Origin of the sequence: Aeromicrobium tamlense, from assembly GCF_013408555.1 — a bacterium.
Taxonomy (GTDB): Bacteria; Actinomycetota; Actinomycetes; order Propionibacteriales; family Nocardioidaceae; genus Aeromicrobium; species Aeromicrobium tamlense.
Genome location: NZ_JACBZN010000001.1, coordinates 724,893 through 950,684 on the forward strand (window position 1 = coordinate 724,893; position 225,792 = coordinate 950,684).

Genomic DNA, 225,792 nt, shown 5'->3' on the forward strand with positions numbered 1-225,792 from the left:
CGACCTCGTGGCGCGGGTGCGGCCGAAGGTCTCGGGGGAGGCCTGGGCGGAGTCGGCGGCCGGCTTCCGTCGCCAGGTCATCGGGCGGGTGCCGCGGGCGCTGCCGCGCTCGCTGCTCGCGCTGACGGCCATGGTGCTGGTGGACGCGACGCTGCTCGTCGCGTCGCTCCGGTTCGTCGGGGTGGACGCGCAGCAGGTGCCCGCGATCGAGGTCGTCGTGGCGTTCCTCGTCGCCTACCCGCTCACGCTGTTCCCGTTCTCGGGCATCGGCATCCTCGACGCCGTGGTCATCGCGACCCTCCTCAGCGTCGGCACCGACGTGTACGAGGAGGGCGTCATCGCAGGATTCTTCGTGTGGCGCATCGTGACGATCGGCGGCCCGATCCTGCTGGGCCTGCTGTCGGTGGCGCTGTGGAAGTGGGAACTGCTGCGGCGCCCGACTACGCCGGCTGCGTGACGAAGTCGATGAGCTCCTCGACCCGCCCCAGGAAGGCCGGCTCGAGGTCGGTCCAGGAGTCGACCCGGCCGAGGATCGCCTTCCACGCCCGCGCGATGTCGGCCTGCTCGGCGTGCGGCCAGCCGAGGTGGGCGCAGATGCCCTTCTTCCACTCGATGGTGCGGGGGATCGTGGGCCACGCGTCCATGCCGAGGCGCTGCGGCTTCACGGCCTGCCACACGTCGACGTAGGGGTGACCCACCACCAGCAGGTGCGGCACGTGGGCGACGGCGTCGGCGAGGCGCTGCTCCTTCGAGCCGGGCACGAGGTGGTCGACGAGGACGCCGAGGCGGCGCTTCGGGCCGGGGGAGAAGTCGCGCACGATGCCCGCGAGGTCGTCGATGCCGCCGAGGTGCTCCACGGCCACGCCCTCGGCGCGCAGGTCGTCGCCCCAGACCTTCTCGACGAGCTCGGCGTCGTGACGACCCTCGACGAAGATGCGGCTGGGCAGCGCGACCTTCGCGCGGGTGTCTGCCGCGACGCGCGAGCCCGAGGCGGTGCGGGTGGGCGCGGCGGCGACCTTCGGCGTGGGCGCGACGAGCACGACGGGCTTGCCCTCCATGAGGAAGCCGGGGCCGAGCGGGAAGACCTTGCGTCGCATCCGGCGGTCCTCCAGCTCCACGGTGCCGAGGTCGCGCTCGACACGCATGATCTCGCCGACGAAGCCGGAGGAGGCCTCCTCGACGACCAGGCCGGGATCGGCGGCCAGCTCGGTGGAGCGGCCTCGGGCGGGCCGGCGCCAGTCGCCGGAGAGCACGTCGGACCCGTAGCGGTCAGCCATGGCCGAACCACGCCCCCAGGAGTCGCTGGTGGAAGTCCTCGACGTCGTCCTTCGTGCCGCTGTCGAGCGTGTCGCCGGCGATGAGGCCGATCGCGAGGTCGACCGCGGCGGGCCAGGTCTTGGGGACCTCGGCCGGTATCTCGTCGGTGACGAGAGCGCCGAGCGCGACCTCGGGCGCGTGACCGGGGCGGGTGACCACCATGACGAGCTCGCCGCCCTCGGGCCCATGGCCCAGGTGCGAGACCTCGACGAACGCCTCGCCGACGGCGCCGGCCCAGACCGACGCCATCGAGCCGCCGCGCGACTCGTGCGCGACGGTGGTGCCGTCGGGGGCGGTCACGGCGTAGGGGGTGTAGACGAGGACCTGGTCCCCGTCGACGACCTCGATCGCGCCGTCGGGGCGCACGGAGACCTCACTCACCCCGACAGGTTGCCATGTCCGCGGACGCCGTTCGTGCAGGCACACCGCCCTCGACGGCCTCGCTAGACTGGCACTGGTCAGGGTCGAGTGCCAGCAGCGTGGGAGGTGACAGCGTGATCGAGGACCGCCGGCTCAACGTCCTGCGAGCCATCGTCGAGGACTACGTCGCCACCCAGGAGCCCGTCGGCTCGAAGGCGCTGGTCGAGCGCCACCGCCTCGGCGTCTCGCCCGCCACGATCCGCAACGACATGGCCGCCCTGGAGGACGAGGGGTACCTCACCGCGCCGCACACCAGCGCCGGCCGGATCCCCACCGACAAGGGCTACCGGATGTTCGTCGACCGGCTCGCCGAGGTCAAGGCGCTGTCGGGCGCCGAGCGCCGCGCGATCGAGACCTTCCTGTCCGGCGCGATCGACGTCGACGACATCGTCATGCGCAGCGTGAAGATCCTCGCCCAGCTGACCAACCAGGTCGCGATCGTGCAGTACCCGTCGCTGACCCGGTCGACGGTGCGCCACGTCGAGCTCGTCGCGCTCGAGGGCTCGCGCGTGCTGATCGTGGTCATCACCAGCAGCGGCCGCGTCGAGCAGCGCATCGTCGAGCTCGCCCAGACCCCCGGCGAGGGCCTGTTGGGCGACCTCAAGTCGCGCCTCGTGCGGGCCACCCTCGGCGAGCGCCTGCCCGAGGCCTCGCTGCGCCTGGCCGAGCTGATCGACACGTTCGAGGTCGACGACCGCCCCGTCGTCTCCGCGATCGTCACCACGCTGGCCAACACGTTCTCCAACGAGCGGTCCGACGAGCGCGTCGCGGTCGGTGGCACCGCCAACCTGGCCCGCTTCGGCGCCGACTTCGACACCGCCATCCGGCCCGTGCTGGAGGCGATGGAGGAGCAGGTCGTGCTGCTGCACCTGTTGGGGGAGGCCACGGTCGGCCCACACGTGCGGATCGGCCGCGAGACCGGACGCGACGACCTGTCGGGCACGGCCGTCGTCTCCAGCACCTACGGACCCGACGGGGAGTCCTTCGCCCAGCTGGGCACGATGGGGCCGACCCGCATGGACTACCCCGCCACGATGGCCGCCGTCGGCGCCGTCGCCCGCTACGTCGGGCGAATCCTCGCCGACGGCTGAGCGCTCCACCTCGGACTGCGAAAGAGAAGAGATCTTGGACTACTACGAACTGCTGGGCGTGTCGCGCGAGGCGACCCCGGAGGAGCTGAAGAAGGCCTACCGCAAGGCGGCCCGCAAGTGGCACCCCGACGTGAGCGACGCCCCCGACGCCGCCGAGCGCTTCAAGGAGGTCACGACCGCCTACGAGGTGCTGTCCGACCCCCAGAAGCGGTCGATCTACGACCGCGGCGGCGACCCGCTGTCGGCCGGCGGCGGCATGGGCGGCGGCTTCGGCCAGGGCTTCAGCTTCGACGACATCATGGACGCGTTCTTCGGCCAGACGTCGTCGCGCGGCCCGCGCCCGCGCACCCAGCGTGGCCAGGACGCGCTGCTGCGCCTCTCGGTCAGCCTCGCCGAGGCGGCGTTCGGCGTCCAGCGCGAGATCAAGGTCGACACCGCGGTCACGTGCGAGGTCTGCGACGGCTCCGGCGCGAACGCCGGCTCCGAGCCGGTCACGTGCGGCACCTGCCACGGTCACGGCAGCGTCCACCACGTCCAGCGCTCGCTGCTCGGCGACATCCGCACCTCGCGCCCCTGCCCCACCTGCCACGGCTACGGCACCGTCATCCCCGACCCCTGCCGCGAGTGCAACGGCGAGGGCCGGGTCCGCTCGCGCCGCAGCCTGCAGGTCAACGTGCCGGCCGGTGTCGACGACGGCAACCGGATCCAGCTCGCGGGCGAGGGCGAGGTCGGCGCCGGGGGAGGCCCCGCCGGTGACCTCTACATCGAGATCAAGGTGGCGCGTCACCCCGTCTTCACGCGTCAGGGCGACGCGCTGGCCTGCCAGATCACGGTGCCGATGACGGCCGCCGCGCTCGGCACCCGCATCGACCTGCCCACGATCGACGCCGACCGCGAGGACGTCGAGGCCGACCAGCGGACCGTCGCGATCGAGGTGCCCGCCGGCACGCAGTCGGGCGAGACCGTCGTGGCGCGCGGCCACGGCGTCCCGCGCCTGCGTGGCTCGGGACGCGGCGACCTCACGGTGCAGGTCGTGGTGGAGACGCCGCGCGACCTCGACGCCGAGCAGCGCGAGCTGCTGGAGAAGCTGGCCGCGTCCCGCGGCGAGGAGCACGTCGACCCGGTCGTGGGTCACCACTCCCGCTCCGGCGTCTTCGGCCGCATCCGCGACGCCTTCAAGTAGGCCGCGGCGGGTCGCTAGAGTCGCCCCATGGCTGCTGACTGCATCTTCTGCAAGATCGTCGCCGGGGAGATCCCGGCCGAGATCGTCGCCGAGTCCGAGCACACGATCGCGTTCCGCGACATCAACCCGAAGGCGCCCGTCCACGTGCTCGTGGTGCCGAAGGTCCACGAGCCCGACGCGGCCTCGCTCGCCTCGGCCGAGCCGGCCGTCGCGGCCGAGCTCCTCGCGCAGACGCGTGTGGTGGCCACGCAGGAGGGGTACGAGGACTACAACCTGGTGTTCAACACCGGGGCGAACGCGGGACAGACCGTCTTCCACGCGCACGTGCACCTGCTCGCAGGCGTCGACGTCTCGAAGCTGTTCCTGGCCTGACGCTACGCTGGAGGGGTATGACTGACGACACTGCACCGCCGCGGCACACGGTGACGATTCCCGCATCCGTGCCCCTGGTCTCCCTGTTCGGGCCCGCCGACGAGTTCCTGCGTCTCATGGAGGCGGCGTTCGACGCCCGGATCCATGCCCGCGGCAACGAGGTCACGATCACGGGCGAGCCCGCCGAGGCCGCCCTCGTGGAGCGACTCCTCGACGAGCTCGTCACGATCCTGCGCACCGGGCAGGCGCTCACGTCCGAGACGGTCGAGCGCAGCATCGGCATGCTGCGCACCGAGACGCAGGAGCGCCCGGCCGACGTGCTGAGCCTCAACATCCTGTCGAACCGTGGCCGCACGATCCGCCCCAAGACGCTCAACCAGAAGAAGTACGTCGACGCGATCGACGAGCACACGATCGTCTTCGGCATCGGTCCCGCCGGCACCGGCAAGACCTACCTCGCGATGGCCAAGGCCGTGCAGGCGCTGCAGGCCAAGGAGGTCACCCGCATCATCCTGACCCGGCCCGCGGTCGAGGCCGGCGAGCGGCTGGGCTACCTGCCGGGCACCCTCAGCGAGAAGATCGACCCGTACCTGCGTCCGCTGTACGACGCGCTGCACGACATGCTCGATCCCGAGTCGATCCCCAAGCTGCTGACGTCGGGCGTCATCGAGGTCGCGCCGCTGGCCTACATGCGCGGCCGCACGCTCAACGACGCGTTCATCATCCTCGACGAGGCGCAGAACACCACCGCCGAGCAGATGAAGATGTTCCTCACCCGCCTGGGCTTCGGCTCGAAGATGGTCGTCACGGGCGACGTCACGCAGGTCGACCTGCCCGGTGGCGCCACCAGCGGCCTGCGCGTGGTGCAGCAGATCCTCGACGACGTGCGCGACGTGCACTTCAGCCGGCTCACCAGCCACGACGTCGTCCGCCACAAGCTGGTCGGCCGCATCGTCGCCGCCTACGACCAGTACGAGGCGAACGGTCGCGGACGCGCCGACGCCGCCGGGGGAGCGCATGACCGTCGACGTCCTCAATGAGTCCGGGGTCGACGACGTCGACGTCGCGGCCCTCACCTCGCTGTGCCGGTTCGTCATGCGCCGCATGCGCCTGCACCCGCAGACCGAGATGACGCTGCGCCTCGTCGACGTCGACACGATCGCCGTGCTCAACGCGCAGTGGATGGGCAAGAAGGGCCCCACCGACGTGCTCTCGTTCCCCATGGACGAGCTGACGCCGGGCCGCGACGACGAGGAGCGCGACGCGGGCTACCTCGGCGACATCGCGCTGTGTCCTCAGGTCGCCGAGCAGCAGGCCCCGGCCGCCGGTCACGACCGCGACGACGAGATGGCGCTGCTCACCGTCCACGGCATCCTGCACCTGCTGGGCTACGACCACGCCGAGCCCGAGGAGCACGCCGAGATGTTCGGCATCCAGGGCCGCCTGCTGCTCGAGTGGGCCGACCCGGCCCTCCGGGAGAGCTGAGATGAGTGGTCCAGCCATAGCCCTGGCCGTCTTCCTCGTGGTGCTGGCCGGCGTGCTGGTGGCGGTGGAGGCGGCCCTCTCCACGTTCTCGCGCGCCCGCGCCGACGAGCTCACCGAGGCGGGCGTCGGCGGCGCCAAGCGCCTCGCGCGGATCCTCGAGGACCCGGCGCCCTACCTGAACTCCGTGCTGCTCCTGCGCATGCTGGCCGAGACCACGGGCATCGTGCTCGTCGCGGCGATCGTCGCCGACGAGGTCGAGGGCTACTGGCAGAACGTCCTCATCGCCGCCGGTCTCATGTCGGTGGTGTCGTTCGTCGTCATCGGCGTCGCGCCGCGCACGCTGGGCCGGCAGCACTCCGAGAGCATCGCCGTGGCATCCGCCGCGCCGGTGATCTGGCTGACCGTGCTGCTGGGTCCCGTCCCGCGGCTGCTGATCCTGCTGGGCAACGCGCTCACCCCGGGCCGCGGCTTCGCCGAGGGCCCGTTCGCGTCGGAGGTCGAGGTCCGCGAGCTCGTCGACCTCGCCGCCGCCAGCTCGGTGATCGAGTCCGACGAGTCCAAGATGATCCAGTCCGTGTTCGAGCTGGGCGACACGATCGTCCGCGAGGTCATGGTGCCGCGCCCCGACCTGGTCTACATCGAGAAGCACAAGACGCTGCGCCAGGCGATGTCGCTGGGCCTGCGCAGCGGCTACTCGCGCATCCCCGTGATCGGCGAGAACCTCGACGACGTCATCGGCATGGCGTACCTCAAGGACGTCACGAAGCGCGTCTTCGACAACCACGCGGCCGAGACCACCGAGAAGGTCGACTCGATCTGCCGCCCGTGCGTCTACGTGCCCGACACCAAGCACGCCGACGACCTGCTGCGCGAGATGCAGGCGCAGCGCACCCACGTGGCGATCGTGATCGACGAGTTCGGCGGCACCGCCGGCATGGTGACGATCGAGGACATCCTCGAGGAGATCGTCGGCGAGATCACCGACGAGTACGACGACGAGCCCGATGAGCGCGAGCAGCTGTCCGACGGCGCCTGGCGCGTCAGCGCCCGCTTCGACGTCGACGACCTCGAGGAGCTCTTCGGCATCCCCGTCGAGGACGAGGACGTCGACTCCGTGGGCGGCCTCATGGCCAAGCACCTCGGCACCGTCCCGATCCCGGGCTCGGTCGTCGAGGTCGACGGCCTGCGCCTCGAGGCCCAGGCGCCCCAGGGCCGCCGCAACCGCATCGGCCGCGTCGTCGTCTCGCGCGTCGAGCCGCTGGACGTCACCGCCGAGGCCTGAGCCCGGCCGGTACATTCGTCGCATGGACCTGACCTCCGAGGACGCGAAGCTCGTGACGCTCGCCCGGACCTCTCGTGCCCGTCTCGGAGTGGCCCAGGGGGCCGCCGTGCGTGACCTCGACGGCCGCACCTACGCCGCTGCCACCGTCCACCTCGACACGCTGCGGGTGTCCGCGCTCGACCTCGCCGTCGCGATGGCCGTCTCGTCGGGCGCGAAGGGCCTGGAGGCCGCCGCGCTGGTCACCGAGGGCGACGTCCCGGTCGGGCTGGACTCGGTGATCGAGTTCGGCGGCGCCGGCGTCACCGTCGTGGTCGCCGATCCGGCGGGCGCCGTCGACACGGTGCTGTCGACATGAGCCAGTTCCGCTCCGGCTTCGCCTGCTTCGTCGGCCGGCCCAACGCCGGCAAGTCCACGCTGACCAACGCCCTCGTGGGCGGCAAGGTCGCGATCACGTCCTCGCGCCCCCAGACCACGCGCCACGTCATCCGTGGCCTCGTCCACCGCGAGGACGCCCAGCTCGTCCTCGTCGACACCCCCGGCCTGCACAAGCCCCGCACCCTGCTGGGACAGCGCCTCAACGACCTGGTCCGCACCACGTGGGCCGAGGTCGACACCGTGGGCATGTGCCTGCCGGCCAACGAGAAGATCGGCCCGGGCGACCGCTTCCTCATCAAGGAGATCGCGGCGCTGCGCCGCAAGCCGGTCATCGCGATCGCCACGAAGACCGACCTCGTGACTCCCGCCCGCCTCGCCGAGCACCTGACCGAGATCGCCGCCGCCGGCGCTGAAGCGGGCCTGTCCTGGCACGAGGTCGTGCCGGTGTCCGCCGTCTCCGGCGAGCAGGTCGAGCTGCTGGGCTCGCTCCTCATCGACACGCTCCCCGAGGGGCCGCCGCTGTATCCCGAGGGTCAGCTCACGGACGAGCCCGAGGAGACGCTGATCGCCGAGATCATCCGCGAGTCCGCGCTCGAGGGAGTCCACGACGAGCTGCCGCACTCGCTGGCGGTCGTGGTCGAGGAGGTCGTGCCTCGCGAGGACCGTCCCGCCGAGAAGCCGCTGCTCGACGTGCGCGCCAACGTGTACGTGGAGCGCGACAGCCAGAAGGGCATCATCATCGGCAAGAAGGGCGCCCGCCTCAAGCAGATCGGCATCGACTCGCGCTCGCAGATCGAGCGGCTGCTGGGCACGCCCGTGCACCTCGACCTGCACGTCAAGGTGGCCAAGGACTGGCAGCGCGACCCGCGCCAGCTGCGCAAGCTCGGCTTCTAGGCCACGCGGTACCGCTCGACGTGGGCCATCGGCCCGTCGAGGTGACGGTCGTCGAGGTGTCCGTGGGACTTCATGTTGTGGTGCCGTCGGCACAGGCAGCGCAGGTTGTCGGCCGAGGTGGTGCCGCCCCGGTCGTAGGCGAGCTCGTGGTCGAGGTCGGTCGAGCCGGCAGGAGCCCGGCAGCCGACGACCCGGCAGGCGCCGTCCCTGAAGCGCAGGGCCTGCCGCAGTGACTCCGGGGGCCGGTAGGCCAGAACCGTCGAGTCGAGCACGGTGCCGGCCGCGTCGAGCACCAGCCGCCGCAGCACGGTGTGCTCGGACTGCGCCAGCTCGCGCACCCACGCGGCACCGACCGGTTCGCCGTCGAGAGTGAGGCCCGGGCCGTCCGTGAGCCCGATGAGGTCGGTGGCCGCGATGCTGATCGCGACCTCGGCGCGGACATCGGTCGCGGTGCCCTCACACGACGTGAGCCAGTGGGCTACGAGGTCGGCCTGCTTCTGGTCACGGGTGCGGCGGTCGCGCTCGCCCGTCTCGGGGTCGACGGCGGGCAGCGCCTTCGCCGCACGACGGAGGCGCTCGGCCACCACCACGGCCACGCCGGTGGGCAACAGCGCGTTCAGCCAGCTGGTGCCGTCGTCGAGGTGAGTGACGCTGACGCGACGCTCCTCCACGGCGCGTGCCGTCTCGTCCGCCACCTCGTCGGGCTCGAGCCGGGCGCGCAGGCGCCGCAGCCACGAGCGGAGCTCGCCGACCGTGTGCGTCTCGGCGTAGTCGACGGCGGAGGCGTCCACGGCAGCGACGGCCTCGGAGGTGCGCAGCCTCTCCACCGTGGCGGCGATCGCGCCCGCCTTCGCCGCGTCGATGTGACCGACCCGGAACGTGGCCCAGACGCGAGGCGTGTGGTCGCGCAGGGTGCGGGCGTCGTGCAGGATGCCCCACGCCCGCTGCTCGGAGATCGCCAGCTGCTGGGCCATGTCGAGCACCACGGCGCTGCGGCCGTGCTGCTTGCAGATCGACGGCTGGTCGGCTGCGTCGATGAGCTTCGTCGCGCGTTCGAAGTGGTTCAGAATGAGATTCCACGTGGCGTACTCGGCGCGGGCCTGCTCGCGGCGGACGTCGGCGAATGCCTCGTCGTCGGTGCGGGCCCTGAGCATGCCTCATCATAGAACAGGTGTTCGAACATGAAGTTAATTCACGCCGTCCTTCCCGCGATGCGAGACGGGTTCATCGACCGGGTGAGTGGGTGGACACGGCGTCGCTGAGTCGGTCGAGCAACTCGGAGTCGAGTCGCCAGCGCTGCCAGTACAGGGCTACGCGTGTCACCGATCGGCCGAGCCGGGTGAGCGTGCCGCCCTCGATGCCGGTGCGGGCCTGCGCCTCGGGGAGCAGCCCCCAGCCGAGCCCGGCCTCGATCGCGGCCCGGAAGTCGTCGGATGACGGGACCTCGTGGACGACGGGAGGCGCGACCTCGGTGTGGCGCCGAAGCTCCTCGTGCTGGAGCCGGTCCTTGGCGTTGAACACGACCATCGGCATGCCCGACCAGTCGGCTCGCCCCGAGCGAAGGAGCGACGGGTGGGCGACCGGCAGGTACCTCATCGCGCCGAGCGGGGTCACCGAGCAGCCCTGGACGGGGGAGGGGTCGCTGGTCACCGCGGCGACCACCTCGCCGCGCCGCAGCAGGTCGTGGCTGTGCCCCTCGTCCTCCACGCGCAGCCGCAGCGCGACACCCTCCCACGTGGCGATCTCGGCCAGCACGGGCCGGAACCACGTGGCCAGGGAGTCGGCGTTGATCGCCAGCGCGAGGTCGGTCGGGCCCTCGGTCAGCCCGTCCGTGAGTGCCTCTGCGAAGACGAGCTCGAGCTGGCGGCCGAGCCGCACGAGTGGGGCTCCCGCCTCGGTCGGCACGCAGGGCGTCCCGCGGCCCACGAGCACCCGGCCGACGGCGCTCTCGAGCGCACGGATGCGCTGGCTGACGGCGCTCGGGGTGACGTGAAGCCGCTCGGCCGCGGCCTCGAAGGAGCCGGTGTCGGCGATCGCCACGAGCGCCGACAGCTGGGCGGGGGAGAGGTCCATGGATCGAGTTAAGCACTCCTTCACCATGCGAAGAAAGATTCGTTGGACTTCACGACGTCACGGATCCTACGGTCGAATGGTGCTGAACGCCTTCGTGACCGGAATGATCACCGGCCTGTCCCTCATCGTCGTCATCGGCGCCCAGAACGCCTTCGTCCTGCGCCAGGGCATCCGGCGTGCCCACGTCGGCGCCGTCGTCGCCATCTGCGCGGTGTCGGACCTCGCGCTGATCCTCGCCGGCGTCGCGGGCATCGGGGCGATCATCGACCGCGCGGGCTGGCTCATCGACGTCGTCACGTGGCTCGGCGTGGCGTTCCTGGTCTGGTACGGCATCAGCTCGATCCGGCGCGCGTTCCGCCCCGAGCACCTGGACGCCGCCGGGCGCACCGCCGCCACCCTGCGTGCCGTGATCCTGCAGGTGCTGGCGCTCACTTGGCTCAACCCGCACGTCTACCTCGACACGGTGGTGCTGCTCGGCTCGATCGCCCAGACCCACGGCGACGACCGCTGGTGGTTCGGAGCGGGCGCCTCCGTCGGCAGCATCGTGTGGTTCTCGTCGCTGGGATTCGGGGCCACGCGCCTCGCGCCCCTGCTCGCGCGCCCCCGGGCGTGGCAGGTGCTCGACCTGGTCATCGGCCTCGTGATGTTCGTGATCGCGGCGTCACTGGTCTGGTGACTCACGAGGACATCCCGCACGATGGAGGGGTGGACCCCGTCGAGGCGCTGCGCGAGACCGCGTTCTGGCTCGAGCGCGAGCGTGCGTCGACCTACCGGGTCGAGGCCTTCCGCAAGGCCGCCGCGGCACTCGCCGACCTGACCCCCGACGAGGTCGTCGAGCGTGCCGGGAACGGTTCGCTGGGTCGGATGAAGGGCCTCGGCCCCCGCACGACCACGGTCGTCGAGCAGGCGCTGTCGGGCGACGTGCCGGAGTACCTCTCCGACCTCCGCGCGCGCAACACCGGACCTCTCGCCGAGGCCGGGGCCGAGCTCCGGGCCCTGCTGCGGGGCGACCTGCACAGCCACTCCGACTGGTCCGACGGTGGGAGCCCGATCGAGGAGATGGCGCGCGCGGCGGTCTGGCGCGGCCGCGAGTACCAGGCCATCACCGACCACTCGCCCCGGCTCACGGTCGCCAACGGGCTGAGCCGCGAGCGTCTCGAGGTGCAGCTCGAGGTCGTCGCCGACGTGAACGACCAGTTCCCCGACGTCACGCTGCTGACGGGCATCGAGGTCGACATCCTCGACGACGGCGCGCTCGACCAGGACGACGACCTCCTCGGTCGCCTCGACGTGGTGGTGGCGAGCGTCCACTCGAAGCTGCGCATGGACGCCCCGGCGATGACGCGGCGCATGGTCGCCGCGGTCTCGAACCCGCACACCGACGTGCTGGGGCACTGCACCGGCCGCCTCGTCGAGGGCTCGCGTGGCACCCGGAAGCAGTCCCAGTTCGACCCCGATCAGGTCTTCCGCGCGTGCGCCGAGCACGGCGTCGCCGTCGAGATCAACTCCCGCCCGGAGCGCCAGGACCCGCCGGACGAGCTGATCGACCTCGCGTACGACCTGGGCTGCCTGTTCGCGATCGACACGGACGCCCACGCGCCGGGCCAGCTGGACTTCCTCGACCACGGCGCCGCCCGCGCGGCCGATCGTGGCATCGACCCCGACCGGATCGTCACGACCTGGCCGCTCGACCGCCTGCGGGAGTGGCTACGACGCTAGCGAGCCGCAGGAGCCCGGATCAGGCCATGAGCAGCGCGGCGAGCGTGCCGCCGAGCTCGGTGGCCGCGTCGAGGTGCGGGTCGACATCGCCGGTGAAGACCAGCGGGGGAGCGGCCAGGGTCCACTGCAGTCCGGTCGTGATCGACTCCATCGCGCGCTCGGCGCCGATCGTGTCGTAGCCACCGCGGATCCAGTACGAGACGGGCCGCTTGGCGGTGGGCTCGCGCACGTCGTTGTAGACCGTGTCGAAGAAGTGCTTGAGGGCGCCCGAGATGTAGCCGAGGTTCGCCGACGTGCCCAGCACGTAGCCGTCGGCCGCCAGGACGTCCTCGACGGTGGCCTCGAGCGCGGAACGCACGACGACCTCGACGCCCTCGATCGCGTCGTCGCGCGCACCGGCCAGGACGGCGTCACCGAGGGTGGTCAGACGCGGGGTGGGACAGTGCTGAACGACGAGGAGGCGGGCCATGGCGTCACCGTAGCCGCCGGTCCGTTCGTTCGCGTGTCCGATATTGCTCGGTGTGCCTAGGATCAGGCCATGGACTTCGCCGCAGCAGCACAGGCCGTCCTCGACAACGTGGCCAAGGTCATCGACGGCAAGCAGCAGGCGATCGAGACTGCCCTCGTGGTGATGCTGGCCGAGGGCCACCTGCTCATCGAGGACGTCCCCGGAGTCGGCAAGACTGCGCTCGCCCGCGCCCTGGCCCGCTCGGTCGACGGCTCGGTGCGACGCATCCAGTTCACGCCCGACCTGCTCCCGTCCGACGTCACCGGCGTCTCGGTGTTCAACCAGGCCAGCGCGGAGTTCGAGTTCAAGCCCGGCGCCGTCTTCGCGAACCTCGTGGTCGGCGACGAGATCAACCGCGCCTCGCCCAAGACCCAGTCGGCGCTGCTGGAGTCGATGGAGGAGCGCCAGGTCTCGGTCGACGGCACCACCTACCCGCTGCCCCGCCCGTTCATGGTGGTGGCCACGCAGAACCCGTTCGAGATGGAGGGGACGTACGTCCTGCCGGAGGCGCAGCGCGACCGGTTCATGGCGCGCATCTCGCTCGGCTACCCCGACACCGACGCCGAGCTGGCGATGCTGCGCGACCGCGACACCCGCGACCCGGCGGCGCTGCTCGAGTCGGTGATCCTCGTCGACGACCTGCAGCAGATGATCGCGCACGCCCGCGGCATCCACGTGGCCGAGTCGGTCGAGCGCTACGTCGTCGCCCTGGCCCGCGCCACGCGCGAGTCGGGCGACCTCCGCCTGGGCGCCAGCCCGCGCGCCACGCTCCAGCTGGTGCGCGCCGCCAAGGCCCTCGCCGCCGTCCGCGACCGTGAGTTCGTCCTGCCGGACGACGTGGTCGAGCTCGCGCCCCTCGTGCTGACCCACCGCCTGGTCCCGCTGCGTGGTGGCGGGAGCTCCGACGAGATCGTGTCGGACATCCTGCGCAGGGTCCCGGTCTGACCATGTGGCTCACCGGACGGTCCATCGCGTTGATCGCGGCCGCTGCGGTGAGCCTCGCCCTGGCCGCCCTCGTCGGCATCCCCGCGCTCCTCTACGTCACGGGACTGTGCGCCGGGCTCGTCGCCGTCGCGGTGGTCCTCGCCGTGCTGGCCCGGCCGAGGCTCGTGCTCACCCGCACCGTGACGCCCGCGATCGTCGAGCCCGACGAGCCGGTCGAGGTCGTGCTGGACGTCGGCGTCGTCTCGGGCGTGCCGGTCGTCGCGGGTCACTGGCGCGACCGCCTGCCCAGCACCGTGCTCGGCACGGCCACCGGCACGGTCCCCGTCACCGGCGAGCCACGCGCCCGGGTGGAGTACGTCGTCACCGGGCGCCGTCGCGGGAGTCACGAGCTCGGCCCGTTCTCGGTCTCGGTGGGCGACGCCTTCGGGCTGGTGCAGCGCTCCCTCGTCGCGGGCGGCCGCGACCGCTTCATCGTGCTGCCGCGTCGTCACTCGCTCGACGTGCGGGTGGGCCCGGCCGGCGCCACCGACGGGGCCACGCGGCTGCACCCGACCTCGGGCCTGGGGCAGGACGACGTCATCGCGCGCCCCTACCTGCCGGGCGACGCCCTGAAGCGCTGGCACTGGAAGGCCACCGCCCACCACGGCGAGCCGATGGTGCGGCAGGAGGAGTCCGAGCTGCGGCCCACCGTCCTGGTCGTCCTCGACGCCGACCCGCGCGTCCACGACCACGCCGGCTTCGAGTGGAGCGTCTCGGCCGCCGCCTCGGTCGTCGCCCACTACGGGGGACGCGGCTTCGACGTCGACCTCGCCACCGGCGCCCAGCAGGTGTCGCTCGAGTCCGGCCACGGTCTGCAGGACGCCCTCGTGGTGCTGGCGCTCGCCGAGCCCGACTCCTCGCCCCTGATCATCCCGGCGCGCGAGCGCACCACCTTCGTCATGACCGGCTCGCTCGACTCCACCTCGGCTGCTCGCCTGCTCCAGGCCGTGCCGTCGCGCGACACGATCGCGTTCGTCGCCCGCGGCACCTCCGAGGACGCCCACGGCGCCCTCGCCGCGGCCGGCTGGCACGTCGTCGTCCGCGACTCGAACGAGGACCTGGAGGCCGCATGGGCCGCGGCGACGGGGGTGCCGGCGTGAGGCGCGACCGCGGCGACGAGCTCAACGACACGCTGGTGGTGCTGGGCGCGACGGCCGTGCTGCTCGGTGGCTTCGCGCCCTTGTTCGACGGCCTGCGCTGGATGGTCGTGGTGCTGTCGCTCATGGTCTCCGTCGCGGCGGTGACCGCCGTGGTCCGCCTCTTCGCGCCCACGTGGGCCACGCCCGCCGGCGCCCTGGCCGCGGTGCTCGGGCTGGTGTGGATGTTCGTTCCCGGCACCACCGTCCTCGGCATCCCCACGCCGTCCTCGTTCGTCGAGCTGGCGTCCATGCTCGGCGATGCCCGGACCACGATCGTGGAGGAGGTCGCGCCGATCCTGCCGCCCGACTCGGTGGTGCTGCTCGTCGCGATCGCGTACCTCGTGATCTTCGTGCTGTCCGACGCCGTGGCCCGCCAGGCGTGGCGTGTGCCGCTTCTCGGGCTGCTGTGGGCGACGATGCTCGTCGTCCCCAGCGTCATCGCGATGGAGATGCCCCCGTGGTGGCTGTTCGCCGGCACGGCCGTGGCGTGGCTGTGGCTGTGGTGGTCGGAGTCCCCGCACGTCGGCGTCATCCCGAGCGGTGCCGCGGCCGTCACGGGCGTCGGCGCGGTGGCCGTCGCGCTGGTGGTGCCGGTCGTCGGGCCCGAGATCGACCCCACCTCGAGCGACTTCGGCGTCGCCGAGAGCCAGGTCTTCGGCACCGGCATCAACCCGATGATCGAGCTGGGCCGCAACCTGCGCCAGACCCAGCCCCGCCGCGTCCTGACGTACTCCACCGAGGGCACCACGGGCCAGTACCTCAAGGTCGCGACGCTGCGTCAGTTCAGCGGGCGTTCCTGGATCCCCAGTCCGGTCATGGGCGACCTCGACATCGAGGGCCTCGACGACCTCGACGAGACCATCACGTCCGAGGAGCGCACCACCAGCATCCGGATCGAGAGCCTGCGCTCGAGCCTGCTGCCGGTGCCGTACCCGGCCACCAGCATCAAGGGCCTCGAGGGTGACTGGCAGTGGCTGCGCGACGGCAGCACCGTGCGGGCCCAGGGTCGCACCACGACCGAGGACCAGAGCTACACCGTGACGAGCCTGGACCGGCTGCCCACGGCCGACCAGGTCCGCGACGCCGGCGACGCGGGACGGTCGCTCGACTCGTACCGCTCGCTGCCGGACGACGTGCCCGAGCTGGTCACGCGGCTGGCCCGCGAGCGCGCCGGCGACGCGGACAACGACTACGACCGCATGCTGGCGCTCCAGGACTGGCTGCGCACCGACTTCTCGTACTCGGTCGAGGCGCCGGTGGACGAGGGCTACGACGGCAACGGGCTCGACGTCATGGAGGAGTTCCTGGAGAAGCAGACCGGGTACTGCGTGCACTTCGCGTCCACCCTGGCCGTGATGGGTCGCGTGCTCGACGTGCCCACGCGCGTCGCGGTCGGCTACGCGCCGGGCGACAGCCTCTTGGGCCGTTCGGTCGACGAGTCGACGTTCGGCGTCGACTCCGACGACCTGCACGCCTGGACCGAGGTGTACTTCCGCGACATCGGCTGGATCCCCTTCGACGCGACGCCGGGCATCGGCGAGGCCACCGAGTTCGCCGAGGAGGTCGAGTCGAGCGGCGGTTCGGACGCCGACTCCGAGGTTCCCGAGGCGAGCGGCCAGAACGGGCGGACCCTCGACCCGCAGGACGAGCAGTCCGCGCAGCAGTCCGCCGGCGAGACGGGCCCCACGTGGCGGCCCGCCCTGCTGGCGCTGCTCACGGTGTCCGTGCTCGGCGCGGTTCCCGCGCTGGTCCGCCAGGTGCGTCGCCGTCGCCGGTGGAGCGCGGGCAAGCGATCCAGCGAGCCGCTGTGGAGCGAGGTCTCCGACACCGCGCGCGACCTCGGCATCGGCCTCGACCCCACCGAGACACCGCGGGTGTTCGCGGGCCGGCTCGAGTCCCACGGCGTCGCGGGGTCCGACCTCGACGGGCTCGTCGCCCAGGTCGAGCGCGACCGCTACGCCGGGACCGGACCGGGCACGGCTCGGGTCGAGGAGGCGCAGCGCGTCGTGGAGTCGCTGCAGGCCGCCAGCAGCCGCAAGGCGCGCTGGTGGGCGCGGCTCGCGCCGCGGTCGCTGCTCAGGTGACGGGCTCGAGCCACACCGAGGTGTCGGGCCCCTTCGGCACGATCTGCGTCGGGTTGATGTCGGTCTGCACCACGTAGTAGTGCTGCTTGATCTGCTCGAAGTCGGTGTTGCCGCCGAACGCGGGGTGTGCGTAGAGGTCGCGGGCGTAGCGCCACAGGTGCGGCATCTCGGTGAGCTGGTTGCGGTTGCACTTGAAGTGACCGTGGTAGACGGCGTCGAAGCGCGCGAGCGTGGTGAACAGGCGCACGTCGGCCTCGGTGATCGCGTCGCCCATGAGATAGCGACGGTCGGAAAGGCGGTGCTCGAGCCAGTCCATCGTGCTCCAGAGCCGGTCGTAGGCCGCGTCGTACGCCTCCTGCGACCCGGCGAAGCCGCACCGGTAGACGCCGTTGTTCACCTCGGTGAACACGCGCTCCATGACGTCCTCCATCTCGTCGCGCACGGCGGCGGGCCAGAGGTCGGGGGCGTCGGGGGAGTGGTGCTCGCGCCACTCGAAGAACAGGTCGTGGGTGATCCACGGGAAGTCGTTCGTGACGACCTGACCCGAGGCGACCTCGACCATCGCCGGCACGGTGATGCCGCGCGGGTAGTCGGGGTAGCGCGCGAAGTAGGCCTGCTGGAGCCGCTCGATGCCCAGGACGGGGTCGACGCCGCCGGGGTCGAGGTCGAAGGTCCAGCTGCGGGCGTCGTGGGTGGGGCCGGGGAGGCCCACGCTGATGACGTCCTGCAGTCCGAGCAGGTCGCGGACGATCAGGGCGCGGGTGGCCCAGGGGCACGCCTTCGCGGCGACGAGCCGGTAGCGGCCGGGCTCGACGGGCCACGTGGGCGCGTCGGCCACGGGCGGCTTGCCGGTGCCCGCGCGGTCATCCGCAGGGGCGCCGCCGTCGCGCGTGATGCGGTCGGGGATGTAGTTCATGTCGCGGTCGAAGGCCGAGCCGGCCTTCACGTACGAACCGGTCGTGGCGTGTGCGTCGTCGGCCATGCTCCCGACCCTAGCCACCCGGGACGATCCGCGCCGGGAACGGCCGGTGCTACGCTGGCCCCATCATGCGGATCGCGAACCTCCTCCTTCGCCGCCGCGTCGAGGTCCTCTGAAGGTCGGACCCCTCGGCGCGGAGTCAGTCATGGCCGGCCGCTGAATCGCTCGACGATCCCCGAGGAAGACCTCCCATGAAGAACAACCCTGTTTCCCCCCAGCAGCCCTCCGGCATGCCGTTCGGCCGCTACCAGCCCTTCACCCCGATCGACCTGCCCGACCGCACGTGGCCGGCCCAGCAGATCACGCAGGCCCCGCGCTGGCTCTCCACCGACCTGCGCGACGGCAACCAGGCCCTGATCGATCCCATGACCCCGGCCCGCAAGCGCCGCATGTTCGACCTGCTCGTGCGCATGGGCTACAAGGAGATCGAGGTCGGCTTCCCGTCGGCCAGCCAGACCGACTTCGACTTCGTCCGCTCGTTGATCGAGGGCGGCGCCGTCCCCGAGGACGTCACGATCTCGGTGCTGACGCAGGCCCGCGAGGACCTGATCGAGCGCACCGTCGAGTCGCTGGTGGGCGCCCCGCGCGCCAACGTGCACCTGTACAACGCGGTCGCTCCGCTGTTCCGCCGCGTCGTGTTCAACGTCGACCGCGACGAGTGCCGCGCCATCGCCACCCGGGGCACCGAGATGGTGATGAAGTACGCCGAGCAGCTGCTGGGCGACACCGCGTTCGGCTACCAGTACAGCCCCGAGATCTTCACGGGCGCCGAGCTGGAGTTCAGCCTCGAGGTCTGCGAGGCCGTCATGGACGTCTGGCAGCCCGAGGGCGACCGCGAGATCATCCTGAACCTGCCGGCCACCGTCGAGATGGCCACGCCGAACACGTACGCCGACCAGATCGAGTGGTTCAGCCGCAGCATCAGCCGTCGTGACGCCGTCGCGATCTCGCTGCACCCGCACAACGACCGCGGCACCGCCGTGGCCGCCACCGAGCTGGCGATGATGGCCGGCGCCGACCGCGTCGAGGGCTGCCTGTTCGGCCACGGCGAGCGCACCGGCAACGTCGACCTGGTGACGCTGGGCATGAACCTGTTCAGCCAGGGCATCGACCCGCAGATCGACTTCTCCGACATCGACGAGGTCCGTCGCACGGTCGAGTACTGCACGAACCTGCCGGTCCACCCGCGCCACCCGTACGCGGGCGACCTGGTCTACACCGCGTTCAGCGGCTCGCACCAGGACGCGATCAAGAAGGGCCTGGAGGATCTCGACCGCCAGGCCGCCGCGCAGGGCGTCCCGGTCGCCGAGCTGCCGTGGGAGGCGCCCTACCTGCCGATCGACCCGCACGACGTCGGCCGCACGTACGAGGCCGTCATCCGCGTCAACAGCCAGTCCGGCAAGGGCGGCGTCGCGTACATCATGAAGACCGAGCACCAGCTCGACCTGCCGCGTCGCCTGCAGATCGAGTTCAGCCGCGCGATCCAGTCGATGAGCGAGGGCGAGGCCGGCGAGATCCAGCCCGACGAGATCTGGGGCGCGTTCACGCGCGAGTACCTGGAGCGCGACGAGCCGTACTCGCTGACGCGCTTCACCTCGGTCACCACCGAGGACGGTCGCGACGAGCAGGTCGTCGACCTCGTCGTCCGTGGCCAGGAGCGCTCGTTCAAGGGCGAGGGCAACGGTCCGGTCGCGGCCTTCGTCGACGGCATGCGTCAGGCCGGGGCCGACATCCGTGTCCTGGACTACAGCGAGCACGCGCTCAGCTCGGGCGGCGACGCGAAGGCCGCGGCCTACGTCGAGTGCGAGATCGCCGGCGAGGTCGTGTGGGGCGTCGGCATCCACGAGAACATCGTCACCGCGTCGCTGCGTGCCGTGGTGTGCGCCGCCAACCGCGCGGAGGCCACCACCATCCCGGTGGGCTGAGCGAGCAAGGTCCGACGTCGGGGTCGTTGGTATACCGTTTTGGTATGCCAACGACCTCGACCTCGTTCCGCCCCTTGCGCGACGACGTCCGCGACCTGATCCGCGAGCGGATCATCGCGGGCACGCACGCGCCGGGCACCCGCCTCGTGGAGCGGACGATCGCGTCCGACCTCGGCGTCTCGCGGATCCCCGTGCGCGAGGCGCTGCAGGCACTCGTGCTGGAGGGCTTCGCGGTCGACCGTGACACCCGCGGCATCGCGGTCCGGGCCTACGAGCCCGGCCAGATCGCCGAGCTGGCCGAGGTCGGCGCCGCCCTCGAGCGCGTGCTGGTGGGCCAGGTCGTCGCGACCGTCACGGACGAGGGGCTCGTCGGCCTGCGCGCGGTGCTGGACGAGGCGCAGGACGCCATCGACCGGGGCGACCTCGACGCGGCCGTCGCGGCCAACGGCCGGTTCCACGACGCGCTCGCCGCCCTCGGCGAGGGCACGATGGCGCACGAGGTGCTGGGCACGGTGTCGCAGCGTCGCCGCTGGCTGCTCGCGCAGCACACCGATCCGGCGCCGATCCACGCCGAGCACGTCGCGCTGTTCGACGCGATCGCCAGCGGCGACGCCGACCGGGCCCGGCGGATCACGGAGGACCACGCGCGGACCACGGTCGAGAACGCGCTGCGCACTCGGGGACCGGTCTCGTGAGCCTGCGCACCGCGTCGCTCGCGGCGATCGTGGCCTCGGCCGGGCTCCTGCTGGCGGCCTGCCAGGCGTCGGGGGAGGACCGGGCCGAGCGGCTTGCCGCGAGCACGACGGCCACCCCGACGACGCCGCCCACCACGGCGTCCCCGTCCCCCTCGCGGAAGGACCCGCTGATGGACCTCGACCAGGACCAGCTCGACGCCCGGCTGATCGCCGCCGCCTGGGACGACGACGTGACGGCCGCGCGTCGGCTGATCGCCGCCGGCGCCGACGTCAACGCCACCGACGACACCGTCCAGAGTGCCCACCTCATCGCCGCGAGCGAGGGGCGTCGCGCCCTGCTCGACCTCACGCTGCGGCACGGCGCGGACCTCGACGTGCACGACTCGTTCGACGGCACCGGCGTGATCCGCGCGGCCGAGCGCGGGCACGCCTGGGTCGTCGGGCGCCTGCTGCAGGCCGGCGCCGACCCGGATCACGTCAACACCCTCGGCTGGGTGGGCCTGCACGAGGCCCTCGTCTTCGCCAAGCCCGAGCGCCGGCGCCAGTACGTCGACACCGTGCGCGTGCTCGTCGCCGGGGGAGCCGACGTGCGGATCGCGTCCCGGCGCGACGGACTCACGCCGGTGCAGCTGGCCGAGCGGCACGGGCTCGAGCCGCAGGCGCGCCTGCTGCAGAGGGCCCGGGGCGCCGAGAAGGTGGGCCCCGAGGTCGCCGGCCGCCGGCTGCTCGCGGCGGCGCGCGAGGGAGACGCGGACGCCGCTGCCCTCGCCCTGCGTGCGGGCGCCGACCTCGAGGTCCGCAACGAGCTGCGCCAGACGCCGCTGCTGCTGGCCTCGACCCACGACAGCGTCGCGGTGGCCCGCCTGCTGGTGGCGATGGGTGCCGACCCGGACGCGCTCGACCACCAGCACGACACGCCCTGGCTCGTGACGGGGGTGACGGGCAGCGTCGCGATGCTGGAGGCGCTGCTGCCCGCCCGTCCCGACCTCACCATCGAGAACCGGTACGGCGGCCTCTCGCCGATCCCGGCGGGGGAGCGCGGCCACGTGGACTACATCCGCCGCGTCATCCGCACCGACGTCGACCTCGATCACGTGAACGACCTGGGCTGGACCGCGCTGCTGGAGGCGGTCATCCTCGGCGACGGCTCGCGCCGCTACGAGCAGATCGTCCGGCTTCTCGTCGACGCCGGCGTGGACACGGGCATCGCCGACAAGAACGGCGTGACGGCGCTGGAGCACGCGCGAGCCGCCGGGTACGACGGGATCGTCCGGCTGCTCGAGCGGGCCTGAGGGCTCAGCGCGCCCGCAGCGCCTCGACGATGGCGCGCAGCAGCGGGCGGTCGCGCTCGCCGGAGCGCACGGCCGCGCGGATCTCGCGCCCGAGCCGGGCGCCGGCCGGGACCGCGGTGTGCAGTCCGCGCCGGTCGACGTCGATCGCCAGCTGGGGCAGCAGGGTGACCCCCTGCCCGGCCGCGACCGCGCGGGACAGCAGCTGGAGGTCGTCGGTCTCCCAGCGCACCTGCGGCTCGAAGCCCGCCTGCCGGCAGGCGTAGCGGACCGACTGGCCGCACGCCGCCTCGGCGGGTGGCATGACCCACGGCGCGTCCGCGAGGTCGGCCAGCGTGGTGCCCTCGGGGAACGGCTCGCGCCCGATGAGCACGAGCGGCTCGCGGTGCACGCTCGTGGCGGTCACCCGCGGCGGGATGGGCATGGGGGCGTGCTCGTAGACGTCGACGAGCGCGAGGTCGATCCGGCCCTCGTGCAGCGCGGCCAGGCTCGACTGCGGCTCGGCCACCGTGACGGTGGCGTCGATGCCGGGATGGTGCTCGCGCAGGTCGGTCAGCGTGGGCAGCACGAACTCCTGCGCGGCCGAGGCGATCGTGCCGATGCGGACCCGGCCGACGAGGTGGTCGTCGAAGCCGTCGATGTCGCCGCGAGTGGCCTCGAGCAGGCGGACGAGGCTGCGACCGCGCTCGGCCAGCACCTCGCCGGCGGCCGTGAGGGCCACGCCGCGGGGGAGTCGCTCCAGCAGCGGCACGCCGGACTCGCGCTCGAGCGTGGTGATCTGCTGGGAGACGGCCGACGGGGTGATGCTGTTGGCACGGGCGGCGCCGGCGATGGAGCCGTGGTGGGCGACGTCCACGAGGAGCCGCAGTCGGTTCGGGTCGGGCAGGTCGCGCACGGTGGTCCTCCGAATGCGTTAGAAGAACTTACGCTGGACAGTCTGCCGCATCAGGCAGACGATGGGGTAGTGAGGATTGAGAACGTCGCCGTGTTCGGACTCGGCAAGGTCGGAGAGCTCGTCGCGCACCTGCTGTCGCGCGCGGAGTTCAAGGTGGTCGGCTTCGACTCGCGCGAGCGGGAGGTGCCGAACCTGCAGACGCGGGTGCTGGACGTCGCCGACGCCGACGCGCTGCGCGCGGCGCTGAGCGAGGTCGACGGCGTCGTCTCGTGCCTGCCGTACCACCTGAACATCGCCGTCGCGGAGGCCGCGCACGACACCGGCGTGCACTACTTCGACCTCACCGAGGACGTCCCCACGACGAACCGCGTGATCGAGCTGTCGAAGGACCGCCCCGACAGCGTGTTCGTCCCCCAGTGCGGTCTGGCGCCCGGCCTCATCGGCATCGTCGGCGCCAGCCTGGCCTCGACGTTCGACTCGATCCGCAGCATGGAGCTGAAGGTCGGCGCGCTGCCGCAGAACCCCACGGGTCTGCTGGGCTACGCGTTCAACTGGTCGGCCGAGGGCGTCGTCAACGAGTACCTCAACGACTGCGAGGTCGTTCGGTCCGGCGAGCGCCGCATGGTGCCCCCGATGACCGAGAAGGAGCGCGTCGTCATCGGCGGCATCGAGCTCGAGGCCGCGCTGACCTCGGGCGGCCTCGGCACGATGTGCCAGACCTACGAGGGCCGCCTGCAGCGCCTGGACTACAAGACGATGCGGTACCCGGGCCACTTCGAGCAGATGCACTTCCTGTTCGAGGAGCTCAACCTGCGCGACGAGCGCGAGCTCGTCGGCCGGATCCTGGTGGACGCCAAGCCGCCGGTGAACGACGACGTCGTCTACCTGCACGCCGCGGTGGAGGGCATCCACTCCGGCCAGCCGTTCCGACGCAACCACGTCCGCGCCTACCGGCCGATCGAGATCGACGGCCAGACCTGGCGCGCCATCAGCTGGACCACCGCGGCGAGCGCCGTGGCCGTCGTCGAGCTGGTCGCCGCCGGGAAGCTCCCCGCCACCGGCTTCGTCCGGCAGGAGGACATCTCCCTGACCGACCTGCTCGCGACGTACTCCGGCCAGCTCTTCGACACCCACGGAAAGATCGACGCATGAACGAGCGCCAGCGAGTGAACGAGGGGCCCCGAATGCCGGCTTCTTCGTACCCTGCACTTTCTTCGACGAAGGAGTCGGCATGAGCATTTCTGACCAGGTCACCGAGATCTTCGGGCGCATCGGCGCGTCCACGCAGTTCGCCGCCGACGGCGAGATCGTCTGCCGCACCCCGATCGACGGCTCCGAGCTGGGCCGCCTCCAGGCCGACACGGCGCAGTCCGTGGGCGAGGCCGTGGGCCGGGCCCACGCCGCCTTCCAGGAGTGGCGCACGGTGCCGGCTCCCGCCCGCGGCGCGTTCGTCCGCGAGCTGGGCAACCTGCTGCGCGAGCACAAGGACGACCTCGGCGCCCTCGTGACGATCGAGGCCGGCAAGATCCTGTCCGAGGGCCTCGGCGAGGTCCAGGAGATGATCGACATCTGCGACCTGGCCGTGGGCCTGTCGCGCCAGCTGCACGGCCTGACGATCGCCAGCGAGCGACCGGGCCACCGCATGATGGAGCAGTGGCACCCGCTGGGCGTCGTCGGCGTCATCAGCGCCTTCAACTTCCCGGTCGCGGTGTGGTCGTGGAACGCCGCGCTGGCGTTCGTCTGCGGCGACAGCATCGTGTGGAAGCCGTCGGAGAAGACCGTGCTCACGGCGCTCGCGTGCCGCGCGCTCGCCGAGGAGGCCGCCCGACGCTCGGGTGCCCCCGAGGGCCTGCTGCAGGTCGTGGTCGGCGCCCGCGAGGTGGGCGAGGCGCTCGTCGACGACCCGCGCGTGCCGCTGGTCTCGGCCACCGGATCCACGCGGATGGGCAAGGAGGTCGCGCCCCGCGTGGCCGCCCGCCTCGGCCGCAGCCTGCTGGAGCTCGGCGGCAACAACGCCGCGATCATCGCGCCCAGCGCCGACCTCGAGCTGGCGGTGCGCGGCATCGTGTTCTCGGCGGTCGGCACCGCCGGCCAGCGCTGCACGTCGCTGCGTCGCGTGATCGTGCACGAGTCGGTGAAGGACGAGCTGCTCCAGCGCCTCGTCGCCGCCTACGAGACCCTGCCGATCGGCTCGCCGCTGGACTCCGGGACGCTCGTCGGCCCGCTGGTGGACGAGTCCGCCGCGGCCGGCTTCGCCAAGGCCCTCGACCAGGCGCGCTCCGACGGCGGCGCCGTGCTGACCGGCGGCACCACCGCCGAGGGCGTGGAGGGTGGCCACTACGTGCACCCCGCGATCGTCGACATGCCCGACCAGACCGAGATCGTGCGCGCCGAGACCTTCGCGCCGCTGCTCTACGTGCTGACGTACCGCGACCTCGACGAGGCCGTCGCGCTGCACAACGCCGTCGACCAGGGCCTGTCCAGCGCCATCTTCACGATGGACGTGCGCGAGGCCGAGCTGTTCGTCTCGGCGACCGGCTCGGACTGCGGCATCGCCAACGTCAACATCGGCACCTCGGGCGCCGAGATCGGCGGCGCGTTCGGCGGTGAGAAGGACACCGGCGGAGGCCGCGAGTCCGGCTCGGACGCGTGGAAGAGCTACATGCGCCGGTCGACGAACACGATCAACTACTCCACTGAGCTGCCGCTCGCGCAGGGCGTCGACTTCGGCTGAGTCAGCCCAGCGCGGAGCGGTACGCGAACAGCGAGGGGCCGCCGCCGGTGTGCAGGAACACCGTGCGGCGGCGCAGCTCGGGGTCGCCGGGCAGCGCCGCGTACGCCTTCGCCGTGTAGACGGGATCGAGCGCGATGCCGCGCGTGGTGGCGAGGCGGTGGATCTCGGCCAGGCCGGCCGGCGACGGGATGCCGTAGCCGTCGCCGAGCTGAGAGTCGTCGAGCACCCAGCGGTCGTCGTCGGGGACGGGCACGCCCAGCTCGTCGGACGCCTGCGCCAGCAGGTCGCGCAGCTGGGCCTCGGTCTGCTCGAGCGAGTGGTAGACGCAGACTCCGCGCACGACCGTGTCGACCTCGGCGGCGGCGAGCCCGATCACCAGGCCCGCCATGGTGCCGCACGTGGACGCGGCGACGACGATCTCGTGCGGGTCGAACTCGAGCTGGCTGTACAGCTCGAGCGCGGTGTCCACGTGACCGAGGACGCCGATGCGGTCCGAGCCGCCGGGCAGGATCACGGCGAGGTCGTCGCCGTGCTCGGCCATGAGCTCCAGCGCGAGTGCGCCCGCGGCGTCGTCGTCGGCCACGACGTGGCGGGTCGCGCCGAACAGCTCGGTCAGGAACGCGTTGCCCGAGCCCGTGTAGTCCGCGTCGGTCCGCGGCACGGCCTGCACGGCGATGGCGTCCAGGTGCAGCCCGAGGCGGGCGCAGGCGGCTGCGGTGGCGCGCACGTGGTTGGACTGCAGCGCGCCGAAGGTGACCACGCGGCGCTGGCCGCGGGCGACCGCCGCGCCCAGCAGGAACTCGAGCTTGCGGACCTTGTTGCCGCCGAAGCCGAAGCCGCTGAGGTCCTCGCGCTTCATCCAGAGTCCGTCCACGTCCTGCAGGGGCGTGGGCCACACGCCGAGGTGGGCGCGGGGGCGATCGCTCAGGTCCATGGACCCGAGCGTGCCACACCGGCGGACGACCGCGACTGGGGCAGAATGGAGCGGTGGGCACCTATCGCGACTCCGGTGTCGTCCTGCGCACCCAGAAGCTGGGGGAGGCCGACCGCATCGTCACGATGCTCACGCGCGGACGCGGCGTCGTGCGGGCCGTGGGCCGCGGGGTCCGCAAGACCTCCAGCCGCTTCGGCGGGCGCCTGGAGCCCTTCATGCACGTCGACGTGCAGTTCGCCGAGGGCCGCTCGCTCGACGTCATCGCCCAGGTCGTGACGATCGACCCCTTCGCCTCGCACCTCGGCGCCGACTACGGCGCCTACACGGCGGGCACGGCGATGCTGGAGACCGCCGAGCGTCTCGTCGCCGACACCGCCGAGCCCTCGGTCCCGCAGTACCACCTGCTGGTGGGGGCGCTGCGCGCGCTCACCGAGCACCGCCAGCCGCCCGGCGTGCTGCTCGACTCGTTCCAGCTGCGGTCGCTCGCGATCGCCGGCTACGCCCCGTCGTTCGACGGCTGCGCCCGCTGCGGCCTCGAGGGCCCGCACCGCCACTTCCATGCCGGATCCGGCGGCATGCTGTGTGACGGCTGCCGCGTGCCGGGCTCCTCGGTCCCGTCGGCCACCACGGTGGCCCTGCTCGCCGCGCTGCTCGTGGGCGACTGGAGCGCGGTCGGGCTGGCCGACGAGCGGTCCCGCCGCGAGGCCGGGGGCATCGTGGCCAACTACCTGTCCTGGCACCTCGAGCGCGGCCTGCGCTCCCTGGCCCACGTGGATCGCTGATGCCCCGAAACCCCACCCCGCACCCGTCGGGGGCCACCCCGCCGCGCCTCGCCCCCGAGCAGGTGCCCCAGCACGTCGCGATCGTCATGGACGGCAACGGCCGCTGGGCGAAGGAGCGCGGACTGCCGCGCACCGAGGGCCACAAGGCCGGCGAGGCGGCGCTGTTCGACGTCGTCGAGGGCGCGATCGAGATCGGCGTCAAGGCCGTCAGCGCCTATGCCTTCAGCACCGAGAACTGGAAGCGGTCGCCCGACGAGGTGAAGTTCCTGATGGGCTTCAACCGCGACGTCATCCGCCGCCGCCGCGACGAGATGCACGAGCTCGGCGTCCGCGTCCGCTGGGCGGGCCGGCGCCCCCGGCTGTGGCGCAGCGTCATCCGCGAGCTGGAGGAGGCCGAGCAGCTCACCAAGGACAACACGGTCTGCACCCTGACGATGTGCGTGAACTACGGCGGCCGGGCCGAGATCGCCGACGCCGCCGCGGCACTCGCGCGCGACGTCAAGGCCGGCCGGCTGAACCCCGAGAAGATCACCGAGGCCACCTTCGCGCGCTACCTCGACGAGCCGTGGATGCCTGACGTCGACCTCTTCTGGCGCACCTCCGGCGAGCAGCGCACCAGCAACTTCCTGCCGTGGCAGTCGGCCTACGCCGAGCTGGTGTTCAGCGACATCGCGTGGCCCGACGTCGACCGCCGCGCCCTGTGGGCCGCGGTGGAGGAGTACGCCACGCGCCAGCGCCGCTACGGCTCCGCCTGACCGACCCCGCCTCCGGCGGGCGAGATGTGTAGCGCTCTCCACTCTTCTGAGGCCACATGGCCGGATTCCCGGTGGACACCGCTACACATTTCGCGTCGCTAAGCGGTGGCGGGACCGTCGAGCGACCAGCGCGTCGTGCCGGCGAGGACGTCGGTGACGAAGCCGCGGAACCGCGGGCACTGGGTGATGTCGTGCGAGCGGCAGCGCAGGGCGTGCTCGGTCATCTCGCGCGAGCGCTCCATCTCCTGCATGCGCCGGTCGAGGTCGGCCAGGTGGGACTCCAGCACCTCGTGGCGCGACGGCGCCTCCTCGTCGAGCAGCACGGCGATCTGCTCGAGCGACATCCCGGCGGCCTTGCTGCGCAGGATGACGGCGACCCGCACCAGGTCGTCGTCGCCGTAGCGGCGCCGGTCGGCACCGTCGCGGGCCGGCCGCAGCAGTCCCACGTCCTCCCAGTGCCGCAGCACGTGGGTCTCGAGCCCGAACCGCGCGGCGACGTCCCCGATCGACTGACTTGACTTCATGTCGACCTGAAGTCGCAGGCTCGTCTCGTTATTCCATTCGAGAGGGGAACACCATGTACGACGCGCTCGTCATCGGCGGCGGACCGGCCGGGCTGCAGGCCGCGCTCACGCTCGGCCGCATGCACCGGACCGCCGTCCTCATCGACTCCGGCCGCTACCGCAACGGCACGGTCGAGCACGCCCACAACTTCGTGACCCACGACGGTCGAGCGCCGGCCGAGATCCGCCGGCTGGCCCGCGAGGACCTTGCCGCGTACGACACCGTCGAGCTCCGCGACACCACGGTGCACGCCGTCCGCGAGGAGGGCGACGGCTTCGTGGCCGAGACCGACGGCGGCCCGATCCACGCCCGCACGCTGATCCTGGCGACGGGCCTGAAGGACGACCTGGGCTCGATCCCGGGCCTGGAGGAGGCGTGGGGTCGCGAGGTCGCGGCGTGCCCGTTCTGCCACGGCCACGAGCTCTCGGGTCGCGTGATCGGCCTCGCCGGCACCGGACCTCACGTGCCGATGATGACCGCGATGCTGGCACCGATCGCGTCGCGCCTCGTGCACTTCGAGGATGGTGAGGTCACGAAGATCGAGCGGACCGGCGACGGCGTCCGGGTGCACCGCGCGACCGGTGAGCCGGTCGAGGTGGCGGGCCTGTTCGTCCACCCGGCGTTCGCCCAGGCGGCCCCGTTCGCGGAGCAGCTCGGTCTCGAGCTGCTGCCGTCGGGCTGCATCCGGATCGACGTCCTCGGCCAGACCAGCCACCCGCGCGTCTTCGCCGCGGGCGACCTCGCGCACGTGGAGCAGCTGCCGATGCCGATGGCCTCGGTGCTGGGTGCCGCGGCGGCGGGCCTGACCGCCGGGGCGAGCGTCGTGAGGACCCTCGCCCTCGCCGAGTCCGCGCAGGGCTGAGCGGCGCGGTCCGGGTCGGGCGGACCGCGCGGACCTCGGTAGTCTGGAGCGCATGCGCGTGGCCAGATTCGCCGGTGACGACGACCCCCGTTTCGGGGTCGTCGGCACCGAGGGCGACACCCCGATCATCGCCCCTCTCAAGGGGGACCCCCTCTACGCTCCGCTGGAGCTCACCGGCGAGAAGCTGGCGCTGGAGGACGTGCGCCTGCTGGCGCCGGTCATCCCGCGCAGCAAGGTGGTGTGCGTCGGCAAGAACTACGTCGCGCACGCCGCCGAGATGGGCGGCGACGTCCCCGAGGAGCCGCTGATCTTCCTCAAGCCGAACACCTCGGTGATCGGTCCGGGCGAGCCGATCTTCTACCCGAAGCAGTCGCAGAACGTGCACTTCGAGGGCGAGCTCGCGATCGTGATCGGCCGCATCTGCCGCAACCTCACGGCCGAGGACGCGCCCAAGGTGATCTACGGCTACACCGTGGCCAACGACGTCACGGCGCGCGACCTGCAGAAGAAGGACGGCCAGTGGGCCCGTGCGAAGGGCTTCGACACGTTCTGCCCGCTCGGCCCGTGGATCGAGACCGACTTCGACCCCTCCGACGTCCGCGTGCGCACCACGCTCAACGGCGAGACGAAGCAGGACGGCCGCACGTCGGACATGGTCTTCGACGTGACCACGATCCTGCAGTACGTGACCAGCTTCATGACCCTCCTGCCCGGTGACGTCGTCCTGACCGGCACGCCCGACGGCGTCGGCCCCATGGTGGCCGGCGACGACGTGGCCGTGACGATCGACGGCCTGGGCACCCTGACGAACCCGGTGGTGGCAGATGAGTGAGACCCGTTGGACGACCGCGACCGGCAGCGACGTGGTCGCCCGGTTCTGCCCGTCGCCGACCGGCAACCCGCACGTCGGCATGGCGCGCACGGCACTGTTCAGCTGGGCCTTCGCGCGTCACCACGGTGGGCGCTTCGTCTTCCGCATCGAGGACACCGACGCCAGCCGTGACTCCCAGGAGTCCTACGACCTGCTGATCGACGTCATGCGATGGCTCGGCCTGGACTGGGACGAGGGCGTCGAGGTCGGCGGCCCGAACGGCCCCTACCGCCAGAGCCAGCGCATGGACGTCTACGCCGACGTCGCGCAGCGCCTCCTCGACGCGGGCTTCGCGTACAAGGCCTACGACACCGCCGAGGAGCTGGAGGAGCGCCGCAACGCCGCGCGCGCCGCCGGCCGCCCGAGCGGCTACGACGGACTGCACCGCGACCTCACGCCCGAACAGCAGGCGGCGTACGAGGCCGAGGGCCGCCAGCCGGTCATCCGCTTCAAGATGCCCGAGCGCGACTGGACCTTCGACGACCTCGTCCGCGGCGAGATCACGTTCGGCGCCGAGAACGTGCAGGACTTCGTGATCGTCCGCGCCAACGGCCAGCCGCTCTACACGCTGACCAACCCGGTCGACGACGCGCTCATGGGGATCACGCACGTGCTGCGCGGCGAGGACATCCTGTCGTCCACCCCGCGCCAGATGGCGCTGTACGAGGCGTTCGGCGAGATCGGCGTCGGCTCGGGCTTCACGCCGCGGTTCGGCCACCTGCCCTACGTCATGGGCGCGGGCAACAAGAAGCTCTCGAAGCGCGACCCCGAGTCGAACCTGCTCGGCTACCGCGACCAGGGCTTCCTGCCCGAGGGCCTGCTGAACTACCTCGCCCTGCTCGGCTGGTCGATCGCCGAGGACCGCGACATCTTCTCGCTCGAGGAGATGGTGGCCGCATTCGAGGTGGAGCGCGTCAACCCCAACCCGGCCCGCTTCGACCTGAAGAAGTGCGAGGCGATCAACGGCGACCACGTGCGCCTGCTCGCCCCGGACGAGTTCGTCCGCCGGCTGCTGCCGTACCTGCCCGAGGGCGTCGACGAGGCGCTCGTGACGCAGGCCGCGCCGCTCGTGCAGGAGCGCAGCAACCTGCTCACCGAGGCCGCCGAGATGCTCGGCTTCCTGTTCGCGGGCGAGGACTTCGCCGTCGATCCCGACGACGCCGCCAAGCAGCTCAACGAGGACGGCCTCGAGGTCGCGAAGGCGGCCCGCGAGGCGCTGTCCGGCCTCGACGCGTGGACCACCGAGTCGATCGAGGCGGCCCTGCGCCAGGCCCTCGTCGAGGAGCGCGGCCTCAAGCCGCGTCTCGCCTTCGGCCCGGTCCGCGTCGCGGTCACCGGCCGTCGCATCTCCCCGCCGCTGTTCGAGTCGATGGAGCTGCTGGGCCGCGAGACCTCGCTCGCACGCCTCGACGCCGTCCTCTGACGCACGAGAACGCGGTCCACCCCGGCTGGGGTGGACCGCGTTCGTCGTCTCCGGGCGATCAGACCTTGTCGGCCTCGGTGCCCATCTGCAGCGAGCGGATGCTGTCCTTCGCGTAGTAGCCCTTCAGGCCCACCAGCACCGCGACCAGGCCGACCGCGGCGAACAGCACCACGTAGTAGGCCGGGGAGATCGGGTCACCCGTGCGGGCGATCAGCCACGTGGCCACGAGCGGCGCCGTGCCGCCGAGCAGGGCGAAGGCCATGTTGTAGGCCAGCGCGCTCGCCGTGTAGCGGATCTCGGGGCGGAACAGCTCGACCATGATCACCGGGGTGATCAGCGCGATCGCGCCGGCGAAGATGCCGTAGAGGCCCTGGCCGAGCATGGTGGCACCGAGGCCGCCCATGCCCATGATGTGGAACGACGGGATCACGGCCACGGCCAGGCCGATGGCGGCGGCGATGGCGACCGGACGCCGACCCCAGCGGTCGGCGGCCAGGCCGGTCAGCGGGCAGGAGATCGCGAAGACCAGCAGCGCGACGATGTACGAGGTCAGCGCGTCGACCCGGCCGAGACCGAGCTCCTCGGTGTTGTACGCCACCATGTAGCCGCCGAGCAGGTAGAAGCTCACCGCGGTGACCATCGACCAGGCGAAGACGACCATCATCGGGCGCAGGCCCTCCTGGAAGGCGCGGACGATCGGCGGGTGGACCGCCTCGGCGGCGGCCTCGCGAACGGCCTCGAACTCGGGCGTCTCCTGGATCTTCAGGCGCAGGTAGAGGCCGACCAGGCCGACCGGACCGGCGAGGATGAACGGGATGCGCCAGCCCCAGCTCTCGAGGGACGCCTCGTTCATCGACTGGGTCACGACCAGGCCCACGGTCGCGCCGGCGGCGGTGCCCAGGGCGACGGACATCGGGTTCACGGCGCCGAACAGCGCGCGGCGGTGCGACGGCGCGTACTCGATGATGAAGCTGCCCGAGCCGGCGTACTCGCCGCCGGCCGACAGGCCCTGGAGGATGCGCCAGGCGACGAGCAGGACGGGGGCGAGCAGGCCCACGGACTCGTAGCTGGGGGTGAGGCCGATCGCGACGGTCGCGCCCGACATCAGCAGGACGGCGCCGGACAGGGCCGTACGGCGGCCGACGCGGTCGCCGATGTTGCCGAAGATGATGCCGCCGATCGGGCGGGCGAGGAAGCCGACCGCGAAGGCGGCGAAGCCCGACAGCAGCGACGCGGTGGGGTTGTCGCTGGGGAAGAACTTCATGCTGATGATGGTGATGAACTGGGCGTAGATGCCGAAGTCGAACCATTCGACGAAGTTGCCGATGCCGGCGGCGGACACGGCTTTCTTGCGTGCGCCGGCGATCTCGGCGGTCTTGAGGTCGGTCATGACCCGGGCCTTTCTGGAGTGGGTGAGTCGAGTGGAGGGGGAGGCGTCAGCGCAGCTCGCGACGCAGGATCTTTCCGGTGACGGACTGGGGGAGGCGGTCGAGGACCTCGACCTCTCGCGGGTACTTGTAGGCGGCCATCCGCTCCCGGCAGAACGCGATGAGCTCGTCGGGGGTGGCCTCGGCGCCGGAGTGCAGGGCGACGTAGGCCTTCACGGTCTCGCCGCGGTACTCGTGCGCGACGCCGACGACCGCGGCCTCCTTCACGGCCGGGTGGGCGTAGAGGACGTCCTCCACCTCGCGCGGCCACACCTTATAGCCGGAGGCGATGATCATGTCCTTCTTGCGGTCGACGATGAAGAACCAGCCGTCAGCGTCCATGAAGCCCATGTCGCCCGTGCGCAGCTCGCGGTCGATGATCGCCTCCGCCGTGGCCTCCGGGTTGTTCCAGTAGCCGGGGATGACCTGCGGGCCGGAGGTGGCGAACTCGCCGATCTGGCCCACGGGGACCTCGGCGCCGTCCTCGTCCACGACGCGCACGTGCGTGTTGAAGACGGGGAAGCCGACCGCCAGCGCGCCCGAGACCGGGTCCACGGGCGCCCGCAGGCCGCGGGGGACGCCGTGGGTGGGGGAGGTGGTCTCGGTCATGCCGTAGAAGTTGTGGGCGTAGAACCCGAACTCCTCCTCGATCCGGTCGGCGACGGACGGCGGGATCGGGGCGCCACCGGAGTAGACGACCTCGAGGGACGTGAAGTCGTCACGCGTGGCTCCCTCGGCGCTGGTGAGGGCGACGAGTGCGGTGATCGCGCCGATCGTGAAGAAGGGCCGGTGCTCACGGATGGCGTCGAGCATCGAGAGCGGCTCGAAGCGGTGCGTGAGGACCAGTGGCCCGCCGAGCAGCATCGCCAGCGTGGCGTGCCCGACGAGGCCGGTGATGTGGAACAGCGGCGCGATGGCCAGGACGCCGGCGCCCTCGGGCAGGTCCATCCAGTCGCGGTAGGTCTGCGTGTTGAACGTCATCGCGCCGTGCGTGTTCATGGCGCCCTTGGGCAGGCCGGTCGTGCCCGACGTGTAGGTCAGGACGGCGATGCTGTCGGGGCCCAGGTCGGGAGCGGGGACGCGACGGCCGGCGTGCGTCCGGGCGACGTCGGTGAGCCGCAGGGTGCCCTCGGTGACCACGGCATCGGTGCCCAGCACGCGCGGGTCGTTCCGCGTCTGGAAGTCGGTCGCCGAGGTGGTGATGACGGTCGTGACCGAGGTCTGTCCCGAGTCGACGACGTCGCGGGCCACTGTCGCGTACAGGTCGTCGAGGGTGAGCAGGGCGACGGCGCCGGAGTCGCGAAGCAGGTTCCCGACCTCGCGCTGCTTGTTCATCGGGTTGACGAGCACGGCGATGCCGCCGGCCTTCCACGCCGCGACGAGGCCGAGGGGGAACGCCGGGTCGTTCTGCAGGTACAGCGCGAGGCGGTCACCGGGCACGAAGCCGCGCTCGACGAGGACCGCGGCTATCGCGTCGGTGAGGGCGTCGACCTCGGCGTAGGTCAGGGTGCCGTCGAAGTACCGCACGGCGGGAGCGTCGGCGCCGCGCTCGACCGCGGCGGAGAACATCTCCAGGCACGTGGCGTACTCGGCGACGATGGTCTCGGGCTTGCCCTCGGGGTAGCCGGACAGCCACGGCGGGCGGGTCTGGGTGACGGAGTCGGACATCGAGTTCCTCGTGAGGCGAGCCGTTCAGGTTCAGCGGACTGAACTCGCTGAACTCACTGAACGACCGTTCGGGTGTGACGCAGGGAACAGTAATCACCGCTGTCCTGACGGCAAAACCGCCGATTCCGTGTTCAGGTGTTCAGTTCAGGCGACCTGAACACGCGACGGCGGTCAGCGTCGCAGGACGGCCTCGGCCAGGGTGACGGGAAGCGTGCTTCCGCCTCGGATCTCGGGCGGAATCAGCCACGAGACCCCCGCGAGCCGCAGGACGGCCGCGCTGAACTCGTCGGCCGACAGGGGAGCGCCGCCGGTGGCGTTCAGGGCCTCGTCGGCGTGCACGCGCAGGGTGTCGTAGACGCCGCGGCACCGCGCCGCGATCCGCCCGCTCTCGGGCTCGTCGAGGCTGCGCAGCTCGGAGTCCGCCACGCGAGCCAGCTCGGGGTGCTGCTCGCGGAAGGTGCTCATGGCCTCGACGACGTTGACGACGCGGTCGTGCGGGGTCGCGCCGTCCTCGGCCGCCGCGGCCACGCGCGCCTGCAACTCGTCGAGCAGGAGGTCGTAGACCGAGACCAGGATGCTGTGCTTGCTGCGGTGGTGGTGGTAGACGCCGGCGACGCTCAGCTGGGCCGTCGCGGCGATCGCCCGCATGGTGGCGCCGTGGTAGCCCGCTTCGTGGAACACCGTGACGGCGGCGGCGGTAACGTTGTCGAGTCGGATCGTCGACGAGGCGCGCCACGGACGCGGCCGGTCGAGCGACGGGGGCGTCCCGGCGGAAGACACCGAGGGAGGCTGCATGACCAGGTGGGCGGTCTCGGTGCCCAGTGCCGAGGCGATCTGCGAGAGGCGGGCGATGCTGACCCCGACCTTGTCGTTCTCGATCGCGCTCATGGTGCCCGCGCTGACGCCCACGGTGGAGGCCAGGTCCCGCAGGGTGACGCCCGCTGCCTGGCGCGCGAGGCGGATCGCGGCGCCGACCGTGGGAGCCCCGGACGTCTCGGTCACGCAGCGGACTCTACCGGCCCGACCTGCCCTTCTCGTCCGGCCACGGGCGGCGGCATGAGCGCGGGCGAGGGGCGCCCTTGGACCGCCTGGTACCCCGACGGCGACGTCGACCTCGCGGCCAGCGGGCTGACCCTCATGGACCACTTCGGCGCCACGGTCGCGCGCCAGCCGGGCCGCGTCGCGGTGCGCTACTTCGACGGCGCGATCACGTACGCCGAGCTCGACGCGATGGCGGACTCGCTCGCCGCGCACCTGCGCGACGCCGGGCTCGGTCCCGCCTCCACCGTCGCCCTGATGCTGCAGAACAACCCCGCGTTCCTCGTCGCCGTCGTCGCGGCATGGAAGCTGGGTGCCGTGGCCGCGCCGCTGTCGCCGCTGGCGACCTCGCCCGAGCTCAGTCACCTGCTGGACGAGTGCGACGCCGACGCCGTCGTGATCCTCGACGAGCTGCTCCAGGTGCACGGCTCGCGCGTGTCCCGCCTGCGCGACCGACCGGTCGTCGTCACGACCCGGACCGACTTCGACGGCTCCCCGGCCCAGGTCGGTGGCGACGCCACCTCGCTGGCGCGGATCGTGGCGACCCGCGTCGACCCGGTCGCGACCGAGCTCGACCCGGCGTGGCCGGCGGTGTTCGTGCCGACCTCGGGAACCACCGGGATGTCGAAGTTCACGGTGAACACGCACGCCAACGTGGAGTTCGACGCCTCGGTCTACCGGCAGTGGGCCCGGCTGCGCGACGGCGCGGTCGTGCTGGGGCTGAGCCCGATCTTCCACGTGACGGGCCTCATCGGGCACGTCGCGGTGACGCTGCGCATCGGTGCCACGCTCGTGCTGACGCACCGGGTGCGCCCCGACGTGGTGCTCGACGCGATCCGCCGTCACCGTCCCGAGTTCACGATCGCCGTCATCACCGCCTACATCGGGCTGGCGGAGCTGCCCGACGTGACGCCCGACGACTTCGCGAGCTTCCGTGAGCTCTGGTCCGGCGGCGCGCCGGTGGAGCCCGACGTGGCCGCGCGCCTGGGGGAGCGCTTCGGCCGGCCGATCCACAATGTCTACGGCCTCACCGAGGCGACCTCGGCGGTGGCAGCGGTCCCGCGAGGTCTGCGCACGCCCGTGGACGAGGACACCCGGACTTTGTCGATCGGCGTCCCGGTCTTCGGGACCACGGTCCGCATCGTCGGCGAGGACGGTGCCGACCTGGCGCCCGGCGAGGTCGGCGAGATCGTCGTCTCCGGGCCGCAGGTGGCGGCGGGCTACCTGAACAAGCCGATGTCGACCGCCGAGGTCTTCGGCGGGGGTCGGCTGCGCACCGGCGACGTCGGCTTCATGGATGCCGACGGCTGGTTCTACGTGATCGACCGCAGCAAGGACATGATCAGCGCGAGCGGCTTCAAGGTCTGGCCGCGCGAGATCGAGGCCGCGCTCATGACGCACCCGCACGTCCGCGAGGCGGCCGTGGTCGCCATCCCCGACCAGTACCGCGGCCAGTCGCCGAAGGCGTACGTCGTCCTCGAGCCCGACGCGTCGGTGTCGGAGTACGAGCTGATCGAGTTCAGCCGCTCGATCCTCGCGCCCACGAAGTACCCCCGCGAGGTGGAGTTCGTGGCCGAGCTCCCGCGCACCGCCACGGGCAAGATCCGGCGCTCCGCGCTGGGGTGAAGCGCGCATCACACGACACGCGAGCATCCCCGGTTTGGGCGCACGCGAGGGTGTCCGGTAAAGTCATCTCTTGGTTCGGAGCGCTGCCGCGAGGCAGGGATCCGATACCCCCATGGGGTATGGTGTAATTGGCAACACAGCGGTTTCTGGTACCGCCATTCTAGGTTCGAGTCCTAGTACCCCAGCGAGGACCTACTGGAGAGCATCTGGTAGCGTTTCTCACTGCTGGCCCCGTTGTGTAGCGGCCTAGCACGTCGCCCTCTCAAGGCGGTAGCGCGGGTTCGAATCCCGTCGGGGCTACCAGCAGAAAGGCCCCCGATCCTCGGATCGGGGGCCTTCTCCATTTCTGGGTGGAATGCGCCGCAGGTGGGACGGATCCTCCGACCTTCGGGTCGTCCCAGGGGCGCCTTGGTACCAAGATGCGTGTGCCGGAGGCTCAGCAGGCCGGGCCCTCGGTGCAGGTCTCGGCGCCCTCGCCCGCGACGGCCGCGATCGCGCGGGCGGCGTCGCCCAGGGCCGCGAGCTGCTCGTCGGTCAGCACGTCGATGACGAGCCGGCGCACCTCGCGCACGTGACCGGGTGCGATCGCCTCGATCTTGGCCAGGCCGGTCTCGGTGAGCCGCGCCTGCATCCGGCGGCCGCCGGGCTCGGCGGCGGGGCACCGCTCGACCCAGCCGGCCTTCTCCAGGCGCGTGAGGGCGTGGGAGAGCCGCGACAGCGAGCCGCGCGCCTCCTCGGCCAGGACGGAGAGTCCGATGGTGTGACCGGGGGACTGCGACAGCGCCGCGAGCACCTGGTACTCGTACGCGTTCACGCCCGCGTCGCGCTTGAGCTGGGCGTCGATGGCACTCGGCAGCGTCGACAGGAGGCCGAAGAGGGCGCGCCACTGCTCCTGCTGCTCGGTCGTCAGCCAGCGCACGGATTCCGTCGTGTCGGAGGGGGCAGTGTCGGAGGTCACGCAGAACAGGATACCCCCTGGGCTTGAACGTTCAAGCGGGTTGGACGTAGGGTCGACTTGAACATTCAAGTCAAGGAGACCCGCATGACCCTGCTTCGTGTCGACGCCAGCATCCAGGGCCCGATGTCCGCCAGCAGCGCGCTGGCCGATCTCGTCCTCGACGAGTTCACCGCCGCCCGGCCCGAGGTCCCGGTCGTGCGCCGTCACCTCGGCCAGCATCCTCTCGGAGCCGAGGTGTGGAGCGGTGCCATCGCCGGCAGCTACACGCCCGAGGAGGACCGCAACGCCGCCCAGCGCGAGGCGATCGCCCTCGCCGAGCAGGTCGCCGACGAGCTGCAGCAGGCCTCGCTCGCCGTCCTCGCGATGCCGCTCTACAACTTCGGCATCTCCCAGCACGCCAAGACGTGGATCGACGTCGCCCTGGCCGGCGCCCCGCAGGGCACGCGCCTGCTCGAGGGCACCCCGACCGTCCTGGTGACCACCCGCGGTGGCGCCTACGGCCCCGGCACCCCGCGCGAGGGCTGGGACCACAACACCGACTTCCTGCGCCGGATCCTGGTGGACATCTGGGGCGCCGACCTGACCGTCGTGGAGCGAGAGTTCACCCTCGTCGGCGTGAACCCGGCCCTCGACGAGTTCACCGAGATGGCCTCGATCATGCGCAAGACGGCCGAGGAGGCCGCCACGTCCGCGGGCGCCGACCTCGCGGCCCGCGCCGCCTGAGTCCCCCAGACGCGAAGGGGCCCCGACCGTCACCGGTCGGGGCCCTCGCTCGTGTGGGACGGTCAGCCCTTCACCTTGATCTTCGTGCTGGCGGTCTTGCCGGCGTAGGCCGTGTTGCCCAGGTACGACACCTTGGCGCTCCACGTGCCCTTCGTCAGCTTCGGGAGCCTGACCGTGGCCTTGCCCGAGCGGACGGTGCCGACGACGGCCTTCGTGCTCGAGCCGCGCTTGAGCACGATCCGGACCTTGCCCGACGCCTTGGCCAGGCCGCTCGGCGTCGTGACGGTCACCGTGGCGACGGTGGCCTTCTTGGCGCGAACGGTCTTGCGGGGCTTCAGCGAGACGCCTCGCACGGCCGCCTTGGCCACCGTCACGCGCGCCGTGGTGCTGGCCGCCCGGACGTTGGCGTTGCCGCCGTAGACGATCGTCAGCGCGTAGGCCTTCGGCGTCAGGGTGCGCGGCAGCGAGACGTTGGCGCGGCCCGCGGCGTCGAGGCGACCGACGTACGACGTCCCGCCGGCGGTCACCGTGACGGTGCCGCTGGGCGTGACGCCCGCGGGACCGGTGACGGTGGTCCGGACGACCGGAGCCGTGCCGTAACGGGTCGCGGCGACCGTGGCCTTCAGCGTGGCGTTCGCCTTCGCGACGACGAGCTCCGCCGCCTCGGACTCCGACGCGCCGTACTTGTCGTCACCGGTGTAGCGGGCGACGAGCGAGTGGCGACCCGCCGGCGTGGTGGCCGGCACCGTGAAGGTGGCCGTGCCGTCCTCGATCACGGCCGTGAGCGGCTCGCCGGGCAGGCCGGTGAGTCGCACCGAGCCGGTGGCGCCCTCGGTGACCGTGGCGGTCACCGAGCCGCCGGCGCCGTGGGTCACCGACGCCGGAACGCTGAGCGTCGTGGTGGACGGATCGCCCGCGACCGCGAACGAGACGGACGCCTGCGAGGGCTCGATCACGTCGCCTCGACCGAGGTAGCGGACCGTCAGGTCGGTCTCGCCGGCCGGCTGGGCCGGGAGCACGATCGAGGCGGTGCCGTTGCGCTTCAGACGCGCCTGGCCGACCTTCTGGCCACCGTCGAAGACAGCGACGAAGCCGGACGGCTTGCCGGTGTCGGAGACGAGCGGCGTGTTGGCGTTGGCCGAGTTCAGCGAGATGAACGGCGCGTAGCCGGCCGCGGCGACCGAGACGTCGAGCGTGGGCGTGCCGCCGACGGAGACCGGGCCGACCTCGGCCACGGTGGTGGTGCTGGCGTGCGCCTGCTTCGCGAACCCGCGGAAGACCGTGTGGATCTCGTCGATGGCCTCCTTGGCGAACGCGCGCTGGCTCTGCAGGGAGTTCGCGCCCGTCTCGCTGGTGGGGTTCAGCGCGCCCCGGAGGGTCGGGTCGCCCTTCTCCAGATCACGGCCGGCGACGTACCACCACTCGGTCATGTGCTCGGTGTGTCCGCCGTCGTCGTTGCGACGGATCGCCTGGTCGACGACCGGAGCCGGGTTGCCGAGCGCGTCGACGTGGTCCTTGTTGTACGTCAGCACGTGACCGACCTGGATCTTGCGCGCCTGGCGCAGCTCCTTGGTCGTGTCGCCGCCGGGGTAGTACGAGACGGCGTTGACGCTGCCGCCGCCGAGGTCGGCGACGTCCTGCGCCGTGCGGTACTGCGTGGAGGCGTTCGGCAGGTACGTGTTCACGAGGTCGCCGTACAGGTGCGACGGACGCGACGCCTTCAGGGTGCCGTCCTCGGTCGTCGCGGCCGCGTTGTCGCGGATGTGGCCGAGGTCGGAGCCGCCGTTGCCGGTGGAGAACAGCGAGAAGTCGAAGTTGTAGACCGTCTTCACGCCGTACTGCTGGGCGTCCGCGTTCACGTCCTTGATGATCGCGCGGGTGTTGTGGCACCACGTGCCGCCGAACAGCAGCGGGATGTCGCCGGGCTTGCCGAGCAGGTGGATGAGCTCGGGGTAGGTGAGCGTCTGGATCCGGAAGCCGTCCGTGCCGTCGGCGTCGGTCAGGATCTGGCCGCCGTGCGTCTCCGCTGTGGGGTACGACGCGCTGTGGCGGCGGTTGACCTCGTCCTTCTGGAACTGGAAGTTCGTGTTGGTGGCGTAGCTGGAGACGCTGCCGAGCACGTCCTCGACCTGGTCCTCGTACGCCGCGACCTCGGTCGGGGTGTCGAGGTCGGCTGCGGTCTTGGCGCCGCCCAGCGCGGCGACGATGCGGTCCTCGACACCGCCGTCGACGCGGTCCTTGTTGTAGACGAACAGGTACGGGTCGCTGGCCGCGTTCTTCGTGAACGAGGTCTGCGCGTCCTTGTTCAGGTAGTCGGTGATCAGCCGGTTGCCCACGTTGCCGTAGAACGTGCGGCCGGCCTCGTTGAGGCCGGAGCGGCTGAGGTCCCAGACGTTCAGGGTGTCGCCATCGAGCTTGGGCGTGAAGTTGTAGACCTTCGAGATGCCCTGGGCCTTCGCCACGCGGTTGACGTGCGCGATCGTGGCCTGGCTCGACGGGTCGGACGGGTCGCCGATGAAGAAGGCGATATTGCCGGTCTGGTTCTTCAGCAGGTACTCGAAGCGCTCGATCGTCACGGTCTCGAAGACGCTGTTCGCGCCGAGGTCGTCGTACACGTCGTCGAAGTAGTCCACGGTGACGCCGAGGGAGGGGACGGGCGCCGCGGCGTGCGCGGTGGTCGTCGCCAGGCCCAGCAGCGAGGCCGTCAGGGCCCCGACCGCGGCGGCCGCGAGTCCGCGCCGCACAGGGCGCCGGAGGGAGGTGGTCATGGTGGTGTCGCTTTCTCCTGCCACACTGGGCAGGCCGGTTCAGGGGAGTGTTCTCGTGGGTCGGTGGGCTGGATCGCCGGGCGTGTGCATGTCGGGCGATCCAGCCGTCCTGCACATCGCCGTGGTCAGGCGATCACCTCCGCCAGTCGCGTGCGCGCCGCACGACGGCGGCCGGTCAGCACGTGCCACGTGAGCGACGCGACGCCGGCCAGCGCGAGGACGACCAGGATGGCCAGGCCCGTGTGCGGCGGGACGGTCTCGGCGACCTCGGTCACCGCGGCGGCCGCGGCCACCTCGGCACCGCCGACCTCGACCGGCGTGCTGGAGATCTCGGTGCCGTCGAAGAGGACGACCAGCGAGTGCTCGCCGGTCTCGACCGTCTCGGGGATCGTGACCGCGGTCGTGAACCCGCCGTTGGCGTCGGTGGCGACCGTGCCCAGGACCACCGGGGTGGAGTGCAGCTCGAGGGTGAGCTCGGGGACGTCGGCGGCGAAGCCAGTGCCGGTCACGGTGACCGCGGCGCCGGGCTCGAGGTCACCGGTGACGGCGACCGTGCCGACGACCTCGGTGACCGGCTTGCCGACCGTGGCGATCTCCGACGGCGGAGAGGACGGCGACTCGCCGGCCTCGTTCACGGCGCGCACCGCGGCGCGGTAGGTGCCGTCGGGCAGGTCGGAGAACGTGTGGGTCGTGGTCGCGGCGTCGAGCTGCACCGGGTCGGCGCCGCTGAAGCGCAGGACGTAGCCCGTGACGCTCTCGAGCTCGGCGTCGGGGCCGGCCTGCCACGTGACCGTGACGTCCTTGCCGTCGACCGTCAGGACCGGCGCGGCGGGCGCGGACGGCGCGCCCTCGGCGACGACCTCGTTCTCGTCGACACCCAGGCTGTCGGTGGTCGTGGTCGGCGCACCCGTGTCGACCGACTTCTTCGTCGTCGGCTTGGTCGTCGGCTTCGCGGTGGGCTTGGCGACGGGCTTGGCGGTCGGCTTCGTCGTGGGCTTGGCGGTCGGCTTCGGAGTCGGCTCGGCCTTGATCTCGTCGGCGTACTTCACGTCGTTCGGGTTGCCCTGCCAGATGCCCGTCTTCCGGCTGGGCAGGACGTACTTGCCGTCGTCGTCCTGGTAGCAGCCGCTGATCGGCGTGCACCACTGGTCGGCGGGCAGGGCATCGAGGGCGCGACCCATGTCGTCGTTGAGGCACGGCTGGTCGTCACCGCCGTCGACCCAGGTGATGGTCGCGGCCTTCGCGGGCACGAGCAGGCCCTGTCCGGATAGCAGGATGGTCGTCGCGAGCGCGAACGCCAGGAGCAGGTGCAGCGGCCGGGGCAGGCGCAGGGACTTCGAGGTCACGAGGACTCCTTCGGTGGGGGGGGGTGCGGGGTCAGCGGGTGGAGCCGAGCGGACGGCGCTCGGTGGGACGGTCGTCGATCGAGCAGGCGCCGACGGGGACGCCGCGGGCCACGGGGATCTCGCCGACCGCGGCCTCGAGGCGCTCCTTGGCCGAGGCCTCGTGCGGGACGACGGCCTCCTTGCGGCCGGCGAACACGTCGTCGTCGAGACGTCCGACGCGGCGAGCCACCACGGTGGCCGCGACCGCGGCGGCGGTGACGTTGGTCATCGTGCGCGCCATGTCGACGATCGCGCTGATCGGCAGCGTGAGGATGACGACCTCGAGCGGCAGGCCGGCCGCGGTGAGCACGGTGGTGGCCACGATCGTGGCGGTGCCGGGGACGCCGGCGGTGCCGATCGACACCAGGAGGCACAGCACGACGAGCAGCGCGTAGTCCGCCAGCCCGTAGGACAGTCCGAGGCCGTTGATGGCGTAGACCGCGAGCATGATCGGCCAGATGCCGGCGCAGCCCGGCATGCCGATCGTGGTGCCGAGCGGCGCGGTGAAGCCGGCGACGTCGGACGGGACGCCCACGCGCTGGGTCAGCACCGTGGTGGTGACGGGCAGGGTGCCGGCGCTGCTCTGCGTCGTGAACGCGGTGCTCTGTGCCGGGAAGATCTTGCGGAAGAACGCGAGCGGGCTCACGTGGGCGGCGCTGCGCAGGATCACCGCGTTCACGACGAACGTGTGCACGAAGCAGGCGACGTAGCCGACCACCAGCAGGCCCAGCAGCGAGAGCAGCTGGTCGCGGCGGCCGACCGCGGAGGAGGCGGCGCCCGCCGTCAGCACCAGGACCGCGTAGGGGGTCAGGGCGATGACGTAGCCGACGGCCTTGTAGATGATGACGCGGCCGGCCTCGACGAGGTTCAGGAACGGCGCGACCGTCTTCGGCGACCGCTCCGCGACGACCGCGGTGGCCACCGCGACGAGCAGCGTGAAGACGATGATCGGGATGATGTTGTTCTCCGAGACGTCCTTGACGATGTTCGTCGGGAAGAACCCGATGAAGACCTCGGCGAACGGCTTCTGGATCTCGTCGAGGGAGCGGGTGTCGACGCCGGCGGTCTCGAGGTCGGCGTTCTTGCCGATCCCCAGCTCGAGGGTGAGCCCGAGCGTCAGCAGGATGGCGATGAGGTTCATGCCGAGCAGCCACGCCGTGGACGAGAGGCCGATCGTGCGGAGCTTCGCGGTGGAGCCGAGCGACGTGACGCTGGACAGGATGGACACGATCACCAGCGGCGCGACGATCGCCAGCAGCAGGTTGATGTAGATCCGCCCGAGCGGTGCGAGGTAGTCGACGTGGTCGCGGAAGACGACGCCGACGGCGGCGCCGACGACCAGCGCCCCGATCGTCAGCACGGCGAAGTTCACGCCGATGCGGCCCAGGACCCACACGCCCGCGAACAGGCCGAAGGTCACGGCCAGGGCCACCAGGTTCCACGTGTCCACGCGGCTCCTCCTCGAGATCGGCGCGGGTCGGATCCCGGGCGCTGATGGTGATCCTGTCGGTCGGTGAGCGCGTCGAATGGCGATCTCAATTATTGGGACGACGTCCGCATGATGAGATTTGTCGTGGTAGTCCGAGCCGACTGGCAGGCTCTCGCCCACGGTCACGAGTGCCAGCCGCGTCCTCGACGCACAGCCCCGGCTTGCTGGTCGGCAACCCTCCGTCGCGGCGGGGTGCTCCGGGTGAGGACCGGGCCTCGGCCGACCGGCCGGGGCAAGCGCGAGTCACCCCGGAGGTCCTCCATGTCGTCTGTCCTGTCCCACGCCGACTGCCCGCTGCTGCCCCTCGTGGGCGCCGACGTCACCGTCCCCCTCGTCGACGGACGGTCGGTGCGTCACGTCAATCTCGACGGCGCGGCCAGCGCGCCCGCGCTGGCCTCCGTCGCCGAGCGCGTGAACGCCGTGCTGCCCTGGTACGCCAGCGTCCACCGCGGCGCCGGCTACGCCTCGCAGGTGTCGACCGCGCTGTACGAGCAGGCGCGCGAGGCCGTCGGCTCGTTCGTCGGCGCGCGTTCCGCCGACGTCACGATCTTCACGCGCAACACCACCGATGCCACCAACCTGCTGGCGGGCGCGGTGCCCGGGCGGGTGCTGGTGCTCGACGTGGAGCACCACGCGAACCTGCTGCCGTGGCGGCGCAGCCTCGGCGGCTGCGAGGTGCTCGGGGTCCAGGCCACCGTCGGTGCCACCTTGAAGGCGCTCGCCTCGGTGCTGTCGCGGCGCCAGATCAGCCTGCTGTCGGTCACGGGCGCCTCGAACGTCACGGGGGAGTCGCTGCCGATCGACGCGGTCGTCGACCTCGCCCACCGGTACGGCGCGCGGGTCTTCGTCGACGGCGCGCAGCTGCTGGCCCACCGGTCGCTCTCGCTGGCCGAGTCGGGTGTCGACTACGTCGCCTTCTCCGGCCACAAGGTGCATGCCCCGTTCGGCGCGGGTGCGCTCGTGGGCCGTCCTGACTGGCTCGAGGGGATCGAGCCGTACCTGGCCGGTGGCGGGGCGGTGCGGCGGATCACCGACGAGGACGTCGAGTGGACCGACGGGCCCGCCCGGCACGAGGCGGGCACGCCGAACCTCGTCGGTGCCGTCGCCCTGGCGGCCGCAGCGGAGGCGCTGTCGTCGCTCGAGCCCGACGCGGTGGCCGCGCACGAGTCCTCGCTGCGCTCGCGACTGGTGGAGGGCCTGCGCGAGCTCCCCGGCGTCGACGTCGCGCGGATCTGGTCGGACTCGGCCGAGCCGATCGGCGTGGTGACGTTCCGCCTCGAGGGAGTCGATCCGGGTCTGCTGGCGGCGTTCCTGGCGGCCGAGCACGGTGTGTCCGTGCGTGACGGCCGGTTCTGCGCTCACCCGCTGCTCGACCGACTCGGCTGGGGCGACGGCGCGGTCCGGGCGAGCATCGGCGTGGGCAGCCGCGCCGAGGACGTCGAGCGCCTCCTGTCCGGCGTGCGCGCCTGGGTGGCGGGGGAGCGCGCGGCCGAGTACCGCCGCGAAGCCGGGGTGTGGGTCGTCGTGGACGACCCCCGCCCGACTCCGGCGTCCCTCGACATCGACCGCCTCGTCGCCACCGCGGCGGCCTGCGCGCCGGTCACCGTCTGACCGCCGCGCCGGCGGAGGGCGTCAGGCGGGCGACGGCGTGGGGCAGGTGTCCAGCATCGAGGCCAGGGCGCGGGCCTCGCTCGTGTCGACGGCGAGGTCCCAGCGCTGCTTCACGTCGATCCAGCGGGTGGCGTAGGCGCACTGGAAGGCGGCCTTCGGTCGCCAACCGGCGGGGTCCTGCGAGCCCTTCGAGGCGTTCGTCGGGCCGTCCGCCGCCACGAGCGACGGCAGGTCGTTCGCGAACCGTGAGCGTCGCTCGGCACTCCACGCGTGCGCGCCCGAGACCCAGGCCTCGGCGAGCGGGACGACGTGGTCGATCTGGATCGCCTGGGCCTGACGCTGGTCCTTGAGGTCGTCGAACTCCAGGCGCGTACCGTGGTACGGGTCCGTCCACGTCCCCGCGATCACGTCGTGCGGGCACGAGCGCTGCACCTGGACGACGACGGTGCCCGGCACCGCGTCGCGCAGCAGCACGTCGTCGCGCTGGTTGCAGCCGTTACGGTCGACGTCCCGCCACGCCGGACCGAAGGCCTCGCGGTCGTAGGCAGGCACGCGCGGGCGGCGGTCGACGGTGCGCAGGGCGTCGAGCGCCGAGCGCGCCTCGGCCGGCTCGAGCGTGGGCGCCGGCGCGACCGCGGCGTCGTCGCCCGCTGACTCGACGAGGTCGAGCAGCTCGCACCCCGCGAGCGGGACGAGGAGCAGCGAGAGCAGCACGGACCGGAGACGCACGGGGCCACTGTGGCACGTGGGTCCGACAGTGAAGCCGTCCGGCGCGCGCGTCCGGTGGGGACTGATCTTTCGATGTTGCGGTCGCCCCGACGACGTCTTGGTACCGAGATCCGTCCCCGTCAGGGCGCGTCGGACTCCAAGGGCCGCTTGAACCCCTCGTGGCTCGCCGTGTAGCCGAGGGACTCGTAGAAGCGGTGGGCGTCGGTGCGGCGCTTGTCCGAGGTCAGCTGCGCGAGGGTGGCCCCGCGAGCCGCGCCCCACGCGTGGGCCCAGCCGATCAGGGCGCGCCCGAGCCCGGAGCCGCGGGTCGACGACGCCACGCGGACCGCCTCGATCAGCAGCCGCTTCGTCCCGCCGCGCGACAGCCCGGGCAGCAGCGTCAGCTGCATCGTCGCGACGAGCATGCCGTCGTCGTCGCGGACCACCACCAGGAGGTGGGCGTCGTCCCGGTCGACGTCGCGGAACGCCTCGACGTAGGGCGCGAGATCCACCGACTCGCGACCCGCGCCGATCTCGTCGTCGGTCAGCAGCGCGACGATGCCGGGCACGTCCGGCTCGGCGGCGCGCTCGAGCGCGAAGGTGCGGCCGTCCAGCGTGAGGGTGTCCATGCCGCCAGTCTCACAGCCCGCGGACGACGGGAGCGCTCGGCGTCAGGCCGGCTCGCTGACGTACCGCGTCGCGTGGTGCACGAGGAGGTCGTGGAGGTCCTGCGCCGCCTTCGTCGGCCGGGCGCCGCGGCGGCGCAGCAGGGCCATCCGGATCACGGTGCCCTCGTCCTCGATGGGGCGGAACGCGAGCCGCGTGCTCGCCTCGCGCAGGTCGAAGGACGTGAAGTCGGGCATGAGCGAGACGCCGATGCCCGAGGAGACCATCTGCTGGCACACATCGGCGCTGTCGGCGGTGTGCCACTTCAACGGCGGCGAGTCACCGAAGACGCGGTGCGCCACCCGGTGCATCAGGTAGCCGGGGCGGGCGCCGACGAAGACCTCCTGGCGCAGGTCGTCGACGGTGACGGTGGCGCGCTCCGCGAGCGGGTGGTCGGCGGGCAGCACCGCCACCGGCCGGCCGTGGAACAGCTCGGTCGCGACGAGGTCGGGGTGCACGTCGTCGCCGGGCAGCAGCGTCACGAGGCCGAGATCGAGCGAGCCGTCGCGCAGGCCGTCGCGGACCTCGCCGTGACGCAGCTGGCGCAGGTCGACCGAGGTGTGCTCGTGGTCGAGCTCGTGCCCTCGCAGCGCCGGCAGGACGAGCGCGGTGACGCCGAAGTAGACACTGCCGACGCGCGTGGGCCGGTGGAACTGCGACTCGCCGCGAGCGGCCGCGCGCAGCCGGTCGACGGCGTCGAGGACCTCGAGGATCCGCGGCAGCAGCTCCCGTCCCGTGCCGTTGATGCGGGTGCCCGAGCGGTGCCGGTCGACGAGCGTCACGCCGAGCTCGCGCTCGAGCTTGGTGACCGCCTCGCTGAGCGCCGGCAGCGACACGTGCAGGTGCTCCCCGGCGCGACGCAGCGAGCCCTGCTCGCTCACCGCCCTGACGTATTCGAGCTGCTCCAGTCGCATGCTCACCTCCCCGTTGACGGGCGACGCTACGTGATCGGCGACGCCTGTCGGGTGATCTCCCGCGTCGTGAGATGGGGCCGGACCCGGTGCCGGCGTTCGTAGCGTCGTCGACACGCAACAGCGCCCCTCACGAGAAGAAGGCACTCATGACTCACGTCCGTTCCCACCGGTTCCTCCGCACCCTGGTCGTCGCCGCGGCCGCCGCGCTCGCCGCGACGAGCCTGACCGCCTGTGGCAGCGCCGGCGCGGACTCGGGGAAGGAGGAGACCACGATCCGCTACCAGAGCTACGCGGGTGCGGTCGACGCGTTCCTGCTCGCCGACGCGCTCGGCGAGTTCGAGGGCCTGACGCTCAAGCGGGTCGGCGACGTCACGGGCGGCCCGCAGGCCCTCCAGGCGCTCGTCTCGAACCAGACCGACATCGGCGGCTCCGCCTTCTACGGCGCGATCGCCCAGCTCGTGGCCACGGGCGCGCCGATCAAGGCGGTCATCCCGTTCTACGGCTCGAACGAGACCACGAACTCGCAGCTCGTCGTCCTCGACGAGTCGCCGATCCAGGACGCGAAGGACCTCGTCGGCAAGAAGATCGCCGTCAACACGCTCGGCGCGAACGCCGAGGCCGTGCTGGACACGTGGTTCGACCAGGAGGGCCTCAACCAGGCCGAGCAGGACAAGGTCACGCTCGTCCCGCTGCCGCCGCTCAACATCCCCGAGGCCCTCGGCAGCGGCAAGATCGACGCCGCCGTCGTCAGCTTCCTGGGCAAGCGCCAGACCGAGGCGCAGTACGAGATCCGCACGCTGCACCGCGACATCGACGTCGTCGGTGCCCCGTACGCCGGCGGCGGGCTGACGCTGCGCAACGAGTTCATCGAGAAGAACCCGAACACCTCACGCCAGCTCGTCGAGGGCGTCGCCGCGGCGATCGAGTTCATCGAGACCCACGACAAGCAGGAGGTCTTCGACGTCTACTTCCCGTACCTGGAGAAGGAGGGCTACGGCGACTACATCGAGCCGATCAAGACCAACTTCCCCGGCACGCTCGGCATCGACGCCAAGCCCGTCATCCACGACGAGGACATCTCCCGCTGGGTCGACTGGCTCGACAGCCGCGGCGACATCGACGCCAAGAAGCTGAAGATCTCCGACGTCTACACCAACGAGCTCAACCCGAACGCCTGAGGAGGCAGCCATGAGTTCACGCATCGAGCTGAGGAACGTCGGCCAGACCTTCTGGGTCCGCGGCGACGAGGACAGGAAACTGCGCGAGTTCGTCGCGCTCGACGGGCTCGACCTGGACATCCGGGCAGGGGAGTTCCTGACCCTCGTCGGCCCGTCCGGCTGCGGCAAGTCCACCGTGCTCGACCTGATCTCGGGCCTGGCGACGCCGACGTCCGGCACGGTCACGGTCGACGGCACGCCGATCACGGGCCCCGGCCTCGATCGCAGCGTCGTGTTCCAGCAGTACACGCTGCTGCCGTGGCGCTCGGCCGCGGCGAACATCGAGTTCGCCCTCGAGGCCAAGGGCGGACTGTCGAGGGCCGAGCGGGCCGCGACCGCCCGCGAGTACCTCGACCTGGTCGGCCTGGGCGAGTTCGCGAACCGCTACCCGCACGAGCTCTCGGGCGGCATGAAGCAGCGCGTGGCCATCGCGCGCAGCCTCTCGTACCAGCCGCAGGTCCTGCTGATGGACGAGCCGTTCGGCGCGCTCGACGCCCAGACCCGCGAGCGCCTCCAGGAGGAGCTCGTCCGGATCTGGGAGCACACCGGCACGACGGTCGTGTTCATCACGCACGACATCGAGGAGGCCGTGTTCCTGGGCCAGCGCGTCGCCGTCATGAGCGGTCGCCCCGGGCGGATCAAGGAGATCGTCACGATCGACCTCGACCGGTCGGGCGCCCACGACGAGGACGTCCGCGCGACGCCCGCGTTCACCGAGCACCGGCACCACATCTGGTCGCTGTTGCGCGAGAAGACCGCCGCGAAGGAGCTGGCCCATGTCTGACCTGCTGACCGAGCGGACTGCCGCGCGGCCCAACCCCCGCCAGGAGGAGGCCGCCAAGGCCCGTGCCGCCTCGCCCGGCCGCGACCGTGCGGTGGCCGTCGCTCGGGGCGCCGCCGGCCTCGTCGCCCTCGCCCTGGTGTGGGAGCTCGCTCCGCGCATCGGGCTGGTGGACGCGTACTCGATCCCGCCGCTGCACGTCGTGCTGCAGGAGTGGTGGTCGATGGTGCTCGACGGCGAGCTGTGGCGCCACGTCTCGGCGAGCCTGCAGCGCTCGGTGATCGGCTTCGCCCTGGCGATCGTCATCGCGATCCCGCTGGGGGCCGCGATCGCCTGGTACCGGCCCGTGCGCGAGTTCTTCACCCCGTCGCTCGAGCTGTTCCGCAACACCGCGGCGCTGGCGATCCTGCCCGTGTTCATCCTGCTGCTCGGGCTGGGGGAGACCTCGAAGATCGCGATCGTCCTCTACGCCTGCTTCTTCCCGATCCTGCTGTCGACGATCGCGGGCGTGTCCAGCGTGGACCCGCAGCTGCTCCGGTCGGCGCGGGTGCTCGGGCTCTCGCCCGTCGCCACGTTCCGCAAGGTGGCCTTCCCGGCGGCCGTGCCCACGATCTTCACCGGCATCCGCATCTCGGGCGCCGCCGCGATCCTGGTGCTCATCGCCGCCGAGATGATCGGCGCGGACGCCGGCCTGGGCTTCCTCATCAACTACGCGCAGTTCAACTTCCTCATCCCGAAGATGTACGCCGCGATCCTCACCACCTCCCTCATCGGCGTGGCCGTGAACTACGGACTCGTCGCCCTCGAGCGCCGCTTCTCGCGGTGGCGCGCCCTCTGACCCCTCCTCCCGGAAGAGAGATCCCCATGACTCGTCAGCTCAGCCTCAACGCCTTCCTGCACGACACCGGCCACCACGAGGCCTCGTGGCGGCACCCCGACTCGGCCGTCGACCGCATCCACGACATCGACTTCGACACCACCAACGCGCAGATCGCGGAGGAGGCGAAGTTCGACGCGATCTTCTTCGCCGACGCCCCGGGCCTGTGGGCGGCCACCCCGTTCCGGCCCGCCGGACACCTCGAGCCGATCACGCGGCTCGCGGCGATCGCGGCGCGGACCGAGCGGATCGGCCTGATCGCCACCGCGTCGACCACGTTCTACGACCCGTACAACCTCGCGCGGCTGTTCTCCTCGCTCGACACGATCTCGCGCGGCCGCGCCGGCTGGAACATCGTGACCACCCAGTCCGAGGCGGTCGCGCGGAACTTCAGCCTGTCCGAGCTGCCCAGCGCGTCCGAGCGCTACATCCGGGCGCAGGAGTTCATCGACGTCGTCACGAAGCTCTGGGACAGCTGGGAGGACGACGCCGTCCTGGCCGACCGCGAGTCGGGACGCTTCTTCGACCCCGAGAAGGTCCACTCGATCCACCACGTCGGCAACCACTTCCAGGTGGAGGGGCCCCTGTCCCAGCCGCGCTCGCCGCAGGGTCGTCCGGTCTACGTGCAGGCCGGATCGTCGAACGACGGTCGCGCCTTCGCCGGCCGCAACGCCGAGGCGATCTTCACCGCCCACCAGACGCTCGGCGACGCGCAGGCGTTCTACGCCGACATCAAGTCGCGCGCGGCGGCGTTCGGCCGCTCGCCCGACGACGTGAAGATCCTGCCCGGCCTCAGCCCCTTCGTGGCCGACACGCAGGCCGAGGCCGAGGAGCTCCAGCGGTACGTGAACTCGCTGACCGTGCCCGCCTACGGCATCGCGCAGCTGGAGGGACTGGCCGGCGTCTCGCTGGCACACCTCGAGCTCGACGAGCCCGTGCCGCTCGACGTCTTCGGCCAGGCCGGCGACGTCCTCGACAACAACCGCAGCCGCCTGCAGGTGATCGCCAACATCGTCGAGCGCGACCGCCTGACGCTGCGCGAGCTGCTGCACCGGCTGGCCGGCGCGCGCGGCCACCACGTCGTCGCCGGCACGCCCACCCAGGTGGCGGACATCATCACCGAGTGGTTCCAGAACGGCGCCGCCGACGGCTTCAACGTCATGCCGCCGCTGTACCCGCAGCTGCTGCAGGAGTTCACGCAGAAGGTCGTCCCGATCCTCCAGGATCGCGGCCTCTTCCGCACCGAGTACACCGGATCCACGCTGCGCGACCACTTCGGGCTGTCCCGTCCGGACTCGCTGTACGGCGCGGAGGCGCAGCAGGAGGCTCACGTTGTTTGAGAACGACAGAGTGTCTGAGAACGACAGAGTGTCTGAGGACAGCAGAGTGTCTGAGGACAGCAGAGCGTCTGAGAACAGCAGAGTGTCTGAGTACGGAGACGCCGTCCGCACGGCCGTGGTCGTGGGCAACCCGAAGGCTGCCTCGCGCACGCTCTCGGCCGCCACGCACGTGGCGCGCGAGCTCACGGGCGGCGAGCCCGACCTCGTGGTCGACCTCGCCACCCTCGGCCCGGCCGTCCTCGACGGGGGCTCCGCCGAGGTGACCGAGCTCGTCGCGCAGGTCGGTGGGGCCGACCTCGTGGTCGTGGCCTCGCCGACCTACAAGGGGACCTACACGGGACTGCTCAAGGTGTTCCTCGACCGGTTCGCCGGCGGCACGGGACTGCGCGGGCTGGCGGTGCCGCTGCTGCTCGGCGCCGGCCCGGGCCACGCGCTCGCGCCCGAGCTCACGCTGCGGCCGGTCCTCACCGAGCTCGGCGCCACGGTCCCGGGCCGGGGCCTGTTCGTCCTGGACTCCCAGTACGGCGACCCCGGCGCGTACGAGCCGTGGCTCGAGGCCACCCGGCCCATCGTGCGGGGCCTCCTGCAGGCGGTCGCATGACCGCGTTCTTCCCCACGAACCAGGACCTCGACGCGGGGCGCCTGCGGTCGGCGTTCGGGAACTTCCCCACGGGCGTGGTGGCGGTGGCCGCCGAGGTCGACGGTGAGCCCGTCGGCCTCGCGGCCAGCAGCTTCACCAGCGTGAGCCTCGACCCGCCACTCGTCTCCATCAACCTGGCCGCCACGTCGAAGACCTGGCCCGACCTGCGCCGGGCCGAGCGGCTCGGCGTCACGGTGCTGGCCAGCCATCACGGACCCCTGTGCCGGCAGCTCGCGGGCCCGGTGGAGCAGCGCTTCGAGGGGATCGAGTACAGCGTCAGCCCTGAGGGGGCGATCTTCGTCGACGACGGCATGGCCACGTTCGACACGACGATCCACCGGGAGGTGGAGGCCGGTGACCACGTCCTCGTGCTGCTCGAGCTGCACGCCGTCGACCACCGCGTCGACGGGGGACCGCTGCTGTTCCACCGCAGCGCCTTCGGCCGGCTGGCCGTCGCGGAGTAGGTCAGGCCGCGACCGGCTGGTCCTCCTCGGGGCGCAGCGCGACCACGGCGCACAGGATGAGCACCGCCCCGACGAGGCCGGCCGGTCCGAGCCGCTCTCCCAGCACCACCGCGGCGAGCGCGGCGGCCGAGATCGGCTCGACGAGGGTGGCCACCGTGGCGGCCGAGCCCGACGTGGTGCGCAGGCCCGCGTAGAGCAGGCCGTAGGACAGCGCCATCGTGGCGATGCCGAGGTAGGCCAGCAGCGCCAGCGACCCGGGGGACGTGCCGGCCACCGGCTCGCCCGAGGCGACGGCCAGCACGAGGAACGGTGCCAGCAGCACCGCACCCGCACCGGTGGCGCACGTGGTGAGGGCGACGGGCTCGAGACGCGGCGCCAGCACGTGGCCCAGCACCGTGGTGGCGGCGTAGGTGGCGCCCGCGGCGACGGCGAGCACGAGCCCCAGCACGGGACGGTCGGCGGGGGCGGCGGTCCCGTGCCCGGCGGTCGCGCTGATCAGCACGAGACCGGTCAGCGCGGCCGCGAGGACCGCGACGTCGGGCACGCCGGGTCGGGTCCTCGCGCGCAGGTGCTCCCACGTCGCGGCGAGGACGGGAGCCAGTCCGAGGGAGACCACGGTCGCCACGCTGACGCCGACCATGAGCACCGAGACGAAGTAGAGGCCCTGGTAGATCGCGGTGCCGCAGCCGATGACGATCGCGGTCACGGGGTGCTCACGCAGGACGGTGCGCACCGACCCGAGGCGCCTCGTCAGCACCACGAACGCGACCAGCGCGACCGCCGCGATGAGCATGCGCCACGCGCTGACGGTCATCGCACCGACGCCGTCGCGCTCGTGCAGGACGGTGACGACGAGGCCGCCCGTGCCCCACAGCACGCCCGCCGCGCAGACCTGCAGCAGTCCGAGGCGCGCGTTCACGCGCCCAGACTAGGGTCCGCCCCCTCCGGGTCACGCTGGTGGGCGGTGAGAGGTCAACCCTTCCGCGCACCCTCCGGTCAGCCGTCAACCGAAAGAGGGCCTCGTTCGGTTGACGGCTGACCGCGGTCGGGCGGGAAGGGTTGAGGGCTCACCGCCCTCTCGAGACCTACGTCCGGTCGCGCTCCGCGCCGATGGTGGTGTCCTGGCCGTGGCCGGTGTGCACGACGGTCTCGGGCGGCAGCGTGAACAGCCGCTCGGTGATCGAGGCGCGGATGACGTCGACGTCGCTATACGAGCGACCCGTCGCGCCCGGCCCACCGTGGAACAGGGTGTCGCCGGTGAAGACGCAGCCCAGCTCCTCCGCCAGCAGGCACGTCGCGCCCGGCGCGTGGCCCGGCGTGTGGATCGCGCGCAGCGTGGTGCCGGCGACCGTGATCTCCGTGCCGTCGACGAGATCCTCGTCCCAGGTGGCGTCGGGGTGCGTGAGCTCCCACAGCGGGCGGTCCTCCGGGTTCAACCAGATCGGCGCACCGGTGCGCTCGCGCAGCTCGGGCGCGATGCGGCAGTGGTCGTCGTGCGCGTGCGTCAGCACGATCGCCGTGAGGGTGCGGCGGCCGATCAGGTGCAGGATCGCGTCGACGTCGTGCGGCGCGTCGATCAGGACGCACTCGCTGTCGTCGCCCACGATCCACACGTTGTTGTCGACGTCGAACGTCTCGCCGTCCAGGCTGAAGGTGCCCGAGACGACGCCGTAGTCGAGGCGCGCGCCCATCAGAGCACCACCACCGAGCGCAGGACGTCGCCGTGGTGCATCTTCTCGAACGCGGCCTCCACGTCCTCGATGCCGATCTCCTCGGTGACGAACGCGTCGAGGTCGAGGCGACCCTGGCGGTACAGGTCGATGAGCATCGGGAAGTCGCGGCTGGGCAGGCAGTCGCCGTACCAGCTGGACTTGAGTGCGCCGCCGCGTCCGAAGACGTCGATCAGGGGCAGGTCGGGAACGGTCATGTCGGGCGTCGGGACGCCGACGAGGACCACGGTGCCGGCGAGGTCACGGGCGTAGAAGGCCTGCTTCCAGGTCTCGGGGCGACCGACGGCCTCGATCACGACGTCCGCGCCCTCGGCGCCTTCGTAGGTCTCGGCGCAGATGCGCTTGATCTCCTCGACCGGGTCCACCCTCGACGAGTCGACGGTGTGGGTGGCGCCCATCTTGGTGGCCGCCTCGAGCTTCGCCGGGTCGATGTCCACGGCGATGATCGGGCTGGCTCCGGCCAGGGCCGCACCCGCGACCGCGGCGACGCCGACGCCGCCACAGCCGATGACGGCGGCGGAGCGTCCGCGGGTGAGGGCGCCGGTGTTGATGGCGGCCCCGATGCCGGCCATGACGCCGCAGCCCAGCAGGCCGGCCGCGGCGGGCCGGGCCTCGGGGTCGACCTTGGTGCACTGACCGGCGGCGACGAGGGTCTTCTCGATGAACGCGCCGATGCCCAGGGCGGGGGAGAGCTCGGTGCCGTCCTCGAGCGTCATCCTCTGCTTGGCGTTGTGCGTGGCGAAGCAGTACTGGAGGTCGCCGCGCTTGCACGCGCGACACTGGCCGCAGACCGCGCGCCAGTTGAGGACCACGAAGTCTCCGGGCGCGACCTCGGTGACGCCCTCGCCGACCGACTCCACGACGCCGGCTGCTTCGTGGCCCAGCAGGAACGGGAACTCGTCGTTGATGCCGCCCTGACGGTAGTGCAGGTCGGTGTGGCAGACGCCGCACGCCTGGATCGTCACCACGGCCTCGCCCGGGCCCGGATCGGGGACGTTGATGGTGACCAGTTCGACCGGCGCGTCCTTCGCGCGGGCGATGACGCCCTTGACCTGCTGCACGGCTGTCTCCTTGCTTCGGGGGTTCACCAGCGAGCCTGCCAGAGTGGCTCGTGAGGCGCGAACGGCCGGTGTGCGCTCAGCGCAGGCGGGCGATGTCCGCGTATTGAGACGGCAGGAGAAAGAACGCACGAATCGAACATATGAGCGATAGGATCGACGCATGCAGTCGGGGGACGCGGAGCTGGTCGAGGTCATGCGCCGCTGCGCGTCCGCGCTCCAGTCGGTGACGTGCTCCGTGTCCGACGAGGCTCGCGCGCTGGCGGCCCTGCGTGACGCCGCCGAGGCGGCCCTCGCCGAGCGGCTCGAGGAGATCGACCGGACGAAGGCCTTCGTCGCCGAGGACGCCTCCAGCACCACCACCTGGGCGCGCCGCGAGCTGCGCCAGGACGCCCGCCGCACGCGCCAGCTGATCCGCGCCGGCGTCACGATGCGCGAGCTGCCGGCGGTGGGCGAGGCCGCCCGCGCCGGGCGGGTCTCGTCCGAGCACGTCGCGCGGTTCTCCTTCGCGCTGGCCCACGTCGACGAGGCCGAGGTCCGCCGTGTCGAGGCGCACCTCGTCGCCGTGGCCGAGCTCCACCCGCCGTCGCGAGTGAAGTCGCTCGTCGACCGACTGCGCTCGGTCGTGCACCCCGAGGAGCTGGACGAGGCCTGGATCGCCGGCGCCGACAAGGCGCACCTCAGCCTGAACCCGCTGCCCGACGGCTGGCACGTCACGGGGTTCCTGCCCATCGAGGTCGGCGCGAAGCTGCAGGCCGTGCTCGACGCCGTCGCGGTGCCGCGCGAGGCCGGCGACCGGCGCACGGCGTCGCAGCGGCGCATCGACGGACTCGATCTGGTGCTCACCCGGGTGCTGGCCGAGGGTCTGCCCACCGACGGCACCGTCCGTCCGCAGGTGCACGTCGTGGTCGACGCCGGCACGCTCCAGCGTGCCCTCGCGCCGGACACCGCCAGCGCGTTCGAGCCGGTCGAGCCCGCGGTCCTGCAGGGCTTCGGCCATGTGGGCCCGAACCTGCTGGCCCACCTCACGTGCGGGGCGGATCTGGTGCCGGTCCTCGTCGACCGGATCGAGGCCAACCGCACGGTCCTCGACGTCGGTCGCCGTCATCGCGACGCCATGCCGAAGCAGCGCCACGCGGTCTGGTTCCAGCAGGCCGGTCGCTGCGCCACCGAGCACTGCCGGAACACCGTCGACCACGTCCACCACCGACGGCGATGGTCCGACGGTGGCCCGACCGACCTCGCGAACCTCGTCGGACTCTGCAGTGCCTGCCACCGTCATGAGCACCGGCACGACGTCGCTCTCGCCCGCGCGGGCTGAGGGCCGACGGTCGTGTCCGATTCCCGCGAGAAGTGTCATGCCGGGTGGGTCAGGATGGAGCCATGGAACCGAGCGACTGCTACCGCGCCGTGAGCGCGCGCGACGCCCGGTTCGACGGCGTCTTCTTCACGGCCGTGCGCACCACGGGCATCTACTGCCGACCCTCGTGCCCGGCCGTCACGCCCCGGCAGGCGAACGTCACGTTCTACCCGTCGGCGGCGGCCGCCGAGCGCTCGGGCTACCGCGCCTGCCGTCGCTGCCGGCCCGACAGCACGCCCGGCTCGCCCGAGTGGAACGTCCGGGCCGACGTCGTGGCGCGGGCCGTCCGGATGATCGGCGACGGCGTCGTCGAGCGCGAGGGGGTCAGCGGCCTGGCCGACCGGCTCGGCTACAGCGAGCGCCAGGTCAACCGGCTCGTCACCACCGAGCTCGGCGCCGGACCTCAGGCGATCGCCCGCAGCAACCGGGCACGCACGGCGCGGATCCTGCTCGAGACCACGACGATGCGCGCCGCCGACGTGGCGTTCGCGGCGGGCTACGGCTCGGTGCGGCAGTTCAACGACTCCATCCGCGAGTCGTTCGACCTCACCCCGCGCGAGCTGCGCGCGCGGTCGCGCCGCTCCAGCCATCCCGGCGCGGGCCGGATCCAGCTGGAGCTGGCGTTGCGGCCGCCGTTCCAGGGAGCCGCGCTCCTCGACTGGTTCGCGCCCCGCGCCATCGAGGGCGTCGAGCGGGTCGACGGTCGTACGTACGCCCGCGTCCTGAACCTCCCGCACGGCGTCGGCGCGGTCGAGCTCACCCTGCACGACGAACGCGTCTCGGCCGAGCTCGAGCTGACCGACCTGCGCGACCTCGCCCCGGCGGTGCAGCGGTGCCGTCGGCTGCTCGACCTCGACGCCGATCCCGCCGCGATCGACGAGGCCCTGTCAGCCGACCCGCTGCTCGCGCGTCTCGTGCAGGAGGCGCCCGGCATGAGACTGCCCGGCCAGGTCGACGGCTTCGAGATGGTGATGCGCGCGATCGTCGGCCAGCAGGTCTCGGTGGCGGGCGCGCGCACGATCCTGGGTCGGGTCGCGCGCTCGCGCGGGACCGAGGTCGACCTCGAGCTCGCCCACCGCCACGGCCTCACCCACGCGTTCGCCACGGCCGAGTCCGTCGCCGAGGCGGCGCCCGAGGAGTTCGCGATGCCGCGTGGCCGTGCCGCCGCGATCCTCGCCGTCGCCCACGCGGTGGCCTCGGGCGACCTCGACCTGCACCCCGGAGCCGACCGCGCGGCCGCGCGCGAGCGGCTGCTCGCGGTCCGGGGGATCGGCCCGTGGACCGCCGACTACGTCAGGATGAGGGCGCTCGGGGACCCCGACGTCCTGCTCGACACCGACCTCGTGCTGCGCCGCGTCCTCGCGCGCGAGGGACTGGACCGGACGCGCACCGAACGGTGGCGACCCTGGCGGTCGTACGCCTCACTGCACCTGTGGAGGGTCGCATGAAGACACGCTGGATGGACTCGCCCATCGGGGGCCTGCGGCTGCACGTCGACGCCGGGCTGCTCACCGCGATCGACTTCGGGGCCGAGCCGCGCGGCGAGCGCGTCGACGACGCACTGCTCGACGCCGCCGAGCACCAGCTGGAGGAGTACTTCGCCGGCGGCCGCCGCGAGTTCGACCTCCCGGTGGCTGCGGACGGCACCGAGTTCCAGAAGAAGGTCTGGGCCTACCTGCGCACGATCCCGTACGGCGAGACCGTCACGTACGGACAGGTCGCGACCGACCTGGGCTACCAGCCCGGCATCTCCCGCGCGGTGGGCGCGGCGAACGGGGCCAACCCGATCCCGATCGTCGTGCCGTGCCACCGCGTCATCGGGTCGAACGGCAAGCTCACCGGCTACGCCGGCGGGCTCGACCGCAAGACCACGCTGCTCGAGCTGGAGCGACCTGGCCTCTTCTGAAGGAGTGGAGCGGCGCCGAGACGTCAGCGGCGCAGGTTCTGCGACAGCCGCTCGGCGGCCGCCACCACGGCGGGCGCGTGCATGCGGCCGGGCTGGCGGGTGAGCCGCTCCAGCGGACCGGAGACCGACACGGCCGCGACGACCTTGCCGCTGGGGGACCGGACCGGCGCCGAGACCGAGCCCACGCCGGGCTCGCGCTCGCCCACGCTCTGCGCCCAGCCGCGCTTGCGCACGGCCGACAGCTCGGCGGCGGAGAACGTGGCCTTCATGAGGCCCTTGTTCATGCGCTCGGGGTCCTCCCACGCGAGCAGCACCTGGGCGGCCGAGCCGCCGGACATCGTCAGCTGGCTGCCGACGGGGATCGAGTCGCGCAGGCCGGTGGGCCGGTCGGCCGCGGAGACGCACACGCGGTGGTCGCCCTGGCGGCGGAACAGCTGGGCCGACTCGCCCGTGATGTCGCGCAGGCGGGCCAGCACGGGGCCGGCGGCGGCGAGCAGGCGGTCCTCGCCGGCAGCGGCGGCCAGCTCGGACAGGCGCGGGCCTAGGATGAACCGACCCTGCATGTCGCGCGCGACGAGCCGGTGGTGCTCCAGGGCGACCGCGAGGCGGTGAGCCGTGGGCCGCGCCAGTCCGGTGGCCGTGACCAGCCCGGCCAGCGTCGCGGGCCCCGGCTCCAGGGCGGCCAGCACGAGGGCGGCTTTGTCGAGAACGCCGACTCCGCTAGAGTTGTCCATGTCTTGATACTGCCGTATCGCATTGTGAGACGCAACCCCCGAAGTGAGAGTGAATCATGGGCAAGACGCTCGCCGAGAAGATCTGGGACGACCACGTCGTCCGTTCCGCGCCGGGTGAACCGGACCTGCTGTTCATCGACCTGCACCTCCTCCACGAGGTCACGAGCCCGCAGGCGTTCGACGGACTCCGCCTCTCCGGACGCGCCGTGCGTCGCCCCGACCTCACCCTCGCCACCGAGGACCACAACATTCCGACGACCGACCTCGACAAGCCGATCGCCGACCCCGTGTCGCGCACGCAGGTCGAGACGCTGCGCCGCAACGCGCAGGAGTTCGGCGTGCGCCTGCACCCGATGGGCGACATCGAGCAGGGCATCGTCCACGTCGTCGGCCCGCAGCTCGGCCTGACGCAGCCCGGCATGACGATCGTGTGCGGCGACTCGCACACCTCCACGCACGGCGCGTTCGGCTCGATCGCCTTCGGCATCGGCACCAGCGAGGTCGAGCACGTGCTCGCCACCCAGTCGCTGTCGCAGGCCAAACCCAAGATGATGGCCGTCGAGGTCGTCGGCGATCTGCCCGCCGGCTCCACCGCCAAGGACCTGATCCTCGCGCTCATCACGCAGGAGACCACCGGCGGCGGCCAGGGATACATCGTCGAGTACCGCGGCGAGGCGATCCGTGCGCTCTCGATGGAGGAGCGCATGACGATCTGCAACATGAGCATCGAGTGGGGCGCGAAGGCCGGCCTCATCGCGCCCGACCAGACCACCTTCGACTACATCGAGGGCCGCCCGCACGCGCCGCAGGGCGCCGACTGGGACGCCGCCGTCGACTACTGGAAGAGCCTGGTCACCGACGAGGACGCCACGTTCGACAAGGTCGTCACGATCGACGCCTCGAAGGTCACCCCGTGGGTCACGTGGGGCACCAACCCGGGCCAGGGCGTGGCGCTGTCCGGCGTCGTCCCGACCCCCGCCGACTTCGCCGACGCCGACGAGCGCGAGGCCGCTCAGAACGCCCTGCGCTACATGGGCCTCGAAGCCGGCACGCCGATGCGCGACATCGCGGTCGACACCGTCTTCGTCGGCTCCTGCACGAACGGCCGCATCAGCGACCTGCGTCGCGCCGCCGACCTCATCAAGGGCAGGAAGGTCGCCGAGGGCACCCGCATGCTCGTCGTCCCCGGCTCGGTGCGCGTGCGCCTGCAGGCCGAGGAGGAGGGCCTCGATGTCGTCTTCAAGGAGGCCGGCGCCGAGTGGCGCGGCGCGGGCTGCTCGATGTGCCTGGGCATGAACCCCGACCAGCTCACGCCGGGCGAGCGCAGCGCCTCGACCTCCAACCGCAACTTCGAAGGCCGTCAGGGCAAGGGTGGCCGCACGCACCTGGTCTCGCCCGACGTCGCCGTCGCCACCGCCGTCACCGGCCACCTGGCCTCGCCGGCCGACCTCTGAGGACGATCACCATGGACAAGTTCATCTCCCACACCGGCGTCGGCGCCCCGCTGCGCCGCAGCAACGTCGACACCGACCAGATCATCCCGGCGGTCTACCTCAAGCGCGTCACCCGCACGGGCTTCGAGGACGGCCTCTTCGCCGCTTGGCGCAACGACCCGGAGTTCGTCCTGAACCAGCCGGCGTACACGAACGCCACGGTGCTCGTGGCGGGCCCCGACTTCGGCACCGGCTCGTCGCGCGAGCACGCCGTCTGGGCGCTGCAGAACTACGGCTTCAAGGTCATCATCAGCCCCCGCTTCGGCGACATCTTCCGCGGCAACTCCGGCAAAGCCGGCCTCCTCGCGGCGCAGGTCGACGACAAGGTCGTCACGGCGCTGTGGGAGTACCTCGAGGCCAACCCGGGCGCGCAGATCAGCGTCGACCTCGAGTCGCGCACGGTCTCGGCCGGCGAGGGCGTCGACCGCATCGAGGACTCGTTCACGATCGACGACTACACCCGCTGGCGCCTGCTGGAGGGCCTCGACGACATCGGCATCACGCTCGGCCACGCCGACGACATCGCCGCGTACGAGTCCCGTCGTCCGAGCTTCAAGCCCGCGACGCTCTGACGGTTCACTGGCACGGCCTCCGGGTCGTACTAGGGTCATCCCATGTCCCGCACCCGTCCGCTGCCCACCGTGCTGCGGATCGTGGTCGTGGTGCTGCGGCCGATCTTCATGGTGGTCACCAAGCGTGACTGGAAGGGCGCGGAGCACCTGCCGCGCTCCGGCGGTTTCGTCGTCGCCGTGAACCATCTGTCGTACACCGATCCGTTCCTGTTCGGGCACTGGCTCGTCGACCACGACATCCCGCCGCGGTTCCTCGTGAAGGACCCGCTGTTCGCGGTGCCGGTGATCGGGTGGCTGTTGCGCAAGGCGGGGCAGATCCCGGTCTACCGCGGCACGGGCGCGGCCGCGGAGTCGCTGCGCGCGGCCATCCAGACGGTCGAGTCCGGATCCGTCGTGGCGATCTACCCCGAGGGCACGATGACCCGCGACCCCGGCGGCTGGCCGATGTCCGGCCGCGACGGCGCCGTCCGCACGGCGCACGCGGGCGGCGTCCCGCTCGTCCCGGTGGCCCAGTGGGGACCGCAGGAGATCATGTGGCCCTACCGCCGCGAGCTCCGCCTCTTCCCGCGCAAGACCGTCCACGTGCGGGTCGGCGCGCCGATCGACCTCTCGGGGCTCGGCGAGCACCCCACGCAGGAGCAGATCCACGCCGCCACCGAGCGGCTCATGGACGAGATCACCGCGCTGCAGGCGCAGATCAGGGGCGAGTCGCCCACGTCCCCGCGGATCGACGTCCGCACGCTGAAGAAGCCCAAGACCCGATACGAGGAGAGCTGATGGTCACTGCAGCAGTCATGGGAGCCGGGTCCTGGGGCACCGCCTTCTCGATCGTGCTCGCCGACGCGGGCCACGACGTCCACCTGTGGGGGCGGCGCGAGGAGACGTGCGAGAACATCAACGAGCGGCACGAGAACACCGAGTACCTGCCGGGCCAGGAGCTGCCGGGCACGATCCGCGCCACCACCGACCCCGCCGAGGCGCTCGCCGATGCCGCGATCGTCGTGCTGGCCGTGCCGTCCCAGACGCTGCGCCCCAACCTCGAGTCGTGGGGACACCTCATCGAGCCGTCCGCCGTGATGGTGAGCCTCATGAAGGGCGTCGAGCTCGGCTCCCACATGCGCATGAGCGAGGTCATCGCCGAGGTCACGGGCGCCGGTCCCGAGCGGATCGCCGTCATCACGGGACCCAACCTCGCGAAGGAGATCGCCCGGCGCGAGCCCGCCGCCGCGGTGGTGGCGTGCGCCGACGAGTCGGTGGCCCTCCAGCTGCAGAAGTACCTGCACACCACGGCCTTCCGGCCCTACACGAACACCGACGTCGTCGGCTGCGAGCTCGGCGGCACGGTGAAGAACATCATCGGCCTCGCCGTCGGCGTGTGCGACGGCCTCGGCTTCGGCGACAACACCAAGGCGTCGGTCATCACCCGCGGCCTGGCCGAGACGGCCCGCCTCGGCATGGCGATGGGCGCCGACCCGATGACGTTCATGGGCTTGGCCGGCCTCGGCGACCTCGTGGCCACGTGCTCCTCGCCGCTCTCGCGCAACCGCACGTTCGGCGAGAAGCTGGGCCGCGGCATGACGGTCGACGAGATCACCTCGCAGACCCGCCAGGTCGCCGAGGGCGTGAAGTCCTGCGTGTCCGTCGCCGAGCTGTCGGAGATGCACGGCGTCGAGATGCCGATCGTCGAGCACGTCCGCGCGCTCGTCGACGGTCACATGACGCCCACCGAGCTCGTCAACGCGCTGATCAGCCGCTCGGCCAAGCCCGAGACCCGCTGACGGGCGTCAGCCCAGGGCGGCCTCGATGTCGGCCCACAGGTCCTCGACGGCCTCGATGCCGACGCTGAGCCGGATCAGTCCCGCGGGGATCGTCTCGGGCTCGGCGGGGAAGCGGCGACGGCGCTCCCACGTGGACTCCACGCCGCCGAGGCTGGTCGCGTGCGTGATGACGCGGCTGGACTCCGTCGCCCGCTGCGCGTGGTCGGCGTCGTCGACGACGAAGCAGACCATCGAGCCGAACCCGGGGTAGCGGACCTCGGCCACGGCCGGGTGCGCCTTCAGCCGGTCCGCGAGCACGGCGGCGCTGGCCTCGGCGCGGTCGAGTCGCACGGCCAGCGTGCGCACGCCGCGCACGGCCAGGAAGCACTCGAGCGCACCCGGGATCGCGCCGTGCAGCGACCGGTGGTCGTGAAGGCGTTCGTACAGCGTGTCGTCGCCGGTCGCAAGGACGCCGAGGACGAGGTCGCTGTGGCCGCCGAGCAGCTTCGAGGCGGAGTGGGTCACGATGTCGGCGCCGTAGGACAGTGGACGGTCGCGCAGCGGCGTGCGGAAGGTGTTGTCCACCGCGACGAGCGCGCCCGCCTCCTTCGCAGCCGCCACCAGGGCGGGCAGGTCGCCGACCTCCATCGCGGGATTGGTGGGCGACTCCAGCCAGACCAGGTCCGCTCCGGTGAACGCGTCGATGCTGCCGGCGGTGTCGGACGGGTCGATGAGGCGCACCTCGTACGGCCCGCTCTGCACGAGGCTCGTCGTGCCGTTGTAGCCGTGGCGGGGGAGCACCACGACCGCGCCGGGCTCCAGCAGGCCGAGCGTGGCCGCCGCGGTCGCGATGCCGGAGGCGAAGGCCAGCGCGCGGCCACCCTCGAGCTCGCCGACGACGCTCTCGAACGACTCGTACGCCGGGTTGGCGTGCCGCCCGTACTCGAACGCGCCGCCCGCGTGGAACGAGCTCGCGAGGGTGATGGGGGCGTTGAGCGGCGCGCCGGGCTCGTGAGCCGGGCGACCTGCGATGACGGTCACGGTGTCGGGCTGCATGGTTCCAGTGTCACAGGCGGGTAGAGTCGAGCCGATGCGCACCACGATCGCCGTCGTCTTCGGAGGCCAGTCCAGTGAGCACGGCGTCTCGTGCCTGACCGCGCGCGAGGTCCTCGCCGTGATCGATCGCGACCGCTACGACGTCGTCCCCGTCGGCATCACGCCCGACGGCCGGTGGGTCGAGGAGACCGCCGTGTGGGACGACCTCGAGCCCGGGGCGCTGCCGTCGGTCCGCGACGGTTTCCCGCCGTTCTCGTGGGACCGCATCCGCGACCTCGACGTCGTCTTCCCGCTGCTGCACGGCCCGTGGGGCGAGGACGGCACCGTCCAGGGCCTGTTCGAGCTCGCCGGCGTCCGCTACGTCGGCGCGGGCGTCTTGGCCAGCTCGGTCGGCATGGACAAGCCGTTCACCAAGACCGTCTTCTCGGCCGCCGGACTGCCGCAGCTGCCCTACGTGACGATCCAGCCGTGGGAGTGGGACGCCAAGCGCGACCGCGCCGAGGCGCGCATCCACGCGCTCGGGCTGCCGGTCTTCGTCAAGCCCGCGCGCGCCGGCTCCAGCTCGGGCGTCACGCCCGTCCACGACTGGGACCAGCTCGAGGACGCCGTGCTCACCGCGCGGAAGTTCGACCCCAAGGTCATCGTCGAGTCCGCCGCGCACGGCAAGCGCGAGGTCGAGTGCGCGGTCATCCAGGACGAGCGCGGCATGCCGATCGCCAGCGAGGTCGGCGAGATCGTCGTGGCCGAGGACACCGACCACGAGTACTACGACTTCGAGGCCAAGTACCTCGACGGCACGAGCACCAACGTGGTGCCGGCCGACCTGTCCGAGACGATGCGCCAGCGCATCCGCGAGTACGCCCTCCAGGCGTTCGACGCGATCGGCTGCGAAGGCCTCGCCCGCGTGGACTTCTTCCTCACCGACAGCGTCGGCGGGGGACTCGTCATCAACGAGATCAACACGATGCCGGGGTTCACCCCGTTCTCGATGTTCCCCAAGCTCTGGGCCGCCTCCGGCGTGGACTACCCCGAGCTGGTCGAGCGCCTCATCCAGCTGGCGCTCCAGCGCCCCACCGGCCTCCGTTGATCCCGAGATCTGCTCCATTTTCCACTTCTGAACCCGGCTGAGACGTAGAAGATCAAGCACATCTCGCCCGTTGGAGGGCGTCGACGACTCGACGGAAGACCATCGTCGGGTTCGCGAGGTCGGCGACGGTGACCACGACGACCCGCCAGCCCTCGGCTTCCAGCAGCTCACGCCGACGCAGGTCGTGCTGACGCTGCCGCGCGTCGCGCTCGTGCTGCCAGCCGTCGTACTCGACGACGACCCGCTCCCGGCGGTAGACGAGATCGCCATAGGCGAGGAATCCGCCGTGGGCGTCGGCGATGAGGCCGTTGAGCTCCGGCTCCGGGAGACCTCCGAGGACCAGGAGGAGCCTCACGCGCGTCTCCTGTGGTGAGGCCGAACCTTCGCGGACCCACTCCATCGCCCGTCGCGCCCGCTGCACGCCGTCGAAGTGCACGGCATGGACGAAGCCGAGGAGGTCGAGGCGCTCGACGATCCCCTTCGCGATCATCCAGTCGCCGACGACGACCAGCTCCTGCCAGGACAGCACCGTCCCACAGTCGACGAAGGTGCGAGCAGCGCCGACCAGGCGGAGTCCGTCGACCTCCTCGAGGAACAGCGAGCCCTGGAAGCGGTGGACACGGTAGCCGTCGGCGGTCCGATCGATCCGGCGCCGGGTGGCCAAGTGCACGGGGGAGGCGGACCGTAGGTCGAGGCCGCGCCACGCGAGGTTGCTCGTGTGACTCAGACCCGCACCGTCACCGAGCCAGGCCAAGCCCGCCAGCGCCTCCAGCTCGAAGGAGGACTCCATGGTGGCGTAGCGGTACCAGCCGGGGGCAACGCTGACGCAGCGTGGGCCGGCGAGGACGCGGTCGGTCAGTCCGGCAGCGAGCGCCTCGCGTCGACTGAAGACGGTCTGGTGGAACTGCTCGGGAAGAGGGGAGAGCCGTGGCATGCCCGACAGGCTGCCGGGAGCGGCGGGCCTCGGCGCAGCTCATCCACAGCACCCCGCACGCGCACAAGATTTGCTCCTTTTTCGACGTTTCAGACCCTCTGAAACGTCGAAAAAGGAGCAAATCTCGGGAGGGGCGGAGGTCAGATCCGGACGACGGGGCAGGTCAGCGTGCGGGTGATGCCGGGGACGCGCTGGATCTGCGAGACGACGAGGGATCCGAGCTCGTCGACCGAGGGACCCTCGGCGCGGACGATGACGTCGTAGGGACCCGTGACGTCCTCGGACAGCTCGACCCCCTGGATCTGGGCGATCGCGGCGGCGACGTCGGCAGCCTTGCCGACCTCGGTCTGGACGAGGATGTAGGCGTGAACGGCCATCGGGGACGTCCTTTCTTCCGGGCCATGACACGCTACCGCAGTCCCCGGGGTCGGGCGCATGCGGCTGAGACAATGACGTCGTGAGCGAGCAGACGATTGCGGAACTGGGCGAGTTCGCCCTGATCGACCTCGTCCGGGGCCGCCTGGGCACGAGCGACTACGTGCTGGTCGGGCCAGGCGACGACGCGGCCCACATCGCCACCGCCGACGGCACCTACGTGACCGCGACCGACATCCTCGTCGAGGGACGTCACTTCCGCCGCGACTGGTCCACCGCGGCCGACATCGGTCGCAAGGCGGTCGCCGCGAACCTCTCCGACATCAACGCCATGGGCGGGGTGGCCACGGCGCTCGTCGTCGCGTTCGCCGCGCCCGGCGACACCCCGGTCAAGTGGGTCGCCGACCTCATCGGCGGCATGGTCGAGGAGTGCGACAAGGTCGGCGCCAAGATCGTCGGCGGCGACATGTCCGCGGCCGACCAGATCGTCATCTCGATCACCGCGCTGGGCGACGCCGAGCGTCCGGTCACCCGCTCGGGCGCGCAGGTGGGCGACCAGGTCGCGTACGCGGGCACCCTGGGCCTCGCGTCGGCGGGCTACGGCGCCCTGAGCCGCGGGTTCCGCTCGCCCAAGGCCGCCGTCGACGAGCACCGTGCCCCGCACCCGCCGTACGCCGCCGGACCGGCCGCCGCGGCGGGTGGAGCCACGTCGATGATCGACATCAGCGACGGCCTGCTGGCCGACCTCGGCCACGTCGCCCGCGCGAGCAAGGTCGCCATCGATCTCGACCCCGCGTCGTTCCCCATCCTCGACGCCGTGCAGACGGTCGCCGGCGCGCTCGGCGGCGTCGACCCGCTGCGGTTCGTGCTGGCCGGCGGCGACGACTACGCGCTGGCCGCCACGTTCCCCACGAGCGCGAGCCTGCCCGAGGGCTGGACCCGCATCGGCGTCGTCAAGGCGGGGGAGGGCGTCACCGTGGCCGGCGCGCCCTACGAGGGCGGCACCGGCCACAAGCACTGGAACTGACGGCTTCGCCGTCGGGGCACTGGAACTGACGGCGTCGCCGTCGGGGCCCTGGAACGGACGGCGTTGTCGTCGGGGCACTGGAGCCGATCAGTCCTGGATCCGCGCGAAGGGCGCGGCGGCCTCGAGCTCGAAGGCCAGCTCCAGCAGCGTGCGCTCGTCGCCGTGGTCGGCCGAGAAGTGCAGGCCGAGCGGCAGATCGGTCGAGGTGCGTCCCAGCGGCAGGCTGATCGCCGGACCGCCCGAGGCGTTGTTGAGCGGCGTGTAGGCCACGTACGTGCGCAGCCGCTCGAACGCCACGTCGAACTCGACGCCCGGATCCAGCCAGCCCAGCTCGGGCGTCGTGTGCCCCAGGACGGGACTCAGCACGACATCCCGGTCGGCGAAGATCTCCCCGTACGCGCGCGCCGACCGCTTGAGGGCGACGATCGCGCCGGGAGTGCGCCAGAAGGTGCGCAGGAACGCCCGGGCCAGGCCGTGGGTGAACGGGTCGACCCGGCTGCGGTCGAAGTCGCGGGACAGGACGAAGCGGCCGGCGTAGTCGAGCGAGAACGCCAGGGTGCGCCAGTACTGCACGAAGTGGCGCTCGAACGCGGCGTCGACCGGGATCGGCATCTCGACGACCTCGTGGCCCAGTGACGCGACGAGGTCGGCCACGCGCCGCAGCTCCCGCAGGCTGTCCGCGTCCAGCGGCGCCCCGCCGAGCGTCTCGGTGACGAGCCCGACGCGAAGGCGGCGCGCCGCGGGTCCCTCCACGAGACCCACCTTGGGCAGCCGGGGGACCGGGCGGTGGCGCTCGGCGGCGGCGAGGAACACGGCGGTGTCGCGCACGCTGCGGGTCAGCACGCCGTTGGCGACGATGTCGAGCGGCGCGTCGGCCATCTCCTTGGCCGGGGCGAGCCGGTGGCGCGTGGTCTTCAGTCCGACCAGGCCGCAGGCCGCCGCGGGAATCCGGATCGAGCCGCCTCCGTCGTTGCCGTGCGCGATCGGCACGACGCCGGCGGCGACCAGCGCGGCCGAGCCGCCCGAGGAGGCCCCGGAGGAGTAGGCGGGGTTCCACGGGTTGCGCGTGGGCTCGCGGTCGACGAACTCCGTGGAGGCGGTGAGGCCGAAGGCCGGCAGGGTGGTCGCCCCGAGGACGTTGACGCCGGTGGAGAGGAACTGCTCGGTGAAGGGCTCGTGCCGCTCGGCGGGCTCGGGCGGGACGGCCGCGGAGCCCTGCTGCGTGGGCAGGCCCTTGAAGTCGGTGTTGTTCTTGATCAGCGAGGGGACGCCGGCGAACGGCGCGCCGTCGGGCGAGGTCTCTTCGGCGCGGACGATCGCACGGGCCCGGTCGTCGTGGCTGATCCCCTGGAGCGTCGGGTTGACGCGGTCGAGGCGAGCCAGGGCGGCCTCGAGCACCTCGGAGCGGCTGGCCTCCCCGGAGGCGATCAGCGCGGCGACGCCCACCGCGTCGTGATCGGCCAGGACGTCATCGGTGAAGGCGTGGATGCGGGTCACCCCGCGAGAATAGACAACGGCGGCCCGAGGGCCGCCGTTGTCTATGAAAGATCTGAACGTCTCAGCGCGAGACCTTGCCGGCCTTCAGGCAACCGGTGCAGACGTTGAGCCGCTTCGGGGTGCCCTCGACGACGGCGCGGACGCGCTGGATGTTCGGATCGAAACGACGCTTGGTGCGTCGGTGCGAGTGGGACACGTTGTGGCCGAAGCCCGGTCCCTTGCCGCACACATCGCAGACGGCTGCCACGGCGACCACTCCTGAACTCGTTCGGGGGAAAAATACAACCTCTCGAGCATACCTGACGCGACACGGCCAGCGCGAATCGAGTCCGACCACGGCCCGATAGTCTCGACCCATGGCCCTGCGGATCAGCACCGAGCGCTTCGACGCGTGGGCCCGTCTGTGCACCCGGCTGCTGGCGGAGTCGCGCGACGAGATCGACGCGCTGAACGTCTTCCCGGTGCCCGACAGCGACACCGGCACGAACGCCTACTTCACCTTCGTGGCGGGCGTCGAGGCGATCGACGCGCTCCCGGCCGACACCTCGCCCCTCGACCTCATGCGCACGTTCGCCGAGGGCCTGCTGATGGGCGCCCGGGGCAACTGCGGCACGATCCTGGCCGAGCTCGTGCGCGGCTCGCTGCGCGTCCTGCGAGGCTGCGTCGACGGGCTCAGCGCCGACGACGTCGCCGGAGCGCTGGAGGCCGCGTCCGCCGCCGCCTACGCCGCCGTCGGCCGGCCGCAGGAGGGCACGATCCTCACCGTCGCGGCTGCCGCGGCGAGGGCCGCCCGCGAGGCCGCCACCAACGACGACGACCCGAAGCGCGTCTTCGACGTGGCGTCCGGCGCCGCCCGCGAGGCGCTCGCGCTGACGCCCACGCAGTTCGAGCGGCTGGCGCGGGCCGGGGTGGTCGACGCCGGCGGCCGCGCGCTCGTGGTCGTCCTCGACTCCGTCGCCTTCGCGCTCACCGGCCGCACGCCCACCCCGCGACCCGCCACCGTGCCCGTCCCGATCGTCGAGCCCGGCGCCGACCTGGGGGAGGACGGTCCGTCGTACGAGGTCATGTACCTGCTGCGCACCGCCGACGACCGCATCCCCGAGCTGCGCACCGCGCTCGAGCCGCTGGGCGACTCGCTCGTCGTCGTGGGCGGCGAGGGGCTGTGGAACGTGCACGTCCACGTCGACGACGTCGGCGCGGCGATCGAGGCCGGCATCGCGGCCGGGTCCCCGTTCCGGATCTCGGTCACGCACTTCGCCGAGCAGATCGCGCGTCCGGCCCGGCCCGCCGGCGGCCGCCTCATCCTCAGCGCCGTCACGGGTCCCGGCCTCGCCGAGCTCACCCATCGTGCGGGCGGCACGGCGCTGCACTTCGCGCCCGACCGGTCGCTCACGGTGGCCGAGGTCGCCGCCGCGATCGACGGCAGCGGCGCCGACGAGGTCATCCTGCTGCCCAACCGCGCCGGCCACATCGCGATGTTCGAGGCCGCCGCCGCGAAGGCCCGCGACGCCGGGGCCCGCGTGGCGGTGCTGCCCACCACGGTGCAGGTCCAGGCCCTCACCGCGCTCGCGGTGCACGACCCCGGACGGCCGTTCGACGTCGTGGTCGTCGCGATGTCCAACGCGGCAGGCGCCACGCGGCACGGCGCGGTCACGATCGCGGCCGAGGACGGTATCACGATGGCCGGGCCCTGCAGCGCCGGCGACGTGCTCGGCGTCGTGAACGGCGACTTCGCGATCGTCGGCTCCTCGCAGGTCGACGTCGCCTTCGACGTGCTCCAGCGGCTCGACCTCGCCACCGCGGAGATGGTCACGCTCGTCACGGGCCGCGACTGCGACGCCGCCACGAGCGAGAAGATCGCGGCGCGCGTGCAGCAGGAGGCGCCGCACGTCGACGTCGAGACGATCGAGGGCGACCAGGACACCTACCCGCTCTTCCTGGCGGTGGAATGACCGCGATCGACTTCGACACCCGCCTGTCCAAGGTCGTGGGGGACTCGGCCAAGAAGCTCGAGAAGGCGTTCGGGCACCGCACCGTCGGCGACCTGCTGCGGCACTTCCCGCGCCGCTACATCGACCTCGAGCACCCCGACTCGTTCGAGGACCTCGAGGAGGGCCACGTCGTGGCGTTCGTCGCCACGGTCCTCGACGTGAAGAAGCTCCCCTTCCGCAACAACCCGCGCAAGTTCCGCGTGGTCGTGACGCTGTCGGACGGTCGCGCCACGATGGAGGCCGTCTTCTTCAACCAGTACGCCGTCTCCAAGACGCCCGTCGGCAGCCAGCAGCTGCTGTCGGGCGAGGTCTCGGTCTACCAGGGGCGCCTCCAGCTGGCCTCGCCCCACATGCGCGAGCTGCCCGAGGGCAAGACGCTCGCCGACCTCGGTCGTGGCGGCGGTGCGATGCCGATCTATCCGGCGGGCGGGGGCCTCACCACGTGGGACGTCGAGCGCGCCGTCACGGTGGCGCTCGACGTCGTCGACGTGTTCCCCGAGCCCATCCCGGCCGCGGTCCGGTCCGAGCGCGGCCTGCTCGACGCGCCCACGGCCTACGAGTACATCCACCGTCCGCGGAAGCGCTCGGACTGGGTGTTCGCCCAGACCCGGCTGCGCTTCGAGGAGGCGTTCGAGGTGCAGGCGGTCTTCGCCAAGCGCCGCTCCGACTCCGCGCAGCGGCGCTCGCTCGCGCGGCCGGGGCGCGGCGACGGCATTCGCGTGGCGTTCGAGCAGCGGCTCCCGTTCCAGCTCACCGCGGGTCAGGCGCAGGTGGCCGCCGAGATCGACCAGGACCTCGCCGCCACCCATCCCATGCACCGGCTGCTGCAGGGCGAGGTCGGCTCGGGCAAGACCATCGTCGCGCTGCTGGCGATGCTGCAGGTCGTCGACTCCGGCGGCCAGGCGGCACTGTTGGCACCCACTGAGGTGCTCGCGACCCAGCACCACCGCAGCATGGAGCGGATGCTCGGCGACCTGGCGAAGGGCGGGATGCTCGGCGGCGCCGACGAGGCCACCCGGATCCGGCTGCTCACCGGCTCGATGGGCGCGAAGGCCCGCCAGCAGACGCTGCTCGACATCGTCTCGGGCGAGGCCGGCATCGTGGTCGGCACGCACGCGCTGCTGGAGCAGACCGTGCAGTTCGCCGACCTCGGCCTCGTCGTCATCGACGAGCAGCACCGGTTCGGCGTCGAGCAGCGGTCGGCCCTGTCCGACCGCGCGGCGGCCGCGGACGGCGTCAGCCCGCACGTGCTCGTCATGACCGCCACCCCGATCCCGCGCACCATCGCGATGACCGTCTTCGGCGACCTCGAGGTCTCCACGCTCCGCGAGCTGCCCGCCGGGCGCCAGCCCATCCAGTCCAACGTCGTGCCCGTCGCCGAGCAGCCGGGGTGGCTCGAGCGGGCGTGGCAGCGCGTGCACGAGGAGGTCGGGCGCGGCCGTCAGGCCTACGTGGTCGTCTCGCGCATCGGCGAGGCCACGGCCGACGACGACGTCGAGCCGCCGCCCGACGACGACGCCGAGGAGAAGCGCCCCACGGTCGGTCTCGTCGAGCTGGCCGAGGCGTTGGAGCAGGGGCCCCTGGCGGGCCTGCGGCTCGGGAGGCTCCACGGCCGCATGCCGCCCGACGAGAAGGACGCCGTGATGTCCGCCTTCGCGGCCGGCGACGTCGACGTGCTGGTCGCGACGACCGTGGTCGAGGTGGGCGTCGACGTCCCCAACGCCACGATGATGATCGTCATGGACGCCGACCGCTTCGGCGTCTCGCAGCTGCACCAGCTGCGCGGGCGCGTGGGCCGTGGGTCCGAGCCCGGCCTGTGCCTGCTCGTCACGGGGTCGCCGGCCGGCACGTCGGCCCGCGAGCGCCTCGCCGCCGTGGCCGCCAGCACCGACGGCTTCGAGCTGTCGCGACTCGACGTCGAGCTGCGCCGCGAGGGTGACGTCCTGGGCGCGCGCCAGTCGGGCGTCCGCTCCAGCCTCAAGCTGCTGTCGGTCGTGCGCGACGAGCAGATCATCGCCGACGCGCGCGACGCCGCCGTGGCCGCGCTGGACTCGGGTGACGTCCCGCCCGACCTCGAGGCGTCGATCCGCCGCCTCGAGGAGTCCGAGCGCGCTGAGTACCTGGAGCGTGCATGAGCGAGCGCCAGCGAGCGAGCATGCGGCTGTCGATGCCGTCGCCGTCGTACCGTGCGTCCTTCACGGCGGTGACGGCATGACGAGGATCATCGCCGGCCGCTGGGGCGGCAGGCGGCTGGCGACGCCGCCCGGCGACGGCACCCGTCCCACCTCCGACCGGGTGCGCGAGTCGATGTTCGCCTCGCTCAACTCGCTGCTCGGCGGCTTCGACGGGGTGCGGGTCCTCGACCTCTTCGCCGGCTCGGGCGCTCTGGGGCTCGAGGCCGTGTCGCGCGGCGCCCAGCACGCCGACCTCGTCGAGTCGAACGACCGCGCGGCCCGCACGATCCAGCGCAACGTCGCCGACCTGAAGGCGCCCGCCCGCGTGCACAAGGTCACCGCCCAGCGGTTCGTGGCCGCGCCGGGAGGTCCGTGGCACCTCGTGTTCCTCGATCCTCCCTACGCCGTCACGACCGACGAGGTGGCCTCGATCGTCGCCGCGCTGCGGCCGTCCCTGGCCGAGGACGCCGTCGTCGTGGTCGAGCGTTCCAGCCGCGATCCGTTCGCCTGGCCCGAGGGGTTCGACGCGCTGCGGGACAAGGCGTACGGCGAGACGCGGCTTTGGTACGGTCACTGACATGACGCGCGTGGTGTGCCCCGGTTCCTTCGATCCCGTCACGAACGGCCACCTCGACATCATCGAGCGCGCCTCGTTCCTGTTCGACGAGGTCGTCGTCGTGGTCCTGGTCAACGAGAGCAAGGCCGGGCTGTTCCCGATCGAGCGCCGCATCGAGCTGATCGCCGAGGCGACCGCCGAGATGGAGAACGTCACCCTCGACTCGTACGCGGGCCTGCTGGTCGACTACTGCGCCCAGAACGACGTCCAGGCGATCGTCAAGGGCCTGCGCGCGGTGTCGGACTTCGACTACGAGCTGCAGATGGCCCAGATGAACGGCAACCTCACGGGCATCGACACGGTCTTCATCCCCACGTCGCCCGACTACACGTTCATCGCCTCGAGCCTGGTCAAGGAGGTCGCGCGCCACGGCGGCGACGTCAACGGCCTCGTGCCCAAGCACGTGATGAACGCTCTCGACGAGGCCTTCGGTCACTGACCCGTCACTGCACGGGCGAGCGCGGCTCCCAGCGCCGTCCGAGGTGACTCCCGCGGCGGACCGCCTGGTTCCCGAAGCGCGCCGCGACGCGGTCGAGCGTCTGGTCGAGCGCCGGGTCGGCCTCGTCGTCGAGCGGCAGCACCAGCTGCGCGCCATGGTCGTCGAGCCCCGACAGGGCGACGCCCACCAACGTGATGCCGTCGCGGTCGATCTCGTCGCGGCGCGACGCGAGCAGGGCTCGGGCGACCTCGGAGATCACCGAGGTGCTCTCGGTGGGGCGGGGGAGCGTGCGCGAGGAGGTCGAGCGGCGGAAGTCGCCGAACCGCAGCCGCACCGTGACGGTCGCGGCCGTGCGCCCGGCCCGGCGCATCCGTCGGCCCACCTTGTCGCACAGCGCGAGCAGCGCGAGGTCGGCGGCCTCGAAGCGGGCCCGCCCCAGCGCGTGCTGCGCGCCGATGGACCGGCGCGACGGCGCGGACTCGACCTTGCGCGCGTCGCGACCGTGGGCGAGGGCGTGCAGGTGGTGGCCGGCCGCGCGCCCCACGATCGCCGAGAGCTCTGCGGGGGAGAGCCGCGCGACGTCGGCCACGGTGCGCAGGCGGGCGGCGCGCAGCTTCTCGGCCGTGACGTCGCCCACGCCCCACAGCCGCTCGACGGGCAGCGCGTGGAGGAACTGGAGCTCGTCGTCGAGGGGGACCACGAGCAGGCCGTCGGGCTTGGCGAGCGTGCTGGCGACCTTGGCGAGGTACGGCGTGCGGGCGAGGCCGACCGAGATCGGCAGGCCGGTCTCGGCCTGCACGCGGCGCCGCAGCTCGCGCGCGATCGGCAGGGCCGGACCGCGCAGGCGCCGCAGGCCCGACACGTCGAGGAACGCCTCGTCGATCGACAGCGCCCGGACCAGGGGAGTGGTGTCGCGGAAGATCTCGAAGACGGCCTTGCTGGCCGCGACGTAGGCCTCGAAGCGCGGCGGCACGACGACCGCGTCGGGGCACAGGCGCAGCGCCTGGCGCCCACCCATCGCGGTGCGGACGCCGCGGGCGCGGGCCTCGTAGGAGCCCGACAGGACCACCCCGCCACCGACGATGACCGGCCGCCCCCGCAGCGCGGGGTCGTCGCGCTGCTCGACCGAGGCGTAGAACGCATCGAGGTCGGCGTGCAGGATGGACCCGAACGGGTCCGGTTCCACCGTCTCCACCCTCCGACCTTCGCACCGAGGACTGACGGAAACCGACGCCGCCACCGACCGCGATTCGCGTCCGCGAGGCGCGGCGGGGTAGGATCGACGCTGGCCCGTTTGCGGGCCGTGATCTTCTGATGCACTCGATGAGGGGCTGTTGTGACTTCGGGACCGTTCGTGTTCGACACCTTGGTGTTGGGACGTCGACCCGGGACCGAGAAGTCGTACGACCTCGTCCTCGATGCACCTGCTGATCTCGGCCTGGACGTCTTCGGTGTTCCTGAGGGATCGCCCATCGAGCTCGAGCTTCGGCTCGAGGCTGTGATGGACGGTGTCCTCGCCACCGGGACGGCCTCGGCCCATGCTGTCGGAGAGTGTGTGCGCTGCCTGATCGGCGTCGAGAGCGATCTCGAGGTCGACTTCCAGGAGCTCTACCTCTACGACGACGCGGGCGAGGACGAGCTGGAGCTCGAGGACGACCTGCTCGACCTCGAGCCCGTCCTGCGGGACGCGGTGGTGCTCGCACTGCCGCACAACCCGTTGTGTGATCCGGAGTGTCCGGGACTGTGCCCCGAGTGCGGGGTGCGACTCGCGGACGATCCCGAGCACACACACGGTGAGGCGATCGACCCGAGATGGTCGGCGCTGACCCAACTGACCGAACGACCTGAGGAGTAACCGTGGCCGTCCCGAAGCGGAAGATGTCGCGCAGCAACACCCGGCACCGCCGTTCTGCCTGGAAGACGACGGCTGTCGCCACCGTCGACTGCGCCAACCCCGCCTGCAACGCGAAGGTGATGTCGCACCGCGCCTGCGCCGAGTGCGGCCAGTACGGCGCGCGCGGCGAGCGTCGTCAGGTCCTCTGACCTGCACGACGTGCCCGAGCTCGCGGCACTGAGTGAGACGCTCGGGGTCCCTGATCTGGACCCCGAGCTCCTCACTCATGCCCTGACGCACCGGTCGTTCTCCTACGAGAACGGCCAGATCCCGAACAACGAGCGCCTGGAGTTCCTGGGCGACTCGGTGCTCGGGCTCGTGGTCACCGAGACGCTGTTCCGGGGCCACCCCGACCTCCCCGAGGGTCAGCTGGCGAAGCTGCGTGCAGCGGTCGTCAGCGCCAAGGCGCTCGCGGAGGTCGCTCGCACGCTCGGACTCGGCGACCACCTCCGACTCGGGCGCGGCGAGGAGGCCTCCGGCGGTCGGAACAAGCCCTCGATCCTGTCCGATGCCATGGAGGCCGTGCTCGGCGCGGTCTTCGTCGAGTTCGGCATCGAGCGCGCAGCCGACGTCATCCACTCGATCTTCGACCCGGTCATCGCCGACGCCGCCCAGATGGGCGCAGGCCTGGACTGGAAGACGTCGCTGCAGGAGATCTCCGCCCTGCACGGACTCGGCGTCCCCGTCTACGTCCTCGAGGGCACCGGCCCCGACCACGACAAGACCTTCACCGCCTCGGTCGTGCTGAACGACCAGCGCTTCGACGGCGGCACCGGCCGCTCCAAGAAGGACGCCGAGCAGATGGTCGCCGAGATCGCCTGGCGCTCCATCAGCGCCCGCGCGGCGGCCGCCGACGGCGCGAACGCCCACGGTGCCCGAACTTCCTGAGGTCGAGGTCGTCCGGCGCGGCCTGGACGACCACGTCGTCGGTCGCACCCTCACCGCGGTGGAGGTGCTCGACGCCCGCTCCGTCCGCCGCCACGGCCCCGGACCCTCCGACTTCGTCGCCCGCCTGACCGGTCGCCACGTCACGGCCGCCCACCGCCGCGGCAAGTACCTCTGGATGTCGCTCGACGACGGCTCCAGCGTCCTGACCCATCTCGGCATGAGCGGCCAGGCCCTGATCTGCGACCCCGACGCCCCGCCACCGCGTCACCTGCGGATCACGTTCGACCTCGACGACGGCCGCCAGCTGCGGTTCGCCGACCAGCGAATCTTCGGCGGCATGGCGGTCAGCGAGACCGACCCGCCCACCGAGATCGCGCACATCGCGCTCGACCCGCTCGACCCCGACTTCGACGACGCCGCGTTCGTGGCGCGCCTGCGCCGCCGCCAGACGGGCGTCAAGCGCGCGCTGCTCGACCAGGGTCTCGTCTCGGGCGTGGGGAACATCTACGCCGACGAGGCGCTGTGGCGCAGCCGCCTGCACTACGCCCGCAACACGAAGGGCCTGCGCATCGCCGAGGTCACCGACCTGATCGGGCACGTCCGCGACGTCATGGCCGAGGCCCTCGAGCAGGGCGGCACCTCGTTCGACGCGCTCTACGTCAACGTCAACGGGCAGAGCGGCTACTTCGACCGGTCGCTGCACGCGTACGGGCAGGAAGGCCGCCCGTGCGACCGCTGCGGGTCGATCATCGTGCGCGAGCCGTTCATGAACCGGTCGTCCTACCGGTGCCCCACCTGTCAGCCTCGCCCGCGCAACGGTCGCTGGTGAGCGCGGCGGGCCGCTCGCCTCGCTAGGGTGACGGCGTGGACCGGTACGGGAGCGAGGCGCGCGAGCGCTACGTCGCCGAGCCGCCCAAGCGCTCGGGACGCACGTCCTTCGAGCGCGACCGTGCCCGGATCCTGCACTCGTCGGCGCTGCGCCGGCTGGCCGGCAAGACCCAGGTCATGGGCGCCGGCACCGACGACTTCGTCCGCAACCGGCTGACGCACTCGCTCGAGGTCGCCCAGGTCGCCCGCGAGCTCGGGAAGAGCCTGGGCTGCGACCCCGAGATCGTCGACTCCGCCGCCCTCTCGCACGACCTCGGTCACCCTCCGTTCGGCCACAACGGCGAGATGGCGCTGAACGAGGTCGCCGGGTCGATCGGCGGGTTCGAGGGCAACGCCCAGACGCTGCGGATCCTCTCGCGGCTCGAGGCCAAGACGGTCGACGCGCACGGCCGCAGCGTGGGCCTCAACCTGACGCGCGCGACCCTGGCCTCCTGCGTGAAGTACCCGTGGCGTCGCGGCGAGCGCGACACCCCCAAGTTCGGCGTCTACGAGGACGACCTGCCGGTGTTCGAGTGGCTCGACACGCAGGGCCGGCTCACGATCGAGGCGCAGGTCATGGACCTCTCCGACGACATCGCGTACAGCGTGCACGACGTCGAGGACGGCGTGTTCGGCGGCTGGTTCAGCCTCGTCGGCGACCTCGACACGCCGGGCTCGTGGCAGGTGGCGCGCGACTGGTACGACGCCTCGGCCACCGACGACCGCCTCGACGCGGCGCTCACGCGGCTGCAGGACCTGCCCGAGTGGCCCACCGCCCCGTTCGCCGCCGACCGTCCGGCCCGCGCCGTGCTCAAGAGCCTCACCAGCGCCCTCATCGGCCGGTTCGCGGGGGCGGCCTACGCGGCCACCGTGGAGCGCTGGGGGACCGACCCGCTCGTCCGCTACGGGGGCGACGTCGAGGTCCCGCGGGACACGCTCGACGAGATCAACGTGCTCAAGTCCCTCGCCGCCCACCACGTGATGCGTGCCGATCCGCGCGTCCGCGATCTCGCCCAGCAGCGCGACCTCCTCCACGGGATCGTGGCCCACCTGCGGCTGAAGGGCGAGGGTGAGCTGGAGCCCGAGTTCGCCGCCGACTTCCGCGCGGCGAGCGACGACGCGCAGCGGCTGCGCGTCATCGTCGACCAGGTCGCGAGCCTCACCGACGCCTCGGCGGTCGCGTGGGGCCGTCGCCTCCTCGGCTAGCCGCGACGACCCACCACGAGGGGTGGCGTCGCCGCGTAGGATCACGCCATGGCGCGGATCAAGGACGAGGACATCCAACTCGTCCGCGAGCGCATCCGGATCGACGAGGTCGTCGAGCAGTACGTCACCCTCAAGAACGCCGGCGGCGGCGCCCGCAAGGGACTGTGCCCGTTCCACGACGAGAAGTCGCCGTCGTTCAACGTGCGCCCCGCGCAGGGGTTCTACCACTGCTTCGGCTGCGGAGCGGGTGGCGACGCGATCAAGTTCCTCATGGAGATCGAGGGGCTCGCGTTCGCCGAGGCCGTCGAGCGGCTCGCCGACAAGTACGGCATCCAGCTGCGCTACGAGGAGACCGGCGCGCCCACGGGCCCGCGCCGCGACCCCGGCCAGCGCCAGCGTCTCCTGCTCGCCCACAAGGCCGCCGCCTCGTTCTACGCCGAGCAGCTGATGTCGTCGCCCGAGGCCGTGCCGGGCCGTCGCCTGGTCACCGACCGCGGCTTCGACCAGGCCGCGGCCGAGCTCTTTGGCATGGGGTGGGCGCCCAAGTCGGGCGAGGCCCTCGTGGCGCACCTGCGCGGTAAGGGCTTCACCGAGGAGGAGCTCATCGTCGGCGGCCTGGCCCGCCGGTCCGCACGCGGCCTGTTCGACGCGTTCCAGGGCCGCCTGCTGTGGCCGATCAAGGAGATCTCGGGCGAGGTCATCGGCTTCGGCGGGCGCCGGATGTTCGACGACGACTTCATGAAGGGCAAGTACGTCAACACGTCCGAGACGCCGATCTACAAGAAGGCCCAGGTCCTCTACGGCATCGACCTCGCGCGCGACCCGATCCGCAAGCAGAGCCAGGCGGTGGTTGTCGAGGGCTACACCGACGTCATGGCGTGCCACCAGGCCGGCGTGCTGACGGCGGTGGCCACGTGCGGCACCGCCTTCGGCGAGGGGCACGCGCGCGTCATGCGGCGCCTCATGCTCGACCACGACGCCTTCCGCGGCGAGGTCATCTTCACCTTCGACGGCGACGAGGCAGGCCAGAAGGCTGCGGTGAAGGCGTTCGAGGGCGATGACGAATTCAGTGGACAGACCTACGTCGCGGTCGAGAAGAGAGGCATGGACCCGTGCGACCTGCGCCTGAACGATGGCGACGAGGCCGTCCGCGAGCTGATTTCGTCCCGCGTCCCCCTCTATCGGTTCATCCTGGACAACACGCTTGAGAAGTATGACCTCGATCGCGCTGATCAGCGCATTGATGCCGTCCGTGAAGCTCTTGGTCTCACGGCCGCCGTTCGGGACGATTCGAAGGTGGCGTCGTTCCTGAGAGAGATCGCGGCTCGCGTCGGCATCGACCCGACCGTGGTGTACGCCGAACGGAAGAAGCTGAGCCAGCAGCCGACGCCAGCCCGGCGGGTGTCCCGGCCGACTCAATCCGACCAGCAGCGCCCCGAGCCCACGGTGTTCGCCAGCTTCGGCGCGCCCCAGTTCGCCGACGAGCGCGAGGCCCTCAAGGCGCTCGCGCAGTACCCGCACGTGGCCCGGCCCGTCGCGGCCGACCTGACCGACGACGACTTCGTGCACCCCGTGGCGCGCGAGATCTGGCGGCACATGGTGGCGCGCGGCCTGCCTGAGCAGTCGGACGCGGGCTGGCTGCCCGCCGTCGCCGACTCGCTGCCCGGGGACGACCTGCGTCGCGTGCTCGGTGTCGCCGCGGTCGAGCCCCTGCACGCGTCCGAGCAGGGTGCCGTCGCGGTCGTGCCGGCCGTGCTCGTGCGGCTCCAGGAGCTGTCGCTGGCGCGTCAGATCACCGACGTGAAGTCGCGTCTGCAGCGCACGGAGCCCACGGCTCCGGAGTACCAGGAGGTCTTCGGTCGCCTCGTGGAGCTGGAGCAGCGTCGCCGCGGCCTGCGCGAGCGCGCGCTCGGCGCGGCTCTCTGAGTCCCGGGCCGGGGGAGTGCTGTGCACGACCGCTGGGTGCCGTCCACAGCCTGACGCGAGTCCCTGTCGCGGCCTCGGCCCGCACGCGAGGTTGGGGTGGTGTCGCCCTTCGTCATCCACGCCCTCGCCCAGGTCCCGATCCCCGCGGACGCCGAACGGATCCTCGCGCGCGCCGCGGTCGCCGGCGACCGTGAGGCACGCGAGGAGCTCATCTGCGCCGGCCTGCGCAACGTCGCCCTGCACGCGCTGCGGCTCGGTCACCGCGGCGAGCGCCTCGACGAGGCCGTCGCGGCCGGTGCCGAGGGCCTGATCCTCGCCGTCGACCGGTTCGATCCCGAGCGGGGGACCCGCCTGTCGACGTTCGCCTGGCAGTGGATCGCCCGAGCGATGGCCCCGCCCCGCGAGGCCCCCGTCGTCGAGCTCGCCGAGACGCCCGTGTCCGGCGACGACCTCCTCGTCGGCCTGCCCGAGCACCTCGCCGCGGTGGTCGGACTGCGGTACGGCCTGCTGTGCGAGGACGGGGTCGGGTTGACGATCGACGAGGTCGCCGAGCACCTCGGGCTCACCCGCTGGCAGGTGCGCGATCGGGAGGGGAGGGCCCTTTCGCATCTTCGGAGCCGACTTGCTAGAGTTGGCCGCCGTGCTCCTCTTGAGGAGCCGATCCCCCGTAGCTCAATTGGCAGAGCATTCGACTGTTAATCGAAGGGTTATTGGTTCGAGTCCAATCGGGGGAGCGGGACAGGCCCGGTTCTCACTGCGATCGCAGTGAGGACCGGGCCTTCTTCATGCTCCGACGAGCCGGACTTGTAGGGTCGTGCGCGACGGGGGAGGTAGCTCAGCCGGTCAGAGCAGAGGACTCATAATCCTTGGGTCGTGGGTTCGAGCCCCACCCTCCCCACCAGGTGGCGTCGCGGCAGCGGGTCAGTCGCCCTCGTCGGGCGGCAGCAGGCGCGCGAGGTCCTCGCGACTGTCCGCGCCGAGCTTGGCGCGGGCCTGCGCAAGGTGCGACTCCACGGTGCGCACACCGCACTCGAGCACCTCGGCGATGTCGCGGTTGCGCAGGCCGCGGGCGGCCAGCCGGGCGGCCTCGAGCTCGCGTGGGGTCAGCGTCTCCGGCACGTCCGAGACGGCGGAGTCCGCCGAGAGCCACGGCGCGTTCCGGCGGATCTTGTCGCGGACGGCCGCGAGCTCGGCGTCGCAGGCCTGTGCCTTGCCCACGGCGCGCCGACCCACGTAGATCCGGCGAGCGTCGCCGAACGCGTAGGCGCTCGGCAGCCACATGTCGTACTCCCGGAAGATCCCCGCGATCCGCGTGAGCTGGGCGGGGTTGCGCTCGTGCGTGGCGTCGAGGTGGGCGCGCGCCAGGCGGATGAGCGGCAGTGCGCCGGCCTTCGGCTCCAGTCCCGTGCGCAGTGCCTGGAGGGGACCGTGCAGGCCGGCGAAGTACAGCAGGATCCGGTACGGGTACTCCGAGGACAGCCGCTCGAGGTCGTCGGGCTCGCGCGTGGGGTCCGACACCGCGTCCAGCGCCGCGCCGACCTGCTCGACGTAGTGACGCAGGCGCGCGGGGACGAGCCGCGGGACCGAGCCCGCGAACAGCTGCCACTCGCGCAGTCCCCGGCCCATCTCGCCGAACGTCGCGGCCGTGCTGGACGCGACGACGTGGCGCAGCCACCGCTCGTGGTGGTCTCGGTCGGGGAGCCGGGCGGCCAGCTCCAGGAGTGGCTCTCGGCGCGCCGAGGCCTCGCCGATCAGCAGCAGCACGAGTGCCTGGGCGACGAGGATCGTGCCCGTGACGTCGCTCAGGACCGGCGAGGTCGGCATCGTCGCCGCGGGCAGCGGATTCGGCGCGTGCAGCGTCGAGGTGTGAGGCGGCACGAGCCCCGCCCAGACGGCATCGAGGTCCACCAGGAGGGCGGCCAGCGCGGCGACACCCGGGTCGGGATGCTGGGCCGCGACGGCCCGCACGAGGGGCGTGGCGTCGCCCAGCGGCTCGGTCCGACTCCACCACTGCAGGACGAGCTCGGTCGCGGCGTCCTGGTCGCGGACGTCGTCGGTGCCACCGGGCATCGGTGCCTCGGCGGTCTCGGCGAGCAGGACGCTGCGGGCGAAACGGGTGGCGAGACGGACGTCGGGGTCGTCGTCCGTGATGGCGTCGACCACACGGACGGCCTCGTTCGTGTTGCCGAGCGCGGCGAGGGCGCGGGCCCTCGCCAGCGGCGGCAGCTCGAGCCGGTGCGACGCCAGCCTCAGCACGGCCGCGCGCACCTGGGCCGCCTCGCCGAAGGTGGTCAGCCGGGTGACGGCACGGGCGACGAGTCGACGAAGGGCCTCGGAGAGGTCCGCGTCGAGTAGATCGTCCGGCGCGAGCGCGCGGACGCAGTAGAGGGTGTCGCGCTCGGACAGGGGGACGCCGACGAGCTCCTGCCCCAGCAGGCCCGTCGCGATCTCGCGCCGGCACCGCTCCACCTGGTCGAACGAGGACCGCTGGCGCAGTGCGATGGCGACGAAGGCGGGGACCTCCAGCTGCTGGGACCCACCGGTCGGCACGAGGACCCCGGCTACGGTGAGGGTCTCGACGATCGCCGGGTCGACGAGCGCGCCGAGGCCGAGCTCGTCGAGCGGCTCGATGCCCGACAGTGCCACGGCGGCGGCGGCACACTCGGGGGAGACCGTCGCGAGCGAGGCGCGCAGGCTCTGCAGGGCCGGGAGCGGGGCGTCACCGGGAGCGAGCAGCGGGTTGATGGAGGGAAAGGGGTCGGCCTGGATCTGCTCGGCCCGCGCGAGGCTCAGCAGGTCCATCGCCCAGGCCCGACGCCCGAGGGCGAGGGTGGTGATGGCGCGCAGCGTGTGCGAGTCGAGCGGCTCCTCGCCGGCGTGGGCGTGCAGGAAGCGCGCCATGGTCTCGTCGTCGAGGGGAGTCAGGTGCGTGCGGTGGACCGTGGCGGCGTCGTGACCCAGCGGGTGCGATCCGTACACGGTGCGCAGGGCGCGGGTGGAGTACGCGCGGGGATGCCGTCCGGTCTCGAACATCGCGACGACGCGCCCGCCGTGCTCGGTGTGGGCCGACAGTCGGCTCAGCAGGTCCTCCGGTGCGCTCTCGAGGTCGTCGACGAGCAGGACGGCCGTGGCGTCGTCCGCCTCGTCGTGGTCGGGCGCCCAGGCATCCGCCCGCAGCGCGCGGGCCGCGACGCCCGCGGCGTCGAGCCGGTCCTGCACGGTCCGCAGCAGGCTGGACTTGCCGGTGCCGCTGGGTCCCGTGACGAGGGCGCTGGAGCCTGCACGCACACCGTCGACGATCGAGAGAGCGAGGTCCCGCAGGTCCTCCACGCCGTCCGTTCTCGCTGTCATCACGCCGTTTCCGCTGTCCCCGAGAGAGTCCGAGAGCGTTCGGACCCCGATACCGAATTCTGGATTCGCGGCGCGGATCGCCCGTGCTACGGAGCTCGACCGCGCCTCGTCTCTGCGTACGTACCCATCAAACCTCAGTAGTAACGCACGTCACACCCGGTACTACGCAGCTGCGTGGCTCCCCACCGGAACTGGTCCTAACGTCCAAGAAATCGGGGGAGGTGGAAGGCGCCTCCACGCATCACCGGCCCGCCCGGAGCCTCCGTGCGGCGACGCAGCGAATCGAGGGAACCTTGAACGAACACAGCCGAAGGTCTCGCGGCCTTCTGACCCGTGCCCGCGCCGTCGCGATCGGCACGGCGGCCGCCGTGGTCATCGCGCCCACGGCACTCCTCAGCTCGGCCCTGGCCGACGACGTCGTCGTGGCCGGCGACGCGGCAGCCCATGGCCACGGCCTCTTCGTGGAGGGTCTCGGCCTCGACGTCGCCGGAGCTGCGCGCTCGATCGCGAGCAGCGCCACCGCCCCGGGGCCCACCACCGACGACCTCGACGCCACGGTGCTCGAGGGCCTCGTCGACGTGAACCTCGGCACCGTGAGCCTGCCGCTCATCACGCCGACCGAGGGCGGGGACGGCCTGCTCTACCTCGGCGACCTCGGCACGATCTCCAGCCGGTCGGCGGCGCCCAGCTCGACCGAGGCCGTCGCCTCCTCGGGCCTCATCAACGAGGACGGCTCGCTGAACGTGGACACCGCGGCCGGCGGCGACTTCGAGCCGGCCCAGCTGGACGTCACGCGACTGCTGGGCCAGGTCATCGGGGCGGAAGCCGTCGAGGAGCTCGTCAACGGCGCCTCCCTCGAGATCGGCGCCCTCGGCGCCCGCGCCGCGAAGGACGGCCCGACCGTGACGAGCGAGTACGCCGTCTCGGACCTCGAGCTCAACGTGGACAGCCCGCTCGTCGCGGCGCTGACCACCGACGTGGACACCGCGGTGGGCGCGACGCTGCAGCCGCTCGTGGACCTGCTCGGCACCGGAGGAGCGGTCGAGACCGCCGTCGGCGACGTCGTGGAGACCATCGACGCCCTGCCGCTCGTCTCCGCCGAGCTCGACGCGGTCTCGATCGACACGCAGTCCGTGGTCGACTCCGTGCGCACCGAGCTGCTGAGCGAGCCGCTGTCCAACGCGGAGGGCTCCGTCTCGGTCAACCTGGCCGACGGCACCATCACGGTGGACCTCGCGCAGCTCGTCCTCGACGCCGCCGGCGTCGAGGACCTCAACGAGCTGCCCGCGAACACCGAGGTCCTCAGCGGTCCGGTCGTGAACGCGGTGCTCGACGGTGTCACCGACGCCCTCGTGGGCCCCGGTGCGGACTCGCTCGTCTCCAAGGTCGTCGACGTGGTGACGGACGGCGTCTACGACGCCGAGCTCGACGTCGCCATCGATGTCACGGCGCCGCTGGGCGTCACCGCGCCCGTCTCGATCAACGGCACCCTCGGTGGGTTCCTCGGTGAGGCCGGCGCCGCCGAGCCGACGGTCGACGTCAGCGGCCTCGAGCTCTTGGGCATCGACCTCGGTGGGATCCTGACGCCGGTCACCACCGCGCTGACCGGACTGGTCGGCGACCTCGGTGCCCCGCTGGAGCCGGCCGTCGACGAGGTCCTCGCCGACGTCCAGCCGACCGTGACCACGGCGCTCGAGCCGCTCGTCACCGAGCTGCTCGACGACGCGCTCGAGCCGCTGCTGGAGCAGGTCGTCGACGCGCGGATCAATGCGCAGCCGACGGCCGCGCCGTTCAGCGGCACCGGCGACCTCGGTGCCGGCAGCTTCACGGTCCGCGCCCTGTCGATCAGCGTGCTCCCGGAGATCGCCGACGTGGACATCGAGCTCGGCTCGGCCTCCGTGCGGGCGCTCGACGAGGTCGACGCCGATGCCGATGCGGACGCGGTCGATGCCGTGGACGCGGACGCGGTGGATGCGGACGCGACGGACGCCACTGACGCGACGGATGCCACCGATGCGACCGACGCGACGGATGCCACCGACGCCACTGACGCGACGGACGCCACCGACGCGACGGACGCCACCGACGCGACGGACGCGACGGACGCGACGGATGCCACCGATGCGACCGACGCGACGGATGCGACCGACGCCACTGACGCGACCGACGCGACCGACGCGACCGACGCGACGGATGCGACCGACGCCACTGACGCGACCGACGCGACCGACGCGACCGACGCGACGGATGCGACCGACGCCACTGACGCGACGGATGCCACCGACGCCACCGATGCCACCGATGCGACGGATGCAACTGACGCCGGGGCGACGGACGCGACGGACGCGACCGACGCCGACGCGACGGACGCGACCGATGCCGGGGCCGACGCCGACGTGAGCGCCGACGCGGATGCCACGGACGCCGACGCGACGGACGCCGGAGCAGACGCGGACGACGCCCTGGGCGCCGACGCGCTCGAGAACGACGTCGACAGCACCGACGCGCTCGACGGCGCAGGCGGCAACGGCGTCGACGGCACGGGCACCCTGGCGGCCACGGGCAGTACTTCCTCGCTGCTCTCCGTGGCAGGCGCGATCATCCTCGTCGCGCTGGGTGTCACCGCGATGGTGCTGTCGCGCCGACGCGGAAAGGCCTGATCGGCCACCCGTGGTGACGGGTCGGGAGCGTTTCCCAGGCGCTCCCGGCCCGTCCACTCACCCCGCACACCCCGCCTCCAGGAGCCCTCGTGAAGTCAGCCAAGGCAGCCGACCCGGTCCGGCGGACCGGGATCGTGGCGCTGATCATCGCTGCGGTGGTCATGCTGACGACCGCCCTGGTCGTGGCACCCGAGGGCACGCCCCTGCGCGAGCAGGTGCGGTCCCTCGTCCTGCCGTACTTCGGCCAGAACTGGCGCGTGTTCGCGCCGGACATCCTCAAGACCAACCGCACCCTCGAGATCCGCGCCCAGTGGCGCGACGACTCCGGGGACCTCGTGCGCTCGGACTGGGTGTCCGTCACCGACATCGAGCTGCGGGCCGTAAGGGGCCACGTGGTGCCGTCGCGCATCGCGAAGAGCAGCTGGAACGCCTCCAGCACGTATCTGCAGCGCTACCAGGCCCTGGACGAGGTCCAGCGCGAGACCGCCCGGGACTCCTTCGTCGAGGGCGACGGGGCCGGGTCCCGCGCCGTGCCCGACGCTGAGCTCATCGATCGGCTCGGGGCAGGCGACCCGGACGTCATCCGCTTCCTGCGGATGGACTACATGATGATGCGGAACGCCACGATGTACGCCACGGCGGGATTCGGGCGGCCCATCGAGCACGTCCAGTGGCGCGTGGTGCGACAGCGTCCGAACGACTTCGCCAACCGGTTCGTGGAGCGGCAGCAGTTCCGCACCGCGACCACCACGTTCGGCTGGCGCCGGGCGAACGTGAGCGTCGAGCCCCGCGTCGTCGAGGCGTACCGCGACCTGATTCGGCGGCACGGTGCCGGCTGGGTCTTCCAGGAGGCCGCATGACGACCCTGCAGTCCCGCGTCGACGGCCTGCTGACCTGGCTGACCTCGGCCCAGCACCACCCGCGGAGCTTCGCGCTCCTGCGGATCCTGCTCGGCGTCGCGATCCTGCTGACTCTCGTGCCCAGCGCCCGGGATCGCGAGCTGCTGTGGGGCGACGCCTCCTTCTGGGTGGACCCCGAGGCCAGACGGCGGGGCTTCGCCACGTTCGACGTCCTGGTGCCGAAGGACTCGCCGTTGCTGTTCGAGGTCGCCTTCTTCGGCCTCGTCGTCCTGGCGGTGCTCTTCACGATCGGCCTGCGGACGCGGATCGTCCTCCCGGTCATGCTGGTGTTGCTGGTGTCGCTGCAGGCGAACAACCCCTACGTGCTCAACGGCGGGGACACGCTCATCCGGCTCGCCCTGCTGTTCATGCTGTTCGCGAATCTCGACGCCCACCTCTCGGTCGACGCGCTGCTGCGGCGTGGCCGCGCGCGGCGACGCCGGGTGCCGGCCCACGTCGCGAACGCCGCCCACAACGTCGGCCTCGTGCTCTGCTGGTTCCAGATTCTCGTCGTGTACGTCGTGTCGGGCTTCTGGAAGCTGTCGGGAGGGGAGTGGCTCGACGGGACGGCCCTCTTCTACGCCCTGCGCCTGGACGCCTTCGCCGTGCAGCCGATCGCGAACGAGCTGCTGTGGCAGTCGTCCCTGGCGATCGGGCTGGCCACGTTCGTGGCACTGTGGGCGCAGACGCTGTTCCCGCTCGCCGTCCTGTGGCGGCCGACCCGCATCGTCGTGCTCGTCACGCTGGTCCTGATGCACCTCGGCGTCGCCACGCTGATGGGGCTGTGGCCCTTCTCGTTGGCGATGATCGGGCTGGACCTGCTCTTCGTCCGCGACTCGACCTGGGTCGACCTCCGCGCCCGTGCCGGCCGCCTGCGGCAGGGCGTCCGGCGACCGACGGAGAATCCGGGGCGACCCCGTGCGGCGGCTCCGGTGCGCTGACCGCCGCTGACAGGATGGCCCCATGACCCGTGAGGCCGCCCTGTTCGATCTCGACGGCACGCTGTGCGACACCTCGCAGATCGAGCACCTCGTGACCGGGCCCGACGCCGACTACCGCGCCTTCCACGCGGCGTCGGCCGACGCGCCCACCCGCGCCGACGTGCACGCCGCGCTGGACGAGGCGCGGGGCAGAGGTCTGGCGATCGTCCTGTGGACGGGCCGGGAGTTCCTGTGGCGCGACCTGACGCTCGACTGGCTCGACCGGCACGGCATCGCCCAGGACGGCCTTTACATGCGCCTGGCCGCCGACTACCGGCCCGCCACCGTGGTCAAGACCGAGCTGCTACGAGACATCGCCTCGGACGGGCTGACCGTGGTGGAGGCGTGGGAGGACGACCGTGAGATCGTCGACCTGCTGCGCTCCGCGGGAGTCCCCGACGTCCGACAGGTGGCGGGTGGGGCGTCGTGAGGCGCTCGTCGGGGCAACGCTTGTCGGAAGTGCTCGGGATGGGTCACAATGGGGACAGGTATCACCCGAGATCGCTGGGGAAGGCGCACCTAGGGAGGTACCGATGAACACGGTGAATACGGTCCGGACCGGCACCCCGATGACGCGGGGTGTCCTTTTCGTGCACTCTTCACCCTCGGCTCTGTGCGCCCACATCGAGTGGGCAGCGGCCGGCGTGCTGGGCGGCAAGGTCGACCTCTCATGGACCCCGCAGCCCGCCGAGCCGGGCACCTACCGCGCCGAGCTGTCGTGGCAGGCCCCGTCGGGCACCGCCGCGGCGCTCACGTCCGTGCTGCGCGGCTGGGACCTGCTCCGCTTCGAGATCACCGAGGAGCCCACCGCCACCAGCGAGGGCGCCCGCTACTCCTTCACGCCCAGCCTGGGCATCTTCCACGCCATGACCGGCCTGCACGGCGACGTGCTGATCCCCGAGGACCGCATCAAGGCGTTCCGGGTCAAGGCGGCCCAGGGCGACATCACGATGGACGAGGCCCTCGACGGCCTGCTGGGCGTCAAGTGGGACGCCGAGCTCGAGCCCTTCCGTCAGGCGGGCGAGGGCGCTCCCGTGCGCTGGCTGCACCAGGTGATCTGACCCGGTGATCTGACCCGGCTCAGCCGATCGTGACGGTGATGTCGGGCGTGGAGTCGCCCGACGCCTTGTCGGTGACGCGGAACTTCCGCTCGCCGGTGCGCGACGTGTAGATCTTCGTCTCGAAGCGACCGCCGTCGGTGGCCGCGACGGTGACGGGGAAGTCGTCCCACGGCCCGTCGCCGTCCTTGACCTGGATCTGCAGCTGCGCGCCCTTGTCGGCCGACGGCAGCACGCCGACGATGTCGAAGCGCTCGCCGGGGGCGGCGCGGTTGCCCGGGACGGGCGTCAGCTTGGGCTGGGGGCCCTTGTCCTCGGGCTCGGGCTCGGGCGTCGGGGTGGGGGTCGGCGTCGGCGCCGTGGTGGGCGCGCTCGTGGGAGCCGCCAGTGGCGGCAGGTCGGCCGAGGTGACGCCCGTGGCGGTCAGCGCGCCGGCGGAGAACAGGCCGATCCCGACGCCCAGCGCCACGCCGATGAGCGCGAGCCAGCCGAAGGCGCGCGCGGCCGGGTGGCGCAGGTCAGGTCGAGACGTCACAGCCGGAAGTCTACGGGGCTTCTCCGAGAATCCCGCGACGACCTGACCTACGATGAGCGAATGGTGCGGCCCCCCGAGCGCGGAGCGGTGGACGACGTCGACTACGTCGTGGTCCACGGCTACCGCCGCGCGTATCGGATGCGCGGATCGGGCCCGCCGCTGCTGCTCCTGCACGGGATGGCCTGCGACTCCAGCACCTGGTTCCCGGTGATGGACCTGCTCGCCGAGCACTTCACCGTCATCGCGCCCGACCTCCTCGGCCACGGCGAGTCCGACAAGCCCAACGCCGACTACTCGCTCGGCGGCTTCGCCAACGGCATGCGCGACCTGCTGACGATCCTGGGCATCGACAAGGTCACGGTCGCCGGTCACAGCTTCGGCGGCGGCGTCGCGATGCAGTTCGCCTACCAGTTCCCCGAGCGCACCGAACGGGTCGTCCTGGTCTCCAGCGGGGGACTGGGCCCCGAGGTCACGCCGCTGATCCGCGCCCTCACGCTGCCGGGCGTCGGGCTGGGCATGCGCCTGGCCACGCTCAAGCCGTGGCGCGGGGTCGCCAGCGGCGCCCTGCGAGCGCTCTCACGCGTCCCGGCGGCGCGCGACCTCGACGAGGTGGCCGCGATCTACGAGCGGCTCGCCGACCCCGCCACGACCCTGGCGATCCGCCGTCTCACCCGCACCGTGCTCGACATGAACGGCCAGTTCGTCACGATGGCCGACCGCGCCTACCTGACCCGGCTGATGCCGCTGCTGGTGGTCTGGGGACGCGACGACCGCGTCATCCCCGTGGCCCACGCCCAGCGGCTGCCGCTGCTGGAGAACTCCCACGTGCACGTCTTCGAGGACTCCGGGCACTTCCCGCACAAGGACCACCCCGAGGAGTTCGCCCGGCTCGTGGTCGACTTCTGCCGGATCCAGGCGCCGGCGCAGTACCACCGGGGAAAGTGGCGCGCGCTGCTGCGCCGCGGCGATCAGGCCGGGTTGGCCAGCGTGTCGCTGTCGGACGCCGGGTCGGAGTCGCCCTCCGCCGTCAGCTGAAGCTTGTGGTGCCTCTGGTGCCAGAACCCGTTGCCGGTGGCCCAGCCGCCCAGCGCCACCGCGAGCCAGCCGATGAAGGCGCCGGCGATGTCGTCGGCGATGAAGTGCCAGCCGAAGTAGATCGTCGCGATGACGGTGAGGACGAAGTAGACCCAGGCGGTGATCTGCAGGTAGCGCGGCTGGTCGGTGCGCTGGAAGAACAGGACCGCGGTGAAGGTCACCGAGACGTGCAGCGAGGCGAACGCGGCGATGCCCCAGATCGGCGCGCCGGTGGGGTCCTCGTAGTTCTGTGCCGCATTGATGAACAGCGACTCCTGCAGCTGGGTGACGCCCGTGGTGGGCAGGTCGTCGAACAGGGTCGCGTTCGAGTACGTCGGGCCCAGCGAGGGGAAGATGTAGTAGCTGGCGGTGCCGAGCACCCAGTTCAGCGAGAGCGCCGTGGCGTACCAGGCACCGAGCGTGTAGTCGCGGTTCAGCACGAGGAACGCGGCCAGCGTGATCGGGATCAGCATGAGGTAGCTGACGTAGACCGTGGCCAGCACCTGTGCCGAGATGCCCGTGCCCAGCAGGCTGTGCATGACGTCGGCGGGGTGGTTGCCGAACATCAGCCAGTAGTCCCAGCGCGACAGCATCGTGTCGAAGTTGACGCCCTCGCGCAGGACGGGCAGGAAGCCCTTGATGTTCCGGTAGGCGACGTAGCAGATGTAGAACGTCAGCAGGCCGGTCGCGATGTGCGCGACGCGGCCCCAAGTCCACTCGTCGCGCACGATCTCGCGAGCGCCGCGGAAGGCGTGACGCCACCCGGCGCGACGGATCGCGGCCGGCACGACGCCCAGGGCGAAGAACGCCAGGCCCATGACGGGCAGGCGGACGTACGCCGGACCGAGGAAGCCCTCGGGATCCTTCAGCGCGATGCCCAGCTGGGCCGACAGCACGAGCGCGGTGATGCCGATTCCGGCCGCGAGAGCGACCCCGAAGGTGTACGGCCACGCGCGCAGCACGTCCCACCATCGTCTGAGCATGCGCACCAGTCTACGGCGCCCTCGCTGAGAGCACCCTGAGGCGTCCTGCCGAACGGGTCAGGCGTCGGCGCCCTCCTGCTTCACGCCTGCAACGGCGGTGGGATCGTCGATCCGCAGCGAGTCGAACGCCTCCTGCGCGACCTTGGCGTCGATCCGACCCTCGCGTCCGAGCGACGCCAGCACCGCCACCACGATCGACTCGGCGTCGATCTGGAAGTAGCGGCGGGCACCCGCGCGGGTGTCGGCGAAGCCGAAGCCGTCGGCGCCCAGCGAGGTCCACGTGCCGGGCACCCAGCGCGAGATCTGGTCGGGAACGGCGCGCATGTAGTCGCTGACGGCGATCGTGGGGCCGCCCTCGCCGAGCTTCGTCGTGATCCACGGCGTCCGGGGCTCCTCGGCGAGGTGGTTGAAGTTCCACCGCTCCGCGGCCTCGGCCTCGCGGGCCAGCTCGTTCCAGGACGTGACCGACCAGACCTCGGCGGCGACGCCGTACTCCTCGGCCAGCGTGGCCTGGGCCTGCAGCGCCCACGGCACCGAGACGCCCGAGGCGAGGATGCGCGCGGGGGCGTCGCCCTCGATCGGCGACGCGGCGTAGCGGTGGGCGCCCTTGAGGATGCCCTCCACGTCGACGCCCTCGGGCTCGGCCGGCTGGTTGATCGGCTCGTTGTAGACCGTCAGGTAGTAGATGACGTCCTCGCCGAAGCTGCTGCCGCCGTGGTCGGAGTCGCCGTACATCCGGCGCAGGCCGTCGCGCATGATGTGCGCGATCTCGAACGCGTACGCGGGGTCGTAGTGGACGACCGCCGGGTTCGTGCGCGCGATGAGCGGGGAGTGGCCGTCGGCGTGCTGCAGGCCCTCGCCGGTGAGCGTCGTGCGACCCGCCGTGGCGCCCACGAGGAAGCCGCGCGAGAGCTGGTCGGCCATCGCCCAGAACGAGTCACCCGTGCGCTGGAAGCCGAACATCGAGTAGAAGAGGTAGACCGGGATCATCGGCTCGCCGTGCGTCGCGTACGCGCTGCCGGCCGCGATCGCCGAAGCGGCCGCGCCGGCCTCGCTGATGCCCTCGTGCAGGAGCTGGCCCTGCTCGCTCTCCTTGTACGCCAGCAGCAGCTTGCGGTCGACAGACTCGTAGGTCTGGCCGTGCGGGCTGTAGATCTTCGCCGACGGGAACATCGAGTCCATGCCGAACGTGCGGTACTCGTCCGGCGCGATGGGGACGATCCGCTGGCCGATCTGCTTGTCCTTCATGAACTCGCGCAGCAGCCGCACGAACGCCATCGTCGTGGCGATCTGCTGCTTGCCCGAGCCCTTGCGCAGGTCGGCGTACGCGCCCTCCTCGGGCAGCGTGAGCGGCTTGGCCCGCACGATGCGCGACGGCAGCGAGCCGCCGAGCTCGCGTCGGCGCTCGAGCATGTACCGGATGTCCTCGTGGTCGGCGCCCGGGTGGTAGTACGGGGCGCCGTCGGGGGAGTCGATCTGCTCGTCGGTGATCGGGATCCGCAGCCGGTCGCGGAAGGTCTTCAGGTCGTCGTTCGTCAGCTTCTTCATCTGGTGCGTCGCGTTGCGCGCCATGAACGACTCGAGCAGCCAGCCCTTGATGGTGTGGGCCAGGATCACGGTCGGCTGGCCCTTGTGCTTGCGGGCCGACTCGAACGCGGCGTAGACCTTGCGGTAGTCGTGACCGCCGCGCGGGAGCTTCTCGATGTCCTCGTCCGAGAGGTGCTCCACGATCTTGGCCAGCTCCGGGTCGGGACCGAAGAAGTGCTCGCGGTTGTACGCGCCCGTCTCGATCGAGAGGGTCTGGAACTCGCCGTCGGGCACGCGGTTCATCTGGTTGACGAGCGCGCCCGTGGTGTCGCGGGCGAGCAGGTCGTCCCACTCGCGTCCCCACACGACCTTGATGACGTTCCAGCCGGCGCCCAGGAAGAAGGACTCGAGCTCCTGGATGACCTTGCCGTTGCCGCGGACCGGGCCGTCGAGCTGCTGCAGGTTGCAGTTGACGACGAACGTGAGGTTGTCGAGCTGCTCGCGGGCGGCCAGGCCGATCGCGCCGAGGGACTCGGGCTCGCCCATCTCGCCGTCGCCCAGGAACGTCCAGACGTGCTGCTCGCTGGTGTCCTTGATGCCGCGGTTCTCCAGGTAGCGGTTGAAGCGCGCCTGGTAGATCGAGTTGATCGCCGCGAGGCCCATCGAGACCGTGGGGAACTCCCAGTAGTCGCTCATGAGGCGCGGGTGCGGGTAGGACGGGAGGCCCTTGCCCTCGCCCTGGGACTTCTCCTGGCGGAAGTTGTTGAGGGCGGACTCGTCGAAGCGGCCCTCGAGGAAGGAGCGGGCGTAGATGCCGGGCGCGGCGTGGCCCTGGTAGTAGATCTGGTCGCCGCCGCCGGGGTGCTCCTTGCCGCGGAAGAAGTGGTTGAAGCCGACCTCGTAGAGGCTGGCCGCCGACTGGTAGGTGGCGATGTGGCCGCCCACGCCGAGGCCGGGGCGGTTCGCCCGCGACACCATGACCGCGGCGTTCCAGCGGATGTACGAGCGGATGCGTCGCTCGATGTCCTCGTCGCCGGGGAACTCCGGCTCGCGCTCGGGCGGGATGGTGTTGATGAAGTCGGTGCTGCGCAGCGCCGGCATGCCGACGGCCCGCTCACGGGACCTCTCGAGCATGCGCAGCATGACGTAGCGGGCGCGGTCGCGTCCTCGCTCGTCGACCATCTGGTCGAGTGAGCGGAGCCAGTCCTGCGTCTCGTCGGGATCCACGTCGGGCAGCTGTGTGGGCATGCCGCCGTGGATGATGGGGCGGTCGGGGCCGGATGAGGCCATGGTGCACTCCCTGGGGTGTCGGGATGGACCCTTCCATCAAACCACCCGGAGTTCGCTAGTGTGAGTCCGGCAAGGAACCGATACGCCCTACTGGACAGTAGGGAAGAAGGAGGTGCGGTGGACGCGGGGAAGCTGGGCTTCGAACCTGACTCCGTCATCCAGGAGCTCGGCTGGGACGAGGACACCGACGCGGAGTTCCGCTCCGCCATCGAGTCCCACACGGGCAGCGAGCTGGTGGACGGCGACATCGGCGAGGTCGTCGATGGCGTGATCCTGTGGTGGCGCGAGGAGGACGGCGATCTGACCGACGCCCTCGTCGACGCGACGCAGGATGTGGCCGAAGGCGGATTCGTCTGGCTCCTGACCCCCAAGGTCGGTCACGAGGGACACGTCTCGGGCGCCGACATCGGTGAGGCCGCCCCCATCGCGGGCCTGTCGATCACCACGACGTCCGCCGTCGGCCCGAACTGGGTCGCCACCAAGCTCTCCACGCACAAGAGGTGACCGTGAGCATCGAGATCGGGTCGCCCGCACCGGACTTCACCCTCAAGAACCAGCACGGCGAGGACGTCACGCTGTCGAGTCTGCGTGGCCGCAACGTGGTCGTGCTGTTCTACCCCTTCGCGTTCAGCGGGATCTGCACCGGCGAGCTGTGCGAGATCCGCGACAACCTCGCGATCTTCAACGACGTCGACGCCGAGGTCCTGGCGATCTCGTGCGACCACATGTTCAGCCTGCGCGCCTACGCCGAGCAGGACGGGTACGAGTTCAGCCTGCTGAGCGACTTCTGGCCGCACGGCGCCGTCTCGAAGGCCTACGGCATCTTCCAGGAGAAGGCCGGTGCCGCTGCCCGAGGCACCTACCTGATCGATCGCGAGGGGATCGTGCGCTGGAAGGTGGAGAACGGAATCGGCGAGGCTCGTGATCTCTCTGCTTACCGTGAGGCACTTGCGTCACTGGGGTAATCCCACAGCAAATTTTCAGACCACAACGCGTGGAAATCACTCACGCCGGCCATGGCGATCTGGTTTGATGGAACTACCGCGCCGCCGGGGACCCGAGACCCCGGCGGCGCGGCTTTTCTGTGCCGGGGCGGGACGCGAGATGCTTGCGTTACCGTTCTCCTGCACGTCCTCGTGCCGTGGGGCGAATAGCTCAGCTGGTCAGAGCATCCGGTTTACACCCGGAAGGTCGGGGGTTCGAGCCCCTCTTCGCCCACCGCACCCCGTCGCCGGACCGCTCGGCCCCGGTCGTCGTGACCGACGTGCCGACCTACACTGGCCGCATGTCCGTGGAGGCGGTGAGGAGCCGGGGTCGCATCCGGTTCGTGTTGCTGGGTGGACTGCTCGTCGCGGGTGTGATCGTCGGCCTGCTGGGCATGCACACGCTCAACCTCCACGGGACCCCCGCCGCGCAGGCTCCCGCCGTCGCGCACGCCGCGCACGACGTGGGGGAGCACCTCGCGGCCGACGCCGTCGTGCCGGCGGCCGAGAGCCCGGCGAGCTGCGTCGAGTGCGCCGTCGGCGGTCACCTGGGCATGGCCATGGCCTGCGTCCTGGCGCTCCTGCTCGTCCTGCTGGTCCTCGCGCTCCCGCGGCTGCTCCCGTCATGGCTCCATCGCTCGTGGACCGTGCCCGCGCGGCTCGACATCGCGCTCCCCGTCCTGTCCCGAGCACCCTCGCTCCAGGCCCTCTGCATCAGCCGAACGTGATGGGTCGGGCCCCTGATGACACCCGTCACGGGGCCTCCTGCCCGAGCCGCGCCGACGACGGCGCGTGCCGACACCCTCACGAACACGGAGAAGACATGAGACGACGTACTGCCGCGCCCGCGGCACTGGCCCTCCTCGCGGCGCTGACCCTCGGCGGCTGCTCGGACGATGCACGCGAGCCCGGAGCCGACCACCGCGGTCACGGCTCCGCGGACGCGCAGACCGAGAGAGCGGACGCCAACGAGGCGGACGTGATGTTCGCGACGATGATGATCCCGCACCACGAGCAGGCGATCGAGATGAGCGACCTGATCCTCGCCAAGGACGGGATCGACCCGCGGGTCCGCGCGCTGGCCGAGGAGATCAAGCAGGCCCAGGCCCCCGAGATCGAGCAGCTGCGCGGTTGGCTCGCGGACTGGGACGCCCCGACGGCCGACGCGTCGCACGGCGGTGGCCACGGCGCCGGGATGATGGACGAGCAGGACATGGCCGCGCTCGAGGACGCCGAGGGCGACCGCGCGTCGCGACTGTTCCTCGAGCAGATGATCGAGCACCACGAGGGCGCGATCGACATGGCGCGCAGCGAGGTCGCCGACGGTCGTCACCCGGACGCCGTGGGCCTGGCGGGCTCGATCGTCGCCACCCAGCTGCTGGAGATCGAGCGGATGAACGACCTCCTGGAGCAGTCGTGACCGCGCGGCGGCGAGGCGTCCTCGTCCTGCTGGTCGCGTGCCTCCTCGCGATCGCCGCGTGCTCGGGCGGCGGCGACGAGAAGGCCGACGGCGCCGAGGAGGCGTTCCTGGCCCGGTACGACCTGGACGGGCTCTCCGCGACGGAGGTGATCGACCGCCTCGACGCGATGCCCGTGCAGGAGCGACCGGAGGGCCTCACGGCCTCGGTGCGCCCTGACGTCGTCGTGCTCGGCGACGGCCGACGGGAGGTGGAGCTGCCGATGCCGCGGGACGAGGTCTACGTGTCGGTCGCCCCCTACCGCCGGGACACGCACGAGTGTCACTTCCACAGCCTCACCACGTGCGTGGGCGAGCTCGCGAACACCCCGCTGCGCGTCGAGCTCACGGCGACGGACGGCGAGGTCGTGCTCAGCGAGACGCGGTCGACGTTCGACAACGGCTTCGTCGGTCTGTGGGTGCCGCGGGGGATCCGCGGGACGCTCACGGTGGAGCACGAGGGCAGCCGGGGGACCGTGCCGGTGTCGACGCAGGGCGACCAGGACGCCACCTGTGTCACGACGCTCCGGCTGACCTGAGGTGCAGTCGCGGGGCGCCCGGGCATCGGGCGCTCCGCGACTGCGGGCCTACAGGAGCGTCGACAGCCGCTTCTTGCGGCGGTTCTCCCGGACGATCCACGCGACGTCCGGCAGCTCGGTGTCGAGGGCGAGGAACGCGCCGAGACCCACACCGGGATCGGCCGCCACCGCCACGCTCCAGCCGTAGCCCAGCGCCTGGCGCAGGGTCCGGGCGTCGGGCCGGCGGGCCGCCTCTGCCGGGAGTGCCGCGAGGTGACGGGTCGCCCGCGCGCAGACGTCGACGGCGGCGGCAGCGGTCTCGCTCGTGCGCAGCAGGCGGGGCTCGCAGATCGCGGCGACCGCGGCGCGCTGGACGAGGGGACTGGGGTCGTCGACCCAGCGAGACGCGATGGAGCGCCACGCGTGCGGGTCGGTGTCGCCGAGGAGCTGGAGCCCGAGCGCCACGCCCTCGCGCACGCGCCAGCGCTCGTCGGCGGCGAGCGCACGAGCCGTGACCTCGACCGATGCGTCGGACGACCGCCGCGCCACCGCGGCGGCCGCGCACATGGCCGGGTACTCGCGCCCGTCGGCGAGCAGCGCCTCGACGGCGGCGGGGTCGGCACGCTCGGCCACGACCCCCACGAGCGCGAGGTTCGCGCGGGGGCCGGGCAGCCCCGAGCGCGTCTCCACGTACTCCGGCCACTCCGTCGGACCGAGTCCTGCGAGGTCCTCGCGCCACTGGCTCACGTCGGTCACGGCCTCGACGGTAGCCGCCGGCGGGGTCTCCGGGATTCCCGTCCGCGCGACCGCGTGGGAGGGTCGGGCCATGACCGAGACGCCGCAGGAGGCGCTGGCGCGCCGGGTCCGTCACCAGCTCGCGGGACGGGTGACGCGCGAGGTCACGATGTTCGGCGGGCTGTCGTTCATGGTGGACGAGGCGCTCACGGTGGCCGCACGTCGCGACGGGAGCCTGCTGGTGCGGGTCGACCCGGCGACGCGGGCGGAGGCGCTCGCCCGGCCCGGCGCGGAGCCGGCCGCGATGCGGAACGGACGGGTGATGGGCGACGGCTGGCTCTCGGTCCGGTCCGAGGGGCTCGCGACCGACGACCAGCTGCGGTCCTGGCTGGACGTCGCGCTGGCCGCCGCGGGCCGCTGATGCAGCGGTCCGGAGGCGTTGTCGGCGGAGCCTGACACGATCGGTGCATGACGTCGATCGCCACGACCACGGCCGATGAGGCCCTCGAACGACTGCGCGCCCTCACCGGGCGCCCCGACGCGACCTTCCACGAGGGCCAGCTCGAGGCGATCGCCGCGCTGGTCGACCAGCAGCGTCGCGCGCTCGTCGTCCAGCGCACGGGCTGGGGCAAGTCGGCGGTCTACTTCGTGGCCACGGCGCTGCTGCGCGCGCGGGGCGCCGGGCCCACGGTGCTGGTGTCGCCGCTGCTGGCGCTGATGCGCGACCAGGTCGCCGCGGCCGAGCGTGCGGGCGTCCGCGCCGCGGCCATCAACTCGGCCACCGTCGAGGAGTGGGACGACATCGAGTCGCGCCTGGCGAACGACACGATCGACGTGCTGCTCGTCTCGCCCGAGCGGCTGAACAACCCCACCTTCCGCGAGCAGCAGCTGCCGCGGCTGCTTGACCGGATGGGCCTGCTCGTGGTCGACGAGGCGCATTGCATCTCCGACTGGGGCCATGACTTCCGGCCCGACTACCGTCGGTTGGCCCACGTGATCGAGTCCCTCGGCTCGCACGTGCCGGTGCTGGCCACCACGGCCACGGCGAACGCGCGGGTCGTGGCCGACGTCGCCGAGCAGCTGGGCGGCGACGTGCTCACGCTGCGCGGCTCCCTCGCGCGTGACTCGCTGCGGCTCGGCTCGCTCACCCTGCCCACCGCCAAGCAGCGGCTCGGCTGGCTCGTGGCGCACCTGGGCGACCTCACCGGCAGCGGGATCATCTATGCGCTCACGGTCTCCGCGGCCGAGGACACCGCGCGGCTCCTGCGCGAGGCCGGCTACGAGGTGCGCGCCTACACCGGTCGCACCGATCCGTCCGAGCGCGAGGAGCTCGAGCAGGCGCTCAAGGACAACCGCGTGAAGGCGCTCGTGGCCACCAGCGCGCTCGGGATGGGCTTCGACAAGCCCGACCTCGGCTTCGTCGTCCACCTCGGCGCCCCGTCGTCGCCCGTGGCGTACTACCAGCAGGTCGGCCGCGCCGGCCGCGCCACCGACCGCGCCGACGTGCTGCTGCTCCCGGGCACCGAGGACCGCGAGATCTGGCGCTACTTCGCCACGGCCTCGATGCCCGACCCCGAGCGGGCCGAGCGCGTCATCGGCCAGCTCGGGTCCGAGCCGATCTCCACGCCCGCGCTGGAGGCCCTCGTCGACGTCAAGCGCACCCAGCTCGAGCTGCTGCTGAAGGTGCTCGACGTGGACGGCGCCGTGCGCAAGGTGCGCGGTGGCTGGATCGCCACCGGACAGCCCTGGACCTACGACGCCGAGCGCTACCAGCGGATCGCCGCGGCCCGCGAGCACGAGCAGCAGGCGATGCTCACGTACGAGCGCGGCGAGACGTGCCGGATGGAGCTGCTCCAGCGCGACCTCGACGACCCGTCCGCGACCCGGTGCGGCCGGTGCGACGTGTGCACCGGCTCTTGGTACCCGACGGACGTCCCCGAGGCCACCGTCGGGCGAGCCACCGAGGCGCTCGACCGGGTCGGCGTCCCGATCGAGCCGCGGGGCCAGTGGCCCACCGGGGCCGACCGCCGCGGCGTCGACGTCAAGGGCCGGATCGCGGTCGACGAGCGCGCCGAGACGGGTCGCGTCATCGCGCGACTCACCGACCTCGGCTGGGGTGGTGCGCTGCGCGAGCTGTTCGCCGCGGGCGCGCCCGACCAGCCGATCCCCGAGGCGCTCGTCGGCGCCGCCGTCCGCGCGTTGCGCGACTGGCCGTGGGAGCAGCGACCCGTCGCCGTCGTCGCGATGCCCTCCGTCACGCGTCCGACCCTCGTGTCGTCCGCGGCCGAGACGATCTCGCGGCTCGGGCGGATGCCGCTGCTGGGCACGCTCGACCTCGACCCCCACGTCCCGCGTGCGGAGACCGGTGGCAACAGCGCCTTCCGGCTGGCGTCGGTGTGGGGACGGTTCGCGGTCGGCGCCGACCTGGCCGCGCGCCTGCGCGGGGTGGACGGACCGGTCCTGCTCGTCGACGACCTCGTCGACAGCCGGTGGACGGTGACGGTCGCGGCACGTGAGCTGAGGCGGGCCGGCGCGCCCGCGGTGCTGCCCTTCGCGCTGGCGACGGTGGCCTGACATGGGCAAGACCGGAGCGTGGCGTCGCGTCGTCAGCAGTCTGTTCCCGCTCTGGGCCTGGCTGTTCCTGCTGGGCATCGCGGCGGGTCTGCTGCTCGACGTCCCCATCGGGCTGTCGAGCCTGGTCGTGCTCGTGTCGTTCGCGCTGTGCCTCGTGCGGCCACCGAAGCAGGACCACCGTGAGCCCCTGCAGGTGGCCAGTCCCGTCCGCGGCACATGGACCGTGGTGCACAGTCCGGCGTCGTCGGTGCCCAGTCACGGGGTCCGGGGCTACGGCCAGTCCCATGCCGTCGACCTGATCCATCCGCGCCCCGAGGGGACGAAGGCCGAGTACCCCGTGTTCGGCGGCTTCGAGAGGCCCGAGGAGTTCAGCTCGTTCGGCGAGCCGATCCACGCCGTCGCCGACGGCACCGTGGTGAGGGTCGTCGACGGCCGCCGCGACCACCTGTCGCGCACCTCGTGGCTCGCCTTCGCGTACATGATGGTGATCGACGGCCTGCGCGACCTCGGCGGACCCGGCGCGGTGATCGGCAACCGCGTGGTCGTCGACCACGGCGACGGGACCTACGCCCTCTACGCGCACGTGAGGCGGGGCACCGCGACGGTGCGCGTCGGCGACCGGGTCGCCGCGGGCGACGTGCTGGGACAGGTGGGCAACTCGGGCAACACGTCCGAGCCCCACCTGCACTTCCAGCTGATGGACCGCGCGCAGCCGCTGCGGGCGGCCGGACTCCCGTTGAGGTTCGGCGACATCGCCCAGACGCCCGGCGCGGTCGACCGCGGGTGGACCACGAAGGAGCCCGAGACCGAGATCGAGCCGGGCATGCCGGCGAACTTCCAGGTCTTCCAGGCCTGACGGACGGCCGTGACAGACTCGCCCCATGCCATCGCTGCGTGACGTCATCGCCGTCCTGGACGGCCTCTACGACCCCCGGTGGGCCGACGACTGGGACGCCGTGGGCACGGTCGCGGGAGACCCCGACGCAGAGGTCTCCTCGATCCTGTTCGCCGTCGACCCGGTCCAGGCCGTCGTCGACGAGGCGGTCGAGCGGGGCGCCCAGCTCGTCGTCACGCACCATCCGCTGTACCTCAAGGGCGTCACGTCGGTGGCCGCGACCACGCCGAAGGGACGGGTCGTGCACACGCTCATCGCGAACGGGATCGCGCTGCACACGTGCCACACGAACGCCGACTGCGCGCCGCGCGGCGTCAGCGAGTCGATGGCCCTCGCACTCGACCTCACCGACGTGCGGCCGCTCGAGACCGACGCGGAGCCGCCACTCGACAAGTGGGTCGTCTACGTGCCGCGTGACGATGCCGCTCGCGTCGTCGGCGCGATGCACGACGCGGGCGCGGGTCGTCTCGGCGACTACGACCGGGCGCAGTTCCAGAGCCCCGGTCGCGGCTCGTTCCGCCCCCTCGACGGCGCCGACCCGGCCATCGGGTCGGTGGGGGAGGTCGAGTGGGTCGAGGAGACCCGCGTCGAGGTCGTCGCCGACCGTGGGATCCGCGAGGCGGTGCGTGCCGCGATGATCGACGCCCACCCGTACGAGGAGACGGCCTACGACCTCTGGCCGCTCGCCGCGCGACCGAGCGAGCGCGGCTCGGGTCGCATCGGTCGCCTGCCGCAGCCGATGACGCTGGGCGAGTTCGCGGAGCACGTCCGGACCAGCCTCCCGGCGCACGCGGGCGCCACGCGCATCGCCGGCGACCTCGACCGGCGCGTCGAGACCGTGGCCCTGTGCGGCGGCTCGGGCGACTTCCTGCTGGGCGCGGCGCAGGCCGCCGGAGCCGACGTCTACGTCACGTCCGACCTGCGCCACCACCCCGTCAGTGAGCACCTCGAGCGCCCCGGTGCGTGTGCCGTCGTCGACGTGCCGCACTGGGCCGCCGAGTGGACCTGGCTGCCGACCGTGGCGGCGGCCGTCCGCGAGGAGTTGGGCGATACGGTGAAGACCCACGTCTCCACGATCGGCACCGATCCCTGGAGCCGGACATTGTCATGAGGAGTCGCACGTGAAGGCTGAACCGGTCGCCCAGCAGGCGTTGCTGGACCTGCAGGAGAAGGACTCGGCGCTCGCGCAGCTGACCCACCGCCGCAACACCCTGCCCGAGCACGCCGAGATCGCCGCGTCCGACGCGCGCCTGCGCGAGATCGAGTCCCGCCGGGTGGCCGCGCAGACCCGCGTGTCCGACCTCGAGCGGGCGCAGGCGAAGGCCGACGTCGAGGTGGAGCAGGTCAAGGCGCGGCGCACGCGCGACGAGGACCGCATGGCCTCCGGCGCCATCACCAACCCGAAGGACCTGTCCAGCCTGCAGAGCGAGCTCGAGGCCCTGGCCCGCCGGATCTCCACGCTGGAGGACGAGGAGCTCGAGGTCATGGAGCAGCTCGAGGCCGCGCAGGCCGAGCTGGATGAGGCCGTCGCCGCGCTCGACGCCGAGACCGCCGCGCGCGACGCGCTCGTCGCCGCGCGCGACGAGAAGATCGCCGCGCTCGATGCAGAGGCGTCGGAGGCGTCCGCGGCCCGCGAGTCGATCCGGCCGAACGTGCCCGAGGACCTCTTCGCGCTCTACCAGAAGGTCGCCGCGAACCACGGTGGCCTCGGCGCCGCCGCGCTGCGCGCACGTCGCTGCCAGGGCTGCCACCTGGAGATCAACGGCGCCGACCTGCGCGAGCTGGCCGCCGAGCCCGAGGACACCGTGCTGCGCTGCCCCGAGTGCAGCCGCATCCTCGTCCGCAGCTCCGAGTCCGGCGTCTGATGGGCTGGGTCGCCGAGGCCGACGGAGGATCGCGCGGCAATCCGGGGCCGGCCGCCTACGGGTCGGCGCTGCTGCGCGACGGCGTGCTCGTCGCCGACCGCGGCGAGACGATCGGCATCGCGACGAACAACGTCGCGGAGTACCGCGGCCTGATCGGCGCCCTCGAGCTCGCGCGTGAGCACGCCGCCGGCGAGCCGCTCGAGGTCCGCATGGACTCCAAGCTCGTCATCGAGCAGATGGCGGGGCGCTGGAAGATCAAGCACCCCGACATGAAGCCGCTGGCGATGCAGGCGCAGACGATCGTCCGCGACCTCGGCCCGGTCACGTGGACCTGGGTGCCGCGCGCGAAGAACGCCCGTGCGGACAGCCTCGCCAATGCCGCGCTCGACGCCGAGAAGGCGGGCCGCCCGGGCCGCGTCTCCACCCTCGAGTCCCGCGAGCCGGTGCAGCTGGCCGACGAGCCGCCCGAGGCCCCCGCGCTGTTCACCGAGCCGCGTGAGGCGGACGCGCCGCTGGACGCGAAGGGCAAGAATCCGCTGCTGGGCTGGCGCGGCTCGATGCACGGCGACCCGACCACGTTCATCCTGCTGCGTCACGGCGTCACCGCCCACACGCAGCGCAAGCTCTTCAGCGGCACCGGCGGGGAGGACCCGCCGCTGGTCGACGAGGGCGTCGAGCAGGCCCGCCGGGCCGCCGCGTGGATCGCCGAGCGCGGGGGAGCCGACGCCATCGTGGCCTCGCCGCTGCAGCGCACGCGCCAGACCGCCGCGCAGGTGGCCGAGCGTCTCGGGCTGCCGGTCGCCATCGAGGAGGGCTTCGCCGAGGCCGGCTTCGGCGAGTGGGACGGCTTCTCGTTCGGCGACATCATGAAGCGCTGGCCCGCCGAGCTGGAGAAGTGGCTGTCGTCCACCGCCGTCCCGCCGCCGGGCGGCGAGTCCTTCGACGAGGTCGCCACGCGCGTCGAGGCGGCCCGCGACCGGATCCTGCACCAGTACGCGGGTCAGACGGTCGTCGTGGCCAGCCACGTCACGCCCATCAAGCTGATGGTGCGTCTCGCGCTGGGCTCGGACATGGGCGTCATCCATCGGATGGAGCTCGCGCCCGCCTCGATCACCACCATCTCCTGGTGGCCCGACGGCACCCCGAGCCTGCGCAACTTCTCCGTCACTCCCTGACCCTGCGCATCTCGCGCGGCCGAGTCAGCGCAGGATGACGTCGAGGCGCGCGGGGCCCGAGGTCTCGACGGTCCAGCCGAGGTCACGCAGGGCGTCACCGAACGTCTCGGCGTCCTTGGCCTCGACGGCCTCGGCGAGCACCCGGCGGACGATCTGGCCCTTGGTGGCCTTGTTGCTGTGGCTGACGATCGAGCGCTTCCCGTTCGCCTCCGTCAGCACGCGCAGCGTGACCGAGCCCGTCGGAGCCTGCCCGAGCGCCACGTAGGTGCCTGAGCGGAGGTCGAGCACGAGCTCGCCCTCGGCCAGCTCGACCAGCGCCTTCGGCACGACGGGCTTCCAGCGGCTGGCGACGGTGCCGAGCCGGGGGAGCGAAACCGAGCCACTCATCCGGTAGGCGGGGATCTCGTCGTGCGGGCGCAGCAGCCCGAACAGCGCCGAGGCGATCGCCAGGCTGGTCCGCCCGCGCTCCTGGGCGGCCTCGTCGAGCGTGGTCCAGCCGAGCTCGGAGTACAGCACGCCGGTGTAGACGTCGATCGCGGGCGCGGTGGGCTCCTCGCGCAGCCGCGCGTTGCGGGCGATGTCGTCGGCCTGCTTCGGCCCGAGCTCGAGGATCTCGGCGGCCCGCTTCGTGGAGCTGAGCCGCACGAGGGCGTTGATCAGCTGCTCGCGGGTGCGGTTCAGTCGCGGCGACGAGAGGGTCTCGAGATCGAGCGGGGAGCCGGACTCGGGACGGGTCTTGCCCTCCGAGGGCGGCAGCACGATCAGCACGTGGCGACCCTATCGACCTCACACATGCGAGACGCCCTCGAGGATCAGCACGACGGCGAACACGAAGAACGCGATCGCGGCGGCGTACTTGATCGTCCTCTCCGGCAGGCGCTTGCCGAGCAGGAAGCCCACCCAGATGGCCAGCGCATCGGCCGCGACCATGCCGACGGTGCTGCCGATCCACGTGCCGAACCAGTTCTCCTGCACCGCCAGCGTGATGGTCGCGAGCATCGTCTTGTCGCCGAGCTCTGCGAGGAAGAACGCCGTGCCGACGGCCAGGATGGAGAAGCCGGTGCTCCTCTGGGCCTTCTCGGCCTCCTCCTCGGTGAGCTCGTCACCGCGCAGGGTCCACAGGCCGAACGCGATGAAGGCGACACCGGCCGCGATGGAGATCCACGCCTGGTAGTCCTCGAAGGCGGCGCCGATGAAGTAGCCGATCGCGACCGACGCGAGGTGGACGATCGCGGTGGCGATCGTGATGCCGATCAGCACGTCGCGGGCGCGGTACCGCGTGGCGAACGTCATCGCCATCAACTGGCTCTTGTCGCCGAGCTCGGCGACGAAGATCACCACGGTGCTCAGCAGTAGGGCTTCCCACATGAAAAAATGCTCCTCGTCCTGCCCGGACGAGGAGCGTGTGCGTACCGACGAGCCTCGACCGGGCTCGTGTACACGAATCCGGTCGAAAGTCTCGTCCGCCAGTTGCCTGGCCCGCTGCACCGGAGGCGAGGCCTCAGTGTGTCGACGCAGCGATTGGGGACTACTCCCTTTCGATGTCGCCAGCCTACCGGGCGGGTCATGGCACGGGCTCGGCGGGCATAGGATGGACGGGCGAATGAGTCGGCCGGGCGGCCGCGGCATCCCTCGAGGGTGTCGAGGAAAGTCCGGACTCCACAGAGCGACGGTGGTGGCCAACAGCCACCCACGGCGACGTGCGGGACAGTGCCACAGAGAACAGACCGCCAGCGGCCACCCTCGGGTGGTGCGGGTAAGGGTGAAACGGTGAGGTAAGAGCTCACCAGCACGGCGGGTGACCGTCGTGGCTCGGTAAACCCCACCGGGAGCAAGACCAAGTAGGCCCCGTCCGCGGGGCCGTGCCGCAGGGCTGCTCGTCCTCAGCGGCAGGTAGGTCGCACCGAGGTGTCCAGCAATGGGCATCCCAGATGGATGGCCGCCCCTGCTCCGGCAGGACAGAATCCGGCTTACAGGCCGACTCATTCGCGCCCCGGGCGACCCGGGAGCGGTGGGGCTCGCGGAGGGCGCTCGGTCGACGTCCTCCCGACCGGCACACGCCAGTGGTTGCGCGTAGGTTGGCCACGTGAGCAAGGCGGTGTCGCCCACCCACCACCTGCCGGGCCCAGGTCCCTTTCTGACGATCCCCAACGCGATCACGGTGCTCCGCGCTCTGGGTGCAGCGGTCCTGGCGGTCACCGCGCTCGTCGCCTCGGATCCCGTCCCGTGGCTGATCGCCGGATACCTCACGTACTGGCTCGGTGACAGCCTCGATGGGCTCGCTGCGCGCGTGCTGGGGCAGGAGACGAGGGCCGGCGCGGTGTTCGACATCTGCAGTGATCGCCTGAGCACCGCGATCCTGGCGGCGGGACTCGTGATGCACGAGCCGGACCTGGCTCTCCCCATCGGGATGTTCCTCGTCAACTTCATGGTGATCGACCAGCTCCTCTCGCTCTCGTTCCTGCTGTGGCCGATCGTGAGTCCCAACTACTTCAGCCAGGTCGATCCCACCGTGTTCCGCTACAACTGGTCGCATCCGGCCAAGGCGCTGAACAATGCCGGGATCATCGTCGCCGTCCTCATCGGCAGCATGCCCGTGGCCCTGGTGATCGTCACGGCCCAGCTGGCCGTCAAGATCGCCAGCGCCGTCCGAGTGGCACGTCTGGCCTCTGAGAGAGCGCCCGGGCCGATACGGGCCTACGGTGAGGTGGGTGCAGACGTGCTCCCCGATTCCGGCCACCCACCGGGTCGTGCGTGAGGCGCCTCGGGTCGGTGTAGGCCCGGGGCTTCCCTCGGAGTCACGTCCATCCGTGTCGCGGTGCCTCCGGAATCGCGCCCCCGGGCGTCCGGTCCCCGCATCGGGCACGATGAGCCCATGGCGTACTTCTACTGCTTGAAGCACAACTCCGTCGAGGGCGAGGAGGGCTGCCGGGCGTCCGACCGCCTGGGACCCTACGAGACCGAGGCCGAGGCCGCACGTGCCCTCGAGACCGCGCACGAGAAGTCGAAGGCGTGGGACGAGGACCCGAACTGGAACGACGACGCCCCGCCCGCCGGCTCGCCTGAGTGACGCGGTCCGACCGGCCCCCGCGCGGCGGGTGGCCGATCGCGTGGGCGGCACTCGTCCTCCCGCTGCTGGTGTGGGCCGTCGTCCTCCTGGCCGGGGGATGGGTCCCGCACGGTGACACGGCGGTCGAGGCGGTGCGCGCGCACGACGTCCTCGGAGCGCACACGCCCCTGCTGGGGATGCCCTCGACGAGCGGCGCCACGGTCGTGGGCGTGCACGCGCACCATCCCGGTCCGCTGCAGTTCCAGCTGCTGGCGCCGCTGTACGCGCTGAGCGGCTTCGCGCCGTGGGCGCTCGTCGTCGGCTCGCTCCTGATCCTCGCGGCCCTCGTCGCCGTCTCGCTCGCCGCCGCCGATCGGGCTGCGGGCGCGCGGGGACGGCAGACGATGACCGTCGTGAACGGCGTCCTGGTGCTGGGCGTCGGCAGCTCCCTGGTGACCCCGTGGAACCCGTGGGTGGCGATGTTCGCCCTGGCGGCCGCCACCGCGTCGGCCTGGGCGGTCCTGGCCGGACACGGCCGGTGGTGGCCGGGGTTCGTCGTCACCGTCTCGCTCGCGGCGCAGTCGCACCTGGCGGTCGCCCCGGTGGCCGTCTCGCTCGGCGTGGTCACCTTGGTCGCCTCGGTGCTCCTGGGGCGCCGCGGCCGCCTCGACCTGCCGCGCCGCTCACTCGTGGTGTCGGTGGCCCTGGGGATGGCCTGCTGGGCGGCGCCGCTGGTGGAGGTCGCCCGGAACGAGCCCGACAACCTCGGCCTGCTGTGGACCGTCGCGCGGTCCGGGGACGGCGGACTGCTCGCCACCCTCGTGCTGCTCGTCGGCGTCGTCGCCGTCGTGTGGTGGACCGGCCGCCGGGGGCGCGGCCTGACCTCGGGCCGCCCGTTCGCGATCGTGCCGCTGACCCTCATCGGCACGCTCGTCCTGCTGGCGGCCGGCACCCGCGCGGGGGAGGGCCGGGACTGGTACATCGTCTACGGGGCCGCGGTCCCCCTGACCCTCGTGGCCTGGACCGTCGTCGGCCGGGTCCGGCGGTCGCGCCACCGCCGCACGCTGGGCCGGGTCGCCGTCGCGGTGGCCGTGGCGGCCTTCCTCTTCCTCCCACGTCCGCTGTCGGACGCCGCGCGCCTGGACAGCGTGCGCGCCGCGCCCGTCGTCGACCGGGCGCGCGAGCTGGTCGCCGGTGCCGACGGACCGATCGCGATCGAGACGGTCGGCGGTCTCGCGTGGGTCAGCATCGGCCCGGCGGTCTACGCGGCGCTGCTGGCCGACGGTCACGAGGTGTACTTCGACGCGCGCGTGGACGGGATGCGCGAGGACGACTTCCGGCACCCGCGAAACCTCGACGAGCCGCACCGCACGCTGGTCGTGCACAGCCATCCCGGCCGTCCCGAGCCGCCGCCGGAGGGCGCCGTGGTCGACCGGGTCGAGCTGGCCCGGGACGCCGGCGCCACCCAGGTCGCCGGGGACGAGCGGTACGTCGACCTCGTGCTGGTGCAGCCGTAGGCCGGCGCCGCTTGCGCGTGTGCGGCGCTCGGGTGCAGCCCGTAGCGTCGGAGGCATGACCGTTCCCACCCTCACCCTGAACAACGGCGTCCAGATCCCGCAATTCGGCTACGGCACGTGGCAGGTGCCGCCGGAGACCGCGCAGGACCGGGTCGCCGAGGCCCTCGAGCTCGGCTACCGCCACATCGACACGGCCCAGATGTACGGCAACGAGGCCGGCGTCGGCGCCGCGATCGCCGCCTCCGGACTGCCGCGCGACGAGGTCTTCGTCACCACCAAGCTCAACAACAACCGCCACGACCCCGCCGTGGTCGCCTCGTCGCTCGACGAGTCGCTGGAGAAGCTCCAGCTCGACCGCGTGGATCTCTTTCTCATCCACTGGCCGCTGCCGACGACCGACATCGACTTCGTCGACACGTGGCGCGCGATGGAGGAGGTCTACTCCGCCGGCAAGGCTCGTGCGATCGGCGTCTCCAACTTCCAGCCCTCGCACCTGCGTCGTGTGGTGCAGGAGGCGACCGTGGTCCCGGCCGTGAACCAGGTCGAGATCCACCCGTACTTCACCCAGGACGAGCTGCGCGCGGTCGACTCCGAGCTCGGCATCGCGACCGAGGCCTGGTCGCCGCTCGCGCAGGGCCAGGTCTTCGACGACCCGGCGCTCCAGGCGATCGCGAGCAGCACGGGCCGCAGCGTCTCGCAGGTCGTGCTGCGCTGGCACCTGCAGCGCGGGGACATCGTGTTCCCGAAGGCCTCGTCGGTGGAGCGCCTGAAGCAGAACTTCGACCTGTTCGACTTCGAGCTCTCCGACGCCGACATGAGTGCCGTCTCGGCCCTCGACGCCGGCCGCCGCATCGGGCCCGACCCGGACACCATGGCCTGGATCCCGGAGGGCTGATCGAAGTTTCCCCGGTTAGCAGGGGAAACCGTCACGATGCGGGGAAACGTCCCCCGCATCGTGACGGGAAACCCCGCTCGGTCGGCCGAGCGGGCCCCGTGGTCAGCTCTCGAAGGAGTGCTCGGCTGCGGGGAACGAGCCGTCGGCGACCTCGTTCTGGAACTGCTCGACGGCGCCTGAGATCACGCTGCGCAGGTCGGCGTACTTCTTGACGAAGCGCGGGGCGCGGCCGGCGCGCAGGCCGAGCATGTCCTGCCAGACCAGCACCTGCGCGTCGCAGCCGGCGCCGGCGCCGATGCCCACGGTGGGGATGCGCAGGGTCGAGGTGATCTCGGTCGCGACCGGCTCGGGCACCATCTCCATCACCACGGCGAACGCGCCAGCGTCCTGCACGGCGAGTGCGTCATCAATCAGCCGCTGGCGGGCGTCACCGCGACCCTGCACGCGGTAGCCGCCGAGGCTGTGCTCGGACTGGGGCGTGAAGCCGATGTGCGCCATGACGGGGATGCCGCCCTCGGTCAGCTTGCGGATCTGGGGCGCCATCTCGGCGCCGCCCTCGAGCTTGACCGCGTGCGCGAGCCCCTCCTTCATGAACCGCACACCCGTGTCGTAGGCCTGCTCCGGGTCGCGCTGGTACGAGCCGAAGGGCAGATCGGCGACGACGAGCGTGCGCTGCACCGAACGCGTCACGGCCTTCACCAGGACCAGCAGCTCGTCCACCGTGACGGGCAGCGAGGACTCGTAGCCGAAGACGTTGTTCGCGGCCGAGTCGCCGACGAGCAGCACGGGGATCCCGGCCTCGTCGAAGAGCTGGGCGGTGTACTGGTCGTAGCTGGTGAGCATCGCCCACCGATGACCCTCGGACTTCCACTTCGCGAGGTGGTGCGTGCGGACCTTGCGCACGTCGGGCGAGGCGGTGGGACGGGAACCGTACGGTGCGGGCTCTTCAGTCATGCCCACACGGTAGCCCCCGGCGAACGGTGCCCGGCGACCGTAGACTGCTCGGGACCTCGAACCCGCCCCGCCCAGGAGCTCCGTGTCGACCTCCTCCGCCTCGATCCCCACCCGGATCGGACGACGACTCGCCCTGCGCGAGCACGCCTGGTTCTGGATCGCGCTCGGACTGCTGATGGTGCCGATCGTCGTCTGGTTCGTCTCACGCCTGACCGAGGGCTGGCTGCCCCAGGGCGACGACGCGATGATCGCGATCCGCGCCCACGACGCCTGGACCGGTCACTGGCCGCTGGTGGGCATGCGCTCGACGAGCGACCAGACCGTAGAAGGCGTGTTCGCCTACCACCCGGGTCCCCTCGAGTTCTACGTGATCGGGCTGCCGTACCTGCTCTCGGGCTGGCGGGTGTGGGGCCTGCTCCTGGGCTGCGCGCTGGTGCTCGCCGCGTTCGTGGCCGTGTCGCTGTGGTCGGGCTACCGCGCCGCGGGACGTCCGGGTCTGCTGGTCATGGTCGGCGCCACGGTCACCCTCTACGGACTGTTCGGCTCGGTGCTCGTGCTGCCCTGGAACCCGTGGCCCACGGTCTTCGGCCTGCTCGCGAGCCTCGCCGTCGCCTGGCGGATGCTGCTCGGACACCGGGGGCTGTGGCCGCTGTTCATGGTCTGCGTCAGCTGGACCGGGCAGGCACACCTGGGCGTCACGCCGATCGTCGGGCTGCTGGGCGCCTGGATGCTCGCCCTGACGATCCGCCGCTGGTGGCGGGGCTTCCGCAGTGCACCGGGCGAGGTCGCCCGGACCCTGCTGGTCACGTTCGTGTGCTGGCTGGGACCGCTGGTCGAGGTGCTGACGTACTCGCCGAACAACATCGGCGAGATCGCCGCACTCACGACGGCCGAGAAGACCGAGGACACGCCCACGGGCGACGCCTGGGTCCACCTGACCCACATGGTCTTCCCGTGGATCCGCCTGTGGCGCGACACCGGCGACGTCACCTACCCGGGCGCTGCGCTGATCGGGCTCGGGATCGTCGCCGTGGTCTGGCGTCGGCGGGATCGGCGCCGGCGCCGGCTCGACCGTGACGTCGACGTGGCGACCAGCGCGGTCGTCATCGGGCTCTTCGCGGTGGCGGCGACGTTCTGGGCGGGCACGCGCACCGGCGGCGACCTGCGGATCGTCTACCTCGACTTCACGATGGCGGGACCCGTCTTCTTCACGTTCGCGGTGGCGCTCTGGGCGTATCACCGCGCCCGCGCGTCACTGCGAAGCCAGGGCACGACCGACGACCGGATCCGCACCCTCACCACCGCGGCCGCGGCCGGCGTGCTCGCGCTGCCGGTGCTCGGCACCACCGCGGGCTCCTCGTCGGTGCGCACGTTCGTCGAGGCGGGCAACGAGGTCAACGCGGAGCAGGCCCGCCTCGTGCTCGACGAGCTCGTGCCGGTGCTGGGGGAGCCGCCGTACGCCGACCTGCCGGTCGAGGTCGAGGGCGTCGGCCTCACCGCATGGGGGAGCGTGGGACCCGCGGTCTCGCACCGCCTCGTCGTCGCCGGTCGCGACGTGTTCTACGAGTCGTGGTGGCCGAAGTCCGCCGACGACGACCACCGGCGCCCTCGCGACATCGACGGCGAGCGCGTGGTGGTGCGCCTCGAGGAGCGGACGGGAACCGCGTCGTGGGAGGAGCCGGAGGAGCCCGTGGACGAGACCCTCACCTACCCGCTGCTGACCGACGAGGACGGCGGCGAGATCCGCGTCCTGCTGTCGGTCCGCGCGGGCTGAGGCCTCAGAGGCTCTCGCGCCAGCGGCTGGTGATCGGCACGCGCCGGTCGCGACCGAAGTTGCGCTTGCTGATCTTCGGGCCCGGCGGGTACTGGCGCCGCTTGTACTCGGCACGGTCGACGAGCGTGATGACCTTCTCGACGATCGCGGGGTCGAAGCCCTCGGCCACCACGTCGGCCGAGCCGAGGTCGCGCTCGACGTAGGCATCGAGGATGCCGTCGAGCACGGGGTAGGGCGGCAGGCTGTCCGAGTCGCGCTGGCCCGGGCGCAGCTCGGCCGAGGGCTCCTTGGAGATCGTGTTCGGCGGGATCGGGGGCGTCTGGCCCTGGGACTCGGCCCAGGCGTTGCGCCACTTCGCCAGCTCCCAGACGACGGTCTTGGGCACGTCCTTGATCGGCGCGTAGCCGCCCACGGCGTCGCCGTAGATCGTGGAGTAGCCGGTGGCCAGCTCGGACTTGTTGCCGCACGCCAGGACCAGGTGGTTCTCCTGGTTCGACAGGCCCATCCAGATCACCGCGCGGATGCGGGCCTGGAGGTTCTCCTCGGCGATCCCGTCGAGGCTGAGCGCGTCCTGGTAGGCGTCGAAGATCGGCGCGATCGCGATCGTGCGCAGGTCGAGGCCGGTGCGCTCGGCTTGGTCGGCGGCGTCGGAGCGCGAGTGCTCGGTGGACCATTCGCTGGGGTTGGAGACGCCGAAGACCCGCTCGGGTCCGAGAGCGTCGCACGCGATCGCGGCGACGAGCGTGGAGTCGATGCCGCCGGACATGCCGAGCAGCACCGACGTGAAGCCGTTCTTCTCGACGTAGTCGCGCAGGCCCAGGACGATCGCCTGCCAACGCTCGCCGAGGTCGTCCCATCGCTCGGCGACGCTGCCGCTCACGGGCTCGTAGGCGGGCAGAGGCTCGCTGCTGATGACGGTGCGCTCGACCAGCAGGCCCTCGAACCGGGTGCCGGGCTCGGGCATGGCGGCGGTGGCGGCCTGCAGGTCGAGGTCGGCGATCAGCAGCTCGCTCTCGAACTGCCTCGCACGGGCGACGACCTCGCCGCGGGAGTCGACCACGAGCGAGTCGCCGTCGAAGACCAGCTCGTCCTGGCCGCCGACGAGGTTGGCGTAGGCCAGGGCGCACTCGCCCTCGCGGGCGCGGCGGGCACACAGGTCGAGCCGCTCGTCGTCCTTCGCGGCCTCGTACGGCGAGCCGTTCAGCACGACCAGCAGGCCGGCCTCGGCGTGCTTGGCCGCCTGGGACGGTCCGTCCTGCCAGATGTCCTCGCAGATCGCGATGGCGATGTCGACGCCGTGCACCTGGATGATCTGAGTGCGGTCGCCGGCCACGAAGTGGCGGAACTCGTCGAACACGCCGTAGTTGGGCAGGTGGTGCTTGTCGTAGCGGGTCACGACCTCGCCGCCGGTGAGGACCGAGGCGGAGTTGACCGGAGCGTTCTTCGGCACGCCCAGCCGATCCTCCACGTGGGTCGCGCGGTCGAGGTGGCCGACGATGACGACGAGGTCGCCCAGGCCCTCCTGTGCGAGGCGCTCGGCCAGCGTGGCGACGGCAGCCTGCGAGCGCTCGATGAACGACTTGCGGTAGGCGAGGTCCTCGATCGGGTAGCCGGTCAGCACCATCTCGGGGGTGACCAGCACGTGCGCCCCGGCGGCGTGCGCGTCGCGCGCGTGCTGCAGGACGAGCTCGAGGTTGCCGTCGACGTCTCCGACGACGGCGTTGACCTGGGCGAGGGCGAGACGAAGGTGGGGCACGACTCCCAGCCTAGGGCGTCCGACGGACGTGAGCCGGGTGACGGAAACCGCGACACGGACCGCGCGACGGCGGCCCTACACTGACCGCATGGGTAAGCAGGAGGACTTCGTCCTACGCGCGATCGAGGAGCGGGACGTCCGCTTCGTCCGGCTCTGGTTCACCGACGTGCTCGGCTCGTTGAAGTCGGTGGCGATCGCCCCGACCGAGCTCGAGGGCGCGTTCGAGGAGGGCATCGGCTTCGACGGCTCGGCCATCGAGGGCTTCGCCCGCGTGCACGAGGCCGACATGCTGGCCAAGCCGGACCCGTCGACGTTCCAGATCCTGCCGTGGCGCGGCGAGACGCCCGCGACGGCGCGCATGTTCTGCGACATCGCGATGCCCGACGGCAGCCCCTCGTACGCCGACCCGCGCTACGTGCTCAAGCGGGCGCTGGCGAAGGCGGCCGACTCGGGCTTCACCTTCTACACGCACCCCGAGATCGAGTTCTTCGTCTTCAAGAGCAAGCCCGAGCCCGGCACGCGCCCCGTCGCGGTCGACGACAGCGGCTACTTCGACCACACGGCCCAGGGCGCCAGCCAGGACTTCCGCCGCGAGGTCATCACGATGCTCGAGGCGATGGGCATCTCGGTCGAGTTCAGCCACCACGAGGGCGGCCCGGGCCAGCAGGAGATCGACCTGCGCTACGCCGACGCGCTGTCGATGGCCGACAACATCATGACCTTCCGCACGATCGTCCGCGAGGTCGCGCTGAGCCAGGGCAAGTGGGCGTCCTTCATGCCCAAGCCGTTCACCGACCACCCGGGCTCGGGCATGCACACGCACGTGTCGCTGTTCGAGGGTGACGAGAACGTCTTCTACGAGGCGGGCGCCGAGTACCAGCTGAGCAAGACCGGCCGCGCATTCATCGCCGGCATCCTCGAGCACACGCCCGAGATCACCGCCGTGACCAACCAGTGGGTGAACTCCTACAAGCGCCTCGCGTGGGGCGGCGAGGCCCCGAACTACGTCTGCTGGGGCCACAACAACCGCTCGGCCCTGGTGCGGGTGCCGATGTACAAGCCGCACAAGTCGGGCTCGGCCCGCGTCGAGCTGCGCGCCCCCGACTCGGCCTGCAACCCCTACCTGGCCTACGCGCTCATCCTCGCCGCCGGCCTCAAGGGCATCGAGAACGGCTACGAGCTGCCGCCGGAGGCCGAGGACGACGTCTGGTCGCTCAGCGAGAACGAGCGGCGTGCGATGGGCATCGCCCCGCTCCCGCGCAACCTCGACGAGGCGATCCGCACCATGGAGACCAGCGAGCTCGTCGCCGAGACGCTGGGCGAGCACGTCTTCGACTTCTTCCTGCGCAACAAGCGCGCGGAGTGGCAGGACTACCGCTCGCAGGTGACCCAGTTCGAGATCGACCGGCTGATGCCGGTCCTGTGAGCGCGTGACCCGCACCCGCTTCTCCGACCCCGAGACCGCCGCCGCGAACCTGGCGCGGCTCGGCGAGATCTCGTCCGACTTCGTCGACCAGATCGTGGCGGTGGCCGACCCCGACGGCGCGCTCGCGTCGCTCGTGGCGATCGCCGAGACCGACGAGGGTCCCGCGCTCGTCGCCGCGATGGAGGAGGACGCCGTCCTGCGCCAGCGCACCCTGATCGTGCTGGGCACCAGCCGGGCGATCGGTGAGTTCTGGCGTCGGCACCCCGAGTACGTGCGCGACCTCGTGGGGGAGCGGCTGCTCGAGCGGCCCGCCACCGAGCAGGAGTACCGCGACTGGCTGGCCGACGTGGACGACCCCGACGCGCTGCGCGTGGGCTACCACCGCGAGCTCGCCGCGATCGCCGCGCGCGACCTCAACGCCCACACCACGTTCGCGCAGTCGTCGGCCGAGCTCTCCGACCTCGCGGTCGCCACGCTCGGCGCCGCCCTGCGGATCGCGGCGGACGAGGAGGACGACTCGGATCTCGTGCGCCTCGCCGTCATCGCGATGGGCAAGACGGGCGGCCACGAGCTCAACTACGTGAGCGACGTCGACGTCATCTACGTCCACGAGCCCGTCGCGGGCGCCGACGAGCAGCGGGCCGCGGCCGCCGCCACCCGCATGGCCTCCGCGATCATCCGGATCTGCGGCGACCACACGGCCGAGGGCACGATCTGGGAGGTCGACCCGAACCTGCGCCCCGAGGGCAAGCAGGGGCCGCTCACCCGCACGCTGGCCAGCCACGTGGCCTACTACGACCGCTGGGCGGTCACGTGGGAGTTCCAGGCGCTGCTGAAGGCGCGCTACGCCGCGGGCGACCGCGAGCTCGCCGACGCCTACCTCGAGGCCCTGCGGCCGCTGGTCTGGAAGGCCGCCGAGCGCGAGGACTTCGTGCCCGAGGTCCGCCGCATGCGCCGCCGCGTCATCGAGAACATCCCGGCGGCCCACCGCGACCGCCAGCTCAAGCTCGGCAGCGGCGGCCTGCGCGACGTCGAGTTCGCGGTCCAGCTGCTCCAGCTCGTGCACGGGCGCGTCGACGAGAACATCCGCAGCTCCAACACGCTCGAGGCGCTGCGTGCGCTCACCGATCGCGGCTACGTCGGACGGCGCGACGGCTCGGCCCTGGAGGAGGCGTACGAGTTCCTCCGTGCCCTCGAGCACCGCATGCAGCTGTTCCGGCTGCGGCGCACGCACCTGGTGCCCGAGGACCTCGACGACCTGCGCCGCATCGGCCGCAGCATGGGCTTCACGACGAACCCGGCCGACAACCTGGTCAAGGAGTGGCAGGCGCACCGGCGCATCGTCAGCCGGCTGCACGAGAAGATCTTCTACCGCCCGCTGCTCGAGGCGGTCGCCTCGCTGCCCGAGGACCGGCTGCGGCTCAGCACGCAGGCGGCCGAGGACCGGCTCGCCGCGCTCGGCTACAGCGACCCGAAGGGCGCGATGGCCCACATCGGCGCGCTCACCTCCGGGGTCACCCGCCGCGCCGTGATCCACCGGTCGCTGCTGCCGGCGATGCTGTCGTGGTTCGCCGAGTCGCCGCAGCCCGACGCCGCGCTGCTGGCGTTCCGGCAGATCTCCGAGGAGCTCGGCGACTCGCCCTGGTACCTGCGCAAGCTGCGAGACGAGGGCACCGGCGCGCAGCAGTTCGCGCACATGCTGGCCTCCAGCACGTACGTCACCGACCTCATCCGCCGCGCGCCCGACGCCGTGGCGCTGCTCGGTGACGACGCGGCGCTCGTGCCGCGCGACCTCGACCGCCTCGACACCGAGATGACGTTGGCGGCGAAGCGCCACCAGATCCCCGAGGGCGCCGTGCGCGCCGTCCGGCGGATCCGGCGTCGCGAGCTGTCGCGCGTGGCGATGTCCGACGTGCTGGGCCGTCTCGACGTCACCGAGGTGGGGGAGGCGTTGACCGCGATCAACACCGCCACGATCTCGGCCACGCTCGCCACCGCCGAGGCCGCCTGGACCCTCGAGAACGACCGTCCGCTGCCCACCCGCAACGCGATCGTCCTCATGGGGCGCCTCGGCGGCCACGAGGCCGGCTACGGCTCCGACGCCGACGTCATGTTCGTGCACGACCCCGTCGAGGGCGCCGATGTCGACGAGGCCAAGGCGTGCGCGCTGTGGATCGCCCAGCTGATCCGTCAGATGCTCGGCGCCGCCGGCGCCGACCCGGCCCTGGAGATCGACGCCGGGCTGCGACCCGAGGGCAAGAACGGGCCGCTCGTGCGCACGTTCGAGGCGTACGCGGCCTATTACGCGAAGTGGTCGGACACGTGGGAGGCCCAGGCGCTGCTGCGTGCCGAGGCCGCCGTGGGCGACCCCGACCTGTGCACGCGCTTCACCGAGCTCATCGACCCGCTCCGCTATCCCGAGGGCGGCCTCTCGGCCTCGCAGGAGCGCGACATCCGCCGGATCAAGGCGCGCGTCGACTCCGAGCGGCTCCCGCGCGGGGCGAACCCGAACACGCACCTCAAGCTCGGCCGCGGCGGCCTGGCCGACGTCGAGTGGACGATCCAGCTGCTCCAGATGCAGCACGCGCACCGCGTTCCGGCGCTGCGGACCACCCGCACGATCGAGGCGCTCGAGGCGGCCGCGGACGCCGAGATCCTCTCGGCCGACGACGCCCAGGCGCTGATCGACTCGTGGCGGCTCGTCACCCGCATCCGCAACGGCGTGGTGCTGTGGCGCGCCAAGCCCGCCGAGTCGATGGTCGAGACGGCCGCCGACCGCACCGGGCTCGCCCACATCCTCGGCATCGGGCAGGACCACACCGAGGAGATGGTCAACGACTACATGCGGATCACCCGCCGGGCCCGCCAGGTCGTGGAGCGCGTCTTCTACGAGTGAGGGCCGCCGCGTCTCGATGCGGGGGAGCGGGAGTCCGCGGGTTAGCCTGAGCGCATGCTCGCGCGACTGCTGCTTCCCCTCGTCCTGGCCGTGGGCCTGCTCTCGGCGGCGCCCGCCCAGGCGGCCGGCCCCACGCCCGTGGCCCCTGCGGCCGTCGCGCCCACCTCGCAGCCGGCGCCGCAGCGGATCGTGGTGCTCGAGAACCCGAAGGTGAAGGGCACCCACCGGTTCGGCAAGACGCTGACGCGGTCGGTCGGCCGCTACTCGGTCGGCGGGTTGAAGATCCGCACCCAGTGGCTGCGCAACGGCAAGCCCATCAAGGGCGCCAACCGGTGGAAGTACCGGCTCAAGGCCCAGGACGTCGGCAGCACCCTGCGCGTGCGGGTCACCGTGAGCCGCCCCGGCTACACGACCGTCTCGAGGCGCTCGCCGTGGCGCAAGGTCAAGCACGTGCGCGACGTGCGACGCACCGTGAAGTACTCGATCGTCACGAACGGCAAGATGACCACGAGTGTGAAGACCTTCAAGCGCCAGGTCGCCGAGATCCTCGACGACCCGCGCGGCTGGCGGGCCGCCGGCATCCGGTTCAAGCGCGTGAAGTCCGGCGGCTCCATGACGATCGTGCTGGCGCAGGCGTCGCGCGTGCCCACCTACTCGAGCGCGTGCTCGTCCACGTGGAGCTGCCGCGTCGGCCGCCACGTCATCATCAACCAGGAGCGCTGGAAGCACGCGTCGCCGGCGTGGAACGCCGCCAAGGGCACCACGCTGCTGGGCTACCGCCACATGGTGGTCAACCACGAGACCGGGCACTGGCTCGGCTGGCACCACAAGTCGTGCGGCGGCAAGGGCCAGAAGGCGCCCGTCATGATGCAGCAGTCGAAGGGACGGGGCGGCTGCACGTTCAACCCGTGGCCGAAGCCCTCGGAGCGCAACGTGCCCCGGTACCGCTAGGGCACCGGGGCACGCAGGACGCGTCGGTCGGGTCAGCTCATGATCGATGCACAGGTCTCGTCGTCCTCGAAGGCCTTCTTGAGTCCCTCGTCGCTCGCGCTCAGCTCGGCCAGGGGACCTTCGTAGCTCGACGACTCCGCCAGTGACTCGCTGACCTGCAGCAGCGTGGCCTCCATCTGGTCGGCGTCGGCGGAGCTGGCGGACTTGAGGTTCTTGATGACGCCCTGGAGCGTCTTCGCGCCGGAGGCGAGGGACTCCTTCGCCTGGTCGAACGAGGCGGGATCGACCTCGGGCGGAGCGCCCGCGTCGTCGAGCACGGTGGCCTGGGCCTCGAGCCGGTCGCGCAGCGTGCGCAGGAACCCCACGATCGCCTCCTGCGATTCCGCGGCGGTGCCGCTGGTCGAGGGGGGCTCCACCGGGGCGGTGGTCGGCTCCAGCGCCTTGCACAGCGCCTGGACCCACTGCTGCTGAGGCGTCGCGGGCTTCGCCTTGGCCTCGGGCTCGTCGGCGGAGCCGGTGCACCCGCCGAGCACGAGTCCCATCGCCGCCCCGGCGAGGGCCACTCGGATCGTCCTGTTCATGTCATGCCTTCCACGTCGGAACGAGGGAGGGCCCCACCGCGGCTGCGGCAGGACCCTCCCCGGGGTTCAGCTGGTGATGATCACGCTGCTCACGGGGCGAGCGTCGCGGTCAGCTTGTTGCCCGGACCCGAGGCGAAGATCGACAGGACGTCGTTCAGCAGGCCACAGCCCTGCAGCTTCGCGATCGAGTACGTGCTGGAGACCGAGCCGCCCTGGAGCGGATCGAAGCGGCCGTTGGACGCCAGCGTGATGTCGGACGGCTTGGACGTCTGGCACTTGCTGCCACCGCCCAGCTTCAGGCCGAACGACTTGATCGACGTGATCTGGATGTTGACCTTCGAGTTGGCGGTCAGCTGGCCGTTGGCCAGGTTGATGCCACCGGTGGTCTTGCCCACCGAGGTGAAGGCCAGGTCAGCGTCGACGGGCAGGAAGCCCAGCGCCTTCAGCTTCGCCTGGGTCTTGTCCAGCGTCAGGTCGGCGACGAACTGGCCCGTGGCGAGGTTGAAGTCGGCCGCGATCTTGCCGTTGAGCGGCGCCGTGCCGTTGCCGGCCTTGATGGTGGTGCTGCCCTTCAGCTTGAACGGCACCTTGATGACCGGGTCGCTCGTCGGCTGCGTCGTCGGCTGCGTCGTGGGCTCCGTGGTCGGCTGGGTGGTCGGCTCCGTGGTCGGCTCCGTCGTGGGCTCCGTGGTCGGCTGGGTGGTCGGCTCCGTGGTCGGCTCCGTCGTGGGCTCCGTGGTCGGCTCCGTCGTGGGCTCGGTGGTCGGCTCCGTGGTCGGCTCCGTCGTGGGCTCCGTGGTCGGCTCCGTCGTGGGCTCCGTCGTGGGCTCGGTGGTCGGCTCCGTCGTGGGCTCCGTGGTCGGCTCCGTGGTCGGCTCCGTGGTCGGCTCCGTCGTGGGCTCGGTGGTGGGCTCCGTCGTGGGCTCGGTCACACCGATCGAGCCCAGCGCCAGGTCGGCGGGGCCGGTGCAGGAGAGGGTGGACGGGATCGTGGAGTTGTCCGCCTTGTAGATGGTTGCGGCGATGTTGAACGTCGCCGGCATGCCCACGACCACCGAGTCGACCGCGTAGTCCGGGGTCGTGATCGGCGGCACGGTGCCGGTGGCGGGGATCAGCCACGGCTCGTTGGCGGTCTGGGGGATCGGCGTCCGCGGCGAGCCCAGGTTCGGGATCGCGACCGTGGTGGTCTGTCCACCCGTGGTCAGGGTGACGGCCGAGTCGGTCGACGAACCCGCAGCCTCGCGGCCACCGAGCAGCAGCGCCGTGGACTGGCGCAGGAGCTCGGGCATGGTGAGGGTGATGTTGACCGGCGTCTCGGGGATCACCTGGCCGGGGGTCACCGTGTCGGGCACGACGGTCGAGGCGCGGACGCCGATGTCCTGGATGCCCAGGTTGAGGCCGCCGGCGACCACCTCACACTTGTAGAGGAAGTTCTTCTCCAACGTCACGTCCGCAGCGCTGGCGCTGGCGGCTCCGATCACACTGATGGCCCCGGCGCTCAGGGCTGCAGCTGCCCCTGTCGCCAGGACCTTTCCGGTCTTCGTCATCTTCTTCACAAGGGTGTCCTTCTATGGGAGTTGAGCCGACCCGTCGAGAACGCGAGAGGTGCCCTCGGGAGAGACGGCTGTGACAGACACCACACAACCTAGAGCCACGAAAACGAAAGTGCAACTAGTGGTTACAAAGTCAGTGATCACTTTCTTCCCACCCGTCACGCGCCGCGGAAGCATGCGGGAATGCCAGCGAAAAGATGCACCACGGAAAACACGAAGCGCCCCGAATCCAGGGATTCGGGGCGCCTCGGAGGGCGTGGAGTGAGGTTCAGGCAGCCTGTGCGGCCTGCTTCGCCTCGCGCTTGGCGCGACGCAGGGCCTTGGACTCCGGCGAGTTGCCGACCCTGTAGGGGTCCGACGGCTTGCGGCTGTACTGCGCGAGCTGACGCGCCACGCTCAGCAGCTGCTTGGGCAGCGGGCCGGTGTTGTAGCGCAGGCCGTACTTCTCCACGAGGCGCTTCACGTCGACGCTGACCTCGGCGTAGCGGCGCGCGGGGATGTCGGGGAACAGGTGGTGCTCGATCTGGTGCGAGAGGTTGCCCGACATGAGGTGCAGGAGCTTCGAGCCCGAGATGTTGGCAGAGCCCAGGAGCTGGCGCAGGTACCACTGGCCGCGGCTCTCGTTCTGCGCGTCCTCCTCCATGAAGGTCTCGGCGCCCGCGGGGAAGTGGCCGCAGAAGATGATGAGGAACGTCCAGATGTTGCGGACGATGTTCGCGACCACGTTGGCGCCCAGCACCCACAGGGGAGCGGACCAGCCCATGATGGGCACGAGCGGCAGGGCCAGGGCCGGGTAGATCACGTAGTCCTTGAAGACCTGGCGGCGCGTCTTCTTCAGCGCGCGCGCCTTGTGCTCCTTGAACTCCTCCTTGCTCATGCGGCCGTTGATGTAGTCCGAGACCTCCAGGCCGTGGTACATCACGCCCCACTCGAAGAAGATCATCAGCATGAACGCCGCCGGCAGGTTGAAGCGGTGGCTGGGGTACCACGGCTGGTCCTCGTCGATGCGCAGCAGCCCGTAGCCGATGTCGCGGTCCATGCCGTGGATGTTCGTGTACGTGTGGTGGATGTAGTTGTGCCCGTGCTTCCAGTCATGGGCCGGGGCGACGTTGTCCCACTCGTAGCGCTTGCCGTCGATCATCGGGTCGTTCATCCAGTCGTACTGACCGTGCATGATGTTGTGCCCGATCTCCATGTTCTCGATGATCTTCGAGATGGAGAGGCAGATGACGCCGGCGATGAAGGCGGGCGGGAAGATCGGCAGGAAGATGCCGATGCGGCCCAGCACCTCGAACCACTTCTGGGCGCGCAGGACGCGTCGGATGTAGTCGGCGTCCTTCTGGCCCAGGTCGTCGAGCACGCGCTTGCGCACGGCGTCGAGCTCGTCACCGAACTCCTCGAGCTGCTCGTACGTCATGAACTCGAGACCGATCGTGGACCGGCGGTTCGGGTCGTAGGCGTCGACCAGCGGCACCGGGGCCTGGTTGTGGTCGCTGGCGCTCAGCGGCTCGATCGGGGCGGGCTTGGACCGTCGCAAGAGGGACATGTTCTCTCCGTTCAGAGGTCGACCGCGACATCGCCCACGGGGACGTTGACGCAGACCTTGATGGTTTCGTCGGTGTCGGCACAGACCTCACCGCTGATGACGTGGCGCACCGCGCCGTGGAGCTTCTTGACCGCACACGTGTTGCACACGCCCATGCGGCATCCGTAGGCCGGCTTGAGGCCGGCGGCCTCGGCCTGCTCGAGGATCGTGGCGCCCGAGTTGGGCGCGTCGACGCCGCTGGCGTCGAAGGAGACGCTGCCGGTGGCGTCCTCGGCGTCGAGGTCCACCGACGGGACCTTGAAGTACTCGGCCGTGAGCTGGTCGCTCGCGCCCAGCTCGTCGTAGAGCCCGGTGACCGTGGCGATGAGGCCGGCCGGTCCGCAGACCCAGGTGGGGGTCGTGGTCGGCTCGAGGTCGAGGCGCTTGAGGTGCTCCAGCGTGATGCGACCGGTGAGCTCGGCGTCGGGCTCGGGGTCGCGCGTGTAGACGCGGACCATGTCGACGAAGGGCAGCTGGGCGAGGGCGTCGAGCTCGATCGAGAACATCTCGTCCTCGCGCGAGCGCGCGTAGTGCAGGAAGGTGACGCGGCCCTGGTGGCCGCGGTCGGCGAGGGTGCGCAGCATGCTCATGACGGGCGTGATGCCGGAGCCACCGCTGATCAGCAGCACGTGGTCGGGCACCTGCTGCGGCAGCACGAACTCGCCGGACGCGGGGGAGAGGTAGACGACGGTGCCCGGCTCGAGGCTCCCGGCATGCAGGAACTGCGACACGTAGCCGTCCGGGTGGGCCTTCACCGAGACGCTGAAGAGGCCGTCCTTGCGCTCCGCGGAGCTGGAGACGCTGAAGACGCGCACGCGGCGGGTGCCCTCGACCTCGACGCCGAACTCGACGTGCTGGCCCGGGACGAAGCCCGACCAGGAGCCGTTGGGGCGCATGACGACGGTGCTGGCGGCGCCGGTCTCGCGGATGACGTCCACGACCCGACCGCGCACGGCCTTCACCGTGAGCATGGGGTGCACCAGTGTCAGGTAGTCGTCCGGATGGTGCGGAGACGTCACCTTGGCGACGACCGATGAGGCCAGGGCCTTGCGGATCAGTCCCATGGGACTCCTGTCGGGTGCGGGGTTGTCATCAATCAGTGAACATCTGTTCACCAAAGCATCTCAGGTAGGGGCCCCGTGGGTCAACACGACGTGCCGTGTCGTGGAACACGTGTTCACCCAGTCCTCGCGCGGGCGACAGCACCGCGGGCGACGGTGAGCCCGCCCGGGGATCCACCGTCTGGCTGCCCCGCGCGTCGTCCCCCTAGGCTGGGGCCGTGTCCGAGGCCGTCAGTGCGCGTCAGCTGCAGAAGGAGCGCACGCGTGGTGCGCTGCTCGACGCCGCGCTCGAGCTGAGCAGCGAGCAGGGCTTCGCCCAGACCAGCCTGCGCCAGGTCGCGAAGCGCGCCGGCGTCGTGCCCGCGGCCTTCTACCGGCACTTCGCCTCGATGGACGAGCTGGGCCTCGCGCTGGTGGAGCGGTGCTTCGGCACTCTGCGCACCATGATCCGCGACGCCTCGCGCGACCCCGAGGTCTTCCTGCAGATCATCGACGCCGCGGCCGAGATCCTCGTCGACGCCGTCAAAGAGAACAAGGCCGACTTCGCCTTCGTCGCGCGCGAGCGCGTCGGTGGGTCCGAGGTCGTGCGGCGCGCCATCGGGCACGAGCTCGATCTCTTCGTCTCCGAGCTCGCCGTCGTCCTGGCGCGGCTGCCCAACATCGAGAACTGGAGCGCCGACGACGTCCAGATGGTCTCGCGCCTCTTCGTCCGCAACATGGTGGCGAACGCCGAGGAGGTCGTCGAGATGCCCGAGGGGCGGCCGGATCTCGAGGCCAGGATCCGCGAGGGCGCGCGTCGCCAGATGCGCCTGATCGTGCTCGGGTTCAAGGACTGGCGCAGTTGATCGGCGCGCCGCGCTTTCGTCGACCGGGCACGATGGGCGCATGAGCGTGAGCGGATCAGCGGCCGGCGAGACCGAGAGTGGGACGGAGGAGCCGTCCGATCTCGACATCGGGGTCCTGCGCCAGCTGGCCGGAGCCCCGCACGGACCCGTCGAGTTCCGGCGCCGCCTGCGCGAGACGCAGCAGCAGATGTCCTCCTTCCTCATGGAGTACAAGTTCGCGCTCGACGAGGTCGAGACGAAGATCTCGATCCTGCGCGAGGAGTTCGAGCTCGCCCACGAGTACAGCCCGATCGAGCACGTGAAGTCGCGGCTCAAGACCCTCGAGAGCCTCGTGGCGAAGGTCGACCGCGTCGGCTGCCCGCGTGACCTCGGCGCGATCCGCGAGCAGATCCGCGACATCGCCGGCATCCGCGTCTCGTGCGTGTTCGTCGAGGACACCTACCGGTTCGCGCGGATGCTCACCCAGCAGCAGGACCTCACGGTGCTGGAGACGAAGGACTACATCGCGAACCCGAAGCCGAACGGCTATCGGAGTCTGCACCTCATCATCGAGCTGCCCGTGTTCCTGTCCGACCGCACGGTCCACGTGCCCGTCGAGGTGCAGATTCGCACCATCGCGATGGACTTCTGGGCCAGCGTCGAGCACCAGATCTACTACAAGTACGGCACGCACGTCCCCGAGCACCTGCACGACAAGCTGACCGAGGTGGCGAGCACCGCGGCGGACCTCGATGCGCAGATGGGTCTGCTCCGCGAGGAGATCCGCTCGCTCGGCTGAGCCGTTCTCGGCTATCGTGTGACTAAGCAAGCGCTTAGTCAGGAGTTCCCATGTCCGTGGTGCTGTCCCGTCGGGACGTCGATTTCCTACTGTTCGACTGGCTCAAGGCCGCCGAGCTGACCGAGCGGGAGCGGTACGCCGAGCACTCGCGCGAGACGTTCGACGCGGTCCTCGACCTGTCCGAGACGATCGCCACCGAGCGGTTCGCCCCCATCAACCGTCTGCTCGACGCCAACGAGCCGGTCGTGGGGGAGGACGGCAAGGTCGTCCTGCCCGCCGAGCTGGGTGAGGCGCTCGCCGTCTACCGCGACTCGGGGACGCCCGCGGGCGTCTTCGACGCCGACCTGGGCGGCATGCAGCTGCCCTTCACGGTCAGCCAGGGTGCGTTCGCGTTCTTCCAGGCCGCCAGCGCCGCCGCGGCGTCGTACCCGTTCCTGTCGACCGGCAACGCCAACCTGCTCGTCGAGCACGGTACGCCCGAGCAGGTGCAGACGTACGCGGTGCCGGTGATCGAGGGCCGCTGGTACGGCACGATGTGTCTCTCCGAGCCCCAGGCCGGCTCGTCGCTCGGCGACATCACGACACGCGCCGTGCGGCAGGAGGACGGCACCTACCGCCTGTTCGGCACGAAGATGTGGATCTCCGGCGGCGACCACGAGCTGACCGAGAACATCGTCCACCTCGTCCTGGCCAAGGTCGAGGGCGCGCCTCCGGGCGTGAAGGGCATCAGCCTGTTCATCGTGCCGAAGCACCTCGTGAACGAGGACGGCTCGATCGGCGAGCGCAACGACGTCGCCCTCGTCGGCCTCAACCACAAGATGGGCTGGCGCGGCACCACGAACACGCTGCTGAACTTCGGCGAGGGTCTCGCCACCCCCGGCGGCGCGGCCGGTGCCGTCGGCCACCTCGTGGGCGACGAGGGCCAGGGCCTCGCGCAGATGTTCCACATGATGAACGAGGCGCGGATCTCGGTGGGCATGGGCGCCGTGGCACTCGGCTACACGGGCTACCTGCATGCGCTCGACTACGCGAAGACCCGCACGCAGGGCCGGATCCCCGGCGCGAAGGACCCGTCGGCGCCGATGGTGCCGCTCACCGCGCACGCCGACGTTCGCCGGATGCTGCTGGCGCAGAAGTCCTACGTCGAGGGCGGCCTCGGGCTGCTGCTGTACTGCGCACGGCTCATCGACGAGCAGGCCACCGGTGCCGACGAGGCCGCGCGGACCCGCGCGCACGACCTCCTCGAGGTCCTCACGCCGATCGCCAAGTCGTGGCCCTCGCAGTGGTGCCTGGCGGCCAACGACCTGGCGATCCAGGTGCACGGCGGCTACGGCTACACCCGCGACTACGCCGTGGAGCAGTTCTACCGGGACAACCGGCTGAACCCGATCCACGAGGGCACGCACGGCATCCAGAGCCTCGACCTTCTCGGCCGCAAGGTCATCGCCGGAGGGGGCGCCTGGCTGGCGACCCTCGTCGAGACCATCAAGGCCACGGTGGCGCGTGCCGCCGCCGCGGACGAGACCGCCGACTACGCGAAGCAGCTCGATGCCCGCGTCGACCGCCTCGTCGAGGTCACGGGCCAGCTGTGGGCCGGTGGCGACCCGGCCGTCGCCCTGGCGAACTCCGCGGTCTACCTCGAGGCCGCCGGCCACGTGGTCGTCGCCTGGGTGTGGCTCGAGCAGCTGCTCGCGGTGGGGGAGCGCCACGACGCGTTCTTCGAGGGCAAGCGCGCCGCGACGCGCTACTTCTTCGCCTTCGAGCTGCCGAAGGTCGACCCCCAGCTCGACCTCCTGGCCTCGCTCGACCGGACCGTCCTGGACCTCGATCCGGCCTCGCTGTGATCCTGCCCGCGGGGTCGTCGTGAAGGGGGACGACGACCCCGCGGTCAGGCGGTGGCCGCCTCCCTCGCGAGGGCGGCCTTGACCCGGCGCATGCCCGCCAGGCCGACGGGGGCGCCGCAGTAGGCGCCGCAGTGGATGACGACCTCGGTGATCTCCTCGGGCGTCAGTCCGTTGCGCAGGCCCCCGAGGACGTGGGCCTCGAGCTCGTCCCCGTGGCCCCCGGCCACGAGGAGGGCGATCGTGACGAGGCTCCGGGACCGCCGGTCGAGCGCCTCGCGGTTCCACAGCGTGCCCCACACCTGCCCCGTGAGCAGGTGCTGCTGGTCGTCGCCGGGCTCCGCCGGTCGCTCCAGCGTGCGGGCCACGTAGGCCTCGCCCAGGACGGAGCGCCGGGTGGCCAGGCCCTGGCGGACCGCCGGGTCGTCGGAGGACTCGAGGTCGGACAGGACGCTCATGCGGGGGACTCCACGAAGTCGCGCAGCAGCTTCACGATCTCGTCGGAGACCTCGATCTCGCCGGCGGCGAAGGTGGCGTCGCGGGCCGCGACCGAGCGGTCGAAGGGCATGCGCACGGGGGAGTCCGGGTCGGCCGGACGCGTGGACCGCACCCAGTCGCCGTACTCGCCGGCGCGCTGGGGGAAGTCCGACGAGAACGCGTTCGGGTCCATCACGACCATGAAGAAGCCCATGTCGGTGAGCCAGGGTGGATCGGTCTCGGCACCGGACATCATGCCGAGCAGCTGCGCGCTGATCGCCAGGCCCGAGCCCTTGTGGCCGCCCCACGGGGCGATCGCGCCGCCGTCGAGCGCGGCAGCCGCGTCGGTGGTGGGGGAGCCGTCGGGCGCGAAGGCGAGGCCGGGAGCGAGCTCCTGGCCGGTCTTGATGGCGAACGACAGGTCGGCGAGCATCGCCGCCGACGTGCCGATGTCCCAGATGATCGGCTGGCCGGGCGTCGGGAAGCCCCACGCCACGGGGTTGGTGCCGAACCGTCCCTCGGTGCCGCCGTGCGGCGCGACCGTGGGACCTCCGCTGCTGGCGACGAAGCCGACGAGGCCGGCGGCGGTCACCATCTCGAGGTAGTACGTGAACATGCCGGTGCACCACGTGTTGCGCGCGGTGCCGGCGACGACCGGCACGTGCCGGGCCTTCTCGATGAGGGTCTCGGTCAGCTGCTTGGCCACGATGTAGCCGAGCTGGTCGCCGCCGTCGAGCGCGATGCTGGACGCGGTCTCCTGCTCGACGACGACCGGGCCGAACGGCTCGGACCTGCCGAGCCGCTCGACGAGGGTCGCGGCGCGGGGGAGCCCGCCGACGTCGAAGCCGCGGACGGTGCAGTCGATGAGGTGGTCGGCGATGATCGTCTGCTGGGCGTCGTCGTAGCCGAACCGGGCCATCGCCTGTCGGACGAGGTCGTGGGCCTCGGTGATCTGGAGCTTCATGCGGTCCTCCTCGCCGGAGCGATCTTCTCGAGCTCGGCCTTGATCTGGACGGCCAGGTACTTGGAGTTGGCGCGGCACGCGGCCAGGCTGCCGGCGTGGAACCACAGACCGGGCTGGGCCGTGCGGCGCCACATGTTGCGCATCTCGCCGTCGTCGTCGACGCCCCAGATCGGGCCCACGGCGTCGGCGACCTCGTCGCCGAAGTAGCGGCGGACGTCCTCCTGCTGGTTGCCGTAGCCGGTCGCCATCACCACGAGGTCGAGCGGCAGGACCGAGCCGTCGCGCAGGCGCACGCCGTCGGCGGTGAAGCGCTCGATCTGGTCGTGCTGGATGAGGCCCACCTCGCCGTCGGCGATCAGGTCCGAGCAGCCGACGTTGATGTAGTAGCCACCACCACGGCGGTTGTACTTCAGGTGGAAGCCGGTGTGGTCCTCGCCGATGTCGGTCCGGAAGCCGACGGCGTGCAGTCGCTCGAGCAGCTCGGCGTCGTCCTTCAGCATCTGCTGGGCGAGCAGCTGGTTCGCCTTGATGAGCGTGGGGAACGAGTTGCCCGCCGCGATCAGGTCGGCGTCGTCGAGCGGCAGGCCCTGGGAGAAGAGCGCGTACACCGAGATGCCGCTCGGCTCCAGGCTCACCACAGTGGTCGAGCTGCGCTGGACGATGGAGACCTCCGAGCCGAGGGCGTGGAGGTCCTGGGCCACGTCGTGGCCGCTGGTGCCCGTGCCGATCACGAGGGCCCTGCGGCCTCGGAACTCGGCGCCGGAGGAGTAGCGGCTCGAGTGCATGACCTCGCCGGCGAACTCGTCGAGCCCCGGGAGCTTCGGCATGCTCGGGATGCCGCTGACGCTGCCGGTGGCCATGACGACGTGACGCGGCTGCATCGTCACCGTGGTGCCCTCGCGGTCCAGCTCGACCGTCCACTGGTCCGCGGACTCGTCGTAGCGGCCCGAGACCAGGCGGGTGCTGGTCCACGTGTTCAGCTCCATCGCCTCGGCGTAGAACTCGAACCAGTCGGCGAGCTTGTCCTTGGGGATGTAGGTCGGCCACGTGTCGGGGAACTCCAGGTAGGGCAGGCTCGCGACCCACGCCTCGTTGTGCAGCGTGAGGGAGTGGTAGCGCTTGCGCCACACGTCGCCGACGCGCTCGTGGGCGTCGATGACCAGGGCGTCGACGCCGATGGTGCGCAGGCGCGCCGCGATCGTCAGGCCGGCCTGTCCGCCGCCGACGACCAGGACCTCGGGGTCACGGTCGGCGTAGGCGCGCTCGGCCTCGCGCAGGTCCTTCCAGTTCTGGCCGCCGAAGGTGCGCGAGTAGGCGGTGCCGTGGGGACGGCGGGCGCCGCGCCGCTCCTCGAAGCCCTCGAGCTCCTGCAGCGTCGTGAGCAGCGTCTTGGCGAGCATGCGGCCGTCGGGCTCCTCGCGCAGCCGCACGATGCCCGTGCCGTGGCCGACCGAGGTCTCGAACGTGTGGAAGCCCTCGACGACCTCCTCGCCGGCGCGCCGCACCCGGGAGGTCGGCGTCCGCGTCAGGTCCGGGAGCACCTGGCTGGCGCGCGTCTCGGCGTTCGTCTCGAGCAGCCGGTCGGCGATGGCCTCCGGGCCGACCGCGGTGCTGAAGTCCCACGTGAACGCGACGATGTCGCGCCAGTCGGCGTCCTCGGTGAACAGGGACGCGAGCGCCTGCCTGTCCTCGCGCTCGAGCGCCGACGCGAACGCGGCGAGCCAGGCGTCCAGTGCGGACTGCTCCGGGGTGGGGTGGTGGGACATGCGGCCTCCGTTGCTGCGAGGGGTGTGCCGTGCTCTGTGGTGCAGGTCACTGTAAGTTGAACCTGGCGCCATTGTCAACTATCATCGGTTCCCATCGCGGTCCCGCGTACGGGCTCGCGCGTCGTGCACAATGCGCAGTGGCGAGACGTTGGAGACGAGGGGCGGACGTGGCACCGGTACATGACAAGCAGCTGACCGAGCGGGGGCGCAGGACGCGCGACAACCTGCTCCATGCGGCCTCGGTCGTCTTCGCACGCCAGGGCTTCCTGGACACGAAGATCACCGACATCACCACCGAGGCCGGCACGGCCAACGGCAGCTTCTACAACTACTTCGACTCCAAGGAGGACATCTTCCGCGCCGCGATCGCGCAGGTGAACGGACGGATGTTCGAGGTGGCGGCGTCGCGGCTGCCCGAGGGGGCCTCGCCCTACGAGCGCATCGAGGCGGCGACCCGCCGGTACGTCGAGGGCTACAAGGCCGACGCGGGGATGATCATGATCCTCGAGCAGGTCGCCACCTTCAGTCCGGAGTTCAAGGCCATGCGCCGCGAGACGCGCACGATGTTCCGGGCGCGCACCGAGCGTGGCATCCGCCGCTGGCAGGAGGCGGGCGTCATCGACCCCGCGCTCCCGGCCCAGGTCGCGGCCGACGCGCTGACCTCGATGGTGAGCAACTTCTGCTACATGTGGCTCGTCTTCGACGAGGACTACGACACCGAGACCGTGGTCACGACCCTCAGCCGGATGTGGGCGCAGGCGCTGGGGCTCCCCGTCCCGGACTGACGTCATCCCAGGATGGCGGCCGGGTTGGCCACCAGCATCTGCTCGATCTGCGCGTCGGTCACGCCGCGGTCCCGCAGTGCCGGCAGGACGTCCGCGTGGACGTGCTCGTAGTGCCAGTTCGGCATCAGCTTCTCCTTGGCATCCAGGTCGAAATTGTGCGTGTAGCTCGAGGCGTCGTGGGCCAGGACCAGCTGCCCCGCGTAGCCCTTCTCGCACAGGGTCGCCACGGTCGCGACGCGGTCCTCGAAGGAGAGCATGAGGTCCAGGCCGAACCGGTCCATGCCGAGGTAGACCCCGTGGTCGAGCAGTCGCTCGAGGTAGTCCAGGTCGGTCGTGTCGCCCGAGTGACCGATCACGACGCGTGACAGGTCGACGCCCTCCTCGACGAAGACGGCGAGCTGGTCGGCGCCGCGCTCGGTGGGGGCGTGCGTGTGCGTGGAGATCGGCGCGCCGGTCTCCCGGTGGGCGCGGGCGGCCGCCCGCAGGATGCGCTCGACGCCGGGCGTGATGCCCTGGGCGTCGGTGGCGCACTTGATGATGCTGGCCGTGATCCCGGTGTCGGCGATGCCCTCGGTGAGGTCCTTGACGAAGAACTCCGTCAGCAGCTCGGGGCCGTCGATCAGCAGCCCCGGTCCGCGGAACTTGAAGAACATCGGCACGTCGTCGTACGCGTACAGGCCCGTGGCCACGACGATGTTCATCCGCACCTGCTCGGCGACCCGCTGCACGCGCGGGAGGTCGCGTCCGAGGCCCACCACGGTGAGGTCGACGATCGTCCGCACGCCGCGGTCGTACGCCGACTCGAGCTTGGCGATCGCGTCCGCCACGCGGACCTCCTCGTCCCAGCGGCCGGGGTAGTTCCGCTCGATCTCCGCGTTCAGCACGAAGACGTGCTCGTGCATGAGCGTGTGTCCGAGCTCGGTCACGGGGACGTGTCGGCCGGCTGCGGTGGCGATGGTCTTCATGGGGTCCTTTTCCGTGGGGCGGTAGTTGACAGTGGCGCCAGATTCATGTTTGGTGTGTGACAGCCAACACAGTGGAGCGTCCGGTTGTCAAGGGCCCCACCCGCACAGGAAGCAGGATCGTGGCCCTCGAATCACCATCTCCCCACGCCGCACCGGAGTCCCTCGACCCGGGCATCGACGCGCTCTTCAACGCCCGTCGCATCGCGATCGTCGGCGCGTCCGGCCGCGAGGGGAATCCGTTCGCCCGCCCCCTGCAGTACCTGACCGAGTTCGGCTTCGACGGCGACGTCTACCCGGTCAACCCCGGCTACGAGACCCTGCGCGGCCTCCCGTGCTTCCCGGACCTCGCGAGCCTGCCCGCGCCGGTCGACCTCGCGCTGCTGATGGTGCCCGGACGGGCGGCCGTCGAGCTCATGCCCCAGGTCGCCGCCGCCGGCGCCCGGGCCGCGGTCGTGTTCGCGTCCGGCTTCTCCGAGACCGGCGACGAGGGCGTCCGCCTCCAGGCCGAGCTGACCGCCGCCGCGCGGGAGCACGGCGTCCGCGTCATCGGACCCAACTGTCAAGGCGTGCTGTCTACGACGCACCGCCTCTACGGCACCTTCACCGCCGCGCTCGAGCTCGGTCCGGTGCGCACCGGCGGCCTCGCGTACGTCGGCCAGAGCGGCGCCGTCGGCGGCTCCATCCTCAGCATGGCGCGCGAGCAGGGCATCGGGATCTCCAGCTGGGTCAGCACCGGCAACCAGGCCGACCTGACCACCGTCGAGGTGGCGCGGCACCTCGTCGAGCTCCCCGAGACGGAGGTGCTCGCGCTCTACCTCGAGAGCGCCGTGGGGGAGAGCGAGTTCCGCGACCTGGCCGCCCGCGCCCAGGAGCTCGACACGTCGCTGATCGTGCTGCGGTCGGCCACGAGCGCCGCCGGCGCGAAGGCGGCGGCCTCCCACACCGGCGCGATCGTCGGCGACGACGGTGCCTACCGGGTCGCCGCACGCGAGCACGGCGTGGTCGAGGCCTCCGACATCGACGACCTCGTCCGTCTCGCGCACGCCCACCTCGCCCTGCCCCGCAGCGCCGGGCCGTCGACCGTGATCGTCACGACCTCGGGCGGCGCCGGGAGCCTGGCCGCCGACAAGGCCCACGAGCTCGGCCTGACGATCGAGGACCTGCGCCCCGAGACGCAGGAGCGACTCGCCACCCTGGTGCCCGACTTCGGCGCGATCGACAACCCGGTGGACGTGACGGCGCAGATCTTCCGCTCCAGCGAGATCGACGACTTCGTCGAGGTCTGCCGGATCGGCTGCGCCGCACAGGAGGTCGACGCGATCGTCATCGCGCTCACCCTCGTCACGGGCGAGCTGGCCGCCTCGATGGCCACGGCACTCGCCGAGCTGATCCCGCAGGTGAGCAAGCCCGTCGCCCTGGTCTGGGCCGCGGCCCGCGAGCAGACCGTCAAGGGTCGCGAGATCCTCCGCGAGGCGGGCGTCCCCGTCTTCGACTCGTCCGAGCAGGCGATGCGTGCCATCGCGTCGCTGCGCCGCGTGCCGGCGCCGGTCCGGCCCGGCGGACGGCCCTCGGGCTTCGACGAGACCGTCGTCCGCCGCCTCCTCGACGACCTCACGGGCACCGTGACCGAGTCCCAGGCGCAGGAGATCCTGGCCGCCGCCGGCATCGCGACGCCCGATGCGCGGCTCGTCACGGACGTCGCGATGGCCGAGTCGCTCTCGCTCGGGACAGACCGCGCCTACGTCGTGAAGATCCAGGCCGCGGGGATCGCCCACAAGACCGAGCGCGGCGGCGTCCGTCTGGGACTCGACGCGACCGAGGTCGCCGGCGTCGCCCGCACGATGCTCGAGGACTTCGCCGCCGACGATCCGCAGGGCGTCCTGGTGCAGGAGATGGTGCCGGCCGGCGTCGAGCTGATCGTCGGCGTCACCCGCACCGACGGCGGCCTGCCGCTCGTGACGGTCGGCCTCGGCGGCACCGCGACCGAGCTCTACGCCGACACCGCGACGACCTTCGCGCCCGTGGACGCCACGCGGGCCCGCGCGCTCCTGCTCGACCTCAAGGCCGCCCCGCTGCTCACGGGCTTCCGCGGCTCGCCGGCGCTCGACGTGGACGCCGTGGCCGACCTCGTCGCCCGGGTGAGCCACGTCGCCGACATCGCGGGCCCGGCCCTGCGCGAGCTCGAGGTGAACCCCGTGCGGGTCCTCGACCGCGCGGAGCGCCCGGTGCTCGCCCTCGATTTCCTGATGACCCTCGAAAGGGAGACAGCATGACCGGACGTATCGGCCTGGACCGCGTGGGCGCGGTCGCGGTGATCACCGTCGACAACACCCGCATCAAGAACGCGCTCACCCAGCAGATGGCGCGCGATCTCGGTGCCGTGTGCGAGGAGATCGACGCCGACGCGTCGATCGGCTGCACGGTGATCCAGGGCGCGGGTGGCACGTTCTGCTCCGGGGCCGACACGTCGACCTGGGCCGAGACCTACGGCGACGACCCGCTCAGCGACGAGGCCTACGCCGACACCGACGAGATGTACGGCTCGTTCGTCCGCTTCGGCGAGCTCAAGGCGCCGACGATCGCCGCCGTCCGCGGTGCCGCCGTGGGCGCGGGCCTCAACCTCGCGCTGGCGGCCGACCTCCGGGTCGCCGCCGATGACGCCCGCCTGCTGGCCGGCTTCCTCGCGGCGGGCATCCACCCCGGCGGAGGGTTCTTCACCCTCGTGCGTCGCCTCGCCGGTCGTGAGGCCGCCGCGACGCTCGGCCTCTTCAGCCAGGAGGTCTCGGGCCGCGAGGCCAAGGGCTTCGGGCTCGTCGGCGTCTGCGTCCCCGACGAGGACACCGAGAAGACCGCGCTGGAGATCGCGCAGCACGTGGCTCGCGACCCTCTCGTCGCTCGGCGGGCGAAGCGCAGCTTCAACCTCGAGACGCAGTCCACCCCGCTGCCGTGGGCGGCCGCGCTCGAGGTCGAGCGAGGCGTCCAGCTGTGGACCCAGGCGCGCCGCCTGCGCCACCAGCGGGAGCAGGCGTGATGCGCTTCGCGGCCGAGCCGCTGACCGAGGACGAGCTGCGCCTGCGCGACGAGGTGCGCGAGTTCATGGCGCAGGAGCGCGCGAACGGGCTCGGCGTCGGGCTGGGCATCAACGCCGAGGCCGACATGGAGTTCAGCCGCCGCGTCGCCGCGAGGGGCTGGGTCGGCATGACCATCCCGAAGGAGCACGGCGGACCCGGCCGCACGGCGGTCGAGCGCTTCGTCGTCGTCGAGGAGATGCTCGCGGCCGGCGCCCCGATCAGCGCCCATTGGGTCGGCGACCGTCAGACCGCCCAGATGTTCGTCCGCTTCGGCAGCGAGGAGCACCAGCGCGAGTTCCTGCCGCGGATCGTCGCGGGTGACGTGTGGTTCTGCCTCGGCATGAGCGAGCCGGACAGCGGCTCGGACCTCGCGTCCGTCCGCACCCGGGCGACGCGGACGGAGGGCGGCTGGCTGCTCAACGGCCAGAAGGTGTGGACCTCCGGGGCCCAGTACGCCGACTACGTCGTGACGCTGTGCCGGACCTCGCCCGCCGAGGGCCGCAAGCACGTCGGTCTCAGCCAGCTCCTCGTCGACCTGCGCGCCGACGGCGTGACCGTGTCGCCGATCCGGCTGCTGAACGGCTTCCACCACTTCAACGAGGTGCACTTCGACGACGTCTTCGTGCCCGACTCGATGGTGCTGGGCCAGGAGGGCGACGGCTGGCACCAGGTGACGTCCGAGCTGGCCCACGAGCGCTCCGGCCCCGACCGGTTCCTCTCCGTGATGCCGGTGCTCGCGCGGCTCTACGAGGAGCTCCGTCACCGCGACCTCCCGGACGACGTCCTCACGTCGCTCGGCCGCACGTTCTCCACGTACATGACGCTGCGCTCGATGTCGCTGTCCATCGCCCGGGCGCTCGACCGGGGCGAGACCCCGGCCGTCGAGGCCGCGCTGGTCAAGGACCTCGGCACGCAGTTCGAGCAGGAGGCGATCGAGCAGCTGCGCACCCTCGTCGGTGGCGAGCTGGACCCGACCGCGCCGGGACTCGAGGGGCTGCTGGCCGACGCGGTCATCACGGCGCCCACGTTCACGCTCCGCGGCGGGACGAACGAGGTCCTGCGGACCGTCGTCTGGAAGTCCCTGCAGCGCTCGAGGAAGGAATCGGCATGAGCGACCTCTCCCGGGAGCTGTTCACGGCCCTGAACGACATCGTCACGGCCCGCGCCGCGCGCGACGGCCACGAGGCCATCGCGACGTGGAGCCCTGACCTGTGGTCGACGCTCGACGACCAGGGCTACACGTCCATCGACCCGGACGAGCCGGAGGTCGGCCTGGCCGAGTTCTGCGCCGTCGCCACCGCCGTCGGGACGCACGCCCTGGGCCTCCCGCTCGTCGAGGCGGGCCTCGCGGCCTGGCTCGCGTCCGCCGCGGACCTGAAGCTGCCCGCGGGACTCGTCGTGCCGGCGGTCTCCACGGGCGACGTCCTCACCGTCGTGGAGCAGGACGACGACGGCCTCGTCGTCGAGGGCACCCTGCGGCGCGTGCCGTGGGCCCGCCACGCCGAGCTCGTCCTGGCGTTCGTCGAGACGGAGTCCGGACGCCGCCTGGTGGCGCTCGAGCCGCTCGACGTGACGGAGGGCGCGAACCTGGCCGGGGAGCCCCGCGACACCGTCACGGTCGAGCGTCAGCGGGTCGGCGCGGCCCAGGTCGGCTCGACCGAGGGCGTCGACCTGCGTGAGGCACGGGCGCGGGGCGCCCTGCTTCGGGCCGCGGCGGCCGCGGGGGCCATGGACACGATCGCGGAGCTGGTCGTCGAGTACGCCGGCCAGCGCCACCAGTTCGGCCAGCCCATCGGCGCCTTCCAGGCCATCCAGCAGCACGTGGTCACGGTTGCGCAGGCGGCCGCGGCGACGCGCGCCGCGGTGGAGTCCACCGTGGCGGCCGCGCCCGACCACCGCGTGCTGGCGGCCGCGTCCGCGAAGGTCACGCTCGGGATCCAGGCGGGTCGCCTCGCCCGGTCGGCGCACCAGGTCTTCGGCGCGATCGGCGCCACCGAGGAGCACCGCCTGCACCTGCTCACGCGGCGGCTCTGGAGCTGGCAGGACGAGTACGGCACGCAGCACGAGTGGTCGCACTTCCTCGGCGAGCGACTCGTGTTCCCCGAGGCGCCCGGCCTGTGGGAGGTCCTCACGCCTCCGCACCCGGCCGTGACGGCGCGCGGCGTGGGGGAGTCGGCACCGTGGTGACCATCGACCAGGAGCTGCTCGTCGAGCGGCGCGGCGGGGTCGCGGAGGTGCGGCTCAACCGCCCCGAGCGCCTCAATGCGCTCAGCTCCTCGGTGCAGCAGCGACTCGTGGAGGTGTTCGCCGAGCTCGACCGCGACGACTCGGTCCGCGCGGTGACCCTCGGGTCCACGAGCCGCAAGGCGTTCTCCGTCGGCGCCGACCTCAAGGAGATGGCGGCGGGCGACGACGCCGGTGCGCGTCCGTACGAGCCGATGCACGGCACCACCCGCAACGTCTACGAGACCGTGCTCGAGTGCCGCAAGCCCACGATCGCCGTCCTCGACGGCTGGGTGGTCGGCGGCGGGATGGAGCTGGCGATGGCGTGCGACATCCGCATCGCCTCGCACGACGCCCGCTTCCTGCTGCCGGAGGCCAAGGTCGGGCTGGGCGCGAACTTCGGCAGCCAGATGCTGCCGCGACTGGTCGCCGCGACGCACGCGTTCGAGATCCTCTACGGCGCCGAGCCGTTCGACGCCGAGCACGCGGAGCGCATCGGCTTCGTGTCGCGCGCCGTCCAGGCGGACGAGCTCGAGGAGGACGCGCGGCGCACGGCCGACCTCATCGCCTCGCGCGCGCCCGTCACCATCCGTCGCTACAAGGCGATGGTCAACCTCGGCTCCTCGCTGCCGATCGCGGCCGCGCTGCGACTCGACCCGGGCCCGAGCCCGTACTTCAGCCAGGACCGCGCGGAGGGCGCTCGTGCCTTCCGCGAGAAGAGAGAACCGATCTGGAGTGGCCGATGAAGCGGCCGGCACCGGAGCGTCACGGGCACACCAGCCCACCACCCCCCGAAAGGAAGATGACCATGAAGTCGACACGACGAGGCCGAGGCAACTCGGCGCTGCGGGCGGCCATCGCGCTCCCGCTGGCCGGCACCCTGCTCCTCTCGGCATGCGCCGGTGGAGACGACGAGGGTGGCGACGACGCCCCGATCAAGGTGGGCGTGGTGGCGGCCCTGACCGGCATCGCCGCCCCGTACGGCGTGCAGAGCCTGAACTCCTTCAAGCTCGCCGTCGAGGACCTCAACGAGGCCGGTGGCATCGACGGTCGCGACATCGAGGTCGTGGCCCTGGACAACCGCTCCAAGCCCGAGGAGGTGCCCGCCCTGATGCGGCGTCTCGTCGGCGAGGACGTCAACGTGATCCTCGGCGCCTCGTCCACGCCGCTGACCGTGACGGGCGCCCAGGCGGCCGACCAGCTCAAGGTCCCGCTGCTGGTCCCGATGGAGGCCGGCGACGTCATCATCGGCGAGGGCCGCTCGCACGTCTTCAAGCTGGCCCCGTCGGTCCTGGCCGACCAGGGCTGGTCCGCGCAAGGCGTCCGTGCCGTGATGAAGGGCTCGGAGGAGGCCGGCGACCCGATCAGGACCGCGTACATGATCAACGCCAGCACCGGCGCGTTCCCCGAGGCCGGGAAGGCCTGGGCGGGCACCCTGGAGAAGGAGTTCCCCGACGTCGAGCTGATCGACACGCTCACCTTCGACGAGGCCTCCACGAGCGACTTCGGCCCGCTCGTGGCGAAGGCGAAGGCGGCGAACCCCGACCTGCTGATCTTCGGCGGCAACCCGCAGAGCGCCTTCCAGTTCTACCCGGCGCTGCAGGACTCGGGCTGGCAGCCCAAGGCCACGCTGGGCTCGCTGGGCGGCAACACCAACTCCCAGTTCATCTCCTCGGTGGGCGCCGAGGCGGCCGACGGCGACGTCGCGGGCAACTACTGGACCGCCGAGCTCAAGCCGGGCGACGACGCCAAGCAGACGCCGCAGGGCTTCGTCGACGACTACAAGGAGGCGTACGACGGCCAGGTGCCCGACGGCGTCGGCGCCTACTACTACTCCGCGGGAGCCGTGGTCGCCGAGGCGCTGCGCAACGCCGACGACGTCGACGACCGCGAGTCGATCACCAAGGCGCTGCGCGAGGTCGACATCGCGGGCATCAACGGCGACGACAACGGCCTGTACATCGTCAGCCACGGCGTCGACTTCGACGAGCAGGGCTTCAACGCCGCCGCGGTCGGTCTCGTGACGCAGATCCAGGACGGCAAGTACGTGCCCGTGTTCCCGGACGACGTCGCCAACGCCACGATCGTCTACCCCAAGCGCTGAGGCGCGAGGAACGAGGAAATCGCCATGGACACCGCATTGCTCGTCGAGCAGTTCAGTGTGTGGCGGGGACGCTCGGAGATCGTCAGGTCCGTCGACCTGACGATCCCGGGCGGGACCCTGGTCGCACTGGTCGGCTCCAACGGTGCCGGAAAGACCACCTTCATCGAAGGCGTGCTGGGCATCCTGACCACCAAGGCCGGACGGTTCGAGCTGTTCGGCGAGGACGTCCGTGGCCGCAAGCCCTGGGACCTCGTCAACGACGGTCTCGTCGTGGTGCCGCAGGAGCGCCGGCTCTTCCCGATGATGACCGTCGAGGAGAACCTCGACATCGTCGGCTCGAAGGGCGACAAGGGCAGGGGAGCGCGGTTCACGCGTGACGAGCTCTACGACCTCTTCCCGCGCCTGCAGGAGCGGTCGTCGAACTTCGCCGGCACTCTCAGCGGCGGTGAGCGCAGCATGCTCGCGATCGCCCGCGGCCTGGCGCTGCAGCCGCGACTGCTCATCCTCGACGAGCCCTCGCTCGGACTCGCGCCGGTCGTCATCGACTCGATCATGGCCACGATCCGCGAGATCTCGCAGACGGGGCTGTCCATCCTGCTCGTCGAGCAGAACGTGCACCAGGCGCTCGCGATGGCGTCGTGGGCGCACGTGCTCGACGCGGGCGCGGTGATCGCCTCCGACACGAGCGACCATCTCCGCGACTCGCCGCTGCTGGAGTCGGGCTACCTCGGCGTGGTCCCCGCGGCCGACGAGAAAGGAACCGTCTGATGCAGACACTGACCCAGATCCTCATGACGGGGGTCCTCCAGGGACTGATCTACGCGCTGATCGGCCTGGGGCTGTACCTGATCTTCAGCGTGATGCGCGTCGTGAACTTCGCGCACGGCTTCTTCGTGCTGCTCGGCATGTACGGGCTGCTGTGGGTGGGGCCGACGTCCCTGCCGGGCTTCCTCGCGGCGACCGTCGTCGTGGTGGCCGTCGCGGGCGCGTTCGGCTACGTGGTCGAGCGGGTCCTCATCGAGTCCACGCTGCACAAGCCCGGTCACGCCCAGCTGGTCATCACGATCAGCCTCGGCCTGGCGATGCAGTACTTCTTCCAGATCATGTTCCCCGAGCCGTACCAGAAGATCGCCAACCCGTGGCCGTTCGACGCCATCCAGGTGCTCGGCGTGACAGTCGGCTCCGGCCGGCTCGCGGCCGGCGTCATCAGCCTGCTGCTCGCGCTCGGCGTGTCCTTCCTCGTCTACAAGACGCGGTTCGGCAGCCTCATGCGGGCGTGCTCGCAGTCACTCGAGGGCGCGGTGCACGTGGGCATCAACTACACGCGCGTCTACCGCGCCACGTTCGCGCTGGGCGCGGCGATCGCCGCGATCGCGGGTGCCCTGCTCATCCCGTTCCAGCCGGTCTCGCCGCATCTCGGGCTCGAGCTGACGATCAAGGCGTTCATCGTCGTGGTGGTCGGCGGCAGCGAGTCCATGTGGGGCGTGCTCTCCGCGGGCATCCTGCTCGGCATCGCCGAGGCGGCCGGCAGCATCCTGGTCTCCGGCTCGCTGGCGACGTCGGCCATCTATCTCCTCTTCCTGGCGGTCATCCTCGTGCGGCCGCAAGGACTCGTCATGCGTCGGAAGGTGTCCTCCTCATGAGCGTCCCCGAGCTCCTCGCGCGCTTCGACACGCCCGTCAAGCGGATCAATGCCGTCATCGCGACGGTGGCGATCGTCTGCGCCGTCCTCTACCCGTTCGTCGTCGAGTCGCCGCTGGTCAGCGTCGGCTTCGTCGCCCTGATCTTCGCGATGCGCAACTTCACCTGGAACATCGCCGGGGGCCTGACCGGCCTGCTCTCGCTCGCGCACGTCGCCGGCTTCGGCATCGGCGCGTTCGCGGTGGCCATCCTGACGTGGACCCACGGGTGGAACGTCTGGCTCGCGATCCTCGCGGGCATGGCGGTCTCGGCCGCGGTCGGCGTCGGCGTCAGCCTGATCATGAGCCGCTTCGGCGTCAACGCGTTCTTCTTCGCGCTCGGCACCATGGCGCTGTCGCTCGCGATCGCGGGCATCGCGGCCTCGTGGTCGGTGACGGGCGGCAACGACGGACTGCAGAACCTGTCCGCCGACGAGGGCCTGCTGCACCTGCAGTGGTTCACCAACCCCGTGCCGCTCTACTTCGTGGCCCTGCTCCTGCTCGCGCTGATGGTCATCGGGACCGCGTGGATGGTGAAGCGGACCCGCTTCGGCCGGTCGCTCGCCTTCATCCGTGAGGACCCGCAGATGGCCGCGAGCATGGGCATCGACGTGGTGCGCAACCAGGCCGGCGCGATGGGACTCAGCATGGGTCTGACCGCGGTGAGCGGCTCGCTCATGGCCCAGTACACGAACTTCGTCAGCTACGACTCGGTCTTCTCGATGGAGATCGGCATCGCGATGATGGTCGGCGCGATCATCGGCGGCTCGGCCACCCTGGCCGGCCCGATCGTGGCGGGCATCGGGATCGCCGCCCTGGAGGAGGCGCTGCGCTCGTTCGACGTGTCCAGCTCGAACGTCTCCAGCTTCACGCAGATCCTCTACGCGGTGATCGTGATCGTCCTGGTGCGCTACGGCACCGACGGGATCGTCCCGATGTGGAACGCCCTGCTCGAGCGACTCTTCGGCGACGGGCGCGACCCGGACCCCGAGGACCTCGAGGACGAACGACGCGACGAGGCCTCGAAGGAGGTCGCTCATGCTTGAGGTCAGGGGAGTGGCGAAGAAGTTCGGCGGACTGCGCGTCCTGACGGACGTCTCGTTCGAGGCGGAGAGCGGCCAGGTCACGGCGCTCATCGGGCCGAACGGCGCCGGCAAGTCCACGCTCGTCAACCTGGTGTCGGGGTACCTGACGCCGAACGCCGGCTCGATCACGCTCGACGGCAAGGACATCACCGGGATGGCTCCGGCGAAGGTCTTCGGCGAGGGAGTGGCCCGCACCTTCCAGGTGTCGGGCAACGTCGCCGAGCTGAACGTCTTCGAGTGCGTGGCGATGTCGGCCTACCGCACCGCGTCGTCCTACCGCGGGGCGAACGAGATCGCCGAGGAGGAGCTCAAGCGCTTCGACCTGTGGCAGTACCGCTCCCGTGCGCTGGGCGACATCCCCACGGCCATGGTGCGAATCGTCGACTGCGCCCGAGGGATGGCCGCGCGACCGAAGATCCTGCTCCTCGACGAGGTCATGGCCGGTCTGACGCCGGCCGAGGTCGACATCGTCATCGAGCAGGTCCGCGCCTGTCGCGACGCCGGAGTGGCGATCGTGATGATCGAGCACGTCCTCCAGGCGGTCAACGCGCTCGCCGACCGCGTGGTCGTCCTCAACCAGGGGACGATCGTCGCCACCGGATCCATGGCAGAGGTCTCGCAGAACGACGAGGTCAAGGAGGCCTACCTGGGCTCCGCCGCGGTGAAATGACACCCGTGTCGTCGGCATCGTGGGGCCTTCCGGGCCCTCGATGCCGACGGCAGTCGTTTCTCCCTGCAATTCCAGGTGTGACGTAGGACGCGTAGGGGGCGGTTTGCCAAGGTTGGAGACGTGTGTGTAATGTTCTTCTTGTTGCTCCGCACGGCGGGGGAACGGGAAGCGCAGACCGAAGCGGTTAACGCCAGGAGCCCTGTGGGGAGCCGGAAACTGGCCGCGGGAAAACGTTGCGCTGGCATCGTGACCGAGCTGGGTTTGACCTGGTGGAAAACGGCGATGTAATGTGGATGAGCCCCTGTGGTTGTGCCGGTGACGGTGTGGTTGTGGGTGTGCGTCTGATCCTTGAGAACTCAACAGTGTGTCAAAAGTCGACGAATTTTTTTATCAGTACCCCGGCGACTCTGAAGGATTCCGGCTTCGGTTGGTTTCGCGCAGGGTTGCAGGGACAATTCCGACAATTAATGACTGTCCAGCAGTCAGATCTTGTCAGTGTTGAACTGTCTAGTTGTTGACCGTGATCTCTTCGGAGGTTGTGGGATTTTTTCAACGGAGAGTTTGATCCTGGCTCAGGACGAACGCTGGCGGCGTGCTTAACACATGCAAGTCGAGCGGTAAGGCCCCTTCGGGGGTACACGAGCGGCGAACGGGTGAGTAACACGTGAGTAACCTGCCCCATTCTTCGGAATAACCAGTGGAAACGCTGGCTAATGCCGAATATGACCATCGAAGGCATCTTCTGGTGGTGGAAAGCTCCGGCGGAGTGGGATGGACTCGCGGCCTATCAGCTTGTTGGTGAGGTAACGGCTCACCAAGGCGACGACGGGTAGCCGGCCTGAGAGGGTGACCGGCCACACTGGGACTGAGACACGGCCCAGACTCCTACGGGAGGCAGCAGTGGGGAATATTGGACAATGGGCGAAAGCCTGATCCAGCAACGCCGCGTGAGGGATGACGGCCTTCGGGTTGTAAACCTCTTTCAGCAGGGACGAAGCGAAAGTGACGGTACCTGCAGAAGAAGGACCGGCCAACTACGTGCCAGCAGCCGCGGTAATACGTAGGGTCCGAGCGTTGTCCGGAATTATTGGGCGTAAAGGGCTCGTAGGCGGTTTGTCGCGTCGGGAGTGAAAACTCAGGGCTCAACCCTGAGCGTGCTTACGATACGGGCAAACTAGAGGTATGCAGGGGAGAACGGAATTCCTGGTGTAGCGGTGGAATGCGCAGATATCAGGAGGAACACCGGTGGCGAAGGCGGTTCTCTGGGCATTACCTGACGCTGAGGAGCGAAAGCATGGGGAGCGAACAGGATTAGATACCCTGGTAGTCCATGCCGTAAACGTTGGGCGCTAGGTGTGGGGACCTTCCACGGTCTCCGTGCCGCAGCTAACGCATTAAGCGCCCCGCCTGGGGAGTACGGCCGCAAGGCTAAAACTCAAAGGAATTGACGGGGGCCCGCACAAGCGGCGGAGCATGCTGATTAATTCGATGCAACGCGAAGAACCTTACCTGGGTTTGACATATGCCGGAAACGCCTAGAGATAGGCGCCCCCTTGTGGTCGGTATACAGGTGGTGCATGGCTGTCGTCAGCTCGTGTCGTGAGATGTTGGGTTAAGTCCCGCAACGAGCGCAACCCTCGTCCTATGTTGCCAGCACGTCATGGTGGGGACTCATAGGAGACTGCCGGGGTCAACTCGGAGGAAGGTGGGGATGACGTCAAGTCTTCATGCCCCTTATGTCCAGGGCTTCAAGCATGCTACAATGGCCGGTACAAAGGGCTGCGAAACCGCGAGGTGGAGCGAATCCCAAAAAGCCGGTCTCAGTTCGGATTGGGGTCTGCAACTCGACCCCATGAAGTCGGAGTCGCTAGTAATCGCAGATCAGCAACGCTGCGGTGAATACGTTCCCGGGCCTTGTACACACCGCCCGTCACGTCATGAAAGTCGGCAACACCCGAAGCCGGTGGCCCAACCCTTGTGGAGGGAGCCGTCGAAGGTGGGGCTGGCGATTGGGACGAAGTCGTAACAAGGTAGCCGTACCGGAAGGTGCGGCTGGATCACCTCCTTTCTAAGGAGCATCTGGCCAGCTTTGTCTGGTCCAGGCGGACACCGTTCGTCAGCGAATGTCTGACGCGGGTCCAGCTCACTAGTGGATCGTCGATTATTTGACTTGCTGCCCGTCTCGGGCCGTCAGTACTGCTCACCTTTTGGGGTGGGCGTGGAACCTCGGTCCTGGTGGTGGGTGGCAGCTCAGGCACACTGTTGGGTCCTGAGGGATCAGCATCTCTTGCTGGATCTCTCGGACCGTACATCTCCTCGAACCATCCGACCCTGTGGGGTGGGGCAGGCGGGGAACCGGGTACGGGACCGATCGTATTTTGAGAACTTCACAGTGGACGCGAGCATCTTTGTAGTAACAACAAGCTACTAAGTGCACATGGTGGATGCCTTGGCATCGAGAGCCGATGAAGGACGTTGGAGTCTGCGAAAAGCCCCGGGGAGTTGACAACCGAGCTGTGATCCGGGGATGTCCGAATGGGGAAACCCACTCAGAGGAAAGTCTGAGTACCTGCGCCTGAACACATAGGGCGTTTGGAGGGAACGTGGGGAAGTGAAACATCTCAGTACCCACAGGAAGAGAAAACAACAGTGATTCCGGTAGTAGTGGCGAGCGAAACCGGAAGAGGCCAAACCTTGGGTGTGTGATAGCCGGCGGGCGTTGCATCCAGGGGGTTGTGGGACCGCACTGACTGTTCTGCCGGACAGTCGAAGAGTCATAAACCATGAGTGAAGGTGAAGCTGACTGGAAAGTCGCGACACAGAGGGTGAGATCCCCGTAACCGTAAGCTCATGGCTCTTGTGCGTCATCCCGAGTAACACCGAACCCCTGAAATTCGGTGTGAATCTGGCGGGACCACCCGCTAAGCCTAAATACTCCTCGATGACCGATAGCGGACTAGTACCGTGAGGGAAAGGTGAAAAGTACCCCGGGAGGGGAGTGAAATAGTACCTGAAACCGTGTGCATACAATCCGTTGGAGCGGTTCCTTGTGAACTGTGACAGCGTGCCTTTTGAAGAATGAGCCTGCGAGTTAGCGTTGTGTAGCAAGGTTAAGGCGAGTGCCGTAGCCGTAGCGAAAGCGAGTCCGAATAGGGCGCTTGAGTTGCACGATCTAGACCCGAAGCGGAGTGATCTATCCATGGCCAGGTTGAAGCGCGGGTAAGACCGCGTGGAGGACCGAACCCACCTAGGTTAAAAACTGGGGGGATGAGCTGTGGATAGGGGTGAAAGGCCAATCAAACTCCGTGATAGCTGGTTCTCCCCGAAATGCATTTAGGTGCAGCGTTGCGTGTTTCTTGCCGGAGGTAGAGCACTGGATGGGCTAGGGGGCCTACAAGCTTACTGAACTCAACCAAACTCCGAATGCCGGTAAGTGAGAGCGCAGCAGTGAGACTGCGGGGGATAAGCTCCGTAGTCGAGAGGGAAACAGCCCAGACCATCAGCTAAGGTCCCAAAGCGATTGCTAAGTGGAAAAGGATGTGGAGTCGCAGAGACAACCAGGAGGTTGGCTTAGAAGCAGCCACCCTTGAAAGAGTGCGTAATAGCTCACTGGTCAAGTAATTCCGCGCCGACAATTTAGCGGGGCTCAAGCAATCCACCGAAGCTATGGGATTCACACATGAGGTAGGCCTTCGTGGTCCAGCCGTGTGGATCGGTAGGGGAGCGTCGTGTCGCGAGCGAAGCGGCGGGGTAACCCAGCCGTGGATGCGACACGAGTGAGAATGCAGGCATGAGTAGCGAATGAAGAGTGAGAAACTCTTCCACCGAATGACCAAGGGTTCCAGGGTCAAGCTAATCTTCCCTGGGTAAGTCGGGACCTAAGGCGAGGCCGACAGGCGTAGTCGATGGACAACGGGTTGATATTCCCGTACCGGCGTTGAATCGCCCATGCTGAATCCAGTGATGCTAAGTGCCCGAAACCGTACCTACCGTCTCTTCGGAGACCACGGTGCGGCAGAGCGCATGACCCGATCTGGTAGTAGGCAAGCAATGGTGTGACGCAGGAAGGTAGCTCAACCGTGGCGATGGTAGTCCACGGGTAAGGTCGTAGGGCGAGTGATAGGCAAATCCGTCACTCATATGCCTGAGAGCCGATGCCACCCACGTAGTGGAGTGTGAGTGATCCTATGCTGCCGAGAAAAGCATCTAGCGAGATTCAGAGCCGCCCGTACCCCAAACCGACTCAGGTGGTCAAGTAGAGAATACTAAGGTGATCGAGAGAATCATGGTTAAGGAACTCGGCAAAATGCCCCCGTAACTTCGGGAGAAGGGGGGCCGGATGCGTCATCGGACTTGCTCCGAGAAGCGTTGAAGGCCGCAGAGACCAGGCCCAAGCGACTGTTTACTAAAAACACAGGTCCATGCTAAGTCGAAAGACGCCGTATATGGACTGACTCCTGCCCGGTGCTGGAAGGTTAAGGGGACGTGTTAGCGCAAGCGAAGCACAGAACTTAAGCCCCAGTAAACGGCGGTGGTAACTATAACCATCCTAAGGTAGCGAAATTCCTTGTCGGGTAAGTTCCGACCTGCACGAATGGAGTAACGACTTGGGCGCTGTCTCAACCATGAACTCGGCGAAATTGCACTACGAGTAAAGATGCTCGTTACGCGCGGCAGGACGGAAAGACCCCGGGACCTTTACTATAGTTTGGTATTGGTGTTTGGTTCGACTTGTGTAGGATAGGTGGGAGACTGTGAAGCTCGGACGCCAGTTCGAGTGGAGTCATCGTTGAAATACCACTCTGGTCGTACTAGATATCTAACCTAGGTCCGTTATCCGGATCAGGGACAGTGCCTGATGGGTAGTTTAACTGGGGCGGTTGCCTCCTAAAATGTAACGGAGGCGCTCAAAGGTTCCCTCAGCCTGGTTGGCAATCAGGTTTCGAGTGTAAGTGCACAAGGGAGCTTGACTGTGAGAGTGACAGCTCGAGCAGGGACGAAAGTCGGAACTAGTGATCCGGCGCTGGCATGTGGAAGCGGCGTCGCTCAACGGATAAAAGGTACCCCGGGGATAACAGGCTGATCTTCCCCAAGAGTCCATATCGACGGGATGGTTTGGCACCTCGATGTCGGCTCGTCGCATCCTGGGGCCGTAGCAGGTCCCAAGGGTTGGGCTGTTCGCCCATTAAAGCGGCACGCGAGCTGGGTTTAGAACGTCGTGAGACAGTTCGGTCCCTATCCGCCGCGCGCGTAGGAAACTTGAGAAAGGCTGCCCCTAGTACGAGAGGACCGGGGTGGACGAACCTCTGGTGTGCCAGTTGTTCTGCCAAGAGCACGGCTGGTTGGCTACGTTCGGAAGTGATAACCGCTGAAAGCATCTAAGCGGGAAGCATGTTTCAAGATGAGGTTTCCCACTCCCTCGAGGAGGTAAGGCCCCCAGCAGACCACTGGGTTGATAGGCCGGAAGTAGAAGTGCAGCAATGCATGGAGCTGACCGGTACTAATAGGCCGAGGGCTTGTTTCTTACAAAGACCGCCACGCGTCCACTGTGAGGTTCCCGAGATATGATCGGGAACCACGAAGAACACGAGAGTGTTCTCCAAGGTTTGTTGATATCTCTATAGAGTTTCGGCGACCATGGCGAAGGGGAAATACCCGGCTACATTCCGAACCCGGAAGTCAAGCCCTTCAGCGCCGATGGTACTGCACTGGAGACGGTGTGGGAGAGTAGGACGTCGCCGGACAACCATTGATGCGCGAGGCCGCTCCCAACAGGGAGCGGCCTTGCTGCATTTCACCCCCCGACCACCCCCAACGAGCGGGTGGTCCTGCTGGCGCACGGGCCCCGACCCCGCCACAGTGGAGGGGCACACGAACACCCACCCAGCCGGGCGCCAGGCCAGGCACCCGAGAGGAACCCGCACCATGGCCCAGGACCGAAACCCCCGCAACGGCGGCAACAACCGCGGCGGCAAGCCCAGCAACAAGCCCGGCAACACCCGCGGCAAGCCCACCAGCAGCAGCCGCAACAGCGGCAAGCCCACCTCCCGCGACGGCAAGCCCACCTCCCGCGACGGCAAGCCCACCAGCGGCTCCCGCTCCGGCGGCGGCCAGCGCTCCGGCCCCGGCGGCCAGCGCTCCGGCCCCGGCCAGCGCTCCGGCCCCGGCCAGCGCTCCGGCCCCGGCTCGCGCTCGGGCGCCCCGCGGTCCGGCGGCCGCCCCAGCGCCCCCGAGCGCACCGCCGAGCAGAAGATCTACGACGGACCCCCCATCCCCGACGACGTCTCCGCCAAGGACCTGGACAAGCACGCCCGCCAAGAGCTCTCCGGCCTGCCCGACAAGCTCGCCGACAAGGTCGCCCGCCACCTCGTCATGGCCGGCACCCTCCTGCACACCGACCCCGAGACCGCCCACAAGCACGCCCTCGCCGCCCGCGCCCGCGCCATGCGCGTCGGCCTCGTCCGCGAAGCCACCGGCGAAACCGCCTACGCCCTGGGCAACTGGGCCGAAGCCCTCGCCGAATTCCGCGCCGCCCGCCGCATGACCGGCCGCCACATCTACGCCCCCATGATGGCCGACGCCGAACGCGCCCTCGGCCGCCCCGAAAAAGCCCTCGAATACGACAACCCCACCACACGCGCCCACCTCGACGAACCCGGCAACACCGAACTGTCCATCGTCATCGCCGGCGCCCGCCGCGACCTCGGACACCTCGACGCCGCCCTCCACATCCTCGAAACCGAACCCCTCCACACCACCAACCGCTCCGACTGGGTCACCCGCCTGCGATACGCCTACGCCGACACCCTCCTCGCCACCGGCAACACCCAAGACGCCATCACCTGGTTCCACCGCACCGCCGGCACCGACACCCACCACACCACCGACGTCCACGACCGCCTCAAACAACTCGAAAACTAACCCGTCGCGGGTTTCGGGAGCGGAGAGTCTCCTCCGGTTGTGGGTTCCTCCGGCCGGGGATAGACTCGCAGTAGAAAGTTGTAGATACAACTACCGCTCTCTGGAAGGACGCCGAGGATGGCCCTCTCACACGGCCTGCATCACAGTCGACGCGGTGACGCCCAGAAGGCCGACCGCACAGGTGCGCGCGAAGGTGATGCGGTCCGAGAGGGTGGGCCCACCGCGCTCGGTGGGCTGGTCATGAACGTCGGCCTGGTCCTCATGGCCGTCCTGTGGGTGGTGTCGCTGGTCCAGCTCATCCGGCTGCCGGCGCAAGGACCGCTGACGACCACGGGGGAGGCCGCCGTCTGGACGGCGCTCGCGATCGCCTCCGCGATCTCGACCTTCCTGCTCGGGGTCTGGAAGGTGCATCGCAGCTGATCTCAGTCTTCGGCCCGAGGCCGCTCAGGGAACCGAGAGAGTCCTTGGCGGCCACGGGTCGAACCCCGTGTGCCCGCGAGCACGCGCTGACCGGGGTCCAGTCCCGCCAGCAGCCGGTCGCCGATCCGGCGGACCTGGCCGAGCTGCTCACGCGTCAGCCGGCTGACGAAGACCTCGCGGACGAGGTCCACGTGACCGGGGGAGGCGGCCTCGAGTCGCTCCCAGCCCGACGGGGTCAGGCGAGCGTGCCGCGAGCGTCCGTCGTCAGGGCTCGCCGTCCGCAGCAGCAGTCCGTCGTGCTCCAGTCGGGTTACGACGCGCGAGAGGCGTGCCGGGGTGGTGTTCATGGCGGTGGCGAGGTCGGTCAGCCGCATCGAGTCCTCGTGGGTCTCGGCTAGCTGCACCAGCACGAGGAACTCGAAGAACGTCAAGTCGGCGTCGCGCCCGAGCTGGGAGTCCAGGGTCGCCGGGAGCACCTCGAGGATGGACACCAGCGCGAGCCACGCCTCGGCCTCGTCGTCGTCGAGCCAGCGCTCGCTCTCACTCATGGTGGCGACGCTAGCCGATGTCGGGTGGACGGCGAGGGTCAGCGCGGAGGCGTCTCGCCCCGGAGCCCCTGGACCGTGATCATCGTCAGCACGCGGGCGACCTCGTCGGTGTCCAGCTCCACCCCGCGGAAGTGCGCGTCCATCGCGATGCCCCAGCACATCCCGACGCACATGGGCGAGGAGAGGGCCGGATCGGCGTTCTGGGCCCAGAGGGTGCCGGCGGCGCCGCGTACGTGCTCGGCGAGCGAGTCGATGAACGGCGCGATGCGGCGCAGGTAGAACTCCTGGCCGCTGTCGCGGTCACTGAACAGGACGACGTTGAACAGGTCGAGGTACTCGACGAAGACCTCCAGCAGGCCGCGGTAGAAGATCGTGACCGCGTCGGACGAGCCGTTGATGCTCCCGGCGACGGTCTGGGCCAGGACGTCCTGCAGCAGGTGGTCGATCGGCTCGACGACGGCCTCCTCGAACAGCTGCTCCTTGGACTCGAAGTAGCGGTAGAGCAGGGCGACGTTGACACCCGCCAGCTTGGCGATGTCGCTGATGCGCGCACCCTCGGGTCCGACCCGCGCGAACTCCTCGCGCGCGACAGCCAGCAGCTGCCTGCGTCGTTCCTCGGCATGAAGCCTGACCACGTTCCACCTCCGTGCGGCGAGCCTAGGTCGATTCTCTGCGGACGGCTCTGGGAACACCGGTTTACAGGGACGAACGCCCCCGGGACTGGGGTCCGAGGGAGGGGTTCACCTCGCTCAGCATCCGTGATACGTGTGACATAGATCACATTATCGTCTCGGGAAAACCGTCCCCTCTCAAGGAGTCCGAGATGCGTCCAGTATGGAGAGTTCTCACCGCAGCGACGACGGCGACCGCCGTCGCCCTCACCTTCGCACCGTCAGCGTCCGCGCACGGCAAGCACCGCCCCACCCACCGACCCATCACCGTCGTCGCCGACGGGCTCGAGGGGCCGTTCCAAGTCTCGCGCGACGTCGGCCACCGGCTCCTCGTCATGGAGTCCGGCGCCGGCCGGGTCATCTCCGTGGATCCGCGCCACCGGGGCAAGGTGCGCACGCTGGTGAGCGGCCTGGGGCCGAACGCCGCCAGCGGCGCGGTCCGTGTCGGGAAGTACATCGCCATCGTGACCGGCGAGGCCGATCCGTCGGCGCCGGCGGGCCCGTACCCCGGCTCCTCGGTGCTGGTCGCCAGGAAGGGCAAGGTGAGCGTGTTCGCCGACCTGATGGCGCACGAGCTGAAGTACAACCCCGACGGCCAGACGCAGTTCGGCCCCGACGGTGCGCCCCTGGACGCGCTGTCGAACCCCTTCAGCCTGCTGGCCGAGCGCGGACGCCACGGGGGAGTGCTCGTGGCCGACGGTGGCGCCAACGCGGTGCTGCGCGTGAGCGCGAAGGGCAAGGTCTCGACGTTCTTCGTCCCGCCGACCGTCAACACCGGCGCCTGTGAGGGCCGGCCGAACAACGACGCGAGCACCGTGGGCTGCGACGCGGTCCCGACGGGTCTGGCCTACGGTCCGCGCAACACGCTCTACGTGTCCGCGCTGACCGGCGAGGCACCCGGAGAGGGTCGCGTGTACGTGCTCGACGCCCGGACGGGCAAGGTGAAGCGTGTCATCAAGGGCTTCACGTCACCGACCGGGGTGGCGGTGCGCCGCGACGGCACGATCTACGTGAGCGAGGTCCTCGAGGGCATGCCCGAGGGTGAGCCCGGACCCGGCTTCGATCCGTCCACCGTCGGGCAGATCGTCAAGGTGTCCCCGTGGGGCAAGCGGACGTACGCGCAGGTGACGATGCCGACCGGCCTCGTGATCTCGGGCAAGTCGCTGTACTCCACCGCCTGGTCGATCGCGGGCTTCCTGGGCATCGAGGGTGCCGGGCAGGTCGTGAAGGTCTCGGACCGGGCGTTCCGCCGGGCCTCCTGAGGGAGGCACGTCTCGGCCGCAGGGGCGCTGGTGCTCGGGACCGGCGCCCTTGTGGTGTCCTCGGCACGGGGTGCCCTCGGTCCGGTGACGCGGTCGGGCCGATGACCGTGGACGTCCCTAGACTCGAAGGGTTCGCCGGAGGCCGCTGGGGCGTCCGGCCGGAAGCCGAAGGCGAGATGATGGAGCAGCACGACCAGCGCCCGTGGGCCGTCCACTACGGACCCGGCGTCCCGGCGGAGATCGAGATCCCCGACGAGCCGGTGACGGCAGGACTCGCGCGATCGGCGCAGCGCTTCCCGGAACGGATCGCCACCGACTTCCTCGGCGCGACCGCCACGTACGCCGAGACCGAGCAGGCCGTGCGCCGCGCCATGGTGGTGCTGAGTGGGCTGGGCGTGCACGCGGGATCGCGGGTCGCGCTCGTGCTGCCGAACTGCCCGTCCCACCTCGTGGCGTACCACGCGGTCCTGCGCCTGGGTGCGGTCGTCGTGGACCTCAACCCGACGTACACGCAGGCCGAGCTCGAGCACCTGCTCGGCGACTGCGGCGCGACCCACGCGCTGGTGTGGCACAAGGCCGTCGAGCGGGTCCTCCCGGCGCGGGCCACGACGCCCCTGGAGACCGTGGTGAGCGTCGACGTCAGTCGCGACCTGCCGACGCTCTCGCGCCTGCTCCTGCGCCTGCCGCTCAAGCCCGCTCGGGCGAAGCGCGAGGCGCTGCTCGGCACCGTGCCGTCCGACATCGCCGACTGGCACCATCTCGTCGCCGGGGCGCAGGGCGAGGTGCCGCCGGCCACGGTTCGGGCCGACGACCTCGCGCTGCTGCAGTACACCGGCGGCACGACGGGAACGCCGAAGGCGGCGATGCTGACGCACCGCAACCTCGTGGCGAACCTCGTGCACGGCCAGGCGTGGGCGGGCTTCCGGGAGGGCGAGGAGACCGTCTACGGCGTGCTGCCGTTCTTCCACGCCTTCGGGCTGACGTTCTGCCTCAACCTGCCCGGCCACATCGGGGCGACCCTCGTGATGTTCCCGAACTTCGATCCCGCGGCCGTCGTGCAGGCGTTCGGCCGCCGGCCCGCCACGTTCATGGCCGGGGTCGCGCCGATGTTCGACCGGATCGCCGCGACCGCCGAGGCCTCGGGCAAGCCTCCCGCCGAGGGTTTCCGGGAGTGCCGGCTCGGTTTCGCCGGCGCGATGCCGATCCCGCCCGCCACGGTGGAGCGCTGGGAGCGGCTCACCGGGGGACTGCTGATCGAGGGCTACGGCATGACCGAGTGCGCGCCGATCGCCCTCGGCAACCCGTGCGCGCCCACGCGCCGCCCCGGCACGCTCGGCGTCCCGTTCCCCAACACTGACATGCGGATCGTCGACGTCGACGACCACACGCGCGAGGTCGGGCCGAACGAGAGCGGCGTTCGCCGCGGCGAGCTGCTGGTCCGAGGTCCGCAGGTCTTCACGGGCTACCTGAACCGGCCCGAGGAGACGGCCCACCAGCTGCTCGAGGACGGCTGGCTGCGCACGGGCGACGTCGTCGAGGTCGACGCGACCGGCTGGGTCACGCTGGTCGACCGGGTCAAGGAGATGATCATCGTGGGCGGCTTCAAGGTGTACCCGTCCACGGTGGAGGACCACCTGCGACTGCTTCCCGGCGTCACCGACGTCGCGGTCGTGGGCGTCAGCACGCGTGCCGGCGACCACGAGGTGCTCGCGGCGTTCGTGATGGAGTCCGGCGCCGCGACGCCCTCGGTCGAGACGGTCCGGGCGCACGGGGAGCAGCGTCTCGCGCGCTACGCGCTGCCGCGCCGGGTCGAGTTCGTGGAGGACCTGCCGCGCTCGCAGATCGGCAAGGTGATGCGTCGTCAGGTGCAGGAGATGTTCAGTCACCGCGACCGCGACTAGGCGACTCCGGCGCCTGCCGCGGACTCGGCGGCGGCCGCGGCGCCGCGCCGGAACGGCTCGCCGTGGCCCGGCAGCACCGTGCCGGCACCCGTGGCCGCGATCGCGTCGAGCGACCGCAGGGCACCGCGCGCGTCCTTCGTGCCGGCGCGCGCCACGATGCGCGGGCCGGTGCGACCCGTGTACGGGTCCAGCGTGACGAGCGCGTCGCCGGTGAAGACGACGTCGGAGTCGGGCAGCAGCAGCACGCAGTGGCCGTCGGTGTGGCCGGGCGTCGCGACCACCTCGACGCCGGCGGGAAGACCGTCCGCCCCGGGGTGGAGGTTCTCGATCTGCGCGACGCCCTCGACCTTCAGGGCGCCGGCAGCGACCATGCGCGCGAGGACGGGGACCGAGGCCGGGTGGCGCAGCGGGTAGAGCAGGCGCGGCCGCCCGGGCTGGTAGCGGTAGGGGCGACGGGCGATCCGGTGGTCGCCGGGATGGGCCCAGATGCGGGCGCCGGCCCGGGACGCGTGGGCCGCGAAGCCGAGGTGGTCGAAGTGCGCGTGCGTCAGCAGGACGTCGGTGACGTCGACCCAGTCGTGACCACTCTCGCGCAGGGCCTGCTCGGCGAGCTCGCGGGTGCGGGAGAGTCCGGCGTCGACGAAGTAGGGCGCGCCGGCGCTGGTGACGAGGTAGCAGTTGGTCCCCGCCTGCTCGATCCGCACGATCCCGTCGCGCACCTGGGTGATGCCCATGAGGTCCTCCGCTCGCTCCTCGAAGGGAGTACCCGTGCGACGGCGGGACATGCACCCCGCCGCCCGCACGCCAGATGAGACGCGAGGGAGCGACCACCTCTCCCGACCTAGGCTCGAGGGCATGACCTCCCACCCCCGCCTCGTCGACGTCCAGTGGCTCCGCGATCGCCTGGACGATCCCTCGATCCGCGTCGTCGACGCCACCGTCCACCTCACCTTCGACGCCGAGGGCGCGCACACCGAGTCGGGTCGCGCGACCTACCGCGAGGCCCACGTCCCCGGGGCCACGTTCGCCGACCAGCTGGCCGACCTCACCGTCCACGACGGGGAGGCGGCGTTCGAGGCCGCGCCCTCCGACCAGTTCGCGCGGGTGATCGGCGACCTCGGCATCGGCAACGGGCACACGGTCGTGGTCTACGACCACGTCAACGGCATCTGGGCCACGCGGCTGTGGTGGCAGCTCGAGCTCGAGGGGCACCCCGACGTCGTCGTGCTCGACGGCGGACTGAAGGCCTGGCAGGACGCGGGCCTGCCCGTGGAGACGGGCGACACGACCTACGAGCCGGCGCGGTTCACGCCCTCGCGCAGCAGCGAGCGCATCGCGAGCACCGCCGACGTGGAGGCCGCGACGCAGGACGGCTCGGTCCTGCTCATCAACTCCCTCGACCGCGAGTCCTTCGCCGGCGGTCGCATCCCGGGCAGTGTCAACGTGCCGTTCGGCGAGCTCGTGGACGAGCAGGGACGCCTGCGCAATCTCGACGAGCTGCGCCCGCTCTTCGAGTCGGTCGGCGCGCTCGATCCCGAGGTGGCGCCCGTGACGTACTGCGGCGGCGGGATCGCGGCGACGGCCGTCGCGTTCGCGCTGAAGGGCCTCGGCCGCGACGACGTCGCGATCTACGACGGCTCGCTCAACGCCTGGACCGCAGACCCGGCGCGTCCTCTCGAGCAGGGCTGAGACACGAGGAGGGGCCGGCGATCCGTCGCCGGCCCCTGGCTCGGGTCCGGGTTGGGGGAGAGGCGTAGGGTGGTAGTTGAACCCTCAACTAAACGCCCTGAGGGCGCTCCCACCATCAAGGAAGAGAGGAAGTGGGCGACATGGTCGTCTACAACGAGATCGTGGCCGTCACGTCGGGCGCGGGTCTCCTCGGCGTCGCGATGTTCCTGCACCACCTGCTGCGAGGCAAGCGCGTCGACAGCGAGGGATGGGCCGCGTTCTTCGGACTGACCGGTCTGCTGCTGTTCGTCCTGGGCGTGCACACCACCGTGACCTGGCCGTTCGGCGGGGAGGGCTTCGAGTACGCCAACATCGCCTTCGGCCAGCCGGCCGCCGCCTTCGGCGCGCTGCTGCTGTTCGCCGCGATCTACCTGTGGCGCAACCGCGAGCTCTTCGCCGGCGAGCAGGAGCTCGTCCGGGCCGCGGTGCTGTCCGCCGTGAAGCCCGCGAGCATCTTCGTCGGCGCCCTCGGCCTGGGCATGGCCGTCCTGGCCATCGCGTTCGTGCGGTTCCAGCTGGGTGCCGCGCCCCCGGAGGAGCCCATCAGCGGCCGCTTCGGCCACCTGCCGATCCTCGAGGCGCTGTTCCTCGGCGGCCTGTGGGGCATCGTCGCGGTGGGCGCGCTGCTGTTCGCGTTCGCGCTGCTGACCGACCGCCCGCAGCTGCTGCGCTGGGTCGTGTGGGCCTTCGTGATCGGCGGCGTGGTGTTCCTGCTGTTCGGTGCGATGAACTTCTACACGCACATCGGGATGTATCACAACATCGAGTACGGCACGAACTACAACTGGTGACGGCCTGAGGCACCCCGAACGGGCGGGCGGTGACGCGTGAGCGCACCGCCCGCCCGTTCGTTCGCCCGGAGTTCGGATCCATCAGAAGCCCGCCGCGAGCCACATCGACGCCTGCCACCCGTGGCGCGAGGGCGAGCTGGAGGTGGTGAGGCCGCGCGTCGTCGTTTGCCTCGGCGCCACGGCGGGCCGTTCGGTGCTGGGTCGGACCGTGCGGATCCGTGAGGAGCGCGGGCACGTGCTCGAGGTCGACGCGCCCTACGCGGTGGTGCTCACCACACACCCCTCGGCGCTGCTGCGCCTGCGCGACCGCGGCGACGACGCCACCGGCTGCAGGACCTCGCCGTCGACCTGCGACGTGCCGACTCGCCGCGTGAGCGACTACTGCTGCTCGGACTCGAGCTCGGGACGGGTCTTCGCGGCGCGGTCGCTGCCGTGGAGGTTGCCCGTGTCGACGAGCTCCTGCGCGATGTCGCGCAGCTTGAGGTTGCTGTGCGAGCTGATCCGCACGAGCACCTGGAACGCGGCCGCCGAGTTGACGCCGTAGCGCTCCATGACGATGCCGACGGCCTGTCCGACGAGCGTGCGTGCGTCCAGCGCGCGGGTGAGGTTCTCCTGCGCCTGGGCGGCGGCGAGCGCGACGGCGATGTGGGCGGCGAGCGCGGTGCCCTCGTCGCGGTCGTCCTCGCTGAAGCCGTCACGGCGCTGCGAGTAGAGGTTGAGGGCGCCGATGTCGTCCTTCTCGGTGAACAGGCGCAGGCACAGGACGCTCAGCACCCCCTGCTCCTCGGCGACCCGCGGTCCCCAGATGCCCCAGCGGGCGTCGTCGGTGAGGTCGGGCGAGTGCACGACGGCCTCGTCCCACACGGCCTGCAGGCACGGGCCGTCGCCGAGGTCGTACTGGAGCCGGTCGCAGGCCAGCGCGACGCCGTCGCTGGACGAGGGCGTCTCGAGCGCCCCGCGCCGTCGCACGAGCGTGACGCTGGCGGAGTCGCAGTGGCGGATGTTCGTGACCGCCAGCTGCACGGCGGTCTCCATCGTGGCGCTCGCGCTCGGCGCGGTCTGGAGGTTGCGTGCGGCCTCGGCGAGCCGTTCGGCGAGCGGCAGGTCCTCGCTCATGAGCCGACGCCCTCCCACGGCTCTGCGTCCTCGGCGAGGGACGACGGGAACAGGTCGGCGCAGCCGGCACGGCGCGCGACCACCCGGTGGTAGTCGGAGTCGCCGACCACCTCGAGATCTCCGCCACGAGCACGCAGCCTCAGCTGCTCGTCCCGCAGCACCCGCAGGTTCGACTCGTCCACGTACGTCACCTCCTCCACGTCCACCTCCACGCGGGTGCACCCGCGCGTCGCCAGGCACTCGAGCACGTCGGCGAGGTGTGCGGTCGTCGACGGGTCGAGCTCGCCGAAGATGCGCACCTGCGCCAGCGGTGGATCGCACGAGAACTGAAAATCGGTCTGCAAGACAGACCTCCTCTGGGGGAGGAGGATCAGTGCCTGGGTTTGAAGCACCGCGCTAGAGCCCCAAAGTACAAGTGCAGGGGTGCCCGGAGCAATTCAGGGAGGGCGTGTCAGCCGAACGTGTCGAGCGCCCTGCGCAGGGCGAGCACGACGCTGTGGACGAGCAGCTGCTCGTGGGTCTCGCCGGGCTGGTTCCGCAGCAGCTGCTCGAGCTCGGCGTCGGCGGCCGTGAGCGTGGACTGCGTGTCCCCGCCGTACTGGTAGGCGTCGAGGGCGTCGGCCACCCGGTGCATCGCGCGGGCGATGGGCTCGCGAGCGTCGTCGGAGAGTGCGGCACGACCCTCGGGGTCCCCGGGGACGCCGTGGGGCAGCAGCACGAGGTCGCTGACGTCGGAGACCAGGAGGGACACGCGGTCGAGCGAGTCCGCCTCCTGGGTCAGCACGTCCAGCGCGTCACGGTGCCGGCGGGCGCGCGCGTTCGCCGTGAGGGACTCGTGGACCAGGGTGACGGCGTCGCGCATCGCGGTCCGGGCCCGCCGGAGCTCGGAGTGCTCACGGTGCCACTCGTCGAGCGTCGGCAGCTCGTGCTGGACCATGAGGTCGCCCAGCTCGCGCAGCTGGGCCGCCAGCACCGTTCGGGTGCGTCCGACGGCGAGTCGCGCGGGGGCGAGCGGCAGCGGCGGCGCGACCATGTTCACGGCGATGCCGACCATCGCGCCGACGAGTGTCAGCCCGCCGTACGCGGCGATGAAGTTGGCCTCGCCGTGACCGATGATCAGCGTGAACACCGCCGCCGTGGGCGCCCAGCCGCCCATGGCGCCGAGGGGTCGCCAGCCCGCGACGCTCACGGAGATCGCGACGACGAGCGCCAGCGTGACGGCCGCGACGTAGTCCCCGGTGGCCGTGTCGACGAGCCAGGCGATCACGCCGCCGACGACGATCGCCCCGACCGCCTGCAGGGACTCGCGCACCGAGCCTGCCAGCGTGGATGTCGTGGCGATGATCGCGCCGAACGGCGCGTAGTACGGATAGTCCTGCGACCCCGGGACGAAGCGCACGAGGATCCACGCCAGCCCGGCGGCGACGGCCGCACGCAGTGCGAGGGCGATCCGGGGATGCATCATCCACCGGTCGAGGAGCCATCGGGTCGCTGCGTGCATCACCTCACCGTGACACGAGCCGCCGACGGCGGCACCTCGTCCTGGCTCAGCCGTTCCCGCGGGGCGTCAGCACGACCTTGCCGACCGTGGCCCGGGTCTCGAGCGCCCGGTGGGCCTCGGCCGCCTCGGCCAGCGGCAGGACCGTGCCCACGAGGGGCACCCGGGTCCCGTCCGCCGCCGCGGCCAGTGCCCTTCGCTCGAGCTCGGGCAGGCGGTCGAGGATCGGCGGCCCCAGCACGTCGATCACCCGGCGCTCGGGATCGGCGTAGGCGTTCTGCTCGCCCGACGACCAGCCGAACCGCACGAGCCGCCCGCCCGGGGCCAGCCCACCGAACAGGACGCGTCCCACGGGCCCGGCGACCCCGTCGAGCACCACGGTCGGCGTCCCGGCCTCGGCGATCCGCGACTCCCAGCCGGGGGAGAGGCGGTCGAGGGCGAGGTCCGCGCCGAGCCGCTCGACGAGCGCCGTCTTCTCCTGACCGCCGGCCACGCCGACGGTGCGCGCGCCCGCGCTCCGCGCACCCTGGAGCAGCAACGGGCCGAGGCCTCCGGCAGCGGACGTGACGACGACGACGTCGTCGGGTCGCAGCCCGGCGAGCTCGAGGATCGCGGTGGCGGTGCGACCGGTGCCGATCGTCGCGACGGCGGTCGGTGCGTCCATGCCGTCGGGGATCGCATGCGCCCGGTCGGCGGCCACGACGGCCTGGTCGGCGTAGCCGCCCCCGCCGAACCCGAGGTGGGCGACGACGCGCCGGCCGAGCCAGCCGGCGTCCACACCGGCGCCGACCTCGTCGACCACGCCGGCGACCTCACGGCCCGGGACGAGCGGCAGCTCGGGCCGCGGGCCCGCGCCGAAGGAGTCACCCGCCCGGATCGACGTGTCCAGCAGGTGCACCCCGGCGGCCTCGACCGCCATGCGGAGCTGCCCCGGGGCAGGGGCCAGGTCGGGGAGGCGCTCGAGGCGCAGGACGTCGGCGGGCCCGAACTCGTGGTGGCGGATCGCGTGCATGACCCCACCGGACAACCTCAACCGCCGTTGAGGTCAAGCGAACGCCTCGCCGCACGGGCACACCGTGCGTAGGGTGCCAGCATGAGCGCGATCTCCCTGACCCCCGAGGACCCCCGCGGCATCCTGCTCTTCGCGCCGGGAGCCGGGGGCGACCCCACGCGCTACCGCCGGCTGCTCGACGCGGCGGCGGACGCCGGCTTCCTCGTCCATGCCCCGGAGCACGAGCTCACCGAGACGTTCTCCGACGACGTGGTGCGCCGGAGGGTGGAGGCGCTGGTCGCGCCTCTCGCCGGGCTCGACCGCGACGACCTGCCCGTGGTGGCGGCGGGACACTCGCTGGGTGGGTGCGCCGCCCTGTGCCTCGCGGGAGCCCGTCCCCGCACGCGGGCCGGGGAGCCGTTCGAGGTCCCGACCGAGCCGCGCGTCTCGCGCGTGGTGGTGCTGGCGCCGGCGACCGGCTGGTTCGCGGGCCCTGACGCGCTCGACGCCGTGACCGCCCCCGTCACCGCGTTCGTCGGCTCGGAGGACACCGTGACCCCACCGGAGTCGGCCGAGCTGCTCCGCCCGGCGCCGGCCGGCCTCGACCTGCACTCCTACGACGGCGTCGGCCACTTCGACTTCATGTCGCCGCTGCCGTCGAACAAGGTGCCGACACCGCGGCTCGATCCCGACGCGTTCTACGAGGTCTTCCTCCGGGACTTCCTCGCCGCGATCGGCTGACCCGACCGTCCGTCGACTGTTCGCGGCGACCCCGTCGGCCGCTCGTGGCCGTCGCGTCCGCCGGCGGGTCGAAGGGTCGGGCTGGCCCGACACCAGGTGTCGGGGTGGCAGGATCGTGTCCCGGCCGCGACACGACGACGATCGAGACATGACCACCATGAGCATCCCCACCACCGCACGGCGCGACCCGTCACCGCTGGCCGCCCGCGTCGGGTGGGACACCCTGTACGCCCTCACCGCCTTCCCGCTCGGCCTCCTGGGCTTCGTGATCACGGTCGTGGGCGTCGCCACCGGCGTCGCGACCCTGATCGTGTGGGTCGGCGTCCTGGTCCTCGCCGCGACGCTGGTCGTCTCGTCGTGGCTGGCGCGCCTCGAGCGCGTGCGGCTCGTCGCGATGCAGGGCCGCGAGCCGCGGCCGACGACGTACCGCGTCGGCACCGGGCGCGAGGGCCGCGTCGCCCGTCTGATCGCGCCGCTGCGCGACCCGCAGATGTGGCTCGACACGCTGTGGGGTCCGCTCGCGTTCGTCACGGGCCTCGCCGCGTTCATCGTGACCGTGGTCTGGTGGGCGGGCGTGCTGACCGGGCTGACCTACTGGTTCTGGCAGATTTGGCTTCCGCAGAGCGAGGGCAACGAGACGCTGGCGTCGCTCATCGGCCTCGGCGACGGGCGGCTGGCGGACAGCCTGCTGAACCTCGCGATCGGCCTGGCGGCGCTCGTGACCCTGCCGTGGGTCGTCCGCGGAGCCGCGTGGCTGCACGCATCGCTCGCCGACGTCGTGCTCAACGGCCGGAGCTCGATGTCGGCCCGGGTCGAGCGCGCCGAGGGGGCGCGCGACGCCGCGCAGGAGGCCGAGGCCGTGGCGCTGCGCCGCCTCGAGCGCGACATCCACGACGGGCCGCAGCAGCGCCTCGTCCGCCTGACGATGGACCTCGGTCGGGCGCGCCGTCAGGTCGGTGCGGACCCCGAGCAGGCCTCCGCCACGATCGAGTCGGCCCTGGAGCAGGCACGCGAGACGCTCGACGAGCTGCGCGCGCTGTCGCGCGGCATCGCCCCGCCGCTGCTGGTGGATCGGGGCCTCGGGGTCGCGCTCGACGAGCTGGTCGTCCGCAGCGCCGTCCCGGTGACCCTCGTCCACGACCTGCCCGCGGGCCTGTCGCCGCACGTGGAGACTGCCGTCTACTTCACCGTCTCGGAGGCGCTCACCAACGTGGCCAAGCACTCCGGCGCGGACACGGCCGACGTGCGCGTCGTGCCCAACGGCTCGGACCTGCTGGTGCAGGTGCGCGACGCGGGCGTCGGCGGGGCCCACCCGGGCAAGGGACAGGGCCTCGCGGGCCTCGCCCAGCGAGTCGCGGCGGTCGGCGGCACGCTCGAGGTCGACTCGCCGGTGGGCGGTCCGACGCTCGTCACTGCGCGCATCCCGGCCGGGTGACCACCGGCGGCGGGACCGCGACCGGGCCGATGCACGATGCTGGTGCGATGCGCATCGTGATCGCCGACGACTCGGTCCTGCTCCGCGAGGGCCTGCGGCTGCTGCTGACCGAAGCGGGTCACGAGGTCGTGGCGCAGGTCGCCGACGGGCCCGGATTCGTGGCAGCCATGACCGAGCACCGTCCCGACATCGGCGTCGTCGACGTGCGGATGCCGCCGAGCCACACCGATGAGGGACTGCGGGCTGCGGTCGAGGTGCGGGGCCGGTGGCCGCAGGCGCGGATCGTGGTGCTGAGCCAGTACGTCGAGGTCTCGTACGCCGACGATCTGCTGGCCGGAGGCGAGGGCGGGGTCGGGTACCTGCTGAAGGACCGCGTGAGCGACGTCGACGACTTCCTCGGCGCCCTCGACCAGGTCGTCGCCGGTGGCACCGTGCTCGATCCGCAGGTGGTCCAGCAGTGGATGGGACGCCGGGCCGACCCGGTCGCGGCGCTGACTCCGCGCGAGCGCGAGGTCCTCGCGCTGATGGCCGAGGGCCGCTCCAACCAGGCGATCGCGCAGGCCCTGCACGTCACCGAGGGCGCGGTCGAGAAGCACACGCAGCGCATCTTCGCGAAGCTCGGCCTGTACGCCGACGAGAGCGACCACCGGCGGGTGCGTGCCGTGCTGGGGTGGCTGCGCTCCACCTCGCGCTGAGGCTCAGAGCGCCGCGGTGCCCTCGACCAGCAGAGTCGCCGGGTCGCCCTCCTCGGGCGTGGGGACCACGGGGCTCACGGGCTCGCACCGCAGGGAGCGCAGCTCGCACGTGACGACCTGCCGAGCACGGACGATGTTGTCGACGTGGGCCTCGTCGATCTCCTCGGCCACGCCGAAGAACGTGTCCGCGTCGCTCCAGCCGGCCAGCGTGAAGTGCTCCCACGGTGCGTCGATCCCGCGCTGGTCGCCGCTGGCGGCGTCGTAGACGACGGCCTGGGTCGGCCACGCCGAGGTGTCGAAGATCGTGCTGCGATCGGGTGACAGGAGCCCCGGTCCGTACAGCGAGGAGTCCGACAGCTCGCGGTGACGACCCTCGCCGCTGATGCTGACGCGGTAGCCCGCGGGGAACAGCGTGTCGGCCAGGTGCGGGTAGACCTCGAGGCCGTCGGCATCGAGGGTCGCGGCCTCGCGCGAGCCGTCCTCGAGGTCGATCGTGGCACCGTCGAAGAAGACGTGCTCGGTGCTGACGCCGTGCAGCAGCGGCATGATCTCGCCGTACAGGTCGGCGAGGTCGGCCTCGCGGTCAGGCTTCTCGTCCGGCGTGCGGTAGAGCTGCTCGCCGGTGCGGGTGTCGAACGCGGCGACCTGGATGACGTGGGTGCCGTAGCGGTCGGTCGGGCCGCGCGACTGGTCGACCGTGGCGAGCACGGAGCGGTCCGCCGAGACGGCGAGGTTGTCCCACCCGACGTCGGCGACCTCGCGGATGTCGCCCTCGGCGCTGGTGAACAGCAGGGTCCCGCCGCGATTCCAGTAGACGCCCGTCGCGCCCAGGACGAACTGGTCCACGTCGTCGCCGAGCTCCACGGTCACGTCGCCCACGTGCAGCGTGCCGTCGAGCAGCCAGGCCGGCGCGGTCGTGTCCCACGTGGTCGGGCCCACGGGCAGCGTGAACGCAGGCGTGACCGCCGACCCCTCGGTCGAGCCCGCACACCCCGCCAGCACGACGCAGGCGAGCAGCGCCACGATCGTGCCTCGGATGCCCACCGGGCCATGATCACACGGCCGCCCGCGAGCACGTCGGACGCGCGGGCTAGCCTGCAGGCGAGACACGGGGTGCCCCACCGGGGCTGAGATCACACCCGTCGAACCTGATCTAGTTCGTCCTAGCGAAGGGAATGTCGCGATGTCGCGCACGCCTGCAGACCTGTCCTCCTTCACCTCCGAGGCCCTGGGCCGCGTCCGCGCCCGGGGGCCGCTCGTCCACTGCATCACCAACAGCGTGGTGGTGAACTTCACCGCCAACGCCCTGCTCGCCGCCGGGGCGGCGCCGGCCATGGTCGACATCCCCGACGAGGCCGGTCCGTTCGCCACCGTCGCCGACGGGCTCCTGGTGAACCTCGGCACGCCCACGGCGGAGCAGCGAGCCGCGATGGTCGAGGCCGCCGAGGCCGCGAACGCCACGGGCACCCCCTGGGTCCTCGACCCGGTCGCGGTCGGGTCGCTGCCCGTGCGGACCGCGCTCGCCGAGCAGTTGCGCGACCTCGGGCCGACCGTGGTCCGCGGCAACGCATCGGAGATCATCGCCGTCAGTGGATCCGGGGGCGGTGGCCGCGGGGTCGACGCCACGGACGACGTCGAGGGGGCCGTCGAGTCGGCGCGCGCTCTGGCCGTCCGCACGGGTGGCGTCGTCGCGGTCTCCGGACCGGTCGACGTCGTGACCGACGGCGAGCGCCTGGTCCGGATCGCCAACGGCGACCCGCTGCTCACGCGGATCACCGGTGGCGGCTGTGCCCTCGGCGCGCTGATGGCGGCGTTCGCCGCGGTGGACGACGACCGTCTGGCCACGACCGTTGCCGCGGTCACCGTCTACACCGTCGCCGCGGAGCTCGCCGCGAAGCAGAGCGCCGGCCCCGGCACCTTCGGCCCGGCCTTCCTGGACGCGCTGGCCTCGATCGACGCAGCCGACCTCGACGCGCGGGCGCGGCTGTCGTGAGCGCCGACCTGTCGGTCTACCTCGTCACGGACGCGGCGGTCGCCGCGTCGCGCGGACGGGAGGTCGTGGAGGTGGTCGCCGAGGCGGCCGCCGGGGGAGTGACCGCGGTGCAGGTGCGCGAGAAGGAGGCGCCGGCCGCCGACTTCCTCGCCACCGTCGTCGCCGTGTCGGAGGTCCTGCCGGAGCACGTCGCCCTGATCGTCAACGACCGCGTCGACGTGTTCCTCGCCGCCCGGGCCCGCGGCGCCCGGGTCACGGGCGTGCACCTGGGGCAGGCGGACCTGCCGTCCGCGGTGGTTCGCGAGCTCGTCGGCCCCGAGGCGCTGATCGGCCTGAGCGCCGCCACGCCTGCGGAGCTGACCGCCGCCGAACTGGATCCCGGCCGGGTCGGCTACGTGGGGATCGGGGTGCTGCGGGCGACGACGACCAAGCCGGACGCGCCGCCGCCGCTCGGTATCGAGGGATTCGAGCGGCTCGCGCGGAGCACCTCCCTGCCCGCCGTCGCGATCGGCGGCATCACGAGCGCGGACCTGCCGGCACTGCGCGCCGCGGGTGCGGCCGGAGCAGCCGTCGCCTCGTCGATCTGCGGTGCGGCAGACCCTCGCGCGGCTGCGCGCGAGCACGCTGACGCGTGGGGTCTGGCGTGAGCGCCCCGGTCCAGGTGCCGCGGGTGCTCTCCATCGCCGGCACCGACCCGACGGGCGGCGCGGGCGTCCAGGCCGACCTCAAGAGCATCGCGGCCCAGGGCGGCTACGGCATGGCCGTGGTCACCGCGCTGGTCGCGCAGAACACGCACGGCGTGCGGTCGGTGCACGTGCCGCCGGTCGCCTTCCTCGCCGAGCAGCTGGACGCGGTGAGCGACGACGTCGAGATCGACGCGGTGAAGATCGGGATGCTGGCCGGCCGCGAGGTCATGGAGACCGTGAGCGCGTGGCTCGACCGCGCACGACCGCCGGTGGTCGTGCTCGACCCCGTGATGGTCGCGACGAGCGGTGATCGGCTGCTCGACGCGGACGCCGAGGAGGCACTGCGGGGCCTGCTGCCGCGGGTCGACCTCATCACGCCCAACGTGCCCGAGCTGGCGGTCTTCGCCGAGGAGGCTCCCGCGACCTCGTGGGGCGAGGTGCTGGCGCAGGCCTCCCGCGTCTCGGCGGCGTACGGGGTGCGGGTGCTGGCGAAGGGCGGCCACCTCGACGGCGAGTCCGTCCCGGACGCCCTGGTCGACGGGAGTCGCGTCGTCGAGTTCACCGGGGCCCGGATCACGACCACGTCCACCCACGGCACGGGATGCTCGCTCTCGTCCGCCGTCGCGACGATCGTCGCGCGCACCGGCTCGTGGGAGCAGGCGACGGCCGACGCCAAGCGCTGGCTGGCCGAGAGCATCGCCCACGGCGAGGATCTGCGCGTCGGCTCGGGCCATGGCCCGGTCAGCCACTTCGCCGGGCTGTGGGCCCGCGGAGGCCTCACGACCCGGCTCACCGCGGCCGAGGTGGAGCGCGACTGGTGGGACGCCGTGGCGGACGTCCGGGCGGCGATCGACGATCTGGGCTTCGTGCGGGGACTGGGGGACGGGACGCTGTCGAAGGAGGCGTTCGGCTGGTACTTGGCGCAGGACGCGCTGTACCTGCGGGACTACGCGCGGGTGCTGGCGGAGGCGAGCCGGCTGGCGCCGACGCTGGGGGAGCAGGCGTTCTGGGCGTCCGGCGCCCACGGCGCCCTCGTCACCGAGCTGGCCCTGCACACGGACTGGCTGGGTGGCGTGGAGCCGGCGGCGCCGAGCGCCACGACCACGGCGTACCTCGACCACCTGCTGGCCACCGCCGCGCGGGGCGACCACCGTGTGCTCGCGGCGGCGGTGCTGCCCTGCTACTGGATTTACGCCGACCTCGGCGAGCGCCTCCGCGGGCTCGCGACCGACGGGCACCCCTACCGCGACTGGCTGCTCACGTACGGGGATCCCGCGTTCGAGTCCGCGACCGAGCAGGCGATCGTCGTCGTCACCCGGCTCGCCGCCGAGGCCGACGACGCCACCCGGGACGCGATGTGGCGGGCGTTCCGCGCCTCGTGCGAGCACGAGCTGGCCTTCTTCGCTGCTCCGCCGGACGGAACGGTCTAGCCGCCTCGTCGCGCGAGGAAGACGTCGTGCTCCGCGCACGACTCGGGCACGGTGACGCCTGCGATCGAGAGCGGTCCGGGCGGCACCGTGTCCGACGAGTGCTCGAGGACCATCCCGCCCGGCACCTCGACCCGGTCGCCGAGCGAGAGCTCGCCGAGGTGCGGGATGTCGATCGTGAGCGGGTCCTCGTCGACGACGTCGGTGCCGACGGGCCAGATCACGACGATGCCGTCCGCGCCGAGACACCCGCCGACCAGCTCGAGGGTGCCGCCGCCCAGCGCGTCGGCGCCGGAGCTCGACCGCTCGCCGACGAGCACCGTCGCGTCGCCGGCGGTGATCTCCTTGCCGCCGCAGCCCGCGAGGGCGAGAGCGATGAGGAGGGCGGGCAGGGTGCGCATGCCTGAACCCTGCCCGTTCGCCGTGCAGACGGTCGACGTTTCGCCGAACTCCGCGCCGGACCCATCCGACGACGCCTCGGTTCCGAATGACTCGCATGGATGCACCGGAGAACACCCGGGTCGCTGTCATCGGTTCCGGGATCTCCGGGCTGAGCGCGGCCTGGTTCGCCACCCAGGCGGGCGCCCGCGTGGTGCTCTACGAGGCCGACGACCGCCTGGGAGGACACGCCGACACGCATGTGGTCGCCGAGGGCAGCCGCGAGCTGGCGATCGACACGGGCTTCATCGTCCACAACCGCCACACGTACCCGGTCCTGTGCCGTCTGTTCGACGAGCTCGGCGTGCAGACGCAGCCGTCGGAGATGTCCCTGTCGGTGCACGACGTGGCGACCGGACTGGAGTGGGCGGGTGCCAAGGGACGGCGCGGGCTGTTCCCCGAGCCGCGTCGCGTGCTCGACGTCGGGCACTGGCGGATGCTCGCCGAGATCCCGCGCTTCCACCGGGCAGCCCGCCGCCTGCTGGCGTCGCCGCCCGAGGCGGGCGACCCGACCCTCGACGAGTTCCTGGACCGGCACCGGTTCAGCGACCGGCTCCGTCGGCACTTCATCCGCGCGCTCGTGGCGGCGGTCTGGTCCTGCGATCCCGAGATCGCGGGGCGGTACCCGGCGCGTCACCTGTTCGCGTTCCTCGCGAACCACGGCATGCTCGCGGTGTTCGGCAGCCCGCGGTGGCGGACGGTCGTCGGCGGGTCCCACGACTACGTGCGACGGATCGCCAAGGAGCTCCCGGACATCCGGGTCTCGACCCCGGTGACGGGCATCGAGGAGGACGTCGACGGCGTGACCGTGCTCGACGCCGGCGGAGGCCGGGAGCGCTTCGACCGCGTCGTCGTCGCCACCCATCCCCGCCAGGCGCTCGCGATGCTCTCCGCGCCGACGCCGGCACAGCGCGAGGTCCTGGCCGCGATGCCGTACTCGCCGAACCCGGCCCTGCTGCACACCGACGAGAGCCTGCTGCCGCGCTCGGACGGGGCTCAGGCCGCGTGGAACCTGCGCCTGCCGAGCTCGCCCGACGGACGCGTGACGGTCACGTACGACATGACCCGGCTGCAGCGTCTGCCCACCGCGCGGCGCTACCTGGTGACCCTGGGCGGCGAGGATCTCGTCGATCCCGCCACGGTCATCGCGCGGATGGACTACGAGCACCCGGTCTACACGGCCGAGACCGTCGCGGCCCAGCGACGACTTCCCGAGATCGACACCGATCGCATCGTCTTCGCCGGTGCCTACCACGGCTGGGGATTCCACGAGGACGGCGCTCGGTCGGGCGCCGAGGCCGTGCGGAGGCTCGGGCTGGGCGCCCCCGCCCCCGCAGCCCGCGCCCCGGAGGTCTTCCGCACCACCGTCGGCCATCGCCGGACGCAGCCGTTCACCCGGTCGTTCGAGCAGCGGTCCTCGACGTGGGTCGTCGACATCGACCAGCAGGCCGCACGGCAGGCGGGACAGTCGCGGTGGCGCCGGGTGACCGGCGGCACGATCGAGTCGCGCGACCACCTCGGCGACCCGAAGGCCACGCTGCGCCAGAACCTGGCGGCGTTCCTGGCCCGGAACGGACTCGAGCTCGGCGACGCGACCGTGCGCCTGATGGCCCACCCCCGAGCCTTCGGCTTCTGCTTCAACCCGATCAGCGTGTGGTGGTGCACGACGCCCGACGGCACTGCGCTGGCCACGGTCGTCGAGGTCCACAACACCTACGGCGACCGCCATGCCTACCTGTTCGACGGCGGCACCGAGACGGAGCGCCGGGTCGACAAGGCGATGTACGTCTCGCCGTTCCACGGCGTGGAGGGCTCGTACCGGGTGTCGGCCCCCGTGCCGACGGACGCTCTCGACGTCCGCGTCGAGCTCGACCTGCCCCACGGCGGGGCGTTCCAGGCCTCGATCCGGGGCCGGCGGACGTCCGGCCACCGCCGGGCCGCCGTCTCCGGACTCGTCGACCGTCTCGCCATCACCGCGCACGGCCTCGTCCTGTGGGCCCGGCGCCTGCCGATCCACCCTCGTCCCACCCATCACCAGGAAGGTGTCCGATGACGACCCTCAGCCTCTCGGCCTCGCACTGGCCGACCCTGGACCTGCCGTCCCCCTCGCGCGCGACCGACGTCAGGGCCGCCCTGGCGCGACGCCTCTTCGACTCGGCCGTGGAGCGGCTCGACGTGAGCGTGAGGATCGAGGGCCGCACCCTCGGAGCGGGCGGCCCGCTGATGACGATTCACCGTCCCGACGAGTTCTTCCAGCGTCTGGGCGCCCGGCCCTCGACGGGCTTCGGCGAGTCCTACATGACGGGAGCGTGGGACGCGGACGACCTCGGGGCGTTCCTCACGGTGCTGGCCTCGGGGATCCGCACGCTCGTGCCGCGGTCGCTGCAGGTCATGCGCGGTGCCGTCATGCCGCGGCCTCCGCGCGACGAGCGGGGGGACAAGGCCGACACGCAGCGCGTCGTCGGGCATCACTACGACCTCTCGAACGACCTGTTCGAGACCTTCCTGGACCCGACGATGACGTACTCGAGTGCGCTGTTCGAGGAGACCTCGGACGGCACCCCGGTGGTCGGCGGTGACCTGGAGCAGGCCCAGGAGCGGAAGCTCGACCGCCTGCTGGACCTCGCCGGTGTGGGCGAGGGCACCCGCCTGCTGGAGATCGGGTCGGGCTGGGGCTCGCTGGCCATGCGGGCCGCCCGTCGCGGCGCGCGGGTCCGGACGATCACCCTCTCGGTGGCCCAGCAGCAGCTGGCCCGCGAGCGGATCGCCGCGGCCGGCCTGCAGGACCGGATCGACGTCGACCTGTGCGACTACCGCGACGTGAAGGGCCGCTACGACGCCGTGGTGTCGATCGAGATGATCGAGGCCGTCGGCTGGCGCCACTGGGGCACCTACCTCGCGACGATCGACCGGGTGCTCGCGCCCGGGGGACGGGCCGCGATCCAGGCCATCACGATGCCGCACGACCGGATGCGGGTCACCCGCAACACCCAGACCTGGGTCACGACGTACATCTTCCCCGGCGGGTCGCTGCCGTCGGTCCGGGCGCTCGAGGAGGCGACGGCGGGGACGTCGCTGCGCCTCACGTCGACCGAGGCGATCGGAGCCCACTACGCCGAGACGCTGCGCCAGTGGGACGAGAGCTTCCTGGCCGGCGCCGACGAGGTGCGGGCCCTCGGGTTCGATGACACCTTCTGCCGGATGTGGCACTTCTACCTGCAGTACTCGCGAGCCGGGTTCAGCTCGGGCTACCTCGACGATCACCACCTCGTCTTCACGAAGGAGAGCGGACGATGAGCCATCGACAGCGCATCGACGGACTGGCCGGGCAGACCGCGGCCGTGCTCGAGCCGGTCGTGGGGGAGATCCCCGTGCGCCTGGAGTTCTGGGACGGGTCGGTCGTCGGGCCGGCGCGCGGCCCGATCGTGCGCATCACGTCGCCAGCGGCCCTGCGACGCCTGCTGTGGAGCCCGGGCGAGCTCGGCGCCGCGCAGGCGTACGTCTCGGGCGAGGCCGAGATCGAGGGTGACCTCGACGCCGCCCTGACGACGCTGCTGGCCGCGGGGCGCGAGGCAGGACCGGTTCCGCCCGCGCGGACCGCGAGGACGATGGCGCGCGCCCTGCCGCTGCTGATCAGGGCCGGGGCGATCGGTCGCCGCCCGGCGCCCCCGGCGTCCCAGGCGGTCGTCAAGGGACGGCTGCACTCGCGCGACCGCGACCGTGCCGCGATCTCGCACCACTACGACCTGTCGAACGAGTTCTACGAGCAGATCCTCGACCCGACGATGGCCTACTCGTGCGGCTACTACACCTCTGACGACGCCACGCTGCAGCAGGCGCAGGAGGCGAAGCTCTCGCTGATCTGTCGCAAGCTGGGGCTCGGCCCGGGCAGCCGGCTGCTCGACGTCGGGTGCGGCTGGGGATCGCTGACCATCCACGCCGCCCGGGAGTTCGGGGCGCAGGTCAACGCGGTCACGATCGCCGCGGAGCAGCGGGACTTCGTCGCCGAGCGCGTGCGCCGCGCTGGTCTTGAGGACCTCGTCGACGTGCAGCTGTGCGACTACCGCGACGCCGCGGGCGTGTACGACGCCGCCGCGTCGGTCGAGATGGGCGAGCACGTCGGTGCCGAGAACTACCCGGTGTTCGCCGGCGTCCTGCGCGACCGCGTGCGCCCGGGCGGGCGGGTCCTGATCCAGCAGATGTCGCGCACGGGCCGCTGGCCCGGAGGGGGCCCGTTCATCGAGAGCTTCATCGCTCCCGACATGCACATGCGTCCGGTGGGCCAGACGGTCGACCTGCTCGAGCAGTCCGGTCTGGAGGTGCGCGACGTCCACGCCCTGCGCGAGCACTACGTGCGCACCGTCGCCGGCTGGATCGAGAACTTCGAGGCCCACACCGACCGCCTGACCGAGCTGGTCGGCGAGGAGGTCGTGCGCGTCTGGCGGCTCTACCTCGCGGGAGGCGCCGCGGCGTTCCGCGACGGTCGCATGGGCGTCGACCAGATCCTGGCGGTGCGTCCCGGAGCGCCGCACGGCCTCGACCGCGAGCCGCGCGCATGGTGACCGTCCTGGCGGCACTGGCGGGGGTCGCGCTGGTGATGACGGCCGGCGCCGTGGCGTCCCGCGTCAGGAACACGTTCGCGATCGTGGACGTCGCCTGGCCGGTGGCCTTCGGCGTGGGCATGGCGGCAGCGACGACGGTGGGCCTCGCAGGTGATCTCGGGGAGGCCTGGCGAGGCGTGCTCGTACTCGTGCTGGTGCTGCTGTGGTCGGGACGGCTGGCCTCGCACCTCGGAGCGCGGACCTTCGCGGCCGAGGAGGACGACCCGCGGTACCTCGAGTACATGGGCGGCTCGGCGCGGGAGGTGCCGTTCCTCGCGCTCCTGACGAAGGTCTACGGGCTCCAGGCCGTGCTGGTGCTCGCGGTGGGCTACGCGGCGTTCGTGTCGGTCTCGCTGTCGGTTCGCTGGCCGGCCGTCGCGGTCGCCGGCGCGCTGGTCACGGTGGCCGGCGTGGTCCTCGAGGCCGTCGCCGACCGCCAGCTCGCGGTCTACCGTGCGACGCCGAAGCAGGAGCGCGAGCCGGTCCTGTCCTCGGGCGTCTGGTCGTGGAGCCGCCACCCGAACTACTTCGGCGAGGCCGTGACGTGGTGGGGCATCTGGCTCTCGGCCGGCGCGGCGAGCGGGTGGGGGCCGCTGCTGTGGACGCTGCCCGCGCCGATCGTGCTGACCGCGATCGTCACGGTGGTCTCCGGCGTCCGGATCGCGGAGCGACGCATGCGCGGCCGGCCGGGCTGGGAGGAGTACGCCGCCCGGACCTCCGTCTTCGTCCCGCTGCCGCCCCGTCGGAGCTGACGCGCCACACTGGTGACGTGAGTCCCACGGTCCCTGCGCCTCTTCCCTACGACCTCGAGCTGCGCGAGCGCATCGCCGGACACCTGGCCGGGCACGAGCGGCGGGTGGTGGCCGACGAGGGCCGGAGGCACGCGGCGGTGGCCGTCGTCCTCGTCGACTCCGAGCCCGGGGAGGCCCGCATCGATCCCGTGCCGGGCGACCCCGAGCTCGCCCCGTCCGAGGAGGTCGTCCACGAGCTCGACGGCCGCATGCAGGACGTGTCGGGCGGAGCCGCCTTCCTGCTGAGCCGCCGCTCCGGCCGGCTGCGCACCCACTCGGGGCAGTGGGCGCTGCCCGGGGGTCGGATCGACGAGGGCGAGGACGCCGTCACCGCGGCCATCCGCGAGACGGACGAGGAGCTCGGGGTGCGCCTGACGCCCGACCACGTCCTGGGTCTCATGGACGACTACCCGACGCGCTCGGGCTACGTGATCACGCCGGTCGTGCTGTGGGGCGGGGGTCGGCTCGACCTGCGGCCTTCGCCCGACGAGGTCCTCGCGGCCTTCCGCGTCGGCCTGCACCAGCTGCTGCGATCGGACTCGCCGCGGTTCCTGGACATCCCCGAGAGCGATCGGCCGGTCGTGCAGATCCCGCTCGGCGAGACCGACCGCGTCCACGCTCCGACCGGAGCCGTCCTGCTGCAGCTGCGGCGCCTCGGCCTCGAGGGCGACCCGACGCGCGTGGACGACCTCGAGCAGCCGACCTTCGCCTGGCGCTAGTCCCGCGCGGACGCCGGGTCGGTGCTGAGCACGCGGACGGCGAGGGTCGTGGTCGACTCGACGCCGAGGAAGCCGACGACCCGGTGGACGTGGCCGAGCTCGAGCGGGAGCAGTCCGGGAGTGCCGGGCACCTCTGGGGTGAGTCCGAGGTCGAGGTCGTCGCGCCCCGACATGATCCGCACGTTGAAGTCGTAGCGCTCGCGCGCCTCGGGGAGGGCGAGCCGGCGGACGACGGTGGCGCCCATGCGGCGCGAGCCGGTCTCCACGGCCCAGGCGTCGAGCGTGGCGGCCAGCACGCGACCCTCGTTGTGCTCGATGTCGGCCCAGACCGCCTGCATCGAGCCGGCCTGCGTGAGCAGGGTGGCCGCGGTCTTCTCGCCGATGCCCGAGACGCCGGGCAGGTTGTCGCTGGGGTCGCCGCGCAGGGCGGCGAAGTCGAGGTAGCTCTCGGCGGCGACGCCGTACATGCTCAGGAGTCGCGCCGGGTTGAGCAGCGGCGAGCCGTCGATGCCGCCGTTGATGAGGCGCAGGACCTGGGTGTGCTCGCTGATGTGGGCGAACGCGTCGCGATCGGACGTGATGATCACGCAGCTCCAGCCGTGGTCGCGCGCCCACCTCGCCCCGGACGCGCTGACGTCGTCGGCCTCGAGCCCCGGGGGAGTCAGCGTCGCCAGGCCGAGGGCGTCGAGGAACGCGCCCGAGCGATCGAGCTGCTCGACGAGCGCCACGTCCTTGGGCGCCCGGCCGGCCTTGTAGTCGGGGTAGAGGTCCGCGCGCTCGGACGCGGTCCGGTCGTCGAGCCCGAAGATCACGGCGTCGGGGGCGAACCGCTCGATCGCCTCGATGATCTGGCGCAGCATGCCGTGCAGCGCCCACGCGGGCCGTCCCGCCCGGTCCATCAGCCGCGTGTGCGCCCGCGCGTGGTGGTTGCGGTGCAGGAGCGAGGGTGCGTCGACCACGAGCAACAGCTGGCGGGGACGAGCGTCTGAGGCGGCCATGGAGTGCTCGCCATCATAGTCGCGGCTCCGCGAGCGTCCGGCCGAGCCCGAAGCGCAGGTACCAGACCAGCATGAAGACCGTGCTGCCCAGGTGGAACGAGTGCAGCGCCCACAGCGGGCCCGGCGGCAGGCTGAAGACGTACAGCGAGTGCACCGCGTTGCCGACGTTCGCCAGGGCGAGGTTGCCCAGGCTGTAGGAGGTCAGGTCGCGCGTGCGGAGCGCCTTCACGAGCATCGGCAGCGTGCTGGACGCGAAGATCACCGTGGAGACGATCCCGGCCAGCATCGGCATGGAGGCGCTCATGGGATCGCTCCCGTCGCGCGTGAGTGGTGGTGCATGTCCTTCGTCCTGTCGTCGTGCTCCGTCACCGGGTACGAGAGTCGGGCGGACCGCGTCTTCGGACATCGGGAGGGGTTGTTCTTTGCCCGCCCGGGACGACGATGGGAGGACGGGCCGGAGGTGCCCGGCACGCGAGGAGGCGCGGACATGGCGGACCTGACGGTGGACTGCATCACCTCGCTCGACGGCTTCGGCGCGGCCGAGGGCTGGCCGGGGCTGTGGGGGATGCACAGCGCCGACTACCTGGACTGGGTCGGGCAGGAGGGCGCGCAGGACCACGTGCTGCTGATGGGTGCGACGACCTACCGGCTGTTCACCGGCTTCATCGAGTCGGGCGAGGAGGACATGAGCGGGCTGAGCGGCACGTCGAAGCTGGTCTTCTCCCGCACGCTGCGAGAGCCGCTCGCATGGGAGGGCTCGACGCTCGTCCGGGCGGACGCGGTCGTGCACGTGCGGTCGCTCAAGGACGCGAGCGAGGTCCCGCTGCGCACGATCGGCAGCCTGAGCCTGTGCCGCGCTCTGCTCGCCGCGGGACTCGTCGACCGCTACCGCGTCGTCGTGTTCCCGGTCGTCACCGGAGCGACGGGACGCGATCGCGTCTACGACGGCTGGCCGGACGTCCGGCTCGAGCTCGTCGCGTCACGGGCCTTCGACGGTGGGATGCAGCTGCTCCAGTACGTCCCGACCGTGCTCGACGGACCGCCTGCATCGGAGCCGTCGCGCTGAGCCCCGGTGACGTCGGGGGCGGTCGCTCAGAGGTCGCGGTGCACGTCCTCGACGCGGCCGGGACCGCTGCGGTTCAGGTTGACGATCGCCGCCACGAGACCGCCCCAGAGGGCGACCATCGCGACGATCATCATGATGATGGCGTCGGCGCTCATCGTTCGCCTCCTTCCGTGTGCTCGGCGGGCACCTGCAGGGTCGTCCCCGCGCGCCAGGGGATGGGGGCCAGCAGGTATCCCGCGACCATGACCGATGCCGCGGCGCCCCAGCCGAACAGCGCGATCATCCAGGCGGGATAGCCGCCGTACGGCGTCTCCACCACGGCGCGGAACGAGTCGAACGCGAGATACGCCAGCGCGATCGGGACGACGACGCCCACCAGCAGTCGCCACCACAGCAGCAGCTTCACGGATCCGTGCTGATTCATGTGGTCGGCCAGCTGCGGCAGGGCCCGCAGGGACCAGGCGACGACCACCATCGACACCATCGCGACCAGCAGGATCCCGAACTGGTTGATGAAGTGGTCGAGGATGTCCAGAACGTACAGGCCGCTGGCCGTGGAGAAGAACACCAGGCTGATGACGGCCGCCGGGATGCTGACGACGGCGGCGGCCATCGGGCGCGACATCTCGAACTTGTCCCGCACGGCGGACACGACCACCTCGAGCACCGAGACCAGTGACGTGATGCCCGCGACCACGAGCGAGCCGAAGAAGAGCACGCCGATGAGCGCGCCTCCGGTGGCCTCGCCGATGATCGTCGGGAAGGTGATGAAGGCCAGCCCGACACCGCCGCCGACGACCTCGTCGACCGCGACTCCCTGGGCCTGTGCCATGAAGCCGAGGGCGGCGAACACGCCGATGCCGGCGAGCAGCTCGAAGCTGGAGTTCGCCAGCCCCACGACCGTGCCGGAGCCGGTCATGTCGGTGTCGCGACCGACGTAGGACGCGTAGGTGATCATGATGCCGAAGCCGATGGACAGCGAGAAGAAGATCTGTCCGAAGGCGGCCGCCCAGACTCCCGCGTGGGTGAGGGTGCTCCAGTCGGGCGTGAAGAAGGCCTCGAGGCCCTCGGTCGCGCCGGGAAGGAACAGCGAGCGGACCACGAGGACGAGGAACGCGACCACCAGGATGGGAATCGCGACCACGGAGGTCAGGCCGATGCCCTTCTCCACGCCGACCACCATGACGACGATCACCGCGAGCCACACGATCGCCATCGGGACCAGGACGCCCGCCACCACGGTCAGGTCGACCGTGAGGTCTCCGGTCTGCAGGAAGTCCTTCATGAAGAACGTCTCGGGATCGTCGCCCCACGCCGTGTTGACGGAGAAGAACGTGTACCGCAGCGCCCACGCGATCACGGCGGCGTAGTACACGGCGATCATGAAGCAGACGCCGACCTGCCACCAGCCGATGGCCTCGGCGGGACGACTCAGCCGCGCGAACGACAGGGGCGCGGACCCGCGGAAGCGGTGACCGAGGGCGTAGTCGAGATACAGGAACGGCAGGCCCGCGCAGAACAGCGCGACGAGGTAGGGGACGAGGAACGCGCCGCCGCCGTTCTCGTAGGCGACGTACGGGAAGCGCCAGATGTTCCCCAGCCCGACGGCGGAGCCGATCGCGGCGAAGATGAAGACCTTGCGTGAGGAGAACGCTCCCCGCCTGGCCTTCTCGGTCGTGACCTCGGTCGTCATCGGGATCCTCTCGGGCTGAGGCGTCGGGTGTGCTGGATCACCTCATCCTGTCATCCCGCGGCGGAGCGGCCGCCCGGGGTCAGCGCTTGACCTTGCGTCCCTTGCTGACCTTGGCGACCGTCAGGTGGCTCGACTTCGAGACCGTGATGCGGACCCGGACGACCTTGCCGCGGTCGGCCTTCTTGAGCTTGTAGGTCGCCTTCGTGGCGCCGCGGATGGCCTTGCCGTTGCGCTGCCACTGGTAGCGGATCCGGACCGGCTTGGGTCCCCACTTCGCGGTCTTGGCCTTGAGGCTCTTCCCCGCCTTCGCGGTGCCGACGACCTTGACGGTGCCGGGCTTGAGGGCGCGCTTCGCGACCGTGGTGCTCGAGTTGCTGACGTAGGCGTTCCACCAGCCGGGGCGACGGACCGTGACGCGGACCTTCAGGCGCTGGTTCACGTCGGCGGAGCGGACGGTGTAGGTGCGGGCGGTCGCCCCCGAGATCGCGGTCGAGCCGCGCACCCACTGGTAGCTGACGGTCGCGTTGGGGTCGGCGGTCAGGCCGGTCGGCCCGTACAGCGTGCGACCGACGGTGGCCGTGCCCCGGGGCGCCGGGGCAGCCTTGAGGGCCTGGACGGGGCGGCTGCCCGCGACCTGCACCTGGGCGCGCTGGTACGCGTCGCTGCCGTCGACGTAGTTGCCCTGCGCGTCCTTCTTGTAGATCTTCAGGCGCGCGTCGATGCGGGCGCCGGCGTGCGCGGCGGCCACGGTGAACCGCGAGCTGGCGGCGTCGTACGAGGTCGCGGCCGGCTGCGGGACGCCGTCGACGAACCAGCTGATCTCGCTGTACGTGCTGGCGGGCTTGCCGAAGCTCGCGGTGAGCGTCGAGCCGGGCGAGGCCGTGCCGGAGATCTGCAGCGGCGACGTCGGCTGGACGTGCTGCGTGCCGCCGACCTTGGTGGTGGGCGTGGTCAGGGTGGCCGGCTTGTAGCCCGCACGGCTCGCCGTGACGCGGGCGAAGATCCACGCGCCCTCCTGTGCCGGGGTGGGCGTGAAGCTGGCCGAGGTCGCGCCCGCGATCGGGGCCGCGAGGGCGTTGTCGCGCTGCGACATCCACTGGTAGGTGAACGTGGCGTGCGTCGGGCGCCAGCCCTCCTGACCGACGATCGTGATCGGCTCGCCGGTGCGGAAGGAGCCGACGAAGAACGGGTCGACGGGCGCCATGCCCAGGCCCTGCCGGGGCAGCGTCACCGAGAAGGTCTTGGACGGCGCGGCCGTCGTCGAGGTCCACGTCGTCGCGGTCTGGTGCGAGGTGGCGTTGGGCCAGCAGGTGTCGCGGTGGCGGACCTCGGGCTGCCAGAAGCTCGTCGAGGACGCCTGGCCGTACCAGCTGTCGGAGAAGCACACGCGGTACCTGCCGCCGACCGGCACGTTCCAGGAGAAGCGGCCCTTCGCGTCGGTCAGCTTCGGACCGAACGGGTAGGTCTGCCACGACCCGTCCTTGAGCTCGTAGATCTCCCAGTTCACGTTCGGGAGCGGCTTGCCGTCGGGGCCGACGGCGACGCCCGTGATGGTCCCGGTCGCGGCGTGTGCCGGAGCGACGGCGGACAGGGGGACGAGCACGAGGGCCAGAGCGGCGAGCAGCACGGGACGCAGGAGACGCATGGTGCTGAACCTACTGACCCGCTCGCCGCAGCGGAGCCCCTGGAATCGGGGGGGGGAGGACGAGGTCTCAGCTGCCGCCGGCCGGCAGCTCGTCGAGCATGACGTCGGGGTTGTCACGGGCGACCTTGCTGGCTCGCCACTTGTCGGTGAAGAGCGCCAGGTGCGTGCCGTCCGCGCGCTGCAGCACCTCGGCGCCGCGCGTGCCAGCCAGCGCCCGGGCGCCGTCGGCGTTGGTCCGTCGGGCCACCTGGTACTCCAGGCGCGAGAGGCGGATGGGCGAGGAGAACTCGTTCTTCATGCGCTCCTCGACGACCTCGAACTGCAGGGGACCCACCGCCGCCAGGACGGGGCTCTGGTCGCCGCGGAGGTCGGAGCGGAGCACCTGGACGACGCCCTCCTGGTCGAGCTGCTCGATCCCGCGGCGGAACTGCTTGTACCGACCGATGTCGACCGCGGTGGCCGTCATGAAGTGCTCGGGGGCGAAGCTCGGCACCGGTGGGTAGTCGATGGGGTCGCCGTCGTACACCGTGTCGCCGACGCGCAGCGCCTGGGCGTTGACGAAGCCGATGATGTCGCCCGGCGACGCGTGCTCGGCCGCAGAGGTGGTCCGGCCGAAGACGGCCTGCGCGTACTTGGTGGCGAAGGGACGCCCGGTGGACGCGTGGGTCACGATCATGCCGCGGTCGAAGGTCCCCGAGACCACGCGCGCGTAGGCCAGCCGGTCGCGGTGGGAGGTGTTCATCCCGGACTGCACCTTGAAGACGAACGCGCTGAAGGCGTCGTCCACCTCGCGGACCGTGCCGTCGACCCCGGTGGTCGCGCTCGGCCCGGGGGCGAGCTCGAGGAGCAGCTCGAGCAGCTGCGCGACGCCGAAGTTCTGCAGCGCCGAGGCGAACATGACGGGCGTGGTCTCGCCGGCGAGAAAGGTGGCCTGGTCGTGGTCGTAACCGTCGAGGGAGAGCAGCTCGCTCTCGTCGGTCGCCGCGGACCAGACGTCGGCGTCCATGTCCTCGACCTCGCTCGGTGCCAGCCGGCGCTCGGGTGCGCGCTCGGCTCCTCCGGCAGTGCGGGTGTACTTCACGAACTCGCCCGTGCGGCGGTCCAGGACGCCCCGGAAGTCGCCGGCCTCGCCCACCGGCCAGGTGAGGGGAGTGGGGCGCAGCTTGATCTGCTGCTCGATCTCGTCCATGAGGCCCAGCGGCGACAGGCCCGGCCGGTCCCACTTGTTGATGACGGTGATCACCGGGATGCCGCGCAGCGCGCACACGCGGAACAGCTTGAGCGTCTGCGGCTCGAGGCCCTTGCCGGCGTCGACCAGCATGACCGCCGAGTCGACCGCCGACAGGACGCGGTAGGTGTCCTCCGAGAAGTCGCTGTGGCCGGGCGTGTCCACCAGGTTGACCACGTGGTCGCGGTACACGAACTGCAGCGCCGCGGACGTGATCGAGATGCCGCGCGCCTTCTCCATGTCCATCCAGTCCGAGACGGTCGCCTTGCGGTCGTCCTTGCCGTGCACGGCACCGGCCTGGTTGATGACGCGCGCGTGCAGCGCGAGCGCCTCGGTCAGGGTGGACTTGCCGGCGTCGGGGTGGCTGATCACTGCGAAGGTACGCCGGGGGCGCTTGTCGGACACCAATCGAATCTACTCGGCGACCCTGGGGGCAGGGTCGGGACGGGTCAGATGTCGGCGCCGGACTCGTCGATCGGCGCGGCGCGGCCGCTGACGGCGACGGTCTCCACGTCCTCGTCGAGGTCGACCAGCAGCTCGCTCGGGCGGCCCATGTCGTGGCCCTGGTGGATCGTGGCGCGCGAGGGCAGCGGCACGAGCGCGAGGTCGCGCAGGTACCCGCCGAACGCGGCGGCGGCCGCACCGGTGGCCGGATCCTCGACCACGCCGCCCGGCGGGAACGGGTCGCGGGCGTGGAACGTGGTCGCGTCCTCGGCCCAGAACAGGTGCGCCGTCGTCCACCGCTCCTGCGCCATGAGCGCGTCGAGGGCGGCGTAGTCGTAGTCGAGCGCGGCCAGCGTCGCGCGGTCGCGGACGGCCACGAGGAGGTGGTCGTTGCCGGCGAACGCGACGTGTGCGGGATAGGCCGGGTCGAGGTCGTCGCGGCTCCATCGGAGCGCGTTCAGCGCCTCGTCCAGGACGTCGGGGTCCACGGGGCGCGTGTGCGCCGGGGGAGAGGTGAGGGTGGCGACGAGGTGCCCGTTCTCGTGCCGGGTGTCGACGCTCACCGGCCCCGCGGGGGTGCTCAGTCGGAGGACCCCGGGGCCGTGGCGCTCCGCCCAGGCCACCGCGGTGGCCACCGTGGCGTGCCCGCAGAAGGCGACCTCGGCGACGGGGCTGAAGTAGCGTATGTCCGCCGCGACCTCGCCGTTCGTCGACGCGCCCGCCACGAGGAACGCCGTCTCGGAGTAGCCGACGTCCTGCGCGATCGCGAGCATCTCGGCGTCGGACAGCCCCCGCGCGTCGAGGACCACGCCGGCAGGATTCCCGCCGCCCTGGTCGGTCGTGAACGCGGCGTACCGCAGCACCTCGGTCATCGTGGCTCCTCTTCCTCGGGCGTCTGCTCCGCGTCGATGATCTCGCCGTTGCGGGGCAGCCGGCCACGAAACGCGATCGGCACGGCCGTGGCGTTCGGCACGTCGGCGCGGTCGAGGGCCTGCACGTGGACGTGCGGCTCGGTGCTGTTGCCCGAGTTCCCGCATCGTCCGAGCGGCTCACCGACCCGCACGGTGTGGCCGAGCTGCACCCGGACGCTCGACTGCTGGAGGTGGCACACCGCGGCGACGACGCCGTCCGGCGTCTCGATCATCACGTGGTTGCCCGCCAGTGCGACCCAGCCCTCGGTGGCTCGCCCGCGCTGCGTGAGCGCGTAGCCGACCGACGGCAGCCCGCGGTACGCCTCGTGGTCGGGCGCTCCGTCGTGCATCCCGACGACGGTCCCCGCGACCGGCGACAGGATCGGGCGGCCGAACCCCGGGAACCTGCCCGGCGGCTCCGGCGTGAAGAGCGATCGGGTGTTGACGGGCGCCGTCCTTCCCGCCACGTCGACCGGAACGAAGTCGATCGCGAACGAGGACGCGAACAGCGCGGTCCCGTGGCTCGGCACCCGGTTCGCCGGGCTGTTCCGCACGAGCCACCGCCCCGCGAACGGGTACTCCAGGTCGACGATCACCGTGCCAGCCTCCCGCCACCGTTCTCTCAGGATGATGCATTCGGGTACCGCAGCGGGGACGAATGCCTCATCGTTCGTCGCCCGGGGAACGCGAACGGCCCCCGACCTTCGCAGGTCGGGGGCCGTCCGTCGAGCAGGTCGACTCAGATGTCGTAGTAGAGAGGGGTTCAGTCGTGGATCTGCGTCTGACCAGCGGAAATGCCAGTAGGAGTGGTTCGCCGGCGCACACTCGGCGCACAAGAGCGGATCTGAGGCTCCGGTGAGGCCAATCGATCTGCCGAACTCGTGCTTCGTCTGTTCGCGTCGCGTAGGGCGATTCTGGGGAGCATTGGCTTTGTATGAGGTGGAGGGGAGCGCCATGACCGACATCTCGATCGTCGGCTTCTGTCTCGCGCATCGGCTCTCGTCCATCGAAGGGTGGCGCGATCACATTCGTTCCAAGGGCGCAGTCCACGAGTTTGCCGAGCCAGTCGAGCTCAGGGCTTATGAGCTTCCTCGTTTCATGGCAGCGGCCCAGGACGCCTTTGGGTTCTAGGACGCGCGAGGGATGGGGTGGGGCATCTCGGGGGGACGCAGAGGCTCCGCGCGCCGCGAAGCGGTGCGTGGAGGGGCGGGCCCTGCCCCATCCCTCGCGCGGCCGGCCACCTATACCCTTCGGCCATGAGTGTGGCTAGTGAGTTTGGTGAGGTTCGTGGTGTTGCTGTGGGAACGTGGTTCGAGTCGCGAAGCGCCGTGCGTGACGCGGGTTTGCACCGTCACCTCATGGCCGGGATCTCTGGCAACTTCTACGAAGGCGCGGATGCCATCGTTCTGTCCGGCGGCTACAAGGACGACGAGGACCGCGGCGACTGGATCCTCTACACAGGTCAGGGCGGAAACGAAGCGGGCAGGCAGGTCAGAGACCAAACGCTTACCAAAGGAAACTTGGCGCTCGCGCTTTCCGAGGAACAAGGCCTGCCGGTAAGGGTGATCCGAAAGCAACGACGTGGCGGCGTCGACGGCTACGTCTACAGCGGGCTCTACTCCGTGCGGCGCCACTGGGTCGAGGCGAGCTCCGACGGACCGCTGATCTATCGATTCGAACTCGACCGTGAGCCGTCACAGGGGGAATGGGAACCCCAAGAAGCGACGGGTCACCGTGCCACAAGTGTCATGCAACGCATCGTTCGAAACAGCTCGGTGACGCAGTACGTGAAAGAGCTCTACGACTTCACGTGCCAATTCTGTGGCGTGCGTCTCGAAGTTGACGCCGGTGCGTATGCCGAGGGCGCGCATGTGCGGCCGCTCGGCGGGGTTCACGCCGGTCGCGATGCGATCTCCAACGTTCTCTGCCTCTGCCCGAACGATCACGTGCTTTTCGACAAGGGCGCGACATTCGTGGACGCGGAGTCGAGGCTCGTCCGCACGGCAACGGACGAAGTGATTACGGAGTTGTCCCTTGAGCATTACGTTAATCCCGGAAACTTCTCCTACCACCGGACACGGATCGCCGGCCAGGCGTACTAGCGGGTGCGCGTCTGTAACACAGCACCCGCAAACTGCATTATCGACGTGGTTCCAATAGCGAACCTGGATTCTCGGAGGCGCTCAGCGTGAACGAATCAGTTTCGAATATCGATCTCGTCAACATCTTCTCGAGCGTTGCCTCTATCGTTCTTGCGCTGGTTGCCCTGGCGCTCTCCATTTACTTCTACCGGCAGAGCGTGGCGGAGGCTAAACAGTCCGAGAAGAGCGCCGGCGAGATCTCGTCGAGTGTTGCGAAACTGGAAAAGTTGTTCGACACGCTGTACTCAGACACCTTCTCGATGATGAAGGACACGGTTACGGACATGAGACAGCATGTCTGGACGAAATCAGATACGGGCATCGCGGTTCAGACGGACACCTCGGCAGACGACGGACCGGTCGCAGGCCTTGTCGAGAGGTTGGAAACGCTTGTCGCGAAAATCGACAGCGCCACTGAGTCTTCGAACGGGGCCGTGCAGCTTGACGCGCAAGCTCTGAAACAGATCGGCGAGCTAGTCGAGCAGGCGGCCTCGACTTGGAAGCCGCCGGCATCCCAGAGCATCTCTGGCGTCGGAGTGAAAGCGCTTCTGAGGGAACGACTGTCGAAGGCACGAGGCGGCAGCACCGTTCCCCTCGAACGCCTCGTTAAGTTCGCCGAACGTCTGCGTGTCTCAGAGGTCGAAGTCGTCAACGCGCTCTTTGCGATGAGGTCGGCTGGTGAGATCGAGTGGGACGGGTCAGCGGGAACGCTCAAACCGAACACTCAGATCCGACTCGTTGAGCAGGGGAGTCGCTAGTCTGAGACTGTGAGCGACTTCCGATCCGAGCCGATGCCGACAGCCGAAGGTCGGGGGCGAGCACGCGCAGCGTGGGATGCATACGCGGCTGCGAGCCAGAAGGTCTTTGGACCCGCGGTCGAGACGCTGCTCGGGGGCGCGATCAGAAGTGTGTCCGCCAGCACTGTCGCGGATTTGGTGGGTTTCTGGGTGTTGTGGCACCTCCACGGTGGCTTCGAGGGCCTGTTGAAGCTAGGGATGAGCCGCGCATCGATCTACCGGAAGGTGGCGCTATTTCGCAAGCTCTTCGGGAAGCATCCGGACGAGTTCGAGTTCCCCGGAATCACGCTGGACGTAGCGACCTATTTCGGCACTCAGGAAGACCAGCAAGAGACTTAGTCTCAAATGTGCGACTCAACGGTCAGATTCGTGTATCGTCTCAAGTATGAGACTAGGGCGCGAAACGAAGCCGTTGACGGAGCTTGCCTCCGGCTTCGACGCGCTGTACATGACGGCAGAGTGTGTGCTGCCGAAGTTGTTCTTGGCGGACCTCAAGGCAGCTCAGGACCGGGCGAGGGACGAGGGTTCGCCCTCGCCGCTTGAGTTGGGCCCCGAGACGTTTCTCGTAGGGGAGCGGGGCATCAACCGCTACCGATACGCACTCCACCACCCCAACGGGCTTATCGCCCTGACGCAGAGCAAGAATCTGCCGGCCGTCTCGATCCAGCCTCGGGCACGGTTCATTCATGCCGTCGGAGTAGAGCCGGCAACGAGATGGTTCTCTGAGCTTGTCGAGAGCATTGTCGGGCCTGTTCGCTGGAAGGCGAGTCGCGCGGACCTCTTCATGGATTCGCATGGCTGGGACCTCACGGGCAACGACCGGGAGCGCTTCCTCTGTCGCGCGAAGGACCTCCGTACGTGGGAGTCGCATTCAGCGTTGACAGGCCTCGGGTTCGGGTCCGGGAAGACGCTGTCGGCCCGCATCTACGACAAGACCGAGGAGATGCGGGCGAAGGGAAGTGACTGGTGGCCGGATGTTTGGGGCGCCGACTACCTGAGCTCGGAGCGTGTGCTCCGAGTTGAGTTTCAGCTCCGCCGGTCCGTCATCAGAGAGGTCGGACTGGACTCGCCGGAGGACGTGCTGCGAGAGGCGCCCCGTGTCTGGGCGTACCTGACCGACGAGTGGCTGACCTTTCGCGACCCAAGCGGAGACAAGACCAGGTCACGTTGGCCCGTTTCACCGGCGTGGACGAGTGTCCAGGCAGCAAGCCTGAGAGCCGAAGCCGTGGGTCTGGAGCGAGTCTCGGCCGGCGAGCGCGCAGGTTCGATCCGGCGCTTACTCCCGCAGCTTCAGGGCTACCTGAGCAGTGCCGGCGCCCTCTTGAACGCGACGACGCGCGAAGAGACGCTTCACCGTGTTGGCCGGCTCCTGGAGGCGGAAGCGGAGCGAACTGGCATTAGTTTCGAGCAGCGTCTCGCGGGGAAACGGGCTGACTTGAGGGCGGTGGGAGCATGAGCACCGCAATGCCTGAACGGCTCTGGACGCTCGATGAAACGGCATCCTTTCTCGCCATTCCTCCTTCGACGCTCTACAAGCTCAACCACAAGCGAACGGGCCCGGCGTTCTTTCGGGTAGGAAAGCACTGCCGTTATGATCCGCGGGATGTTCTTGCGTGGCTCAAACGCCACGCCCATCTCCCGGAGCAGGCGTAACCATGGCGTCTGTCTCTGATCGCTGGCACGTCGTGGACCCCGCAACGGGCAAGCGACGTCGATCCCCGCGCTACGGCACGGGGAAGCGCTGGCAGGTCCGCTATCGGGATCCGGACGGGTCCTCACGCAATCGATCATTCGAACGGAAAGCTGACGCAGAACGCTATCTTGTCCAGCTCGGCGCTCAGCTGCTCGACGGTTCGTATGTCGATCCGAGAGGCGGACGAGTTCCATTCGGCGCTTACGCCGAGGAGTGGTTCGAGCGTCAGACGTACGGCCCTACGTCGCGGGAGTCGGTTCGGCGGCGTCTCGACGTCCATGTGCTTTCGACTTGGCGGGACACTCCGTTGGTGAACATCCGATCGAATGACATTCAGAGCTGGATCCGTGGACTCCAAGACATCTTGGCGCCCTCGACGGTTCGACAGGTGTTCGTCGTGTTCAGTGCGGTTCTCGGCGCGGCCGTTGCGGATGGGCTGTTGGTCTCGAACCCGTCTCGAGCCGCTTCGGTTCGCCTACCGCCAGTGCCGTCAAAGAAGGTCCATCCGTGGACGGCTGATCGGGTCGGAGCGCTCCTAGACGCTCTGCCGCCGCGATACCGACTTGCTGCCTCGCTGGCTGCCGGCTGCGGCCTCCGGCAAGGGGAGTGCTTTGGAATCCGGCTCGAGGACATCGATTTCCAGAGGCGCGAGGTCCACGTTCGACAGCAGGTGGTCCTGCTCGAGTCAAGACCGATGATCTCGCCGCCTAAGTACGGACGTACTCGCATCGTCCCGGCGCCGGCGTGGGTCCTCGAGGCCGCGGAGGGTCACCTCGAGCACTGGAAGCCGCTCGAAACGGGCCTGCTGACCTATAGCCGCGAAGCGAAGCCAGTCAACAAGAATTACTTCAACGCATCCGTATGGCGTCCTGCGCTGGACGCGGCAGGGATCCCGCGAGGGCGAGAGAACGGGATGCACGCGCTTCGCCACACCTGCGCGTCGCTGTGGTTGGAGAATGGCGTCAGCATCAAGGCGGTCTCTGAGTACCTGGGCCACGCCGATCCCGGGTTTACGCTTCGGGTCTATACGCATGTCATGCCCACGTCCGGTGATCGAGCGCGCAACGCGATGGATGCGGCGTTCGGCAAGGGGCGGAGCCCCGCGAACGGCGCACCCATCGCGGGCGCACCGTCGGCGCACGAGAGCACGACAATCGTTGGACAACAACGGAAAGCTTCGGCCAGTGATTCTGGCTGATATGAAAGGGAAAGGCCCCGCCGCACCATGTGCGACAGGGCCCTTCCGATCCCGACAAATCAGATGTCGTAGTACAGCTCGAACTCGTGCGGGTGCGGGCGCAGCTGGATCGGGAGGATCTCCTCGTTGCGCTTGTAGTCGATCCACGTCTCGATGAGGTCGGGCGTGAACACGTCGCCGACGGTCAGGAACTCGTGGTCGGCCTCGAGCGCGTCGAGCACGGCGCCGAGCGAGGTCGGGACCATGTCGATCTCCGCGTACTCCTCCGGCGGCAGCTCGTAGATGTTCTTGTCGATCGGGGCCGGCGGCTCGATCTTGTTCTTGATGCCGTCGATGCCGGCGAGCAGCAGCGCGGAGAACGCCAGGTACGGGTTGCTCGACGGGTCGGGGCAGCGGAACTCGATGCGCTTGGCCTTGGCGTTGGCGCCGGTGATCGGGATGCGGACGCAGGCCGAGCGGTTGCGGGCCGAGTAGACCAGCGCGATCGGGGCCTCGAAGCCCGGCACCAGACGGTGGTAGGAGTTCACCGACGGGTTGGTGAACGCCAGCAGCGACGGGGCGTGCTTCAGGATGCCGCCGATGTACCAGCGGGCCGTGTCGGACAGGCCGCCGTAGCCGGACTCGTCGTAGAACAGCGGCTCGCCGTTGTTCCAGATCGACTGGTGCACGTGCATGCCCGAGCCGTTGTCGCCGAAGATCGGCTTCGGCATGAACGTCACGGTCTTGTCGTTCGCCCACGCGGTGTTGCGCACGAGGTACTTGAACTTCATCGTGTCGTCCGCGGCCTTGAGCAGCGTGTCGAACTTGTAGTTGATCTCGGCCTGGCCGGCGGTGCCGACCTCGTGGTGGCCGCGCTCGAGGACCAGGCCTGCGTTCGACAGGTGGGTCATCATGTCGTTGCGCAGGTCGGCGAAGCGGTCGGTGGGCTGGACGGGGAAGTAGCCGCCCTTGTAGCGCACCTTGTAGCCGCGGTTCTCGTGCAGCTCGTCGCCGGTGGACCAGGCGGACTCGGCCGACTGGATCTCGTAGTAGCTCTTGTGGGCGCTGGTGCCGTAGGAGACGCGGTCGAAGATGTAGAACTCGGCCTCGGGCGCGAAGAACGCGGTGTCGCCGATGCCGGTGGTCTTCAGGTAGGCCTCGGCCTTGCGAGCGATGTTGCGCGGGTCGCGCGAGTAGGCCTCGCCGGTGATCGGGTCGTGGACGAAGAAGTCCATCGCGATCGTCTTGGGGTTGCGGAAGGGGTCGACGTACGCCGTGCCGTAGTCCGGCAGCAGCTTCATGTCCGACTGGTCGATGGTCTGGAAGCCGCGGATCGACGAGCCGTCGAACGCGACGCCCTCGGCGGCGGTTCCCTCGTCGAACGCCGAGATCGGCATCGTGACCTGCTGCTGGATGCCCGGGAGGTCGGTGAATCGGATGTCGATGTACTCGACGCCTTCGTCCCGGACAAACTTGAAGAACTCGTCGGCATTGCCGAACATTGGGCCTCCTCGACCGCGGTGCGGCTGGTAGATCGGTGCGGACAGCATCTCCCTGCGTCCACCTAGAGGCTAGGTCGGGGCAGTTTCCCGTCCATCACCGGATTGTTACATGCAGGTTACGCGTTCGCAGGTCGGTGCCGAGGTGCCGGGTGTGAGGCCCGAAGGGCACGCCGAAGGACCCTCGCGGGCTGGAAATCCGGTCTGAATCGGTCGCGACGTCGCGGCTCAGTACTTCGGGTCGGCGTAGAACACGACGTTCGACGTGTGTCGCTTCACGATGTGCACGCCGCGCGGATGGGCCATCCCGCCGCCGGAGGACACGTTGCCCTCGACCGTCCACACGTAGTCGCCCTGGTGCTTCGCGACGATGCCGACGTGCGACGCGGTGCCCTTGCTGAAGTAGCCGATGTAGGCGAGACGGCCGACGCGCGGCGTCTGCGAGGTGCGGCCGCGCTTGCGCTCCGCCTTGAGCAGCGAGCCGAAGGACTTGGCCTTGATCACCGAGCCGGGCTTGTCGGCCGCGTACGCGAGCCAGGAGACGAAGAAGCCGCACCACGGGTCGTAGGCGCCCGTGCGCTTGATCCACCGGTTGTACTTGCTCTTGCGCGGCTTGGGCTCGCGGTAGCCCACCTGTGAGCGGGCGACGGCGACGAGGTCGGCGGCGCCGAGCTTGGGCGAGACGGCCGACGTGACGGTCTTCTTGGCCTTCTTGTTCACGTAGACCGCGCCGGTGCGGAACTGCTGCAGGCAGGCGCCCTCGGGCAGGCCGCAGCGCAGGTCGCCGGTCGGGGCGCCCAGCGATCCGCCTGCGCCCCCGCGAGCGCGCATCTGCTTGAGAGCGTGGGTGCGCACGACCGACGTGCGGCCGCCGTACTGGACGAGCGTGGCCTTCGTGTACTCGCGGTAGACGTAGTTCCTGGCGCGCTTGACGCCGCCCTTCGGTGAGCCGAGCAGGAACGACATCGCCTTCTCGCGGCTGGCGAGCGAGCGCTTCCCGTACGTGCGCTTCACCGTGATCTTGGGGGAGTAGCGGTGGCGGCTGACGATGGCGCGGTACTTCCCGCTCTTGGGCACCTTCGGCATCCATGAGTACCAGCCCTTGGCCGAGGTGCGCACCGTCGCGACCTTGACGCGGCCGTTCTTCGTGTCGCGGTAGATCCGCACCTTGGTGCGCGCGTGCGGCTTGCCGCTGGTGGTGAGGACGCGGCCGCGGAGCCAGAAGTTCTCGCGGGTGAGCACGCGGGTGTCGGCGCCGCTGTTGATGCGGATGCTGACCCAGCGGCCGGACTTCGCCGGGGTGTTCACCGAGGGCGCGGAGGCCGCGGTGGCGGCGGGCGCGCGGGACGCGGTGGTCCGGCGGGCGGGTGCCGCAGGAGCCGCGGCGGAGGGCTCGACGGCCGGCTCGGGCGCCTCCGGGGAGGCCGTCTCCGGCTCGGCCACCTCCTCCGGCTCGGCGGGCTCCGACGTCACCTCGGCCGACGGTGCGACCTCGGGTTCGGGCTCCACCGACTCGGCATGACTGGGCAGGGCGATCAACGAGAGGACGAGGGCGAGGGCCACGGCCGTGCTTCCCCGACGAGCAACGCGCACCATGCCAAAAGGGTGCAACACTTCCGGCCCATCCGCATCTGCCGCCCCCTCGATCCCGCTCAGGAAGGTGCTCGTCCACAGCCGTGGGACGACCCCTTGCGCCGGTCACTGCGAGCCCGGCAGGATGCGGCGCAGTCTGGACGGCTTTCGGGGGGAAGCATGGATGTCTTGGGGGACCGTGTGAGGGCCTTGGTGCGCGAACGGCGCATCGACCCACGCACGGACATCGACGCCGTGCGTCGCGCGGCCGCGGAGGCGGTCGCCGAGCACGAGCAGCGCAGTCTCACGGGAGCCGTCCGGGCGCTCGAGGAGCCCGACCACGTCGTCGGCCAGCTCGTGGCCGACCTGGTCGGCTTCGGGCCGCTGCAGCGCTTCCTCGACGATCCCGAGGTCGAGGAGCTCTGGATCAACGAGCCCGAGCGCGTCTTCGTCGCCCGCGCCGGGCGTCATGAGCTGACCTCGGTGATGCTCACGGCACGGCAGGTCCGCGAGCTCGTCGAGCGGATGCTGTCCTCCAGTGGACGACGCCTCGACCTCAGCCAGCCGTTCGTCGATGCCATGCTGCCGGGCGGGCACCGCCTGCACGTCGTGCTCGACGGCATCACGCGCGGCTTCACGGCCGTCAACATCCGGAAGTTCGTCGCGAAGGCCGGCGGGCTCGACGACCTCGTCGCGCTCGGCACCATCGACGACCGCGCGGCGGCGTTCCTCACGTCGTGCGTCCAGGCAGGGCTCAACATCGTCGTCAGCGGAGGCACCCAGGCGGGCAAGACCACCCTCCTGAACTGCCTCGCAGCAGCCATCCCCGGCACCCAGCGACTGGTGTCCGTCGAGGAGGTCTTCGAGCTCAAGACGTCGCACCCCGACTGGGTCGCGATGCAGACCCGTCAGGCGGGCCTCGAGGGAACCGGCGAGATCACCCTGCGGATGCTGGTCAAGGAGGCGCTGCGGATGCGGCCGAACCGGATCATCGTCGGCGAGGTCCGCGCCGAGGAGGCGCTGGACCTGCTTCTCGCCCTCAACTCCGGGTTGCCGGGCATGGCGTCCATCCACGCGAACTCCGCGAAGCAGGCCTTGGTCAAGCTCTGCACGCTGCCGCTGCTCGCCGGCGAGAACGTCTCCGCCGGCTTCGTCGTTCCCACCGTCGCCACCGCGGTCGACATCGTCGTGCACACCGGGATCGACACGTCGGGCCGCCGCGCGGTGCGCGAGATCGTCGCCACCACCGGGCGCTCCGAGAACGGGATCATCGAGGCCGAGCCGATCTTCGTCCGCCGAGCCGGGGTGCTCGAGAGGGGTGCCGGCACGCCGCAGCGCCGCGAGGCCTTCGAGGCCGCTGGGATCGACCCGGGAGCGCTGTGGGAACGCTGATCGGGCTGACCTTCGGGATCGGCCTGCTCCTCATGGCCGAGAGCTGGAACCCGAGGCCGAGCCGGCCCCAGCGCGCCGTGCGGCGGCACCCGCTCGAGTCGCTGCTGCTCCGCGCCGGGATGCCCGATGTCGCCCCGCGCACGGTCGTCGCCGCCGTCGCCGCGGCAGCGGTCGCCGGGACGGCGGCTGGTGCGGTCACGTCGGTTCCGGTCATGGCCCTGCTCGCCGGCGCCGCGGCCGCGTGGACGCCGTTCGCCGTGGTCCGCTCGCGAGCCGCCCGACGGCAGCGCGAGCATGCGGAGGCCTGGCCCGATGCCGTCGACCATCTCGCCTCGGCCGTGCGCGCGGGCCTGTCTCTCCCCGAGGCGCTCATCCAGCTGGGGCAGCGCGGTCCCGAGCCCTTGCGGGACCCGTTCACCCAGTTCGGCCGCGACTACGGCTCGTCAGGGCGGTTCGCCGAGAGCCTCGACCGGCTGAAGGCACGGCTCGCAGATCCCGTCGGCGACCGCGTCGTGGAGGCACTCCGGATCGCGCGCGAGGTTCTCGGGGGAGATCTCGGACGGCTGCTGCGGTCGCTCTCGGGCTTCCTGCGCGACGACCTGCGCACCCGCGGCGAGATCGAGTCGCGGCAGTCCTGGACCATCGGCGCCGCCCGGCTGACTCGTTCCATTGGCGAGTCGCTGGGCAGCAACGCCGCCATCACTCGCCGGCTGCGTCGCTGCGCGAGCGATGACGACGTCGAGGACTTCCGGGTCCGCCAGGCCACGTGGGGCGCGATCGGGCTCGCGATCGCCGTCGCCGTCTCGCTGCTGGCGTGGTCGGCGGCGCACCCGCCGGTCGTGGCGCTGCTGCTGTGGTGCGGAGCCGGACTCGTCGGCGGCTGCCTCGCCTGCGACCAGGCGCTCTCCTCGCAGGTCCGCCGGCACGAGACCCGGATGCGTGCCGAGTTCCCGACCATCGCCGACCTGCTCGCGCTGTCGGTCGCCGCAGGGGAGAGCCCCGTCGCCGCGATCGAGCGCGTGAGCCGCGTCAGCCACGGCGCCCTGTCACTGGAGCTCGGCCGCGTGCTGGCCGACGTTCGTGCCGGCGCCACGGTCGTCGATGCCCTCGACGTGCTTGCAGCGCGCACGGGAGTCCTGAGCGTGGCGCGCTTCGCGGAGGCGCTCGCGGTCGCGATCGACCGGGGGACACCGCTGATCGACGTGCTCCACGCCCAAGCGGCCGACGTTCGCGAGACCGCTCGCCGCGAGCTCATCGAGTCGGGCGGACGTCGCGAGATCGCGATGATGGTGCCGGTCGTCTTCCTGATCCTCCCGGTCACGATCGCCTACACCCTATGTCAATTTGGGAGTATTGATGGTCATCGGAAGGCATCGTTCAAGGAGTAAGAGAGGTGAAGTGCTTCCGGCCACCCCGCGTCGGCAAAGGTCTCGAGGATCTGGCGTAGTTGGTTGAGTCGGATTGGGTCGTGAAGGACCGTCGCGCGGTGGAAGGCCAGGTACTGGCCCACGATCTCTACGACAGTGGCCACGCCCAGAGTTTCGTATCGAAGCGCAGGACTTCCTACGACACAGTCGCTGATCGCGTCGAAGACTTCGGGAGGGTCCACATCGACCAAGGACTGAAGGATTTGCAGAAGGTCGTACGCGGTCCTTGGGTGGAAGCTGGATGTCATCGCGCGGAGTATCGGCTTCGCCTGGAGATACCAAGCCGCCCGCTGTTCATCTGTCGGTCGCTCCGGATACGAGCTCGACTCATACGCGCCGGATGCGAAATAGAGCTCCGTGACGAGTTGGTCAGCAGCTTTTATAACCGCGGCGTCAACGGACGGAGCACGTAGTCGTTCGGAGAGTGTGGAGGCAGCTACGGCGACTAGCTCCATAAACTTGGCTCGCTCGCTAGCCGTTCGCTCGAATGAGAGTCGAGATCGCATGACGGACATGGCGGCTTCGAACTGAATGCGGTGCTCTGTGGGATCGGTGTACCAGGAGCGGAGGGTGTCGGCGCACCGACTGTCTGGCAGCACGGCAAATAGCTCGATATGCACGGCGGCCCAGACTCGCGCGAGTTCGTGGAGTTCGGACTCGTCAGATCCCTCGATAAGATCCGGAACCGCAGGGCCGCCGCTTCGAGACGCGCTCAAACCCTGAACGAGCTCGTCGACCATTTTAGGATCCAGTCCCTGTGCAGAGTGGAGGACGAAAGAGAGCAGTTCCGCATTTTCCTCGCGCTCGCCGAACCGCGTCAAGGCGGTTGCTAACTCTTCCGAGTCGGGGTAGAGAATGGGCGCTGCGCGGAGCGCCGTTGTCCGGACGTGATCTTCGGGGTCCGTCATCGCGGACACAAGCACCTCGCGGAGCTCAGATGCCAACTCCGGCAGCTCCACTCTCGCCCGATAGTAGAGACGAACGCAGGTTTCGATCGCTGTACTGCGCGTTGTCACGCCAAAGACAACCATCGGCTTTACTCCATCCAGGGCGGGAGATCGTCCCCGCCAAGAAGGGCAACTGCAACTTTGGCGAGGTACCTGCTCTGAGACTCATTGCAGTCTGCGATCTTGCTGAGGTTAGCTGCGTGGGACGCCGCCAAGTACCTGGCATGCTCAACAACTTGCACCTGTTCGGTCTGACTCCCTGCTAAGGCGATGACGTCCGCGAGTGAGGCCCAGGTGTCAGACGGACTGGAGTTGCCATTCGTGAGCTCAGAAGCTCGTCTCAAGATCTCCATTACGGTCTTGCTCACGGCGTCCTTGTCGACCCCCGATAAGTCGGCCCAAAGCTCTCCTTCATCGACAGACGTCACTGTGCTCGTGAATGACGTAGGACCCGCGGCTTCGCTAGGCATTCCTAGTGTTTCGAGCTCCTGGAGGCGTTTGACCGAGGCCGGATCGCGAAGCTGCTCGGAGGCCATGACGACAAGAGCCTGATCGCGAGCCTCCTCAAGCCAGACACGTCTCTTGTCGCCACTCGGCCAAGCAGTTGCTAGTTGATGCACCTGTCTTTCGAGGTCTCTGTGGTCCGACTCAGTCATGAGTGGGCTTGCCACGCGGATGAGATCGATGCATGCGCGTCGGGTGTCTGGCGATTCGAGGAGGCCCCGCGAGTGAGTCAGCACCGGGGCCACAGTTACCGCGAGCGCGGCATTCGAAAGCGCCTCCGACAGAAGGGCCGTCCACGCACTGGGATTGCTTACCGATGCGATCCACTCGTTGATCTCAGGACTAACGTCGATCTGTGATCTTGCTCGTGAAGCGATCTCTTCCACGCTGATTCTCACCAAGTCGTCAAGGTGCTGCGTACGCGAGAGATCCAGTGGAAATCCGTACGCCTCAATCGATCCCGCGGCATGTTCGTTGCATACGGTGAAAGTCCTTGTCTCGCGAGACTCGTTCTGCAGCACGCGCCCCAGTGTGCGGACGGACTTCCGGGGGGAAGCGATGCATAGATCGCGCCATCCCTCTGTCGCAATCACGTAGTAGAGCATCTCGTGGGCCTGGCGCCATGATTCGACGAGCGAGAGGATCGCGCCACCTAGCGAAACGGACTTCTCCTCGGTCGCGTCGAAGCTGTATACGGCCTCGACTATCCCGGTGGCAAGGTCGTCGTCCACGGCAGCGATCTCGCCCAGCCGGGAAAGCAGCGGTCGAAGAGGAAGAAGTCCCCAGAACTGGGTGACGGGCGGATCTAAGCACTTGCCGACAACAGCGGGTGTACCTGGAAGCATCGCAATAGAGTCTGCGACCGCTTCCAATGCGCGTGCGCCAAGCCATTCACGGGCCGCAGGATCAGCCTGCGCGAAGCTCAGGAGCCCCTCGATGGCTGCTGCGTGCGCTTTCGCCTCCTCACCGTTTCGAGGCAGGGGACTGAGGCGGCGAACCTCCCAGATGAGCCGGGCAAGTGCCACCGCTATCTCATTCGGCCTGGACTGAGAGCTTGCCCAAGCGGCGTAGATCGCTCCAACAAGTTGATCGATCGTGTCGAGCCGATCCTGCCGAAGCTGGGCTCGCTCCTCGTTGCTTAACGCGCTCATGGCGGTTGCTAGATGCTGCACGATACTGGCAGTCGCTTCTGGAAGTGCGTTCGTATTCGCTACCAGCCGCCGAAAATCGTTACCCTCGGTCATCTCGCGGATCGCGTGTATCGCCATAGCTGCGACCGCTAGCGGCTTTGATGCTTGAACGAGCACGATCGCCGTATCCCAGTAGGTCTCCCGATTCGGGTCTGCTGACCAAAGATCTGCGATCAACAGGTCGATAGAGGGCCTCGCGAATACGACGAGGTTCGGGTCTTCCTCAAGAACGCGTGCGAGACCGGCCGGCGCGAGTACCGCGGCAGCCACGGCGTAGTCGAAGATCACGTGATGCGCGAATTCCAACGTAGCGGCGGGAAGCAGGCGTCCGGTGCGAGCGCCCTCGACCAGGACGCCGCGACCGAGCAGACCCTCCACATGCTCGAGGAGCTGCGGCTCTATCTCTTGAATGCTGGCACGCAAGGAGCGGGACCGAATCATCCTCCGCGCGAGGTCATGGACGGCCTGTATGCGCCCGAGTGCCCCTTCCCCGCTCGTGATCCTTTCTTCCCAGTAGGCGCCCAGCAGCTCCGCTCGCGTCTGGAACCTGGCGATGCTCGCTGCGTCGAGGTCACAAAGCAACTCGCACGCAAGCGAAAGGTTGAACGGATTCGAGATAAGTTCGACGAAGTTAGAGGACCCCGTAGCCACAAAGAAATTGTCGACACCGGGACTCTGCTCCCGCACCTGTGACAGCTCACTCGCGTTGAAGTCGCCAATCGCCAAGTGCCGAACGTCCTTCAGTACGGGCGAGGGATCTAAGTCCGTAGGTGAGAGCGGAGTTCCCTTGAACGTTTGCCGCCAAACGGGGCTATGTAGCAACTCGAAACGCCGCACCGTGGCTACTACTCGCCACCGAGTCCCCTGAAGCTCGTTGACAACCGTCGCTAGCCATGACGCGCCAGTACGGTGGGCGTCGAGCCCGTCGAGATAGAGCGTCGCGGGATCTTCGCCAGTCCATCCACGAAGGACCTCCGCGAGGTCGCTACTTAACCCCCACTGAAGCGTTGCGACTGCCCGGTCTGTTGGGACATTGTCAACGACCAACACCACCTTGTCGCCGCGGGTCGATTCAGCCAGCTTCGCCAGCACACCAGTTTTTCCCGTGCCTGGCCCTCCAACAACCAAGAGATTGTCGGGGTCCTCGGCGATTCCGGACGGGATCTCTCTCTCCACGGTGATCGAACCCTCGGGCACTGGGAGAGTGGTATGTCTACTGAGCGAACCTAGCGACTGGGTAGTCAAGCGCTGCAGAGTGGCTCGGTCCATGTGAGCATCGCGTGTCGCACGAGGCATTGAAATGGCGCTTCGAATCGCGTCAGGCGAACGCCAGCTCCTGGAGGTAGCGCAATCGATGCCCTCGGCTACCAGCCGATCGAATGGGGAGCTGTGCGAGCTCGTCACCAATTCTTGATTGATCCGAGTTCGATCTATCCCATCGGCATCAAAGTCGTAGCGCTTGAATTCGAGCACCCTGAGGAGCGATCGCAGCTCGTGGTCCTCAGGCAAGGCTCCGCCAGACGCGACCTTCCACCGATTGCGCACAATGCTGAGCAACCGCGAAAGCGCGGCTTCCTCTCTGCCGTTCACTGCGACGTCTGCGATGGGACGCTTCGCAGGATGAAACCTGGCTCGAGCGCATACCGTGCTCAGCGCCTCGAAGGCCGAACTTGACGCAGACGTGGTCGCAATTATCAGCCGATCTCTCTTGACGTCGAACAGCCGGTGCGGCTCGAACGGCAGACCCTCGCGAAAGGCAGAGATCACCTGGTCGACCGCGGACACTAGGTCCGGCGCTCGAATATCTAGCCGTTTGAGTCCTGCTTTTGCCTGGATGAGGATCATGCCCCCGTCGCTCAGAACGACGCCGACGTCATCGACGTCCAGCGAGACCTCCGAGCCGATCAAGGCAACGTGCGAGTCCTTAGGGAGTCCGAGGCCCACGGCAGTTCCCGAAGCCGCGAAGGAGGCCCAGCGAGCGAACACCTGAGCTTGAAACTGGATACCCCCGGCGGCTCGGGATCCACCCGCCGAAGAGCGTTTGGCGGAGACGGACACGCGAGTTCCATTCATGTCGGTTCTTCGTACGCTTGCGTCATGGCTTCGGCCACTGCTTGATAAAGGCTTCCGCCAGCACCTTGCCGCGAGTGTCGATTTGCTTCGAGGTCCACGACTGAGAAGTCAGGATGCCTTTATGAACCTTTAGCCCAGCGGCGTCCTGCTTGATTCCGACCTTCTTCTCTGCGTAGGGCTTGTTGCGCAATGAACTGTTGTGCGGTCGGGTGATGGGAGTGAGATTTCCGATGCAATGCAGCCGGGCCCCAAGGCGTTCGATATCCGACGCAGATAGACCCCACTTCGCGAAATCCGGAGCCCAGCGGCGTGAGTCCTGAGGGAAGACGTGTTCAATGCTGTAAATCTCAGATTCGATAGCGTGCGGTCCGCCCGCCTTCGTAAGTGCGGCCTCGATTCCTCGAAAGACGGCCATGAGAGCATCTGATTTCATTTTTGCGTACAGATCAAGCTCCAAGAACGCCCTACGGACATCTGAGTCGGAGTCTGCCGCGGCCTTCAAGGGAAGCTTGAACTCGGCCACGCTCAGTGTTCCGCCGTATCCCGGAAGCTTCCCGCAGATGACCATGAAGCTGCTGCGGAGATTGGAAATTCCTGACAGGCAGACGGCCGCCCGCGTCACGTAAGAGTCAACTGCGGCGAGCGCGGTGTTAAGGCCGCTGTCGGTCCATCCTGCGTCCTTCCGTAGCCAGCGAACCAAGGCGATCATGACCATCGGAACCGGCGGGCCCGCGGAGACAGCCATCAGAGAGCTGATCCGGCTAAGTGCGGCTTTCGGTACCTTTCTCGTCTTTCCTTCGAACATCACCGACTCGGCTGCTCCCACAGCAACCGGCCAGACGGCTGCCGCGGGGAAGAACTCCTCGCGTAGGAAGGTGTCCAATCGAGCGTCATAGTCTTTCGCGGTTCGAGGGACGTCGCTGTCGACTTTCCGCAGGAAGTGACTGTAGCCGCGCGCTTGGCTGAGTGATCCCTGCCGCGAGTGCTCGCCGGAGCCGATTAGGTAGTCGTACAGGAAGACGTCCTGGTAGGGAGCGCGCTTCTTCGGCCACGTCGTCTTGCTCAATCTTTCTTCGGCGGGATGCCAGTATTTATCGAAGACCTCTTCTCGATTGGCGGGGTCGGAGATCCTCATGAAAATGCTGTTCTTAACGAGGTCCAAGGGAAATAGGCCCTTGCCGGAGGCATTGATCGTTTCGAAGATGATCGAAGTGTCTTCGTCGTTCGATCCGCGCTGCAAGTTGTAGAAGAACAGCCTTTCATTGACTGCCGACTGAAGGTGCGTCAGGTTCCACGGCTTCCGCGCGCCCGGAGGCAGTCCTTCGCCCGGCCTAGCGGCTTCAATTGACTCGAGCTTCTCGATCCATTGGGATTCCACGTTCGCAGGGTCGAACTTCGAAATTGAGATCATAGGCAGCCTGTCGAGGACCTTCGTATTCGCTGAAAGAAGCATCGGTTCGGCATCCCTACCAAGCGCAAGCAGGAATCGGAAATACGAGTACGCCTGCCAGATAGCTGACTCGTTACCCATCCGCGCGGAAATCACATCTCGCCATTGACCGCCGATTGCTGCTTCGAAGTCCATCCGGTCGGAACGTTGTGGCACTAGACGCAACATGGGCTCGATGCCAGCCGGCGCATGGGTGAACCAACTCGTGCCGTCAGCTTCGGGATCGCCGCCGGACTCCTCGAGCGCCCGGTGGCGGATGGCGGCAGACAGGAGGGCGAGTGTCACAAACCGCTGCTGACCGTCGACGAGGGAGAAGGTGGCCCGTTTGACTGATGATGAGCTCGTCTCGGTCAGGACGGTACCCATGAAGTGCTTCGGCTTGAATTTCCCGCCGACATCGGTTGGCGACTCCTGTGCAAGCACGTCTGCGAACAACCGCCGCCAGTCTTCTGCAGTCCACTCGTACGTGCGTTGATAGGTCGGAATTTCGAAGCAGATGTTGCCATCGATCAGTTCCCTCAGCGAGATCTGCTCGCCCTTCATAGTTTCCGAGACTTTGCTCAACCGAATGTCCTTCTCAAAAGCCTGTCGCCCGCAAGTCGGGCCGCTGCGCAGACGTTTGCGACTGCTGTTCACACAGTATGGCGAGGTAAGGGCAGATTTTCGGGAGCATGGCGTCCTGTGCTCAGTGTGCGTTGACGCGAGGGTGCGGAGGTGGGGGGCTGCCTCCTCGTCCCACATTTCCTTCCCGGTGGTGCTTAGCCAGCCGGAGACTGCACAGGTTCCAGGATTTGCCCTGGGCCCGGGAGCGTCGCGGCTTGGACGCTCCCGGGTGGGCCTCAGGCAGGAGTTGCGAGGGATTCGAACGTCACCGTTGCGCGGAGGTTCAAGCTTGAGCCCGCCGCGGTGGAAGCGACAATGCGACCGAGTCGCGGGTCGGCCTGACCGATCACGTTCTCGAAGTGCGATCTGACGTGCGCGTCTGCATTGATGCTCTTGCCGGGGAAGATCGTTGCGGAGATATCAACGATGGTGAGGCGCTTGCCGTCGACGTCATGTGTGCGGGTTTCCGTCTCCAGCGCGCGAAGCTTCGGGTCACGCGAGCTCGCACTGGAGTATGCGTTGTAGTCGTGCGGAAGGAGGGACGAAACGATCCTGGCGGCGACACTCCGTGCCCAACCCAGCGCACTTTCATTCGTCGGCGCTGAAGCGATGAAGCGGTCAGCGAGCACGCCCGAGAGTCGAAGCGTGAGTGAGTCGGTGACCGTTTGGCTCAGATCGCCTTCGGGCGGTCGAGCGTCGAACACGGAGGGATGAAGCGTCCAGTCACGCTTCTTGATCGCCTCTTGCACGGTGTTCTCACTCAGCGGGGCAAACAGGGAAGACCGGGTGAAACTCACATTGATCTCACCCTTCAGCCCCCAAGGAGTTTCCTCGGGTGCCTCCTTCGCAAGAACAGTGATCGACGGCGCTCCGCGAGGTTCAGTCTCACCAGGAAGAACGACGGACACCGGCACGTGCTCGCCATAAATTCCTCGGAGCATCTCCGCGGTGAGCTCAGACAACCGGGTGTCGGTGTTGGGCAGGGCTCGCCGGAGCTTGGACAGCTTGCGAGTCAGTCGTCCCTTTAGCTCGCCGAGCCGCTCGACCTCGGCCTGGGCCTCCTGCCGTTCCGCGAGCGTGGCCGTGCCGTAAATCCATCCTTCGTGGACATCGTTGGAGTGGTCCTCCGCCTCGGATAGGCGGTCCGGCAGTGCCGCCAGCTCTGACTCGATGAGTTCAATCTCGGCGGCGGTGACGGCGGCGCTGGAGCGGATCTGCTCCGCAGTGGTGTTGCTCGACTTGGTGGTGTTGCTCAATGGATTCTCCTTCGGGTAGGTGCTTGGTTCAGTCCGGTCAGGGGCGGAAGGTGTCTGACCTGTTCGTGGTGTCGGTTCGTCGGACCCAGCCGCTCATGTTGCGGGTGGACTGTTGGTCTCGCCAGGAATGACCGCGCTGGAGCTGGCGGCGGGTGGTGTCGGTTCCGACCAGCTGGTCGAGCCGAGATCCAGAGCGGATCGGCCTCGAGCGTTTAGACATCGTTGTTCTTCTCCTTCGTAGGTGACTGAGGCACCCCGGCAGGGGTGCCCTCTGGGTTCGGGGGCTGAACGAGTGGGCCGCTGGCGCGGCCCCTTCGCATAGACCTCTCCTGGTCTTCCGTCGTTTGCTGTCTGCTTTCTCGCTTTCTGGGGACGACTGAGGCACCCCTCCGGGGTGCTTTAAGTCGAGTGGCTCATGGCTGTCTGGGCCGCTGGCGCGGCCTCTACTGCTCAGTTGAGTGAGACTCCGACCTCCAGCTCTCCGCTCGCCGGCGCTAGAGCTGCTTGGTGCGGCGATTCACGAGTGGAGGAGTGGTGCGGACCAAGCTCGTCAGTTTCCTCTATGAGAAGACTCAGGAGAGGCGTCCCATTTCCCTTGGCATAGCAGGAGGCTTGCCCTCGCCAGATGAGGGTCGAACCCTCATTTAGTGAGGGTTTCTCGGCAGAAAACCCTCATCTGGTGAGGGTCTAGTGTCGGGAGCACTGTTCATAGATCGACCCTCTGGTGCCTCCTTCGACGGCGTGCGACGGGACGATGAGACACCTCCCGTTCGACCCCGCTGCGAGCCAGCCCCGGTCGACGGCTTCGGCGACGTACCGAGCTGCGTTCTTCATGTCGGGCAGAAACTCACCTGTCGTCGAATCGACTCGAGCCAGCAGATCAGCCAGTTCACCGATTCCGAGCGGCGCGTGACCGTTCCGCTTGTGCGTGCCGTAGGCGTGGCTCGCTACCCGGAGCCATTTCGGGTGGCGTGGGTCGTGTGCTCTCTCGATCCATGGCCCGCGATAGTGCTTGCTCCATTCGTCTGTCTTCCGGTGCGTGGTCATTCCTGGGCTCTCGTCGTCTCAACTTCAAGGACGCTCAGTCGAGCACGACGACTGGACAACTGATAGCCGGTGAAGGGCCAAGCGTCCGCGCTGCCCAGTGACGCAGCGACCAGAGCGGGAACAGTGCCACACCTGAACGAGAGCAGCGAATGTAGGCAGGGCCAGCTCCAGAGCGGTGCGCAGCTCGCAGCACAGACGGCGCGATTCCGAGTGACTTAGCAGCGTCCTCAGATTTGAGGGTCCTGTTCCCCTTCGTGGCCTCCACCGCGCGAGCTCGGTTCGGCATCCGACCGACGTAGCTTCGTTGGCTCACGCGGCAACACCCTCGAGCGTGGCGCTCAGCGGCGCAGGATCGCGGTTCTGAGTGGCCAGCGCTGTTTCCGCGGACTCAAGGCGGTCTGCCTTCCAGCGGCGTGCGTGGTGAGCCGACCCTCTGACCGAGCGCCAGCCGTTCGACTTACCCACCGGCCACGACAACATGACCTGGGTGCAGTTCGGGCACGGCGGATCGACAGCGGTAAAACCGAGCTGGACGCCGTAGGCGAACTCAGCGGCGCAGGGGTAGCAGAGTCCTGCACCGTGAGCGCAGTTCTTGACCGTCTCCCACTGTCGGGCCTGCTTGGGAGTCTCGGGATGATGGATCTTCATAAGTTCCTCCTGGGAATGACAAGAGCCCCGCCCGGTAGGGGAGGCTCGGTATGTGTGGTGTTTTGGGGAAGTCAGCTGCCTGCGTTGAGCTTCCTCCAGCTGTCGAGGTCCTCGGCGCGGTACAAGTGGACCCTTCGAGCAAGAGTGAGGTGTCGTGGACCGACCCCCCTCGCGCGCCACGATGACACGGTCCCCTCCGCTACGCCGAGGTGCGCCGCAGCGTCGGCGCTGGTCAATAGCCGTCGTGAGGTCGATGTCGCCGGTTACGGTCGCGACGCCTGCATTCGAGCGTTCACACAGAACAATCAGCTTCTCGAGATCAACCATTGATCGCGTCAGTCGGTCCATGTGCCACGCCACGACGACGTCCACTTGGCCGCCTTCGATCATCGCCAGCACGCGGTCCCAACCTGGGCGGGCCTTGCCTGTGTAGGCGGACTTGCTGAGATCCTCTACAAGCTCGACTACCTCCCAATCCCGAAGGTCGCAGAGAGCTTGGCACTTCGCTGCCTGCCGTTTCGTGGACTCACTCGCCCCCGACCTCTTCGGTGATTCCATCGCGGCATTCGACGTGGCGTCCACCCACACCGAGCCCTTCGGCCGCTACCGGGCGGCACCATGAGATCCGAGCGTGGCAACGTCACCGTCCTGACCGTCGGGTTCCTCGCGATCCTCGGCCTGCTCGTCGTCATGGTCGTCAACGCCTCGGCCGCCTTCCTCGAGCGGCGCGAGCTGATGAACCTCGCCGACCGCGTCGCCCTGCACGCCGCGGATGGGCTCGACCGCGACCGCGTCTATCTCCGGGGCATCACCGACAAGGCGACACTCGAGTCCGCCGACGCCCGGGCCCTCACCGCCGGGATCGTCCCCGACGACGTCAGCCTCAGGCTCATGACCAGCGACGACCGGGTCGAGGTCCGCGTCATGCGACAGACGCGGCTGCCCCTGGTCCCACCCGGCTGCCCGGACACCGCCACGGTCCGCGCCGAGGCGTCCGCCCGGCTGCAGATCGCGCCCTGAGACGTATCCGTCACGCTGCTCGGCGCTCACGGTGAGGGAGGGCGGGCACCGTGCCCGCACCGAAGGAGGCCGACGATGAGACGCTCACACCTGGTTCCCGCGCTCTGCGGAGCCGCACTTCTGGTGTGCGGCGTGGCCGCACCGGCCGCGGCCCAGACGGTCGACCGGAACGACCCTGCCGGCGACGCCCCGGCGCGCATCGACATCACCAAGGTTCGCTACACGCACCTGTCCGACCGCGTGCGTGTCGCCGCGAAGATCCCCGACCTCGGCCCGTCCGGCACCGCTGACTTGCTGGTTTCCCGCTACGAGATCTTCGAGGCGGGCTATGTCGTGCGGATCCGCCAGCACCGGGGCCAGCCCGCCAAGGTCTCGCTGCTGTACTACGACCACTTCAGCTTGAGGAAGCGCACCTGCAAGGGCATCTCCGGCAGCTGGGGACCCGAGGTCGTCCGGTTGAAGGTGCCGCGGTCGTGCCTGAAGGGCCACGCCACGAAGCACGTCTTCGCGCAGTTCGTCATCGCGTTCGGCGCGGGCGGCGAGCAGTTCGACGAGGCCCCGGCGGTCACCCGGCTGCGCCGGTCCTGACCGGCGACCCGGCCCGGGGGACAGGGGCCCGGCTGCCTAGGCTGGTGGGCGTGACCGAGACCTTCGACGACGAACCGTCCCTGGGCCGGCGCCTCGTGGCGCTGCTGATCGACTGGGTGATCGCCTCGCTCTCCGCCGTGGCGATGTTCGCCTGGGCCGGCGTGACCTTCCCGCCCGAGGGCATCCGCGACCAGCTGATCATCAACGCCGTGTTCATCGTGGAGGTCGCGATCCTCGTCGGCCTCACCGGCTTCTCGATCGGCAAGCGGATCATGGGCCTGCGGCTCATCAACCCCGACGGCATGCCCATCGGCATCCCACGCGCCCTGCTGCGCACCCTGCTGCTCAGCGTCGTCATCCCCGCGATCGTCATGACCGACGACAAGCGCGGCCTCCACGACCTCGCAGCGGGCAGCAAGGTCGTCAAGGCCTGACTGGCGCAGGAACGCCCGCCACTCGACGAGTGGCGGGCGTTCCTGCGCCACTCGCGGGGAGCGGGTGGCGACGGCTGGGGCGGGGTCAGCCGCGCATCATCTTGCGGGCGCCCTTCATGCTCGTGGGCACCGGGCCGCGCGGCATCGGGGCGGCCGGACGCATCGCATCGAGCGCCTTGAGCTTGTAGAGCACGTCGGTCTGCTGGGCCGGCTTGATGGCCTTCTTCAGCTTCTTGACCCGCTTCACCAGGTCGGGCAGGGGCACCTCGCCCTCGCCGCGGCCCACGATCAGCGTGGTGATCGGGACGCCGTCGCCGACGATGCGGCGGTGCTTCTTCACCTCGGCGCCGAGCAGGTTCTTCACGCGCGCGTGCTGGCCCTCGCCCACGAGCACGACGCCCGGGCGGCCGACGAGGCGGTGGATGACGTCCTGCTGCTTAGTGAACGCCACGGCCGGCTTCACGTCCCAGCCGCGACGCAGCATCTGCAGCGCACCCGCGCCGGCGCCCAGCTGGCCCTCGGCCTGCTGGTACATCGACTTCTCGGCACGCTTGCCGAACACGATCATCGTCACCAGCAGCGCGGTGGTCAGCGCCAGGATGGCGGAGATGACGATGCCCAGCCACCAGACCCCGAGGATGAGCAGCGAGACGGTCGCCATGGCGGCAGCGGACAGCACGAACACGGCGACGAGGAGCAGACCGAGACGAGGCTGGGTCCGCTTCGTCATCGTGTACGCCGAGCGCAGCTGCGCGATGCGTCCGGTGGGTGCGGCGGGGGCGGGGCTGGACATGACCCCGATTCTACGTCAGGCCCGTGCGTCCATGGCCTGCTGGTAGAGCCTTCCGGCGCGGTACGACGAGCGGACCAGCGGGCCGGACATGACGCCGGAGAAGCCGATCTCGTCGGCCTCCTGCTGCAGCTCGACGAACTCCTCGGGCTTCACCCACCGCTCGACGGGGTGGTGACGCGCCGACGGGCGCAGGTACTGCGTGATCGTGATGAGCTCGCAGCCCGCCTCGTGCAGGTCGCGCAGCGCCTGCGAGACCTCCTCGCGCGTCTCGCCCAGGCCCAAGATGAGGTTCGACTTCGTGACCAGGCCGAACTGGCGCGCCTGCGTCAGCACGTCGAGCGAGCGCTCGTAGCGGAAGGCCGGACGGATGCGCTTGAAGATGCGCGGCACCGTCTCCACGTTGTGCGCGAGCACCTCGGGACGCGACTCGAAGACCTCGGTCAGCAGCTCGGGGATGCCGTTGAAGTCGGGGATGAGGTTCTCCACGCCGGTGCCCGGGTTGAGCTCGTGGATCTTGCGCACCGTCTCGGCGTAGAGCCAGGCTCCGCCGTCGGGCAGGTCGTCGCGGGCGACGCCGGTGATGGTGGCGTACTTGAGCTCCATCGTGCGGACGCTCTCGGCGACGCGGCGCGGCTCGTCACGGTCGAGGTCGGCGGGCTTGCCGGTGTCGATCTGGCAGAAGTCGCAGCGGCGCGTGCACTGCTCGCCACCGATGAGGAACGTGGCCTCGCGGTCCTCCCAGCACTCGAAGATGTTGGGACAGCCGGCCTCCTGGCACACCGTGTGCAGGCCCTCGCCCTTCACGAGCTTCATGAGCTCCTGGTACTCGGGGCCCATCTTGGCGCGCGTCTTGATCCACGCCGGCTTCTTCTCGATGGGGGTCTCGGCGTTGCGGACCTCGAGCCGCAACATCTTGCGTCCTTCGGGAGCGATGGTCACGGTGACCACCCTACGCCGCGGGACCCACCGCGCCCGCTCGGGCGACGCCCTACGGCTGCAGCAGCGGGACCGAGGCGTGCTGCACGCGCTCGATGTCGGGCGAGGGCTCGTAGGTGCGCCAGGTCAGGAGGTCGTCGAGGTGCGTGATCACGCTGGGCGCCACGTCCGAGGGACGGAGGTCGCGGCCGACCTCGCGGTCGAGCGACGTCACGCCCGCGTCGGCGATCCCGCACGGGACGAACCGGTCGTACCAGTCGAGGTCGACGTCGCAGTTGAGGCTGAAGCCGTGCATCGCGACGCCGCGCGAGACGCGGATGCCGATCGCGGCGATCTTGCGCTCGGGGCGTCCGGCGGACTCCGGCAGCCACACGCCCGAGCGGCCGGGCACGCGGCCGGTGGCGAGGCCCTGGTCGGCGAGGGCGCGGATGAGCGCCTCCTCGATCCGGCGGACGTAGTCGACGACGAGCACGTGGCCGGGCAGCTTCACGATGGGGTATCCCACCAGCTGGCCGGGACCGTGGAACGTGATCTTGCCGCCGCGGTCGACGTCGACGACGGGGGTGCCGTCCTGCGGGCGCTCGTGCGGCTCGGTGCGGCGGCCGGCGGTGTAGACCGGCGGGTGCTCGAGCAGCAGCACGGTGTCCCCGATGCGGTCGGCCACGCGGTCGGCGTGCAGGTCGCGCTGGAGCTGCCACGCCTGCGTGTAGTCGAGGGCGGCGTCGCCGTACCAGTCCTGGAGGTAGCGCACGAGGATCAGCCTACGACGCGGCGCAGGATCGTCAGGTCGAGCCAGCGGTCGAACTTGCGGCCGACCTCGGCGAGGCGCCCCGTCTGCTCGAAGCCGAGGTCCTCGTGCAGCTCGATCGACACGGTGTTGCCGGACTCGATCAGTGCCAGCACCACGTGCACGTCGGGGTTGTCGCAGGCGTGCCCGAGGAGCGCGACCATCAGCTGGCGGGCGATCCCGCGGCGGCGGTGGTCGTGGTGCACGTAGACGGCGTTCTCGACCGTGTGGCGGTACGACTCGCGCGGCCGGAAGACGCCGTAGCTGGCGTAGCCGGCCACCTCGCCGCGCGCCTCGGCCACCAGCACGGGGTGGCCGGCCTCGATCCGGGTCTCGTACCAGCGGACGCGGTCGGCGAGATCGACCGGCGTCTCGTCCCAGATGGCCGTCGTGTTGACGATGGCCTCGTTGTGGATCTCGAGGATCGCGGGGAGGTCGGCGGGGGTCGCCGCGCGGATGGTCGCCACGGGTCCATCGTGGCAGGGCTGTGGACGACGAGTCGACACGGGCGCACCCCGGCCGCGAGGCTGCGGCCATGGGGGAGTGGATCGCGGCTCTCGTCGCCCTCGCCGTGCCGTCCACGGCGCGCTGCGACGCGCTGGCGGCCCTCGACGTGGTGCGGGCGCTCGCATGGACCTCGGGCGACCGGCGGCTGCTGGCGGCCGCCTACGCGCCCGGCTCGGGCGTCGACGACACCGACCGCCTGAGGGCCTGGAACGAGCGAGGGATCCGGGTGGAGGGAGCCCGCACGCTGCGGGCGTCGTGCCGGGACCGCGGGGCACACGAGGTCGAGGTCGTGGAGCGGCTGGGACCCACCGTGGCCGTGCTGCCCGACGGCTCGCGGCAGACCCTGCCCACCGACGCCTGGGACCGCAGGGTCGTCGCGCTGGGCCACCGGGGCGGCTGGTGGCGGATCGAGCGTGTGCGCTGAATCAGGCGCCGCGACCGAGCGCCGTGCGCAGCACCCGGTCGATGCCGGGATCGGCGAAGGAGAACTTGTCGTCCATCAGCGCCTGCGGCCGCACGCGCAGCGAGCCGAGCAGGTCGTCGGCCAGACCGCCGAGCGCGAGCCGGATCGCGAACGCCGGGGCGGCCAGCACGGCCGGCCGGTGCACCGTGGTGGCGAGGGTCCGGGTGAAGTCGCGGTTGGTGACGTCGTCGGGGATGGCCAGGTTCACCGGACCGCTGAGCTCGCCCTCGAGGACGTGGGTGACCGCGGCGATCCAGTCGCGTCGCGAGATGGTGGAGAAGTACTGGTGGCCGTCGCCGAGGCGTGCGCCGAGGCCCAGTCGGAACGGCAGCAGCATGAGCTTCAGCGCGCCGCCGGAGCGGTCCATGACGATCCCGGTGCGCAGCCAGGCCACGCGGGCGCCGGCGTCGACCGCCGGGGCGGCGGCCTCCTCCCAGCGCTGGGCCACCTCGGCGAGGAAGCCCGGACCGGCGGCGGCGTCCTCGGTCAGCTCCTCGTCACCGCGGTCGGTGCCGTACCAGCCGATCGCCGAGCCCGACAGGAAGGCCGGGGGAGTGGGAGCCGCCGCGATCGCCCGCGCCAGCGTGGACGTGGCGTCGAGGCGCGACGCGAGGATCTCTCGTTTGCGTGCGGGAGTGCGGGGCCACTGCGAGATCGGCGATCCCGAGAGGTTGACGACCGCGTCGGCTTCGTCGATCAGCGTCTGGTCGATGAGGCCCTCGGAGGGCTTCCACCACGACTCGCCCTGCCCGGCCGTGCGCCGCACGAGCGCCGTGACGTCGTGCCCGCGCTGGCGCAGGTGGACGACCAGGGGCGCGCCGAGAAACCCCGACGCGCCCCCGATCACCACACGCATGGTCAGCCCAACTCGCCTTCGAAGGCGCCGGCCTGCAGGCGCTCCTTGATGGCGGTCAGGAAGCGACCGGCGTCGGCACCGTCGATGATCCGGTGGTCGTACGTCAGCGCGAGGTACGCCATCGAGCGGATCGCGATGGACTCCGAGCCGTTCGCGTCGGTGATGACGACCGGGCGCTTGACGATCGAGCCGACGCCGAGGATCGCGACCTGCGGCTGGTTGATGATCGGCGTGTCGAACAGGGCGCCGTTGCTGCCCAGGTTCGTGATCGAGAACGTACCGCCGGAGAGCTCGTCCGGAAGGATCTTGTTGTTCCGGGTGCGATCGGCGATGTCCGCGATCTTGCGGGCCAGTCCGGCGATGTTGAGATCGCCGGCATCCTTGATCGTGGGCGCCAGCAGGCCGCGCTCGGTGTCGACCGCGATCGAGAGGTGCTCGCCGTCGGGATAGGTGACGGTGCCGCCCTCGAGGTCGAGTGCCGCGTTGACCTGCGGGTACTGCTTGAGCGCCTCGATGGCCGCCTTCGCGAAGAACGGCAGGTACGTCAGCTTGACGCCCTCGCGCTCCAGGAACGCGTTCTTGTGCTGGGCGCGCAGGCGGACGACCTCGGTGACGTCGACCTCGTGCACCTGCGTGAGCTGGGCCGCGACCTGCAGCGACTCGACCATGCGGTTGGCGATGGTCTTGCGCAGGCGGGTGAGCTTGTCGGTGCGGCCACGCAGCGGCGAGGTCTCGGCCGGCGCCGGCGCGGCGGCAGCGGGCTTCTCCTCGGCGGGCGCCTCGGACGCCTTGTTCTTCTCGGCGGCGTCGAGGATGTCCTGCTTGCGGATGCGGCCGCCGACGCCGGAGCCGGTGACGGTGGCCAGGTCGACGCCGTGCTGCTTCGCGAGCTTGCGCACGATCGGGGTCACGTAGCCCTCGGACGAGCCGGAGTCGGACGAGGCGGAGACCTCGACCTTCGGCTCCTCGGCCTGGGGCTCCTCCGCCTTCGGCTCCTCCTTCGGAGCCTCCTCCTGCTTCGGCTCCTCGGGCTCGGGCTCGGGCTCGGGCTCCTCGGCCTTCGGCTGCTCGGGCTCGGACGACTCGGCGGGCGCGGCGCCCTCCTCGCCGATGATGGCCAGCTCGGCGCCGACCTCGACGGTCTCGTCCTCGTCGACCTTGATCTCCAGCAGCGTGCCGGCGATCGGCGACGGGATCTCGGTGTCGACCTTGTCGGTGGAGATCTCCAGGAGCGGCTCGTCGACCTCGACGGTGTCGCCGACGGACTTGAGCCACTGCGTGACGGTGCCCTCGGTGACGGACTCGCCGAGCGCGGGCAGTGTGACGGCCTGGCCGCTCGTGCCGCCGGACGAGGCGGGCTTGGCCTCCGGCTCGGGGGCGGGCGCCTCCTCGTCGGGCTCGGTGGCGGGCTCCTCGGCCTCGCTGGGCGGGTCCTCGGGCTGCGGCTCGGGATCGGCCGCCGGCGCGTCCTGGTTGGTGTCGCCGGCGCCGCTGTCGGAGCTGCTCTCGCCCTCGTCGCCGATGATCGCCAGGACGGCGCCCACCTCGACGGTGTCGTCCTCCTCGGCCTTGATCTCCAGGATCGTGCCGGCCACGGGGGAGGGGATCTCGGTGTCGACCTTGTCGGTGGAGATCTCCAGCAGCGGCTCGTCGACCTCGATCGTGTCGCCGACGGACTTCAGCCACTGCGTGACCGTGCCCTCCGTGACGGACTCGCCGAGCGCGGGAAGGGTGACTTCGGTTGCCATGTGGGTGTCCTGTTCCGTTCTCAGGCGTGCGAGTGCAGCGGCTTGCCGGCCAGGGCGAGAGCGGCCTCGCCGAGGGATTCGTTCTGGGTGGGGTGCGCGTGGATGAACTCGGCCACGTCGTCGGGGTAGGCCTCCCAGCCGACCCAGAGCGTCGCCTCGCCGATCTGCTCGCCCATGCGAGCGCCGAGCATGTGGACGCCCACGATGGGGCCGTCCTTCTCGCGCACGACCTTCACGACGCCGGCGGTCTGCAGGATCTGGCTCTTGCCGTTGCCGCCGAGGTTGTACTCGACGGTCTCGACCTCGCCGTGCTTCTCCTTGGCCTGGGCCTCGGTGAGGCCCACCGACGCGAGCTCGGGCTCGCAGTAGGTGACGCGCGGGATGTTGGAGTCGATGACGGGCTGCGGGCTCAGGCCCGCGATCTCTTCGGCGACGAAGATGCCGTGGGCGAAGCCGCGGTGCGCCAGCTGCAGGCCCGGGACCAGGTCGCCCACGGCGAAGACGCCGTCGACGTTGGTGCGCAGGCGCTCGTCGGTGGGCACCCAGCCGCGCTCGACGGTGACGCCGGCCTCCTCGAAGCCCAGGCCCGCCGAGCGGGGGCCGCGGCCCACGGCGACCAGGACCACGTCGGTCTCGATCGTGTCGCCGTTCTCGAGGGTGACGACGGCGCCGTTCTCGTTCTGCTCGACCCCGGTGAACTTCACGCCGGTCTTGAAGGCGATCTTGCGCTTGCGGAACGCGCGCTCGAGGCCCTTGCTGAGGATCGGGTCCTCCAGCGGCACGAGCGTGGGCAGCGCCTCGACGATCGTGACCTCGGCGCCGAAGTGGTTCCAGACGGAGGCGAACTCGACGCCGATGACCGAGCCGCCGATGATGACGGCGCGCTTCGGGACCTCGTCGAGCTGGAGGGCCTGGTCGCTGGTCATCACGCGGCCGCCGATCTCGATGCCCAGGGTGCGGGGCTCGGAGCCGGTGGCGAGGACGACGTTCGTGCCGGTGTAGCGCTGGCCGTCGACCTCGACGGTCTTGGCGTCGACCAGGCGGCCCTCGCCCTCGACGACGGTGATGCCGCCGGACTTCACCAGACCGGTGAGTCCCTTGTAGAGGCGGTCGATGACGCCCTGCTTGTAGGCGTTGACCTTCGTCATGTCGACGCCGTCGAAGCTGGTGTGGACGCCGATCGAGTCGCCCTCGCTGGCGACGTGGGCGACCTCGGCGGCGTGGAGCAGCGCCTTGGTCGGGATGCAGCCCTCGTGGAGGCACGTGCCGCCCACCTTGGCCTTCTCGATCATGGCGACGGTCTTGCCGAGCTGCACGGCGCGCAGGGCGCACGCGTAGCCTCCGCTGCCGGCTCCGAGAATGACGATGTCGAACGAATGGGGTGCGTCGTCGGGCACGATGTCCTCCGGGTAGGTGGTCTGCTGTCATCTTGTCACCTGTCCGGTGAGGGCTGCCACCGGGGAGGGCCCGTGTCGATGTGACTTCGGCGTAGGTTCCGCGAGGTTCCCGCGGGGAGTGGGCGCGGTCCGGCAGAATTGCCGCGTGGGACTGTTCAAGCGCCGTCGACGCACCGCTGCGGGTGCCGTCGTGTCCGATCGCGACGCCAGCAAGGCCGACCTGGCCGCGCTGCGCGAGTTCGCCACGTCGCGGTCGGGGGTCGAGGCGTACGTCGAGCCCAAGACCACCGTCACGCAGACCACGGTGGTGTTCGTCGCCGCCGACGGCGAGTGGACCCGGCGCCGCGTCGCCAACGAGAAGGTCGCCTCCGACCTCGCGCGCAGCCTCAAGATCCCGCTGTACGACGCGAACCGCGTCGGCTACCCCCAGCGGATGCGCGACTACAACGCCCGCGCCACGGCCAAGAAGACCAGCGTCGAGGTCGAGCGGGGCGACTACAGCCCGGCGCAGTTCGCCGCGATCATGACGCTCGAGACGATCGCCGGCACCGAGCCGCTGCCGCGCAACCCCTCGAGGTCCGACCTCGAGCGGGTGCTGCGCGCCGCGCGCAGCAAGGCGCACCCCGACCGCACGGGCGGTGACCGCGCCCGCTGGGACAAGGTCGAGGAGGCCGCGCGCAAGCTCGGTCTGTGAGCCCTGGCCGGGCGGTGGGCAGTCAACCGGATGGCGTGCCGATTCGGTTCATGACTCACCGCCCTCAGTCGGGAAGGGTTGACTGCTCACCGCTCCCTCCTGCGGGGGCGTCAGTGCCAGCCGCGGGGATCCAGGCCGCCGGGGTGCTCGACCGTCGGGTCGTAGGGCTCGCGGCCGAGGACGAACGAGGCCAGGTCCAGCGCGCCGTCGAGTCGCACCACGAGACGCTCGCCCGCGAAGTACGTGTCGAGCCCGCGCCAGCCGTCGCCGTCGCGCACGAACCGCGAGCGCCGGTTCCCGTTGACGTCGCTCAGGTGGAAGCCGTCGGGCGTGGCCTCGAGCCGGTACGGCACCGCGCCCCAGAACCAGTCGCCGACGAGCGCGGCGACGTCGGGGGCGGGCTCGACCGTCTCGCGACGGGGCGAGGACGGGTGCAGGGCGCTGGCCGCGTCGAGCAGGCTCGTGGCGAGGTCGCCCAGGTGCAGCGTGTCGTTGGCCAGCACCACGATGCCCCAGCCGGTGGCGGGCTCGGCGATCACGGTGGCGAGGAAGCCGGGCATCGATCCACCGTGACCCACGCGGCGACCCGAGCCGCTGCCGGGCCAGACGCGCCAGCCGAGTGCCTGCGCCGTGGCCCACGGGGCGTCGGGGCGGTCGTCCACCGCGAGCGGCACGACCATCTCCTCCCACGTGGAGCCGGCGAGGACGTCGCCGGTGTCGCCTGCGGCGAACGCCGCCCAGCGCGCCAGGTCCTCGACGCCCGACCACAGCTGACCCGCGGGGGCCATCGCGCCGGCGTCGTGGTGCGGCTCGACGAGCAGCCGCCCGTCGCGCGGGTGCCGCGAAAGGCCGGTGGCCGCGCCCTCTCCGGGGTGTTCGGAGATCGCGCCGATGCCCAGCGGGTCGAGGATGCCCGTGCGGATCGCCTCGAACCACGAGGTCCCGCGCAGCACCGCGACGAGGCGGCCCAGCACGGCGAAGCCCACGTTGGAGTAGTGGAACCGCGTGCCCGGGGTGTGCACGAGCCGCAGGCCCGAGCCGACCAGCTGGTCCCAGTCGCCACCGGGGGTGCGCTCCCACCACGGGCCGTTGGTCTCGGCCTGCAGCCCCGAGGTGTGCGTGAGCAGCTGGGCGATCGTGACGTGCCCGAACGGCACGTCCGGCAGGTGCCGGTCGATCCGGTCGGCGAGGTCGAGCCGGCCCTCGTCGCGCAGGCGCAGGACCTCGACCGCGACGAACGTCTTGGTGATCGAGCCGATCCGGTAGGGGGTGGCCGTGGTGGCGGGCGCGCCGCCACGGCCGTCGAGCGTGCCCACGGCGCCGGACCAGTACAGGCTGCCGTCCCGCACCACCGCGGCGGCGATGGACGCGGAGCCCGACTCCTCGTGCTCGGCGCGCAGCAGGTCGTCGAACGCCGACATCGCGGTCAGCCCAGGTCTCGGGCGAGCGCGACGAGCGTGCGCACGCCGGCGCCGGTGCCGCCGACGGGCGTGTAGTCGAAGACGCCGGCCTCGTTGAACGCCGGGCCCGCGATGTCGAGGTGCGCCCACGAGGCGTCCTTCACGAACTCGCGCAGGAACGCCGCGGCGTAGAGCGTGCCGCCGTAGGGCTTCGGGTTGTGCTGGCGCAGGTCCGCGATCGACGACGTGGTGACCGCCGCGCCGATCTCCTCGGTGATGGGCAGGCGCCACATCGACTCGCCGGTGAGCTCGGCGGCGGCGAGCACGCGGTCCTGGAGCTCGTCGTCGTTGCCCAGCACGGCCGTGGTGCGGGTGCCGAGCGCCACCATGGCGGCGCCGGTCAGGGTGGCGACGTCGACGACGTGGTCGGCCTTCGACTCGACCGCGAGCGCCAGGCCGTCGGCCAGCACGAGGCGGCCCTCGGCGTCGGTGTTGTGGACCTCGACCGTGGCGCCCGAGCGCATGCGCAGGACGTCGCCGGGACGCGTGGCGGTGCCGCTGGGCAGGTTCTCGGCGATGCACGCGAAGGCCGTGACGCGGATCGGCAGGCCGAGGCGCGCGATCGCGTGGGTGGCGGCCACGATGGCGGCGGCGCCGCCCATGTCGCACTTCATCGTCATCATCGAGGCGCCGGGCTTGAGCGACAGGCCGCCCGAGTCGAACGTGATGCCCTTGCCCACCAGGGCGAGGTGGGTCTTCGCGCCGTCGGGGCTGTACTCGAGGCGGACCAGGCGCGGCGGGGCGTCCGAGCCGGCGCCGACGCCGACGATGCCGCCGCACCGCTCCTTGGCCAGGCGCTTCTCGTCCCAGACGGTGACGCGCACGCCCGACGGGGCGGCGGCCTTGATCGCGTCGGCGAAGGCCGGCGGGCGCAGGTCGCCCGGGGGAGTGTTGACCCAGTCGCGGGCCACGCACGTCGCCTCGGCCACGACGACGGCCTCGTCGACGAGGCGCTTCGTCGCGGCCTTGCGGGCGTCGGGGCTCAGGATCGTGGCCGTCTCGACGACCGTGGTCTTCTGGCGGGCGTCGTCGCCCTTGTAGTCCAGGTACACGTACGAGGTCAGCACGACGGCCTCGGCGATCGCGGCGAGGTCGGCGCCGGCCACGCGGCTGGGATCGATGCCCACACGGGTGGCCTTGGGCACGGCTCGCAGGCCCTTGGCGACGGCACGACGCTGCTGCTCCGCCGTGGGCTCGGCGGCGGTGGCGACCCACGCCGTCAGCTGGGCGTCGCCGCTGGCCACGACGGCCACGTCGCCCGCCTCCCCGGTGAAGCCGAAGGCCGCCCAGGGGACGTCGTCGGGAAGGTCTGAGCCCGAGGGGATCAGCGCGACGATCGCATCGACGGTGGGCAGGGTGGCACGCAACTGGACCGTGGACATGCCGCCACTGTAGTCAGCGGTAGTTTGGCTCGCATGGACCTGCTGCTGTCGCCCCTGCACCAGCGCCACGAGGCGCTCGGCGCCAAGTTCTCCGAGTTCGGTGGCTGGTCGATGCCGCTGGAGTACGCCGGCGGCGGCGTCCTGGCCGAGCACAAGGCCGTCCGCGAGGCCGTCGGCCTGTTCGACGTCAGCCACCTGGGCAAGGCGCTCGTCCGCGGCACCGGAGCGGCCGGATTCGTGAACCGCTGCCTGACGAACGACCTCGGCCGCATCGCGCCCGGGAAGGCCCAGTACACGCTGTGCTGCTCCGAGGACGGCGGCACCGTCGACGACCTCATCGCCTACCTGCGCAGCGAGTTCGAGGTCTTCCTCATCCCCAACGCGGCCAACACCGCCGAGGTCGTGCGCCGGCTGCGCGCCGCCGCCCCCGAGGGCGTCGAGGTCGTCGACCAGCACCGCGACTACGCCGTGCTCGCGATCCAGGGCCCGCTGAGCGACGAGCTGCTCGAGGCGCTCGGCCTGCCGGCCGACCATGAGTACATGTCCTTCACGAAGGGCACGATCGACGGCGTCGAGCTGACGGTCTGCCGCACGGGCTACACCGGAGAGCGCGGCTACGAGCTCGTCGTCGCCGCCGAGGACGCCGTCCCGGTCTGGGACGCGGTCATGGCCGCCGGCGAGTCACTGGGCATCCGCGCCTGCGGCCTCGGCGCCCGCGACACCCTGCGCACCGAGATGGGCTACCCGCTGCACGGCCACGAGCTGTCGGCCGAGGTCAGCCCCGTCATGGCACGCGCGGGCTGGGCGGTGGGCTGGTCCAAGCCCGAGTTCTGGGGCAAGGCGGCGCTCGAGCGCCAGCGCGAGGAGAAGACCGTGCGCACCCTGCGGGGCCTGCTGGCCGAGGGGCGCGGCATCCCGCGCCCGGGCATGGCCGTGCACGACGCCGACGGCCACGTGCTCGGCGAGATCACCTCGGGCACCTTCTCGCCCACGCTGCGCCAGGGGATCGGCCTCGCGCTGCTCGACCGCACCGTCGCCGACGGCGACACCGTCTCGGTCGACGTCCGCGGCCGCGTCCAGGCCTTCACGGTGACCAAGCCGCCGTTCGTCCAACCGTCGACCAAGGAGAGCTGACATGGGCTTCACGTGGCAGTACGAGAACAGCGCCGGCGAGGCCGTCGGCACGTCGGAGGAGTTCGACCAGCGAGGCGAGGCCGAGTCGTGGATCGGCACGGCCTTCGAGGACCTGCTGGAGGACGGCGTCGAGCAGGTCCGCCTGCTCGAGGACGGGGCCGAGGTCTACGGCCCGATGTCACTGCGCCCGGAGTGACCTCCGCCGTCAGTACTGCTCGCGCAGCGGCTGGCCGATCTCGATGGCCGGCTTCGGCAGGCGCATGCGACGCAGCTGCGTGCTGCGCAGCACCGCGTAGAGCACCGCGCCGCGGCTCTCGGCCTTGGTGAAGCGCTTCTTCAGCTCGCGCTTGATCGTGGCGACCAGCCAGATCTCGTCGAGGATCGTGGCGAAGATCGTGACCGTCCACAGCGAGAAGACGATCGACGCCATCGCGGGGAAGAAGCTGAGCACGAGGATCACGACGAGCAGGGGGAGCATGAACTCGGCGACGGTGCGACGACGGTCGACGGCGTCGCGGGCGAGGGCCTTCGCGGGCCCGCGGTCGCGGGGCGGCAGGTCGGCCGTGGAGCCCGTGCCCATGAGCGCCTCGCGCTGCTTGTCACGGGCGGCGGAGCGGCGACGGCGCTCGCGCTCGGCCTGCTCGCGGCGGGTCAGCGGCCGCTTCATCTGCTGCCGGCGAGCCGCTTCGGCCTCCTTGCGGCTGCGGGTCGGTCCACCCTTGCGCTGGGGGGTGCCTTCGGGTGCGTCGTTCACGCGAACGACCCTACAAGGCCGGGCCTCGTGCTGGTGTGCACGGCTAGGGTGGTGCCATGGCTGAGGGCGGGTTCTGGACACGGACGAAGCGGCTGTTCCGTTCGCACACCGCGAAGGACGCCGGAGCCGATCCCGAGGAGGTGCGCGAGCGCCTCGACGAGGCCTATCGCACCCAGTCGCGACTGCTGGCCCAGGTGCGCCGCGGCGTGGCCGACGTCGCCACCAGCCGCAAGCGCGTCGAGATCCAGCTGGCGTCGCTGCGCCGCGAGATCGAGTCCGCGGGTGCCGAGGCCAAGGCCGCGGTCGACCGCGGCGACGACGCCTCCGCCCGCCTGGCGCTGGAGCGTCAGGTCGCGCTGGAGAAGGCCGCCACCGAGCTCGACGACCGTCGCTCCCAGCTGCGCTCCGAGGAGCAGCAGCTGATCGGCTCGGCCGCGGGCATCGAGCGCCAGATCGAGGACTTCCGCGTCCGCAAGGACACGCTGGCCGCCCGGTACTCCGCGGCGCAGGCGCGCACCGAGATCCAGGGCGCCACGGCCGGCATCGGCGCCGCCGCGGGCGACGTCGGTCGCGTCATGGCCGACGCCGAGCGGCACACCCGCGAGCTCGAGGCCACGGCCGACGCCGTCGACGAGCTCATGAACGAAGGCATCCTCACCCGACCGGGTGAGTCGCAGGACGAGGCGCTGCTGCGGCGCTTCGACGAGGCCCTCGGCTCGATCGACTCCGAGCCGCGCGCCGTGGAGGGAGACGGACATGGCCCGCACCAGATTTCGCAGTGACCGCGGGCTGACCCTGCGCATGGGCGGGGTCGGCCTGGGACTGGTCCTGCTCTACGTGCTGTTCGGCGCGATGCTGATCTCGGTCGCCGGCAGCCTGTGGGTGGCCGTCATCATCACGCTCGGCATGGCGTGGGGTCAGTGGTACTTCTCCGACTCGCTCGCGCTGAAGTCGATGGGCGCGCACGTCGTCACGCCCGAGCAGGCCCCCGAGCTGCACGCGATGATCGACCGGCTCGTCGCCCTGGCCGACATGCCCAAGCCGCGCGTGGCCGTCGCGGTCACCGACATGCCCAACGCCTTCGCCACCGGGCGCTCGCCGAACCACTCGGCGGTGTGCGTCACCACCGGCATCATGCAGCGCCTCGACGCCGACGAGCTCGAGGGCGTGCTGGCCCACGAGCTCGCGCACGTGGCCAACCGCGACGTCTCGGTCATGACCGTCGCCTCGTCGCTCGGCCTGCTCGCCGGCTTCCTCACCCGCTGGGGCATGTGGTTCGGCGGCGGCAGCCGCGACAAGAACAGCGGCCCCGCGATGATCGTCGTGATCCTGGTGAGCCTCGTCGTCACGGCCGTCAGCTTCTTCCTGACGCGGGCGCTGTCGCGCTACCGCGAGCTGAGCGCCGACCGCTCGGGCTCCTACCTCACCGGCCGCCCGTCCAAGCTGGCCTCGGCGCTGGTCAAGATCTCGGGCGACATGGGCCGCATCCCCACGTCCGACCTGCGCGAGGCGCAGTCGATGAACGCCTTCTTCATCGCCCCGGCGCTCAAGGGCGACACGGCACAGGCGCTGTTCTCCACGCACCCGCCGCTGCAGACGCGCCTCGACCAGCTCGCCCGGATCGGCGCCGACCTCACCGAGCGGCGCTGAGCGTGGGGTTCCTCGACGGGATCCTCGGCCGCAGCAAGCCGCCGAAGGCCAACCTCGACGTCCTGTTCGCGGTGCCGCAGGCGGCGCTCACGCTCGAGGCCGAGGGCTTCGCGTTCAGCGGTCACGGCGCGGTCTGCTTCCGTGACGCCGAGGGGCGCGCCGACGACGAGGTCATCGCCTCGGCGCAGGAGATGATCCGCACCGACCCCACCGCCACGGTCGAGATGCACCACGACGAGTTCGGCTTCACGTGGCTCGAGGTGATCCGGCCGTCCGGTGACGTGTCGGGCCTGGTCACCGACCTGCACGCCGTGAACTCCACGATGGCCGCCCAGGGCTTCGACGCGTCGATGCTGTGCTCCACGGTGGTCTTCGAGCACGAGGGCCACCGGTCGGCGCTGGTCTACCTGTTCAAGCGCGGCACGTTCTACCCGTTCGTGCCCGACCCCTCCGCAGCGCGTCGCCGGGACAACCCCACCGAGCTGAGGATGCGCGCGCTCGTGGAGAACGACGTGCCGATCGAGGCCGACCTCGGCCGCTGGCTCGCGATCTGGGGCGCCCCGGGACTGTGACGGACTCGGTCTAGACTCAGCGCCCATGGGGGAGCTGAGCCGGGTGCTGCGCGACGCGATCGCCGTGGTGTGGCAGGGATTCCGGCTGGTCGGGGCGCACTGGCCGGTGCTGGCCACGATCTACCTGCTCGGCGCCGCCGGGCGGTGGGGGTTCCTGTGGCTCGCCGTCGTGCTCAGCGACGAGCACTCCACGCTCGCCGGCCTGATCGTGCCGCTGGCGCCGCTGTCCACCCTCGTGGCGATCATCGTCATGCTCCTGGTCGTCTCGTCGTCGGTCACCGGACTGGTCGCCGACACGTCGGCTCCGGAGCCCGGCACCGGACCCCGCACCGACGGCTGGCTCGGCGTGCTCGCCGGCGCCCTGCTGCCGTTCCTCACGGTCTACGCCGCGCAGGGACTGCTCAAGGAGGACGTGCGCGCGTACGTCAACGAGGCCACCTACGACGAGCTGTACGGCAGCGCGGGATCCTTCTACGGCGAGGCCGCCGACCTCGACCGCACCGCGATCGCCACGGGCTGGCTGCTCTTCGGGATCGTCCTGCTGGCGCTGGTGCTGCGGTTCCTGTTCGACCGCTTCAACCTCCCGGCGCGCAGCCGGGCGCTCGCGTTCGGAGCCGCCTACGTCGAGACGCTGTGGATCGTCACGCTCGGTGTCTCGTTCGCGGCCTACCAGGACCGCGTCTGGGCGTGGGTCGCCGACCGGCGCTTCGTGCACTGGGTCCAGGACACGTGGGCCGACCTCATCGCGTTCCTCGGCCCGATCGGCGACCCGGTCGCCACGGTCGTGGGCTGGATCGGCACGTTCATCGACAACGCCGACGACGTCGTGCTGGTGCCGCTCGCGTGGCTCACGGTGGCGGCCGTCGTCTTCGGCCGCAGCATCGCCCCGCCCGCGCCGCGCGAGCGCCCGTCCCGACTCTCCCGCGTGCGACCGCTGGCCGTCGTCGGCTCACGGACCCCGGCCGTCGTCAAGCGCTGGGCGGGAGAGGCGACCTCGGGCTTCCGCGGCCGGTTCAGCGGCCTGCGCGACGGGTTCCGGGTGCTGGCGCTCGGCGGGCTCGTCCCGATGGTGATGTTCTGCCTCGTCTTCGTCATCGCCGACCAGGCGAACGCCTTGGCGAGCGAGGTCTGGCGCGCGGTCCTCGGCCCCCGCGACCGGGACACCGCGCTGGCGTTCTCGCCGTGGCTCGACATCATCTCGTCGGGCGTCGAGTACGTCGTCCTCGCCGGCCTGCTCGCCGCGGCGATCGGACGGATCCTGTCGAACCAGCGGCGCTGGACGCAGCCGGATCAGGCGGCCGAGCCGTCCACCGGCAGCTCCACGTAGCGCGGGAGGAAGTACCAGAGCCGCACCGCGGTGGGCTCGGCCTCCGCGGGCAGCACGAACAGGGTCTCGGTGGTGAACGAGGCCGGGCGCGGCTCGTCGCCCTCGCGCAGCCGGGGCTCCTCGGTGCTGCCGAGCTCCGCCTGCGGACCCGGCGTCGCGTTCGGGACGCAGCTGGAGAACCGGGCG

212 protein-coding genes, 5 tRNA genes, 3 rRNA genes, 1 other RNA gene, 3 pseudogenes and 2 riboswitches (2 of these 226 running past the window's edge) are annotated in these 225,792 nt (G+C 70.7%); of the genes and pseudogenes, 141 read left to right on the top strand and 83 right to left on the bottom strand.

Going from position 1 to position 225,792, the window contains the following annotated elements:
* Positions 1-457 carry the 3' portion of a lysylphosphatidylglycerol synthase domain-containing protein gene (locus BJ975_RS03685; protein WP_179423754.1) on the top strand. 575 nt of this gene lie to the left of the window's left edge, so 457 of the gene's 1,032 nt are visible here — the last part of the coding sequence; its start codon lies off the left edge, out of view; the stop codon is at positions 455-457.
* Here BJ975_RS03685 and BJ975_RS03690 read toward each other — a convergent pair.
* Together BJ975_RS03690 and BJ975_RS03695 are read right to left on the bottom strand one after the other, a co-directional pair.
* Complete coding sequence (locus BJ975_RS03690; RefSeq protein WP_179423756.1) at positions 441-1,277, bottom strand: DUF3097 domain-containing protein; 837 nt, start codon at positions 1,275-1,277, stop codon at positions 441-443. The genes BJ975_RS03685 and BJ975_RS03690 overlap by 17 nt on opposite strands.
* Complete coding sequence (locus BJ975_RS03695) at positions 1,270-1,698, bottom strand: hypothetical protein (protein ID WP_179423758.1); 429 nt, start codon at positions 1,696-1,698, stop codon at positions 1,270-1,272. Before BJ975_RS03695 ends, BJ975_RS03690 begins: the two co-directional genes overlap by 8 nt.
* A 113-nt stretch (positions 1,699-1,811) precedes the next feature.
* On the opposite strand from BJ975_RS03695, the gene hrcA reads away from it, so the two are divergent.
* From hrcA to era, 8 genes are read left to right on the top strand one after another with little or no spacing between them, the layout of a single operon-like run.
* Complete coding sequence (gene hrcA / locus BJ975_RS03700) at positions 1,812-2,828, top strand: heat-inducible transcriptional repressor HrcA (protein ID WP_179423760.1); 1,017 nt, start codon at positions 1,812-1,814, stop codon at positions 2,826-2,828.
* Positions 2,829-2,862: 34 nt separating this feature from the next.
* Positions 2,863-4,011, top strand: coding sequence for a molecular chaperone DnaJ (gene dnaJ, locus BJ975_RS03705; protein ID WP_218845727.1), 1,149 nt, complete (start codon positions 2,863-2,865; stop codon positions 4,009-4,011).
* A gap of 27 nt (positions 4,012-4,038) precedes the next feature.
* Positions 4,039-4,383 (top strand): histidine triad nucleotide-binding protein, encoded by a 345-nt coding sequence (locus tag BJ975_RS03710; RefSeq protein WP_179423762.1) that lies wholly within the window; start codon positions 4,039-4,041, stop codon positions 4,381-4,383.
* 17 nt (positions 4,384-4,400) lie between these two features.
* Positions 4,401-5,423: a PhoH family protein gene (locus BJ975_RS03715; protein WP_179423764.1), complete on the top strand. Its 1,023-nt coding sequence runs from the start codon at positions 4,401-4,403 to the stop codon at positions 5,421-5,423.
* The gene (gene ybeY, locus BJ975_RS03720; RefSeq protein ID WP_179423766.1) at positions 5,401-5,868 is read left to right on the top strand and encodes an rRNA maturation RNase YbeY; all 468 of its coding nucleotides are present in this window, start codon (positions 5,401-5,403) and stop codon (positions 5,866-5,868) included. Before BJ975_RS03715 ends, ybeY begins: the two co-directional genes overlap by 23 nt.
* Before the next feature lies 1 nt (position 5,869).
* On the top strand, positions 5,870-7,150 hold the full coding sequence (locus BJ975_RS03725; protein WP_179423768.1) for a hemolysin family protein: 1,281 nt from the start codon (positions 5,870-5,872) through the stop codon (positions 7,148-7,150).
* Between the two features lie 22 nt (positions 7,151-7,172).
* Positions 7,173-7,505, top strand: coding sequence for a cytidine/deoxycytidylate deaminase family protein (locus BJ975_RS03730; protein WP_179423770.1), 333 nt, complete (start codon positions 7,173-7,175; stop codon positions 7,503-7,505).
* Positions 7,502-8,419, top strand: a complete 918-nt coding sequence (gene era / locus BJ975_RS03735) for a GTPase Era (RefSeq protein WP_179423771.1) — start codon at positions 7,502-7,504, stop codon at positions 8,417-8,419. The genes BJ975_RS03730 and era overlap by 4 nt, the downstream gene beginning before the upstream one ends.
* Here the strand turns inward: era and BJ975_RS03740 are convergent.
* Positions 8,416-9,573 carry an HNH endonuclease signature motif containing protein gene (locus tag BJ975_RS03740; protein WP_179423773.1) on the bottom strand — a complete coding sequence of 386 codons (1,158 nt, stop codon included), beginning with the start codon at positions 9,571-9,573 and terminating at the stop codon, positions 8,416-8,418. The two genes, era and BJ975_RS03740, sit on opposite strands and share 4 nt — an antisense overlap.
* 70 nt (positions 9,574-9,643) lie before the next feature.
* Positions 9,644-10,492, bottom strand: a complete 849-nt coding sequence (locus tag BJ975_RS03745; protein WP_179423775.1) for a LysR family transcriptional regulator ArgP — start codon at positions 10,490-10,492, stop codon at positions 9,644-9,646.
* A 103-nt stretch (positions 10,493-10,595) separates the two neighbouring features.
* Between BJ975_RS03745 and BJ975_RS03750 the strand changes: the two genes are divergently transcribed.
* Together BJ975_RS03750 and BJ975_RS03755 are read left to right on the top strand one after the other, a co-directional pair.
* Positions 10,596-11,168 carry a LysE/ArgO family amino acid transporter gene (locus tag BJ975_RS03750; RefSeq protein ID WP_233456622.1) on the top strand — a complete coding sequence of 191 codons (573 nt, stop codon included), beginning with the start codon at positions 10,596-10,598 and terminating at the stop codon, positions 11,166-11,168.
* Between the two features lie 29 nt (positions 11,169-11,197).
* The gene (locus BJ975_RS03755) at positions 11,198-12,211 is read left to right on the top strand and encodes a PHP domain-containing protein (RefSeq protein ID WP_179423779.1); all 1,014 of its coding nucleotides are present in this window, start codon (positions 11,198-11,200) and stop codon (positions 12,209-12,211) included.
* A 19-nt stretch (positions 12,212-12,230) separates the two neighbouring features.
* Here the strand turns inward: BJ975_RS03755 and BJ975_RS03760 are convergent, their stop codons facing one another.
* Positions 12,231-12,680, bottom strand: a complete 450-nt coding sequence (locus BJ975_RS03760) for a flavodoxin family protein (protein ID WP_179423781.1) — start codon at positions 12,678-12,680, stop codon at positions 12,231-12,233.
* Positions 12,681-12,749: 69 nt separating this feature from the next.
* Between BJ975_RS03760 and BJ975_RS03765 the strand changes: the two genes are divergently transcribed.
* From BJ975_RS03765 to BJ975_RS03775, 3 genes are read left to right on the top strand one after another with little or no spacing between them, the layout of a single operon-like run.
* Positions 12,750-13,664, top strand: a complete 915-nt coding sequence (locus BJ975_RS03765; protein ID WP_179423783.1) for an AAA family ATPase — start codon at positions 12,750-12,752, stop codon at positions 13,662-13,664.
* A 2-nt stretch (positions 13,665-13,666) separates the two neighbouring features.
* Entirely contained in the window at positions 13,667-14,803 is a 1,137-nt protein-coding gene (locus BJ975_RS03770) for a DUF58 domain-containing protein (RefSeq protein WP_179423785.1), read from the top strand.
* Positions 14,800-16,926 (top strand): transglutaminase TgpA family protein, encoded by a 2,127-nt coding sequence (locus BJ975_RS03775; protein ID WP_179423787.1) that lies wholly within the window; start codon positions 14,800-14,802, stop codon positions 16,924-16,926. Before BJ975_RS03770 ends, BJ975_RS03775 begins: the two co-directional genes overlap by 4 nt.
* Here BJ975_RS03775 and BJ975_RS03780 read toward each other — a convergent pair.
* A complete protein-coding gene (locus BJ975_RS03780) occupies positions 16,919-17,908 on the bottom strand; it encodes a glutathione S-transferase C-terminal domain-containing protein (RefSeq protein WP_179423789.1) in 990 nt (329 codons plus the stop codon). The genes BJ975_RS03775 and BJ975_RS03780 overlap by 8 nt on opposite strands.
* A 188-nt stretch (positions 17,909-18,096) precedes the next feature.
* On the opposite strand from BJ975_RS03780, the gene leuA reads away from it, so the two are divergent.
* The 3 genes from leuA to BJ975_RS03795 are packed head-to-tail and all read left to right on the top strand — an operon-like array spanning position 18,097 to position 21,817.
* Positions 18,097-19,830 (top strand): 2-isopropylmalate synthase, encoded by a 1,734-nt coding sequence (gene leuA / locus BJ975_RS03785; protein ID WP_179423791.1) that lies wholly within the window; start codon positions 18,097-18,099, stop codon positions 19,828-19,830.
* Between the two features lie 44 nt (positions 19,831-19,874).
* Positions 19,875-20,525: a GntR family transcriptional regulator gene (locus BJ975_RS03790; RefSeq protein WP_179423793.1), complete on the top strand. Its 651-nt coding sequence runs from the start codon at positions 19,875-19,877 to the stop codon at positions 20,523-20,525.
* A complete protein-coding gene (locus tag BJ975_RS03795) occupies positions 20,522-21,817 on the top strand; it encodes an ankyrin repeat domain-containing protein (protein WP_317628209.1) in 1,296 nt (431 codons plus the stop codon). The genes BJ975_RS03790 and BJ975_RS03795 overlap by 4 nt, the downstream gene beginning before the upstream one ends.
* A 4-nt stretch (positions 21,818-21,821) precedes the next feature.
* Here the strand turns inward: BJ975_RS03795 and BJ975_RS03800 are convergent, their stop codons facing one another.
* Positions 21,822-22,709 carry a LysR family transcriptional regulator gene (locus BJ975_RS03800; protein ID WP_179423795.1) on the bottom strand — a complete coding sequence of 296 codons (888 nt, stop codon included), beginning with the start codon at positions 22,707-22,709 and terminating at the stop codon, positions 21,822-21,824.
* Positions 22,710-22,778: 69 nt separating this feature from the next.
* On the opposite strand from BJ975_RS03800, the gene BJ975_RS03805 reads away from it, so the two are divergent.
* Positions 22,779-23,861 carry a saccharopine dehydrogenase family protein gene (locus BJ975_RS03805; RefSeq protein WP_179423797.1) on the top strand — a complete coding sequence of 361 codons (1,083 nt, stop codon included), beginning with the start codon at positions 22,779-22,781 and terminating at the stop codon, positions 23,859-23,861.
* Positions 23,862-23,940: 79 nt separating this feature from the next.
* A complete protein-coding gene (gene amaB / locus BJ975_RS03810) occupies positions 23,941-25,443 on the top strand; it encodes an L-piperidine-6-carboxylate dehydrogenase (RefSeq protein WP_179423798.1) in 1,503 nt (500 codons plus the stop codon).
* A gap of 1 nt (position 25,444) precedes the next feature.
* Here the strand turns inward: amaB and BJ975_RS03815 are convergent, their stop codons facing one another.
* Positions 25,445-26,377 carry a 1-aminocyclopropane-1-carboxylate deaminase/D-cysteine desulfhydrase gene (locus BJ975_RS03815; RefSeq protein WP_179423800.1) on the bottom strand — a complete coding sequence of 311 codons (933 nt, stop codon included), beginning with the start codon at positions 26,375-26,377 and terminating at the stop codon, positions 25,445-25,447.
* A 53-nt stretch (positions 26,378-26,430) separates the two neighbouring features.
* Between BJ975_RS03815 and recO the strand changes: the two genes are divergently transcribed.
* Both recO and BJ975_RS03825 read left to right on the top strand, forming a co-directional pair.
* Positions 26,431-27,159: a DNA repair protein RecO gene (recO, locus tag BJ975_RS03820; RefSeq protein WP_179423802.1), complete on the top strand. Its 729-nt coding sequence runs from the start codon at positions 26,431-26,433 to the stop codon at positions 27,157-27,159.
* The gene (locus BJ975_RS03825) at positions 27,159-27,914 is read left to right on the top strand and encodes an isoprenyl transferase (protein ID WP_179423804.1); all 756 of its coding nucleotides are present in this window, start codon (positions 27,159-27,161) and stop codon (positions 27,912-27,914) included. The genes recO and BJ975_RS03825 overlap by 1 nt, the downstream gene beginning before the upstream one ends.
* 98 nt (positions 27,915-28,012) lie before the next feature.
* Here the strand turns inward: BJ975_RS03825 and BJ975_RS03830 are convergent, their stop codons facing one another.
* A complete protein-coding gene (locus BJ975_RS03830; RefSeq protein WP_179423806.1) occupies positions 28,013-28,438 on the bottom strand; it encodes a MerR family transcriptional regulator in 426 nt (141 codons plus the stop codon).
* A 53-nt stretch (positions 28,439-28,491) separates the two neighbouring features.
* On the opposite strand from BJ975_RS03830, the gene BJ975_RS03835 reads away from it, so the two are divergent.
* From BJ975_RS03835 to gltX, 3 genes are read left to right on the top strand one after another with little or no spacing between them, the layout of a single operon-like run.
* Positions 28,492-29,340 (top strand): NAD(P)/FAD-dependent oxidoreductase, encoded by an 849-nt coding sequence (locus tag BJ975_RS03835; RefSeq protein WP_179423808.1) that lies wholly within the window; start codon positions 28,492-28,494, stop codon positions 29,338-29,340.
* A gap of 52 nt (positions 29,341-29,392) precedes the next feature.
* Complete coding sequence (locus BJ975_RS03840) at positions 29,393-30,172, top strand: fumarylacetoacetate hydrolase family protein (RefSeq protein ID WP_179423810.1); 780 nt, start codon at positions 29,393-29,395, stop codon at positions 30,170-30,172.
* Positions 30,165-31,634, top strand: a complete 1,470-nt coding sequence (gene gltX, locus BJ975_RS03845) for a glutamate--tRNA ligase (protein WP_179423812.1) — start codon at positions 30,165-30,167, stop codon at positions 31,632-31,634. The genes BJ975_RS03840 and gltX overlap by 8 nt, the downstream gene beginning before the upstream one ends.
* A 58-nt stretch (positions 31,635-31,692) precedes the next feature.
* On the opposite strand, the gene BJ975_RS03850 is transcribed toward gltX, so the two are convergent.
* The 3 genes from BJ975_RS03850 to BJ975_RS03860 form a co-directional block, all read right to left on the bottom strand.
* Positions 31,693-33,024, bottom strand: a complete 1,332-nt coding sequence (locus BJ975_RS03850) for an MFS transporter (protein WP_179423814.1) — start codon at positions 33,022-33,024, stop codon at positions 31,693-31,695.
* 46 nt (positions 33,025-33,070) lie between these two features.
* Positions 33,071-34,729: a class I adenylate-forming enzyme family protein gene (locus BJ975_RS03855; RefSeq protein ID WP_179423816.1), complete on the bottom strand. Its 1,659-nt coding sequence runs from the start codon at positions 34,727-34,729 to the stop codon at positions 33,071-33,073.
* A 171-nt stretch (positions 34,730-34,900) separates the two neighbouring features.
* Positions 34,901-35,731 (bottom strand): TetR family transcriptional regulator, encoded by an 831-nt coding sequence (locus tag BJ975_RS03860; protein ID WP_179423818.1) that lies wholly within the window; start codon positions 35,729-35,731, stop codon positions 34,901-34,903.
* A gap of 54 nt (positions 35,732-35,785) precedes the next feature.
* Here BJ975_RS03860 and BJ975_RS03865 point away from each other — a divergent pair, with 54 nt between their 5' ends.
* From BJ975_RS03865 to BJ975_RS03875, 3 genes are all read left to right on the top strand, one after another.
* Positions 35,786-37,393, top strand: coding sequence for a class I adenylate-forming enzyme family protein (locus tag BJ975_RS03865; protein ID WP_179423820.1), 1,608 nt, complete (start codon positions 35,786-35,788; stop codon positions 37,391-37,393).
* 113 nt (positions 37,394-37,506) lie between these two features.
* Positions 37,507-37,578 (top strand) — tRNA-Gln (locus BJ975_RS03870).
* Between the two features lie 42 nt (positions 37,579-37,620).
* A tRNA-Glu gene (locus tag BJ975_RS03875) sits at positions 37,621-37,696 on the top strand.
* A 133-nt stretch (positions 37,697-37,829) separates the two neighbouring features.
* Here BJ975_RS03875 and BJ975_RS03880 read toward each other — a convergent pair.
* The gene (locus tag BJ975_RS03880; RefSeq protein WP_179423822.1) at positions 37,830-38,351 is read right to left on the bottom strand and encodes a MarR family winged helix-turn-helix transcriptional regulator; all 522 of its coding nucleotides are present in this window, start codon (positions 38,349-38,351) and stop codon (positions 37,830-37,832) included.
* An 84-nt stretch (positions 38,352-38,435) separates the two neighbouring features.
* On the opposite strand from BJ975_RS03880, the gene BJ975_RS03885 reads away from it, so the two are divergent.
* Positions 38,436-39,074 carry an FMN-dependent NADH-azoreductase gene (locus BJ975_RS03885; RefSeq protein WP_179423824.1) on the top strand — a complete coding sequence of 213 codons (639 nt, stop codon included), beginning with the start codon at positions 38,436-38,438 and terminating at the stop codon, positions 39,072-39,074.
* A gap of 62 nt (positions 39,075-39,136) precedes the next feature.
* Here BJ975_RS03885 and BJ975_RS03890 read toward each other — a convergent pair whose 3' ends face one another.
* The 3 genes from BJ975_RS03890 to BJ975_RS03900 form a co-directional block, all read right to left on the bottom strand.
* A complete protein-coding gene (locus tag BJ975_RS03890) occupies positions 39,137-41,842 on the bottom strand; it encodes an Ig-like domain-containing protein (RefSeq protein ID WP_179423826.1) in 2,706 nt (901 codons plus the stop codon).
* Between the two features lie 125 nt (positions 41,843-41,967).
* Positions 41,968-43,188, bottom strand: a complete 1,221-nt coding sequence (locus BJ975_RS03895) for a fibronectin type III domain-containing protein (protein WP_179423828.1) — start codon at positions 43,186-43,188, stop codon at positions 41,968-41,970.
* A 31-nt stretch (positions 43,189-43,219) separates the two neighbouring features.
* On the bottom strand, positions 43,220-44,677 hold the full coding sequence (locus tag BJ975_RS03900; RefSeq protein WP_179423830.1) for a dicarboxylate/amino acid:cation symporter: 1,458 nt from the start codon (positions 44,675-44,677) through the stop codon (positions 43,220-43,222).
* Positions 44,678-44,836: 159 nt separating this feature from the next.
* Positions 44,837-44,961, top strand: a riboswitch (SAM riboswitch).
* 16 nt (positions 44,962-44,977) lie between these two features.
* Here BJ975_RS03900 and BJ975_RS03905 point away from each other — a divergent pair.
* A complete protein-coding gene (locus BJ975_RS03905; RefSeq protein WP_179423832.1) occupies positions 44,978-46,327 on the top strand; it encodes an aminotransferase class V-fold PLP-dependent enzyme in 1,350 nt (449 codons plus the stop codon).
* Positions 46,328-46,348: 21 nt separating this feature from the next.
* On the opposite strand, the gene BJ975_RS17075 is transcribed toward BJ975_RS03905, so the two are convergent.
* The 3 genes from BJ975_RS17075 to BJ975_RS03920 form a co-directional block, all read right to left on the bottom strand.
* Positions 46,349-47,056, bottom strand: coding sequence for an HNH endonuclease family protein (locus BJ975_RS17075; protein WP_179423834.1), 708 nt, complete (start codon positions 47,054-47,056; stop codon positions 46,349-46,351).
* A gap of 119 nt (positions 47,057-47,175) precedes the next feature.
* Positions 47,176-47,664 (bottom strand): GNAT family N-acetyltransferase, encoded by a 489-nt coding sequence (locus BJ975_RS03915; protein ID WP_179423836.1) that lies wholly within the window; start codon positions 47,662-47,664, stop codon positions 47,176-47,178.
* A gap of 42 nt (positions 47,665-47,706) precedes the next feature.
* On the bottom strand, positions 47,707-48,615 hold the full coding sequence (locus tag BJ975_RS03920) for a LysR family transcriptional regulator (protein WP_179423837.1): 909 nt from the start codon (positions 48,613-48,615) through the stop codon (positions 47,707-47,709).
* A gap of 146 nt (positions 48,616-48,761) precedes the next feature.
* On the opposite strand from BJ975_RS03920, the gene BJ975_RS03925 reads away from it, so the two are divergent.
* From BJ975_RS03925 to BJ975_RS03950, 6 genes are all read left to right on the top strand, one after another.
* Positions 48,762-49,793, top strand: a complete 1,032-nt coding sequence (locus BJ975_RS03925) for an ABC transporter substrate-binding protein (RefSeq protein WP_179423839.1) — start codon at positions 48,762-48,764, stop codon at positions 49,791-49,793.
* Between the two features lie 10 nt (positions 49,794-49,803).
* Positions 49,804-50,616 carry an ABC transporter ATP-binding protein gene (locus BJ975_RS03930; RefSeq protein WP_179423841.1) on the top strand — a complete coding sequence of 271 codons (813 nt, stop codon included), beginning with the start codon at positions 49,804-49,806 and terminating at the stop codon, positions 50,614-50,616.
* A complete protein-coding gene (locus BJ975_RS03935; RefSeq protein WP_179423843.1) occupies positions 50,609-51,451 on the top strand; it encodes an ABC transporter permease in 843 nt (280 codons plus the stop codon). The genes BJ975_RS03930 and BJ975_RS03935 overlap by 8 nt, the downstream gene beginning before the upstream one ends.
* A 26-nt stretch (positions 51,452-51,477) precedes the next feature.
* Positions 51,478-52,830, top strand: a complete 1,353-nt coding sequence (locus tag BJ975_RS03940) for an LLM class flavin-dependent oxidoreductase (RefSeq protein ID WP_179423845.1) — start codon at positions 51,478-51,480, stop codon at positions 52,828-52,830.
* Positions 52,831-52,912: 82 nt separating this feature from the next.
* Positions 52,913-53,431 carry an NADPH-dependent FMN reductase gene (locus BJ975_RS03945; RefSeq protein WP_179423847.1) on the top strand — a complete coding sequence of 173 codons (519 nt, stop codon included), beginning with the start codon at positions 52,913-52,915 and terminating at the stop codon, positions 53,429-53,431.
* The gene (locus tag BJ975_RS03950) at positions 53,428-53,934 is read left to right on the top strand and encodes a flavin reductase family protein (protein ID WP_179423849.1); all 507 of its coding nucleotides are present in this window, start codon (positions 53,428-53,430) and stop codon (positions 53,932-53,934) included. Before BJ975_RS03945 ends, BJ975_RS03950 begins: the two co-directional genes overlap by 4 nt.
* A 1-nt stretch (position 53,935) precedes the next feature.
* On the opposite strand, the gene BJ975_RS03955 is transcribed toward BJ975_RS03950, so the two are convergent.
* From BJ975_RS03955 to BJ975_RS03965, 3 genes are all read right to left on the bottom strand, one after another.
* Positions 53,936-54,853: a DMT family transporter gene (locus BJ975_RS03955; RefSeq protein WP_179423851.1), complete on the bottom strand. Its 918-nt coding sequence runs from the start codon at positions 54,851-54,853 to the stop codon at positions 53,936-53,938.
* A 166-nt stretch (positions 54,854-55,019) separates the two neighbouring features.
* A complete protein-coding gene (locus BJ975_RS03960; protein WP_179423853.1) occupies positions 55,020-55,625 on the bottom strand; it encodes an MBL fold metallo-hydrolase in 606 nt (201 codons plus the stop codon).
* The gene (locus BJ975_RS03965) at positions 55,625-56,725 is read right to left on the bottom strand and encodes an S-(hydroxymethyl)mycothiol dehydrogenase (protein WP_179423855.1); all 1,101 of its coding nucleotides are present in this window, start codon (positions 56,723-56,725) and stop codon (positions 55,625-55,627) included. Before BJ975_RS03965 ends, BJ975_RS03960 begins: the two co-directional genes overlap by 1 nt.
* Before the next feature lie 160 nt (positions 56,726-56,885).
* Here BJ975_RS03965 and BJ975_RS03970 point away from each other — a divergent pair, with 160 nt between their 5' ends.
* The 3 genes from BJ975_RS03970 (at position 56,886) to BJ975_RS03980 (ending at position 59,988) form a co-directional block, all read left to right on the top strand.
* Positions 56,886-58,043 carry an HNH endonuclease gene (locus tag BJ975_RS03970; protein WP_179423857.1) on the top strand — a complete coding sequence of 386 codons (1,158 nt, stop codon included), beginning with the start codon at positions 56,886-56,888 and terminating at the stop codon, positions 58,041-58,043.
* Positions 58,044-58,105: 62 nt separating this feature from the next.
* Positions 58,106-59,530 carry an AlkA N-terminal domain-containing protein gene (locus BJ975_RS03975; RefSeq protein ID WP_179423859.1) on the top strand — a complete coding sequence of 475 codons (1,425 nt, stop codon included), beginning with the start codon at positions 58,106-58,108 and terminating at the stop codon, positions 59,528-59,530.
* On the top strand, positions 59,527-59,988 hold the full coding sequence (locus BJ975_RS03980) for a methylated-DNA--[protein]-cysteine S-methyltransferase (protein ID WP_179423861.1): 462 nt from the start codon (positions 59,527-59,529) through the stop codon (positions 59,986-59,988). The genes BJ975_RS03975 and BJ975_RS03980 overlap by 4 nt, the downstream gene beginning before the upstream one ends.
* Before the next feature lie 23 nt (positions 59,989-60,011).
* Here the strand turns inward: BJ975_RS03980 and BJ975_RS03985 are convergent, their stop codons facing one another.
* The gene (locus BJ975_RS03985) at positions 60,012-60,722 is read right to left on the bottom strand and encodes an IclR family transcriptional regulator (RefSeq protein WP_078698542.1); all 711 of its coding nucleotides are present in this window, start codon (positions 60,720-60,722) and stop codon (positions 60,012-60,014) included.
* A gap of 56 nt (positions 60,723-60,778) precedes the next feature.
* Here BJ975_RS03985 and leuC point away from each other — a divergent pair, with 56 nt between their 5' ends.
* Genes leuC through BJ975_RS04005 form a run of 4 tightly spaced genes read left to right on the top strand, consistent with a single transcriptional unit; the run spans position 60,779 to position 64,565 of the window.
* Entirely contained in the window at positions 60,779-62,176 is a 1,398-nt protein-coding gene (gene leuC, locus BJ975_RS03990; RefSeq protein WP_179423863.1) for a 3-isopropylmalate dehydratase large subunit, read from the top strand.
* 11 nt (positions 62,177-62,187) lie between these two features.
* Positions 62,188-62,787 carry a 3-isopropylmalate dehydratase small subunit gene (gene leuD, locus BJ975_RS03995; RefSeq protein WP_179423865.1) on the top strand — a complete coding sequence of 200 codons (600 nt, stop codon included), beginning with the start codon at positions 62,188-62,190 and terminating at the stop codon, positions 62,785-62,787.
* A gap of 42 nt (positions 62,788-62,829) precedes the next feature.
* The gene (locus BJ975_RS04000; RefSeq protein ID WP_179423867.1) at positions 62,830-63,564 is read left to right on the top strand and encodes a lysophospholipid acyltransferase family protein; all 735 of its coding nucleotides are present in this window, start codon (positions 62,830-62,832) and stop codon (positions 63,562-63,564) included.
* Positions 63,564-64,565, top strand: coding sequence for an NAD(P)H-dependent glycerol-3-phosphate dehydrogenase (locus tag BJ975_RS04005; RefSeq protein ID WP_179423869.1), 1,002 nt, complete (start codon positions 63,564-63,566; stop codon positions 64,563-64,565). The genes BJ975_RS04000 and BJ975_RS04005 overlap by 1 nt, the downstream gene beginning before the upstream one ends.
* 6 nt (positions 64,566-64,571) lie before the next feature.
* Here the strand turns inward: BJ975_RS04005 and BJ975_RS04010 are convergent, their stop codons facing one another.
* On the bottom strand, positions 64,572-65,600 hold the full coding sequence (locus tag BJ975_RS04010) for a trans-sulfuration enzyme family protein (RefSeq protein ID WP_179423871.1): 1,029 nt from the start codon (positions 65,598-65,600) through the stop codon (positions 64,572-64,574).
* Between the two features lie 34 nt (positions 65,601-65,634).
* On the opposite strand from BJ975_RS04010, the gene BJ975_RS04015 reads away from it, so the two are divergent.
* Complete coding sequence (locus BJ975_RS04015; protein ID WP_179423872.1) at positions 65,635-66,687, top strand: D-alanine--D-alanine ligase family protein; 1,053 nt, start codon at positions 65,635-65,637, stop codon at positions 66,685-66,687.
* Between the two features lie 52 nt (positions 66,688-66,739).
* Here the strand turns inward: BJ975_RS04015 and BJ975_RS04020 are convergent, their stop codons facing one another.
* Complete coding sequence (locus tag BJ975_RS04020; RefSeq protein WP_179423874.1) at positions 66,740-67,621, bottom strand: DUF559 domain-containing protein; 882 nt, start codon at positions 67,619-67,621, stop codon at positions 66,740-66,742.
* A gap of 140 nt (positions 67,622-67,761) precedes the next feature.
* Complete coding sequence (locus BJ975_RS04025) at positions 67,762-67,998, bottom strand: Lrp/AsnC ligand binding domain-containing protein (RefSeq protein WP_179423876.1); 237 nt, start codon at positions 67,996-67,998, stop codon at positions 67,762-67,764.
* A gap of 80 nt (positions 67,999-68,078) precedes the next feature.
* Between BJ975_RS04025 and BJ975_RS04030 the strand changes: the two genes are divergently transcribed.
* Positions 68,079-69,023 carry a thiamine-phosphate kinase gene (locus BJ975_RS04030; protein WP_179423877.1) on the top strand — a complete coding sequence of 315 codons (945 nt, stop codon included), beginning with the start codon at positions 68,079-68,081 and terminating at the stop codon, positions 69,021-69,023.
* 87 nt (positions 69,024-69,110) lie between these two features.
* On the opposite strand, the gene BJ975_RS04035 is transcribed toward BJ975_RS04030, so the two are convergent.
* Both BJ975_RS04035 and rpmB read right to left on the bottom strand, forming a co-directional pair.
* Positions 69,111-70,520, bottom strand: a complete 1,410-nt coding sequence (locus tag BJ975_RS04035) for an amidase (protein ID WP_179423879.1) — start codon at positions 70,518-70,520, stop codon at positions 69,111-69,113.
* 61 nt (positions 70,521-70,581) lie between these two features.
* Positions 70,582-70,767 (bottom strand): 50S ribosomal protein L28, encoded by a 186-nt coding sequence (rpmB, locus tag BJ975_RS16655; protein WP_078701430.1) that lies wholly within the window; start codon positions 70,765-70,767, stop codon positions 70,582-70,584.
* 109 nt (positions 70,768-70,876) lie between these two features.
* Here rpmB and BJ975_RS04045 point away from each other — a divergent pair, with 109 nt between their 5' ends.
* From BJ975_RS04045 to coaD, 4 genes are read left to right on the top strand one after another with little or no spacing between them, the layout of a single operon-like run.
* Positions 70,877-72,472, top strand: a complete 1,596-nt coding sequence (locus BJ975_RS04045; RefSeq protein WP_179423881.1) for a DAK2 domain-containing protein — start codon at positions 70,877-70,879, stop codon at positions 72,470-72,472.
* Complete coding sequence (locus BJ975_RS04050; RefSeq protein WP_179423883.1) at positions 72,469-74,646, top strand: ATP-dependent DNA helicase RecG; 2,178 nt, start codon at positions 72,469-72,471, stop codon at positions 74,644-74,646. Before BJ975_RS04045 ends, BJ975_RS04050 begins: the two co-directional genes overlap by 4 nt.
* A complete protein-coding gene (rsmD, locus tag BJ975_RS04055; protein ID WP_325064595.1) occupies positions 74,639-75,262 on the top strand; it encodes a 16S rRNA (guanine(966)-N(2))-methyltransferase RsmD in 624 nt (207 codons plus the stop codon). Before BJ975_RS04050 ends, rsmD begins: the two co-directional genes overlap by 8 nt.
* A gap of 1 nt (position 75,263) precedes the next feature.
* Complete coding sequence (gene coaD, locus BJ975_RS04060; protein WP_179423886.1) at positions 75,264-75,740, top strand: pantetheine-phosphate adenylyltransferase; 477 nt, start codon at positions 75,264-75,266, stop codon at positions 75,738-75,740.
* Between the two features lie 4 nt (positions 75,741-75,744).
* Here the strand turns inward: coaD and dinB are convergent, their stop codons facing one another.
* Complete coding sequence (dinB, locus tag BJ975_RS04065; RefSeq protein ID WP_317628207.1) at positions 75,745-76,935, bottom strand: DNA polymerase IV; 1,191 nt, start codon at positions 76,933-76,935, stop codon at positions 75,745-75,747.
* A 159-nt stretch (positions 76,936-77,094) separates the two neighbouring features.
* Between dinB and BJ975_RS04070 the strand changes: the two genes are divergently transcribed.
* The 9 genes from BJ975_RS04070 (at position 77,095) to BJ975_RS04115 (ending at position 83,422) form a co-directional block, all read left to right on the top strand.
* Complete coding sequence (locus BJ975_RS04070; RefSeq protein ID WP_269302873.1) at positions 77,095-77,595, top strand: YceD family protein; 501 nt, start codon at positions 77,095-77,097, stop codon at positions 77,593-77,595.
* A 2-nt stretch (positions 77,596-77,597) separates the two neighbouring features.
* Complete coding sequence (gene rpmF, locus BJ975_RS04075; protein WP_179423890.1) at positions 77,598-77,783, top strand: 50S ribosomal protein L32; 186 nt, start codon at positions 77,598-77,600, stop codon at positions 77,781-77,783.
* A gap of 10 nt (positions 77,784-77,793) precedes the next feature.
* Positions 77,794-78,522 (top strand): ribonuclease III, encoded by a 729-nt coding sequence (gene rnc / locus BJ975_RS04080; protein ID WP_317628206.1) that lies wholly within the window; start codon positions 77,794-77,796, stop codon positions 78,520-78,522.
* Complete coding sequence (gene mutM, locus BJ975_RS04085) at positions 78,506-79,351, top strand: bifunctional DNA-formamidopyrimidine glycosylase/DNA-(apurinic or apyrimidinic site) lyase (RefSeq protein ID WP_179423892.1); 846 nt, start codon at positions 78,506-78,508, stop codon at positions 79,349-79,351. The genes rnc and mutM overlap by 17 nt, the downstream gene beginning before the upstream one ends.
* Before the next feature lie 35 nt (positions 79,352-79,386).
* Positions 79,387-80,595, top strand: a complete 1,209-nt coding sequence (locus BJ975_RS04090) for a deoxyguanosinetriphosphate triphosphohydrolase (RefSeq protein WP_179423894.1) — start codon at positions 79,387-79,389, stop codon at positions 80,593-80,595.
* A 48-nt stretch (positions 80,596-80,643) separates the two neighbouring features.
* Positions 80,644-82,521, top strand: coding sequence for a DNA primase (dnaG, locus tag BJ975_RS04095; protein WP_179423896.1), 1,878 nt, complete (start codon positions 80,644-80,646; stop codon positions 82,519-82,521).
* 99 nt (positions 82,522-82,620) lie between these two features.
* Positions 82,621-83,220, top strand: coding sequence for a sigma factor-like helix-turn-helix DNA-binding protein (locus BJ975_RS17220; RefSeq protein ID WP_407647437.1), 600 nt, complete (start codon positions 82,621-82,623; stop codon positions 83,218-83,220).
* A tRNA-Asn gene (locus BJ975_RS04110) sits at positions 83,183-83,255 on the top strand. Before BJ975_RS17220 ends, BJ975_RS04110 begins: the two co-directional genes overlap by 38 nt.
* Positions 83,256-83,345: 90 nt before the next feature.
* Positions 83,346-83,422 (top strand) — tRNA-Met (locus tag BJ975_RS04115).
* Between the two features lie 20 nt (positions 83,423-83,442).
* On the opposite strand, the gene BJ975_RS04120 is transcribed toward BJ975_RS04115, so the two are convergent.
* On the bottom strand, positions 83,443-85,851 hold the full coding sequence (locus BJ975_RS04120) for a helix-turn-helix transcriptional regulator (protein WP_179423898.1): 2,409 nt from the start codon (positions 85,849-85,851) through the stop codon (positions 83,443-83,445).
* 314 nt (positions 85,852-86,165) lie between these two features.
* Here BJ975_RS04120 and BJ975_RS04125 point away from each other — a divergent pair, with 314 nt between their 5' ends.
* The 5 genes from BJ975_RS04125 (at position 86,166) to BJ975_RS04145 (ending at position 91,472) form a co-directional block, all read left to right on the top strand.
* Positions 86,166-88,532, top strand: coding sequence for a choice-of-anchor G family protein (locus BJ975_RS04125; protein ID WP_179423900.1), 2,367 nt, complete (start codon positions 86,166-86,168; stop codon positions 88,530-88,532).
* Between the two features lie 89 nt (positions 88,533-88,621).
* On the top strand, positions 88,622-89,392 hold the full coding sequence (locus BJ975_RS04130) for a DUF5819 family protein (protein ID WP_179423902.1): 771 nt from the start codon (positions 88,622-88,624) through the stop codon (positions 89,390-89,392).
* Entirely contained in the window at positions 89,389-90,372 is a 984-nt protein-coding gene (locus BJ975_RS04135; protein WP_179423904.1) for an HTTM domain-containing protein, read from the top strand. Before BJ975_RS04130 ends, BJ975_RS04135 begins: the two co-directional genes overlap by 4 nt.
* 22 nt (positions 90,373-90,394) lie before the next feature.
* Positions 90,395-90,841 (top strand): phosphatase domain-containing protein, encoded by a 447-nt coding sequence (locus BJ975_RS04140; RefSeq protein WP_179423906.1) that lies wholly within the window; start codon positions 90,395-90,397, stop codon positions 90,839-90,841.
* Positions 90,842-91,001: 160 nt separating this feature from the next.
* Complete coding sequence (locus tag BJ975_RS04145) at positions 91,002-91,472, top strand: DUF3145 domain-containing protein (protein WP_425545968.1); 471 nt, start codon at positions 91,002-91,004, stop codon at positions 91,470-91,472.
* A gap of 19 nt (positions 91,473-91,491) precedes the next feature.
* Here BJ975_RS04145 and BJ975_RS04150 read toward each other — a convergent pair whose 3' ends face one another.
* Positions 91,492-92,004 (bottom strand): hypothetical protein, encoded by a 513-nt coding sequence (locus BJ975_RS04150; protein ID WP_179423908.1) that lies wholly within the window; start codon positions 92,002-92,004, stop codon positions 91,492-91,494.
* 60 nt (positions 92,005-92,064) lie between these two features.
* Between BJ975_RS04150 and BJ975_RS04155 the strand changes: the two genes are divergently transcribed.
* Positions 92,065-93,039: an alpha/beta fold hydrolase gene (locus BJ975_RS04155; RefSeq protein WP_179423910.1), complete on the top strand. Its 975-nt coding sequence runs from the start codon at positions 92,065-92,067 to the stop codon at positions 93,037-93,039.
* Here the strand turns inward: BJ975_RS04155 and BJ975_RS04160 are convergent.
* Positions 92,973-94,061 (bottom strand): phosphatase PAP2 family protein, encoded by a 1,089-nt coding sequence (locus BJ975_RS04160; protein WP_223302965.1) that lies wholly within the window; start codon positions 94,059-94,061, stop codon positions 92,973-92,975. The two genes, BJ975_RS04155 and BJ975_RS04160, sit on opposite strands and share 67 nt — an antisense overlap.
* A gap of 57 nt (positions 94,062-94,118) precedes the next feature.
* Positions 94,119-96,878: a pyruvate dehydrogenase (acetyl-transferring), homodimeric type gene (gene aceE / locus BJ975_RS04165; protein WP_179423912.1), complete on the bottom strand. Its 2,760-nt coding sequence runs from the start codon at positions 96,876-96,878 to the stop codon at positions 94,119-94,121.
* Between the two features lie 117 nt (positions 96,879-96,995).
* Here aceE and BJ975_RS04170 point away from each other — a divergent pair, with 117 nt between their 5' ends.
* The 6 genes from BJ975_RS04170 to BJ975_RS04195 all read left to right on the top strand — a co-directional run bounded on the left by BJ975_RS04170 (position 96,996) and on the right by BJ975_RS04195 (position 99,856).
* The gene (locus BJ975_RS04170) at positions 96,996-97,382 is read left to right on the top strand and encodes a DUF3052 domain-containing protein (protein ID WP_179423914.1); all 387 of its coding nucleotides are present in this window, start codon (positions 96,996-96,998) and stop codon (positions 97,380-97,382) included.
* Positions 97,383-97,384: 2 nt separating this feature from the next.
* Positions 97,385-97,843 (top strand): peroxiredoxin, encoded by a 459-nt coding sequence (locus tag BJ975_RS04175; protein WP_179423916.1) that lies wholly within the window; start codon positions 97,385-97,387, stop codon positions 97,841-97,843.
* 179 nt (positions 97,844-98,022) lie between these two features.
* A tRNA-Val gene (locus tag BJ975_RS04180) sits at positions 98,023-98,096 on the top strand.
* Between the two features lie 67 nt (positions 98,097-98,163).
* Positions 98,164-98,589 (top strand): DUF6153 family protein, encoded by a 426-nt coding sequence (locus tag BJ975_RS04185; protein ID WP_179423918.1) that lies wholly within the window; start codon positions 98,164-98,166, stop codon positions 98,587-98,589.
* Between the two features lie 95 nt (positions 98,590-98,684).
* Positions 98,685-99,281, top strand: coding sequence for a DUF305 domain-containing protein (locus BJ975_RS04190; RefSeq protein ID WP_179423919.1), 597 nt, complete (start codon positions 98,685-98,687; stop codon positions 99,279-99,281).
* A complete protein-coding gene (locus tag BJ975_RS04195; protein WP_179423921.1) occupies positions 99,278-99,856 on the top strand; it encodes a CueP family metal-binding protein in 579 nt (192 codons plus the stop codon). The genes BJ975_RS04190 and BJ975_RS04195 overlap by 4 nt, the downstream gene beginning before the upstream one ends.
* Before the next feature lie 48 nt (positions 99,857-99,904).
* Here the strand turns inward: BJ975_RS04195 and BJ975_RS04200 are convergent, their stop codons facing one another.
* Positions 99,905-100,591, bottom strand: coding sequence for a HEAT repeat domain-containing protein (locus BJ975_RS04200; protein WP_179423923.1), 687 nt, complete (start codon positions 100,589-100,591; stop codon positions 99,905-99,907).
* A gap of 70 nt (positions 100,592-100,661) precedes the next feature.
* Here BJ975_RS04200 and BJ975_RS04205 point away from each other — a divergent pair, with 70 nt between their 5' ends.
* From BJ975_RS04205 to BJ975_RS04230, 6 genes are read left to right on the top strand one after another with little or no spacing between them, the layout of a single operon-like run.
* Positions 100,662-100,991 carry a TfoX/Sxy family protein gene (locus BJ975_RS04205; protein WP_179423925.1) on the top strand — a complete coding sequence of 110 codons (330 nt, stop codon included), beginning with the start codon at positions 100,662-100,664 and terminating at the stop codon, positions 100,989-100,991.
* Between the two features lie 47 nt (positions 100,992-101,038).
* Positions 101,039-103,144: a RecQ family ATP-dependent DNA helicase gene (locus BJ975_RS04210; RefSeq protein ID WP_179423927.1), complete on the top strand. Its 2,106-nt coding sequence runs from the start codon at positions 101,039-101,041 to the stop codon at positions 103,142-103,144.
* Position 103,145: 1 nt separating this feature from the next.
* Positions 103,146-104,000, top strand: coding sequence for a M23 family metallopeptidase (locus tag BJ975_RS04215; protein WP_179423929.1), 855 nt, complete (start codon positions 103,146-103,148; stop codon positions 103,998-104,000).
* A 25-nt stretch (positions 104,001-104,025) separates the two neighbouring features.
* The gene (locus tag BJ975_RS04220; RefSeq protein ID WP_179423931.1) at positions 104,026-105,150 is read left to right on the top strand and encodes a Nif3-like dinuclear metal center hexameric protein; all 1,125 of its coding nucleotides are present in this window, start codon (positions 104,026-104,028) and stop codon (positions 105,148-105,150) included.
* Positions 105,151-105,160: 10 nt separating this feature from the next.
* The gene (locus tag BJ975_RS04225) at positions 105,161-105,904 is read left to right on the top strand and encodes a zinc ribbon domain-containing protein (RefSeq protein WP_179423933.1); all 744 of its coding nucleotides are present in this window, start codon (positions 105,161-105,163) and stop codon (positions 105,902-105,904) included.
* Positions 105,904-107,079 carry a bifunctional RNase H/acid phosphatase gene (locus BJ975_RS04230; RefSeq protein WP_179423935.1) on the top strand — a complete coding sequence of 392 codons (1,176 nt, stop codon included), beginning with the start codon at positions 105,904-105,906 and terminating at the stop codon, positions 107,077-107,079. Before BJ975_RS04225 ends, BJ975_RS04230 begins: the two co-directional genes overlap by 1 nt.
* 24 nt (positions 107,080-107,103) lie before the next feature.
* Here the strand turns inward: BJ975_RS04230 and BJ975_RS04235 are convergent, their stop codons facing one another.
* A complete protein-coding gene (locus tag BJ975_RS04235; protein ID WP_179423937.1) occupies positions 107,104-107,847 on the bottom strand; it encodes a YaaA family protein in 744 nt (247 codons plus the stop codon).
* Positions 107,848-107,865: 18 nt separating this feature from the next.
* Positions 107,866-108,447 (bottom strand): TMEM165/GDT1 family protein, encoded by a 582-nt coding sequence (locus BJ975_RS04240; protein WP_179423938.1) that lies wholly within the window; start codon positions 108,445-108,447, stop codon positions 107,866-107,868.
* 236 nt (positions 108,448-108,683) lie between these two features.
* On the opposite strand from BJ975_RS04240, the gene rnpB reads away from it, so the two are divergent.
* The 5 genes from rnpB to BJ975_RS04265 all read left to right on the top strand — a co-directional run bounded on the left by rnpB (position 108,684) and on the right by BJ975_RS04265 (position 112,540).
* Positions 108,684-109,068: RNase P RNA component class A (gene rnpB, locus BJ975_RS04245), an RNA gene on the top strand.
* A gap of 97 nt (positions 109,069-109,165) precedes the next feature.
* Positions 109,166-109,837, top strand: a complete 672-nt coding sequence (locus tag BJ975_RS04250) for a CDP-alcohol phosphatidyltransferase family protein (protein WP_179423940.1) — start codon at positions 109,166-109,168, stop codon at positions 109,835-109,837.
* A gap of 117 nt (positions 109,838-109,954) precedes the next feature.
* On the top strand, positions 109,955-110,149 hold the full coding sequence (locus BJ975_RS04255; RefSeq protein ID WP_179423942.1) for a hypothetical protein: 195 nt from the start codon (positions 109,955-109,957) through the stop codon (positions 110,147-110,149).
* A complete protein-coding gene (locus BJ975_RS04260) occupies positions 110,146-111,645 on the top strand; it encodes a hypothetical protein (RefSeq protein WP_179423943.1) in 1,500 nt (499 codons plus the stop codon). Before BJ975_RS04255 ends, BJ975_RS04260 begins: the two co-directional genes overlap by 4 nt.
* Positions 111,646-111,700: 55 nt before the next feature.
* On the top strand, positions 111,701-112,540 hold the full coding sequence (locus tag BJ975_RS04265; protein ID WP_179423945.1) for an aldo/keto reductase: 840 nt from the start codon (positions 111,701-111,703) through the stop codon (positions 112,538-112,540).
* A gap of 102 nt (positions 112,541-112,642) precedes the next feature.
* On the opposite strand, the gene panB is transcribed toward BJ975_RS04265, so the two are convergent.
* Positions 112,643-113,494: a 3-methyl-2-oxobutanoate hydroxymethyltransferase gene (panB, locus tag BJ975_RS04270; RefSeq protein WP_179423947.1), complete on the bottom strand. Its 852-nt coding sequence runs from the start codon at positions 113,492-113,494 to the stop codon at positions 112,643-112,645.
* A gap of 82 nt (positions 113,495-113,576) precedes the next feature.
* Here panB and BJ975_RS04275 point away from each other — a divergent pair, with 82 nt between their 5' ends.
* Entirely contained in the window at positions 113,577-115,268 is a 1,692-nt protein-coding gene (locus BJ975_RS04275) for a hypothetical protein (RefSeq protein WP_179423949.1), read from the top strand.
* Between the two features lie 4 nt (positions 115,269-115,272).
* Here the strand turns inward: BJ975_RS04275 and BJ975_RS04280 are convergent, their stop codons facing one another.
* Positions 115,273-117,024 carry an NAD+ synthase gene (locus tag BJ975_RS04280; protein ID WP_179423951.1) on the bottom strand — a complete coding sequence of 584 codons (1,752 nt, stop codon included), beginning with the start codon at positions 117,022-117,024 and terminating at the stop codon, positions 115,273-115,275.
* A gap of 88 nt (positions 117,025-117,112) precedes the next feature.
* Between BJ975_RS04280 and BJ975_RS04285 the strand changes: the two genes are divergently transcribed.
* From BJ975_RS04285 to BJ975_RS04295, 3 genes are read left to right on the top strand one after another with little or no spacing between them, the layout of a single operon-like run.
* Positions 117,113-118,450 (top strand): glutamine synthetase family protein, encoded by a 1,338-nt coding sequence (locus tag BJ975_RS04285; RefSeq protein WP_179423953.1) that lies wholly within the window; start codon positions 117,113-117,115, stop codon positions 118,448-118,450.
* Between the two features lie 4 nt (positions 118,451-118,454).
* The gene (locus tag BJ975_RS04290; protein WP_179423955.1) at positions 118,455-121,346 is read left to right on the top strand and encodes a bifunctional [glutamine synthetase] adenylyltransferase/[glutamine synthetase]-adenylyl-L-tyrosine phosphorylase; all 2,892 of its coding nucleotides are present in this window, start codon (positions 118,455-118,457) and stop codon (positions 121,344-121,346) included.
* A 54-nt stretch (positions 121,347-121,400) separates the two neighbouring features.
* Positions 121,401-122,297 carry a DUF3152 domain-containing protein gene (locus BJ975_RS04295; protein ID WP_179423957.1) on the top strand — a complete coding sequence of 299 codons (897 nt, stop codon included), beginning with the start codon at positions 121,401-121,403 and terminating at the stop codon, positions 122,295-122,297.
* 32 nt (positions 122,298-122,329) lie between these two features.
* On the opposite strand, the gene BJ975_RS04300 is transcribed toward BJ975_RS04295, so the two are convergent.
* Complete coding sequence (locus BJ975_RS04300) at positions 122,330-122,878, bottom strand: hypothetical protein (protein ID WP_179423959.1); 549 nt, start codon at positions 122,876-122,878, stop codon at positions 122,330-122,332.
* 591 nt (positions 122,879-123,469) lie between these two features.
* Between BJ975_RS04300 and BJ975_RS17225 the strand changes: the two genes are divergently transcribed.
* The gene (locus BJ975_RS17225) at positions 123,470-123,889 is read left to right on the top strand and encodes a hypothetical protein (protein ID WP_407647438.1); all 420 of its coding nucleotides are present in this window, start codon (positions 123,470-123,472) and stop codon (positions 123,887-123,889) included.
* Here BJ975_RS17225 and BJ975_RS17230 read toward each other — a convergent pair.
* From BJ975_RS17230 to BJ975_RS04315, 3 genes and pseudogenes are all read right to left on the bottom strand, one after another.
* Positions 123,832-124,425: pseudogene (locus tag BJ975_RS17230) on the bottom strand (DUF6801 domain-containing protein); the annotation flags it as partial. The gene BJ975_RS17225 and the pseudogene BJ975_RS17230 overlap by 58 nt on opposite strands.
* Positions 124,426-124,699: 274 nt before the next feature.
* Positions 124,700-125,977: a fatty acid desaturase family protein gene (locus tag BJ975_RS04310; protein WP_179423963.1), complete on the bottom strand. Its 1,278-nt coding sequence runs from the start codon at positions 125,975-125,977 to the stop codon at positions 124,700-124,702.
* Positions 125,978-125,988: 11 nt separating this feature from the next.
* The gene (locus tag BJ975_RS04315; protein WP_218845729.1) at positions 125,989-127,080 is read right to left on the bottom strand and encodes a ferredoxin reductase; all 1,092 of its coding nucleotides are present in this window, start codon (positions 127,078-127,080) and stop codon (positions 125,989-125,991) included.
* 215 nt (positions 127,081-127,295) lie between these two features.
* Between BJ975_RS04315 and BJ975_RS04320 the strand changes: the two genes are divergently transcribed.
* The 3 genes from BJ975_RS04320 to BJ975_RS04330 are packed head-to-tail and all read left to right on the top strand — an operon-like array spanning position 127,296 to position 130,544.
* On the top strand, positions 127,296-127,922 hold the full coding sequence (locus BJ975_RS04320; protein WP_179423965.1) for a TetR family transcriptional regulator: 627 nt from the start codon (positions 127,296-127,298) through the stop codon (positions 127,920-127,922).
* Between the two features lie 40 nt (positions 127,923-127,962).
* The gene (locus BJ975_RS04325; protein ID WP_179423967.1) at positions 127,963-128,700 is read left to right on the top strand and encodes a GTP pyrophosphokinase; all 738 of its coding nucleotides are present in this window, start codon (positions 127,963-127,965) and stop codon (positions 128,698-128,700) included.
* A gap of 50 nt (positions 128,701-128,750) precedes the next feature.
* The gene (locus BJ975_RS04330; RefSeq protein ID WP_179423969.1) at positions 128,751-130,544 is read left to right on the top strand and encodes an acyl-CoA dehydrogenase; all 1,794 of its coding nucleotides are present in this window, start codon (positions 128,751-128,753) and stop codon (positions 130,542-130,544) included.
* 44 nt (positions 130,545-130,588) lie between these two features.
* Here the strand turns inward: BJ975_RS04330 and BJ975_RS04335 are convergent, their stop codons facing one another.
* The 3 genes from BJ975_RS04335 to BJ975_RS04345 are packed head-to-tail and all read right to left on the bottom strand — an operon-like array spanning position 130,589 to position 133,748.
* Positions 130,589-130,999 carry a carboxymuconolactone decarboxylase family protein gene (locus BJ975_RS04335; RefSeq protein ID WP_179423971.1) on the bottom strand — a complete coding sequence of 137 codons (411 nt, stop codon included), beginning with the start codon at positions 130,997-130,999 and terminating at the stop codon, positions 130,589-130,591.
* On the bottom strand, positions 130,996-131,982 hold the full coding sequence (locus tag BJ975_RS04340) for an Ldh family oxidoreductase (protein ID WP_179423973.1): 987 nt from the start codon (positions 131,980-131,982) through the stop codon (positions 130,996-130,998). Before BJ975_RS04340 ends, BJ975_RS04335 begins: the two co-directional genes overlap by 4 nt.
* Entirely contained in the window at positions 131,979-133,748 is a 1,770-nt protein-coding gene (locus BJ975_RS04345) for a flavin-containing monooxygenase (RefSeq protein ID WP_179423975.1), read from the bottom strand. Before BJ975_RS04345 ends, BJ975_RS04340 begins: the two co-directional genes overlap by 4 nt.
* A 167-nt stretch (positions 133,749-133,915) precedes the next feature.
* On the opposite strand from BJ975_RS04345, the gene BJ975_RS04350 reads away from it, so the two are divergent.
* Positions 133,916-134,533 (top strand): TetR/AcrR family transcriptional regulator, encoded by a 618-nt coding sequence (locus tag BJ975_RS04350; RefSeq protein WP_179423977.1) that lies wholly within the window; start codon positions 133,916-133,918, stop codon positions 134,531-134,533.
* A gap of 2 nt (positions 134,534-134,535) precedes the next feature.
* Here the strand turns inward: BJ975_RS04350 and BJ975_RS04355 are convergent, their stop codons facing one another.
* The gene (locus BJ975_RS04355) at positions 134,536-135,498 is read right to left on the bottom strand and encodes a phosphotriesterase family protein (protein ID WP_179423979.1); all 963 of its coding nucleotides are present in this window, start codon (positions 135,496-135,498) and stop codon (positions 134,536-134,538) included.
* Positions 135,499-135,617: 119 nt separating this feature from the next.
* On the opposite strand from BJ975_RS04355, the gene BJ975_RS17080 reads away from it, so the two are divergent.
* The 15 genes from BJ975_RS17080 (at position 135,618) to BJ975_RS04430 (ending at position 153,671) form a co-directional block, all read left to right on the top strand.
* Positions 135,618-137,771, top strand: a complete 2,154-nt coding sequence (locus BJ975_RS17080) for an acetate--CoA ligase family protein (RefSeq protein WP_179423981.1) — start codon at positions 135,618-135,620, stop codon at positions 137,769-137,771.
* Positions 137,768-138,529 (top strand): enoyl-CoA hydratase/isomerase family protein, encoded by a 762-nt coding sequence (locus BJ975_RS04365; RefSeq protein WP_179423983.1) that lies wholly within the window; start codon positions 137,768-137,770, stop codon positions 138,527-138,529. Before BJ975_RS17080 ends, BJ975_RS04365 begins: the two co-directional genes overlap by 4 nt.
* The gene (locus tag BJ975_RS04370) at positions 138,529-139,680 is read left to right on the top strand and encodes an acyl-CoA dehydrogenase family protein (RefSeq protein ID WP_179428003.1); all 1,152 of its coding nucleotides are present in this window, start codon (positions 138,529-138,531) and stop codon (positions 139,678-139,680) included. The genes BJ975_RS04365 and BJ975_RS04370 overlap by 1 nt, the downstream gene beginning before the upstream one ends.
* Complete coding sequence (locus tag BJ975_RS04375) at positions 139,677-140,756, top strand: acyl-CoA dehydrogenase family protein (protein WP_179423985.1); 1,080 nt, start codon at positions 139,677-139,679, stop codon at positions 140,754-140,756. The genes BJ975_RS04370 and BJ975_RS04375 overlap by 4 nt, the downstream gene beginning before the upstream one ends.
* Complete coding sequence (locus tag BJ975_RS04380) at positions 140,750-141,538, top strand: enoyl-CoA hydratase/isomerase family protein (protein ID WP_218845731.1); 789 nt, start codon at positions 140,750-140,752, stop codon at positions 141,536-141,538. Before BJ975_RS04375 ends, BJ975_RS04380 begins: the two co-directional genes overlap by 7 nt.
* 62 nt (positions 141,539-141,600) lie before the next feature.
* Positions 141,601-142,896 (top strand): ABC transporter substrate-binding protein, encoded by a 1,296-nt coding sequence (locus tag BJ975_RS04385; RefSeq protein ID WP_179423987.1) that lies wholly within the window; start codon positions 141,601-141,603, stop codon positions 142,894-142,896.
* 24 nt (positions 142,897-142,920) lie between these two features.
* The gene (locus BJ975_RS04390) at positions 142,921-143,664 is read left to right on the top strand and encodes an ABC transporter ATP-binding protein (RefSeq protein ID WP_179423989.1); all 744 of its coding nucleotides are present in this window, start codon (positions 142,921-142,923) and stop codon (positions 143,662-143,664) included.
* On the top strand, positions 143,664-144,539 hold the full coding sequence (locus BJ975_RS04395; protein WP_179423991.1) for a branched-chain amino acid ABC transporter permease: 876 nt from the start codon (positions 143,664-143,666) through the stop codon (positions 144,537-144,539). Before BJ975_RS04390 ends, BJ975_RS04395 begins: the two co-directional genes overlap by 1 nt.
* On the top strand, positions 144,536-145,621 hold the full coding sequence (locus BJ975_RS04400) for a branched-chain amino acid ABC transporter permease (RefSeq protein WP_179423992.1): 1,086 nt from the start codon (positions 144,536-144,538) through the stop codon (positions 145,619-145,621). Before BJ975_RS04395 ends, BJ975_RS04400 begins: the two co-directional genes overlap by 4 nt.
* Positions 145,614-146,330, top strand: coding sequence for an ABC transporter ATP-binding protein (locus BJ975_RS04405; RefSeq protein ID WP_179428005.1), 717 nt, complete (start codon positions 145,614-145,616; stop codon positions 146,328-146,330). Before BJ975_RS04400 ends, BJ975_RS04405 begins: the two co-directional genes overlap by 8 nt.
* A gap of 549 nt (positions 146,331-146,879) precedes the next feature.
* Positions 146,880-148,398: ribosomal RNA gene (locus tag BJ975_RS04410) — 16S ribosomal RNA — on the top strand.
* A gap of 349 nt (positions 148,399-148,747) precedes the next feature.
* Positions 148,748-151,854: ribosomal RNA gene (locus BJ975_RS04415) — 23S ribosomal RNA — on the top strand.
* 103 nt (positions 151,855-151,957) lie between these two features.
* A 5S ribosomal RNA gene (gene rrf, locus BJ975_RS04420) occupies positions 151,958-152,074 on the top strand.
* Together the 16S, 23S and 5S rRNA genes form the textbook arrangement of a ribosomal RNA operon.
* 181 nt (positions 152,075-152,255) lie before the next feature.
* Positions 152,256-153,251: a tetratricopeptide repeat protein gene (locus BJ975_RS04425; RefSeq protein WP_179423993.1), complete on the top strand. Its 996-nt coding sequence runs from the start codon at positions 152,256-152,258 to the stop codon at positions 153,249-153,251.
* Positions 153,252-153,491: 240 nt separating this feature from the next.
* The gene (locus BJ975_RS04430; protein ID WP_179423994.1) at positions 153,492-153,671 is read left to right on the top strand and encodes a hypothetical protein; all 180 of its coding nucleotides are present in this window, start codon (positions 153,492-153,494) and stop codon (positions 153,669-153,671) included.
* A gap of 2 nt (positions 153,672-153,673) precedes the next feature.
* Here the strand turns inward: BJ975_RS04430 and BJ975_RS04435 are convergent, their stop codons facing one another.
* Positions 153,674-154,219, bottom strand: a complete 546-nt coding sequence (locus BJ975_RS04435; protein WP_179423995.1) for a MarR family winged helix-turn-helix transcriptional regulator — start codon at positions 154,217-154,219, stop codon at positions 153,674-153,676.
* Positions 154,220-154,257: 38 nt separating this feature from the next.
* Positions 154,258-154,854 carry a TetR/AcrR family transcriptional regulator gene (locus BJ975_RS04440; protein ID WP_179423996.1) on the bottom strand — a complete coding sequence of 199 codons (597 nt, stop codon included), beginning with the start codon at positions 154,852-154,854 and terminating at the stop codon, positions 154,258-154,260.
* 188 nt (positions 154,855-155,042) lie between these two features.
* Between BJ975_RS04440 and BJ975_RS04445 the strand changes: the two genes are divergently transcribed.
* On the top strand, positions 155,043-156,152 hold the full coding sequence (locus BJ975_RS04445; protein WP_179423997.1) for a ScyD/ScyE family protein: 1,110 nt from the start codon (positions 155,043-155,045) through the stop codon (positions 156,150-156,152).
* A gap of 101 nt (positions 156,153-156,253) precedes the next feature.
* Positions 156,254-158,053 (top strand): AMP-binding protein, encoded by a 1,800-nt coding sequence (locus tag BJ975_RS04450; RefSeq protein ID WP_223303366.1) that lies wholly within the window; start codon positions 156,254-156,256, stop codon positions 158,051-158,053.
* On the opposite strand, the gene BJ975_RS04455 is transcribed toward BJ975_RS04450, so the two are convergent.
* Positions 158,050-158,838, bottom strand: a complete 789-nt coding sequence (locus BJ975_RS04455) for an MBL fold metallo-hydrolase (protein WP_218845732.1) — start codon at positions 158,836-158,838, stop codon at positions 158,050-158,052. The genes BJ975_RS04450 and BJ975_RS04455 overlap by 4 nt on opposite strands.
* A 70-nt stretch (positions 158,839-158,908) precedes the next feature.
* On the opposite strand from BJ975_RS04455, the gene BJ975_RS04460 reads away from it, so the two are divergent.
* From BJ975_RS04460 to BJ975_RS17235, 3 genes and pseudogenes are all read left to right on the top strand, one after another.
* Entirely contained in the window at positions 158,909-159,742 is an 834-nt protein-coding gene (locus tag BJ975_RS04460) for a sulfurtransferase (protein ID WP_179423998.1), read from the top strand.
* A 140-nt stretch (positions 159,743-159,882) separates the two neighbouring features.
* Positions 159,883-160,572, top strand: a complete 690-nt coding sequence (locus tag BJ975_RS04465) for a DUF981 domain-containing protein (protein ID WP_179423999.1) — start codon at positions 159,883-159,885, stop codon at positions 160,570-160,572.
* Positions 160,573-160,648: 76 nt separating this feature from the next.
* Positions 160,649-160,867: pseudogene (locus BJ975_RS17235) on the top strand (uracil-DNA glycosylase family protein); the annotation flags it as partial.
* 83 nt (positions 160,868-160,950) lie between these two features.
* Here the strand turns inward: BJ975_RS17235 and BJ975_RS16515 are convergent.
* The 4 genes from BJ975_RS16515 to BJ975_RS04485 form a co-directional block, all read right to left on the bottom strand.
* Entirely contained in the window at positions 160,951-161,688 is a 738-nt protein-coding gene (locus tag BJ975_RS16515; RefSeq protein ID WP_218845733.1) for an ANTAR domain-containing protein, read from the bottom strand.
* On the bottom strand, positions 161,685-162,032 hold the full coding sequence (locus tag BJ975_RS04475; protein WP_179424000.1) for an STAS domain-containing protein: 348 nt from the start codon (positions 162,030-162,032) through the stop codon (positions 161,685-161,687). Before BJ975_RS04475 ends, BJ975_RS16515 begins: the two co-directional genes overlap by 4 nt.
* Before the next feature lie 107 nt (positions 162,033-162,139).
* Complete coding sequence (locus BJ975_RS04480; RefSeq protein WP_179424001.1) at positions 162,140-163,189, bottom strand: FUSC family protein; 1,050 nt, start codon at positions 163,187-163,189, stop codon at positions 162,140-162,142.
* A 46-nt stretch (positions 163,190-163,235) separates the two neighbouring features.
* Positions 163,236-164,198 (bottom strand): alcohol dehydrogenase catalytic domain-containing protein, encoded by a 963-nt coding sequence (locus BJ975_RS04485; protein WP_179424002.1) that lies wholly within the window; start codon positions 164,196-164,198, stop codon positions 163,236-163,238.
* Between the two features lie 81 nt (positions 164,199-164,279).
* Between BJ975_RS04485 and BJ975_RS04490 the strand changes: the two genes are divergently transcribed.
* The 3 genes from BJ975_RS04490 to BJ975_RS04500 all read left to right on the top strand — a co-directional run bounded on the left by BJ975_RS04490 (position 164,280) and on the right by BJ975_RS04500 (position 167,048).
* Positions 164,280-164,918 carry an alpha/beta hydrolase family protein gene (locus BJ975_RS04490; protein WP_179424003.1) on the top strand — a complete coding sequence of 213 codons (639 nt, stop codon included), beginning with the start codon at positions 164,280-164,282 and terminating at the stop codon, positions 164,916-164,918.
* 148 nt (positions 164,919-165,066) lie between these two features.
* Entirely contained in the window at positions 165,067-166,353 is a 1,287-nt protein-coding gene (locus tag BJ975_RS04495; protein ID WP_179424004.1) for a sensor histidine kinase, read from the top strand.
* Positions 166,354-166,400: 47 nt separating this feature from the next.
* The gene (locus BJ975_RS04500) at positions 166,401-167,048 is read left to right on the top strand and encodes a response regulator (RefSeq protein WP_179424005.1); all 648 of its coding nucleotides are present in this window, start codon (positions 166,401-166,403) and stop codon (positions 167,046-167,048) included.
* A gap of 3 nt (positions 167,049-167,051) precedes the next feature.
* Here BJ975_RS04500 and BJ975_RS04505 read toward each other — a convergent pair whose 3' ends face one another.
* Positions 167,052-168,092: a hypothetical protein gene (locus BJ975_RS04505; RefSeq protein ID WP_179424006.1), complete on the bottom strand. Its 1,041-nt coding sequence runs from the start codon at positions 168,090-168,092 to the stop codon at positions 167,052-167,054.
* 55 nt (positions 168,093-168,147) lie between these two features.
* A riboswitch (TPP riboswitch) is annotated at positions 168,148-168,241 on the top strand.
* On the opposite strand from BJ975_RS04505, the gene thiM reads away from it, so the two are divergent.
* The 3 genes from thiM to BJ975_RS04520 all read left to right on the top strand — a co-directional run bounded on the left by thiM (position 168,232) and on the right by BJ975_RS04520 (position 171,157).
* On the top strand, positions 168,232-169,041 hold the full coding sequence (gene thiM / locus BJ975_RS04510; RefSeq protein WP_179424007.1) for a hydroxyethylthiazole kinase: 810 nt from the start codon (positions 168,232-168,234) through the stop codon (positions 169,039-169,041). It overlaps the preceding riboswitch by 10 nt.
* The gene (thiE, locus tag BJ975_RS04515) at positions 169,038-169,688 is read left to right on the top strand and encodes a thiamine phosphate synthase (RefSeq protein WP_179424008.1); all 651 of its coding nucleotides are present in this window, start codon (positions 169,038-169,040) and stop codon (positions 169,686-169,688) included. Before thiM ends, thiE begins: the two co-directional genes overlap by 4 nt.
* Complete coding sequence (locus BJ975_RS04520) at positions 169,685-171,157, top strand: bifunctional hydroxymethylpyrimidine kinase/phosphomethylpyrimidine kinase (protein ID WP_179424009.1); 1,473 nt, start codon at positions 169,685-169,687, stop codon at positions 171,155-171,157. The genes thiE and BJ975_RS04520 overlap by 4 nt, the downstream gene beginning before the upstream one ends.
* Here BJ975_RS04520 and BJ975_RS04525 read toward each other — a convergent pair.
* Complete coding sequence (locus BJ975_RS04525) at positions 171,154-171,555, bottom strand: hypothetical protein (RefSeq protein ID WP_179424010.1); 402 nt, start codon at positions 171,553-171,555, stop codon at positions 171,154-171,156. The two genes, BJ975_RS04520 and BJ975_RS04525, sit on opposite strands and share 4 nt — an antisense overlap.
* 95 nt (positions 171,556-171,650) lie before the next feature.
* On the opposite strand from BJ975_RS04525, the gene BJ975_RS04530 reads away from it, so the two are divergent.
* Genes BJ975_RS04530 through BJ975_RS04550 form a run of 5 tightly spaced genes read left to right on the top strand, consistent with a single transcriptional unit; the run spans position 171,651 to position 177,703 of the window.
* Positions 171,651-173,645: an FAD-dependent oxidoreductase gene (locus tag BJ975_RS04530; protein ID WP_223303365.1), complete on the top strand. Its 1,995-nt coding sequence runs from the start codon at positions 171,651-171,653 to the stop codon at positions 173,643-173,645.
* On the top strand, positions 173,642-174,889 hold the full coding sequence (locus BJ975_RS04535; RefSeq protein WP_179424012.1) for an SAM-dependent methyltransferase: 1,248 nt from the start codon (positions 173,642-173,644) through the stop codon (positions 174,887-174,889). Before BJ975_RS04530 ends, BJ975_RS04535 begins: the two co-directional genes overlap by 4 nt.
* On the top strand, positions 174,886-176,154 hold the full coding sequence (locus tag BJ975_RS04540) for an SAM-dependent methyltransferase (RefSeq protein WP_179424013.1): 1,269 nt from the start codon (positions 174,886-174,888) through the stop codon (positions 176,152-176,154). Before BJ975_RS04535 ends, BJ975_RS04540 begins: the two co-directional genes overlap by 4 nt.
* Entirely contained in the window at positions 176,148-176,945 is a 798-nt protein-coding gene (locus tag BJ975_RS04545; protein ID WP_179424014.1) for a DUF1295 domain-containing protein, read from the top strand. Before BJ975_RS04540 ends, BJ975_RS04545 begins: the two co-directional genes overlap by 7 nt.
* 17 nt (positions 176,946-176,962) lie before the next feature.
* The gene (locus BJ975_RS04550) at positions 176,963-177,703 is read left to right on the top strand and encodes an NUDIX hydrolase (protein ID WP_179424015.1); all 741 of its coding nucleotides are present in this window, start codon (positions 176,963-176,965) and stop codon (positions 177,701-177,703) included.
* On the opposite strand, the gene BJ975_RS04555 is transcribed toward BJ975_RS04550, so the two are convergent.
* Together BJ975_RS04555 and BJ975_RS04560 are read right to left on the bottom strand one after the other, a co-directional pair.
* A complete protein-coding gene (locus BJ975_RS04555) occupies positions 177,700-178,701 on the bottom strand; it encodes a 5'-3' exonuclease (RefSeq protein WP_179424016.1) in 1,002 nt (333 codons plus the stop codon). The two genes, BJ975_RS04550 and BJ975_RS04555, sit on opposite strands and share 4 nt — an antisense overlap.
* A 13-nt stretch (positions 178,702-178,714) precedes the next feature.
* Positions 178,715-179,005, bottom strand: a complete 291-nt coding sequence (locus BJ975_RS04560) for a hypothetical protein (protein ID WP_179424017.1) — start codon at positions 179,003-179,005, stop codon at positions 178,715-178,717.
* Positions 179,006-179,188: 183 nt separating this feature from the next.
* On the opposite strand from BJ975_RS04560, the gene BJ975_RS04565 reads away from it, so the two are divergent.
* A complete protein-coding gene (locus BJ975_RS04565) occupies positions 179,189-179,767 on the top strand; it encodes a dihydrofolate reductase family protein (protein WP_179424018.1) in 579 nt (192 codons plus the stop codon).
* A 26-nt stretch (positions 179,768-179,793) separates the two neighbouring features.
* Here the strand turns inward: BJ975_RS04565 and BJ975_RS04570 are convergent, their stop codons facing one another.
* The 6 genes from BJ975_RS04570 to BJ975_RS16660 form a co-directional block, all read right to left on the bottom strand.
* Positions 179,794-179,922: a methionine/alanine import family NSS transporter small subunit gene (locus BJ975_RS04570; RefSeq protein ID WP_179424019.1), complete on the bottom strand. Its 129-nt coding sequence runs from the start codon at positions 179,920-179,922 to the stop codon at positions 179,794-179,796.
* Positions 179,919-181,460 carry a sodium-dependent transporter gene (locus BJ975_RS04575; RefSeq protein WP_179424020.1) on the bottom strand — a complete coding sequence of 514 codons (1,542 nt, stop codon included), beginning with the start codon at positions 181,458-181,460 and terminating at the stop codon, positions 179,919-179,921. The genes BJ975_RS04570 and BJ975_RS04575 overlap by 4 nt, the downstream gene beginning before the upstream one ends.
* A 79-nt stretch (positions 181,461-181,539) precedes the next feature.
* Positions 181,540-183,105, bottom strand: a complete 1,566-nt coding sequence (locus tag BJ975_RS04580) for a hypothetical protein (protein ID WP_179424021.1) — start codon at positions 183,103-183,105, stop codon at positions 181,540-181,542.
* Positions 183,106-183,172: 67 nt separating this feature from the next.
* Positions 183,173-184,738 carry a peptide chain release factor 3 gene (locus BJ975_RS04585; protein ID WP_179424022.1) on the bottom strand — a complete coding sequence of 522 codons (1,566 nt, stop codon included), beginning with the start codon at positions 184,736-184,738 and terminating at the stop codon, positions 183,173-183,175.
* Positions 184,739-184,782: 44 nt separating this feature from the next.
* Entirely contained in the window at positions 184,783-185,649 is an 867-nt protein-coding gene (locus BJ975_RS04590) for a PhzF family phenazine biosynthesis protein (protein ID WP_179424023.1), read from the bottom strand.
* The gene (locus BJ975_RS16660; protein ID WP_317628329.1) at positions 185,646-186,284 is read right to left on the bottom strand and encodes a M23 family metallopeptidase; all 639 of its coding nucleotides are present in this window, start codon (positions 186,282-186,284) and stop codon (positions 185,646-185,648) included. Before BJ975_RS16660 ends, BJ975_RS04590 begins: the two co-directional genes overlap by 4 nt.
* Before the next feature lie 358 nt (positions 186,285-186,642).
* Between BJ975_RS16660 and BJ975_RS04600 the strand changes: the two genes are divergently transcribed.
* The 7 genes from BJ975_RS04600 to BJ975_RS04630 all read left to right on the top strand — a co-directional run bounded on the left by BJ975_RS04600 (position 186,643) and on the right by BJ975_RS04630 (position 191,517).
* Entirely contained in the window at positions 186,643-186,819 is a 177-nt protein-coding gene (locus BJ975_RS04600; protein WP_179424025.1) for a hypothetical protein, read from the top strand.
* Between the two features lie 125 nt (positions 186,820-186,944).
* Entirely contained in the window at positions 186,945-187,790 is an 846-nt protein-coding gene (locus BJ975_RS04605) for a YDG/SRA domain-containing protein (protein WP_218845735.1), read from the top strand.
* A gap of 86 nt (positions 187,791-187,876) precedes the next feature.
* Positions 187,877-188,587 carry a hypothetical protein gene (locus BJ975_RS04610; protein WP_179424026.1) on the top strand — a complete coding sequence of 237 codons (711 nt, stop codon included), beginning with the start codon at positions 187,877-187,879 and terminating at the stop codon, positions 188,585-188,587.
* A gap of 9 nt (positions 188,588-188,596) precedes the next feature.
* Positions 188,597-188,965, top strand: coding sequence for a hypothetical protein (locus BJ975_RS04615; protein WP_179424027.1), 369 nt, complete (start codon positions 188,597-188,599; stop codon positions 188,963-188,965).
* Positions 188,966-189,011: 46 nt separating this feature from the next.
* A complete protein-coding gene (locus tag BJ975_RS04620; RefSeq protein ID WP_179424028.1) occupies positions 189,012-190,082 on the top strand; it encodes a hypothetical protein in 1,071 nt (356 codons plus the stop codon).
* Positions 190,079-190,279 (top strand): helix-turn-helix transcriptional regulator, encoded by a 201-nt coding sequence (locus tag BJ975_RS04625; protein WP_179424029.1) that lies wholly within the window; start codon positions 190,079-190,081, stop codon positions 190,277-190,279. The genes BJ975_RS04620 and BJ975_RS04625 overlap by 4 nt, the downstream gene beginning before the upstream one ends.
* 2 nt (positions 190,280-190,281) lie before the next feature.
* The gene (locus BJ975_RS04630) at positions 190,282-191,517 is read left to right on the top strand and encodes a tyrosine-type recombinase/integrase (protein ID WP_223303364.1); all 1,236 of its coding nucleotides are present in this window, start codon (positions 190,282-190,284) and stop codon (positions 191,515-191,517) included.
* A 59-nt stretch (positions 191,518-191,576) separates the two neighbouring features.
* Here the strand turns inward: BJ975_RS04630 and glnA are convergent, their stop codons facing one another.
* Positions 191,577-192,998 carry a type I glutamate--ammonia ligase gene (gene glnA / locus BJ975_RS04635; RefSeq protein WP_179424031.1) on the bottom strand — a complete coding sequence of 474 codons (1,422 nt, stop codon included), beginning with the start codon at positions 192,996-192,998 and terminating at the stop codon, positions 191,577-191,579.
* Between the two features lie 225 nt (positions 192,999-193,223).
* A complete protein-coding gene (locus BJ975_RS04640) occupies positions 193,224-194,591 on the bottom strand; it encodes a CHAP domain-containing protein (protein ID WP_179424032.1) in 1,368 nt (455 codons plus the stop codon).
* A 189-nt stretch (positions 194,592-194,780) separates the two neighbouring features.
* Here BJ975_RS04640 and BJ975_RS04645 point away from each other — a divergent pair, with 189 nt between their 5' ends.
* On the top strand, positions 194,781-195,959 hold the full coding sequence (locus tag BJ975_RS04645) for a CpaF family protein (protein ID WP_317628328.1): 1,179 nt from the start codon (positions 194,781-194,783) through the stop codon (positions 195,957-195,959).
* Complete coding sequence (locus tag BJ975_RS04650) at positions 195,947-197,347, top strand: type II secretion system F family protein (protein ID WP_179424034.1); 1,401 nt, start codon at positions 195,947-195,949, stop codon at positions 197,345-197,347. The genes BJ975_RS04645 and BJ975_RS04650 overlap by 13 nt, the downstream gene beginning before the upstream one ends.
* Here BJ975_RS04650 and BJ975_RS04655 read toward each other — a convergent pair.
* The 7 genes and pseudogenes from BJ975_RS04655 to BJ975_RS17245 all read right to left on the bottom strand — a co-directional run.
* Positions 197,320-198,345 (bottom strand): hypothetical protein, encoded by a 1,026-nt coding sequence (locus tag BJ975_RS04655; protein WP_179424035.1) that lies wholly within the window; start codon positions 198,343-198,345, stop codon positions 197,320-197,322. The genes BJ975_RS04650 and BJ975_RS04655 overlap by 28 nt on opposite strands.
* Before the next feature lie 77 nt (positions 198,346-198,422).
* Positions 198,423-201,935: an NACHT domain-containing protein gene (locus tag BJ975_RS04660; RefSeq protein ID WP_179424036.1), complete on the bottom strand. Its 3,513-nt coding sequence runs from the start codon at positions 201,933-201,935 to the stop codon at positions 198,423-198,425.
* Positions 201,936-202,122: 187 nt separating this feature from the next.
* On the bottom strand, positions 202,123-204,114 hold the full coding sequence (locus BJ975_RS04665) for a DUF262 domain-containing protein (protein ID WP_179424037.1): 1,992 nt from the start codon (positions 204,112-204,114) through the stop codon (positions 202,123-202,125).
* Between the two features lie 275 nt (positions 204,115-204,389).
* Positions 204,390-205,409, bottom strand: a complete 1,020-nt coding sequence (locus BJ975_RS04670) for a hypothetical protein (RefSeq protein ID WP_179424038.1) — start codon at positions 205,407-205,409, stop codon at positions 204,390-204,392.
* 1,356 nt (positions 205,410-206,765) lie between these two features.
* The gene (locus tag BJ975_RS16665) at positions 206,766-207,104 is read right to left on the bottom strand and encodes a hypothetical protein (RefSeq protein WP_223303403.1); all 339 of its coding nucleotides are present in this window, start codon (positions 207,102-207,104) and stop codon (positions 206,766-206,768) included.
* A gap of 71 nt (positions 207,105-207,175) precedes the next feature.
* Positions 207,176-207,340, bottom strand: coding sequence for a helix-turn-helix domain-containing protein (locus tag BJ975_RS17240; RefSeq protein WP_223303399.1), 165 nt, complete (start codon positions 207,338-207,340; stop codon positions 207,176-207,178).
* Between the two features lie 7 nt (positions 207,341-207,347).
* Positions 207,348-207,662 (bottom strand): annotated as a pseudogene (locus tag BJ975_RS17245) (recombinase family protein); the annotation flags it as partial.
* A 60-nt stretch (positions 207,663-207,722) separates the two neighbouring features.
* On the opposite strand from BJ975_RS17245, the gene BJ975_RS04680 reads away from it, so the two are divergent.
* From BJ975_RS04680 to BJ975_RS04690, 3 genes are all read left to right on the top strand, one after another.
* Positions 207,723-208,124: a pilus assembly protein TadG-related protein gene (locus tag BJ975_RS04680; protein ID WP_179424040.1), complete on the top strand. Its 402-nt coding sequence runs from the start codon at positions 207,723-207,725 to the stop codon at positions 208,122-208,124.
* A gap of 75 nt (positions 208,125-208,199) precedes the next feature.
* Positions 208,200-208,712: a hypothetical protein gene (locus BJ975_RS04685; protein ID WP_179424041.1), complete on the top strand. Its 513-nt coding sequence runs from the start codon at positions 208,200-208,202 to the stop codon at positions 208,710-208,712.
* A gap of 50 nt (positions 208,713-208,762) precedes the next feature.
* Positions 208,763-209,146 (top strand): RDD family protein, encoded by a 384-nt coding sequence (locus BJ975_RS04690; RefSeq protein WP_179424042.1) that lies wholly within the window; start codon positions 208,763-208,765, stop codon positions 209,144-209,146.
* Positions 209,147-209,231: 85 nt separating this feature from the next.
* Here the strand turns inward: BJ975_RS04690 and BJ975_RS04695 are convergent, their stop codons facing one another.
* The 4 genes from BJ975_RS04695 to BJ975_RS04710 all read right to left on the bottom strand — a co-directional run bounded on the left by BJ975_RS04695 (position 209,232) and on the right by BJ975_RS04710 (position 212,129).
* Positions 209,232-209,939, bottom strand: coding sequence for a DUF4191 domain-containing protein (locus BJ975_RS04695; RefSeq protein ID WP_179424043.1), 708 nt, complete (start codon positions 209,937-209,939; stop codon positions 209,232-209,234).
* Between the two features lie 15 nt (positions 209,940-209,954).
* On the bottom strand, positions 209,955-210,851 hold the full coding sequence (lipA, locus tag BJ975_RS04700; protein ID WP_179428015.1) for a lipoyl synthase: 897 nt from the start codon (positions 210,849-210,851) through the stop codon (positions 209,955-209,957).
* Between the two features lie 76 nt (positions 210,852-210,927).
* Complete coding sequence (gene lipB / locus BJ975_RS04705; protein ID WP_425545977.1) at positions 210,928-211,626, bottom strand: lipoyl(octanoyl) transferase LipB; 699 nt, start codon at positions 211,624-211,626, stop codon at positions 210,928-210,930.
* A gap of 5 nt (positions 211,627-211,631) precedes the next feature.
* A complete protein-coding gene (locus BJ975_RS04710; protein ID WP_317628327.1) occupies positions 211,632-212,129 on the bottom strand; it encodes a GNAT family N-acetyltransferase in 498 nt (165 codons plus the stop codon).
* Positions 212,130-212,197: 68 nt separating this feature from the next.
* On the opposite strand from BJ975_RS04710, the gene BJ975_RS04715 reads away from it, so the two are divergent.
* On the top strand, positions 212,198-212,593 hold the full coding sequence (locus tag BJ975_RS04715; RefSeq protein WP_179422410.1) for a hypothetical protein: 396 nt from the start codon (positions 212,198-212,200) through the stop codon (positions 212,591-212,593).
* A gap of 1 nt (position 212,594) precedes the next feature.
* Here the strand turns inward: BJ975_RS04715 and BJ975_RS04720 are convergent, their stop codons facing one another.
* Genes BJ975_RS04720 through lpdA form a run of 3 tightly spaced genes read right to left on the bottom strand, consistent with a single transcriptional unit; the run spans position 212,595 to position 216,633 of the window.
* Positions 212,595-213,488, bottom strand: coding sequence for a TIGR01777 family oxidoreductase (locus BJ975_RS04720; protein ID WP_179424045.1), 894 nt, complete (start codon positions 213,486-213,488; stop codon positions 212,595-212,597).
* A gap of 2 nt (positions 213,489-213,490) precedes the next feature.
* Positions 213,491-215,236: a 2-oxoglutarate dehydrogenase, E2 component, dihydrolipoamide succinyltransferase gene (sucB, locus tag BJ975_RS04725; protein WP_179424046.1), complete on the bottom strand. Its 1,746-nt coding sequence runs from the start codon at positions 215,234-215,236 to the stop codon at positions 213,491-213,493.
* Between the two features lie 20 nt (positions 215,237-215,256).
* Positions 215,257-216,633, bottom strand: coding sequence for a dihydrolipoyl dehydrogenase (gene lpdA / locus BJ975_RS04730; protein WP_179424047.1), 1,377 nt, complete (start codon positions 216,631-216,633; stop codon positions 215,257-215,259).
* Positions 216,634-216,778: 145 nt separating this feature from the next.
* Between lpdA and BJ975_RS16520 the strand changes: the two genes are divergently transcribed.
* Positions 216,779-217,327 carry a hypothetical protein gene (locus BJ975_RS16520; RefSeq protein ID WP_218845736.1) on the top strand — a complete coding sequence of 183 codons (549 nt, stop codon included), beginning with the start codon at positions 216,779-216,781 and terminating at the stop codon, positions 217,325-217,327.
* A gap of 110 nt (positions 217,328-217,437) precedes the next feature.
* Here the strand turns inward: BJ975_RS16520 and BJ975_RS04740 are convergent, their stop codons facing one another.
* Positions 217,438-218,748 carry a serine hydrolase domain-containing protein gene (locus tag BJ975_RS04740; protein WP_179424048.1) on the bottom strand — a complete coding sequence of 437 codons (1,311 nt, stop codon included), beginning with the start codon at positions 218,746-218,748 and terminating at the stop codon, positions 217,438-217,440.
* A gap of 5 nt (positions 218,749-218,753) precedes the next feature.
* A complete protein-coding gene (locus BJ975_RS04745) occupies positions 218,754-220,169 on the bottom strand; it encodes a leucyl aminopeptidase (RefSeq protein WP_179424049.1) in 1,416 nt (471 codons plus the stop codon).
* Between the two features lie 33 nt (positions 220,170-220,202).
* Here BJ975_RS04745 and gcvT point away from each other — a divergent pair, with 33 nt between their 5' ends.
* Positions 220,203-221,303, top strand: coding sequence for a glycine cleavage system aminomethyltransferase GcvT (gcvT, locus tag BJ975_RS04750; protein ID WP_179424050.1), 1,101 nt, complete (start codon positions 220,203-220,205; stop codon positions 221,301-221,303).
* A gap of 1 nt (position 221,304) precedes the next feature.
* Complete coding sequence (locus BJ975_RS04755) at positions 221,305-221,499, top strand: hypothetical protein (RefSeq protein ID WP_179424051.1); 195 nt, start codon at positions 221,305-221,307, stop codon at positions 221,497-221,499.
* A 9-nt stretch (positions 221,500-221,508) separates the two neighbouring features.
* Here the strand turns inward: BJ975_RS04755 and BJ975_RS04760 are convergent, their stop codons facing one another.
* A complete protein-coding gene (locus BJ975_RS04760; protein WP_179424052.1) occupies positions 221,509-222,057 on the bottom strand; it encodes a DUF3043 domain-containing protein in 549 nt (182 codons plus the stop codon).
* Between the two features lie 56 nt (positions 222,058-222,113).
* Here BJ975_RS04760 and BJ975_RS04765 point away from each other — a divergent pair, with 56 nt between their 5' ends.
* Genes BJ975_RS04765 through BJ975_RS04780 form a run of 4 tightly spaced genes read left to right on the top strand, consistent with a single transcriptional unit; the run spans position 222,114 to position 225,606 of the window.
* On the top strand, positions 222,114-222,839 hold the full coding sequence (locus tag BJ975_RS04765) for a PspA/IM30 family protein (RefSeq protein WP_179424053.1): 726 nt from the start codon (positions 222,114-222,116) through the stop codon (positions 222,837-222,839).
* The gene (gene htpX, locus BJ975_RS04770) at positions 222,814-223,707 is read left to right on the top strand and encodes a zinc metalloprotease HtpX (protein WP_179424054.1); all 894 of its coding nucleotides are present in this window, start codon (positions 222,814-222,816) and stop codon (positions 223,705-223,707) included. Before BJ975_RS04765 ends, htpX begins: the two co-directional genes overlap by 26 nt.
* 2 nt (positions 223,708-223,709) lie before the next feature.
* Positions 223,710-224,279 carry a PspA-associated protein PspAB gene (gene pspAB / locus BJ975_RS04775; RefSeq protein ID WP_179424055.1) on the top strand — a complete coding sequence of 190 codons (570 nt, stop codon included), beginning with the start codon at positions 223,710-223,712 and terminating at the stop codon, positions 224,277-224,279.
* 25 nt (positions 224,280-224,304) lie between these two features.
* A complete protein-coding gene (locus BJ975_RS04780) occupies positions 224,305-225,606 on the top strand; it encodes a hypothetical protein (RefSeq protein ID WP_179424056.1) in 1,302 nt (433 codons plus the stop codon).
* On the opposite strand, the gene BJ975_RS04785 is transcribed toward BJ975_RS04780, so the two are convergent.
* Positions 225,570-225,792: the final stretch of a hypothetical protein gene (locus BJ975_RS04785; RefSeq protein WP_179424057.1), read on the bottom strand. The gene runs 425 nt beyond the window's last position; only the last 223 of its 648 coding nucleotides appear in the window; its start codon lies off the right edge, out of view; it ends in the stop codon at positions 225,570-225,572. The two genes, BJ975_RS04780 and BJ975_RS04785, sit on opposite strands and share 37 nt — an antisense overlap.

Coding starts and splice junctions, on each gene's coding strand:
- BJ975_RS04325 (WP_179423967.1), top strand. CDS start 127,963: ATGAGCGTGAGCGGATCAGCGGCCGGCGAGACCGAGAGTGGGACGGAG.
- BJ975_RS04220 (WP_179423931.1), top strand. CDS start 104,026: ATGCCATCGCTGCGTGACGTCATCGCCGTCCTGGACGGCCTCTACGAC.
- ybeY (WP_179423766.1), top strand. CDS start 5,401: ATGACCGTCGACGTCCTCAATGAGTCCGGGGTCGACGACGTCGACGTC.
- BJ975_RS03950 (WP_179423849.1), top strand. CDS start 53,428: ATGACCGCGTTCTTCCCCACGAACCAGGACCTCGACGCGGGGCGCCTG.
- BJ975_RS04575 (WP_179424020.1), bottom strand. CDS start 181,460: ATGACGACCGAGGTCACGACCGAGAAGGCCAGGCGGGGAGCGTTCTCC.
- BJ975_RS04215 (WP_179423929.1), top strand. CDS start 103,146: ATGGGCAAGACCGGAGCGTGGCGTCGCGTCGTCAGCAGTCTGTTCCCG.
- BJ975_RS04000 (WP_179423867.1), top strand. CDS start 62,830: ATGTCCCGCACCCGTCCGCTGCCCACCGTGCTGCGGATCGTGGTCGTG.
- BJ975_RS04160 (WP_223302965.1), bottom strand. CDS start 94,061: ATGCTCAGACGATGGTGGGACGTGCTGCGCGCGTGGCCGTACACCTTC.
- BJ975_RS04210 (WP_179423927.1), top strand. CDS start 101,039: ATGACGTCGATCGCCACGACCACGGCCGATGAGGCCCTCGAACGACTG.
- thiM (WP_179424007.1), top strand. CDS start 168,232: ATGTCGCGCACGCCTGCAGACCTGTCCTCCTTCACCTCCGAGGCCCTG.
- BJ975_RS03710 (WP_179423762.1), top strand. CDS start 4,039: ATGGCTGCTGACTGCATCTTCTGCAAGATCGTCGCCGGGGAGATCCCG.
- BJ975_RS04755 (WP_179424051.1), top strand. CDS start 221,305: ATGGGCTTCACGTGGCAGTACGAGAACAGCGCCGGCGAGGCCGTCGGC.
- BJ975_RS04525 (WP_179424010.1), bottom strand. CDS start 171,555: ATGCGCACCCTGCCCGCCCTCCTCATCGCTCTCGCCCTCGCGGGCTGC.
- BJ975_RS04295 (WP_179423957.1), top strand. CDS start 121,401: ATGCTCGCGCGACTGCTGCTTCCCCTCGTCCTGGCCGTGGGCCTGCTC.
- BJ975_RS04545 (WP_179424014.1), top strand. CDS start 176,148: ATGGTGACCGTCCTGGCGGCACTGGCGGGGGTCGCGCTGGTGATGACG.
- BJ975_RS04605 (WP_218845735.1), top strand. CDS start 186,945: ATGAGTGTGGCTAGTGAGTTTGGTGAGGTTCGTGGTGTTGCTGTGGGA.
- BJ975_RS04445 (WP_179423997.1), top strand. CDS start 155,043: ATGCGTCCAGTATGGAGAGTTCTCACCGCAGCGACGACGGCGACCGCC.
- BJ975_RS03750 (WP_233456622.1), top strand. CDS start 10,596: ATGATCACCGGCCTGTCCCTCATCGTCGTCATCGGCGCCCAGAACGCC.
- BJ975_RS04450 (WP_223303366.1), top strand. CDS start 156,254: ATGACCGTGGACGTCCCTAGACTCGAAGGGTTCGCCGGAGGCCGCTGG.
- BJ975_RS04625 (WP_179424029.1), top strand. CDS start 190,079: ATGAGCACCGCAATGCCTGAACGGCTCTGGACGCTCGATGAAACGGCA.
- BJ975_RS03770 (WP_179423785.1), top strand. CDS start 13,667: ATGTGGCTCACCGGACGGTCCATCGCGTTGATCGCGGCCGCTGCGGTG.
- BJ975_RS04630 (WP_223303364.1), top strand. CDS start 190,282: ATGGCGTCTGTCTCTGATCGCTGGCACGTCGTGGACCCCGCAACGGGC.
- BJ975_RS04465 (WP_179423999.1), top strand. CDS start 159,883: ATGGTCGTCTACAACGAGATCGTGGCCGTCACGTCGGGCGCGGGTCTC.
- BJ975_RS03885 (WP_179423824.1), top strand. CDS start 38,436: ATGACCCTGCTTCGTGTCGACGCCAGCATCCAGGGCCCGATGTCCGCC.
- BJ975_RS04050 (WP_179423883.1), top strand. CDS start 72,469: ATGACCGCGATCGACTTCGACACCCGCCTGTCCAAGGTCGTGGGGGAC.
- BJ975_RS04240 (WP_179423938.1), bottom strand. CDS start 108,447: ATGTGGGAAGCCCTACTGCTGAGCACCGTGGTGATCTTCGTCGCCGAG.
- BJ975_RS03780 (WP_179423789.1), bottom strand. CDS start 17,908: ATGGCCGACGACGCACACGCCACGACCGGTTCGTACGTGAAGGCCGGC.
- BJ975_RS16515 (WP_218845733.1), bottom strand. CDS start 161,688: ATGAGCGAGGACCTGCCGCTCGCCGAACGGCTCGCCGAGGCCGCACGC.
- BJ975_RS03740 (WP_179423773.1), bottom strand. CDS start 9,573: ATGCTCAGGGCCCGCACCGACGACGAGGCATTCGCCGACGTCCGCCGC.
- BJ975_RS04680 (WP_179424040.1), top strand. CDS start 207,723: ATGAGATCCGAGCGTGGCAACGTCACCGTCCTGACCGTCGGGTTCCTC.
- BJ975_RS04365 (WP_179423983.1), top strand. CDS start 137,768: ATGACCGGACGTATCGGCCTGGACCGCGTGGGCGCGGTCGCGGTGATC.
- BJ975_RS04580 (WP_179424021.1), bottom strand. CDS start 183,105: ATGCGTCTCCTGCGTCCCGTGCTGCTCGCCGCTCTGGCCCTCGTGCTC.
- BJ975_RS03940 (WP_179423845.1), top strand. CDS start 51,478: ATGACTCGTCAGCTCAGCCTCAACGCCTTCCTGCACGACACCGGCCAC.
- BJ975_RS17225 (WP_407647438.1), top strand. CDS start 123,470: ATGACCGGGTCGCTCGTCGGCTGCGTCGTCGGCTGCGTCGTGGGCTCC.
- BJ975_RS03865 (WP_179423820.1), top strand. CDS start 35,786: ATGAGCGCGGGCGAGGGGCGCCCTTGGACCGCCTGGTACCCCGACGGC.
- BJ975_RS04265 (WP_179423945.1), top strand. CDS start 111,701: ATGACCGTTCCCACCCTCACCCTGAACAACGGCGTCCAGATCCCGCAA.
- BJ975_RS04685 (WP_179424041.1), top strand. CDS start 208,200: ATGAGACGCTCACACCTGGTTCCCGCGCTCTGCGGAGCCGCACTTCTG.
- BJ975_RS04570 (WP_179424019.1), bottom strand. CDS start 179,922: ATGAGCGCCGACGCCATCATCATGATGATCGTCGCGATGGTCGCCCTC.
- BJ975_RS04560 (WP_179424017.1), bottom strand. CDS start 179,005: ATGAGCGCCTCCATGCCGATGCTGGCCGGGATCGTCTCCACGGTGATC.
- BJ975_RS04285 (WP_179423953.1), top strand. CDS start 117,113: ATGGGTAAGCAGGAGGACTTCGTCCTACGCGCGATCGAGGAGCGGGAC.
- BJ975_RS04535 (WP_179424012.1), top strand. CDS start 173,642: ATGACGACCCTCAGCCTCTCGGCCTCGCACTGGCCGACCCTGGACCTG.
- BJ975_RS04425 (WP_179423993.1), top strand. CDS start 152,256: ATGGCCCAGGACCGAAACCCCCGCAACGGCGGCAACAACCGCGGCGGC.
- BJ975_RS04500 (WP_179424005.1), top strand. CDS start 166,401: ATGCGCATCGTGATCGCCGACGACTCGGTCCTGCTCCGCGAGGGCCTG.
- amaB (WP_179423798.1), top strand. CDS start 23,941: ATGAGCATTTCTGACCAGGTCACCGAGATCTTCGGGCGCATCGGCGCG.
- BJ975_RS04335 (WP_179423971.1), bottom strand. CDS start 130,999: ATGAGCGTCCTGTCCGACCTCGAGTCCTCCGACGACCCGGCGGTCCGC.
- BJ975_RS03850 (WP_179423814.1), bottom strand. CDS start 33,024: ATGACCGACCTCAAGACCGCCGAGATCGCCGGCGCACGCAAGAAAGCC.
- BJ975_RS04140 (WP_179423906.1), top strand. CDS start 90,395: ATGACCCGTGAGGCCGCCCTGTTCGATCTCGACGGCACGCTGTGCGAC.
- BJ975_RS04230 (WP_179423935.1), top strand. CDS start 105,904: ATGGGCTGGGTCGCCGAGGCCGACGGAGGATCGCGCGGCAATCCGGGG.
- BJ975_RS16665 (WP_223303403.1), bottom strand. CDS start 207,104: ATGAAGATCCATCATCCCGAGACTCCCAAGCAGGCCCGACAGTGGGAG.
- BJ975_RS04330 (WP_179423969.1), top strand. CDS start 128,751: ATGTCCGTGGTGCTGTCCCGTCGGGACGTCGATTTCCTACTGTTCGAC.
- BJ975_RS04540 (WP_179424013.1), top strand. CDS start 174,886: ATGAGCCATCGACAGCGCATCGACGGACTGGCCGGGCAGACCGCGGCC.
- BJ975_RS04620 (WP_179424028.1), top strand. CDS start 189,012: ATGAGACTAGGGCGCGAAACGAAGCCGTTGACGGAGCTTGCCTCCGGC.
- BJ975_RS04345 (WP_179423975.1), bottom strand. CDS start 133,748: ATGTCCCACCACCCCACCCCGGAGCAGTCCGCACTGGACGCCTGGCTC.
- BJ975_RS03970 (WP_179423857.1), top strand. CDS start 56,886: ATGCAGTCGGGGGACGCGGAGCTGGTCGAGGTCATGCGCCGCTGCGCG.
- BJ975_RS04405 (WP_179428005.1), top strand. CDS start 145,614: ATGCTTGAGGTCAGGGGAGTGGCGAAGAAGTTCGGCGGACTGCGCGTC.
- BJ975_RS03825 (WP_179423804.1), top strand. CDS start 27,159: ATGCCCCGAAACCCCACCCCGCACCCGTCGGGGGCCACCCCGCCGCGC.
- BJ975_RS03715 (WP_179423764.1), top strand. CDS start 4,401: ATGACTGACGACACTGCACCGCCGCGGCACACGGTGACGATTCCCGCA.
- BJ975_RS04315 (WP_218845729.1), bottom strand. CDS start 127,080: ATGGGACTGATCCGCAAGGCCCTGGCCTCATCGGTCGTCGCCAAGGTG.
- BJ975_RS03905 (WP_179423832.1), top strand. CDS start 44,978: ATGTCGTCTGTCCTGTCCCACGCCGACTGCCCGCTGCTGCCCCTCGTG.
- BJ975_RS04600 (WP_179424025.1), top strand. CDS start 186,643: ATGACCGACATCTCGATCGTCGGCTTCTGTCTCGCGCATCGGCTCTCG.
- BJ975_RS04400 (WP_179423992.1), top strand. CDS start 144,536: ATGAGCGTCCCCGAGCTCCTCGCGCGCTTCGACACGCCCGTCAAGCGG.
- BJ975_RS04205 (WP_179423925.1), top strand. CDS start 100,662: ATGACCGAGACGCCGCAGGAGGCGCTGGCGCGCCGGGTCCGTCACCAG.
- BJ975_RS04555 (WP_179424016.1), bottom strand. CDS start 178,701: ATGGCCGCCTCAGACGCTCGTCCCCGCCAGCTGTTGCTCGTGGTCGAC.
- BJ975_RS04355 (WP_179423979.1), bottom strand. CDS start 135,498: ATGAAGACCATCGCCACCGCAGCCGGCCGACACGTCCCCGTGACCGAG.
- BJ975_RS03830 (WP_179423806.1), bottom strand. CDS start 28,438: ATGAAGTCAAGTCAGTCGATCGGGGACGTCGCCGCGCGGTTCGGGCTC.
- BJ975_RS03890 (WP_179423826.1), bottom strand. CDS start 41,842: ATGACCACCTCCCTCCGGCGCCCTGTGCGGCGCGGACTCGCGGCCGCC.
- BJ975_RS04370 (WP_179428003.1), top strand. CDS start 138,529: ATGCGCTTCGCGGCCGAGCCGCTGACCGAGGACGAGCTGCGCCTGCGC.
- leuC (WP_179423863.1), top strand. CDS start 60,779: ATGGGCAAGACGCTCGCCGAGAAGATCTGGGACGACCACGTCGTCCGT.
- BJ975_RS04310 (WP_179423963.1), bottom strand. CDS start 125,977: ATGTCCCTCTTGCGACGGTCCAAGCCCGCCCCGATCGAGCCGCTGAGC.
- BJ975_RS04255 (WP_179423942.1), top strand. CDS start 109,955: ATGGCGTACTTCTACTGCTTGAAGCACAACTCCGTCGAGGGCGAGGAG.
- BJ975_RS04490 (WP_179424003.1), top strand. CDS start 164,280: ATGAGCGCGATCTCCCTGACCCCCGAGGACCCCCGCGGCATCCTGCTC.
- coaD (WP_179423886.1), top strand. CDS start 75,264: ATGACGCGCGTGGTGTGCCCCGGTTCCTTCGATCCCGTCACGAACGGC.
- BJ975_RS03690 (WP_179423756.1), bottom strand. CDS start 1,277: ATGGCTGACCGCTACGGGTCCGACGTGCTCTCCGGCGACTGGCGCCGG.
- lipA (WP_179428015.1), bottom strand. CDS start 210,851: ATGTTGCGGCTCGAGGTCCGCAACGCCGAGACCCCCATCGAGAAGAAG.
- BJ975_RS04340 (WP_179423973.1), bottom strand. CDS start 131,982: ATGAAGCTCCAGATCACCGAGGCCCACGACCTCGTCCGACAGGCGATG.
- BJ975_RS03765 (WP_179423783.1), top strand. CDS start 12,750: ATGGACTTCGCCGCAGCAGCACAGGCCGTCCTCGACAACGTGGCCAAG.
- panB (WP_179423947.1), bottom strand. CDS start 113,494: ATGACTGAAGAGCCCGCACCGTACGGTTCCCGTCCCACCGCCTCGCCC.
- BJ975_RS04495 (WP_179424004.1), top strand. CDS start 165,067: ATGACCACCATGAGCATCCCCACCACCGCACGGCGCGACCCGTCACCG.
- BJ975_RS04485 (WP_179424002.1), bottom strand. CDS start 164,198: ATGCACGCGATCCGCCACCACGAGTTCGGGCCCGCCGACGTCCTGCGC.
- BJ975_RS04390 (WP_179423989.1), top strand. CDS start 142,921: ATGGACACCGCATTGCTCGTCGAGCAGTTCAGTGTGTGGCGGGGACGC.
- BJ975_RS04395 (WP_179423991.1), top strand. CDS start 143,664: ATGCAGACACTGACCCAGATCCTCATGACGGGGGTCCTCCAGGGACTG.
- BJ975_RS04435 (WP_179423995.1), bottom strand. CDS start 154,219: ATGAGTGAGAGCGAGCGCTGGCTCGACGACGACGAGGCCGAGGCGTGG.
- leuD (WP_179423865.1), top strand. CDS start 62,188: ATGGACAAGTTCATCTCCCACACCGGCGTCGGCGCCCCGCTGCGCCGC.
- BJ975_RS03835 (WP_179423808.1), top strand. CDS start 28,492: ATGTACGACGCGCTCGTCATCGGCGGCGGACCGGCCGGGCTGCAGGCC.
- BJ975_RS04565 (WP_179424018.1), top strand. CDS start 179,189: ATGGCGGACCTGACGGTGGACTGCATCACCTCGCTCGACGGCTTCGGC.
- BJ975_RS04375 (WP_179423985.1), top strand. CDS start 139,677: ATGAGCGACCTCTCCCGGGAGCTGTTCACGGCCCTGAACGACATCGTC.
- gltX (WP_179423812.1), top strand. CDS start 30,165: ATGAGTGAGACCCGTTGGACGACCGCGACCGGCAGCGACGTGGTCGCC.
- BJ975_RS04695 (WP_179424043.1), bottom strand. CDS start 209,939: ATGTCCAGCCCCGCCCCCGCCGCACCCACCGGACGCATCGCGCAGCTG.
- BJ975_RS03745 (WP_179423775.1), bottom strand. CDS start 10,492: ATGGACCTCTCCCCCGCCCAGCTGTCGGCGCTCGTGGCGATCGCCGAC.
- BJ975_RS04190 (WP_179423919.1), top strand. CDS start 98,685: ATGAGACGACGTACTGCCGCGCCCGCGGCACTGGCCCTCCTCGCGGCG.
- BJ975_RS03975 (WP_179423859.1), top strand. CDS start 58,106: ATGGAACCGAGCGACTGCTACCGCGCCGTGAGCGCGCGCGACGCCCGG.
- BJ975_RS03935 (WP_179423843.1), top strand. CDS start 50,609: ATGTCTGACCTGCTGACCGAGCGGACTGCCGCGCGGCCCAACCCCCGC.
- BJ975_RS03730 (WP_179423770.1), top strand. CDS start 7,173: ATGGACCTGACCTCCGAGGACGCGAAGCTCGTGACGCTCGCCCGGACC.
- BJ975_RS04015 (WP_179423872.1), top strand. CDS start 65,635: ATGCGCACCACGATCGCCGTCGTCTTCGGAGGCCAGTCCAGTGAGCAC.
- BJ975_RS04720 (WP_179424045.1), bottom strand. CDS start 213,488: ATGCGTGTGGTGATCGGGGGCGCGTCGGGGTTTCTCGGCGCGCCCCTG.
- BJ975_RS03920 (WP_179423837.1), bottom strand. CDS start 48,615: ATGCGACTGGAGCAGCTCGAATACGTCAGGGCGGTGAGCGAGCAGGGC.
- BJ975_RS04045 (WP_179423881.1), top strand. CDS start 70,877: ATGGCCCTGCGGATCAGCACCGAGCGCTTCGACGCGTGGGCCCGTCTG.
- BJ975_RS04185 (WP_179423918.1), top strand. CDS start 98,164: ATGTCCGTGGAGGCGGTGAGGAGCCGGGGTCGCATCCGGTTCGTGTTG.
- BJ975_RS03760 (WP_179423781.1), bottom strand. CDS start 12,680: ATGGCCCGCCTCCTCGTCGTTCAGCACTGTCCCACCCCGCGTCTGACC.
- sucB (WP_179424046.1), bottom strand. CDS start 215,236: ATGGCAACCGAAGTCACCCTTCCCGCGCTCGGCGAGTCCGTCACGGAG.
- htpX (WP_179424054.1), top strand. CDS start 222,814: ATGGCCCGCACCAGATTTCGCAGTGACCGCGGGCTGACCCTGCGCATG.
- dnaG (WP_179423896.1), top strand. CDS start 80,644: ATGGCGCGGATCAAGGACGAGGACATCCAACTCGTCCGCGAGCGCATC.
- BJ975_RS04740 (WP_179424048.1), bottom strand. CDS start 218,748: ATGTCGGCGTTCGACGACCTGCTGCGCGCCGAGCACGAGGAGTCGGGC.
- BJ975_RS04025 (WP_179423876.1), bottom strand. CDS start 67,998: ATGGCCGTTCACGCCTACATCCTCGTCCAGACCGAGGTCGGCAAGGCT.
- BJ975_RS04745 (WP_179424049.1), bottom strand. CDS start 220,169: ATGTCCACGGTCCAGTTGCGTGCCACCCTGCCCACCGTCGATGCGATC.
- aceE (WP_179423912.1), bottom strand. CDS start 96,878: ATGGCCTCATCCGGCCCCGACCGCCCCATCATCCACGGCGGCATGCCC.
- BJ975_RS04765 (WP_179424053.1), top strand. CDS start 222,114: ATGGCTGAGGGCGGGTTCTGGACACGGACGAAGCGGCTGTTCCGTTCG.
- BJ975_RS03790 (WP_179423793.1), top strand. CDS start 19,875: ATGCCAACGACCTCGACCTCGTTCCGCCCCTTGCGCGACGACGTCCGC.
- era (WP_179423771.1), top strand. CDS start 7,502: ATGAGCCAGTTCCGCTCCGGCTTCGCCTGCTTCGTCGGCCGGCCCAAC.
- BJ975_RS03930 (WP_179423841.1), top strand. CDS start 49,804: ATGAGTTCACGCATCGAGCTGAGGAACGTCGGCCAGACCTTCTGGGTC.
- BJ975_RS04640 (WP_179424032.1), bottom strand. CDS start 194,591: ATGGTGCGCGTTGCTCGTCGGGGAAGCACGGCCGTGGCCCTCGCCCTC.
- BJ975_RS03840 (WP_179423810.1), top strand. CDS start 29,393: ATGCGCGTGGCCAGATTCGCCGGTGACGACGACCCCCGTTTCGGGGTC.
- BJ975_RS04715 (WP_179422410.1), top strand. CDS start 212,198: ATGGGGGAGTGGATCGCGGCTCTCGTCGCCCTCGCCGTGCCGTCCACG.
- BJ975_RS04430 (WP_179423994.1), top strand. CDS start 153,492: ATGAACGTCGGCCTGGTCCTCATGGCCGTCCTGTGGGTGGTGTCGCTG.
- BJ975_RS04135 (WP_179423904.1), top strand. CDS start 89,389: ATGACGACCCTGCAGTCCCGCGTCGACGGCCTGCTGACCTGGCTGACC.
- leuA (WP_179423791.1), top strand. CDS start 18,097: ATGAAGAACAACCCTGTTTCCCCCCAGCAGCCCTCCGGCATGCCGTTC.
- BJ975_RS04780 (WP_179424056.1), top strand. CDS start 224,305: ATGGGGGAGCTGAGCCGGGTGCTGCGCGACGCGATCGCCGTGGTGTGG.
- BJ975_RS03985 (WP_078698542.1), bottom strand. CDS start 60,722: ATGGACAACTCTAGCGGAGTCGGCGTTCTCGACAAAGCCGCCCTCGTG.
- BJ975_RS04020 (WP_179423874.1), bottom strand. CDS start 67,621: ATGCCACGGCTCTCCCCTCTTCCCGAGCAGTTCCACCAGACCGTCTTC.
- BJ975_RS04385 (WP_179423987.1), top strand. CDS start 141,601: ATGAAGTCGACACGACGAGGCCGAGGCAACTCGGCGCTGCGGGCGGCC.
- BJ975_RS04590 (WP_179424023.1), bottom strand. CDS start 185,649: ATGACCGAGGTGCTGCGGTACGCCGCGTTCACGACCGACCAGGGCGGC.
- BJ975_RS03925 (WP_179423839.1), top strand. CDS start 48,762: ATGACTCACGTCCGTTCCCACCGGTTCCTCCGCACCCTGGTCGTCGCC.
- BJ975_RS04455 (WP_218845732.1), bottom strand. CDS start 158,838: ATGTCCCGCCGTCGCACGGGTACTCCCTTCGAGGAGCGAGCGGAGGAC.
- BJ975_RS03725 (WP_179423768.1), top strand. CDS start 5,870: ATGAGTGGTCCAGCCATAGCCCTGGCCGTCTTCCTCGTGGTGCTGGCC.
- BJ975_RS04155 (WP_179423910.1), top strand. CDS start 92,065: ATGGTGCGGCCCCCCGAGCGCGGAGCGGTGGACGACGTCGACTACGTC.
- BJ975_RS03915 (WP_179423836.1), bottom strand. CDS start 47,664: ATGGACACCCTCACGCTGGACGGCCGCACCTTCGCGCTCGAGCGCGCC.
- BJ975_RS04300 (WP_179423959.1), bottom strand. CDS start 122,878: ATGAACAGGACGATCCGAGTGGCCCTCGCCGGGGCGGCGATGGGACTC.
- BJ975_RS04480 (WP_179424001.1), bottom strand. CDS start 163,189: ATGCACGCAGCGACCCGATGGCTCCTCGACCGGTGGATGATGCATCCC.
- BJ975_RS03815 (WP_179423800.1), bottom strand. CDS start 26,377: ATGGACCTGAGCGATCGCCCCCGCGCCCACCTCGGCGTGTGGCCCACG.
- BJ975_RS04010 (WP_179423871.1), bottom strand. CDS start 65,600: ATGCAGCCCGACACCGTGACCGTCATCGCAGGTCGCCCGGCTCACGAG.
- BJ975_RS03980 (WP_179423861.1), top strand. CDS start 59,527: ATGAAGACACGCTGGATGGACTCGCCCATCGGGGGCCTGCGGCTGCAC.
- BJ975_RS03855 (WP_179423816.1), bottom strand. CDS start 34,729: ATGTCCGACTCCGTCACCCAGACCCGCCCGCCGTGGCTGTCCGGCTAC.
- BJ975_RS04460 (WP_179423998.1), top strand. CDS start 158,909: ATGACCTCCCACCCCCGCCTCGTCGACGTCCAGTGGCTCCGCGATCGC.
- BJ975_RS03960 (WP_179423853.1), bottom strand. CDS start 55,625: ATGGGCGCGCGCCTCGACTACGGCGTCGTCTCGGGCACCTTCAGCCTG.
- gcvT (WP_179424050.1), top strand. CDS start 220,203: ATGGACCTGCTGCTGTCGCCCCTGCACCAGCGCCACGAGGCGCTCGGC.
- glnA (WP_179424031.1), bottom strand. CDS start 192,998: ATGTTCGGCAATGCCGACGAGTTCTTCAAGTTTGTCCGGGACGAAGGC.
- BJ975_RS04530 (WP_223303365.1), top strand. CDS start 171,651: ATGGATGCACCGGAGAACACCCGGGTCGCTGTCATCGGTTCCGGGATC.
- BJ975_RS04005 (WP_179423869.1), top strand. CDS start 63,564: ATGGTCACTGCAGCAGTCATGGGAGCCGGGTCCTGGGGCACCGCCTTC.